Here is a 192,543-nt window from a genome sequence, read left to right as displayed (position 1 = left end):
CTTTGACGTATCCATACCAATTCGGATAATCTGGTCCACGGACGGTCTCCTTCGATTGAGCTTTCAACGAACTCATTCTGGCACATTTGATGCCGTTGGGAGCCGTCCACCCCAACACGGGAAGGACGGGAACAGGATAACCGAGGTTTTGGGGACGTGGATAAGTGCGCAGCGATTTTTTGATCGGCACTCGTTGAAGGAACTATCTGGTCCACACCAATCGTCCCGCGTTATCGTAATGCACTCCCCTTCCGTCATGCTCGGGCTTGACCCGAGGACCCACGAGATAACTCAAAGTTCTGCCCATTGAAACGCCGGGCGCTTGTGACTCTTTATCTGGGTCCTCGGGTCAAGCCCGAGGACGACGGAAGCGTGGGTGGTTTCAGGTGACGGAGCGAAGTAACGAGGAGGGGCCTTTTTTTTTGGATCACGCCGTTTAAGCGGCAATACTTTGGTCCGATATCACACACTCTCAATTCCATGTTAAATGCGCTCGAAATGCTGAAAAGGCGGCTCGCAATTATGCCACCGCCCACCATATAGAACGCCAGTGACTGCCGATTCGTGTGGTCTCGTTGTTCAGAGAAACGAAATGGCTGTCAAAAAGCGTCTGGTCATCAATTTCACCGGCTATGAGGGGCTGCATCCCGACGCGGTGCGGGGACGCTATCTGAACAGCGCAGCTGATTTCAACAGTCTCTGGCGTGCCAAAACCCAGGCGAGCCGCATGAGCCCGCAAGGACAGAACATCGCCAGCATGCAAATCAAAACCAGTGGCGCCGACTGGCACACCGAAACGGAATTCTGTCAGTACGGCACCGCGGATATTTTTGACGCTTATGCGGCCCGAAATGTTGCCACGCGGTTTGCAACGGGACTGATGGCGTTTCTCGATTTCCTGCTGACAGGAACGTTCTGGCGCTATTTGGGCACCAGCTGGCGTTTCTGCATCTTCTTCATGTGGCCGTTCGCTCTTGCCTGCTTTATCACGCTTGTTACGATTGGCGTCGGGCTGTTTCCGCTGTTTGCCGGATATAACGGTCTTCATCTCCTTTGGACGATCCCGCTTGCGTTGGCCATTGGCCGTTTGCTCATTCGCTGGCCTGGCGAAAAGCTGTTCTTTTCATATCTCCTTGATGATTGGGCCGCCGCTTCGGACCGAATCCACCGGCGTAACGCAAGCCTTTTGCGCCGCCGGCAGGCATTTGCGGATCATCTGGTCGAGAAGCTGCGGGGGAGCGATGCGGATGAGGTGGTGATCATCGGGCACAGTCTCGGCACTGTTCCCGCCGTGGAAGCAATCGCCGATGTCTGGCGCAACAATCCGCAACTTCTCAAACAGAAGCCGGTATCGCTGCTTGCCGCAGGCTCATGTCTGTTGATGATTGCCTTGCACCCGCGTGCGACTGGATTGCGCGAGGATGTGCGCGTCGTTCTCCAGGATACGCCAATATTGTGGGCGGAATTCCAGACGATCAACGACATTGTCCATTTCTACAAATCGGATCCGGCGGCAGCATTGGGAATCAAGCCGCGCAGCGAGCCGATTATCCGGCGAATCCGCTTCAAGCACATTCACGGCGCAAAGCGTTATGCGCGCGCCAAGCAGAATTTCTTCAAGATGCACTTGCTGTTTCTCAAGGGTGCACAGATACGCAATCCCTACGACATCGGGATGTTCGTCCAGGGGCCTTTTTCGTTCAAGGATCTGGTGACGACCTATCATGCGAGTGCTCCCCCTCTCGACGAGGTTGGCAAACTCGCGGCTTGACTCAGTCCATTTCGGGTGGATGTTCCAGTACGGCGATGGTGAGCCAATTGGCGACCAGCGCAGGCTTGAGCGAGTCTTCGATTTCCAGCGTCACTTCGTAATTGTTGAGGACGCGTCCGGACGGACGAATATCGGCGTCGACGAGCTTGAAGCGTGCGCGCACCCGCTTGCCGGATTTGACCGGCGCCATGAAGCGCACCTTGTCGAAACCGTAATTGATGCCCATCGTCGCGCCTTCGATCATCGGCAATGCTTCATAAGCCAGCGTGGACAGAAGCGAGATCGTCAGAAAGCCGTGGGCGATGGTGCCACCGAAAGGCGTTTCCTTTTCGGCCCGTTCCGGGTCCGTGTGGATGAACTGATGGTCGTCGGTCGCATCAGCAAACTGGTTGATCATTTCCTGGCTGACGACGCGCCACTCGGAAGAGCCGATCTCCGTGCCAACCGCTTCCTTCAATTGTTTGAGCGTAATCGCTTCTTTCATGACTTCCAGCTTTCCGGACTTCTTCTTCGAACTTGCGGTGTTCGATAGCTGGTTATGCTTCGGTTGTCATCCCTTGCACGCAACCTGCCGTCTCAGGCGGTCCATTGCAGAATGTCATCGCGCTCGCCGATGAGCGCAAGTCCGTGGGCGATCGATAGCAATTCACCGCCACTCTCGATGCGATCGTGATCGAACCGCTCGGTGAAGATGCGCCGGACGGCCGGGACGAAAGACGTGCCGCCCGTGAGGAATATCTTGTCGATCTGCCCGGGCAGGGTGTTTGTCTTTTCCAGGACGTCATCGAGCGCAGCTTCGATACGTGCCAGGTCTCCTTCGATCCAGTTTTCGAAGTCGGTACGCCGGATCGTCTTACGGCCGCCGCGCCCCAGCGGCGAGAAGTTGAACTCCGCTTCGTCTTCCGATGACAATGCGATCTTGGTCGCTGATACCGCCTGGTAGAGCGGATAGCCTTCATCATGATCAACGAGATCGACGAATATTTCGAGCTTCTCCGGCTCGAGGCTATCGCGTACCAGTTTCTTCAGGGCAGTGAACTCTTTCGAGGTCTTGAAGATCGAGAGCTGGTTCCAGCGGCCGAAATTGGCGTACCAGGAAGCGGGAACTTCGAGGGTCTTGTCGAAACTCCGGAACAAGCTGCCTTTGCCGATCTGCGGCGCGACGATCTGATCGATCATGCGATAGTCGAAATGATCTCCGGCAACGCCGACGCCGGAATGGCCGATCGGCATGGCACTGAGCTTGCCGCCCGACGTTTCGAAGCGGATAATCGAATAGTCGGTCGTACCGCCGCCGAAGTCGGCGACCAGTACGGTCGCGTCGGCCTTGAGGTTCTGCGCGAAATAGAATGCCGCCGCGACCGGCTCATAGACGAAATGGATCTCGGGGAAGCCGAAGCGCCGCAACGCTGTATTATAGCGCTCCGTCGCCAGCGCCGGATCGGGATTGGCGCCAGCGAAATGCACGGGGCGGCCGGTAACAATACGACTGATCTCGTCCGGCCAGTGGTCACCCGCATAGGTCCGCAGGCGCCGGAGGAAGATCTCCATCAGGTCCTCGAAGGTCTGACGCTTGGCGAAGATGAGCGTGCCCTGGAAGAGGGCGCTCGCAGCAAAAGTTTTGATTGACTGAAGAAAACGGCACTCGCCCGGGTGGTCGATAAACTGGCGGATCGCTGCATGGCCGGCCTCCACCTTCAGCGCCGACGCGCCGGCGACGGGGTCCTTCATGAAGGAGAGGGCGGTGCGCATGCTGTCGGCCGTGCCGGCTGCGCTGGTGAAGGCCATGGAATGCGTCGTTGCTCCATCGGCCAATGCCATGACCGTATTGGTCGTGCCAAAGTCGAAACCCAGCGCCTGAGCCATTGCCGCACTCCTGTTGTCCACAGATATTCAGAATTCGATGCTGCCTGCCGAGGCGGCGCATTGGTGTCCTCGATGAGGGAGGCGCGTCATGCCACAGCGAGATGCCCGATGCAAGGGAGGCGAGCTACGTTCTTGCCAGCGTGCGTTCTTCCGGACTCTTGATGAAATCCACGAAGGCACGCAGCGGAGCCGGCATGTGGGTGCGGCTCGGGTAATAGAGGCGGGGACCGGTAAATTCCTGCCACCATGGCTCCATAACAGGGACCAGTTGGCCACTTTGTAACGCTTCGCTCAGATATTCCTCGAAGGTACAGACCACACCAAGGCCGGCGACAGCGGCTCCGATCCCCATTTCGGCAGTCGAGGCGATCACTCGCCCTTTTGGCGTTATCTTGACGACTTTCCCATTGCGCTCGAATTCCCAGTTCGGGATCACGCCACTGGCGAAGCGGTGGCGGATGCAGGCGTGATCGAGGAGATCGCGCGGGTGTTGCGGTGTGCCATTAACTGCGAGATAGGATGGCGCCGCGGCCAGGATGAAACGCTGAGTCCGCGGTCCGACCGGTATTGCGATCATGTCGCGTTCGATGCTTTCATCATAGCGGATACCCGCGTCGAAGCCCGCCGCGAGGACGTCGATGAACGTATCGCTGGCCGAAACCTCCAGCGTGATCCCCGGGTATGCCAAAAGGAAACGGCTGGTGATCGGGGGGAGGATACGCTGTGCCACGATGATCGGCACATTGAGTCTCAGCGTTCCTGTGGGACTGTCGCGAAAACTGTTCAAGGCGTCCAGCGCGCCAGTGATTTCACCAAGGGCTGGCATCAGGCGTTCGAGCAGCTGGGTGCCGGCTTCGGTCGGGGTAACGCTGCGCGTGGTCCGGTTGAGCAGGCGCACGCCAATGCGTGCCTCGAGCCTGCGGATGGCTTCGCTCAAGGACGAGGCGGAGACACCGCGAAGCGAGGCTGCAGCGCGAAAGCTGCGCGCCTGAGCGACGGCGACAAGTGCCCCAAGATCGGAGAGATCAGGATCAGTCATTGTGCATATTTCCGTACGACCCGTACATAATATGCAGGATTATTGCACAGACCAAGCTGTTTTAAAGTGGCCCTCGAACGTTCCTTCCTAACGACAAGACCAGGGGTTTGAGAATGCACTATCGTCAACTTGGCGCGACAGGACCGCGCGTTTCTGAAGTAGGGCTGGGCTGCATGGGCATGTCGGGCATGTATGGCCCGTCCGACAGGGCAGAGAGTATCGCCACCGTGCACGCGGCCCTTGAAGCAGGCATCAATCTGCTCGACACCGGCGATTTCTATGGGGCTGGCCATAATGAATTACTGATCTGCGAAGCATTGAAGGGCAGGAAGCGCGAGGACGCGATCCTTAGCGTCAAATTTGGTGGTCTTCGCGATCCAACCGGTGGTTGGACCGGCTTTGACGCACGACCGCAAGCGGTCAAGAACTTCCTCACCTATTCTCTGCAGCGCCTTGGCGTCGACTACATTGATGTTTACCGCCCGGCGCGTCTCGACCCCAACGTGCCGATTGAGGAAACAATTGGTGCCATCGCCGACATGGTGAAGGCCGGTTATGTCAAGCATATCGGATTGTCGGAGGTGGGGTCAGAAACGATCAGAAGGGCCGCTGCCGTTCATCCGATCGTCGATCTCCAGATCGAGTATTCGCTGATTTCCCGCGGCATTGAAGACGGTATTCTTGATGCCTGCCGCGACCTTGATATCGGCATTACCGCCTACGGCGTACTGTCACGCGGCCTGATCAGCGGCCACTGGAGCAAGGACAAGGCCGCTCCAGGCGACCTCCGGGCACACAGCCCGCGCTTCCAGGGCAAAAATGTCGAGAAGAATCTCACCCTTGTCGAAGCTTTGCAGGCGATCGCCGCGGGTAAGGGCGTCACGGTTGCGCAGATCGCCATTGCCTGGGTTGCTGCGCAAGGGCAGGACATCATCCCGGTGATCGGCGCCCGCCGCCGCGACCGCCTGACGGAAGCGCTTGGTGCCTATGATGTGACGCTGACGGCGGAAGACATGACGGCGATCGAAAAGGCTGTCCCAAAGGGAGCAGCTGCCGGTACGCGCTACGCCGAAGCGCAGATGGCGCACCTCGACAGCGAGCTTGGTCAGCGGCACTGAGCCTCAGTCAGTTGCATCCCGGAGAAACCTGTTCTCCGGGAGCAAAGACCGGCGCCTTAAGATTTCGGCGCCGGTTTTTCCACATGCCCGCCAAATTCACGGCGCATGGCGGACAGGATTTTGTTGGCAAAATCCGCATTGCCGCGCGAGCTGAATCGTTCCTGGAGCGCAGCACTGAGCACGGGCGTCGGCACCGCTTCGTCGATTGCCGCCACGACGGTCCAGCGCCCTTCGCCCGAGTCGGAGACACGTCCCTCATAACTTGTTAATCCGGGGTCTTCGTAAAGCGCATCGGCGGTCAGGTCGAGCAGCCACGAACTGATAACACTGCCGCGCCGCCACACCTCGGCGATATCCGGCAGGTCGAAATTGTATTGGTAATGCTCGGGGTGCTGCAGCGGGGTTGTTTCCGCATCAGCCTCGTGCGAGCGCAGGCCAATATCTGCATTGCGCAGGATGTTCAGTCCCTCGGAATAGGCTGCCATCAGCCCGTATTCGATGCCATTGTGCACCATCTTGACGAAATGGCCGGCGCCATGCGGACCACAATGCAGAAAGCCCTGATCTGCCGTATTGTCGCCATTTGCCTTTTCTGCCCGGCTCTGGGTCACCGGCACGTTGCCTTTGCCGGGTGCGAGCGCGGCGAAAATTGGCGAAAGATGTTTCACGATGTCCTTCTCGCCGCCGATCATCAGACAGTAGCCGCGCTCCAGACCGAAGACGCCGCCACTCGTGCCTACATCGACATAGTGAAGGCCGTGCGATTTCAGCTCGCCGCCGCGCCTAATATCGTCGTGGTAGTAAGAATTGCCGCCATCGATGACGATGTCATCCTTGTCGAGCAGGGGAACCAGTTTGGCCAAAACGGTGTCGACCACGGCAGCAGGCAACATCAGCCAGACGGCGCGCGGCCGCGCCAGCAATGACACGAATTCCTCCAGAGACGTTGTGCCTTTAGCGCCCTGCTCTTGCAGGTCAGTCATGCTCTCGGCACGGGTATCGTGCACGACACAGTCGTGCCCATGTTTCATCAGGCGCTGTGTCATATTGCTGCCCATGCGCCCCAGACCAATCATACCAAGCTGCATCGCGAATCTCCTTTGAGCGTGGAATCTATGCTTAAGGCGCACGTTACCGGGGGCAGGAGCAATTACCAAGGTAGTTCGGCCCGCTTGAGAGCACAAGCGAGGCAATCGCATGACAGACTGCGACGGTCACTTGAGCATCCGATGCTTCAAGAAACTAAAGCCATCGCTCCAAACGCATAGGTTGAAGGCTATTCTGCTAAGAAAAACCAAGCGAACAATGCTAGCGCGACGAAGACTGACACGATCCAAAAGAGCTCTTTGGCTCTGAAAAAACGTGGCCGCATCGCGTATGTCTCGGCGGCGACAAGCAGCGATCCCGCCACCGGTCAGGTATATTATCTGGCAGACGTCGTTGTTCCGGCCGAGGAGCTCGAAAAGCTTGGCGACAACAGACTACTGCCAGGCATGCCGGTGGAAGTCTTCATTTCAACAGAAGAGCGCACTGCAATGTCGTGCCAAACCACTTGCAGACCAGTTCAGCCGAGCATTTCGAGAGCAGTAGGAGGCCGGATTTATCCAGACCCAGAGGCCGCTTCTGCTTGCCCAACAGCGAATTTGCCACCAGTCGCGACTGAAAGGCGGTTACTCAAGCGCTTGAATTTGGAGGATCAGATGGTGGGCGTGACAGGGATTGAACCTGTGACCCCTACGATGTCAACGTAGTGCTCTCCCGCTGAGCTACACGCCCATCTGACCGGGCGCATACACCATATTGATTTGTGTCCGTCAATAGCGTTCGGAAGAAGTTATCAGGCTTTCTTTGCGAGAATGAAAGAATGTCGCGCCTGTTCTATGCAGCGACCAGCATTTTTTCGATCTCGTTGACAAGATCGCGCAGATGGAAAGGCTTGGAAAGCACTTTCGCGTCCTTCGGGGCCTTCGAATCGGAATTCAGCGCCACCGCGGCAAAGCCTGTGATGAACATGATTTTGAGATCCGGGTCGATTTCCGATGCGCGCCGCGCCAACTCGATGCCATCCATTTCCGGCATTACGATGTCGGTCAAGAGCAGCGAGAACGGTTCTTCACGCAAACGGTCATAGGCGCTGGCGCCATTGTCGAAATGGGTGACATGATACCCCGCCTTTTCCAGCGCCTTGACTAGAAAGCGCCGCATATCATTGTCATCTTCTGCAAGAAGTATTCTCTTCATCAGTCCGTCCGAATTGTCTAGCACCGGATCATCCCCAAACCGGCGTCTGTCGATATTTACAAAACGCTTTTTTGGTAAAGATCGCGTGAATGATTTGCCAGAAAATAAGGGCGAACGAACCAAATGTCGAGGTAGCCCTGTAAGATATGGCCCGCTCTTTGGGAGTAGGGCGTGTAGGTCATAAAGTTGGCTGCTTATGCCGGTTGATGAATTCCATCTGAAGGAAAGTTGCACTAGAGTAGGACATCTGTCCGCCTTTACCGCTGCAAACCTTGAAGTGAAGAATGACCGTCGAGCGCGATTTTCCAGACAGCCTGCCTTACGAATTGCGGCAACCGGCCGATCAACGCATCCCATTCGTTTTCAATTCGCCGCATAGCGGTCAGTGCTACCCTGCAGCCTTTGTCAGGCAGTCGCAACTCGACCCGCAAACGATCCGGCGCTCCGAAGACTGTTTCGTCGACCAGTTGTTTGCTGCGGCCGTGATGCTCGGCGCACCCTTGATGGTTGCGCATTTCCCCCGCGCCTATCTCGATGTGAACCGCGAGCCCTATGAGCTCGATGCAAGGATGTTCCTCGAGCCGCTGCCGCCCTATGCAAACGGCAATTCGGCGCGCGTCGCCGGCGGACTTGGAACGATCCCGCGTCTTGTCGGGGAGGGGCAGGAAATCTATGCGCAGAAGCTGCATCTTGATGAAGCTTTGGGCCGGATCAACAATATCTACAAGCCTTATCATGCGGTTCTTGGAGACGTGCTCGTCGCAACGCGGGATCGCTTTGGCTACGGCGTGCTGATTGATTGCCACTCGATGCCGACAGGAATTCGTTTCCCGGAGAGTGGAATGCGCCCCGATTTCATTATCGGTGACCGTTTCGGCACGAGCTGCACGCCGGAACTCACCAATTCGGCAATCCACCTTCTCAGGGAGATGGGCTATGTGGTTGCGCACAACAAGCCCTATGCCGGCGGTTACATTACCGAGCACTACGGTCGGCCCTTGAAATCCTTCCATGCGATGCAGATCGAGGTGAACCGCGGGCTTTACCTCAATGAGCATAATTATGAACGGAAGGCCGGCTTCGACCAACTGCAACGGGATATCGGGCTGTTCCTGGCGGATCTGGTTTCTCTACCCGACTTCCACTTCCTCGATACGCCGTTGGCGGCCGAATAGTTTAGAGGCATCGACAAAAAAAGACCGCGCATAAGCGCGGCCCAAGTCTAGGGAGGAAACGCCCAAGGAGGGCATAGACAGGTCGCCCTGTCTGTTGATTACTCTATGCTGCGTCGCACAAATGTCAAGTGATTTGTATGATTTTTTGTGCATTGTCATTGTATGCCTAAAAAATATGCAAAAATTTGTCCAACGAGGCAGAAGTTTGAGAATGATTTAATCGCAAGGAGCCATTTTGTTCGTAGAACTTTCCTTTTTGAAGCAGATTGCTGACGTTGCCGCCGAGCAAACCCTGCCGCGATTCCGCAATATTTCGCTCGTCGACAACAAATACCAAACGGGTTTTGATCCGGTCACCGAGGCTGATCGAGAGGCCGAACGGGCGATTCGAAGGCTGATCAATGCGTCCTTTCCCGAGCACGGTATTCTTGGGGAAGAGTTCGGTGGGGAAAATCTTGACCAGTCACATGTCTGGGTGATCGATCCCATCGACGGGACACGTGCGTTCATTTCAGGCATTCCGGTCTGGGGCACGCTGGCAGGTCTAACAATCGATGGCGATGCGGTGGCGGGTCTGATGGCACAGCCGTTCACCAAGGAGCTGTTCATGTGCGACGGAGAGGCCTCCTGGTATGAAGGACCGGGCGGGACGCGCCGTCTCGAAACACGCAAGACGATTGAGCTTTCCGAGGCAACGCTTTTTACGACTACGCCGGCACTGTTCAAGGACGAAAAGCGGGAAGCCTATGACCGTGTCGAACAAACCGTCAGGCTTGCACGCTACGGCACCGATTGTTATGCCTATGCGATGCTTGCTGCCGGTTTTGTCGATCTGGTCGTAGAAACCGGGCTGCATCCCTACGATATTGTCGCGCTCATTCCGATCATCGAAAAGGCAGGTGGTGTGATTACGATGTGGGATGGCGGCGCGGCCGAAAAGGCCGGCAACATCCTTGCTGCGGCTACGCCAGAGCTGCATGCCCGGGCGCTGGATCTTCTCAATCGCTGATCTTACAGCGACTCGCCCCCGGTTCCTGGGATGAACGCATCGAAAGCCGCGAAGAACTGCTCGCGGTAGAAATCCTGTTCCTGCAGGATTTCATGCTTTGAACCGTCGATGGTCAGCAGCGTGGTGTTACGCAGCTGCAGCGCATAACGCTCGATCGCCGGCGTTGATACGACACTATCCATACCCGCGGCGATGATCAGCATCGGTATCCGTATCGCATCGATGAAATCCGGGCGGCTGACCTTCTTGATGGCGGCCGCGGCAGCCACGATCCAGCTTGCCGTTGGTCCACCGATGGCAAGTTCCGGCGCCTGCTCGAGAACGTCCACGTTGCGCAGATAGCGTACCGCATCTGAAGTCACTTCGTTGACTTCAAAGGCCTTTATGGAATGCGCTCCGCCGAGCATGTAGGTCTTGCCCAGACCGGTTGACCGCAGAGTGTTGGCCGCGATTCGCGCTGCAATCTTTCTGGCACGGCTGCCGGTAATGTCGAGCAGCGGAGCTGTCAGCACCATTCGCCGGACACGGTTGGAAAGAGCCGGCGCCGCCAGCAACGCCACCAATGCCCCTGTCGAATGGGCAAGAATGTAGTAGGGACCACGGCAATCGGGCAAAAGTACAGATTCGAACAGCTGCTCAAGGTCTGCCGCATATTGATCAAAGCTTTTCACATAGCCGCGCGCCGGATCCCGCAAGAGGCGGCTGGAGGCACCCTGGCCACGCCAGTCGAAGGTCGCCACGGTAAAGCCGCGGGTGGCAATGTCGCGGGCCGTCTCGAAGTATTTTTCGATGCATTCGTTCCGGCCCTGGAGGATAAGCACGGTTCCCTGTACGGGATGGGTACTCGCAGGCGTAATCCCGTAGCGCAATTCCTTGCCGTCAGCGAGATTTAGGGTTTCGACGCGCGTCCCGGGCGGAAGGGGGTTGGATGCGGTTTCGACAAGCGGTCGGATCATTTGATCGGGTCAATCCTCATCTTTGGCTCGCCGACTTCAGCTCTTTCTCTGATAAAATGCGCGGATACAAAGGTCAAACCGGGGATCGCAAAAAGAATGACCGGAAACTCTGTCGAGAGCTTCCGGTCAGCACGTTCCGGGCGGAAGGGACGTTACACCCGGAACGATTCGGCTTTTTTGAACTCATCAGTAAGCCGGGTTTATTTCGATGCTGAAACCATTGCGACGCTCGGCGTAACGATCACCACCCATGCGGCGAGTTTCGAGAATTTCGCCACGGCGTGAAACAACCACGAGTACGGGTGCACCGCGACGCGAAGCTCTTACAAAATACCGGCCACGCTCGAAATCGACATCACGAACCCTGTAGCCGCGGCGCTCGAGCATCCGGCTAACATCGCGCGGACCAAACCGGTCACGGCGGTCGTAACGATCACCGTGGTAACCGTCATCATAGTAGCGGCGATCCTGAACCAGGTAGCCATCTGCTTCGCCACGGTTGTCGAGATAGATCGGTGATTCGTCCCGGTAATAGCGGTCGTCAGCCATTGCCGAAGCGGCAAAGCCAGTGACGAGAAGCGCCGTGGCGGTCAGTGCAAGAACGGTTTTTTTCATTCTGTTTGTCCTTTGTGATGTCGGATCGTTTCCAACCTTGAGTGCAGTTATAGATGCATCGAGGTGAACGTATTCCGAAGATGATGTTCATTTTGCGTTCATCCACAGGGCCGCGACACCTCGATTGCGCGCGCGAATGCTGCTGAACAAAAACCCTTGAAAACGAAGTTTGGCCTAACCAAATAGCTGTTGTGACCGCCATATCGGGGTCACTGGTTCATCGGGACTTGCCTCTATGGGAGTCTTTCAAGGAACCAAAACACGCAAACATTGTCGCTCAAAGGAGGGCTAAACCATGCGTCACGTTGATTTTTCCCCACTCTACCGTTCAACCGTCGGTTTTGACCGGCTTTTCACGATTCTTGATAGTCTCGCTCAGCCGGAAGGCGCCCAGACCTATCCGCCTTATAATATCGAGCGGACCGGCGAGAACGCTTACCGCATCACCATGGCAGTTGCCGGGTTCTCAGAGGATGAAATCCAGATCGAGGCTCATCGCAATCAGCTCAAGGTGACCGGCGAAAAGAGCACCGAGAACTCCGATGAAAATGCCGAGACGCTTTACCGCGGTATTGCTTCACGCGCTTTCGAACGCCGTTTCCATCTTGCCGATTTCGTCGAGGTCAGCGGTGCCAGCCTGAAAAACGGCCTGCTGCACATTGATCTCAAGCGCGAAATTCCTGAAGAGATGAAGCCGCGCAAGATTGCCGTGACTTCCCTGTCCGACAAGGAAGCCAAGCAGATCGAAGCGAAAGCTGCAAACTAAGCGGTCTACGCAGTGAGCGAAGAAAGCGGCGCGAAAGCGCCGCTTTTTTATGCGATGAGCTCGCCAAAGCGGTCAATCTCCTCGGGAAGAGTAGCAAAGCTGGTGACGAGCCGCGTCAGCGTTTCGCCTTCGCCGACAAGATGGCTTTCCGAGGCCGGCGCGTTCTGGTCGTAGAAAAGTGCTCCATGGTCACGCAATTTTGCTGCGGTCGTGTTTTTCATGATGGCGAAAATTTCATTGCCGCGCGGCTCCCAGGCCAATCGGACATTGCCGGATGCGGCAATGCGGTCAGCCATGCGCCCGGCCATGGTGTTGGAATGCCTTGCCAGATCCAGCCACAGGTTATCTTCGAAGTACGCCTCGAACTGAGCGGCGATGAAGCGTGACTTTGAGAAGAGCTGCGCCGCCCGCTGGCGAATGTAGGGAAAAGCCTCAGCGCCTGCCGGATCCATGAAAACCAGTGCTTCGGCGCACCAGCAGCCATTCTTTGTCCCGCCAAACGACAGGATATCGATGCCCTGCCGCCAGGTCATATCTGCCGGGGAACAGCCGAGCGAAACCAATGCGTTGGCAAAGCGGGCGCCATCCATGTGCAGGGGCAGTCCGTTTTCGCGGCAAACCGCGGAGATTCCGGCGATTTCACCGGGTTCGTAAAGCGTACCGCTCTCGGTCAGCTGCGTGATGGATACCGCCATCGGCTGACCTGCGCGGACGTTATTATAGCCAGCCATTGCTTTCTTGAGATTGTCCACTTCGATCCGCCCTAGCGGTCCGTCGACCGGGTGCAGCCGGGCACCGCCGGACAGATATTCCGGTGCTCCGCCTTCATCCGCGATTGTGTGCGCTTCGCGATGCGCGAAGGTGACACCGCCGGGCTTGGCAACACTGGCCTGTGCCAGCGAATTGGCCGCAGTGCCCGTGGCGACGAAGAAAACCGCGACTTCACGTTCAAAAATCTCGTTGAACCTTTGCTCGACGACTTTATCCAGGTTGCTCGTACCGTAGGCACTTGCAAAACCGCTTGCATGCTTGTTCAGATTCTCTGCGATTTTCGGATGGGTTCCGGCCCAATTATCGGAAGCAAAATGCATGAAAGTAACCTCGGGTTTCGAATTGCGCGGACAGGCATACGCCTTTAGCCCGGGGGTGAAAAGGCAACCAAAAATCCTGGTTATGTGGAACACTCTGTTTTCCCTTGAATTTTTAGCGAAAACCTCATGTTTCGAAACGAACGGGATACTTTTGGTGCATTTTGCGCAATGATATTTCGCAGAATGCTGATATTTTTTGCTTTTCCATCTTGTTTGTTTGGAGTAATTCTGGCATACGACAATAAGACAGCAATGCTGTCCTAATTTGCGCAAGCTGAAAGCAGGACGGTAAGCAAACGTGCTTCCGTGCTTATAGTGGTGACCGCAGCCTGCAATCGGAAGATATGCCGCACCGAAGCGGGACTGGAATTATGCTATTCCGTCCCATGAAATGATGACCGCCCGCAACGGGCTCAAATGGAGGAATTGACGATGACGGATTTGACGCCATCTGTAACGACTGAACTCGCTCAGGCCGTGCAGACTCGTGCGGTCAAAACCAATAAATCGTCCGGCATTCCCACCCGACAAGGCCTTTATGACCCGCGCAACGAGCACGACGCCTGCGGCGTTGGCTTTGTCGCGCATATGAAGGGCGTCAAGTCACACAAGATCATTGAAGACGGGCTGTTCATGCTCGAAAACCTGACCCATCGTGGCGCCGTTGGCGCCGATCCCCTGATGGGCGATGGCGCCGGCATGCTCGTGCAGATTCCGGATGCGTTCTTCCGTGCTGAATGGGCGGAGAAGGGCGTCGAGCTGCCTCCCGTCAACCACTATGCCGTCGGCTACCTGTTCATGCCGCAGGATCCTGACGAGCGGGCCCATATCGAAACCGTGATTTCCGAGGTTATCGCTTCGGAAGGCCAGTCGCTGATCGGGTTCCGCGACGTCCCCGTCGACAACTCGTCCTTGTCGAAGGCGCCGCACATCGCTGCCACCGAGCCGTATCACCGGCAGGTATTCATCGGCCGCAACCCCAACATCGAAACGAACGAAGATTTCGAGGGCAGGCTGTTTGTTCTGCGCAAGGTGATCTCGAACCGCATCTACCAGGAGAATGGCGGCAAGGAGAGCGATTTCTATGTCGTCTCCATGTCGGCGCGGACAATCGTCTACAAGGGCATGTTCCTCGCCTACCAGGTCGGTGCCTACTACAAGGACTTGAAGGATCCGCGTTTCGAAAGCGCGGTGGCGCTGGTGCATCAGCGGTTTTCGACCAACACCTTCCCGTCGTGGAAGCTGGCGCATCCATACCGCATGGTCGCCCACAACGGTGAAATCAACACGCTGCGCGGCAACGTCAACTGGATGGCGGCGCGCCAGGCTTCGGTCGATTCTGAATATTTCGGCAATGACATCTCCAAGCTCTGGCCAATTTCCTATGAGGGCCAGTCGGATACGGCATGCTTCGACAATGCTCTGGAATTCCTGTTCCAGGGCGGGTACTCGCTCGCCCATTCGATGATGATGCTGATCCCCGAAGCGTGGTCGGGTAACAAGCTGATGTCCGATGACCGCAAGGCATTTTACGAGTATCACGCCGCGCTCATGGAGCCGTGGGATGGTCCGGCAGCTGTTGCCTTCACCGATGGCCGCCAGATCGGCGCGACGCTTGACCGCAACGGGCTGCGCCCCGCCCGCTATATCGTTACCGACGACGACTTCGTCATCATGGCTTCGGAAGCAGGCGTGCTGCCTGTGCCTGAAGAGAAGATCGTCAAAAAGTGGCGGCTCCAGCCGGGCCGCATGCTGCTCATCGACATGGAAAAGGGTGAGATCGTCTCCGACGATACCATCAAGTCGGAGATCGCCAACCGCCATCCCTACACGAAGTGGCTGAAGAACACGCAGCTCATTCTGGAAGAATTGAGCCCAGTGGAGCCCCGTGCGCTGCGCAAGGATGTGAGCCTACTCGATCGTCAGCAGGCCTTCGGCTACACGCAGGAAGATACGCGCCTGCTGATGGCGCCAATGGCAACGACGGGCCAGGAAGCCATTGGCTCGATGGGCACCGACACGCCGATTTCCGCGATGTCGGACAAGTCGAAGCTGCTCTACACCTATTTCAAGCAGAACTTTGCGCAGGTCACCAACCCGCCGATCGATCCGATCCGCGAAGAACTGGTGATGAGCCTCGTATCGTTCATCGGCCCGCGCCCGAACATTTTCGACCTGGTTGGTTCGTCGCGCCGCAAGCGGCTCGAAGTGCGCCAGCCGATCCTGACCAATGGCGATCTCGAAAAGATCCGTTCCATCGGACATACGGAAGACCGGTTCGATACCAAGACGCTGGATACGGCCTATAACGTAGACGAAGGTGCTGCCGGCATGGCCGGTGCGGTCGAGCGGTTATGCGACCGTGCGGAAGCTGCTGTGCATGGCGGTTATAACATCATCATCCTGTCCGACCGACAGGTTGGGCCGGACCGCATACCAATCCCGGCGCTGCTCGCGACTGCGGCAGTTCACCATCACCTGATCCGCAAGGGCCTGCGGACATCGGTTGGTCTTGTGGTTGAATCGGGCGAGCCGCGCGAAGTGCATCATTTCTGCTGCCTTGCCGGTTATGGTGCGGAAGCGATCAATCCCTATCTCGCCTTCGATACGCTGCTCGACATGCACAAGCGCGGAGAGTTCCCGCCTGAAGTTGATTCAAAGGAAGTCGTTTCGCGCTATATCAAGTCTATCGGCAAGGGCATCCTCAAGGTCATGTCGAAGATGGGCATCTCGACCTACCAGTCCTATTGCGGCGCGCAAATTTTCGACGCGGTCGGTCTGAAGTCGGCGTTTGTCGACCGGTTCTTCTTCGGAACGGCGACGACCATCGAGGGCGTTGGTCTCGAGGAAGTGGCGGAAGAGACGGTTCGACGTCACCGCGATGCCTTTGGCAATGATCCGGTGCTCGCCAGCACGCTGGAAATCGGTGGTGAATATGCGTACCGCATGCGCGGAGAAGCGCATCTCTGGTCGCCGGATGCCGTTGCGAAGTTGCAGCATGCAGTCCGGACGGATTCGCCGAGCACGTTCAAGGAATATTCCGACATGGTGAACAGCCAGTCGGCGCGGGCGAAGACCATTCGCGGCCTCTTCAACATCAAGATGGCCTCCGATACGGGACGCAAGCCTGTCTCGATCGATGACGTCGAGCCTGCGAAGGAGATCGTCAAGCGGTTCTCGACCGGCGCGATGTCCTTCGGTTCGATCAGCCGCGAAGCCCATACGACGCTCGCCGTGGCCATGAACCGGATCGGCGGCAAGTCGAACACCGGCGAAGGCGGCGAGGAGCCCGATCGGTTCTACCCGCTGCCCGATGGTAAGCCGAATCCTGAACGCTCGGCGATCAAGCAGGTGGCATCGGGCCGTTTTGGCGTGACGACGGAATATCTCGTCAACTCCGACATGATGCAGATCAAGGTCGCGCAGGGTGCCAAGCCCGGCGAAGGCGGTCAGCTGCCTGGTCATAAGGTAGATGCGACCGTTGCGAAAACCCGCCATTCGACGCCGGGCGTCGGCCTCATTTCGCCACCGCCGCACCATGACATCTACTCCATCGAAGATCTGGCGCAGCTCATCTACGATCTGAAGAACGTCAATCCCGAGGCGGATGTCTCGGTCAAGCTGGTTTCGGAAGTCGGCGTCGGCACTGTTGCTGCCGGCGTTGCCAAGGCACGTGCCGATCATATCACCATCTCGGGCTATGACGGCGGAACGGGCGCGTCGCCGCTCACCTCGCTCAAGCACGCGGGTAGCCCATGGGAAATGGGTCTGGCAGAGACGCAGCAGACGCTGGTTCTCAATGGCCTGCGCTCGCGCGTGGCCCTGCAGGTCGATGGCGGTCTGCGGACCGGGCGCGATGTCATCATCGGTGCGTTGCTTGGAGCCGACGAGTTCGGCTTCTCGACCGCGCCGCTGATCGCCGCCGGTTGCATCATGATGCGCAAGTGCCATCTCAATACCTGCCCTGTCGGTGTCGCTACGCAGGATCCTGTCCTGCGCAAGCGCTTCAAGGGCACGCCTGAACATGTCATCAACTTCTTCTTTTACATGGCGGAAGAAGTGCGGCAGTTCCTGGCTGAGATGGGATACACGAAGCTTGAAGAGATCGTCGGCAAGGCCGAACTGCTCGAGAAGCGCGACATGATCGATCACTGGAAGGCCAAGGGCCTCGATTTCACCCGCATCTTCCACAAGCCGGAAGCACCCGAGAACAAGATCCGCTGGACGGAACGTCAGAACCACCCGATCGTCGATATTCTCGACCGCAAGCTGATCGAGCAGGCCAAGACTGCACTCGAAAGCAAGATTCCGGTCAAGATCGAGATGGATATCAAGAATGTCGATCGTTCAGCCGGTGCGATGCTGTCAGGTGAAGTGGCCAAGCGCTATCGGCACAAGGGCCTCAAGGAAGATACGATCTCGGTAAAGTTCCGCGGAACGGCCGGACAGTCCTTCGGAGCGTTCTTGGCACGCGGGATTTCGTTCGATTTGATCGGTGACGGCAATGATTATGTCGGCAAGGGTCTTTGCGGCGGCCGTATCGTCATCCGCCCGCCCGAAGAGACGAAGATCGTACCGGAAGACTCTATCATCGTCGGCAACACCGTGCTTTACGGGGCCATCGAGGGTGAAGCCTATTTCCGCGGCGTGGCCGGTGAGCGTTTCGCCGTTCGTAACTCCGGCGCCATCGCTGTCGTCGAGGGTACGGGCGACCATGGCTGCGAGTACATGACTGGCGGCGTTGTCGTCGTCATCGGCCAGACTGGCCGCAACTTTGCGGCAGGCATGTCCGGCGGTGTCGCCTATGTGCTTGATGAGGCAGGCGATTTCGCCCAACGTTGCAACATGGCGATGGTCGAACTCGAGCCGGTTCCGGAAGAGGATGACATCCTTGAGAAGCTGCACCATCACGGTGGTGACCTGGCGCACAAGGGACGTGTCGATGTGTCGGCCAATATGACCCGTCACGACGAGGAGCGGCTTGTGCAGCTCATTTCGAACCACATGCACTATACAGGTTCGGGCCGGGCCAAGGAAATTCTCGACAATTGGGAAACATTCCGGCCGAAATTCGTGAAAGTCATGCCGGTTGAATATCGCCGCGCGCTCGAAGACATGGAGCGCATGCGGATGGGTGTCGCAGCCGAATAAGTCAACATACTCCATGCTTCGAGCGTCAAGATGATGCTCGGCATGGGGTGAATGCTGCCCAAAAACCCGCGCGGGAATGGGTGGCCCTCCGAGAGGCGAGGGGAGCAGTTTTATGGGTAAGGTTACAGGTTTTCTAGAGATCGACCGGCAGGTTGGCAAGTATCAGCCGGCTTCGGACCGTATCCGGCACTTCCGGGAATTCACAATTCCCATGTCGGACAGCGAGGTCAAGAAGCAGGCAGCACGCTGCATGGATTGCGGGATTCCGTTCTGCCACGGACCGACGGGATGCCCGATCCACAACCAGATTCCAGACTGGAACGACCTCGTCTACAATGACAACTGGGATGAGGCGATCCGCAACCTGCATTCCACCAACAATTTTCCCGAGTTTACGGGGCGAATCTGCCCGGCTCCCTGCGAGGAAGCGTGCACGCTGAACCTCGAGGACGTGCCGGTGTCCATCAAGACGGTGGAGCAGGCGATTGCCGACAAGGCCTACGAAAAGGGCTTCATCATCCCGCAACCGGCTGCATCCAAGACCGGCAAGAACGTTGCAATCATCGGCTCCGGGCCGGCCGGTCTTGCGGCGGCGCAGCAACTTGGCCGCGCAGGACATGAAGTCCACGTCTATGAACGCGAGAGCCGTCCGGGCGGACTGCTGCGTTACGGCATTCCGGACTTCAAGATGGAGAAGCACTTCATCGACCGGCGCGTTGCTCAGATGGAAGGTGAAGGCGTTACCTTCTTCTGCGGGGTCAATGTCGGAATTGACAAGCCAGTTCAAGAACTTATCGATAGTTACGACGCGGTCCTCTATTGCGGCGGGGCGGAAACGCCGCGTCCGGCGGGCATCCCTGGCGGCGAGTTCGAAGGCGTGCATGACGCCATGCACTATCTCGTGCAGCAGAACCGCCGCATCGGCCGTGAGAACATTGAATCGGTGGCATGGCCGAGCGATCCGATCGTCGCCTCGGGAAAGCACGTCGTGGTTGTAGGCGGTGGCGATACGGCGTCCGACTGCGTCGGCACGGCGTTTCGTCAGGGAGCTGTAAAGGTGACCCAGCTCGACATTCGTCCGCAGCCGCCGGAGAAGGAAGACAAGCTCAGCGTCTGGCCATACTGGGCGACGAAGATGCGCACGTCGTCCTCGCAGGCCGAGGGCGCGGATCGCGAATTCCAGGTCGCAACGCTTGAATTCATTGGAGAAAACGGCACGCTGACCCACGTCAAGTGCTGCGAGGTGGATGAAGCACGCAAGCCGGTCGCCGGGACCGAGTTCTTCATCAAGGCAGACCTTGCCTTTATCGCCATCGGCTTCTCCGGGCCATTCGAGAACAGTATCGTCAAGGAACTCAGCGGCTCCCTCGACATGCGCGCCGATCGCCGCGGTAACCGTTCGGTTGCAGCGGACGACAGGAATTACCGCACCAGCGTCGACAAGCTCTACACGGCCGGCGACGTCCGGCGCGGGCAATCGCTGGTTGTATGGGCGATCCGCGAAGGCCGCCAGGCTGCGCAGGCGATCGACACCGCTCTGATGGGAACTTCGGTCCTGCCACGATAAGATTTCAACCGAGCACGTGCAAAAATCACGTGCCGGTTGAAATTCCTGTACCGAATTCGAGGATTCGTGTGCGGAATTCGGCGGTTCTTGTACGATATTGGGATCATTCTGTACGAAGCCTGTGCAGGAAGAGGCGACAACCGTTTAAACCAGGAAATGGCCCCGCCGATCCGCAAATGGTGTCAGCGAACAGCTCCGGTTGTGGGCGTTTCCTCGGGCTTCTTCGGCCAGGAAAAATCATTGACGCGGCCGGGCTGGCTGTCCGGCGCAATGCCGTCGATCACAAGCCGGTCACGTGCGGATTTCTCCGTGGCGGATACGGGACGCGGCGCACCGCCGAGGAGATCGGTGCCACCATCGAGTTCGGGGTCGTTGAGGCTGATCGGAGCGAGCCGGTCAACCTTCACGGGCGGCTGCGGAGTGCCGGGGAGGGCTTGCACCGGCGCACCCGGTTTGATTGCAGCAATCTCGGGCGAGGTTGCATTGCCAAGCATCTGGCGCAACGGCTTTTCCACATAGAAGGCCAGCTTGCGCTTGCCGGCCATTGTCAGGCCGATCCCGTCATTGTTGCGCAGGCGCGCCGTCTGGCCGGAGATGTCGAAACCCGAGAGGGTGAAATTGCCGCTCTGATCGACAAATCCATCCCAAACATCGACAAACTTGCCGTCGGCTTTTTCCGTCGCATTGCGATAAAGCTCATTGAAGGCAAGCACGTCATTGGTGATGTTTTTCGACTTGAATGCAGGCTGGCCAACCCACACGACAGGATTGCCGGTCTTTTTGACCGCTTCGAGAAACGCATTGATGCGCGTCTGATATTCCCTGGTCCACTCATCGGTCAGCAGTGTCTGGCCGCCCATCTGCTGGCGGTCATTGGCCCCAACCATGATGACGACGACAGCCGGCTTTTCAGCTTCAATCAAGCCGCCGATCGATGCTGGCCAGTCGTGATGGTCAGTACGGACGAAACCGGACGAACCGTCCGCCTTGTCGACGACACGGACTCCTGGCGAATCAACGAATGCCGCATCGAGACCTTCCGCCAGATTGCCCGCCATGAAATCGCCGACGACGAGCACGGTCTTCGCATCGGGCAGTTTTTCCGGAATCGCAGGCTGGGCGACCGAGGCAGGCCCGGACGGAGCCCTGTTGGGCGCAGTGGGACGCGGACGGCTGGCGCGCTTTATGGCGCGGTTCTTGGTGGGCGCGCGATATCTCCTCCTGCCATCGTCAATGAGCCTGTCTGTCGGTTCCCGATAGACCTGGCGCGGCCCGAACAGCATATCGAGGATTGTTCTGGCCGCAGCCGTGTCAACGACGACGATGCTGCCGGCAAGACCTAGGACGATTGACAGGCGCGCAAGTGAGAAGGTCGTGCGTGGTTCGACAAGCTCACCATGAGGGGGTTTGGTGGTCTGCATCGGTGATCGCCAACCTTGCACTATCTTGACTCCCTGCAATCAAATCCGCACGTCGTGGTGAGCCCTTGGAACCACCACGACTGTTCTGCGGATCGACGAAGGTCCTACTCTATTTTTTTCCGGATGATCGTCAGCACTTCCTTGCTGGGATGACCATCGGGATCGAGGCCCATCTGCTTCTGGAAAGCCTGGATGGCGTCACGGGAACTACCGCCAATCTTTCCGTCGACCTTGCCGCTATAATAGCCGAGTTCACGCAAATGAGTCTGCAATTCTTCGCGCTCCTTCATGGTGATCGGCGTGAAGGGGCGATTCCAGTCCTGGCGCAGTCCGGAAGCACCGGCGATCTGATCGGCAAGCAGGCCAACACCAAGGGCATACTTGTCCGCATTGTTGTAGTTTTTCAGGACGAAGAAGTTCCTCGTCATCAGGAAAGTCGGGCCATTCCGGCCATCCGGCACTTTCAGCGTTGCCTTCTCACTGCCATGCGGGAAGGCCTTGCCGTTCGCGCGGACGACACCAAGACTTTGCCATTCGGCAATCGTGCGCGTGCCGCTGGGGAATTTACGCCCGGCCGGAAGAACGACCTCATAGCCCCAGGTGCGGCCGGACTGCCAGCCATTCTTGCGAAGCAGGTTGGCGGCGGTTGCCAGCGCATCCGGCACCGAGTTCCAGATATCGCGCTTGCCATTGCCGTCCATGTCGACTGCGTAGGCGAGATAGCTCGTCGGGATGAACTGGGTGTGGCCAAGGGCGCCGGCCCAGGATCCCGTCAGATGGCTGCGATCAATATCGCCCGTCTGCAGGATTTTCATGGCGGCGATGAGCTGCGTACGCGCAAATTTCGCCCGGCGCGGATCGGCATAGGCGAGAGTTGCAAGCGAGCGTACCGCATCGCGCATCACATCATCGCGCTTCATGATCTCGCCGAAATTGGTCTCCATCGACCAGATGGCGAGCAGGATGTTGCGATCGACGCCATAAGACTTTTCAATGGCTCCAAGCCAGCGGCTGTATTTGCGCGCCATTTCGCGGCCCGTTGCCACCGAGTGTTCGTTGACGCGATTATCGAGATAACCCCAGACAGGCTCGGTGAATTCCGGCTGGAACCGTGCCTTCTCCAGCACTTCCGGATCGATCTCCGTCACGCCGGCAAAGGCCCGCTGGTAGGTAGCGGCGGTAATGCCGCTCTTCATAGCCGTTCCACGGAAGTCCGCGATCCAGCTCTGGAACTTTGCATCGGCCGCCGCGTTATTGACCGCACCGGCAAATCCGATGCCCGCAACCGCAGCAACCATCAACATGCGCCTGGCAAAGGCCGATGAACTCCTGATCATGTTCTCTCCTCGAACTGTGTTCCCACATTTTGGGGTCAAACGATAAAATAGGCATGTCAAAGTTAGGAATTGGTTTACCATGCATACGCAAACGAGTGCCATATGGGCACATTAGAGTCCGTTTTGAAATCCTACTGCGGCGGCATCTGACGTCATTTTCTGCGCTTCCGGTGCTCAGCGTACCATACGTACGCTGCGCTCCGGTTCTCGGAATAAGCGCCATCTGCCTCACCGCAGTGATTTTCCAAACGGACTCTTAACAACGGCAACGAATAGTTATTTTACAGTGGTATGTATTTTGGGTCTTTGAAACAAAATTGTCTAGCGCACAACCCTGAATTTCGAACAGATTTTGCAGTGAATTGTGCGCAAATTTGAAGTGTTACTGTGCGCTTGTGCATTCAATAGAGCGTATGGCACAGTAATAAAAATTAGTATTTGAGTGTAACACCTATGAGGTCACGATGACGACAGTCAAGAAAATCCGGAAGGCCGTATTTCCAGTTGCGGGCTTTGGGACCCGCGTTCTTCCCGCCACGAAATCCATCCCAAAAGAGATGCTGACAGTCGTCGACAAGCCGGTCATCCAATATGTGGTGGACGAGGCGCGCGAAGCCGGTATCGAGCATTTCATTTTCGTAACGGGCCGCAACAAGGCCGTCATCGAGGATTATTTCGACGCCCAGTACGAGCTCTACGCCACCCTTGCCGAACGCGGCAAGACCGGACTGCTCGACGAATTGCAAGGCATCCAGCCAGGCCCCGGGACAACGAGCTTTACCCGCCAGCAGGTGCCGATGGGTCTTGGACATGCGGTATGGTGCGCGCGCGATATCGTCGGTGACGAGCCCTTCGCGCTGCTGTTGCCGGACATGATCATGCAGCCGGAGGGCAATGGCTGCCTTGCCGACATGGTCGAGGTCTACAATCAGTCCGGCGGCAACGTGATCGCGGTACAGGAGTGCGATCCTGCCGAAACGCACAAATACGGCATTGTCGGGCAGGGCAAGCCCATCGGCAAAGGGTTCGAGCTGACGGAAATGGTCGAAAAGCCCGCCAAGGGAACGGCACCCTCCAATCTCTACATCAACGGCCGTTACATCCTGCAGCCGGAAATTTTCGGCATTCTGGAGAATCAGGAGCGTGGTGCCGGCAATGAAATCCAGCTCACCGATGCAATGCTGAAGCTGACCAAGCAGCAGGACTTCTTTGGCTATCACTTCAAGGGCCGGACTTACGATACCGGCTCGAAGGAAGGCTTTGTCGAAGCCAATGTCGCCTTCGCGCTGTGGCGCAATGACATCCGCAACGGTGTCATCGACAATATCGGCAACATGCTGAAGACGATCGAGCCAAAGAAGGGCTGATCATGGCCGGGGAGGGATACCAAATGTCTCTCCCCGACCGCTTGCCGGGTTGCGCTTATGCGTCGGTTCTGCAAGGCTCGCTATATTGCAAAGCGGCTGGGGGAGCGTGGCAATGAATGGGGCAGATGCGCTTTGCGACACTCTTCTGGCCAATGATGTAAGGGTGTGTTTCGCCAATCCTGGCACGTCGGAAATGCATTTCGTCGCTGCGCTCGATCGCAAGCCCGAAATGCGTTGCATACTTGGACTGTTCGAGGGTGTCGTTACGGGCGCGGCTGACGGTTACGCCCGAATGACCGGCCGGCCAGCCGCAACCTTGCTCCACACCGGCCCGGGTCTGGCGAACGGTCTTGCCAATCTTCACAATGCCCGCCGCGCCCGAATACCGATGATCAACGTCGTCGGCGATCATGCTTCCTATCATCTTCCCCTCGATGCGCCGCTCACCACCGACATTGAGAGCCTTGCCGCTCCAATGTCGAACTGGGTGCATCGCATAGGTGGTCCAGCCGATGTTGCGCCGGCGGCCGAGGCGGCCTATCGCGCGTCACTCTTGCCTCCCGGCATCGCAACATTGATCCTGCCTGCCGACGCTGCGTGGGGCGAAGTTGCCCCTGCGCCGTCGAAAAGGGTGGTCCTTCCTGCCCCGCCTGAAGTTCCAGCGGATAGGGTGCGGAGAGTTGCCGATGCCATCCGCAGTGCTCCTGGCCGCGTCGGTATTCTTGTCAGCGGGGCCGCTGCACAGGCTGACTCCCTCGAAGTCGCAGGGCAGATCGCCGCGGCGAAGGATGTGCGCCTGTTCAGTGAAGTTCTGGTCGCGCGAATGGCGCGCGGCGTTGGTCGCGTCGCTCCGACTCGGATCCCCTATCCGATCGATGCAGCGATCGAACTGCTCAGCGATATCGACGTGCTGATCCTGGTTGGAGCCCCGGAACCGGTGGCTTTTTTCGCCTATCCCGGCAAGCCCGGGCGCCTCGTCCGCGACGATTGCCAGGTTCTTACCCTGGCGAAACATGGCGAGGATTTGAAGGGGCACTGGAAGGTCTTCGCGATGAACTGGGCGTGACGCGCTCGCAGCCGCAGCCGCGGTCGAGCGCGATGCCGGACGAGCAGGTTCCCGATGGAATGCTGACCGACGACGCGATCGCCGTGATGGTGGCGCGAAAGCTGCCCGAGAATGCGATCGTTTGCGATGAGGCGATTACTTCGGCCCGGCGATTCTTTGCGCTCTCTGCCTTTGCCGCCCCGCATGATTTCCTCATGACGACAGGCGGGGCAATTGGCAACGGGATTCCCCTGGCGACCGGAGCTGCAATAGCCTGTCCGGACAGGAAGGTCTTCAACCTGCAGGCCGATGGAAGCGGCATGTACACTTTGCAGGGACTTTGGACGCAGGCGCGTGAAAATCTCGACGTCGTCACGATTATTTTTTCCAACCGCATATATGCTACCCTGCACATGGAAATGCAGAATGTCGGCGTCGGGCCAATCGGGGAGAACGCACGGCGAATGCTCGATCTCGATCAACCGTCGCTGGATTGGGTGTCGATCGCAAGGGGGATGGGCGTCGAGGCCGCCCGCGCGAACTCCTGCAAAGAGTTTGACGACCTTCTGGACAGTGTCTTGAGGCGTCGTGGCCCGTTTCTGATTGAAGCCGTCATTTGACCATTGACGGCGGGTCTTTCCCGATGATGCGGATGCCTACCTCTGCAGCGTCACACCCATGAAGATGCTGGTTTCTTCGGTCTGGCGGGTGTCGACCTCGCTGTGGGTGAATTCGTGGCGGGCACTGACATCCAGGCCGACGAAACGGTTGAACCAGTAGGTGGTGCCGATTTCGGCGCCGAACCCCTTGTCCCAGCCCGATCCGTCCGTATTGTCGCGAAGCGATCCGATCAGCGTTGCGTGGACATCGAGGTTCGACCGGACCTGGCGTTTTATGCCCAGCGTGCCCTCATAGAATATCGAGCCGCTGTCATCGGGGGCAGTTGCACCCTCTACACGGGTCAAGAGGCCGAGAGTGACATCGGTACCGCGTTGCGGCGACCATTTGAGCGCGCCGTCGACACTGAGGCCATCGATGGCTGCGAGCCTTGGGTCATCGATGTCCTGACGCAGATAGCCGATCGCCAGTTCGCCCGAGAGTTTTTCGGCGATGTCGAGTTCGACGCCGCCCCGCAGCCCGAGGAGCGGTCCCGAACGGCGGAAGCCGTTGACGTCGACCGCTTCGTCGTACATCAGCTTGCCGAGTTCCACTTCGACAAACGGCTTGATGGCCGGCGACATTTCGAAACCGCCGCGCAGGGCTATGCTGGCGAAGGTGTTGTCGCGGTCTCCCTGGCTGACGGTGCTGCCATCGGAGAATTCAGCATTGCCGTAGGTCGTGTGATCGACATTGCCTTTCACATCGGCAAAGAACTTGCCGAACTCGTGGCGCACGCCAAGGCTCCCGTCGAGTTCCTGCACCAGGGGACGATTCGAGGTGCCGACGATGGTCGTTGGGGCGCTCGGGTCTTCCTGGCGGATGCGATAGCCCGCCTCGCCCTTTACGGTGGTGCGCTCGCCAAGGTCGAGCTGGAAGCCGCCGCGCAAGCCAGCATCAGGGGCCGAATATTCTTCGCCCGAGATGGTCTTGTCATAGGTGCCGTCGAAATCGAGAAAGGCTGAATGACGCGACCAATCGGTGGTGGCGCGGGCACGCAGGCGGGTTTCCGACAGCACGGCGCTGCTGCCATCCGAACTGCCGTCGGCGTTGGTCGTAGCGCGAAGGCCGGTGCTGAGCGATGGGCGAAGGGTGACAGTGCCGGCCCTTATGCCGAGCGGTGCAAAAGGTTCGGGGTCCGGGCGTATCGTCCGCCGCTCGATCGCGGGTACCGGGAGATTATCCCTTTCGGCAGCGGCTGCGGGCGGATTGGCTTCCCTGTTCTGCTCGATGGGAGGATTGGAAATCGAACCGGTCTGTTCTTCGTCCAGCCGGTCCTCGACGCCGGCCCTGCGTACGGCGCCGGGGCGCTGGGCCGGAACGGGTACTGTTCCGGCAGCAGGTGCCGCGGATTCCGCATTGAGCCCGCCGCTATTGTCGGCGGGGCCGGATGGTGGTGAGTCATCATCTATGGGTACGCCGAGCAATCCAAGATTGCTGCTGTCATCGTCTTGCGGCAATGCGCCCGGACTGACGGGTTCGTAGGGTCTTGCGGGAATGCCGCTGTCCGTTTGCCGCGCAGGGTTATTGTTGGCGCCGTTCGTCTGATTGGCATTGGTTGTGTTCTGCGCCTGAAGCACGTTTTCCTGGACGGCTCCGCGTAAGGGAGGGGTCTCCTGCGCCGAAGCACTGGACGCAAGCACGGTGCTTGCAAGCAACCCCGTTATCAAACAGATGTTGATCGCAGTCCTGAAGCTGCCGCGGGGCGGCGCTTCGTAACGTGGTTGCCAAGGGTGTATCAACAGGTGTGCCAATCGGTTCGAACATTGCGGGATGGTAAAGAGGCATGGTTAATGACTGGCTAAGGGCCTGTATGGAAACTCACCTGCGGCGGTCATCTGATGCGGTTTTCCGCACGCTCACTTGAACAAAAAATGGACAGCGGGGATGCAAAGCGCTAACGGTTCTCGCCATGCAGGCGATAAACGACACCGAACTGGACAAATCCGCAGCGGTTGATTCCGCAAAACGGACAATTTCAACCGAGAAAGACGGGCTGGCAGCACTCAGCAGGTCGCTTGAAGGCCCCCTGGCAGAAGCCTTCTGCAAAGCCATCGAGAAGATTGCTGCGGTACGCGGCCGTATCATCGTCACTGGCGTCGGCAAGAGTGGCCATATCGGCTCGAAGATCGCCGCGACCTTCGCATCGACGGGAACGCCTGCATTCTTTGTGCATCCCTCCGAAGCCAATCATGGCGATCTCGGCATGATTGCCACGGATGATGCCATCCTCGCGATATCCTGGTCAGGCGATACGGCGGAGCTCAAAGGTATTGTCAGCTATTCGCGCCGCTTCCGTATCCCGCTTATCGCGGTAACTGCCGGCGAGAATTCCGCACTGGCGACAGCTGCCGACGTGGTGCTTTTGATGCCGCGCGTGACCGAAGCCTGTCCGCATGGCCTCGCACCAACCACCTCGACCCTGATGCAGCTGGCAATGGGCGATGCGCTTGCCGTTGCTCTGCTGGAAGCGCGCGGCTTTACGGCACACGATTTCAAGACCTTCCACCCCGGCGGATCGCTTGGCGCGAGCCTGACGCATGTGCGAGAGATCATGCATCGCGGCGACAGGCTGCCGCTGGTGCCGCTTGGAACGCTTATTCCCGACGCGATGAAGGTGCTTTCGGAAAAGCGCTTCGGCTGCATTGCCGTGCTGAACGATGATGAAACGCTGGCCGGGATCATCACCGACGGTGATCTTTCGCGCAATCTTCACCGCAATCTCGTGACGGTGAAGGTTGAGGAGATCATGACGCGCGCGCCGAAGACGGTGCCGCCGACGATGCTCGCAAGCGCGGCACTCGCACTGCTCAACGAGCACAATATCGGCGCGCTGATCGTAACCGAGAACAATTTCCCGATCGGCATCGTGCATTTCCATGATTTGTTGCGGATCGGCGCTGCCTAAAAGTTTTCGGCAGACTTGCTTGTCTTAAGATCGAGTTGGCCGTGTGACGGCTTGGAATATGAATCGGCACAGCAATGTTTTGCTTTGTAATCGGGCTATGCCAGACCTTACCCTTACCCTGACGAACCAAATAACAACCACTCGCCAGCAGAAGCTTCCGCAAACTGCGGTCAAATGCTGGAGCCATCAAGCCGCTTGATCTATTTCGCGCAAAGCAACGATTTGCAAAAATACTGACGAAAGCGGAACGTCGGGATGATTGTCTGGCATGATGTCTACAGTCATGGCAGAGATTTTTTCCAATAGTTCATCAAGCGTTGGCGCGTCAACGGCAACAGGAATGTCGTCGCAATGCCCGGACCAAACCGAGGCCTCTGCATCCCACACTGTCGTGATTGTAAAGATCACAGGTTTCTGCATGACTTGTATCCCGATTACTGGTGCAGCGTACCACAGCCTCGAGGGCGACAGCAAACGAGACAATGGTCCAACGTGAAAGCCTAAGCCGCCTCAACCACCAGCGTTCCGTGATCGATGCCGGTGATGCGCACTTGGCTACCGGCGGCAAGGTCGGGCCCGGTCACCCGCCACAGGCTGTCGCCGACGCGGGCGCGTCCCCTGCCGTTGACCGTTGCTTCCTCGAGCGTCACCACCTGACCGATCAGCTGTTCGCCGCGCCGGTTGAGCAGGGGTTCGTCCGATACGACGTCGGTTGCGCCAATGAGCCTGCGGCCGATGAAGACGGAAATGAGAGAAAGAATCAGGAACAGGACGACCTGCAACTGCCAGCCAAGTCCGAGTGCGTCGCCCAAGAGGATAGAAAGCGCGCCGACGACGAGTGCGGCGATGCCGAACCACAGGAAGAAGATGCCCGGGGCCGCGACCTCGAAAATCATCAGGACCAGGCCGAGGACGATCCAGTTCCAGGGGCCAAGCTCAGCAAAGAGACGTTCCAGCATCGATGCAACTCCTCCAGCTTACGAGGTCGAGCCGGTACCCGGAACGGTCCGTCCGCGTGGGGGCGGCGTTGCCGGGGCGGTAGGGTTGGAGGGCGCATTGTCGCCGAAGGCTTCACGGGCAATGGCGCCAATGCCGCCGAGCGAGCCGATAAGCGATGATGCCTCCATCGGCATCAGAATGACCTTCTGGTTGGGGCTTGTGGCGAATTTGCCAAATGCCTCGGTGTATTTCTGCGCGACGAAATAGTTCAGCGCCTGCACATTGCCTCCACTGATGGCAGCGGAAACGAATTCCGTCGCCTTGGCTTCCGCCTCTGCAAGGCGTTCGCGGCCTTCGGCTTCGCGGAAGGCGGCTTCGCGCTTGCCCTCGGCTTCGAGGATCTGCGCCTGCTTCAGACCTTCGGCGCGCAGGATCTGCGCCGCCCTGGTGCCTTCGGCCTCGAGTACGACCGCACGCTTGTCACGCTCGGCCTTCATCTGGCGGGCCATGGAGTCGAGCAGGTCCTTGGGCGGATTGATGTCCTTGATCTCGACGCGGGTCATCTTGATGCCCCAGGAGTGCGCTGCCTCGTCAACCACTCGCAACAGGCGATCATTGATCGCATCGCGGTTCGACAGGAGTTCGTCGAGCACCATCGACCCCATAACGGTACGGATATTGGTCATGGTCAGGTTGAGGATCGCGTTCTGCAGCCCGCTGACCTGATAGGCGGCCTGCGGTGCATTGAGTATCTGGTAAAAGGCGATGCCATCGACGGCGATGTTGGCATTGTCCTTGGTGATGACCTCCTGCGTCGGAACGTCAAGCACCTGCTCCATCATGTTCAGCTTGGCGCCGATCCGGTCAAAGAAGGGGATGATGAGGCTCAAACCCGGTGCGAGGGTGCGGGTATATTTGCCGAAGCGTTCGATGGTGTAATTGTAGCCCTGCGGGACGGTTTTGACGCCCGCAAACAGAACCACGAACACCAGGATGACGAGGACTGGAATGGTGAAGTCGAAACCGCTGAACGGCATTGTGGTCTCCCCTGGCCGACGACCGCTCGAGCGGCGTCAAACACGTTATCGCCCATTGGCAGGCGAGGCCAAGATAGACGATAGTTCTGATTCGAGCGAGCCCGCCGAGTGGTCAGATCCAGCCCTGCAATTCGCGCCGGACCAGTGTCTCGATAACCTTCATGCCCTCGTCGGAATCGTTGAGGCAGGGGATGTGGGTGAAGTTGACACCGCCATTGTGGTGGAAGATTTCGGCGCCGCCAACGGCGATTTCCTCCAGCGTTTCCAGGCAGTCGGCGACGAAGCCCGGATTGAAGACGGCGACCGATTTGACGCCGTCCTTCGCAAGCTTCTCCAGCGTCTTGTCCGTATAGGGCTGCATCCATTCTTCCGGGCCGAAACGTGACTGGAAACAGCTGATCAGCTTGTCCTCGCTCCAGCCGAGCCGTTCACGCAGCAGGCGCGTGGTTTTCCAGCAATGGCATGGATAAGGATCGCCGCGCTTGAAATAGCTCTGCGGTATGCCGTGATAGGAGGCGATCAGCACTTCCGGCTCGAAGTCGAGCGAGGCATAATGCCTCTCGATCGACGTCGCAAGCGCTTCGATGTAGGTGGCCTCGTCCTGATAGGACGGCACAGTGCGCGTAGCGGGCATGAAGCGCATCTTGATCAAGGCTTCGAAGAACTTGTCGTTGACCGTTGCTGTCGTCGTCGCCGAATATTGCGGGTAGAGCGGGAACATCAGGATGCGTTTGCAGCCCTGTTTGTCCAGCCGCTCCAGCGCCTGTTCGATCGAGGGCTGGCCGTAGCGCATGCCCCAATCGACAATGATTTCAGGATGGGAGGCGAGGGCGGCGCCGAGCTTCTCGCCCTGCGAGCGGGTATAGGTGCGCAACGGCGACTCGTTGCGCTCGCGGTTCCAGATCTTGTCATAAAGCGCGCCGGATTTTTTCGGACGGGTGTTGAGCACGATGCCGTGAAGCACAGGCAGCCAGATTGCGCGTGGCCACTCGATCACGCGTTTGTCGGACAGGAATTCCTTGAGGTAGCGCCGCATCGATTTCTGATCGGTGCCGTCCGGAGTGCCGAGATTGACGAGGAGCACGCCGATCTTCGATGTCTCGATGCGTGGATGGTTTTCCGGCTTTGTTACCGCTTTCAACGCCTCGCCAGAAATCGCCATATCCAAAACTCCACTTCTTCGCGTGGAACCTAGTCAGGACAGGGCTGATTGCAAGAGTGCGAAAGGCCGCATGTTGGTTGGTGGGCTCCGCAGCTCGCTTGCTCAAGATTTTGGTATTGCGCCGCCCCGCTCGGCCGCGGTCTTGCGGATGATGTCTGCGATCTCGGGGCTGCTGCTGGACAGCACCTGGAAATCCACCGAATGCAGCGACAGCAGCGACACCGCAGTCGCGGCGCTGACGGTCGCAGAACGGGGCTCGCCGCTGATCAGGGCCATCTCGCCGAAGAAGCTGCCAGGGCCAAGCTCCACCGGGTTCGCTGTCGCAACGCTGACGCGACCCTCGACGATGAAGAACATCTGGTCACCAGCCTCACCCTTGCGGCAGATGACGGCACCCGCCGGCACGACCCGAGGTCTCAATGACCGCACGATCTCGACGAGCGCGGCCGAGCCAAGCTTCTGGAACAGCGGCACTGCCGCAACCAGTTGCCAATTGCGCACGAAGTCCTGGCGGCGGACTTCCTGGTAGAATCCCGTGGCGAGGATGCCCGCCCACAGCGCGAAGATGCCGATGCCGCTCATCATGACCAACCCCGCCAGTATACGGGCGGCCAAGCTCTGCGGAACGACGTCGCCATAGCCGGTGGTCGACAGGGTGACCACTGCCCACCACATCGCCTGGGGGATGCTGCCGAACTTGTCAGGCTGGACGTCGCGCTCGATGATATAGGCTACCAGCGCTGCACCGAACAGAACGGTGACGAAGATCGAGGTGACGCCGATCAGGTTGCGAGCTTCGTTGGTCAGAACCCTGACCAATACCCGAAGGTAGGTCGAATCGCGTAGCGGCTTTAGCAGCCAGACGGCACAGTATAGAATCTGGTCGCGGGTGCCGACGAACAGGAACGCAGCCATAGGGACCAAGACAGCCAGCACATCGACAGCGATGACCGGCATTCTCTTCCGAACCTCTCTCGCCCGCTGCGAAACCAGCGTCTCGATCAGTTGCAGGAGATAGACCGCCCAGATACCGGCGAGCAAGACCTCCAAAACAAGCCTGGTCCGTCCGGTCAAGTCCGGCGTCGTAAGTGCAGCTACCGCCACCAGGCCGGTCGCGGCAAGCAGCGCGTTCAGCGGCGCAGATATCTTCGAGAAAGGCAGTGCCGACATTTCAACACCCGCCGCACCCAGCGAGCGGCCTACTACCCCAAGAATAGTATGGCTGCAGGCCAAGTGCAAAGGCACGGTGAAAGTCGAACCCAGTTCAACTGTGATCCGGTTGAAACTGATCCTACATCGCCGGCGGTACTTTCATCTCGGCGCCGATCGGTAGCTTCATAACCCGCATGTCCGGGTTGGCCTCAGCGAGCCTTTTCCATTCGATGCCTTTGCCATAGACCTCTTCGGCAATGTCCCAGAAATTGTCACCGCGCTTGATCGTATAGGTATCAGGATGGTGGTTCGCCGCTGGAGCGGCTGCCGCTGTTTCGGATGCGGGTTTGGCGGCATCCGGAGCTTTCGGAGCTTCTGTCGTTGAGGGTTCCGCCGGCTTGGCTTCAACCGAAGCACCGGGCGCCAGAGCGGTAATGCGGCCGTCGGTATAGGGCTTGTACGGGGTGTTCTTCGCCATGTAATCGGCAAGGACCAGTTCAAGCCCTGGGCCGAAGTCATAGGCGTTTACCGCGTTGGTCGAGAAGACCTTATAACCGTCGCCACCTGCGCGCATGTAGTTGTTGGATACGACGCCATAGGTTGCGCCGGTATCGATCGGCTTCCAGCTGTCGCCCTGCAACACCTGAACGTCAGAGATGCGGCTGCCAGCGGGTTTTGACACGTCGAAAGCATATTTGAGACCAGCGACCTGCGGGAACCGGCCGGCACCCTGATCGATCTGGCTGACGCCGTTTTCGAGGGCGGCCACCACGTCCGAACCGCGCAACTGGAACGTTGCCAGCGTATTCTGGAACGGCAGGACCGTCAGAACCTCACCCATGGTGACCTCACCCGCATCAATCGATGCGCGCAAGCCGCCGCCATTGATGATGGCGATCGTCACGCCCTGGCCCTTGACGCGGTCGAGCATCGCATCGGCAACGAGATCACCCATGCTGCATTCCTTGACCCGGCAGACCTCGCGGGCAGCTTCAATCACGCCGCCCGATTCGCCGACCTTCCTGGCTTTCAACTCTTCGATCGGCTTGCCCAGTTCCTTGATGCGGGCGACAAAGGCGGGGTCCGGCGTTACAGATGAATCGAGGAGGATTGGTGCGCCCTCGCTCTTGATGACATTGCCATCGTCGTCGAACGTAACTTTGAGCTCGCCGAGATATTTCGAATAGGATTTTGCCTGAACAATCGGCACATCCCTGCCAGAGGGGTTCTTGACCAGCGTCGGATAAGGCCCGAGCGCTTCCGGGTCGGTGTTCGATAGCAGTGTGTGACTGTGACCGCCGACGATCACATCGATGCCGTCTACCTTGGCGGCGAGTTCCTTGTCCCTGAGATAGCCGTAATGGTTGACGGCGATGATCTTGTTGACGCCTTCGGCCTTCAGTGTCTCAACGAGCTTTTTCAACGCCTCGACTTCGTCGGCAAACTTGACATCAGGCCCAGGGCTGGAGATTTCTGCCGTGTCGGTGGTGAGAGCGGAGATAATGCCGATTTTCTGGCCGCCGATTTCCTTGATGAGATAGGGTTTGAATTTCCCGGCTATGGGCGAATTCGGGGCGGCCTCCGTGTTGCTGGAAATGACCGGGAATTTCACCTTGTCGAGGAACCTGGCCAGAGTGACTGGTGTATCGTCGAACTCATGGTTGCCGAGCGCCATGGCATCGAATCCCATCTGGTTCATGAACTCGGCGGTGTCGTCACCCTTGTAGGTCGTATAGAACAGCGAGCCTTGAAACTCGTCGCCGGCATCGAGGACGATGACGTTGCCGCCGTCCTTCGACAGCGCGGCGCGGCGTTCGTCGATCTTGGTTTTGACGCGGGCAATCCCGCCGAAACACTCGTTCTTGCTCTCCTCCTCAGCGGAGCAGGTGGAATCGAATTTGTTGATCGCCTCGATGCGCGAATGCTCGTCGTTGATATGCAGAATATTGAGTGTGTAGTCGGCCATCGCCGCGCCGGCAGTCATGCCGAGGGCTGAGGTGGCTAACAGGATTTTCGGCAGGATTTGGTTGAGGATTCTGGACATGACTGCTCCGCGGGGCTCATTCAATCGAAGGGCTTAGTATCTTCATCCTATGTTTCGCGCGTCAAGGAGATATGACAAGACGCACCAACCGCACCAAGGTGTTACCGCCTTGCTGGCGCACGTGCTTTGAGCAGAAAAATAGAGCTTTCTAGCCTACCTGCGGCGAGCGACGCGTCAGGGAGAACTGCTGGCCTGATGACGAGGTGCAATTCAGCTGACCGGCACTGATGAGGGCGCAATTGACCTTGGACTGGGTGCCACGGGCGAGCGAGCGCAGATCGATCTCGATCAGGCTGGCTGAAGCAAAGCGGTAATTACCCTCGGCCAGTTTTTCCTTTGTGTCGTTGGCGCGGGTTTCGAACACCCCGTTGTTGAAGTTGGAGAAAGCGACGCCGGATGTGTCGAACCATTGACCCTGTACACTATCGGATGGCTTGGAAACTTGACCCGAACCGCCATCCTGCATGGACCCGCTCATGCAGCCGGCAAGGGTGATGGTCAGTGTGGTTGCGGCGATGGCCAACGAAAAGCGTTTCATCCAGACAATCTCCCAATGAATCTGCCTTGATTCAATGCCGTGAAAATCAAGCAAAAACAAGACCTAAGTTTAATTGCAAATTCGAAGAGGTTGTTAGTTCCGTAAAATATCCCGGTTGTCAGTTGCCGCCTGCAGGGTATGTGGAAAGAATGACAACGGAATGTATTCAGCACGATGAGGCATGTGGTGTGGTGACGTGAAGTGTGTTCGAACAGCAAGAGTAGCAGACGCGGCGAGGGCCTGCGCCGTGTTGCGCCGGTCGATCACGGAGCTATGCGTTGCCGATCATGGCAATGATCGGATGTCGCTCGAACAATGGCTCGCCAACAAAACGCCGGAAAACGTCACGGCATGGATCGAGGCAAAGGGCCAGGAATTGGTGATCGCCGAAGAGGCAGGTGAGGTCCTTGGGGTAGGAGCCGCCTCGGCTGCCGGCGAAATCCTGTTGAACTATGTTTCGCCGGATGCGCGGTTTCGCGGTGTGAGCAAGGCAATCCTGCTGCATCTTGAAACATATGTGCTTGCGCAGGGCGGCAAGAAAAGTTTCCTTTCAAGTACCCTTACCGCCCATCGATTTTATCTGGCGTCAGGTTACGAGGATGCGGGAGAACCGGAATTGTGGGCAGGGATGAGTGCCCAACCGATGATCAAATAGCTTTCGGACAAGTGAGGACAGAATGATCGGTTACACGATGGTAGGCACGAACGATCTTGAGAAGGCGATCCGCTTCTATGATCCGTTGATGGCTGAGATGGGTCTCGACGGGTGCTACCGGGATGACCTGTCGACGTCATGGGGCAGGAAGGGCGATGACCGTTTCCCGCTCTTCTTTGTCGGATATCCGTTTGATCGCGAGCCCGCGACTGTCGGCAATGGTGTGATGACGGCTTTCCGTTTCGACAATAACGCAGCGCTGGTTGACTGGCTCTATGCGATGGCACTGAAAAATGGCGGAAGCGACGAGGGCCCCCCGGGCTTCCGGCCCCAATACGGCGAGGGCTTCTATGGCGCCTATGTCCGCGATCCGGACGGCAACAAGCTGGCGTTTGTCTGTTATGACGCCGAACCGATCACGTAGAAGTCGGTAAAGAGAAACGGCAGCCCGAAGGCTGCCGTTTTGCTTGATTGCGCTGAGATCAGCGCACGAGGATGTTGCGGAACTGCCAGGGATCGCTCGTGTCGAGATTTTCCTTGAACAGGCCTGGCCGGTTTTCCAGCGGCGTCCAGTCGGTATAGTGACCCTTGAGCGGACCGAGATAGGGCTTCTGCACTTCGAGGCAGCGGCGGAAATCCATCTCATCGGTCTCGACGATGCCTGCATCCGGATTTTCCAGCGCCCAGACCATGCCTGCCATGACGGCGGATGAAACCTGCAGGCCGGTGGCGTTCTGATAAGGAGCAAGCTTGCGGGCTTCCTCGATCGTCAGCTGCGACCCGTACCAATAGGCGTTCTTGTCGTGGCCGTAGACGAGGACGCCGAGTTCATCGGCGCCGTCGACGATCTCCGACTCTTCCAGCACGTGCTGGATCGCCTGGGGCTGGCCGGCTGCGCCGAACATCTCATCGAGCGATAGTGTCGCCACATTCGCAGGATGATAGGCGTAATGGCAGGTCGGCCGATAGTTGGCCTTGCCCTTCTTGTCGAACACCGTGAAGAAATCGGCGATCGAGATCGCCTCGTTGTGCGTGACCAGCAGGCCGAACTGCGCACCCTCGGTCGGGCACCATGTGCGGATGCGAGTGTCGGCGCCGGGCTGTTCCAGGAAGATCGCGGCCTTGTTGCCCTTCTTCTGCTTGCGGGCATTCTTCGGCATCCATTTTTCATGGGTGCCCCAGCCGAGTTCGGCCGGCTGCAGGCCTTCGGAAATGAAGCCATCGACGGACCATGTGTTCCAGAAGGCGCCGAAAGGCTTCGGCTCGCCAGCGCGTTGCGTGTCGCGCTCGGCGATGTGGATGCCCTTGACACCAACCTTTTTCATCAGTTTCGCCCAGCCCTCGCGATCGTTGCGGCCGGGTTCCTTGTGGTCGACGTGCAGGTCGCGGGCAAGGTCAAGCACAGCCTGCTTGACGAACCACGAGACCATGCCGGGATTTGCGCCGCAGCAGGACACCGCGGTCGGACCGCCTGGATGCTTCTTCCGTTCGGCAAGCAATGTCTGGCGCAGCGCATAATTGGTGCGGTCGGCGTTATCGAGGTCGTTGGCATAATAGAAGCCGGGCCAGGGCTCGATCACGGTGTCGATATAGAGCGCGCCGGCCTTACGGCACAGATGCAAGATATCGACGGACGACGTATCGACGGAAAGATTGACGCAGAAACCCTGTCCGCCGCCTTCGGTGAGAAGGGGCTTGAGCAGCGTCTTGTAATTTTCCTTGGTAACGGCTTCCTGAATGAAGCGGATGCCGCGCTCGTCGAGCAGTTTCTTGTTGGCATCGCTCGGATCGATAACGACCAGGCGGGATTTATCGTATTTGAAGTGGCGTTCGATGAGGGGCAGGGTACCCCGTCCGATGGACCCGAAACCAATCATCACGATCGGACCGGTAATTTCTCCATGTACAGGCCAATCAGCCTTCGCCATTTTTTTTGTGCTCCTAATTTTGATCTCCATCAATGAGTACAGCCGCTACAGAGCGGCTTCAAAGAAACCATAGAGCATAGACATGACAAAGAGCAAACAACCCAATGCCCTTTTAGGGTGAAATTTCATTATACTGTTAATTATAACGGCGTTTATAGGCGTTTTAGCGCGTCAATAAGCCGTTCGCGAATTGTCATAATACCTTTGTAATGCAATTGCGCAGGATTTAGCGCTTCAAGCTGGCTAGCAAAAGCTTCGGCGACGGCACGGCATTCCGGATGTTTCTTGAGCGCATTTATAGGATTCAAATGGATGCGGATGGTGAAAAGTATATCGCCGGAAGTGGGCAATTTGCGTAAGGTCTGGCGCTCGACACGGACGAAACTCTGCTCGGCGATATCGCCATCGCCATACAGCGCGCCCTTCTGGTGGCTGGCGAGCGGATGGTAAAGATTACCGTCCGGCTGCAGTGACCAGTTCATGCGCCAGACGGGCCGGTCGAGGCGCAGATTGTCGAACATGCGGGTGATCAGCCCGGCATTGCGCGTACCGGCGCCGAAATCGGGCACAGGCGCATGGATCTCGTCCATCGAACGGCTGAATTTTTCCAGAAGGGTCCAGGATGACGGAAAGGACAGCGAGGCAGCCGCGAGATGCCAGCCGCGCCGCTCGTCCTTGCGCATCAGCACGAGGTCTTCCTGAACGAGACTGGCAGCGCTATGCAGGAATGGAACATCGGTATCGCCCAGGTGCACGGGGTTCTCCCGGCCGGTGATGGCAATGGCGTCATTGATACGGGTATAGGTCGATGGATAGTGCTCGACGAGATGCTCCGCGAGAAGGTCAAGGACCTCCTGTTGCGCCTCGCGGGTACCCGGTTCCTCGACGAAGATCCTGTCGCCGTATTCGGCAAACAGGCGCTCTTTCTCGGCGAGGTAGCCGAGAAGATCATCGTCGACTTCGATCCAGTCCTTCAGGTCGAGCTGCTGCAGCCCTATGGTGAAGGGTTGCGCCGAACCATCATAGGGCGTGTGCGTCGGGGCAACAGGCGCAGAGTTGGCGGTGGTATCCATTATGCGGCGTCCATCGCCTCCAGTTCGTCGATGATGCCTTCGATGACCGAGAGGCCCTTTTGCCAGAAGGCAGGGTCAGTCGCGTCGAGGCCAAAAGGCGCGAGCAGTTCGGAATGGTGCTTCGTGCCGCCCGCCTTCAGCATGTCGAAATATTTCTGCTGAAACCCCGCATCAGCGTTCTGGTAGACGGCGTAGAGCGAGTTCACCAGGCAATCGCCGAAGGCGTAGGCATAGACATAGAAGGGCGAGTGGATGAAATGAGGGATGTAGGTCCAGAAGGTCTCATAGCCGGGGCCGAAGCGGACTGCATCGCCCAAGCTCTCCTTTTGCACATCCAGCCAGATCTCGCCGATGCGGTCGGAGGTCAACTCGCCGTTCATGCGTTCGGTGTGGACGCGGCGCTCGAACTGGTAGAACGCGATCTGGCGTACGACCGTGTTGATCATATCCTCGGCCTTCTGGGCAAGCATTGCCTTGCGCTCACGCTTGTCCCTCGTCTTCTCGAGGAGCGAGCGGAAGGTCAGCATTTCGCCAAAAACAGAGGCAGTCTCGGCGAGCGTCAGCGGCGTCGAGGCCATCAGGGCACCCTGATCGCCGGCGAGCACCTGATGCACGCCGTGGCCAAGCTCATGGGCAAGGGTCATCACGTCGCGTGGCTTGCCCATGTAGTTGAGGAGCACATAGGGGTGAACCGACGGCACCGTCGGATGGGCGAATGCGCCGGGTGACTTGCCGGGGCGGGTCGGCGCATCGATCCAGTTCCTGTCGAAGAACCGTTTGGCGATATCGGCCATTTCGGGTGCGAAGCCATGATAGGCAGACAACACGGTTTCCCGTGCATCGGTCCACGAGATGACGGCTTGCGGTGTCTCAGGCAGGGGAGCGTTGCGATCCCAGTTGTTCAGATATTCGAGGCCGAGCCACTTGGCTTTCAGCGCATAATAGCGATGCGACAGCCTCGGGTAGGCGGCCTGCACGGCCTCGGCCAGGGCATCGACAACTTCACGCTCGACGCGATTGGCAAGATGGCGGCTATCGGCGATATCCTGAAATCCACGCCAGCGATCGGAGATTTCCTTGTCCTTCGCCAAAGTGTTGGTGATCAGGGTGAATGTGCGCAGGTTTTCCTTGAAGGTTTTCGCCAATGCGTCGGATGCGGCCTTGCGCAGGGTGCCATCCGCATCCTGCAAAAGGTTCAACGTCGGTTCAAGTGACAGTTCCTCGCCGTTCACCTCGAAGCGCAGTGCGGTCATGGTTTCGTCGAACAAGCGGTTCCAGGCACCACGGCCGGTGATCGATTTTTCGTGGAACAACTGCTCAAGCTTGTCCTCGAGCTGATAGGGCCGATCCTTGCGCAGGTCGACCAGCCACGGACTGTAATGGCCGATTTCGGGATTGTCGGCCATGGCCTTTTCGATCACCGCGTCGTCGATGCGGTTAAGTTCGAGGCTGTAAAAGATCAGGTGCGTGCTGGCATCGGTCATCTTCTGCTGGATGTCGCCATAGAGCTTCGCACGCTTCGGATCCGACGTGTCGCCGGCGTAGACCAGTCCTGCGTAGGAGACGATCTTGCCAATCAGTTCTTCGAGCGCTTCGAACTCCCGGATCGAGGCTGCGAAATCGCCGCCCCGGGGTTTGGCGGCCTCAGCGGCGAGATTGCCCTTCCAGCGTTGCTCGAAGGCAATGGCCAGTTCGTTGGCTCGGATGAGATCAGCCTTGAGTTCGCTGCTTTCCGTTGATGGATAGAGATCGGCAAGGTTCCATTCGGGAAGAATGCCCAGCGCCGACGGATCGTTCTTTGCCGCGGCGGCCGAGCCAGCTTTAGGCGCCGCCATAGCTTTGGGATCGTGTGTATATCCAGTGATTTGAGAAATCATTTTTGGCACCATGTAGTTGAGGTGACGGCAGCGTCCAATACCGAATCAGGAAGCGTCAGTCGGGGCCCTAAACCATAAGAGTGGGTCGCGGATTCATCCAGCTTCATCTCTATGATTTACAAAACGCGCATTTTTTAGACTTTAGAGGGGTGGATTCGTCCGTGAAAACGCCGTAATTGTGCTGTTAACAACCCGTTGACCATGTCACAAAACATTGGATTTCGTTCGGTTTTTTGCCATGCTCTCAACGCAATTATTCTACAATAAGTGACCATTAACCATTAAATCGGATAATCCAGCTATTCGGGGGTTGGAAAACACGGTCAAGGTTGGGACGAAATTGTCAAACATGATTCATGCACAGGACGACAAGTCTGAGGCGAGTTCTTTCGTACGCGCCAGCTGGTTTGTTTTCCTCATGGTCTTTGCGTCGATGCTGTTTGCATCCGCACAGGCTTCTGCCGAGACGAGGACTCTCAAGCTTTACTTCATCCACACTAAAGAACGCGCCGAGATCACATTCAAGAAAAATGGTCGTTACCAGCAGGACGGCCTGAACAAGCTCAACAAATTCCTGCGCGACTGGCGCCGCAATGAGCCGACGAAGATGGACCCCCGTTTGTTCGATCTCGTCTGGCAGGTCTATCAGAACGTCGGCGGCCGTGATTACATCAACGTTGTTTCCGCCTATCGTTCCCCTGCAACAAACTCCATGCTGCGTTCCCGTTCGCGCGGCGTTGCGACGAAGAGCCAGCATATGCTCGGCAAGGCAATGGACTGGTATCTGCCCGGCGTGAAGCTGTCGTCGCTGCGCGTTGCAGCGCTAAAGTTCCAGGCTGGCGGCGTTGGTTATTATCCGACCTCAGGCTCGCCATTCATACATACCGACGTTGGCAGTGTCCGCCATTGGCCGCGCATGAGCCGCAGGGAATTGCTGGCTGTATTCCCGGACGGCAAGACGATCCATGTTCCTTCCGACGGCAAGCCATTGCCCGGCTACGAGCAGGCGCTGGCTGCGTATGAATCGCGCAAGCGCAATGGCAGCTCGATCCAGGTTGCGAGCGCTTCAAGCTCCGGACGACGCGGCAAGACGCTCTTTGGCGTTCTCTTTGGCGGCGGCGCCGACGAAGAAGAAGATTCCAGCGAAAGCTCAGTGGCTGTAGCCTCCGCGCCGACGCAGTCGCGCACCGTAACAGCCAAGGCTGCTCCGGCCGCAGATTCGGAGGAGGGCGCTGCACCGCCGGCACCAGCCGCTACAGCGGCGAAACCCGCGGCCATCGCTCCGGACCTTCCGACACGTGCTGCGCCTGCGCCTTTGAATGCGCCACGCCCTGAAGCGCCGCTCGCTATAACGGCTGAAGACAACCAGGCCCTGGCGTTCGCCGTTCCTGTTCCGCTACGCCGCCCGGATTACACGCCGACGCCGGCGCCCGGACAACCGGACACGCTCAATGCATTGGCGGAAGAGAAGCCGACAGTCGTTGCCGCCTTGCCAACGCCCCGGCCGCAGGATAGCGCCAGCGCAATTCGCGACATGATTGCTGCGAACGTCGATGATGCCAATACAGCCCCGGCTCATCCTGAAATGGTGAACGCGCTTGTGCCCGTTCCCTTCGACAAGCCGCACAATGCACCCAAGCCGACCGACATGATGGTTGCGTCGGTTGTACCAAACCAACGCCCCGTGACACCGGCCCTGCAAACCGCGGCAGAGGCAAATCCGGACATCATTCAGGTTCCCGAAGAAGACGATCTGACCCCGGAAGCCATCATCAAGCAGTCCGATACCGAATTGAAGCCTCAGCCGGAACTGCCGACCTTGCCTGGCACAACCGGCGGACGCGTCGTCCAGGCACAGCAGAACGCGCAAATGGCCTCGGCTGAACCGCAACCATCGCTCCGCCGGACGATGCTCGAAGCCAAGGGTGATCCAGTCGCCATGCTCGACAGCGGTGTGGTCACGACGACCAAGAGCTCGAAGCCGCGCCGTCAGACAGCGCAGGCCCACAATCCGAAAGCCATCCAGGTTTCTTCAGATCTGCCGGATCGCGCGCTCTCTACCCAGCAGGTAGCGGAGACATCTCCGGACGTGGAGCCGGCTGTCTTGCGCAATGAAACGATGCGTACGGCACCGACGACGGTCTACACCGCCGGTTTCCAGCAGAACCTTCCTGTGGCAGATGCCAACAAGTTCACCGGCAAGGCAGTTACATTCCTGCAGATCGCCAAGTTCAATTCGACCAACGGGTCGTAAAACGGCCTGAACCAAAAAAAAGCGGCTCTGATCCAGAGCCGCCTTTTTCATTTTATTGAATTCCCGTGTGGTCAGCTCGCCAACTTTACCGCGTCTGCGGCAAGTTTGGTGATTTCATCCCACTTGCCGGCCTTGACCAGTTCCTCCGGTGCGATCCAGGAGCCGCCGACGCAGACGACGTTCGGCAAGCTCAGGTAGGTTTTGGCGTTAGCAATGCTGACACCACCCGTCGGGCAGAACAATGTGCCCGCAAGCGGCGAGGCGAGGGATTTCAGGAATGTCGCGCCGCCTGCCTGTTCGGCCGGGAAGAACTTCAGCATCGTATAGCCTTCCTCGCGCAGTGCCATGATCTCGCCGGGCGTAATCGCCCCGGGCAACAGTGGCACCTTGCTGTGGCGGGCGGCTTCGATGAGCTGCGGCGTCGCGCCGGGGCTGACGATAAAGCGCGAACCGGCCGCGCTGGCCTCTTCGTACTGGCGGGCATTGAGAACGGTGCCGGCACCCACGATCGCTTCCGGCACTTCGTCGGCGACGGCACGAATGGCGTCAAGCGCGGCAGCGGTCCGCAGCGTGATCTCGATTGCGGGAAGGCCGCCAGCGGCGAGGGCGCGTGCCAGGGGAACGGCATCGGCAACATTCTGGATCAGAATGACCGGAATGACCGGCTGGCCCTTGAGGACGGGAAGTAACAAATCGGTCTTCTGGGTCATGTCATTCTCTCCGCTGTCGTGAACTTCAATCGATTTAGTGGGGGCCGCCAGGTTTGTCTACCTGGATTTATCAGGGCGTAGCCCATCTTGCGATGCTTGTCGCGGTTGCAAAACCCTTGAAATTGCAGCCCTAGCACAGTAGTTGGATGCGATCATGACACAACACACTTCGAACCTGCCATTTACAGTGGCCGCCCTCTACCGCTTTGCCCGACTGGATCACTACCAGTCGTTGCAGGAGCCGCTGGCGAAACTGTGCTGCGGCGAGGGGATCAAGGGCACGTTGCTTCTCGCTGCGGAGGGCATCAATGGCACCGTTGCAGGGTCTGCAGCGGCGATGAAGAAGCTGATCGATTTTCTCGAAGCAGAACCTGCCATTGCCGGGATGGAGCTCAAATACTCCCACGCCAGCGAGATGCCGTTCAAGCGCATGAAGGTGCGCCTGAAGAAGGAAATCGTCACCATGGGCGTCGAGGATATCGACCCCTTGAAGAGTGTCGGTACCTATGTCCCTGCCGGGGACTGGAATGCGCTGATCAGCGATCCGGATACGATCCTCATCGATACGCGCAACGATTATGAAACGGCGATCGGCACGTTTCAGGGGGCGATCGATCCGCAGACGAAGACATTCAGAGAATTTCCGCAGTGGGTTGACAACCACCGCGAGGAACTGGAAGGCAAGAAGATCGCCATGTTCTGCACCGGCGGCATTCGCTGCGAGAAGGCGACCGCCTTTGTCAAAGGGCTCGGTTTTGACGATGTGTTCCATCTGAAGGGCGGCATCCTGAAATATCTCGAGGACGTGCCGGCCGAGCAGAGCCGCTGGGAAGGCGAGTGTTTTGTCTTCGATGAGCGGGTTTCGGTGGGCCATGGCCTTATCGAGGGCGAGGCCGAGCTTTGCCACGCCTGCCGCAATCCTATTGCACCCGATGACAAGCTCTCACCGCTGTTCGAGGAGGGTGTTTCCTGCCCGAATTGCTACCACGAGCGGACAGACGAAGACCGCGCCCGCTTTGCCGAACGGCAGAAGCAGGTGAGGCTGGCGAAAGAGCGGGGCGAGAAGGCTCACATCGGTTCCTAGCAGCGAATAATCTGCAGGTTTGTTGTGCGTGGTTTTGCAAGCCCACAAATTCCTCTCCTGTCATTGCAATGCCATGAAGCCGGTCCTAACTAAGCGGGGCGAATTCATGCGGCCGCGCATGACTCAAAAGCCAGATGGGCTTTTGAGTGCGCAGATTTTAGGTATTGGTGCGTTCTCTTGTGCGTCCAATCGGACGCAGAACGCAACGGAGGGAGATTTGCATGCTTGATCCGAAGAAGATTCTCACTGATTTCCTGGGAAGCAACATTCCCGGAACAGGAACCTCGGTTCGCGATACGGCCGGCAAGGCAACACAAATGGCCAAGGACAATCCGCTTGCTGCCGGCGCTCTGGCTGCGATCCTGCTTGGTACGGGCACGGGCCGCGAGGTGGCGGGCGGGGCATTGAAGCTCGGTGGTCTCGCTGCCGTTGCAGGACTGGCCTACAAGGCCTATCAGAACTATCAGAGCGGCAAGGCGCCGGCCGAAGCCGAGCAGACCGCGGGCGGAGAACTGCTGCCACCTCCGGACGATTCCAGTTTCCATCCCAAGACTGCGCCGCAGGGTGAGCATGAATTTGCGCTGGTGCTAGTGCGCGCGATGATCGCCGCGGCCCGTGCCGACGGACACATCGACGATGCCGAGCGGGCGCGCATTGCCGAGAAACTGTCGCTCTCCGGCCTCAACAGCGATACGCAGGAATTCCTGACCAATGAACTGAACGCGCCGGTGGATATCGATGCGCTGGTGGCGGCTGCCGTTACCGACGCGCAGAAGGTCGAGCTCTACACTGCTTCTCGCCTGACCATCGAGCCTAAGACCCGCGCCGAGCGCGGCTATCTCGATCTCCTGGCCGGACGTTTGAAGCTGCCGGACAGCCTGATCGATCATATCGAAGCCACTGTGGCCAATGTGAAGACGAATACGCCGGCTTAGCAGATACTGGCTCCTTTACCCTCCCCACAAGGGGAGGGTCAGGCAGTGCTACTTCGCCAGAAACTTCTCGATCCGCTCGATGGCGCGCAGGATGTTCTCTTCCGAATTGGCATAGGACAGACGGATATAGCCTTCGCCAAGAATGCCGAAATCCGGGCCGCCGATCAGCGCGACACCTGCTTCGTCGAGCAGCGCCGAAGCCAGCTGCTTGGCGGGCCAGCCAGTCTCCTTGACATTGGGGAAGGCATAGAACGCGCCTTTCGGCGTGGCGCAACTGATGCCGGGCAGGCTATTGAGACCGTCGACGACAATCTTGCGGCGGTTGTCGAAAGCCTTGCACATCTTGATCACATCGTCCTGTGGCCCGTCGATGGCGGCGATGCCCGCGAACTGGCTCGGAGCGTTGACACAGGACCAGCAGTTCACCGCAAGCTTGCGCACCTTGTCGTAGAGCTGACCACTCTCTTGCGAATTTGGCCAGATCGACCAGCCCATGCGCCAGCCGGTCATCGCCCAGGTCTTTGACCAGCCATTGAGGATGATCAGCCGGTCGCGGATTTCCGGGAACGAGAGGAGCGAGCAATGTTCCTCGCCATCATAGGTCATGACGTCGTAGATCTCGTCGGACATGATAGCCACATGCGGGTGAGCCTCGAGACCCTTCACGAGCTTCTCGATTTCCGCTTTCGGCGTGACGCCGCCGGTCGGATTGGCCGGCGAATTGAGGATCAGAAGCCGGGTCTTCGGCGTGATCAACGCCAGAGTTTCCTCGGCGGAGAAGGCGAAGCCGTTTTCCTCGCGGATGGGAACAGGGATGGGCTTTGCCCCCGTGAACTCGATCATCGAGCGGTAGATCGGGAAACCCGGGTCCGGATAGAGAATTTCAGCACCTGGCTCGCCGAAAATGAGGATGGCGGCGAACATGGTCACCTTGCCGCCGGGGACCACCATGACGTTTTCGGGTGAGACTTCGACACCCGTGGTGGCCAGCGTGCGGCGGACGACCGCCTCACGGGCAGCAAGCAGGCCGGTTGCCGGCGTATAGCCGTGATAACCGTCCTTCAGCGCCTTGATCGCCGCTTCGACGATGTGCGCGGGCGTTTTGAAATCCGGCTGGCCGATGCCAAGGTTGATGATGTCCTTGCCTTGCGCGGCGAGGGCAGTGGCGCGGGCGAGGACGGCAAAGGCATTCTCTTCGCCGATACGATCGAACCCGGAAATAGTCCGCAGCATTTTCTTGTCTCACATACAATTTTCAACTTCTGCTTTGTGCGTGCGCCATCGTATGGAGTCAAATACTCTTATATTCAGGCAGGTAAATATCATGACCGATCTTGCAGACTGGACGCCGCGCCCTTCTCCTGCCCGCGAGCCGCTCGACGGCCGCTACGTCCGCCTGGAGCCGCTCGACGCGGCAAGGCATGGCGATGAGCTTTACGAGGCTTCGTCGGTTGCTGACGCCGACGACCGTTTCCGCTTCCTCTTCGAAAATCCAGCGCAAGATCGTGAAGCCTTTGCGGCATGGCTGGAAAAAGTCGAAGCGAGCAGGGATCCGCTGTTTTTCGCTGTCATCGACAAGGCGAGCGGCAAGGTGGCCGGACGCCAGACCCTGATGCGCATTGACCCGGTATTCGGTGTGATCGAGATCGGCAATATTTATTGGGGGCCGCTGATTTCGCGCAAGCCGGCGGCGACGGAAGCGCAGTTCCTGTTCATGCAATATGCCTTCGATGGCCTCGGCTACCGGCGCTACGAGTGGAAATGCAACAATGCCAACGAGCCTTCAAAGCGCGCGGCCGAGCGTTTCGGCTTCACGTTCGAGGGCATTTTCCGCCAGCATATGGTGCAGAAGGGCAAGAACCGCGATACCGCCTGGTATTCGGTCATTGACAGCGAATGGCCGCAGCTGAAAGCAGCCTATCAGGCCTGGCTCTCGCCGGATAATTTCGATGCCGAGGGCAAGCAGATCAAGCGGCTGGAAGAGTTTCGGGTAGGGTGAGTTTGTGGCGGCGCGGGTTATCTCTCCCCTTGAGGGAGAGAAAGCGATTTCAGCATCTTAGCTCTTGCTAAGTGCTAGAAATCGCAAGGGGATTTAGAACTCACAACCCTATCCCCTCTCATGGATTTTCTAAGGATTTAGCTAAGGCTAGATCCTTAGAAAATCCTTTCTCCTCCACAAGGGGGAGATAAATGTGGTGCACTTGCATAAAACCCCCACGCGGCTACAACGCGCTGAGATGCATCGAACAAGGGCCAATGAAGCGTGACTGATCCGAAAACCCGTAATGCGGCCATTGCAGCCGCCTGTATCATGTTCGGCTTTGGCCTCGTCGCCTACTGGATGCCCACCCTGATGCTCGCGCTGGGCGAACGCTCAACGCTTGCAGCGGGCATCTTCGCAATCGTCTTTGTTGTTGGGTTCTTCCTGGTGTTCTGGCTGCGCGCCAGAAAACAGCATGAGGATGAGCGTTCTTAAAAACGCATCGAGGCGGTCAGGAGCAGTACACCAAAAAGGACGATAAACAGCGCGCCGCTGATTTCAATGATGTTCTGAACCCGGCCCGAAAGCGCACTAGCGCCCGAGATTTTCAACGCCGCGTTCTTGGCAGTGACAGCCAGCGTTGCCAATATTGCAACGGTGATGAACGTACCAAGCGCCATGGCAAATACCGAGAGCACGCCCCCGAGGATCAAGCCGTTCAGAAGCGAGAACGTCAGGACGATAAGCGCGCCAGAGCATGGACGCAGGCCCACCGCGATGATTGCGGCCCAAGCGGTCTTCCAGTTGAAGTCACCGCCAAGCATAGCCGGGTCCGGCGCATGCGCGTGGCCACACGTGGCGCAGACTTCGCCCTCGGCGTGATGGTGATGGTCGTGGTCGTGCGCATGATGGCTATGGGCACGCGTGTGCGAATGGTCGTGATGGTGATCGTGGCCATGATCCGTCAGGGGCGAGCCATGCTTTTCGGAAACGAGATGCGCGACCTGAGGGCGGAACAGCAACGGTACCTTGCGCCACAGCAGCGACAGTCCAAAGGCGATGATCAGGACGAAGCTCGCCATTTCCATGTAATGTGCGGCGTCATCCATCGAGACTGTCGTTCCGCGCAGAACCAGGAAGGTAAGGCCAATGACAAAGATCGCGGAGAGCGCCTGCAGCATCGACGATGCAAAGGAGAGCAGGACACCGCGCCTCAGAGTTGTCTCATTGGCCAGCATGTAGGAGGAAATCACTGCCTTGCCGTGACCGGGACCCACCGCGTGTAGAATGCCGTAGAGAAATGACAGTCCGACAAGGATCGAGGCTTGCCACGGATCCTCACGCATGGCCTTGAGGGCGTGGGTCATGGCGAGGTAGAAATTGCGCTGCTGGACATTGATCCAGAGAATGAGTTCAGCGAATGGGCCCGTGGGCTGCATCGCCACTTCGTTTGCGCCGATGCCCAGCGATGACTGCGCCAGTGCATGGCCACTGAAAAGTGTTACGAGTACCAAAGCGCCAAACAGGGTCCGTTTCCGCATCATTCTATCCCTTTGTCGCCCTGGAGCATTGCCGTCTTCTTCGAATCACGGAAATGCACCAGTCCGTTGTTTTTGCGCAATTCCGGACGCGAAACCGCTTCGAACTTTTCCTGGGCTTGCTCTAAGGGGCGCATTCGATTTCGAGCCGCGTCGCGAATATTTTCGACATGTTGGTGCCAGTCGGATCGTTGAAGAAGGCCTCGGTCAGTGTGCCCTGATTGGCGGCAATGGCTTCGTCCGGATTCGGGCGAACCACTTTCTGCGTGCAGCCGCCGGGCAGACCTTTGACGTGAATGTCCGTGTCATTCACGTAATCGATGGCCGTATAGAAAGTCGGGTCGTACACACCGAAACTGGTCTTCTTGCCGAGCTTGAGCGGTTGTTTTGGCGTGCTTTCGAAGATGATCAGCAGCTGATTGTTCTGGAAGTCGGCCAGCAGATTCCCAGGGATCGCCATGGCAATATTCTTGCCGTCGAGCGTAACGGCTTGGAAATAGTCGTACTCTGCGATCGAATCCTTGATGGTACTGGCAAGGTCAGCCAGTTCCTTCTCATCGAGCTTCATGTCGGCGTTCTTGTCGAACTCGACCAGCACGGTGCTCGAGAAAAGATCATCAAAACGCCAGACGTGGCCGAGCTTTTCGACTGTCCCGTCGGGCTTGATCGTAAGATCGAGCCGTGCTTCGGCAAAGACGTGCGGGTGCACATAGGCGGGTGTGGCGAGGAACAGTCCCGCCGCAAGCGCGCCGCCGAAAACCGCGAATCTCTGGAGCATGGATGACCCTTTGTGAGTTGCTGCACAGGACATCCCGAACTTGGCGAAATTGGGACGATATAACATTTTCACGCCCTTCGATTGCGCCGAAACCGCTGCAAGCTGCAGTGTCGAGCTGCTCGACCGGGGAAAGACCCCGTCCTTCGTACCCCTCCTTGCATCTTTTGGCCGTTTCAGGCGCCATTGTCGACCATATTAATGGGTCCTGACCCTAAACCACTTGGCGAGATAATCAACGAGGACCCGCACCTTTGCCGGAAGGTAACGGCGATGCGGATAGACCGCATAGATGCCGGCATCGCGCGGCACAAATGCTTCGAGAACACTGACGAGCCTGCCGCTCTCGATGTCCGTCCGGGCGATGAAGTCCGGGATCAATGCAAACCCAAGTCCGGCAAGCGCTGCCCGCCGCCCCGAAAGCGGGCTGTTGATTTCGATGGGCCCGGAGACCTGTACCGATAGCGGCGCCCCGTCGTCGTTGCGGAATTGCCAGGCGTTGCGTGTCCGATTGTTGGTATCGATGATACAAGGCAAGCCCGCGAGTTGTTCGGGCCGTGTGGGCCGCCCCACGCGCTCGACCAGTTGCGGCGAGCCGCACACGATGACGTGAAAGGGCGCGATGCGCTTGGCAATGAGGGACGAGTCCTGCATGCGGGTAATGCGAATGGCGAGATCGAAGCCTTCTTCGACAAGGTCCACAAAGCGGTCGTCGAGCCGCACATCGAGCACAATGTCGGGCTGCTCGGCGCAGAAATCGACGAGGCACTGGCCTATATCGGCGTCGGCGAACGTGCGGGGCGCGGAGATCTTGATACGGCCCTTGATGTCACTGCTCGATTCGCGCACCGCCTCCTGCAGGCTTTCGACCTCGCGCAGAATCTCGCTGGCGCGCTGATAATAGGTGTGCCCCGCTTCAGTCAGCGAGAATTGCCGGGTCGTCCGATTAAGAAGGAGTGCGCCGAGCTCGTCTTCCAGCTCACGCACATATTTGGAGAGGAGTGCCTTCGACCGCCCGATCTTGCGCGCCGCCGCTGAAAAACCTTCAGCCTCGACCACGTCGATGAAGGCGCGCATGCGTGTGAGCGTATCCATGTCAGGCCTGCCCTTCCGAAGTATTCAAAATGGCCCGTCCAAGCCGGATCAATGCGAGGTCACTGCCCTTCGGGCCGAGCAGGGAAATGCCGAACGGCGCGCCGTGAACCTCGCCGAGCGGCAGGGTGATCTGCGGAAAGCCCGACAATCCGGAGAGGCAGAACAACCGCACACAGCGTTCGCGATAGGCCTGAGATTCATCAAATGATGTGGTGACAAGCGGCGCTGCCCCGGGGACTGTCGGCATGACCATTACCCCGTCGTCTTTGAGCAGGTCGGACAACTCGCTACGGAAAAGGTCACGGCGCTTCGTTTGCGCCTGATAGGTTTCGAAGTCGATCGTCGAGCCATATTCAAACCGCTCTTTGACAGCTGGACCAAGATTTCGCTCCTTCTGCGAAATCCACGCACCATGGGCCGCCCAGGCTTCGAAACCCTGGATCTGCCGCAGGCAAAGGTAAAGGTCATCCATTGACGCCGTGGGCTGGCGGGCCGACCGAGCCTGGCCGAGATGGGCGCAGACGGTCGAGTACATCTTCCTGTAGGCGGCATCTTCCGCTTCGCCGAGCAGCAAATGTTCGAGCAAGGGAATGAAGAGCGGGCGACCGAGTTTGAACTCCTCGTCATCCGGCCCGAGGAGAACGGAGCCGACCTTTTCGTAGAGAGCGATATCCCGGGCGAACCAGCCGAACGTGTCGAGCGAGTGCGCGAGCGGCATTGTGCCTTCGAGCGAAATGCGCCCGTGGGTCGTGCGAAGGCCGACAAGACCGCAGAAGCTTGCCGGCGCGCGGATCGATCCACCCGTGTCGGTACCAACAGCGATTGTGGCGAGGCCGCCCGCGACGGCCGAAACCGAACCTGAGGATGAACCGCCAGGAACGCGGTCCGGCGCCCTCGGATTAACGGGATGCGGATAATGTGCGTTCTGGCCCATCATGGAAAAGGCGAGTTCGTCGGTCTGGGTCTTGCCGACAAATCGGGCACCGGCGTCGAACAGTTTCTGCACTGCGGGAGCGGTCTTTACCGCGGAGAGTGATTCGCTTTCTTTTTGCGGGTTCCCGCACCCGGTGATCATTCCGGCCACGTCGAAAATGTCTTTGACGGCCAAGGTTTCGCCGGTCAGCGGCCCAATGCCTGAAGCGACAACGGGCAGCGGCAGATCCAGCAGGGCATTCAGGGGCGGAATTGTGCTCATCGTTCAATGATTCTAGGTCATTTGCCTCGGCTTGTTCAATGAATAAAAAATTTCGCGCTGCCCCACATTTTCATTGATTGGACACATCTTTCCACTTATATGGCCTTTGCCCAAAGTCGCACGTGCCCATGGGTGTCCGCCGATCTTCATTATGGTGAGGAAACGGTATGGTACCTGGAACTAACCCCTCCAGTCAGTTTAACGGCCAACTGTTAAGCTGAGGACATCTGAAGCAACGACGGTGCGGGCCTTTCTGGTGTCTTCCGGCTGTCCATAAGCCGGGATTACTGAAGAGGCACACCTTCATTGCCGGTAGTGCGGATGGGTTCATCCAAGCCAAGGCAGACAAAGCGGATTTACGCTGACTTTAGCGTGGGTCCATCGCCGCATGAATCTTTCCCGTGGTTCCAGCACCTCCAAAGGCTGGCCTCGCGCTGGACCGACTCTTGCACTTTGTCCCTGCGGTCCATCGGGCGTGTCCCCTGAAAACCGCGACTTGCTTTCAAGGCGGCCGGAAGTGCCGCCACGGATTGGAGACCCAAGATGGCTACACAGCGCATCCTCGACTTCATCAATACCCGACGCCCGAACGGTCCCTGCATGGTGCTTGATCTCGAGGTGGTCCGGGAAAATTTTCATAATTTCGAGATGGCGTTGCCGGAATCGAAAATCTTCTACGCAGTGAAGGCCAATCCTGCGCCCGAAATCCTGCGCCTGCTCGCCTCGCTTGGCTCGAGCTTCGACACTGCCTCCGTTGCAGAAGTCGAAATGGCGCTCGATGCCGGCGCAACGGCTGACCGCATCTCCTTCGGCAACACGATCAAGAAGGAGCGCGACATCGCCCGCGCCTTCGAGCTCGGCATCCGCCTGTTCGCTGTCGATTGCGTCGAGGAAGTCGAGAAGGTTGCACGCGCAGCTCCCGGCTCGCGGGTCTTCTGCCGCGTTTTGACCGATGGCGCCGGTGCCGAATGGCCGCTGTCGCGCAAGTTCGGCTGCGTGCCGGCAATGGCCGTCGACGTACTGCGCGCTGCGCAGAAGCTTGGCCTCGAGTCCTATGGTGTTTCGTTCCATGTCGGTTCGCAGCAGACGGATCTCGCTGCCTGGGACCGTGCGCTTGGTGACGCCAAGCAGGTGTTCGATACGCTCGCCCTGGAAGGCATCACGTTGAAGATGGTCAATATGGGCGGTGGTTTCCCGACCCGTTACCTCAAGGACGTGCCGACCGCCCAGGCCTATGGCCAGGCGATCTTCCAGGCTTTGAGCAAGCATTTCGGCAACCGTCTGCCCGAGACCATCATTGAGCCCGGCCGCGGCATGGTCGGCAATGCCGGTGTCATCAAGGCAGAAGTCGTGCTCGTGTCGAAGAAGGCCGATAACGACAATGTACGCTGGGTCTATCTCGACATCGGCAAGTTCGGCGGTCTTGCCGAGACGATGGACGAGGCGATCCGCTACCAGATCACCACACCGCGCGACGGTGACCGCGCTGAGCCTTGCGTTCTCGCCGGCCCGACCTGCGATAGCGCCGACGTGATGTACGAAAAGAACCCCTATCCGCTTCCCCTGTCGCTGACCATCGGCGACGAGGTGCTGATCGAGGGAACGGGCGCCTACACCACGACCTACTCGGCGGTTGCTTTCAACGGGTTTGAACCACTCCGATCATACGTCATCTAACCGGGCTTTGCCCGGTTGTGGACAGCTGTCCGGCGCTCGCCGGACAGCGATGACGCACCCTTATGATTGATTGGTTAAGACAATGAGCGCAGCAGACTACATCCAACAGAACCTGCATCCGGAGGGATCGCAGGGCTTTATGATCCTCAATGAGACCGCGCAGGACGAACGGGCGCGCGAAGCTTTGCTCGACCGCGCCATGGGCGAGGGACGGCGGCGCAAATCTTCTGAAAAGCTGAGGCGCGGGCGGCTGCCTTCAGCTGGGCTTGCCTTTGTCGCGCGCGGCCATGATGGCACGTTGCTCGGCACGGTCCGGCTTTGGGATATCCAGGCCGGTCATGATGCAGCGGGCAAGCCGGTGCGGGCGCTTTTGCTCGGACCTTTGGCCGTGGAACCCGCACTCAAGGGGCAGGGCATCGGTGTCGCGCTGATGCGGCATGCGATCGCCGAGGCTGCGCGCCTTGGACACGGCACCATCGTCCTGGTTGGTGATCCCGAATATTACGAGCGTTTCGGATTCAGCGGCGATAAGACGAGCGAGCTTGCGATGCCTGGTCCTGTCGAGCGCCGGCGGTTCCTGGCGCTGGAACTGAAGCAAGGGCATCTTGAAGGTTGCCATGGCTTGCTGAGCCCGAGAGGACGGAAGTCATCGCGGGCGATGAAAATCCTGCCGGTGTCGCTGCGATTTTCCATGTAAGGAATAAAGAACCGGCCGTTTGGCCGGTTTTTTATTGTTAGACGCTCTCACGAACAAAACGTTCGATCGCCACCACTTCGCCTTGCTGGATCTCGTGACCGCCGGAGTGCCAGACAAGGTCGGTCTCAACCCCCTGTGCGATCAGATAATCGGCCAAGGACTGTGTCATCGCCGGCGGGCAGATGGTGTCGAGCCTGCCGGCCGTGATCAGGACGCGCTTCCCCGCAAGGCCTATTTGTGGCGCCGGGGTCCACGGAACCAGCGGGTGCATGAGGATCGCTTCGTCAAACAGGCCCGGCTGCTCCAGCATCACGGATGCAAGAATATTGGCGCCATTGGAGTAGCCGAGACCGATCACACTCGATGGCTTCGCAATGGCCTTATGGGCACGAATAAAATCCGCCATCGCACTGGTGCGTCTGGCGAGATCATCCATGTCATAGACACCTTCGCCAGTGCGGCGAAAGAAACGCGAGGCGCCATGCTCGGATACATCGCCGCGGGGCGAAACAATGCCGGCTTGCGGCAGCAAGCGCCGGCCGAAATCGAAGAACTGATTTTCGTCGCCACCCGTGCCGTGAAAAACGAACAGGAGCGGGCTTCCCGGCCGCTCGGCCTTATAGATGCGATGCTGATAACTATCGATTGACATGTCTAACCTCTCCAGTGCGGCACCGCCCAAGCGCCAACACTCTCATTGGCTTCGTTTTGCATGCCCGACATATGCGGCGGGAGGCGGCATTGTTAAACCCGCCACTCGCTTGATGCATTGTCGCCGCTCCATGGACAATCGCGGCAGACGATAGACGAATTATTGACGCATTCAACCTACATCCGACCAAGGGCCGTGGAAATCGCCTTCCTCATCGAGGCGTTTGAACCCGTGCGCGCCGAAGAAATCACGCTGGGCCTGAATAAGACTCGCTGTGCCGCGCGCCTGGCGATAACCGTCGAAATAATTGAGTGCGGCCGAAAGGGCAGGGGTTGGCAGGCCGACAAGGGCCGCTTGGGCAACGACCTTGCGCAGGGAAGCCGAGCCGGTCTTCATCCGCTCGATGAACGCCGGCGCGAGGAGGAGGTTCTTGCCTTCGCTGCCTTCGAAAGCTGCGGCGATCTGATCAAGAAACTGCGAGCGGATGATGCAGCCGGCGCGCCAGATGCGCGCAGTGGTTGCGAGCGGAATATTCCAGCCATGTTCCTTCGAGGCGCCTGCCATCACATCGAAACCTTGCGCATAGGCGGCAATCTTGCCGGCCAGCAAGCCGTCTTCCAGTGCGTCGATGAACGCTTGACCGCCATCCGCCAGCTTGGCGGTGCCGAGATCGCCATAGGCTTTTGACGCTTCGCTCCGCTCCTTGACCAGCGACGAGATCGATCGCGCGGCCACTGCTGCTTCAATGCCGGTTGCCGGGATGCCGAGCATCTGCGCCTCGATGGCAGCCCAGCGCCCGGTTCCCTTTTGGCCGGCGCTATCGAGGATGACGTCGACTGCGGGTTTTCCAGTCTTCTTGTCGGTTGCAGCCAAGACCTTGGCAGTGATCTCGATGAGGTAGGAATTCAGCGGGCCGGCATTCCACTTTTCGAAGATGCTGCCGATCGCCTCCGGTGCGAGGCCGAGGCCGTCGCGCAACACGCCATAGACCTCGGCGATCATCTGCATGTCGGCATACTCGATGCCGTTGTGGATAGTCTTGACGAAATGGCCGGCGCCATCAGGACCGAGCAGGGCAGAGCAAGATTCGCCCTCATACTTCGCGGAGATCGCGGTCAATACCGGTTCGATGCGGGCGTAGGATTCGGGCGTGCCACCGACCATGATGGATGGGCCGTGGCGTGCACCTTCCTCACCACCGGAAACGCCCATACCGACAAATGTCGGATCGTTGGGGCCGAGTTCGGCGAGGCGCCGTACAGTGTCATGGAAGTTGGCGTTGCCGGCATCGATGATGATGTCATCTTTCGCGAGATATGGCGTCAGAGCTACGATCTGTTCGTCGACGGCTTCTCCGGCTTTGACCATCAGGATGATCGGGCGCGGCGCACGGATGCTCTTCGCCAGCTCTTCGAGGGTCTCGCAAGGAATGATCTGGTCCTTCAGGCGGCCTGCTTCTTCGTAGAACTCGCTGGTCTTGACCACGGTCCGGTTGAAAACTGCGACGCGATAACCGTTGTCGGCGATATTGAGTGCCAAATTGGCGCCCATGACGCCAAGGCCGATCAATCCGATATCAGCTTGCTGCATGATTTTGGTCCTTGCTTATTTCGATGCTTGGCCCGGAGGGCCGTCTTCGGTCCGGGTGAGCATTTGTATATCAACGGCAATGATCAGTTGCATTCACAATCTAATTATCACGCAGCTTTTCCATGTCGCGGATGCGATCGGCGCTGCTCTTTTCCAGTTTGCGCGTGACTTCTGCGATCAAGGTCTCGGCCACAAGGAAGAGCGTCGCAGACGAATCCCAGGGCGAGGGTACGGCCGTACGGCCGGCGATGACATGACGGGCAAAGCGGGCGATGGGCGAAAGCCATTGATCGGTTATCAGGACAATCTCTACCCCGCGTGCCTGTGCCTTTTCGGCGAAGCGGATCAGGCTCTGCTGGTAGCGGCGGATATCGAAGATGACGAGGACATCCTTCTTTCCCATGTCGATCAGATGGTCGCGCCAATGGCTTTCCTGGCCAGTAAGATGGGTCACGCCCGGTCGGGTGATCTTGAGATGCGCGGCCATATATCGGGCAATCGGATCGGTGAAGCGGCCTCCCAGAAGATAGATGCGGGCGCGGTTGCGGCTGATTGCATCGGTCACATCATCCAGTTGTTGTGCCGAAAGATGCTGGAAGGTCTCACGAATATTCTCAATTGCGGCTTCCATGAGAGGGAATACCGGGCCGTCCTTCGCCGTCTGGATCGTGCTCGCGCGGTTCCAGGGCGACTGCACCTGAGCGGCCAGTTCCTCCTGTAGCGCTCCCTGGAAGTCGGGGTAACTCTGGAAGCCGAGACGGGAAACAAAACGGAGAATCGTTGGCGAACTTACGCCGGCCTGAGTCGAAAATTCGGCGACCGTGCGCAAGCCGATCAACGGATAATTGGCGATCAGCGTCTGCGCAGCTTTGCGTTCCGATGCGGGCATCGCGTCGATTTTCTCCGCTATCAGCTCGGAAATGCTGGTCGTCATCGCTTCTTCCCCATTTTTGCCATGACCCGAATCCGGCTAAATGCAATTTTCGGATTTGACAATCTTGCTTGTTATGTATCAAATCATACGAGAGTGGAAATAAAAACAAAAAATGTAACGTAAGATACAGTTGCCGAAGAGGGCAAGATGGGATTGTCGAGGACAGTGGCGCATGACTGGAATCCAGTCCGGGTATCGAACCCCGACGGGCGCTCGCAGTTTGTCATCCTTTGCGACCATGCCTCCAACCACATACCTGATGACTTCGGCACGCTTGGCCTTGATCCGGGTGATTTGCAGAAGCATATCGCCTGGGACCCCGGCGCGTTGGGCGTCAGTCAGGTGATGAGCCAACAGCTGGACGCGCCGCTGGTCGAATCCTGCGTGTCGCGCCTCATCATCGATTGCAACCGCCCGCTCGATGCGCCGGACCTCATGCCCTCCTTGAGCGAAGCGACGACGATTCCCGGCAATGTGGATCTGGACGAGGCCGCCAGATCGCACCGGGTCGCGCTGTCGCACAAGCCATATCACGCCGCCATCGAGAAACTGGCAGATGAGCGTGCAAGCAATGGCATGCCTGATCCGATCTACGTGGCGGTGCATTCCTATACGCCCGTCTATCGCGGGGTGACCCGTCCCTGGCATATCGGTATCATTCATGACGACGATGACAGGGTTGCCGCGCCATTGATCGCCGGGCTGCAGGCATTGAAGCAGTTCAATGTCGGCATCAACGAACCTTATTCACCGGCAGACCGTGTCTACTACACGCTGGAGCGGCACGCTTCGGCCTTTGGACTACCGGCAGTGATGATCGAGATACGGAACGATCTGATCACCACTCCACCACAAGAACAGGTATGGGCTGAAACACTCTCAAGCCTTCTGCGCGACATCATACAAAACCCCCCTTCGGGAATGGCGGGGATATCAAAGAAGGAAACGGTAAACGGGAAGTAGGGGGCATAGCTCCCAACAGGGCGGTATCTGACGTTGCAACTCTTTAAAGAATAATAGGGGAACGTGATGACACACCATGATTATACGGACACTGACAAGCTGGAGGACGTAAAGGTCCTCCACGGCATGGGCTATGCCCAGGAACTGGAACGGCGCATGAGCCGTTTTTCGAACTTCGCAATTTCATTCTCGATCATCTGCATCCTGTCCGGCGGTATCAATTCCCTGGCGCAGGCTACTTCGGGCGCCGGTGGTGCAGCGATCGGCATTGGCTGGCCGCTCGGCTGCCTTGTCTCCGCGGTTTTCGCCATCGCCATGGCGCAGATCAGCTCCGCCTATCCAACCGCTGGCGGGCTTTATCACTGGGGATCGATCCTTGGCAATCGCGGTACTGGCTGGCTGACCGCCTGGTTCAATCTGCTTGGTCTCATTACCGTTTTGGGCGCCATCAACGTCGGCACGTATTATTTCTTCATAGGCGCCTTCGGCGGTTATCTCGGGATAGAAGATTCGACTACGGTGCGGATCGTATTCCTTGCCATCCTGACGGGATTGCAGGCGCTCATCAACCATATGGGCATTGGCTTGACCGCCAAGCTAACCGACTTTTCGGGATACCTGATTTTTGTCACGGCAATTGCCCTTGCGGTCGTGTGCCTTGCGGTTGCGGACAGCTATGACATCGGCCGCCTCTTTACCTTCTCCAACTATTCCGGTGAGGCAGGTGGCAATGTCTGGCCGGCGACCTCGGGCGCTTGGGTCTTCCTGCTTGGCCTGTTGCTGCCGATCTACACGATCACAGGCTATGACGCGTCCGCCCATACATCGGAAGAGACCGTTAAGGCGGCTCACTCGGTACCGCGTGGCATGGTATCGTCGGTGCTGTGGTCTGCAGTCTTCGGCTACATCATGCTCTGTTCGTTCGTGCTGATGATCCCCGACATGAATGCGGCTGCAGCCCAGGGCTGGAACGTCTTCTTCTGGGCGATGGGCGAACAGGTCAATCCGCTCGTGAAGGATATTCTCTATTTCCTGATCTTCATCTGCCAGTTCCTGTGCGGACTTGCCACCGTCACTTCCGTTTCGCGCATGATCTTCGCCTTTGCCCGTGACAAGGGACTTCCCGGCTCGAGCGCCTTGTCGAAAGTCAGCCCGCAGCACCGCACCCCGGTTGCGGCGATCTGGACAGGCTCGATCCTCTCGGTCCTGTTCGTCTGGGGCTCGTCGCTTGTGTCGATCGGTGAAACACCTGTCTATACGATCGTCGTGTCCTGCACGGTCATCTTCCTGTTCTTCTCATTCGCCATTCCGATCGCGCTGGGCTTCTTCGCCTGGGGCACGCCGAAGTGGAACAAGATGGGACCATGGGATCTGGGAGAGGCCAAATTCAAGCTCTTTGCGGTACTCTCCGCGCTCGCCATGGCCTTGATCTTCATTATTGGCATTCAGCCGCCAAATGAATGGGCCCTCTATATCACTGTCGGCTTCCTGATCGTCACGGCGGGTGTCTGGTACGGCTTCGAGCAGCGCCGCTTCCGCGGACCGCCCATTGGTGACGAAGTTGCCAGGCGCGCTGCAGAAATCGCGGCAGCCGAAAAGGCAGTCGGCGAACGAGCCTGATTTCAACAAAAGGGGCGATCGGTCTGGCGCCGGTCGCCCCTTTTATTTTGACCCAGATTGACCTTTCAAAGGAAAGATTATGCCCGGACACTGGAATTTCGACGAATTGAAGCGCCGCGTGAACAATGGCGAGATTGATACGGTTCTTGCCTGCTTCGTGGACATGCAGGGCCGGCTGATCGGCAAGCGGTTCCACGCCACTTATTTCGTTGAATCCGCCCACGACGAGACCCATGGCTGCAATTACCTGCTCGCCAACGATATCGATATGGAGCCTGTGCCGGGCTACAAGGCTGCTAGCTGGAAACAGGGCTACGGCGATTTCATCATAAAGCCGGACCTTTCGACGATCCGCCATATTCCTTGGCTGGAGAAGTGCGCGCTTGTGCTGTGCGATATTCTCGACCATCACCATCATGAAGATCTGGCGCATTCGCCGCGCAGCATCCTTAAGCGCCAACTGGCCCGGCTGAAGGAACGCGGTTACCTCGCTTACTTTGCCTCGGAGCTCGAATTCTATCTCTTTGACGAGACCTACGAGACCGCCCGTGCCAAGCACTGGAAGGGCATGAATACGGCATCGCCCTACATCCAGGATTATGTGATCCAGATGACCACCAAGGAAGACGCGGTGATGCGCGCCATCCGCAACGGGCTCTTCGATGCCGGTATTCCCGTCGAGAATTCCAAGGGCGAATGGGGACCGGGTCAGGAAGAGATCAATGTCCGCTATGCGGAAGCGCTGGAAATGGCGGACCGCCATGTCGTCATGAAAAACGGCTGCAAGGAAATCGCTACCCAGATGGGCAAGGCGATCACCTTCATGGCGAAGTACGATTATTCGCTGGCCGGAAGCTCCAGCCACGTGCACAACTCCCTGTGGAGCGCTGACGGCAAGACACCGCTGTTCTATGACAAGAAGGCGGAACATACGATGTCGCCATTGATGCGGCAGTGGGTGGCCGGGCAACTGAAATATGCCGACGACTTCACCTATTTTCTCGCGCCCTACATCAATTCCTACAAGCGCTTCCAGGCAGGTACTTTTGCGCCGACGAAGAGTGTCTGGAGTCTTGATAACCGCACCGCCGGTTTCCGTCTCTGCGGCGAGGGCACGAAAGGTATCCGTATCGAATGCCGCATCGGCGGCGCCGATCTCAACCCCTATCTCGCCTTTGCCGGCCTGATTGCATCGGGCCTTGCTGGTATCGATGAGAAGCTGGATCTTGGCCCGCCGTTCCAGGGCGATGCCTATGGCGGTACGCGCCTCAAGGAAATCCCCAAGACGCTGCGCGAAGCGACCGAGACACTGGCACGCTCCAAGATGCTGAAAGAGGCGCTCGGTGAAGACGTGGTTGAGCACTATGTCCACACCGCCAAATGGGAGCAGTTCGAATATGACCGCCGGGTGACCGACTGGGAGTTGCATCGCGGCTTCGAACGGTATTGAAGAACCAAAAGATCAAGAACGCAGAGGTTTTGCCATGACCGAGACGGTCAAACTGATTACCCCGATCGACGGCTCCGTTTATGCGGAACGCCCCATAGCGACCGAAAAGGCGATCGACGCCGCAGTTGAGTCTGCCAGGCAGGCGCAGGCGGACTGGGCCCAGACCAGTATCGCAGAACGGGGCCGTTTATGCCTGGCGGCGCTTGACGCATTGCTAGCCATGAATGACGAGATCGTACCGGAGATCGCCTGGCAGATGGGCCGTCCGGTACGCTATGGCGGCGAAAAAGGCGGCGTGGAAGAACGCACGCGTTACATGGTCAAGATCGCCGAAACGGCGCTGGCTCCCGTCGTCGAAAACGACAAGCCGGGGTTCCGCCGCTATATCAAACACGCACCGCTTGGTGTCGTCATGGTCATCGCGCCTTGGAACTACCCCTATCTCACCGCCGTCAACACAATCATTCCCGCGCTGATGGCCGGTAACAGCGTGATCTTGAAGCACGCGGCGCAAACGTTGCTCGTCGGCGAGCGCTTTGCACAAGCCTTCGAGAAAGCTGGCCTACCGAAAGGCGTATTCCAGAACATCGTCCTCAGCCACGCGCAAACGGAAAAGCTACTGGGTTCCGGCCGTATCGACCATGTGAACTTCACGGGTTCCGTCGGCGGCGGCCGCGCCATCGAGAAAGCAGCGGCGGGGACCTTCATGACGCTGGGCCTCGAGCTTGGAGGCAAGGATCCGGCCTACGTGCTGCCCGACGTTAACCTCGACCATGCTGTTGCCAATCTCGTCGACGGCGCGTTCTTCAATTCCGGCCAATGCTGCTGCGGCATCGAGCGCATCTATGTGCACGAGAACGTCTATGACCGGTTTGTCGATGGGTTCATCGATCTGACGAAGCAATACGTCGTTGGCAATCCGCTCGAGGCGGCAACGACGATGGGGCCGATGGCCCAGACGCGTTTTGCCGATCTCGTGCGCGAGCAGAAGGCCGAAGCCCTGCGCAAGGGTGCCAAGGCACATGTCAATATGAGCGTTACCAATGACAAGGCCGGTTCGCCCTATCTTGCCCCGGAAGTGCTGACCGGTGTCGACCACCAGATGAGTGTCATGCGCGAGGAAAGCTTTGGTCCCATCGTTGGCATCATGAAGGTGCGTAATGACGAGGAGGCCCTGGCGCTGATGAATGACAGCCAGTACGGGCTGACAGCCTCGCTGTGGACAACCGATACCGATCATGCCGCGGCGATTGGCGACCGGATCGAGACCGGCACGGTCTTCATGAACCGCTGCGATTACATTGACCCGGCGCTGGTCTGGACCGGTGTCAAGGAGACGGGTAAGGGCGCTGCCATGTCCGCGATCGGCTATGGCAATTTGACCCGTCCGAAATCTTATCATCTACGCGAAGCAATCTGAGAGACGACCCGACATGAGCAAACTCATTTCCAAATGGAACTATCCGACCACCGTCCGCTTTGGCGCAGGACGCATCAAGGAACTGCCGGAGGTTCTGGAAGCAACGGGCATCAAGAAGCCGCTGTTCGTCACGGACCCCGGTCTCGCCAAGCTGCCTGTGGTGGCGAGCACACTGAAAATACTCGACGACGCCAAGGTGCCCTATGGCGTTTTCTCGGACGTGAAGCCCAATCCGGTGGACTCCAACCTGACCGCCGGCATTGCCGTCTTCAAAAAGGGCAAGCACGATGGCGTCATCGCTTTTGGCGGCGGTTCGGCGCTCGACCTCGGCAAGCTGATCGCCTTCCAAGCTGGCCAGACGCGGCCGGTCTGGGATTTCGAGGATGTTGGCGACTGGTGGAAGCGTGCCAACAGCAATGCCATCGCGCCGATCATCGCCGTGCCGACGACGGCCGGAACGGGTTCCGAAGTCGGCCGCGCCGGGGTCATCACCAATGAGGAAACCCATACGAAGAAGGTGATCTTCCACCCTAAGCTCTTGCCGGCTGTGGTCATCGCCGACCCCGAGCTGTCAGTTGGCATGCCGGCGTTCATCACCGCCGGGACCGGCATGGATGCTCTGGCGCATTGCCTCGAAGCCTACTGCGCGCCGGGCTACCACCCGATGGCGGACGGCATTGCCGTCGAAGGTATCCGGCTTGTGTTCGAGAACCTGCCGAAAGCCTATGCCAACGGCAAGGATTTGACGGCGCGGGCGCATATGATGAGCGCGGCCACTATGGGTGCTGCTGCGTTTCAGAAGGGTCTCGGCGCGATCCACTCGCTGTCGCATCCGATTGGGGCGCTGTATGACACGCATCACGGCATGACCAATGCAGTGTTCATGCCCTATGTATTGGCCTTCAATCGCGAGGCGGTCGACGAGCGCATTGCGCGTCTTGCCAGCTATATCGGCATCAAGGGCGGGTTCAATGGTTTCGCCAAAGCAGTAATCAAGCTGCGCAAGGAGCTGAAAGTGCCGCACACGCTGCCGGGTCTGATCAAAGACCTCGACATGACCAAGAAGCAGAAGGAACTGATTGCCGACATGGCCATCGTCGACCCAACAGCTGGCGGTAATCCGGTGAAGCTGACAAAGAAGGCGGCACTCAAGCTGCTGGATGAGGCGATCGCGGGGTAGTCACTTCCGCGCGCGACAAATGTATGATAATTTCTTACCAATCTTCGATCGATCAAAGATAGGTAAGATTAATGTCAGACACAGCGCGGCTTTCGGAAAAATTCCAGATATCAATCCCTAAAGCCGTGCGCACCGCTCACCAGTGGAAGGCAGGCCAGGAGTTTGCCTTCATTCCAAAGGGGACGGGCGTCCTGCTCGTCCCTGTGCCGATGCCTGCCGAACTGGCAGGCATCGCCAAGGGCGCCAAGGCAGCGCACTATCGTGATCGCAAAGATCGCTTCTGATGCTGCTTGTCGATACGTCCGCCTGGATCGAGTGGCTGATTGCGTCGCCGACCGGCAAGATCATCGAAGGCATGGTTCCCCCGCGTGAGAATTGGCTCGTGCCGACGATCGTACAGCTTGAACTGGCGAAATGGCTTACGCGCGAAGTCGGGGCAGACAAGGCAGATCAGGTGATCGCTTTCACACAGACATGCGTTGTGGCATCGCTCGAAACTCCAATTGCCCTTGCCGCGGCGGAGATATCTGTAAATCACAGGTTGGCCACAGCGGACGCCATCGTCTATGCGACAGCAATGGAGTATCAGGCCGAAGTATTGACCTGCGATGCCCATTTCAAAGACCTGCCAAACGTCAAGTTCGTTGCAAAGATCAAAGCGTGAGGAAGTGTATTACTCACGATCGGCTTGCAACGATTATCAATGCCCCAGGACCAGCAGGTCCTTTGCGCAGAGGCTGACCTTGACGTCTTCGCCAGGTTCCGGCGGCGGGGCGCTCGGATTGTTGAACGTGTCGAAGGACACGGTGTTTTCACCCAGCGATGCGCGGATACGGATGACTGAGCCAAGGAAATGCACGCTGTTGATCTTGCCGTCGAGGGTGGTCTCGCGCTTGTCAGTGGCTTCGCCGAGGCTGACGGCTTCGGGGCGCACGGCGAGGGCGATCTTGTCTCCAGCCTTGTGACCGTTGAGCCGCGGCCCGATCGTAACGTCCTTGCCGTCGACGGTGATCACACCGGCTCCAGCATCGCGGACCGTCGCATCGAGCGTATTGAGCGTGCCGACGAAGGACGCCACAAACCGCGAGGCCGGTTGATTGTAAATCTCGAACGGTGCACCGACCTGTTCGGCGCGGCCTTCATACATGACGACAATGCGATCGGAGATCGAGAGAGCTTCTTCCTGGTCGTGGGTGACGAAAATCGTCGTGATACCGAGCTTGCGCTGGATCGCGCGGATTTCCTCGCGCAGCGAAACACGGATCTTTGCATCGAGCGCCGAAAGCGGTTCGTCCAAAAGGAGGACCTGTGGCTTGGTGGCAAGCGCGCGGGCAAGCGCCACGCGCTGCTGCTGACCGCCCGACAACTGGTAAGGGAAGCGTTCGGCGAGATGGTCGAGCTTGATCAGCGACAGCATCTCATGAACGGTTGCATCGATTTCGGCCTGTGGTTTCTTGGCGACCTTGAGCCCGAAGGCAACATTTTGCGCAACCGTCATATTGGGGAACAGTGCATAGGCCTGGAACACCATGCCGATATTGCGCTGGTTCGGCTTGAGATTGACAACGTCCTTGCCGCCAATGCTGATCTGGCCGGAACTCGGTGTTTCGAAGCCGGCGACCATGCGCAAGACAGTTGTCTTGCCGCAGCCGCTCGGCCCGAGAAAGGAGATGAACTCACCCTTCTCGATGTCCAGATTGAAATCATGAACGACGGTTGTTGCCCCGAAGCTCTTTTTCAAATGGCTGATGCTGAGAAATGACATTTAGAGCCCTTTCCGGCCATATTGGCCGTATTCTGTTTCTCGTCTGACGAGACAATCCGCGCGGAAGGTGGCGAGGCCGATGCGGGACATCGGACGAAGTCGCCTGACAAAGCGGGTGTCCGTCAGCCGGAAACCCGAAGGGACGGGGCATGTTGCGCCAATATCGGCGCAAAACCACTCGCCCGCACGCAATGTGCGGGTCTTCGTGTCTTTGCTTGATCTTGTCACAACATGCCTCCGTCAGAATAGGTCAATATGGTCGAAAAGGGCTCTCAGTTTCCAAGTCTATCGCTTGGTCGCGGCGAGTGATTTGTTGAGGCGGGTGATGACCTGGATCAGGCCCATGCAGACCCAGGTGATGGCGAATGCGATCACGGAGAGCGCTGCAGGCTCATAGGCCCGGTTCGCACCCATCAGCTGCAGGAATGGGCCAAATGCCGGCCGGTTAAGCAGCGCCGCCATGGTGAACTCGCCGATGACAATGGCGAAGGTCAGAAAAGCGCCGGACAGAACCGCAACGAGCACATTGGGCAGAATGATGCGCGACATGATGGTAATGCGGCTCGCCCCGAGGCTTTCAGCGGCTTCGGTCATTGTACGGATGTCGATGGCGCCAAGACCTGTATCGACGGCGCGGTACATATAGGGCAACGCCAGCGTCGTATAGCCGAGGCAGAGCAGAATGTTCGTTCCCATCGCTGATCCAGTCAGCGGCAGGATCGACGAGGTGTTGTAGAGCCGGATATAGCCAAACACGATGACGATTGCTGGGATGACCAGCGGCAGCAGGGTGATGAATTCGATGAAGGGCCGCCAGGCAGGCAGCCTCAACCGCACCCAATAGGCAGTAGGAACGACCAGAAGGACACCGACAATGATGGTGGCAATTGCCAACACGACGGAATAGGCAAATGTCGCCTGAAATCCGGGATCGCTGAGCACGACCCAATAGGCATCAAGGGAATAGACACCGCGCCGCATGCGCAAAGAAAATTCGAGGAGACCCAGCAGCGGCAGTACGAAATAGACAATGCCGAAGGCGAGAGCGATCCAGGACCAGATGCGATTTGTCTTCATTTGAGCCACCGTTCACTGCGGGCGCGCATCCAGATGTAAATGCCGTTCGACACCCCGGTGATCACGATCATGCCGAAGGCGAGCGCATAGCCAAGCTGCGGATCCTGCAGCACGTCTCCCCGGATCTGGGCATAGAGAACGATCGGGACGATGCTGAGGGACGACCCGGTAAGAGCGTAGGCAGTTGCAATCGCGCCGAAGGAATTGGCAAACAGCAAGAGAATGGTGCCAAGCAGAGCAGGCCACAGGATCGGGAAGGCGACCATGCGCCAATATTGCGGGCCTGTCGCGCCAAGGATGAGTGCTGCTTCCTTCCACTCCCGCTTGAGGCCGTCCAGCGCCGGAGTGATGATGAGGACCATCAGGGGAATCTGGAAGTACAGATAGGTGAGGGTCAGGCCCCAGAAGCTCAGCAGATTGAAGCCGTGAGCGTAAAGATTGAAGCCGAAAATATTCGTCAGCAGATAGGTAACGAGGCCGGTGCGTCCAAGTGTGAACAGGAAGGCATAGGCCAACGGAACGCCCGCGAAATTCGATGCGACACCGGAAAAGGTCATCAGCGGCGAGCGGATCCAATTGGGCAGCCCACCCAACGTAACGGCAGCAGCAATGGCGAAGCCGATTGCCGCGCCCAAAAGCGCCGAGGCCAGGGAGATCTTGATGGATATCCAGTACGCGTCGCGGATTGAGGGCTGGAAAAGATTGATCATGTTGGCGAGGGTCAGATTGCCCTGCGCATCCTGAAAGGCACCCGCGACAAGGTAGATTGTCGGCAAGACCAGGAACATGATGGCGAATATCATAAACGGCATGACGCCGAGCCAGTCGAGCGAAAGGCGTTTACGCTCAGTCAACGGAACTGGAGATGTGCTTGGCTGTGAAATGACGCTCATGGATGTCGACACCGCGTTCTTGGGTACAGTATAGCCGCTGCCTCACAATACGCGAAGCAAACAAGGCCGACACAGATTTTCTTCAACTCGTCGCGCCTACAAAGCTGCGCCAAATGCTGACGAAATCATATCCCCGCGGCAAGAACCGCGGGGATATGTCCGTCAGGATTTACTGGACGTTGGCGCCAACGACCTTGTCCCAGCCCTTGGTGATGGCGTCCTTGGCGGCTGCCTGTTCATCAAGTGTCGGGAAGAAAGCCTTCTCGTAGGCTGCTGCTGGCGGAAGCTTGTCGAGGAGCTCCTTCGGCACCTTGTTGTTCTTCACCAGATCCTGGAAGCGTGCAGGATGGCAATAGCCCTTCAGGTAGCCGATCTGACCTTCGTCGGAGTAGAGGTATTCTATCCAGAGCTTGGCAGCGTTCGGATGCGGTGCATAGGCGCTGATGGCCTGAACATAGACACCGGCGAGAACGCCCGACGCAGGCACGACGACTTCAACCGGCGGATTGCCCTTGAGTGTGTCGCGACCGGAAAGCGCATTGTAGTCCCAGGTGATGATGATCGGGGTTGCACCCTGTGCCAACGTACCGGACTTGCCGATGACCGGTACAAAATTGCCGGCCTTGTTCAGATCGCCGAAGAATTTCAGACCGGCTTCACCGGCTTCGGTGCCTGCCTTGGCACCCGCCGCGGCACCAGCGGCCTGAACGGCGAGAATGGCCTGGTTGGATGCGCGCGGATCGCCGGCAAGTGCAACGCTGTTGGCATACTCCGGCTTGAGCAGGTCGGCCCAATCCTTCGGGATGTTCTTGACGATATCGGTGTTCACCTCAAGCGCCATAACGCCATAATAGTCACCGTACCAATGGCCTTCTGCGTCCTTGACATTCTCCGGGATCGAATCCCAGGTAGAGACCTTGTACGGCATTGTCAGGCCGTCTTTCTTGGCATCAGGGCCGAAAGAGAAGCCGACATCGATGACATCCGGTGCCTGCGGGCCCTTATTGTCTTTGTTCGCCTTTATCGCTTCAACTTCGTCCTTGGAACCGGCATCCGGGTTCAATTCGTTGACTTCGAGGCCATATTTTGCCTTGAAACCAGCGATAATGTCGCCGTATCCGCACCAGTCATGCGGCAAGGCGATCGTTGTGAGCGAGCCTTCCTTCTTCGCTGCTTCGACCAGCTCGGCTGGCGCATCAGCAAATGAAATCGTTGTGCCTGTGAACAGCAGTGCAGTCGACAGTGCAAGCAAGCGTTTTGAGTAACCTACCATTTTAACACCCCTTCTTAAGCGATACGTCATTGGCTCTGTTTCGACGTTCCAGCATCCCGATATAGGTGTCTCGTGTCAGTTGGATGACAGACCGATGACGGGGTCGTGAACGTCGTTTTCCTGAGCAGTGGAAGGGAGTGAACCACTTTTTTCGTGGCTTAGCAATTCGACGAAGGCGCGATTTTTAAGTGTTTTCTGCGGGTTGCGAAATGGCAGGCCGCTCGTGGAAGCGCTTAAAGATAAGGTGTTTGGCTCTGTTCCTTCGGACGCGGCCGCAAGACGTCAGGCGAACGCCGGCGACCAGATGCCGCGCGCTCAACAATTAATGGTTATGGGGCTAAACTCTTTGAGCTAGATCGCGGGTAGAGACGGCCAGTTAGTGGCCGCCACCACCCCCGGAGGCCGGAGCTCCCGGCTTGCGCATCAGAATGGCAAAGACCGCAAGCGAGGCAAACAGCAATGTCAGGATGTAGAACACATCCATGAACGACAGCAGCGAGGCCTGCTGGTGCACCATGCCCGAGATCTTGCTTAGGGCGGTTGTGGGCCCATCAAGGCCATGCGACGCGAAGTTCTTACTCATCGTCGCCATCATATCCTCCGCCTCCGGATTGCCCCAACGGACATTCTCGGAGAGCTGTGCATAATGGAGGGCGCCGCGATCGGTCAGGATCTGGTTGATCACGGCCAACCCAACCGCGCCGCCAAGGTTGCGCATGAGGTTGAACAGACCGGAGGCATTCTTCAGCCGCGCAGGCGGCAGCGTACCAAGCGCCAGATTGTTGATTGGCACCATGCACAGCATCAGCGAGACACCGCGGAAGATCTGCGGAACCAGAAGTTCGTTGAAATCCCAGTCGGCCGTCAGGTTCGTCATGGTCCATGTCCCGGCGGCAAAACCAATAAACCCGATCATGATCATGATCCGCGGGTCCATGCGACCGGACAGGAAGCCGGCTACGGGGGCGGTGAGGAACATGCACAGGCCACTAACGAACAAGGCTTCGCCGATCATCAGGGCATCGTAACCCCTGATCTGGCCGAGATAGACGGGATAGATATAGGTCAGGCCATAGAGACCGATGCCGAGGACGAAAGAGAAAGCCGAGCCAAAGGCAAAATTCAGGTTCTTGAATGCGTAAAGGTCGACGATCGGCTGTTCCGCCGTGAAGGCGCGATAGAAGAAAGTAAGCCCGCCAACGACCATGACGATGCTGCAGTAATAGACCGCGTGGTCCTGCAGCCAGTCGTTGCGCGGGCCCTCTTCCAGCACATACTCAAGCGAGCCGAGGAACGCTGCCATGGCGGCGAGACCCCACCAGTCGAACTTGTTGAGGAGCGAGCGGTCGCCCTTGTCGAAATCGATCAGGTTCCACGCGGCAATCGCCACGGCAATGCCGGGAATGACGTTGACGAGGAACAGCCAGTGCCAGGAAAAGGCGTTGCTGAGATAGCCGCCGACGGTCGGTCCGATTGTCGGAGCAAGCGTGGCAACGAGGCCGATCATCGGAGAGACGATCGTGCGTTTGGAGGGCGGGAAGATCGTGAAAGCCGCCGCGAAGACGCTCGGGATCATGCCGCCTCCGATAAAGCCCTGGATGGCGCGGTAGACGATCATCTGGTCGATGTTCGTTGCCGTGGCGCACAGGATGCTGGCGGCGGTGAAGCCCGCCGCGGAGACCGAGAAAAGAATACGCGTCGATACGAGCCGTCCGAGGAAGCCTGACAGCGGGATCATGATGACTTCGGCGATCAGGTAGGAGGTCTGGACCCAGGAAATCTCGTCAGAACTTGCGCTCAAACCTGCCTGGATCTCGGCAAGCGACGCCGAGACAATCTGGATATCGAGAATGGCCATGAACATGCCGAAGACCATCGCCAGGAAGGCGATGGCTTTCTTCGGATCGATATGCTCTTCCGGAACGGCAGGAGCTGCCGGTCCTCCGATGGTGGTGGCGTTCGACATGATCTTCGGCCTATCCAGGGTTTATTTGGCTGGTGTCGTGCGCGTGTCGATGTCTACAACGACGCTGAGGCCAGCCTGCAACTTGCCGCTCGCCAGGGCGTCGGCGGGCAGGGCGATGCGAACCGGTACACGCTGGACAACCTTGGTGAAGTTACCCGTCGCGTTTTCCGGGGGGAGCAACGAGAACACTGCGCCCGACGCAGGAGCGACCGAGGCAACCGTGCCTTCAAACGTATCGCCTGACATCGCGTCGACCTCAATTCGGACCTTCTGGCCTACGGCGATGTCACGCAGCTGCGTTTCCTTGTAGTTCGCGTCGATATAGAGCGCGTTTACGGGAACGAGGGCTGCGAGGCGCTGGCCGGGGCTCACGAGGTCGCCCTTCTTGGCGGCAAGATTGCCGATCACGCCATCGACCGGTGCGCGGATAACGGTGAAACCGAGATCGCGGGCTGCCTTGTCCTTGGCAAGCTCAAGCGAAGCGATGGAGCCTTCGGCTTCCTTGTATTGGGCCTCGAGCACGCCGACATTGGCAACGGCGGCGGCGATCTGTGCATCGGCGGAGGCTATATTGGCCTTCGCCTGATCGAGAGCCGCAGTTGCATCATCAAGTTGAGACTGCGATGCGAAGCTTGTCGCATGGAGCTGTTTGGCGCGCACAGACCCTGCCTGCGCATTGGTCAAGACGGCTTGCGCGTTGAGCTTGCCGGCCTGCGCCTGCTGCAGCGAAGCCTTGGCGGCAACGATCTGCGCGTTGATGCGGTCGAGTGAGAGCTTTTCCGTCGCGATTTGGGCCTCAGCTTGCTCTTCGGCAATCCTGTAGTCACCATTATCCAGCGTTACCAGGGGATCGCCCGCTTTCACGCGCTGGTTGGCAACCACGTCGATCGCATCGATATAGCCAGTGACCTTTGGTGCAATCGCCGTGATATCGCCCTGTATATAGGCGTCGTCAGTCGAAACCATGAAGCGGCCGGTCGTCCACCATTCGTGGCCGTACCAGGCGCCTGCGCCAACGGCTGCTATAACCAAGACGGGCAGCACGAAGCGCTTTGCGGAACGCTTGGGCGGTGCAGGCGTATTGGTTATAATATCGGGTTGCGGCGCTTCAGTTTTTGCTGGTGCTTCAGCCTTTGAAGCAGGAGCCGGGGCTGGAAACTGACGGATCTCAGCTTCATTCGTTGCTTTCGACGCGGACATGGGGTGGCTCTTTCTAAAGGACTTCACTCATAAAGTGATTAAACCAATCGGTTCGATCGTTGACATAGCGCAAATGAGAGCGCATATCAAGTGGATCGAACCGATTGGTTCGAAAAGATTCAAAAAAAGGAAACTGCGCTAAATGTCATCTGCGAGGCCATCCGTTATGTCATCAACGGCAACAACAGATGTTGAAATGACAGAGGCTGATCGCCCGAGCCGGTTGGCGGCTGGCCAGGATCCGGCGAAGCGCCAGCAGATACTTGAGGGTGCCAACCGCGTTTTTTCGCAGATGGGCTTTGACGCCGCGAGCATGAACGACATCACGCGTGAGGCGGGCGTATCCAAAGGCACTATCTACGTTTATTTCGACAGCAAGGAAGAGCTCTTTCTGGAGCTCTGCAACCATTTTCGCGAGATCCTGTTCGCCGATATCTACCACGCGCTGGAAAGCGATGGAGATCTTCGCGAGGCGCTGATCGAGTTCGGCGTAGCCTTGGCAGGCGTCATCACGTCCGACGTGGTCGTTCGCGCACAGCGTGTGGTGATCGGTGTTGCCGAGCGCATGCCCTCGATGAGCCGCGATTTCTACGAACGGGGCCCGAAGCGTGGTCAGGCTCTCATGCGCGCGCTGATCGACCGGCACGTGGCTGCTGGCAGGCTTGACATCGAAGACACGGAGCTTGCCACCTACCAGCTGGCGGACCTCTTCATGTCGGGCATGTTCAAGAAGCGTTTGTTCGGTTGCATGGAGCAACCGCCGTCGAAGGAACTGATCCGGAAGACGGTTACAGCTGGTGTCGATGTATTCCTGAAAGCGTATCAGCGCTGAGAGCCCGTTTTGAAACTCTACTGCGGCGGTCATCTGACGCGGTTTTCTGCGCTTCCGGTGCTCACGTACTCTAAGTACGTTCCGCTCCGGTTTTCGTAAATCACGCCATGTGCCTCGCCGCAGCGACTTTCCAATCGGGCCCTGCAAGACTCCGCAAATCGCCGGCTGACGCATCAGTGACGAGTTGCACTGTCTCTGAAATCCGGTCAGGCGTTGCCGCAATTGGCGCAGACGCCTCTGATCTCGATGGTCGTCTTGGACTGCTTGAAGCCGTGGCTCGTGGTCCAGTCGCGTACGCGGTCGGTGATGATATCGTCCGAGAACTCCGAGACCTGACCGCACTTGTCGCAAATGGCAAATGCGATCATGCCGTGGCTGTGGTTATGTTCGTGCGGATGCGAACAGGCGACGAAAGCATTGATGCTCTCGAGCCGGTGAATCATGCCGTAGTCGAGCAGTTTATCGAGAGCACGATAGACCTGAAGCGGGGCCCGGAAGCCGTCACCGCGCAACTGATCAAGGATCGTATAGGCGCTGAGCGGACCATCGGCCCGAGCCAATGCATTGAAAACCAGCGATTGGTTCTTGGTCAGCTCCTGGGTTGATGTCATGCCTTATGCGCTCCTAGAGCTTTGTTCTACGCAATTCCGGACGCAAAACCGGTTCCCACTTTTGCTGGAATTGCTTTAGGTGTTGGACAAGACATAGGAAAGTTTTGGCTTTTCCGCCAGTGGATACGATATTTTTGGACGTTCCCAAATTCGCCATTGTTGACTAATGTAATAACATCACATATCGAAATGGCAAGCTGTGACAACCGAGTGGCGGTTGCATTTCGGGATGCGGAAGTTTGATGATTGAAACATGCCTCACCTTTAACGATCTGACGCTGGGCTATCATCGCCACCCGGCCGTTCATCATTTGAGCGGTAGTATCAAGCGCGGATCGCTGACCGCGGTGGTGGGTTCCAACGGCTCAGGCAAGTCGACGCTCATGAAGGGCATTGTCGGCGTCCTGAAGCCGATGTCAGGTTCGTGCACCGTCGAAAAAGGCGTCCGCATCGCGTATCTGCCCCAGCAATCTGAACTGGACCGGTCGTTTCCAGCGCGTGTGATCGATCTGGTATCGCTCGGCCTTTGGCCAAAGCGCGGCTTGCTTGGGCGCTTCACGTCCGATGACCGCGACAAGGTATCGAAGGCGCTGATGAGTGTCGGGCTGGCCGGCTTCGAAAATCGTCCGATCGATACCCTGTCCGGGGGGCAGTTGCAGCGCGCCCTGTTTGCAAGGGTGCTGGTGCAAGACGCAGATCTGATCCTGCTTGACGAGCCCTTCAATGCGATCGATGCCAAGACCGTCGGTGATCTGATCGAACTGATCAAGCGCTGGCACGGCGAAAAGCGGACGATCATGGTCGTCGTCCATGATCTGCATCTGGTGCGGGAACATTTCCCCGAAACCCTGCTTTTGGCACGCAAGCCGATTGCGTGGGGCGACTCACGCGAGACCTTGCGTCCGGAGAATCTGTTGCATGCGCGGCAGTTCCACGAGGCATGGGAAGAGGGCGCGCCCTGGTGCGAGGACGACGTCGCCCATTCAACGCACCATGATCATCACGATCATTCGCACGCGCATCATCATCACGGCGACGACCACGGCGGACCCCAGAACGGCGTGAGCAAGGGCGCGGCTTGATCCATGTATGATTTCCTGATTGCCCCCTTTGTTGACTACAGTTTCATGCAGCGCGCGCTCCTCGGCTCACTGGCGCTTGCGCTTGGATCCTGTCCGGTCGGCGTATTTCTGATGTTGCGGCGCATGAGCTTGACCGGCGATGCGATGGCGCATGCGATCCTGCCGGGTGCGGCCGTGGGTTTTCTGCTCTACGGCCTGCAGATCGTGCCGATGACCATCGGCGGATTGATCGCGGGTGTCGTTGTTGCACTCGGGGCGGGGGCGGTGTCCCGCTTCACCATCCAGAAGGAAGACGCTTCAATGGCGGCTTTCTATCTCATTTCCCTGGCGCTGGGTGTTTTGATTGTTTCCTTGCGCGGATCGAATATCGATCTGATGCATGTGCTTTTCGGAACTGTTCTTGCCCTCAACAACGAGGCGTTGAGCCTCATTGCCATGATCTCGGCGATCAGTGTTGTGACCCTGGCGATCTTCTGGCGCGGCCTCGTTGCGGAGTGTCTCGACCCACTGTTCCTGCGCTCGGTCAGCCGTATCGGAACGCCTGTCCATTTCATCTTCCTGGCTCTGGTGGTGATCAATCTCGTCGGCGGCTTCCAGGCGCTAGGCACTTTGCTCGCGGTCGGGCTGATGATGCTCCCGGCTGCCGCCGCCCGGTTCTGGACTGTGCGGGTGGGACCCATGTGCGCACTGGCTATTGTTATCGGCTGCTTCTCTTGCGTCGGCGGCCTGCTCATCTCCTATCATTTTTCCGTGCCATCGGGGCCAGCTATAATCCTCTCCGCCGGCGCGATCTATCTTTGCTCAATCCTCCTTGGCTCACGCGGTGTCATCAACACGCGCCTGCGCCCGCATCGTCACAGAACAGCCTAATAATCGAAAGGAACCGCCTCATGATCAAGGCTCTGAAACTTGCCACTGCTTTGTATGTTATATTATTACTCGGCGCGGGATATTCTGCCGCGTCGGCAGAGGGCCTGAAGATCGTCTCAAGTTTTACGGTCATCTCGGATTTCGCCAGGAATGTCGGCGGTGACAAGGTCTCCATTACTACGCTGGTCGGTCCGGATGGGGACGCGCACGTCTATGAACCGAAGCCCGCCGATGCCGCGGCAGTGGCAGCGGCCGATGTTGTTCTGGTCAATGGGTTGCATTTCGAGGGGTTTCTTCCGCGTCTTGTCGAGGCAAGCGCGACCAAGGCTCCGATCATCGAGCTGACCATGGGTGTCGAGCCAATCAAAAGTGCAGAGGAGGAACATGATCACGATGCAGGAAGCAGCGCCGGGCATGAGGACCATGGCGCCTACGACCCTCACGCCTTTCAGTCGATCAGCAACGCCAAAATCTATGTAAAAAACATCGCGGATGCATTCTGCGCGGCGGACGCCGGCAACTGTGACACCTACAAGTCAAACGCCGCGGTCTATACGTCGAAGCTCGAAGCTACGGAAGCTGAAGTAATGACTGCGATCGCCTCCATTCCGGAATCAAAGCGTCTGGTCATTACCTCTCACGACGCCTTCGGTTATTTCCAGCACGAATACGGTCTGAAATTTCTTGCCCCCGAGGGCATTTCTACCGATTCCGAAGCATCGGCTGCGGATATCGTCGCCTTGATCAAGCAGATCAAGGAAGACAAGGCATCGGCGATCTTTGTCGAAAGCATCACCAATCCGCGTCTGATCGAGCAGATTGCCAGCGAGACGAACCTGAAGGTTGGAGGCACGCTTTACTCGGATGCGCTTTCGAAGCCGGAGGAGGGCGCGGGCACCTATATCGACATGATGCATCACAACATCGATACGTTCAAAAAGGCCATTCTCGGTAGTTGAGTGTAATCGGCTAAGCGCCGATGGGTCCGACTCAGCCCTCCCCACAAGGGGGAGGGTGAAGCGGAGAAAACTTTTGCAAGTCTCAAATGAACGCGGCGGTCTGTGTCGGCGAGATACGCACCTTGCCGATGTTGCGCCCATCCATTTCGACTATCTCGTATTCGAGGTCGTCGACGGTTAGTCTCTCCCCGACTGCAGGGATATGGCCGAGATTCCACAGGATATAGCCGGCGAGGGTTGTGTAGCGGTCGCCGTCATCGACCAGGTCGCGGTCGATCAGGCCGCCAAGGCGGCGAATGTCGATATAGGCGTCAACGACCATGCTGCCGTCTTCCGAGCGCTCGAGAATGGGGCTCTCCTCGCCCTCCTCGGGGAAGTCGCCGGCAATGGCTTCGAGAACGTCCGTCGGTGTCACGACACCTTCGAAGGAGCCATGTTCATCGAGCACGACGCCCATCTGAACCGTGGAACCACGCAACTGTTCCATCACACGCAGAACATTGGCGTTCTCATGCAGGATCAGCGGCTGGCGTGTCACCTTGTCCCAGTCGATCTTGCCGCCATCGAGGATGGCGAAGAGAAGATCCTTGGTGAGGGCGACACCCACGAACTCATCGACGCGTCCGCGAGCGAGGACGACGCGGCTGTGGCTGAGTGTGCGGATTTCGGCAAGCAGCTCCTCATTGGTCTCGTCGAGATCGAGCCATTCAACCTCATTGCGCGGTGACATGATCGAGCGAACGGGGCGTTCGACCAGGTCGAGCACACCGCGGATCATCTCCTTCTCCTCGGGGTGGAAGACATCTCCTGCGGCGCTCTGTTCAGCGATGACATCCAGCGTATCGGAATGCGGGGCATCGCTGCGCCCCCCGCCCAGAAGCCTCAGGACCGCGCCAGCAGTGCGATCGCGCAGATCCATCGTCGTGACGCGCTTTTCGCGATTGTGGCGGCCGACCTGGTTGGCGGCTTCGACAAGAACCGAGAAGCCGATGGCAGCGTAGAGGTAGCCCTTCGGGATGTGGAAGCCGAAGCCTTCGACGATCAGGCTGAAACCGATCATCATCAGGAAGCCGAGGCAGAGGATGACGACGGTCGGATGCTTGTTGACGAAGGTCATCAACGGTTTTGAGGCCAGCATCATGACGCCAACCGCGATCACCACCGCGATCATCATGACCTCGAGATATTTCACCATGCCAACGGCGGTGATGACGCTGTCGAGCGAGAAGACGGCGTCGAGGACGACGATCTGGGCAATGACCTGCCAGAAAACCGCATGGGCCGCATTGCTCTCCTTGGCGGACATATGGCCTTCAAGCCGCTCATGCAGCTCCATCGTGCCCTTGAACAGCAGGAAAACGCCGCCGAGAATGAGGATGATATCGCGCCCGGAGAAATCAAGTCCTGCGACGCTGAACAGCGGCGTGGTCAACCTGATGACCCACGAAATGGAGGCGAGCAGCAAGAGCCGCATGACGAGGGCCAGCGAGAGGCCGACAAGCCGCGCACGGTTGCGCTGATGCGGCGGCAACTTGTCGGCGAGGATCGCTATGAAAACGAGATTGTCGATGCCAAGCACGATCTCCAGCACGACAAGCGTGGCAAGACCAATCCAGGCGTTGGGGTCGGCAATCCAGTCCAATGTCCAGTCCATGGGGAAGTCAGGTCCTTTTAATCAATAGATCAGCGCGGCATTACAGGAGGAAAGGCTTGAAAATGGCAGCGCAAATCCACCCGCAGCGCAGGAAAAGAAAGAGAAACGAAGAAATGGAGGGATTGGTTGCTGACGCCGCATATGCAGAGTCAGCATGCTTCGCAAGTCCGGACTTGGAGGCTCTTCAGATTGATCGTCCGGCATCGATGCGCGGTCAGTCCCTGTTTGACTGGCTGTCATTGTGAAAATTGAGAGGTGCCAGATGCGGCTATAATGGCAGTCCGGCGGCTGCCATTCAAGAGGCGGGTGAGAATTTGCCGGTTGTTGACACTCTTGACCCAAATGCCCGGAATTCCAAAACGACAACGTTTTCAACGATTACCCGATATTCTTGGTATTGATAAGTATAGTTCTTTTGTGTTGCAGGATTAAACTCGGAACATCTACCATCCATCAATACCTTTATTTAATTCATAATAAGGCGTATGATGTAGTCCGCAGTTGTGAGGGGTGAGGGGCCCCGGAACGATGGTCTTCCCCGCACAGCGCGAACGGGAGGACTATCATGGCAATCAATCTACCAAACGGCTTGCTGAAACTTCTCGACATAGACCCAAGCACAATCGAAGTCTCGCTCAGCAACGCGGGCAATATCTTCAGTGGTACGGATGCCAACGAGCATATACTCGGCAATGGTGGCGGCGACGTGATCGATGCGAAGGGCGGATCGGATATTGTCGAGGGTGGCACGGGCGGTGACACGCTCGTTGGCGGTGGCGGCAATGTCTATGTCGAAGGCGGCGCTGGCGGCGACGCGATGAATGGCGGTGCCGGTATTGACACGCTCGGCCATTCGCAATCGGGTTCAAGCGTGAAGGTGACACTCAACGATAGCGGCGACGGCACAACCTCCGGCTCTGGCTCCGGCCCGGGCAACCATGCCCAGGGCGACACCATCGGCGGATTCGAGAATGTCGTCGGTTCGTTGTTTAACGATACGCTCACCGGCAACAATTCGGCGAATGTGCTGGCGGGACTTGCCGGCGCCGACAAACTATTCGGCATGGGCGGTAACGACATTCTCATCGGCGGTGTCGGTGCGGATGACGAACTTGTCGGCGGCGATGAGGGCGACACCATCCATGGTGGCGCCGGCAATGACACTATCCTTGGTGGGAATGGTATAGATCACCTGTTTGGCGACGACGGTGACGACTTTATCGACGTTGGCTTTTCTGACGAGGGTAACACACAAACTGCTACTGGCGGGTCAGGGGCGGACACATTGGTTTGCTCCGGGGATGGCGCGGCCAAGTATTCAAGCTCCCCTGACGCGATCGACGTCAATCAGACGTCTAACGTGTTTCTTGGTGGCGACGCAGAGGGTGACAGTGTTACCGGCTTTTCTGGGATAGTTGGATCAAATTTCGATGATACGATCAAGGGGTTCAGCGACGTTGATGGCGGTGGCGGCAACGACCAAATCTATGCCCTCAACCAGGCCGACGTTGTAGGCGGCCGCGAACTTAAGGGTGGCGATGGCACTGACACGTTTTATTTTACCACGTTCCTTGCGGACGATGATTACACGATCACCGATTACGATTATGCGAGTGGCGAGAAAATAGACCTTTCGGCAATAGATGCAGATCCCGATGCCCTAGAAGATCAAGCCTTTGTTTGGGATTCAGGGGAGTCATCGTCCCCCGGTACAATAAGCCAACGGGAAGACGAAGATGGGATAGTCCTTACTCTCAATGTAGGCGATCAACAGGTCTCCATTGTCCTCCAGGATTACTTTAACGACGGAGAACCGTTGCCAGCCGACGCCTTTATCCTCTGACAACCGGTCAACGTGTGCGATGCGAGTGTGATAATAACAGGGGCGGCGTCCTAGCCGCCTCTTACCCCGAGAACCCGCCGCCATCGAGGAAGGCCTGCTCTTCCTCAGTGGTGGTGCGGCCAAGAATGGCGTTGCGATGCGGGAAGCGGCCGAAGCGGCGGATGATGTCATAGTGGTGGTCGGCATATTCCAGATTATCAGGTGCGCCTTCACGGCATAGCTCCACAGAACGGCGCTGGTCATCGACATTCTCCGAATGCATATACGGAAGGTAGAAGAAGGCGCGGAGCTGCGGCTCGAATGAGAGGTCGTGGCCCTTCTCCAATGCGCGGCCCGCATAAAGGCGGGCAAGAGTGTCGGTCGCGTACATGTGGCCGGTGTCGCGGAAGAAATTGCGCGGAAATTGATCGAGCAGGATCATCAGCGCCAGTGCGCCATCAGGCGTATTCAGCCAGCCTTCATATTCGCGGCGCGCGGCGGCCAAATGATCCTGGAGAAAACGCTGGCGGCAGATTTCATCAAATGTCTCGTCCTTGACGAACCATTTGTCCGGTCCAGCCTCGCGCCAGAAGTCGACGATCCCGGCAATGATCGATGTGTTCTTGTCAGCCATTGGTTGCGCTCCCCCGTTCAGCTTGCATCTGCGGCCTGCGTTGAAGGCAGGACGCTTGCGGTTTCCTCATTGAGGGCGCGGCCGGTCTGACGCGGCTTGATAAGCGGACCCGGAACCGGCGCGTTGCCCTTCATCAAATCGGTGCCGGCCCAAATGCCGCCGGCCAGCTGCAGATTAAGGCGTTCGGCATCGCGGCGGCGCACATCATTGGCAATCTCGGCGGCTTCGTCCGGGTCGACGCCAAGTCCGATCAGCGTATTCTCGCCGAAGATCACAGCGGACTCGAAGGTTTCGCGCATCTGGTATTCGACGCCGAGCTTGATGAGCTCGATCGTGGTCCCGCGATCATAGGCACGAGCGTAGATCTGCACGAGCGGAAACTCCGACTTGAGCAGCCCCGCTATCGCAAGACTGGCTTCGGCCTTGTCGACGCAGATCAGCACAGCCTGCGCGCGGCCCGCACCTGCCGCGTGGAGAATGTCGAGCCGGGTGCCGTCGCCATAATAGACCTTGAAGCCGAATTGCGCCGCCGCCTGGATCATCTCAATGTCAGTGTCGATGATGGAAATATCGACACCGCGCAACAATAAAGGCTGGCTCGAGATCTGGCCGAAGCGGCCAAAGCCGATGATAAGGACGCTGCCCGAGAGGCCCTCAGCAACGTCGATACCATCCATCTGTTCCACTTCCTTTGGCAGGAGAAAGCGCAGGCCGAGAATGAACAGCGGCGTCAGTGCCATGGAGAAGATGACGATGGCGGTCAGGATGGCGTTGGCTTCGCCATCGAGAATGCCGACAGCGGTGGCCGTCGAATAGAGGACGAAGGCAAACTCACCGCCCTGCGCCATGATGACCGCGCGCTCCAGCGCCTCGCGGTTCGATGACCGGAGGAGCCGCGCGACGATATAGATGCCGGTGCCTTTGACGAATTTGAAGGCGATTACATAGAAAAGCACTGTCTGCCAGTTGGCGGCGACGACACTCAGGTCGAGCGACATTCCTACGGCAAGGAAGAACAGTCCGAGCAGGATGCCGCGGAACGGCTCGACGTCGGCTTCGAGCTGGTGGCGGAAGGTCGATTCCGAGAGGAGCACTCCTGCAAGGAAAGCGCCCATCGCCATGGAAAGACCGCTCACCTGCATAACCAGGGCGGCCCCAAGCACAACCAGCAAACCGGCTGCTGTCATGACTTCACGGGCACGCGACTCGGCGAGAAAGCCGAACAGGGGATTGAGAAGGTACCGGCCCGCGAGAACGAGGCCGACAATGGCGCCTATGCCGATGCCTATACCCTGCCAGTTCAGGCCACCAGACGTTGCCGTGCTGATTGGTGCAAGGAAAGCGATGAGTGCCAGGAGCGGCACAATGGCGAGATCCTCAAGCAGCAGGATCGATACCATGCGCTGACCTTGCGGCGACGCGATTTCGCCGCGCTCTTCGAGCAACTGCATCACGATCGCCGTCGAAGTCAGGACAAATCCAGCGGCGGCCACAAAGGATTGAGCAAGAGGAAAGCCGGCGGCGATGACGACAGCGGTCAACAGGACGGCACAAAGGCCGACCTGGAGCACGCCGAGGCCAAAAATGTCCTTGCGCATGCTCCAAAGCCGCGAAGGCTGCATCTCGAGCCCGATAATGAACAGGAACATGACGACGCCAAGTTCCGCCACATGCAGGATCGTCTGAGGATCGGTGAAGAATTTGAGGCCGAATGGACCTATGACGAGACCGGCAGCGAGATAGCCAAGAACGGATCCAAGCCCGAGCCGTTTGAACAGCGGCACAGCAACAACGCCTGCTCCAAGCAGGACGACAACGCTCACAAGGTCGGGTCCGCTCACTTCCGCTGCCATTATCACTCCTGCTGCTGGCCGTCTCTGATGTCAGAGGTAAAGCGGGAGCATGCAGCAGGCAAGTCTATTTACGGCGGAGCGGCCAAACGTTTGTCTGTCAACAGAACATGCCGATTATCTCTCCCCCCTCGAGGGGGAGATAAGGGCAAAGTCACGCAATACTCCAAATCCGTTTTGCATTTGCTGAAAAGAGTTTTGCCTTCTCCGCTTCACTGCAGCCCTGTAGCAGTGCGTGGGTTGCAGCGACCCATGTGGCGAGCCCGCCGCCGAGCGTGCAGACCGGCCAGTCGCTGCCCCAGACGAGGCGGTCCCAGCCGAAACTCTCAATGACATGATGGACATAGGGCTCAAGCGTTTCGATGCGCCATGTGTCCGAGTCTGCGTAGGCGACGACACCTGAAATCTTTGCAGTGACGTTGGGGCGTTTCGCGATGTCAGTGATCTTGCTGTGCCATTCGCTCAAACCTTCGCTCTTGATGTCGGGAACGCCACAATGGTCGAGGATGAACTGTACGCCCGGCGCAAGGTCAATTAACGCGATGGCCTTTTCGATCTGTGATGGGAGAACACAGAGGTCAAAGGTGAGGCCAGTACCTTCCAGCTGTTTTATATTCTCTCGAAACAACGCGCTTTCCGACAGGTTATCCGGCATGACGTGCAGGACGCGCCGGAAGCCCTTGATCAGGGGATTTGCCTGCTGCCGTTCGAGAAATGCGGCGAAGCCATCTTCCTCAGGGCGGCAAGAGGAGATGCATCCGGCGATCAGGCTGCCTTCGCGCTTCGCCAAGCCGGCAATGTAGCCGGACTCAGCTTCGATATCGGAAGGCGCAACATCCACTTCCATATGCAAAGCCTGGGTGATGCCGACGCGATGGGCCTGAAGCGCATATTCCTCATAGCGAAAATCGCGGTTCAAGGCCTCCACACTCGACAGCCATGGATAGGACAGGGTCGACTGGTCGATCAGGTGAAGGTGCGTGTCTATGATCGATGCAATTCCCAACTGCAATCCCTCCTTCGTCAGGCCATGCGCACAACACTGGAGTGAATGACGTCCGCGCCTGCAAGTTCCGAAAGTTTCTGCGCCGTGGCCACCAGCATCTTGCGTGCGTCGTCGACGGCAGGCGCGTCCGGCATGTTGAGCAACTGGATATAAGGGCAGGTCAGGGCGGCGATCGCGCGGCCGTCAGGGCCGAGTACCGGGGCTGACACGTTATAAACGCCTGCTGTTTGCGCGCTGGGCATGACCTCATAGCCGCGCTCCCTGATCTGGTTCAGGCGTTCATGAAAATCGGGTGGTTGTGCAATATCGTCGGCGTGTTTTTCATATTCGGCGATCATCAATGCCCTCTCCTCATCGGAGCGGAACGCCAGCAGCACATGGCCGGAGCCGGTGTTGAACAGGCTGATATGCGATCCGACACGGATGGAAATGCCCCAGTAGTCGGGGGCTTCCTGCTGTGCAATGACGACGGCGGCGCCACGATCGAAGACGCTGAGCTGGTTGGCCTGTTTCGAGCTGACTGCAAGGTCGCGCATCAGCGGCGTCGCATAGGAGGCGAGGCGCCTGACCGGTGCGTGCAACTGCGCAAGGCCAAACAGCTTCAATGTCAATGAGTAGCGGTCGCCTTCAAGCCTTGTGACATAGCCGCGGCGCACAAGGCGGTCGAGCATGCGATAAAATTCATTGGGACTGCGGCCGAGAAACTTGGCGATTTCGGCCTGGGTCAGCCCGCCATCAATACCGGAAAGAAGCTCCAGAATATCCAGTCCCTTATCGAGCGCCGGCGCGCGATACCGGTCGCTATCGTCTTCCTCTGTCATATGAATCGCCCCCTCGCAAGGTATGCATATACGAAGATCATAATCATAGGAAAGCAGTTTCCTTGCTTGACGGTCAAGCCTATTAATGTTTGTATATGAATGAAACGCCCATATGTGGGTATTCAAAAGAATGCGAGAGCCGGGAGCGGCGCTTGTTTTTGGGAGGGAACCAATGAAAAACCTTTTGGCCAGCGTTTCAGCTGGTGTGATTGCCATCTTCAGCGCGCAAGCTGCTCTATCTGCTGATCTGCCAGGAAAATTTGAAGGCGTGACGATCGACGCAAAGCTCATTGGCGGCCAGCAATATGAGCCACTCTACGAGCGCATCGGCGAATGGGAAAAGCTGACGGGCGCCAAGGTCAACATCCTGTCGAAGAAGAATCACTTCGAGCTCGACAAGGAAATCAAATCTGACATTGCCTCGGGCAGCCTGAACTGGTGCGTCGGTTCCAACCACTCGTCCTTCGCGCCCCAGTATCCCGGCATCTACACGGATCTGAACAACCTCATACCGGCCGAAGAGGTTGCCGCTTTCGTGCCATCGAACATCCAGTCCTCGACGCTTGACGGCAAGCTCGTCATGCTGCCGCGCGCGCAGTTCGACGTGTCGGCGCTTTATTACCAGAAGAGCCTGTACGAGGATGAGGGCAACAAGAAAGCTTTCAAGGAAAAGTACGGCTATGACCTGACGCCGCCGGACACCTGGCAGCAGGTAACCGACCAGGCATTGTTCTTCACGAAAGCTCCGGAATTCTACGGCACACAATTTGCCGGCAAGGAAGAGGCGATCAATGGCCGTTTCTATGAAATGGTCCTCGCCGAGGGCGGTGAGTATATCGACAAGGAAGGCAAGCCCGCCTTCAACTCCGAAGCGGGTGTCAGGGCACTCGACTGGTTCGTTAATCTCTATAAGGCGAAGGCTGTTCCGGCCGGCACTACCAACTATCTTTGGGACGATCTCGGTCAGGGGTTTGCTTCCGGGTCCATCGCAATCAATCTCGACTGGCCAGGCTGGGCAAGCTTCTTCAATGATCCGAAGTCGTCGAAGGTTGCCGGCAATGTCGGCGTCAAGGTTGCGCCTGCCGGCTCGTCCGGCAAGCGGACCGGCTGGTCTGGTCATCACGGTTTCTCGGTGACGGAATCCTGCGCCAACAAGGAGGCCGCCGCCTCGCTCGTCTGGTGGCTGACCAATGAAGACAGCCAGAAGCTCGAGGCCAAGGCTGGACCATTGCCGACGCGCACGGCGGTATGGGCGTGGGATATCGAACAGGCCAAGGGCGATCCCTACAAGACCGAAGTGCTGAATGCATTCCAGGAAGAAGCAAAGAACGCATTCCCGGTACCGCCGCTTGCGGAATGGATAGAGATCTCCAATGCGGTCTATCCGGAACTGCAGGCCGCGATCCTCGGCGACAAGACGTCGAAAGAAGCGCTGGACACGGCAGCCAAGAAAGCAACCGAAATCCTCGAGGACGCCGGCAAGCTCTAAGCTTTCATTCCGGGGCATCGCGGCTGCGCGATGTCCCGGAAACACCGCCACCACTCCGGCATAGCGCAAGCACTGCGGCTGGAACGCCATTGTATGAAGTCAGTGAACTTGGCTGGCTCGCTTACCAACGTGATGTCAGCAACAGGGCATGATATGAAATTTCCCAAATTTTCGGCGCCTACGCTCCTGCTGCTGCCCGCCATCGTCGTTCTTGCCGCCGTCATCGTACTGCCGTTGTTGTTCTCGCTCTATTCGAGTTTCACGCCATTCCGGCTGACCAAGCCTGAATCGATCTGGGTTTTCATCGGCTTTCGCAATTATGTGAGCGTACTGACCAACATCGAATTCTGGACTGCCTTCGGTCGGACTGTGCTGCTTCTGACCGTGGCGCTCAACGCCGAAATGTTCCTCGGTCTCGGGCTGGCGATGCTGGTCAACAAGGCGACACATGGTCAGCGCCTGCTGCGCACGCTCATGATGTTTCCGATGATGTTCTCTCCGGTGCTCGTCGGCTTCCAGTTCAAGTTCCTCTTCAACGACAATATCGGTTTCGTCAACAATGCGCTGCAGTCGCTCGGGCTGACCACAAATGCCATCCCCTGGCTGATCGACGGCAATCTTGCGCTGTTTTCGATTATCGTTGCCGAGGTCTGGTCGTCGACCGCGGTTTTCGCCATCCTGATCCTCGCCGGATTGCTCGCCATGCCGCAGGAGCCGGTGGAAGCTGCGCGCGTCGATGGCTGCACGCCGTGGCAGACATTCCGCTACGTGACGTGGCCCTACCTGATGCCATTCGCATTTATCGCGATGACAATCCGCTCGCTCGACGTGGCGCGCGCCTATGACATCGTCAAGATCATGACCGACGGCGGACCAGCCAAGCGAACGGAACTTCTGTGGACGCTTGTCGGCCGTACGGCCTACAGCGATGCGCGCATGGGTCTCGCCAATGCGATGGCCTATATTTCGATCCTGCTGTCGATCCTGTTCACAGTGTATTTTTTCCGAAAGCTTGCGGCTGCTCGCCAGCAGATCGGAGCGGAGTGGTAAGATGGACCAGAATAGTGCTCACCGTCTCAAGCGCCGCGGCCTGAAATTCCTGCATCTTGTCGGGCTGTTCATCGCGATGCTGATCATCTGCATGCCTGGCCTGTGGATTGTCCTGAGCTCGCTGCGGCCCACCGTCGAGATCATGGCCAAACCGCCGGTCTGGATACCACAGGACATCTCGCTCGATGCGTACCGCGCCATGTTTGGCGGTGCCGGGCAGGGCGGCATTCCGGTTTGGGAGTATTTCCGCAACTCGCTGGTCATCTCCATCACCTCGACCATCATTGCGCTGACGATCGGCATGGCTGGCGGCTATGCCTTCGCCCGCTACAAGTTCAAGGGCAAGTCGGGGATCTTCCTCGGATTCATGCTCACGCGCGCCGTGCCTGGCATCGCCCTGTCGCTGCCGCTGTTCATGATCTTTGCCCGCGTCGGCATCATCGACACACATTTTGCGATGATCCTTATCTACGTGGCGCTGAACGTGCCGTTCACGATCTGGCTGATCGACGGTTTCTTCCGGCAGGTGCCCAAGGATCTGGCCGAAGCTGCACAGATCGATGGCTGCACACGCTGGCAGGCATTCTGGCAGGTGGAATTTCCATTGGCGGGACCCGGTATCGCGTCGGCAGGCATCTTCGCCTTCCTTACCTCGTGGAATGAATATGCGCTGGCATCGCAGATCACCCGTTCGGTCAACTCGAAGACGTTGCCCGTTGGGCTTCTCGATTACACCTCAGAGTTCACGATCGACTGGCGCGGCATGTGCGCGCTTGCGGTAGTGATGATCATCCCGGCGCTCACTCTTACATTCATCATCCAGAAGCATCTCGTGTCCGGACTGACGTTCGGCGCGGTGAAAGGTTAACTTGTTATGGCTCCCGTAACACTCAAAAAGCTCGTCAAGAGTTATGGCAATGTCGATGTCGTCCATGGCATCGACCTTGAGGTCAAGGACCGCGAATTCATCGCGCTGGTCGGTCCGTCCGGCTGTGGAAAATCCACGACACTGCGCATGATCGCGGGGCTTGAGGACATCAGCGGCGGCATCATCGAGATTGGCGGCAAGCCGGTCAACGACCTGCCGCCACGCGCCCGCAATATCTCCATGGTATTCCAGTCCTATGCGCTCTACCCGCATATGACAGTGCGGGAGAACATGGGCTTCTCGCTGAAGATCGGCAAAGTCGCGCAGAGCGAGATCGACACGCGTGTGAATGAGGCAGCCGCAATTCTCGATCTGGAAAAGTATATGGACCGCCGCCCGTCGCAGCTTTCCGGTGGCCAGCGCCAGCGCGTGGCCATGGGTCGAGCGATCGTGCGCAAGCCAGATGTGTTCCTTTTCGACGAACCGCTGTCAAACCTCGACGCCAAACTGCGCACGCAGGTCCGCACCGAGATCAAGCGCCTGCATGCCAAGGTACAATCGACAATGATCTATGTGACGCATGATCAGGTTGAAGCGATGACGCTATCCGACCGCATCGTCATCATGCGCGATGGCCATATCGAGCAAGTCGGTACGCCCGAGGAAGTGTTCAGGCGCCCGGCCACGCGCTTCGTCGCCGGCTTTATCGGCTCGCCGCCCATGAACCTCAACGAGGCGACGGTCGCGGATGGCAAGTTGGTCTTTGCCGGCGGCCAGAGCCTGCCGCTGCCGATCGAGTTCCGCAACAAGGTTGCGGCGGGCGACAAGTTGATTTTCGGCCTCCGTCCCGATGACATCTACCCGACAGGTCATGGACTGAATTCCGGCGAAGCCACCGACGTACACGAAATGGAACTGCCGGTTGCGATCACCGAGCCGCTTGGCAACGAGACGCTGCTCTTTGTCACTATGGCACAGCGCGAATGGGTATCGCGCATGCTCAATCCACGCCCCATGGGGGCTGGTGAAATGGTAAGATTCAGTTTCGACCTGTCGCAGGCGCATCTGTTCTCGCCTGAAACCGGCAAAACGTTGCGGGGGTAGTATTATGGCCAAGATCGAAAAAGTTGAATTACGTATGGTGGATCTGCCGCCAAAAGTCCTGCGTACCGACGCGATCCAGAGCTTCGTCAGCCAGGAGACGCCGATCGTCACGATCACCGACAGCGACGGGGCAGTGGGCACTGGTTACAGCTACACCATCGGCACCGGCGGTTCCTCCGTGATGCGGCTGTTGTCCGATCACCTCGCGCCGCGTCTCCTCGGCAAGGATGCAGACCAGATCGAGGCGATCTGGCGCGATCTTGAATTCGCGACCCATGCGACGACCATCGGTGCCATCACGGCGATTGCCCTTGCCGCCGTCGACATAGCGCTCTGGGATTTGCGCGCGAAGAAGCAGGGCTTGCCGCTATGGAAGCTGGCGGGCGGGGCCAAGGACCGCTGCCCGCTCTACACCACCGAGGGCGGCTGGTTGCATATCGAGAAGCAGGCACTGGTTGACGACGCGCTGCAGGCGAAGGCCAAGGGTTTCAAGGGTGCCAAGGTCAAGATCGGCCGTCCGCATGGTTCCGAGGATCTGGACCGGCTGTCGGCAGTTCGCGACGCGGTTGGTTCCGGTTTCGAGATCATGACCGACGCCAATCAGGGCTTTACACTGGATGAGGCTATCCGCCGCTCGCAGGTGCTGCGTGACATTGATATTGCCTGGTTTGAAGAACCGCTGCCGGCCGATGATATAGATGGTCACGTGCGGCTTTCTTCGGCAACGCAGACGCCGATTGCCGTCGGCGAGTCGCTCTACTCGATCCGGCATTTCCGCGAATACATGCAGAAGCGCGCCTGCTCCATCGTGCAGGTCGATGTCGGCCGCATTGGCGGTATTACGCCGTGGCTCAAGGTGGCGCATACGGCGGAGACATTTGACATGCCGGTCTGCCCGCATTTTCTGATGGAGCTGCATGTAAGTCTGACCTGCGCGGTGCAGAACGGTAAGTATGTCGAATATATCCCGCAGCTGGATGATCTGACCCAAACACAGATGCGCATTGAAAACGGCTATGCCATCGCTCCATCGGAGCCTGGGATCGGAATCGATTGGGACTGGGGTGCGGTCAAAGGTCGAAGCGTCGACGAATTCACGACCGAGATAAGGGTCTGACGATGCAACGAATGGGAATGATGATCGGGCTCAACGCCGGCAAGGTCGCCGAATACAAGCGCCTGCATGCCGCCGTGTGGCCGGAAATCCTCGAGCTGATCTCGAGCTGCAACATCCGAAACTACACGATCTTCCTGCGCGAACCGGAGAATGTCCTGTTCGGCACCTGGGAATATCACGGGACGGACTTCAAGGCCGATATGGAGAAGATGGCAGCCAACCCAAAGAACAAGGAATGGTGGGCGGTGTGCATGCCTTGCCAGGTGCCGCTTGCAACGCGGGCCGAGGGGGAATGGTGGGCAATGATGGAAGAAGTCTTCCATCTCGACTGACAGGAAAGTTTGATGAGTTTTGACCCCACAACCTTGCAGCAAAGCTGGCCGCTTCCGGCGAAGCCACGCCCGATCGTCACATTCGGCGCGGGCAGCATTGTCGGCGATGCGCACTATCCAGCCTACAGGAAGGGCGGATTTCCCATCGCCGGGCTGTTCGATCCGGATCAGGCGAAAGCAAGAAAGCTGGCCGACGAGTGGAACGTCACGGCCTATGCTTCGGTCGCAGAGGCGGCAGCCGTGGAGAACGCGATTTTCGATCTGGCGACGCCGCCATCGCGGCACGCCGACGTGCTGAAGGCCTTGCCGGAAGGCTCATACGCGCTGATCCAGAAGCCGATGGGCGGCGATCTTGCGGAAGCTTCTGAAATCCTTGGCATCTGCCGCGATCGCAATATCACCGCAGCGGTCAATTTCCAGTTGCGTTTTGCTCCGATGATGCTTGCACTTAAGGACACGATACGGCAAGGCTGGCTCGGAGAAGTCGTCGATTTCGATGCATGGCTCGCCCTGGACACACCTTGGTCTCTGTGGCCGTTCTTGAACGGCTTGCCGCGTGTCGAGATAGCCATGCACTCGATCCACTACATCGACCTGATCCGGCAAATCCTCGGCAACCCGCTTGGTGTCCATGCCAAGACATTGGGCCATCCCAACCACAAGGTAGCGCAGACACGAACGAGTGCCATTCTCGATTACGGTGACAAGGTGCGCTGCTCACTGTCGGTCAACCATGATCACAAATTCGGGCGCAAATTCCAGGCCTGTGAATTCCGCGTCAGTGGCACCGAAGGGGCAGCCTATGTGAAGCTTGGCGTTAATCTCGATTATCCGCGCGGTGAGCCGGACGAATTGATGATCTATCCGAAGGGCGGATCCGACTGGATCAATGTCCATTTGCAGGGCGCATGGTTTCCAGATGCTTTTGTTGGAAGGATGGCCAACCTGCAACGCCTCGCCAGCGGCGAGGACAAGGAACTCGTCAGCTCCGTCGAGGATGGCTGGCACACAATGGCACTGGTTGAGGCGGCCTACCAGTCCAGCGCTGTGCCGGCCACGCCGCTTGCACCGAAGCCGGAGGCCTGAATGTCCGAACAAGCCATCTATTTCGAAGACTATGAGCTCGGCCACATGCGTGTCACCACGGGCCGCACCATCACCGAAACGGATTTCGTGGTGCACGCCGGCCATACGGGTGATTTCTTCCCGCATCATATGGATGCGGAGTTTGCCAAGACGACGCCCTTCGGCCAGCGGGTTGCCCACGGCACGATGATCTTTTCCATCGGAGTCGGGCTCACGGCCAGCCTGATCAATCCGGTGGCATTTTCCTATGGTTATGACCGCCTGCGTTTCGTAAGACCGGTATTCATCGGCGATACGATCCGGACGCGCGTAATAATCAGCGCCAAGGAAGATGATCCGAAGCGGCCGGAGAGTGGTCGCGTGGTCGAGCGCTGCGAGGTGATCAATCAGCGCGATGAGGTTGTCCTTGCAGCGGATCATATTCTGATTGCCGAGCGCAAGGCCATTCAACCTTTGATAACACCACCCTGACGGGCATCTGATGCAATTTTCTCCGCTTCCGTTGCTCATGGACGAGAAAGTCCACTCCGCTCCGGTTCTCGAAAACCACACCCTTTGCCGCGTCAGGCTGGGTTCTCAAAAGGTCGCAAAAGATGCATGACGGGCATAGTGAAATGCCGAATGGAGGTTTGAAATGACAGGTAAGCTTGAAGGCAAGCGCGTTCTGATAACTGCAGCAGGGCAGGGCATCGGCCGTGCGTCGGTGCTGGCCTTTTTAAGTGAAGGCGCCATCGTCCATGCGACGGACATCAATCAGGGGTTGCTGGACGCGCTGCCAAAGGAAACCGCTATCAAGCCTCGCAAGCTCGACGTGCTGAAGACAAACGAAGTCAACCAGGTCATCAGCGAGATCGGTGCAATCGACGTGCTGTTCAACTGTGCCGGGTTCGTCCATGGCGGCTCCATACTCGAAATGCCGGACGCTGACCTCGACTTCGCGCTCGACCTCAACGTCCGCGCCATGATCCGCACGATCAGGGCGGTGCTGCCGGGCATGCTTGAGCGCAGGGACGGTGCAATCGTCAACATGTCGTCCGTTGCCAGCAGCGTTAAGGGCGTGCCGAACCGCTTTGCCTATGGTGTAACCAAGGCGGCTGTGTTGGGTCTGACCAAGGCAGTAGCCGCTGACTACATCACGCAGGGCATCCGCTGCAACGCCATCTGCCCGGGCACGGTGGAAAGCCCGTCGCTCGAACAGCGGATGCGCGCTGGAGGCGATTACGAAGCGACCCGTGCCGCCTTTATCGCACGCCAGCCGATGGGCCGCCTCGGCCTGCCGGAGGAGATCGCCGACCTCGCCGTCTATCTCGCTGGAGCCACTTACACGACGGGCCAGGCCTATAATATCGATGGCGGCTGGACCGTCTAAGCAAGCAAGGAATATACAATGAAATTTCTACGTTATGGCGAGCCAGGCCAGGAAAAACCCGGCGTTCTTGATACCAAGGGTCAAATCCGCGATCTGTCCGGCAAGGTAAGTGATCTGTCTGGTCCAGCGCTCAGCCCGGACGTGCTGGCCAAGCTCGTTGACATGGACATTGAAAGTCTGCCGCTTGTCAGCGGCAATCCGCGTCTTGGGCCATGCGTTGCGGGGACCGGCAAATTCATCTGTATCGGTCTCAATTATGCGGATCACGCAGCCGAGTCCGGGATGGCCGTACCGCCGGAACCCGTCATCTTCATGAAGGCGACCTCGGCGATTGTCGGCCCGAACGATGATCTCGTCATTCCGCGCGGTTCGGAAAAGACCGATTGGGAGGTGGAACTCGGCGTCGTGATCGGCCACACGGCAAAATATGTGAGCGAAGCCGAAGCTCTCGATTATGTGGCCGGATACTGCACCGTTCATGATGTCAGCGAGCGCGCGTTCCAGACCGAGCACGCCGGCCAGTGGACCAAGGGCAAGTCCTGCGACACGTTCGGGCCGACCGGTCCGTGGCTGGTGACCAAGGACGAGGTCGCCGATCCGCAGAACCTTGCCATGTGGCTGACGGTAAACGGCGAGACCATGCAGAATGGCTCGTCCAAGACGATGGTCTATGGCGTTGCCTTCCTCGTCTCCTATCTCAGCCAGTTCATGAGCCTGCATCCGGGCGATATCATTTCGACCGGCACACCTCCCGGTGTCGGGATGGGCATGAAGCCACCGCGCTATCTCAAGGCAGGTGACGTCGTGGAACTCGGTATTGAAGGTCTGGGCAACCAGAAGCAGGTGACGCGCGCGGACGTTTAGGCGAGGCGCGCCGCAGCAACAGATAAAGAGGCATATTGTGACCCGCATCACCGATCTTCGTGTTTTTGATATCCGTTTCCCTACCTCTCAAAGTCTCGACGGGTCGGATGCGATGAATCCCGATCCGGATTATTCGGCTGCCTATGTCGTGCTCGACACCGATGTTGACGGGCTATCCGGCCACGGCCTAACCTTCACCATCGGTCGCGGCAATGAGATTTGCTGCCTCGCCATCGAGGCGATGAAGCACCTGGTCATCGGGCTCGAACTCGATTGGGTGAAGGAAAATCCGGGACGCTTCTGGCATTTCATCACCGGCGACAGCCAGTTGCGCTGGATCGGCCCGGACAAGGGTGCGATGCACCTTGCCACCGGCGCCGTGGTGAATGCGGTGTGGGATCTGCTCGCCAAGGAAGCGAAGAAGCCGGTCTGGCAATTGGTCGGTGAAATGACGCCCGAAGAGATCGTCAACATTGTCGACTTCCGTTATCTGACCGACGTGCTCACCCGCGACGAAGCACTGGCGCTCCTGCGCAAGGCTGAGGCGGGCAAGCAGCAGAGGATCGCGACCCTGAAAGCCGAAGGCTATCCCTGCTACACGACTTCGGCCGGCTGGCTCGGCTATTCGGATGACAAGCTGCGGCGCCTTTGCCAGGAGGCCGTCGATGCCGGGTTCAATCATATCAAGATGAAGGTTGGCCGCGATCTCGATGATGACATCCGCCGCCTGACGATTGCCCGCGAGGTCATCGGCCCGGACCGGATATTGATGATCGATGCCAATCAGGTCTGGGAAGTCAATGAGGCGATCGACTGGGTGAAGAAACTCTCCTTCGTCAAACCGTTCTTCATCGAGGAGCCGACGAGCCCTGACGACGTGGCGGGCCATCGCAAGATTCGCCAGGCGATCAGCCCGGTGAAGGTGGCGACCGGGGAGATGTGCCAGAACCGCATCATGTTCAAGCAGTTCATCGCCGAAGGCGCCATTGACGTGGTGCAGATCGATTCCTGCCGCATGGGCGGGCTGAACGAAGTGCTGGCGGTGCTGCTGATCGCAGCGAAATACGACCTGCCGGTCTGGCCCCATGCGGGCGGTGTGGGCCTGTGCGAATATGTGCAGCACCTGTCGATGATCGACTATGTTGCCGTCTCGGGCACGAAAGAGGGCAGGGTGATCGAATATGTCGATCACCTGCATGAGCATTTCATCGATCCTTGCGATATCCAGAGCGCGGCCTACATGCCGCCGTCATTGCCGGGGTTCTCGATCGAGATGAAGCTCGAGTCGATCAGGAAGTACCTTTATCGCGCCAAAGCGTAAGTTCATTAATACGGCGACGGTCGGCGGCAGATGTGCCGCCGATTTCGTTTCAGACATTGTCGCCGTTCGTAAATGCGATGTCGTTTCCGCGCCTATTCTTTTTCCGTGCCGGATGCTTTTATCAGGATACTCGAGGTGCCGCTTTCTAGGGGAAGCGGAGAATTGGGAAGCCGGTCAAAAACCCGGCGCTGCCCCCGCAACGGTAGTGGAGTGGAAAACGCGGCAAAACAGCCACTGGGAGTGCACCCCGGGAAGGCGTCGCGAAGCCCCGCAAGGCAACTCCAGAGCCCGGAAACCAGCCCCGAGTGGTACAACCGACTGATCGCGGTGGGCGATCAAGGAGCATGCTTTTGTATGGTCATTCGCTGACCGTGCGGACGTTCTTCTCCGTCACCACCAGTCAGTTCTTTGCAAGCTTAGGGCGAGGACACGACATGGATATTCGTAACGAACTGCTCCGGAATCTCAAAAACCGGAAACCGGGCTATGGCCTCGAACAGGCCTTCTTTTCCGATCCGGACTATTACCGTCTCGACATGGAGACCATCTTCTATCGCGACTGGCTGTTTATCGGCCACGATTGCGAAGTGGCAAAGCCGGGCAACTACTTCACCGTCCAGGTCGGTGACTACCCGGTCGTTATCGTCCGCGACCGCCAGGGACAGATCAGAGCCTTTCACAATTCATGCCGCCACCGCGGGTCACGCATCTGCGCGGCCGAAAAGGGCACGTCGGCCAAGCTCGTGTGCCCCTATCACCAGTGGACCTATGAGCTCGATGGCCGTCTGCTTTTCGCGCGGCAGATGGGCGACGATTTCGATGCCAGCCAGCACAGCCTGAAAACGGTGCATTGCGAAAGCGTGGGCGGTTATATCTTCATATGCCTGGCACAGGTTGCTCCGGATTTCGGTCCGACACGCGCCATGCTCGACCTCTATCTTGCGCCGCATCGGCTGACCGAAACCAAGGTCGCCTTCCAGAGTTCGATTGTCGAAAAGGGCAACTGGAAACTCGTCTGGGAGAACAATCGCGAGTGCTATCACTGTGTCGCCAACCATCCCGAGCTGTGCAAGACCTTCCCCGAGGCCCCGAGCGCTACGGGAATTCAGGGCTCGAAGGAAGATCCGGAAATGGTCGCACATTGGGACAAGTGCGAAGCAGCCGGTTTGCCGAGCGTGTTCCGCATTGCCGAGGATGGCCAGTACCGGGCAACGCGCGTTCCGCTGCTCAACAACGCCGAGAGCTATACGCTTTCAGGCAAGCGCGCGGTCGGCCGCCAGCTTAGTGACGACGTAAACGCCAAGCATATCGGCTCGCTGCTGCTCTACCACTACCCGACGACCTGGAACCACATCCTCGGTGACCACGCCATCTCCTTCCGCGTGCTGCCGCTCGGTCCCGACGAGACGCAGGTCACGACGAAGTGGCTGGTACACAAGGATGCGGTCGAAGGTGTCGACTACAATATCGAAGAGCTGACGCATGTCTGGCTAGAAACCAATGACCAGGATCGCCGTATCGTTGAGGAAAACGCATTCGGCATCCGCTCGCCCGCCTATGAACCCGGCCCCTATTCGGTCGAGCATGAGGGCGGCGTACTGCAGTTCCTTGAATGGTACAGCAATGCGATGGAGAGCCGTCTTTCCGGTAATAACAAGCTCAGCAAGGTAGCATGATGAGAAGAGCGAGAACGGGTCATATGGCACGCGTTCTGTTTCTCGGATGGCGAGACAATCCACGCGGAGAGTGGCGAGGTCGATGCTTATCCATCGGACGACGCCACTTGACAAAGTGGGTGTCCGCCAGCCGGAAACCCGAAGGGCCAGGTGAATTCAGGCCAAATCCATCGGGCTTCGGCTTCGTCCGATGGAACCACATCGGTCTCGCCAAATCCCTTGACCTTGACCAGAATCCCCCCCGGCAGAACGGTGCAATATGACCTATTCTCGCTCTATGGCGCTTTCTCAGAACTATCCGCACCTCGATCAGATGCAGCCATGGAATGACCGGCTGCATTTGCTGGAGTGCCTGTCGGTCGTTGAGGAAGCACCCAATGTGAAGACTTTCACCTTCCGCTCGGACAATCATAACTGGTTCCGTTATGAGCCGGGCCAGTTCATGACCTTCGAACTGCCGGTGCAGCCGGAAGCGGTGCTGCGCACCTACACGCTCTCCTCAAGCCCGTCACGGCCATTCACCATCGCCGTGACGGTGAAGGCGCAGGAAGACAGTATTGGCACGCGCTGGATGCTGGATCACCTGATGCCGGGTGTGCGATTGAAGGCTTTCGGTCCGCTTGGCGACTTCTCTATGCGCAAGCATCCTGGCGGGAAATATCTATTCATCTCGGCCGGGTCAGGCATTACGCCGATGATGTCGATGACCCGCTGGATGCATGATTGCGCGCCGCAGAGCGATATCAGTTTCGTGACCTGCGCGCGCCGTCCCAGTGACATCATCTTCCGCAAGGAACTCGAATATCTCACGAGTTGCATGCCCAATCTGAAGCTCGCCTTCCTTATCAAGGAGCACGAGATGGGGCAGGTCTGGACCGGCATTCGCGGCCGGCTCGAAGCACCCAAGCTGCCGCTGCTCTCGCCGGACTTCAAGGACCGGGCCATTTTCTGCTGCGGCCCGGAAGGCTTCATGCGGGATGTCCGGGCGATGCTCGAGTCATCCGGCTTCGATATGGCACATTATCATCAGGAAAGTTTCGGTCCTGCCGCCGAACCGGTCTTGCCTATGCTGGATGTGATCTCGACAGAGATCGCCGAAGCTACATCTACCGTAACCTTTTCCATGTCGGGAATGGACGTTCCCTGCGCGGCAGGCGATACGATTCTCAAGGCTGCTCGCGGGGCCGGTATCCGTATTGCAGCTGCGTGCGAATCCGGCCTCTGCGGCACCTGCAAGGTCATGAAGATTTCCGGCGATGTCGACATGGATCACAATGGCGGCATTCTCGACGAAGAGATTGACGAAGGCTATGTCCTCGCCTGCTGCTCCAAGCCGCTCGGCAATGTCGAGATCGAAGCTTAGGGCCAGGAGCTCATCAGGATATTACTTAATTTGATCGGCCGCATGTGCTAGTATCCAGCACATGAATTTGCGTTCCGTCGATCTCAATCTCCTCGTCGTGCTGGACGCACTTCTCGATGAGGCGCATGTATCACGTGCGGCGGACCGGCTGGGTCTCTCGCAGCCAGCCGCGTCGAGCGCGCTGGAGCGCTGCCGCCAACTGTTCAATGACCCGTTGCTGGAACGCGGCAAGGGCATGATGCGACTGAGCCCGAAAGCAGAGTCGCTGCGTGTGCCGATCAAGAATTTGCTGGCCGAGGTCAATGCCGTGCTCGATCCGCCGGCTGTCGACCTTGCCACCCTGCGCCAGACAGTGCGCATTGTCATGGCGGATTACCCGGCCGTGGTCATCATCGGCGCCCTGCATCAGGAACTTGCAAAGTCAGCGCCCGGGATCGATCTGGTGATCCGGCCGTGGCATGGCGGGCCCGCCGACGCCCTCGATGCTCTTGCCAAGGGAACGATCGACCTCACCGCCTCAGTGTTTCCGAAGATCGATGTTTCGTTCAGGCGGCATGAACTGCTGCGGGAGCATTATGTGGTGATGATGCGCAAGGATCATCCGGCAATCGCCGATTTCAATCTCGAAAAGTGGCTGGCGTTTCCCCATGTACTGGTCTCCGGCCGTGGCCATACCAAAGGCGACCTGGATGACGCGCTGGCGGGGCATGGCAAGGAACGCCGCGTCGGCATTGTCGTACCGAGTTTCCTGATGGTGCCGCCACTTTTAGCCGAGTCCAACCTTATAGCGATGATCCCCAGCCTTTGTGTTCCAAAGGACGCAGCGAAACGCTTTGCCGTGTTCGAGCCGCCGATCCCGGTCGACGGTTTCACCCTGCATCTTGCCTGGCATGTGCGGCGGGACCAGGATCCCGCCGTGCAGCATGTTGCTAAAATCATTCAGCGATTGCTTGAAACGTCTCGCGACGACTAGAAAACCACCGTCTTGTGGCCGTTGAGCATGACGCGGGATTCGAGGTGTTTCTTCACCGCCCGTGCCAGCACCCGGCTTTCGATGTCGCGGCCGGTGGCGACGAAATCCTCGGCGCTCATGGCATGGCTGACCCGCTCGGTCTCCTGCTCGATGATCGGACCCTCGTCGAGATCCGGGGTGACATAGTGCGCCGTGGCACCGATCAGCTTCACCCCGCGCTCATGCGCCTGGTGATAGGGCTTCGCCCCCTTGAAGCTCGGCAGGAAGGAGTGGTGGATGTTGATCACCTTGCCGTAAAGCCGCTTGGAGAGATTGTCGGACAGCACCTGCATGTAGCGAGCAAGGATGACGAGATCGGCGCCACTGTCCTTGACGATCTTCAAGAGCGTCTCTTCCTGCTCCTTCTTGTTGTCCTTATTCACCTGCAAGACGTGATAGGGGATGCCCTCATGCTCGGCAAAGCGGCGGCTGTCCTCATGGTTGGAGACGATCGCCGCCACCTCGGCATCGAGCCAGCCGACCTTGATCTGGTAGAACAGGTGCAGCAGTGCATGGTCGAACTTCGACACCATGATGATGATCTTCGGCTTCTTGGCCTGATCGACCAGGGTCGTCTTCATGTCGAAGCGGTCAATGGCCGGCTTGAGCGCCCGTTCCACGTCGTCCTTGGTCGTGCCTTCGGCAGCGGTAAAGGCAATGCGCATGAAGAAGCGGTTGGTCTGCCGGTCCCAGAACTGGTTGCTCTCGGCAATGTTGGCACCGGTGTTGGCGAGCTCAGTCGTCACCGCAGCGACGATGCCCGGCTGGTCTTCGCAGGCAAGAGTGAGGACGAAACGATGCGTATGTTCAGCCGCTTTTGACGCGGTTGAATGGTTCAGGGGCTGATGATCCATAGGCTAAACTCCAGGAAGCTCTTTCAGAAATCGGTCCAGTTCGTCACGCGGAATTCCAACCACATGTTCGGGCCCCGGATAGTTTTGCGCGTGCACATCTGCGACAAACTCGGAGAAGGCTGCGACTCTCTCCTGCTGCAGACGATCATATTCAGCGATAAAATTGCGATAGATCTTGGCGTGGCGGGGGTAATGACCGCGATTTGAACCGAGAACGTCCGTTGCAAAGAGATATTGCGCGTCGCAGCCAGCACCTGCTCCCATCGAGATCATGAACATCGACGTGCGTTCGGAAATGGCCGCCGCGACGTTGACGGGAACCACCTCGATTTCCGCTGCGAAGGCGCCCGCTTCTTCCAGCGCCTTGGTCTGCCGCCAGATTTCCAACGCACTCTGCGCAGTCTTGCCCACGGCCTTGAAGCCGCCAGTCCAGGTTGCCCTGGAGGGGATCAGCCCGACATGGCCGCAGACGGGAATCCCTTCATCGCGCATCCGGCGTATGGTCGCGAGACTGGCGGCACAATAGACGGCGTCGCCACCGGCACGCAGCGCCTTGAAAGCGGCGCGCAGATAGTCTTCAGCGGTGATGTACTCGCCATAGTCAAGCCCGGGGAACGTGAAGGCCGAAGGAGCTGCGTCGCGAAACTCCGGTATCAGGAGTGCTGGCGGTACCGACAACAGGTCGACGCGGGCGCGCTCTGCCGCTTCCGCCTCCTCAAGCGTTTCAACGCGCAGCATCGTCAGCTGGCGCCTGCCCTTCAACGCAAGTATGTCCGCCACGGTGGGTCGTTTGCTGTTCATTTTTTATCCGGTCTATGCCGCTAGAAGCGATTTGAGTTTGACGTTCGATGCCGCGAGCTGATCGGCACCCGGCCTGGCGCTCCGTGCAATAAGCATCTCGGCAAGCCGGATATCCTTGGCAACTGCGTTGCCCGGGCCGATGCCACTGGCGGCAACAAGGCGGCCATCGTCGTCAAGGTGAAAGAGGATGAAAGCACCGTCGCCGAGGTCGCGGCGAATGGTTTGCGTCCCCTCGTCGGAGAGACCTGCGACCTGCAGACCGAGCTCATACTGATCCGACCAGAACCATGGAACTGCCTGGTGTGGCTCCAACGCGCCGAGCATGTTGCGCGCTGCCAGTGCGCCCTGTTCCTGCGCATTGCGCCAGGCTTCCAGCCGCACACGCCGCCCGCCATAGATGGCGAGCGGGAAGACGCAGCAGTCGCCGGCCGCGTAGATGTCGGGGTCACCGGTCTGCAGCCATTCATTGACGACAATGCCGTTGCCGGTTTCAAGGCCAGATGCTTCCGCTAATGCTGTGGCGGGCGTTGCACCAATGCCGATCACGGCAAGATCGGCAGCAATGACATCGCCGCTTGAAAGGACGATCGCGACATTCCTTGCATGGTCGGCAATGGAAACAATGCCGGTGTTGCAGAGGATGGTTACCCCTTCATTGCGGTGACGTGCAGCGATGACCTCAGCGATTTCTGCGGTAACCCCACGCATCATGATCCGGATCTGCGCCTCGATGACTGTCACTTTAGCGCCGCGTTTACGGGCGCTTGCCGCAAGTTCGAGTCCGATAAAGCCACCGCCAATAATGACGATCCGGGCATCGGGCTGAAACCGCGCACGGATGGCAATGGCATCGTCGAAACTGCGGAGGGTGACGCAATGCTTGCTGTTCGCAGCAAGCGGCAGGGGGCGAGGGATTGCTCCAGTGGCGAGCAGGAGCCGTTCGTAATCCACTAGTCGGCCGTCTTCGAGCACGACGCGCTTTGCCGAACGATCTATCGCCGACACGGTGGATTGAGCGATGAAATCGACGCGTTTCTCGTTGAACTGATCTTCGCCTGCAATCGTTCTTGGCAATGGATGGGCGTCGGAAACCATAACGTCCTTCGACAGTGGAGGACGCTCATAGGGGAGGTGCCTTTCGGTTCCGATCAGCGTCACCGGTCCCTCATAGCCATTTTCCCGCAATGCGAATGCTGCGCGCGCGCCGCACTCGCCGGCGCCAATGATGACCATTCCGTGTTGCATGGCGATCACCCCACCTCAATCAGAACTTTGCCCGCCTCGACCCTGACCGGATAGGTCCTGAGATTGACGCAGACCGGAGCCCCCTTCGCCTCGCCGGTCTTGTAGTTGAAGCGACCGTTATGCTTGGGGCATTCGATGATCTCGTCCATCACCAGGCCATCAGCAAGGTGGATATGTTCATGGGTGCACAGGCCGTCCGTGGCGAAAAACTCGTCGTCGGGGCTGCGATAGATCGCGAAGGTACGTCCATCATGGTCAAAGCGCATGACGTCCTCTTCGTCGATGTCGTCGGATGTGCACGCCTCTATCCAGTTGCTCATGTTCAGTCCTCCCTAATGTCTTGATTATTATTCAGCCGCGGCTGCCATTCGTTCGCTGTGGAATTCTTCGCGGTACGGCTTGGCGGTCGGCGGCAATTCACGCTTGAGGAAATAGTCCTCATTCCGCAACTGGCGCAGGAACGCGGGAACCATCTCGCGATAAGCATGCAGGATCGATGGGTTGGCAGCAGGCAGGTCGTGTCTGATCATCGCATGCAGCTGCGGCAGAGCATGATAGGGCACCATCGGAAACATGTGATGCTCGACGTGATAGTTCATGTTCCAGTAGATGAACCGGCTGACGGGGTTCATGAGAACGGTGCGGCTGTTCAGCCGGTGATCGGTAACATTGTCGGCCAGCCCGCCGTGCTGCAACAGGCCAGTGAGAACGTGATGCCACGCGCCATAGAGGCGGGGCAGGCCGATCAGTACCAGCGGAAGGACCGATCCGATGTAGATCGACAGGGCAATGGTGACGGCATAGATAGCAGACCAGATGCGCGCGATGCGGATGGCTCTCGGCTGTTCCTGTTCTGGGATGAAGGTCTTCTCTTCGGCACTGATGACACCAAACGTGTTGCGGACGAGGTCGTTCAGCGCATGCCAGACGTCAAGAATCCCGAAGAAATTCAACACCACACGCAGAAGGTCTGGGGGACGCATCACTGCGATTTCCGGATCGCGGCCGACGATGACCGTGTCGGTGTGGTGGCGGGTGTGGCTCCAGCGCCAAGTGACCGGGTTGCGCATGATCATGAAGCACGCGATCTCGTAGACGGCGTCATTCATCCAGCGGGTCTTGAATGCCGTGCCATGGCCGCACTCATGCCAGCGGCTGTCGGATGCGGAACCGTAAAGCACGCCGTAGGCAAGGAAGAACGGTACGCACACCCATGTGCCCCAGAAGGTGATGCCGAGGCCGGCGAAAAGCACCATGCTGCCAAGCCAGATCGCGGTATCGCGGATCGCCGGGCCATCGGAGCGCTTCATCAGCTCCTTCATCTGTTTGCGCGGGATGTCGGTATGGTACCACTCGGCTGCAGCGAGGCCCGATTCAACGGCCAACCGGGCGTCGCGGCCGATGAGGCTGTAATCCCGTTTGGTTGGCATTGCGAGCGCAGCGGTGTTCATTGCGAGACCTCCCTGATCATGCAACGGAAAAGCATGTGTTTTCCGGCTGAATGGCGGGGATACTACGCTTGCGCTCAACTCGCCTCAATCAAGGATGACAAAATTCTATCATTTTCAATCAATGATTGGTAGTTTCAAATGATAGATTCTATCATGGAGCGCAGAAGGTGGCAAACAGGCCAACAATTGCTGATCTGGCGCGTGAGTCCGGTGTCAGCGTTGCGACCGTGGACCGGGTGTTGAACAACCGGCTGCCGGTGCGCGAGGAGACGGCGCGGCGGGTCTACGAGGCTGCCAATAGTATCGGCTACCATGCGGCCGGGCTGATCCGTCAGCGCATGCGTCAGGAATTGCCGGAGTACAGGCTCGGCTTCCTGCTACAGAAGCCGGGGCAGCACTTCTACCAGGAATTCGCGCGCGAGATCGAAAGCGCCGTTACCCAGGCGCCGCACTTTCGTGGAGTGCCGGTCATTGATTTCTGGGCGTCGCAGGGTCCGGACGACATAATCGCCAAGCTCGGATCGCTGGCGGGGCGCTGCCGCTCGATCGGGCTCGTTTGCCCCGACCATCCGGCGATTACCGTGGCGGTCGAGGAACTCAAGGCAAGGGACATCCCGGTTTTCTCGCTGCTTTCGGATTTCGCTGCCGGAGTCCGTGAGGGCTATGTCGGCGTGAATAACCGCAAGGTCGGGCGCACAGCAGCCTGGATGATTACAAAAACGGCAAAAAAACCTGGAAAAGTTGCACTTTTCGTCGGGAGTCATCGCTTTCACGGCCATGAATTGCGCGAAATCGGCTTCCGCTCCTTCTTTCGCGAACAGGCACCGGAATTCACCGTTCTCGACACGATGGTCAATCTGGAGACGCGCCAGATTACGCACGAGGCCATGCTCGAACTGCTCCGCCGCCACCCTGACCTCGCTGGATGTTACGTGGCGGGCGGCGGCATGGAGGGGGCGATCGCTGCCTTGCGCGAAAGCCGGATGGACCCGCCACCGGTGATGATCGTCAATGAAATCACGCCGGAATCGCGGGCGGCGCTGGCCGACAACATCGTTACGATGGCGATAGCCACGCCGCTGCCGCGACTGTGCAGTGAGCTGGTGGAACTGATGGGCCACGCGATCGAGCGGGGTGCCGCCAATGCGCCCGGCCAAACCTTCTTGCCCTTCGATATCTATCTGCCGGAGAACATCTAACGGGGCAATTGCACGCGCCTACACCAAAATCTCCCGCGTTGATTGAGGTTCTTGTATCAAAATGGCGAGTTCTTGGTCCATTTTCGCGGTTTCTTGTACGAAATCCGGACATCTTTGTATGAAAAGCGTGCCGGATCGCGCAGCGCTTGTTCGTGTTCGGCCGGTATGTCGGAATCTATCAGAAATGATAGTTTTTCTGATAGGAACGTGATTGACGGCAAGGCGGCCTCAACAGATGGTTGCGCCCGACATTTGCCGCCCGGTGCAACCACCGGGAGCAAACTCTTCCAGGCATCCCCGGAGGTAATTTGGATGACCGACACAATTTCTCACCCCGTTTTCGCGATCAACCATATGGTCGCCCCCAATCTAGGGCCGCGCGATTTTTTCCAGCTGGCGAAGTCCCTCGATCTCAGCGATGTCGAGATCCGCAACGACCTCGACGGCAATGCCATTCTCGACGGTACGCCAGCGGCGAAAGTCCGGGCGCTGGCCGAAGAGGCGGGCGTTCGCATCGCCACGATCAATGCGCTGCAGCGCTTTAACGAATGGACGCCGGAGCGTGAGAAGGAAGCGATCGAACTTGCCGATTACGCAAGGGATGTTGGCGCGACGGCGCTGGTTCTGGTTCCGGTCAATGACGGATCGGGCCAGCAAGATGGTGAACGGCAGGCGAATCTGCGTACTGCATTGAAGGCGTTGAAGCCGATCCTTGAAGAGCGTGGCCTGATCGGTTTCGTCGAGCCGCTCGGCTTCGAGATCTGTTCGCTGCGTTCCAAGCGGGAGGCGGCTGAGGCCATCGAGGCGATCGGCGGGAAGGGGCGGTTCAAGCTGGTGCACGACACGTTCCATCATCATCTCGCGGGCGAACCGGACCTCTTTCCAGCGCTGACCGGCCTCGTCCATATTTCCGGTGTGACTGATCCCGTCGTGTCTGTCAGCGACATGCGCGACCCGCACCGGGTCCTCATCGATGCGGACGACCGGCTGGGCAATATCGACCAGATCCGTGCCCTTCTCGACAAGGGTTATGACGGTCTCTTTTCGTTCGAGCCATTCGCGAGGGAAGTGCAGGAACTGGAAAATCCCGCCAAAGCAATCTCGGCCAGCATGGACACGATCAAGGCCGGATTGGTTTGAGACGCAGCTCTCGAGTACACGGCCACAGCCATCGTGCGTCCGTGTACTTGAGCCCCCCTTTTCTATATGCGATCGACTAGTACGGAAAGACCACCTTCCAGCCGGCGCCGGGGTCCCTTGAAAAAATCACCATGCTTTATGACAAGTGCACCTGGTCCCATTTTGACCAATATCCCGTTGCCGGCAAATTTGCCATCAAACGTGGCGTCTACTGCTTCGTAGAAGATGATCGTGCCCTCGACTTTAACGGCACGCTTTAACGAGGACGCGCTTGTAATCAGGGTTGTCGTGTCCGGAATCGAATTTGCCCCGGCCACCAGGTCTGCAATATGCTTCGCCAAGGCCTTAAAGCCACCTGTTGAGGGGTGCAATCCATCGTGAAGAACGTGTTGTGACTGCCATGATTGCGCGGCACCATCTTGATATTTTCAATCGATTTAATGGATAGTCGCCGCTCAATCTGATCTCGGGTTCCTCGTATCAAAAAAGTCAATTTGAGGACTGGATGCGGGTCAGCTCAATCGCGCGTCGGCGTCATGCCGCTGTACCGTGCGTGCAGTTGCAGTCCCACTTCAGGGCGGCGGTGTTTATTTCCTGTCGCGCTCAAGGCTCCCCCCTTCCGCAACCTTCCTCCAGAATTGACGAACTTATCGCTGAGCCGGAATCGCGTCAATTATACCAAAGTCTAAGGGCTTGTGAGGATCGCGCGTGTTCTATTCGATCAGAAGCAAGCCGCGCTTCCTGTCGCCATCGAACGTGTCCACGGCCGAGAACAGGCGTTCGCGCTCGATGAGCCAGGGCCTGAAGTTTTCATTCACATCGAGCACGAAGACCATGTCTTCAGCCTCCAGATATCCGCCGATCGGGGAATGGTGGCCGGCGCCGTCGCCGAAAACCTTCTCTCTGGTGAAGTTCACTATGTACCGGCGGTTCGTATCGTTGGCGTGCATCATATGCTGGCGGAATTCGTCAGGCGTCAGGTCGCGGAGCACGGAAACCTTCCGGCCGGTATGCTGGCGTCCAACTTCGGCAAGTTCATCGAGTGTGAGCCCCATGATGCAATAGCCGGTCCAGCACTTGTGTGTGCCGTCAAGGACCGCTGCTTCCGTCGTCTCTTCTTCACCCAGGGAACGAAACGCGTTGGCGAGACTTGCAGGGCCACACCGCGAGCCGTTGGATTGCCAGCTGATACGCGACTGGTAGGTTGCGGCGGCCGGCAGCCGCCAAGCGCGATCGATCAATACCGGTGTGCGGATGACTGACGTTTCGATTGCTGCCGGGGACACAGCGGTTTGCCCGGTGACGAGAAATACCGTCCCCGCCACCAAAGCGGCGCACAGCAATGCGCCGAAAATCAATAGACGCTTCATGGGACCGATCCCAACAGCCCAGGCTTTTACACTTTACAGCCTTACGCGTCGTCCGCTGCCTGTCCAGTCCGAAGAGCTTCCGCCTTGCCTTCGAGGTTCTTGACTTGTTCGGTTTCCCATAGGCTGGCCATCGGCCGGAGAGCCACAATATTGGTCAGGCGGTAGGCGGTTCTCAGTTCCGATTCAGCGTCGCTTGTCGGCATAACATAGTGGCAGACGGGATTGCCTGCGTGCATTCCAATCAGATGCCGGTTCCGGGCGAGCCAATGCTCGACAGTCAGGGTAGAGGGGTCAATGCCAAAATAGACGCGGATGGGCTTGTCCATCGTGTGCTTTCGCATTTCTCTCGATTGCACCGTTGTCGTCCTCAACGTTGAAACCGTAAGACAAGCGCGTGCCCGCCCGGAATGCAATAGGCGTAAACCCAAATGATTAGGTTCCCAACGACGTGAATGTAAGGGCGCCACTGGCAGCGGCCTTGTTGATTAATTGACCCGTATCTCTCGAATCCCGCTTGACGCTGCGATCAGAAAATGGAATAAATATTTCAGAAACTGAGCACAACGGTCTGTATGTTCCGTATTTGACGTTCAGAATCAAGTTTGCGCGAAACTTCGCGCACTCCACACGACCGGACATTCGCCGCCAGGGGTAGGTTGGCTGCGCATAGGAAAGGCGTGGGGAGATTCCGGATTAAAACCGGTGTGGCCGGGCACCATTTGTGGAGGAGATGAAATGAAGAAGCTTTTGATGACTGTGGCTGTATCGGCCCTTATGAGCAGTTCGGCCTTTGCCGCCAATATCGGCGTCTCGATGGCCCTGTTCGACGACAACTTCCTGACCGTGCTGCGCAACGGCATGCAAGACTACGCCAAGACGCTGGATGGCGTGACACTGCAGGTCGAGGACGCCCAGAACGACGTCGCCAAGCAGCAGAGCCAGATCCAGAATTTCATCGCCTCCAAGGTTGATGCGATCATCGTCAATCCGGTCGACACGGATGCTACCGCAGCCATGTCGAAGATTGCCGCTGAAGCCGGCATTCCGCTGGTCTACGTCAACCGCGAGCCGGTGAACGTCAACGAACTTCCCGAGAAGCAGGCCTTCGTCGCTTCGAACGAAGTCGAGTCCGGCACGCTCGAGACCAAGGAAGTCTGCCGCCTGCTGAAGGGCAAGGGCAAGATCGTTGTCATGATGGGAGAACTGTCCAACCAGGCGGCGCGCCAGCGCACCAAGGACATCCATGACGTGATCGCTACGGATGAGTGCAAAGGCCTTGAAATCGTTGAGGAACAGACCGCCAACTGGTCGCGCACGCAGGGCGCCGACCTGATGACGAACTGGCTCTCGGCCGGTCTTGAATTCGACGCGGTCGTCTCCAACAACGACGAGATGGCTATCGGTGCTATCCAGGCGCTCAAGGCGGCTGGCCGCTCGATGGACTCAGTCGTCGTTGGCGGTGTTGATGCCACGCAGGACGCGCTCGCCGCCATGTCTGCCGGCGATCTTGACGTGACGGTGTTCCAGAACGCTGCCGGCCAGGGTCAGGGTGCGGTTGATGCCGCTCTGAAGCTTTCCAAGGGCGAGAAGGTTGAGTCGAAGGTCTATGTTCCCTTCGAGCTCGTAACACCGGAAAATCTGTCGAAGTACCAGAAGTCGAATTAAGCAGTCTTCGCCGATCCGGAACGCATCAATCCGATGCGTTCCGGTATACACTTTGTTTTCACGCAATTCCGGACGGAAAACCGCTTCGCACTTTTCCTGGAATTGCTCGAAGAGCCTCTCTGGGAGGAGATGATCATGTCAGTCAGTCCCTCGACCATGGCCGCAGTGCGCGCCAGTGGTGCTGTGCCGCAGGCGGAATTTCTCCTGAACGCGGAAAACATCCGCAAGGAGTTTCCCGGTGTGCTTGCGCTTGACAATGTGCAGTTCCGGCTGAAGCGCGGCACGGTGCACGCGCTGATGGGCGAGAACGGCGCCGGCAAATCCACTCTGATGAAAATTCTCGCTGGAATATATATTCCAGACCAGGGCGAGGTTTACCTGAAGGGCCTGCCGATCCGTCTCAAATCCCCTCTGGATGCTCTGGAGAATGGCATCGCCATGATCCATCAGGAACTCAACCTGATGCCATTCATGACGGTGGCGGAAAACATCTGGATCCGGCGCGAGCCGAAGAACGGCTTCGGATTTGTCGATCACGGCAAGATGTATGACATGACCGCCGATCTGTTCAAGCGGCTGAACATTACGCTGGATCCGGAAAGCCAGGTACGCGACCTGAGTGTCGCCAACCGGCAGATGGTGGAAATCGCCAAGGCCGTTTCCTACGAATCCGATGTGCTGATCATGGATGAGCCGACTTCTGCACTGACCGAGCGCGAAGTGGAGCATCTGTTCCAGATCATCCGCGACCTACGCGAACAGGGTATCGGCATCGTCTATATTACCCACAAGATGAACGAGCTGTTCGAGATTGCCGACGAGTTCTCGGTGTTCCGTGACGGCCGCTATATCGGCACCCATGCTTCGACGGACGTGACGCGCGACGACATCATCAAGATGATGGTGGGACGCGAGATCACCCAGATGTTCCCGAAGGAGATAGTGCCGATCGGCGACGTCGTGCTCTCCGTCAAGGATCTTTCGCTAAAGAACGTCTTCCACGATGTATCGTTTGACGTGAGGGCCGGGGAGATTCTCGGTGTTGCCGGTCTGGTCGGATCTGGCAGGTCGAATGTGGCCGAGACGATCTTTGGCGTGACGCCCGCAACGTCGGGCACCATCACCATCAAGGGTCAACCCATCAAGATGAATTCGCCTACCCAGGCGATCAGTCACGGCATGGCCTTCATCACCGAGGACCGCAAGGAGACCGGCTGCCTGCTTATTCTCGACGTGCTGGAAAACATGCAGATTGCCGTGCTGCAGGATCGTTTCGTCAAATACGGCTTTGTGGAAGAGAAGCAGATCGCCAAGGCTTGCAAGGCCATGAGCGATACACTTCGTGTCAAAACACCGAGCCTCGAGGAGACGGTGGAAAACCTTTCCGGCGGCAACCAGCAGAAAGTGCTGATCGGCCGGTGGCTGCTGACGAACCCGAAGATTCTTATTCTCGACGAGCCGACGCGCGGCATAGATGTCGGCGCCAAGGCGGAAATCCACCGTCTGATATCGCAACTCGCCAAAACGGGTGTAGCGGTGATCATGATCTCGTCGGAAATGCCGGAAGTGCTCGGCATGAGCGACCGGATCATGGTGATGCATGAAGGCCGGGTTACCGGTTTTCTCGATCGCGCAGAAGCAACCCAGGTAAAAGTTATGGAGCTCGCTTCCAAGTGAGTGCCCCGGGGAGGAAACAACAATGACAAGCGAACCAGTAACCGCGAAGGCCACAACGCCGACACTCACACCCAGAAGCCGTCGCCGGCTGCCGCCTGAGGTCAACATCCTGCTCGTGCTGATCGGCATAGCACTGATCTTCGAGATTCTTGGCTGGATCTTTGCGGGACAAAGCTTCCTCATGAATTTTCAGCGGCTGCGCATCATCATCCTGCAGGTCTCGGTCATCGGCATCATCGCGGTGGGCGTGACGCAGGTGATCATCACCGGCGGTATCGACCTTTCCTCCGGCTCCGTCGTTGGAATGACCGCGATGATTGCCGCAAGTTTCGCCCAGTCCTCCACTTGGGCGCGGCCGGTCTATCCCGCTTTGACGGACCTGCCGTTTTTCATCCCTATCGGCGTCGGGCTTGGCATCGGCCTTCTCGCCGGCATCGTCAATGGCTGGCTGATCGCCTATACGAAGATACCGCCATTCATCGCCACGCTGGGCATGATGGTGTCGGCCCGTGGCGTTGCAAAGTGGTATACGAAAGGCTCGCCGGTTTCAGGTCTGACCGACCAGTTCACCTTCATAGGCGCGAGCATCTGGCCAGTGGTGGTCTTCCTGCTGGTGGCACTGATCTTCCATGTGGCTTTGCGTTATACACGCTACGGCAAGTTCACCTATGCCATTGGCGCCAATCTGCAGGCAGCACGCGTTTCTGGTATTGATATCGAGCGCCACCTGATCAAGGTCTATGCCATCGCCGGTTTGTTGGCTGGCCTTGCCGGGATCGTCACGGCAGCGCGGGCGCAGACGGCGCAGGCAGGCATGGGCGTTACCTATGAACTTGATGCGATCGCCGCTGCGGTTATAGGTGGTACGTCGCTGACGGGTGGTATCGGACGCATTACCGGTACCGTTATCGGCGCCATCATCCTCGGCGTCATGATCTCCGGCTTCACGTTCCTGCGGGTCGATGCCTATTACCAGGAGATCATCAAGGGCGTGATCATCGTGGCAGCGGTAATCGTAGACGTGTATCGCCAGAAGAAGCGCAAGGTATAAAAGGCTTTCAAAATCCACCCTGATGAGCACCTGATGCGGTTTGCTCCGCTTCCGGTGCTCACGGACCTAAAAGTCTGCTGCGCTCCGGTTCTCGAAAACCGCACCATCTGCCGCATCAGGATGAATTTTCACAAAGCCTCTTGGCGCTTCGATATAAATCCGTAACACCCGGGATATTTCCGGGCTTCTTTCAAGAGGGAATGAAATGACTGTACGTTTTGGTCTGCTCGGCGCAGGTCGTATCGGCAAGGTTCACGCTAAAGCAGTGACGTCCAACCCGGAGGCGAAGCTCGTAGCCGTCGCCGATGCTTTTGAACAGGCGGCCAAAGACCTCTCCGCCGCGCATGGCTGTGAAATCCGCACCATTGAGGAAATCGAGAAGGCGTCCGATATCGATGCAGTCATCATCTGCACGCCGACCGACACGCATGCGGACCTGATCGAACGCTTCGCCCGCGCCGGCAAGGCGATTTTCTGCGAGAAGCCAATCGATCTCGATGTGAAGCGTGTCGAAGAATGCCTTGCCGTTGTGCGGGAAACCGGCACGACGCTGATGGTCGGCTTCAACCGCCGCTTCGACCCGCATTTCGCTGCGGTACGTAAGGCGATCGACGATGGCGCCATCGGTGACGTGGAAATGGTGACGATCACCTCGCGGGATCCCGGCGCGCCACCGGCCGAATATATCAGCCGTTCGGGTGGTATTTTCCGTGACATGACCATCCACGATTTCGACATGGCGCGGTTCCTGCTCGGCGAGGATCCTGTCGCTGTAACCGCCCACGCCTCTGTGCTGGTCGACAAGAAGATCGGCGAGCTTGGCGATTTTGACAGCGTCAGCGTCATTCTCTCAACCGCTTCGGGCAAGCAATGCGTCATCTCCAATTCCCGCCGTGCGACCTACGGCTACGACCAGCGCATTGAGGTGCATGGATCGAAGGGCATGGTGCAGGCGGAAAACCAGCGGGCAGTTTCCATCGAGGTCGCTAATGGCAACGGTTACACCCGACCACCGCTGCACGATTTCTTCATGACCCGTTATACGGAAGCCTATGCCAACGAGATCGCTGCTTTCATCAATGCGATTGCGACGGGCACCAAGGCGGCACCGAGCGGCGAGGATGGACTGATTGCTCTGGCGCTTGCCGATGCGGCAGTGAGGTCAGTGAAGGAGGGCAGAACGATCAAGCTCTGAGTTCTCCGTTATCTCCCCTTGCGGGCTTGTGTTTAGGCCGTGAACTCATAAAGGGGTTGCCGGTTTTGGTCCCTTGCGTCGACAATTCTAATGTCTCAGAAGGGTGAACGTGATAACAAAGATAGGAGTTAGTTCAGATGTCGGCAGAGAAGAACCTGAAGGGTCCTGCTTCGTACTTTCCTTCTATTGAGAAGACATACGGCAAGCCAATAAGTCACTGGCTAAAGGTGCTGGATGAAATAAAGGAAAAGAAGCACATGGAGATGGTTTCCACGCTAAAATCAGAGCACAAGATGGGTCATGGCCACGCCAATGCTCTAGTTGCTTATCATCGGGCCCAGAGTGCAGCCTAAACTACGCATGAGCGAACGATCTTGGCGAGTTCTAGGGCGTTTATGAGTTTACGCTCTAGCACAGCTAACCCCTTAGAAAATCCAAGTGAGGGGATTGGTGTCTATGGTGCCAGTCGGCGGATTTGATTGAACATACCTTCTTCCGCCACTTCTGCGTCATCCCATCCCCCACCTCCGTCATCCTCGGGTCAAGCCCGAGGATGACGGAGAGAGAGGCGCATTGCAGTCAAAACCTGAAACGCTCTCTGCCGGCGTCCAGGCGTCCAGAGACGCTACCTTACATCCACCCAGCGCTGCTCATGGAACGAACTTGCCATGGCATGGACGGTGCGTTCTATTTCGAGGCCGTCAGCGAATTCGATCAGGTGGGCCGGCTGACCGTTGATGCGCTTGATCAGCTCATGGCATTCGATGATCTTTAAATCGTTGAAGCCGAGGCCGTGGCCGGGCGCGGGAATGAACTGACTGTAGGGCTCGTGGTGCGGCGCGGTCAGGATGGTACGGTACCCCTGTTCGGTGGCACGGTCGGCGGTGACATAGAGCTGGAACTCGTTGGCGCGCTCCTGGTCGAACAGGATCGAGCCCTTCGAGCCGAAGATCTGCAGTGCGATGCGGCCCTTGCGACCCCAGGCGGAACGGTTGACCTGCAGCGTGCCAGCAACGCCGTTTTCCATGTGCATGAGCACGCTGGCGCTGTCATAGGTCTCGACGGCCCGGCTGCCGCCATCTTGCGTCTTGCGGGCAGGATAGGGCTTGGACATCTCGCACATGACACGGGAGACGCGGCCGAACAATATGTGTAACAGCGAGAGCGGGTGCACGGCGAAATCGTCGAGCGCACCATAGCCGGATGTGGCCTCGTGCTTCCAGTAGAACAGGGCATCGGGGTCGGCCATGAAGTCCTCGTCCATCTCGATGCGCAGATGATTGACATCGCCGATAATTTTCTCGGCGAGGAGCTTGCGGATGTGGCGAATGGCAGGGCCCTGAATGTAGTTGTAGCCGAGGGCTGCAACCTTGCCGGACGCGTTCGCTGCGGCGAGCATGGCTTCCGCGTCGCGATAAGCGGGCGCCATGGGCTTCTCGCACCAGACATGCTTGCCGGCTTTCAGCGCTGCAATCGCCATTTCCGGATGAAACTGGTTTGGCGTCGTGATGGAGACGACATTCACTTCGGGATCATCGATCACGGCGCGCCAGTCGCCGGAGCCTTCGCGGAAACCGAACTCGTTGGCGCGGCGCACGGCAAGCTCGGCATTGGCCTCGCCGAGGTGGACCAGGCGCACGGGTGGTACATCGCCGAAGACGGCGCGAACAGAGTTCCATGCCAGCGCGTGGCATTTGCCCATGAAACCTGTTCCGATCAATCCTACGCCTAACATAGCTCTCTCCCAACGCTTGCAGTTTCCGATTGAAATAATCTATAACAGGACAAAATGGAATAACTGATCCGTCTTGATACAAATATTTTGCGATGATGGCGGGTGCGAAGAGGGAACGTTCGGTGGGCAACATGGATAATGACGTTTCATTGCCGCGGGATTTTGATGCGCTGCGCACCATGATCCTCGATCGCCGCGAGGTTTTGCCGAAGCGCCTGGCTCAAATAGCCGCCTATGCCTTGAGCAACCCTGACGAAATCGCGTTCGGCACGGCGGCGAGCATTGCCCAGACTGCGGGCGTGCAGCCCTCGACGCTGATCCGCTTTGCCCAGCATCTGGGTTTCGATGGCTTCACCAGCCTGCAGTCGGTATTCCGCGAGCGCCTGCGCGAACGGCAGGTTTCCTATGAGGAACGGCTCTCGGCACTGCGCGGCGACACACACGGCCTTTCCACGAATCGCGTCATCCTCAACGGGTTCCTCACCGCTGCAAGCCACTCCATCGAGACGATTTCGCATAATGTCGAAGAAGAAGTGCTCGAGAGTGCGGTCAATATCCTGGCGGGCGCCGAGACGATCTATCTCCTGGCGCGGCGCCGCTCCTATCCGATTACGGCATATATGGCCTATGCCTTCGGCAAGCTGAAAATCCGCAACCAGCTGATTGAATCGACGGCGGGTATCGATCCGGAAATTCTTTCCTTCGCCAAACCGAGCGATGCAGCCATCGCCATCAGTTTCTCGCCCTATGCTTCGGCGACAATCGAGCATGCGGCAGCATTGGCGGCGAGGAATGTGCCCGTCGTGGCCATCACCGACAGCGCATTCTCACCGCTCGCGCAGTCGGCCAAGGTGTGGTTCGAGGCGGCGGAAGGCGATTTTTCCGGTTTCCGATCCCTGTCCGGAACGATGGCGCTCGCCATGGCGCTGACGGTGAGTGTCGCGGAGAAGCGGCGGAGTTTCTAGGCGTCCGTCTCCAATCCCAAAAATCGCACTGTCGCCTTGCTGATATTGGCTATCGTCTCGCTGTCCAAATGTCCGAACACCCGTCCGACTTTCGTTCGCGGCACCGTCATTGCGCGGTCGATCATTACCTGCGAACGCTCCCGCAGGCCATTTTCGACGGTCGGGATAACTGTAATGCGTGCCAGGTGTTCATCGTGGACGTCACTCGTTAATTGGAGCACCGTTACTGACGGAAGCAGCTCAAATGCATCCGATTGTACGATAAATGCTGGACGCGGTTTACCGTAGTCACCATTGACAACGATCGTTACCAAATCTCCACGCTTCATTTGGCGCTATCATCATCGATAGCGGTCTCGTCGAACAGAGCTTCCAGCTCCTGCAGTGATGCGTGCTCATCCGTCGATGGATTGCGAGACCTTCTTGCAATCGCAAGAGATTGCCGACGCGCTTCAAGTTCAAATGCCTTGCGCTGTTGGCGTTCCACATAGCTCCGCATGAAGTCCCGCAGAACTTGAGCGGCGGGCTTGTCTTCAGCCTCTGTTGCATGGGTAAAAGCCGCCTTCAGGTCCGGGTCGATCCGGAAGTTGAATGTGTCTGCCTTAGGATGCTGGCTGGTGCGTGGCATGGGAGACTCCTGTATGTACGTTATGTAAGTATAATGCACGTACATTTATTGTTCAATTTGAAAGTCTCATCCAAAAGGTAAAAAGAACAGACATTCCATATTGACGATTTGATAGAATTATTATTTCATATAGGGAAATTCCCGGCCACTTCGCGCCGGCAGATCAGCCTATCGGGAGGACTATCATGGACAGATCTGATGCGAGCAAGCCGCTTGACGTCATCACCATAGGCCGCTCGTCCGTTGATCTTTATGGCCAGCAAATCGGCTCGCGCCTGGAGGATATCACTTCCTTTGCCAAATCCGTCGGCGGCTGCCCGGCCAATATCGCCGTCGGCACGGCGCGGCTTGGCCTGCGCTCGGCACTTTTGTCACGTGTTGGCGACGAGCAGATGGGCCGGTTCATCCGCGAACAGATGGCGCGCGAAGGGGTTGCCACGACAGGTGTGATCACGGATCCGGAACGGCTCTCGGCGCTGGTCATTCTCTCGGTTGAGAACGACAAGAGCTTTCCACTGATCTTCTATCGCGAGAACTGCGCCGACATGGCACTGGATGAGGGCGACGTGGACCCGGCATTCATCCAGTCGGCGCGGGCCGTTGTCGTGACCGGTACGCACTTTTCCAAGCCGAACACCGACGCTGCGCAGCGCAAGGCCATCCGCCTGATGAAAGAGGCGGGCGGCAAGGTGGTGTTCGACATCGATTATCGTCCCAATCTGTGGGGCCTTGCCGGGCACGCCGCCGGCGACAGCCGCTACATCGCCTCCGACGCTGTCTCCAACCATCTGAAAACCGTTCTTGCCGATTGCGACCTGATCGTCGGCACCGAGGAAGAAGTGCTGATCGCCTCCGGCGAAGCCGATCTGCTCAGTGCCTTGAAGACTATCCGGGCCCTTTCGAGCGGCACGATTGTCCTGAAGCGCGGTCCGATGGGCTGCATCGTCTATGAGGGTGCGATTTCCGACAATCTGGAAGATGGCATCGTTGGCAAGGGTTTCCCGATCGAGGTCTTCAACGTTCTTGGCGCAGGCGATGCCTTCATGTCGGGCTTCCTGCGCGGCTGGCTTGGCGGTGAGTCATTGGCGACGGCCGCGACCTGGGCCAATGCCTGCGGTGCCTTTGCCGTATCGCGACTGCTTTGCGCGCCCGAAATTCCGACCTTTGAGGAACTGCAATATTTCCTCAAGCATGGCAGCAAATATCACGCCTTGCGCAAGGACGAGGCGATCAACCATGTGCATTGGGCAACGACACGCCGGCACGAAATTCCCTCGATGATGGCCTTTGCGATCGACCATCGTGCGCAGCTCGAAGACCTCGCTCAGAAGCTCGGCGTTGATCTGGATAAGGTTCACGCGTTCAAGGAGCTGGCGGTGAAGGCGGCGGCGAAGGTTGCCGATGGCCGGAGCGGCTACGGCATGCTGCTGGACGAGAAATTTGGCCGCGAGGCGATGTTCGAATTCGCCAGGCACAATTTCGACTGGCTCGGGCGCCCGGTGGAACTGCCGGGCTCGCGCCCGCTGCGCTTCGAATTCTCGCAGGATATCGGCTCACAACTGGCGGAATGGCCGGTGGATCATTGCATCAAATGCCTGTGCTTCTATCGCCCCGACGATCCGGCAGAGCTCAAGGCAGAGCAGCAGGCAAAGCTGCGCACTCTGTTTGAGGCTGCGCGCAAGGTCGGGCGCGAATTGCTGATCGAAATCATCGCCGGCAAGCACGGCAAGCTCGACGACAATACGATCCCGCAGGCGCTCGAGGAACTCTACGCGCTTGGCATCAAGCCGGATTGGTGGAAACTGGAGCCGCAGGCATCCGCTGCTGCGTGGAAGAAGATCGAAGCGGTGATCGAGAAGCACGATCCAAGGTGCCGTGGTGTGGTACTCCTCGGGCTCGAAGCGCCGCAGGACGAACTGGAGGCCGCATTTGCCGCGACTGCCAACGCGCCGGTGGTGAAGGGCTTTGCCGTGGGCCGTACGTTGTTCATGGATGCAGCGGAAGGCTGGCTGTCGGGGCGTATTTCCGATGAGGCGGCGATCGACGACATGGCTGATCGTTTCGAAAAATTGACCAAGGCCTGGCTTGCCAGTCGCAACAGACAAGCGGCATAGCATATAGCCTGGAGGAGACTGACATGACCAAGACAATACGCCTGACCATGGCACAGGCCCTGACGCGGTTTCTGAGCCGGCAGATGACAGTGATCGACGGGAAGAAAGTACCGGTCTTCGCAGGCGTCTGGGCCATTTTCGGCCATGGCAATGTCGCCGGTCTCGGCGAAGCGCTGTATCAGGTCAGGGAAGAACTGCCGACCTATCGCGCCCATAACGAGCAGGCAATGGCCCACGCCGCCATTGCCTTTGCCAAGGCAAGTTTCCGCCGCCGCATGATGGCGGTGACGAGTTCGGTCGGCCCCGGCGCGACCAATATGGTGACCGCTGCGGCGCTGGCGCATGTCAACCGGCTGCCGCTATTGCTTTTGCCCGGCGACGTCTTCGCCAATCGTGTCCCCGATCCCGTCCTGCAGCAGGTCGAATCCTTCGGTGATGGTACCGTTTCGGCGAATGACTGTTTCCGCCCGGTTTCGCGCTATTTCGACCGTATCACCCGGCCTGAACAGATCATCCAGGCGCTGGCGCGGGCAATGACTGTGCTGACCGATCCGGCGGAATGCGGACCCGTAACCTTGGCGCTGTGCCAGGACGTGCAGGCCGAAGCCTATGACTATCCGGAAAGCTTCTTCGAGGAGCGCGTGTGGACGCAGCGCCGGCCAAGACCGGACCGAGATGAACTCGCCGCTGCCGTCGAGGCACTGAAGGCGGCGAAGAAACCGCTGGTCATCGCCGGTGGCGGTGTCATCTATTCCCAGGCCTCGAAGCAACTTGCAGAGTTTGTCGAAGCCGCGGGCATCCCGGTCTGCGAGACGCAAGGCGGCAAGTCGTCTTTGCCGGACACGCATCCGCTCAACATGGCGGCCGTTGGCGTTACCGGTACCTCGGCCGCCAACCGGCTGGCGCAGGAAGCCGACGTCATCCTTGCCATCGGAACGCGGTTGCAGGATTTCACCACCGGTTCGTGGGCGCTGTTCCAGAATTCGGACAAAACCTTCATCGGGCTCAATGTGCAGGCTTTCGACGCTTCGAAACATCGTGCGCTGCCGCTGGTCGCCGATGCGAAGGAGGGCCTGATTGAGCTCGCGGCGGGGCTGAAGGGCTACAAGGCTCCCGGAAGCTGGACCGACAATGCGGCCAACGGCAAGGCGGAATGGCAGAGGGCCGCCGCCAAGGTCACCGGGCCTACAAATGCAGCACTGCCTTCGGATGCGCAGGTCATCGGCGCCGTGCAGCGGGCAATGGGCGCCGAGGCGACGGTGCTGCACGCGGCTGGCGGGTTGCCGGGCGAAATGCACAAGCTCTGGCAGGCAGGCGCACCCGGCTCCTACCATGCCGAATATGGTTTCTCCTGCATGGGCTACGAGATTGCCGGCGGGCTTGGCACAAAGATGGCAAAGCCAAACGACGAGGTCGTCGTCATGATCGGCGATGGCTCCTATCTTATGCTGAACTCCGAGATTGCGACGTCGGTGATGCTCGGCCAGAAGATCAATATCGTGCTCCTGGACAATCGCGGTTACGGCTGCATCAACCGGCTGCAGATGGGCACTGGCGGCGCGAACTTCAACAATTTGCTGAAGGATACGAAACATGAGGTCCTGCGGGATATAGATTTCGCCGCCCATGCGCGAAGCCTTGGCGCGATCGCCGAGAAGGTGTCGTCGATTGCCGAAATGGAGAGTGCGCTCGAGCGTGCCAAGCGGAATGATCGGACGACGGTGATCGTCATCGATACCGATCCGCTGATTTCCACGGAGGAGGGCGGTACCTGGTGGGATGTCGCCGTGCCCGAGGTCAGCCAGCGGCCGCAGGTCAACGCGGCGCGCAGAAACTATGAAGAGCAACAGAAGCTGCAGCGGGTTGGGGATTAAAGGGTGATGCCGATTATCTCCGCTTGAGGGGAGAGAAAATCGGCATCAACGTTTACGTTACAAACAATAATTGAAGGAACACGAGAATGATCCGTATCGGGGCGAACCCAATCGGCTGGTCCAATGATGACATGCTGGAAATCGGCGGCGATATTCCGCTCGAAACCTGCCTTGAGCAGGCGCAGGCGGCCGGTTTCACCGGCATGGAGCTTGGCAACAAGTTTCCGCGCACCGCTGACAAGCTGCGGCCGATCCTCGAATCCTATGGCCACAGCCTTGTCAGCGGCTGGTATTCAACCGAGCTGCTCACGCGCGATGTCGATGCTGAGCTCGAAGCCGCCAAAGGGCATGCAACGCTGCTGAGGGATATGGGTTGCTCGGTGCTGATCGCTGCCGAGACGTCCAATGCCATTCATTCCAACAAGGAACTGCCGCTCTCGGCGCGTCCGGTTTTGCAGAAGGCGGCGTGGACCGTGTTCGGCGAGCGCTATACGCGGTTCGCCGAGGCCGTGAAGCAGACCTACGGCCTGCAACTGGTCTATCACCATCATATGGGCACAGTCGTGCAGAGCGAATCCGAGATCGACCGGTTCATGGAAACGACGGGCGGTGCGGTTCACCTGCTGCTCGACACCGGCCATGCCACGTGGGGCGGCGCGGATCCGGCGCGGCTGGCGCGCCACTACAAGGCCCGGATCAGCCATGTCCATTGCAAGGACATTCGCGAGGATGTGATGTGGCGCTCGAACCGCGAAGACTGGTCGTTCCTCGATTCTGTACTTGCCGGCGTCTATACTGTTCCCGGTGACGGCATGATCGACTATGTTCGCGTGCTGAAGGAACTTCAGGGCTATAGCGGCTGGGTCGTGGTCGAAGCCGAGCAGGATCCGAAGAAGGCCGATCCGGCCGTCTATTCGAAGCTCGGGCGCGCCAATCTCAGCCGCTTCATCAAGGAAGCAGGACTCGATTGATAAAAGACTCGAACCATCCGTTTTTTCGCCCGCTCTGGCGCCGCGTTGCGGTTGTCGCCTTCTGCGTCGCCTGGGCGATTTTCGAATTTGCGACCGGAACGCCCTTCTGGGGCGTGCTGGCGCTGGGCTTTGCCGGATATGGCGTCTGGCAATTCTTCATCATCTTCGATGCGTCGGAGCCAGCAGCTGGCACGGAAGACAAGAAGGAGGAGTGAAACCATGTCGAAACTCTTGTTGAAGGCCAAGCCGGGTACAGGTCACGTGGCGCATGTCACTCCCGAAAGTGCCGGCTGGACCTATGTCGGCTTCGACCTGCACAGGGCTGAGGCCGGTCAGACAGTTTCGGGCCGCAGCGAAGACAAGGAAGTCTGCCTCGTCTTCGTCACCGGCAAGGGCGTTGCCACGGTCAATGGCCGCGATCTCGGCCTGCTTGGCGAACGGATGTCACCCTTTGAGGGCAAGCCGTGGTCGGTCTATGTACCGGAAGGCTGCAACTGGTCGGTGACGGCGGATACAGCCCTGGAGCTTGCGGTTTGCTCGGCGCCAGGACTTGGCGGCGGCCTGCCGGTCCGGGTAATCTCGCCCGACGATCTCGGCCAGGAAACGCGTGGCAAGGGCACGAACACGCGCTATGTGACGAACATCCTGCCGGAGAACGAGCCGGCGGATTCATTGCTTGTGGTCGAGGTGATCACGCCCGGCGGCCATACGTCGAGCTATCCGCCGCACAAGCATGACCAGGACAACCTTCCGGCGGAATCCTATCTTGAAGAGACCTATTATCACCGCTTCAACCCGCCTCAGGGTTTTGGCTTCCAGCGCGTCTACACGGATGACCGGTCACTGGACGAGGCGATGGCGATCGAAGACGGCGATGTGGTGATGGTTCCAAAGGGCTATCATCCCTGCGCTGCCTGCCACGGCTATGATCTCTATTACCTCAATGTGATGGCTGGGCCGAAGCGCACCTGGAAATTCCACAATGCTGTCGAACATGAGTGGCTGATGAGTCGATAGGTGCGAGAGCAAATGCCGATTATCTCTCCCCCTCAATGGGGGGATAACCAGAGCTACCACCTCAGAATATATCGCCCGGTGATTGCGCCGATCAGGCCAGCAACAAGCACGCCCAGTGTGTACCAGATTGCGACGAAAGGCATGGCGCTTTCGTCGCAGTGGAACGAATAGACGAAGGAAGCGATTGACCCGGCGGCAAGGCCAGCGGCTGCGCCGGCGACGGTCAACCGTGTTGGAGCGAGCCCGCGCAGCACCCAGAAGGCACCGATCAGCAGCGGCAGCGACAGCACGACGATGTTGAACGTGCAGACCCTGATCGTATGGCCTTTCAACATGGCCATATATTCTTCGGGCGGTGTCAGCGCCAATTGAACAAGCGCGAGAATGATCATCACGACGATTGTCGCGGCAATCAGGCCGATATTGACGCGAATCGAACCGAGCGGGTGGGCGATGCGCTTGACTGCCCAGGCGCCGGCAGCGGCGAGGATGAGCGTATAGGTAAATTTGCTCCAAAACATCATGGTCGTTGACGCTTCAGCAAGGTCTGGCCGCATCCCGAGCCACCACCACATGAGAAGGGCAGAAGCGATCAGGCTCAGGCCGAGACCTGTCACGACCCGCCGGATGACAGCGAGGCGCGACACCGGCTTCAGTTCACCCGCGAGACGCGCAATAAGATCATTTGTCATCATTGGCTGCATGTCCCTTTAACCTCGCGGTTATCGCCCTTATTCCCCTGTGTATACTGACCTTGACGGAAGTCTCCGAAAGGCCGGTACTTTCCGCTACTTCAGCGATGGATTGGCCCTCGATCTTCGTCCGGTAGATGAGTTCCCTGGTCCTTTCCGGCGCGGATTGCAGGAGCCGTTCCACATCCATGCGGTCCGCCGCGGCGTCAGATTGATCCTGCGCAAACAAGTCCTCCGCATCGTCGAGCGGAACGGTTACCCTGATACGGTTGCGCCTGAAGTGATCGATCAGCTTGTAGCGCGCAATCGCATGCAGCCAGGCGGTAAAAGGCCGGTCGACCTCATAGGTTGCGCGCCGCGTGTGCAAGGCCATCAGTGTCTCCTGCACGAGATCGTCGGCGTCGCCCTTATGTGCGTCAGCCAGCCGGCGCAGGAAATAAATGCGCAAATGCCTGGCGACGTCATTCAAGAGCACGCCATAGCTCCGCGCATCACCCGCAAGGCTTGCGAGCATCAATGCTTTCAATCGCGTTTCGACCGAGTGCACTCCGATTCATTCCTTATTCGTGGCAGCGGCGAAAAAGTTACAGATGAGATGGAAGTCGGCTGCAGGTCAATCCTTCAAACATGAATCGACCGAAGAATGATCACCAATGCGTGATGGCTGTAACCAGATCGCATTGCCTCGCGAATTGTCTGATGTGACCGCGACAAAGTCCGGACTTCGGGAACGTGAGGAGATCAAGATGGGTGTTCAACGAAATCGTGGCGGCATGCATGCGTTGGCCTTGGCTGCCGCGACGGCATTGCTCGGTCTTGGCGCCTCTGCAGCCCTTGCCGGGGACATGAAGCCGCTCACCGTTGTCGAACTTTTCACCAGCCAGGGTTGCTCGTCATGCCCACCGGCAAATGCCAATCTCATTGAAATCAGCAAGCGGCCCGGCGTCCTCGCGCTGAGCTTCGGCGTCACCTATTGGGACCGGCTTGGCTGGAAGGATATTTTCGCCAAGCCTGAGTATACCGATCGTCAGGTCAACTATGAAAAGCCGCTCGGTCGCGACGGCCCGTTTACACCGCAGGTCGTGGTAAATGGCCGCGCCGATGTTGTCGGCAACAGGATTTCAGAGATCGACGACTTGATCGCGGAGCAAGGCAAAGTTGCCACGCCGTCGCTGGACCTGACCAAACGCAAGCTCACCATAGGCGAGGGCGACGTACCGGGTGGCAAGGCGGATATCTGGTTCGTCACCTATGACGAGCGGACGGTCAATGTCCCGGTCAATCGCGGCGAGAATACCGGCCGCACACTTCCGCACAAGAACGTCGTTCACAGCCTGACCAAGGTCGGCAGCTGGAACGGCAGGGCCGAGACGATTGATGTTCCGGCGGCAACGCCGGGGCTGCGCACGGCGATCCTCATCCAAGCCCCCAATGGTGGGCCGATCCTGGCGGCCGTCACACAATAGCGAAGATCAAAGGAATTCCTGGCGATGCCCAGGATCACGTGGATGTCAGAGACATCCGAAACTTGTTGGCACGTTCAAACGTGTCTCATCCAACCAAGGAGACTTTCCATGAACATTCTCGCACGCAGCATCGCCCTGTCGGCCTTTGTCCTCGCAACCGGACTTGCCGGTGCAAATATCGCGCAGGCCGAAGAGGCCATGAAGCCGATGAGCCAGGAAGACTGCATGGCGAAAGCCAAGATGGAGAAAGACACGACGAAGATGAATGCCATGGTCAAGGAATGCGACACGATGGCGATGAAAAAGGATACAATGAAGCCGATGAAGAAGGACGCAATGGCTCCTGACGCAATGGCTCCCAAGAAGAAGTAAGTGGAGTTCTGAGGCGTTGACGCATTTACCCTCCCCAAAAGGGGGAGGGGCAAGAGGCGGCACATTATGGAGGCTCAACATGACAAGTGTCACCACCGGCACAAGCGATACAGGAACGGCCAAGCCGAAGAAGGTTCTGTTCTATCGCCATTCGGTCGCGGTGCGCGTTACGCACTGGCTGAACGTTTTGTGCCTGAGTTTCCTTTTGATGAGCGGGCTGCAAATATTCAACGCCCATCCTTCACTCTATTGGGGGCAATACGGTGCCGATGCGCTTCCCGATCCCTCGTTCATTTCCATCGGGGCGGTCCAGGACGGCGATACAATCAAGGGCGTCACCCGCATCGGATCGCTGTCGCTGAACACCACGGGCGTCCTTGGCGCCTCGACGGAGGACGGCGAACTCAGTCCGCGTGCATTCCCGTCATGGATCACGATCCCGAGCTATCAGGATCTGGCGACCGGCCGGCGATGGCACTTCTTTTTCGCCTGGTTCTTTGTCATCAATGGTCTGGTCTATCTGCTCTATGGCCTTGCTGCCGGGCATTTCCGCCGGGATCTTGTCCCGAGCAAAGGCCAGCTGACGCCAAAACATCTGGCGCACGAGATTTCCGAACATGCGCGGCTGCGCTTTCCGAAGGGCGAAGAGGCGCGGCACTATAATTCGCTGCAAAAGCTCGCTTATGTGGGTGTCATCTTCATCATCCTGCCGCTGATCGTGCTGACCGGACTCACCATGTCGCCGGGTTTCAATGCAATCTTCCCGTGGCTGCTCGATGTCTTCGGCGGGCGGCAGTCAGCGCGCACAATCCACTTCATCTGCGCTTCGCTGCTGGTTGCCTTCGTGATTGTCCACATCGTCATGGTGCTGCTCTCCGGCGTCTGGAACAATCTGCGTTCGATGATCACCGGCTACTACGCGCTGAAGATCGAACCGGAAAAGGACAAGTCAAATGGGCTTTGATCTCACACGCCGGCGTTTCCTCATCGGCTCAGGCGTCGCTGCAACCGGCCTTCTGACCGGCTGCGATGCATTGGTGGAAAACGCCACGGTCAATGATGTCCTGCAAAAGGCGGAGTCCCTGACCTTGGGCACCCAGCGCCTGCTCATGCCGCACCAGCCATTGGCACGTGAATACACCGAGGCAGATATGTCGCCGGTCTTCAAGGCGAATGGTACTTCGCAGCCCGATGGCGAGGAGTACGCCCGGCTGATGGAAAGCAATTTCGCGGACTGGAAGCTCACGGTGAACGGCATGGTGCAACGACCGCTCGAACTGTCGCTTGCCGATCTCAAGGCCATGGCGTCGCGCACGCAAATCACGCGGCACGATTGCGTCGAAGGCTGGAGCGCCATCGGCAAGTGGACCGGCGTGCAGCTCGGCCTTGTTCTTGAAAAGGCAGGGCTCGCACCGGGTGCGCGCTTTGCGGTTTTCCATTGCGCCGACGAATATGAGAAGACGCTGGACGGCAGCGGCCAGTATTATGAAAGCATCGACCTTGTCGATGCCTGGCATCCGCAGACAATCCTTGCCTACAGCATGAACGGCAAGGACCTCGAAGTCGCCCATGGCGCACCGCTGCGGCTGCGCGTCGAACGGCAACTGGGCTACAAGCACGCCAAGTATGTCATGCGGATCGAACTGGTCGACAGCTTCAAGGGGCTTTGGGGCGGCAAGGGTGGTTTCTGGGAAGACCGCGGCTATGAATGGTATGCGGGTATCTAGCCGGCAGTGGTCCGGAGAGAGCCATCATTGTGGCAGGCCTGCGCTTTCCAGGGCGCCGGCCCATCGCGCGGCATCGTCCGGTTGCCGGATCGGGAAGCAATCATTGAGGTTCGAAAGGCGGAGGTCGGGATAAAGCTGTCGCAATCGCGTCATGGCCTCCGTTGCCTCCGCAGCTTGGCCAGCCAGCGCGTGGCTTGCAGCAGCGACGCAGGTTCCAATGAAGTGAACCGGCTGCTCGCGAATGGCGGCGTTGGCCCATGAAGACGCATCCTCGTACCGGCCAGCAAAGAAGTAGGCGGCAGCCATTGCGGCGTGCGCATTGAACATTTGAGGGTCTTGGGGGTTCAGGCGCATGGCACGCGTGAGGTGGTCCATAGCTACGTCAGGTTCGCCACGCCAGATCTTGGCCCAGCCGCTGAACAGCCACGCCGACGCCAAATTGGGATTGAGTGCAAGCGCACGCTCCAGCAAATCAGCGCCATAGTCGTGGGCGCCGAGAACATATGTGAAGGCGATACCGGCAGTGCAGAGCGCCACCGCATCATCCTTCCCCAAGGCCGCGGCATGCCGGGCCAGCCGCTCGGTTTCGGCAGTCTCTTGTGCGCGATCGACCATCCAGCCGCTTGCCTTCCGTTGGGAATAGCAGCGGGCGGCCATGCCGTAAGCGGCAGCATATTCCGGATCGAGTTCGATGGCGCGATAAAACAGACGCAGAGCTTCGTTATTGCCTTCCCGGCTCCAGCGATGCAGAGCTGCCGAGCCGCGCAGGAAGTAATCATAGGCGTCGAGGTTCTCCGTGGGCTTGTGCTTGGCCCGCTCGATCTCAGCCTGTTCGAGCTTCGACCCGATGGCGCCAACCACGCTCGCGGTTATCTGGTCCTGAAGCTCGAAAATGTCTTCCAGCCCCCCTTCAAAGCGATCCGCCCAAATGTGCACGCCCGTGGTGGCCTCGATAAGCTGGGCAGAGATACGCACCCGGTTGGCCGCCCTGCGCACGCTGCCCTCCAGCACGTAGCGCACGCCCAAGTCACGCCCGACTTGCTTCACGTCGACAGCGCGCCCTTTGTAGGTAAAGCTGGAATTGCGCGCGATGACGAAGAGCCAACGAATGCGCGACAGCCCGATGATGATCTCTTCGACGACGCCGTCGCCGAAATAGTCCTCTGTCGCATCGCTGCTCATGTTCCCAAACGGCAGTACGGCGATCGATGGCCGGTCCGGCAGCGCGGGTCGGGGCGCCCGCAACGGCATGATCTGATCCAGATGCGCCCGGTAGGTCCTCAGCGGACGAGAGATATTCTTGAGGTGGTGCAAGCCCATATCGGCAAAGTTGATATCGACCTTGCCGTCAATCTGCCGGTATACGTCTTCGGAGATGCAAATTCCCCCGGCCTCGGAAATCTCCTCAAGCCGCGCTGCGACGTTGACGCCGTCTCCCAGGATGTCATCGCCCTCGATCAGGACGTCGCCGAGATTGATGCCAATCCGGAACAGCATCCGCTGATCGGCGGGTGCAGCCGCATTTCGTTCCGACATCAACTTCTGGATGGCCGCTGCGCATGCGACGGCAGCGACGACCGACGGAAATTCCAGAAGCACGCCGTCGCCAATGGTCTTGACGATCCGGCCGCCCTGTTTCGTGATGATCGGCGAGATGGCTTCCCGGTGGCCCCGCAGGGCACGTGCCGTTCCGGCTTCATCGACTCCCATAAGCCGGCTATAACCCGCAACGTCAGCGGCCAGAATGGCCGCCAGCCTGCGTTCCACGTGCGGTTGAACCACGGACCTCACCCTCCCCTGTAGCTCCAAGGGCGGCACTATAGCACGGGGACCCCTCGGAGCGCTCGCAAAAGCTCCTAAGCCTTATGGGTGAGCGACTTCGCATAATTCGTCAGTGAGCGGTTGTATCTTGGCAGGTGACGAGCCAGGGCTCCAAGTGCAAGCGCTACTGCTTCGCGGTCACGACCTGCGTCAGTCAGGGACAGGGCGAGAAATGCTGTAACCGCATCGTCGAGCTCGTCGGAACCAGCTTGCCGCTCGGTGGTAAGAAGAGCGATGCTCTCCTCGATTTGGCCAAGGTTGCGCAAGGTGCTCGCCAGCTGGATGATCGCACGACGCCGCAGAGTGCCAGTAAGGCCCGATGCGATTGCCCGCCGGTAAAGCGGGGCGGCTTTCTCCTCCTGTCCTGTCGAGTCATGGGCGGAGGCGCGTTCGAACAGAGCGATCGCATCTCCTGGCGGAACCTCTTTTGCCAGGCCCTCAATCTGCCTGACAAAATCAGCAGGCTCGAATTGATCAAACCTAGCCCAGAGTGCATCTACCCGTTGCTGCCAATTCTTGTCATTCATTTGCGCCTGCCCCTTATCTGTTGTCCGAATTGCGAGTATTTGCCGATATTTGCAAGGTGATCCTTCAAATCGCCGATTGCTTTCCCCATATGCGCGGGGACAAACATTATGAGGAGATTGTCTGCATGCCGCTCGTTCTTTCCCGTCTCAGCCGGATCGCCGCGATATTCGTCATCGGATTGGCGGTTTCGTTCAGCGCTGTCTACGAGGCCGATGCGCGGCGCGCTGGCGGCGGTGGTTTCGGCAGCCGCGGTACCCGCACCTTCCAGGCGCCTGCGCCAACGCGAACCGCGCCTTCAAACGCTGCCCCCATTGAACGCTCCATGACCCCGCGGCCGCAAAACCAGCCTGGTGCTGCACAGCCAGCAGCGGCCCAGCAGCAGCGCCCCGGACTGTTCGGCGGCATGGGACGGTCGCTGATCGGCGGTCTGCTTCTTGGCGGCCTGATCGGTACGTTGTTCGGAGCCGGTTTCGGCGGTGCGGCCGGCTTCCTTGGCATGCTGCTGCAGATTGGCCTGGTTATCGGCGCGGCCATGCTCGCCATGCGGTTCTTCCGGTCCCGGCAGCCCTCCACGGCAACTGCGGGAGCCGGACAATCGTTTGGCCGCAATTCCTACAGCAGTGAACAGCCAGCGTCCTCGTCCTTCCGTATTCCAACGATCGGTGGCGGCTCGGGGCAGGGTAGCACCACAGGATTTGGTCAGGGAACGGCGGCAAAGGGCCCGGCGGTGGCATCCGATGAGATCGGCCTGAAGCAGGACGATCTCGACCGGTTCGAAGAGCTCCTGACCGAGGTTCAGACAGCCTATGGCAAGGAAGACTATGCAACCCTGCGCAGGCTGACCACGCCAGAGGCCATGTCGTATCTTGCGGAAGAGCTTGGTCAGAATGCTACGGATGGCCTCCGGAACAGCGTCTCGAATGTACAGCTCCTGCAGGCCGATATCGCAGAGGCCTGGGCAGAGGGCGATACGCAGTTCGCGACGACAGCCATGCGCTATTCGAGCGTCGATACCATGCTGGACCGCAACACGGGCCGTGTCGTCAATGGCGACGACAAGGAGGCAACGCAGACGACGGAGGTCTGGACCTTCGTGCGCAAGGGCGATTCCGACTGGAAGCTGTCAGCGATCCAGGACGCCGCCTAGAGACCTTTGCGAATCCACCCTGATGGCCACCTGATGCGGTGTTCTGCGCTTCCGGTGCTCGGGTACGAAGCCGTCCGCTGCACTCCGATGCTCGAAACTGCTCCAGCTGACTCATCAGGCTGAATTTTCAAAAGGCCGCTGTGACTTGAGACGCAGCGCCTTCAGCTACTATCCTAAATCAGCTTTTCCAGCGTGATCGGCATGTCGCGGATACGCTTGCCAGTTGCATGAAAGACCGCGTTGGCGATGGCCGGCGCGACACCCACAATCGCAAGTTCACCTACGGCCTTGCCACCCAGCACCGAAGCGTTGGTATCGGGAATGCCAACCGAGATCACCTTGAGATCGGGAATGTCGGAATTGGTGGGCACGAGATAATCGCCCAGATTGTTGTTCATGACGCGGCCATGCCGGGAATCGATGGTGCCCTCTTCGAGGAGCGCCTGGCCGATGCCCATGATGATGCCGCCCTTCCACTGGCTCTCGGCGAGCTTGGGATTGTACAGGCGGCCCGAATCCAGGGCCGAGACCATCCGAGCAACACGAACGGTGCCGAAGTCTTCGTCAACACGCACCTCGACGAAATGCACGCACCAGCTGTGTAGCGAATAATCCCCCTCCGTCGGCGAACGCATCGTCGTGATCGTCGTGAAGTTACGGAAGTGGTCCTTCTCGTTGCGCAGATTTTCCGGAAGCGTATCGCGCAGCGCCTCGATCCGGTCGCGGCCGATGCGCTGCATGACTTCGGCAATGGCAATGCCCGAGCCCGCATCGCGCGGTGATGCGATCTGACCACCCTCAACGACCAGAGTATTTGCCTGCAGGTTGCGGAAGGGCGAATTCGGGTCGTTGATGGCAAGGCCGATCAGCTCGTCGCGAGCGGCAAGCGCGGCCTTGTGCACCGCTCCGGTCATCAGGTTGGCGAGCTGCGATCCGCCTGCGACCGGCGCGCGGGGCAACGCAGAATCGCCAAGCTTGACCCTGACGGCATCGACGGGAACGCCGATGGCCTCCGCTGCAGTCTGCGCCAGGATCGTATAGGTACCCTGACCCATGTCGATGCTGCTGCTGGCGACTTCGACCGTGCCATCGCTGAGGATGCGAACGAGCGCTTCGCCCGGCGTACGGCGGACGGGATAGGTGCCTGCGGCGACACCATAACCAATGAGCTGGTTGCCCTCACGCATCGAGCGTGGTTGCGGATGTCGCTTCGACCAGCCGAACGCTTCCGCTCCGGCGGCATAGGCTTCGCGCAGGCGGCGGGTGGACCAGGGCTTTTTGGCGTGTGGATCCTGTTCGGCATAGTTGAGCAGACGGATTTCCAGCGGATCGATGCCGACCTTATAGGCGAGTTCATCGATGGCGCACTCGATACCGAAGGCGCTCGGGTTTTCACCCGGCGCTCGCAATGCTCCAGGTTTGACGGTATTCACCCGCACGACATTCTGGCGGGAACTCAAGTTCGGTGTCTCGTACATGAGGGAGGTGACCGAACCCAGAGGTTCGACGAAAATGTCCTTCATCGACGTCTCGTTGGCGCTGCGATGAACAATCGAAAGGAGCTTGCCTTCGCGTGTTGCCCCGAGCGCAATGGTTTGGCGCGTGGCCGGTCTGCCGCCAAAGGCGGTGAAGGTCTGCGGCCGGGTGACGGCGAGCTTCACCGGCCGGCCCAGCATTCTGGCGGCGTTGATCGCGACGGCGCTGTGTTCGAGGGGGAGAGCCTTCGAGCCGAATCCGCCGCCAATATAGGGCGAGACAAGCCGTACATTCTCAAACGGCAAGCCAAACCATTCGGCATAGGTGCGAGCCATGCCATCGATCCACTGGCTGGGCTCCCATACGGTGAGCGTATCGCCCTTCCACTCCGCAATCAGGCCGTGCGGCTCGATCGGCACGTTATATTCGCGGGGTGTTCTGTACTCCCCTTCGATGCGCACGGGAGCTGTTGCAAGGGCCGCCTCGGCATCGCCCCATTCCACCGTCATCTGATCGATCGGAATGCCTATGCCGGCTTCGGGATCGTCAAGGCTGGTGATCGCCTTCGTCTCGTCATAGGTGATCTTCAGTAATGCCGCCGCAGCGGTGGCTTGCTCGAAGGTCCCGGCGATCACTGCCGCGACATGCTGACCGCTAAACGTGACCTCGCGGGCGAGGGGCTCGTAAGGCGCTTCGGAGGGCGGCGTTTCGAGCCAGTCGGTCGCCGACTTGATGGGCAGCGCATTTTCCGGTGTCATGACGAGCAGCACACCCGGAGCGGCTTCCGCCGCCGTCGCGTCGATGGAGCGGACGCGGCCGGAGGCTATCGTGCTCTGCACGAGGACGGCGTAAACCATGCCCTCGGGATGATATTCTAGTCCATAAGTTGCTTCACCGGTGATCTTGGCGGGGCCATCCACGCGGGACAGCCGGCCGCCAAGCGCGCCGTCAGAGGCATCGCCGCGTTTTGATCTGGTTTCGACAATGGTCATGCCAAGGCTCCCATTTTCAGAATGGCACGTTCAATAACGCGCGAGGCGAGCTCGATCTTGTAGTGGTTGGCGCCATGGGCGACAGCACCTTCAACCGCAAGGCGGCTGGCGGTTTTGACCGTTTCCGTTTGCAGGGCCTTGCCCTTGAGCGCTTCTTCCACTGTCCGTGCGCGCCAGGGTTTCGTAGCGACGCCGCCAAGCGCGACGCGCACATCCTTGATCGTCTTGCCATCCGTTTCGAATTCGATGCCGACGGCGGCGCTGGCAGCTGCGAATTCGTAGGACTGGCGGTCGCGCACCTTGAGATAGGTCGAGCGCCGCGCGGCGGCCGAGGCCGGAATGGTGATTGCCGTGATCATTTCGCCGGGCTGCAGATCGTGTTCCTTGTCCGGAGTCGTGCCGGGCAGAAGGAAGAAATCATCGACTGCAATCTTGCGATCGCCAAGATGCACGATGGCATCGAAGGCGACGAGCGCTATCGCGAGGTCGCCCGGATATATGGCGATGCACGTATCGCTGCCGCCAAGAACCGCATGGCCGCGATTGACGCCTTCAAGTGCCGAACAGCCGCTGCCCGGTGTGCGCTTGTTGCAGGCAGGAAAGGTTGCCGGGTCACGGAAATAGGCGCAGCGCGTCCGTTGCAACAGATTGCCGCCGATCGTCGCCATGTTGCGGATCTGGGCTGATGCTGCCTGCCAGAGCGATTCCGAAACGGCCGGGAACGCAGACTGAACAGCTGCATCTGCCGCCACATGGCTCATCTTGGCCAAGGCACCGATGAAGGCGCCTTCCGCATCGATGCGGATCGTGTCGAGCCCTTTGAGGTGCGTGATGTCGACCACCCGTTCGGGCTCGGTGACGCCGCATTTTGCAAGGTCGATCAGCGTGGTCCCGCCAGCCAACAGCATTGTTGCAGGCATGGCAGCTGCGCTCAGCGCCTCTTCGACCGAGCCCGCGCGAAGATAGGAGAAATCTCTCATGACATCACCTTTGCGGCTTCACGGATTGCCTCGACGATGTGCGGGTAGGCACCACAGCGGCAGAGATTTCCCGACATATATTCGCGGATTTCATCGTCAGATCCGGCATGGCCCTCGCGGATACAGGCCACGGCCGACATGATCTGCCCCGGCGTGCAGTAACCGCATTGGAAGGCGTCGTGCTCCAGGAAGGCGGCCTGGACCGGATGAAGCTCGCCGCCGGGTCCGGAAAGTCCCTCGACGGTGGTGATCTTGCGTCCTTCCGCCTGTGCTGCCAGGGTCAGGCAGGAGAGCACCCGCTCGCCATCGACATGGACAGTGCAGGCGCCGCATTGGCCCTGATCACAACCTTTCTTCGTTCCGGTCAGCTGCAGATGATCACGCAGCGCATCGAGCAACGTCACACGCGGCTCGACTTCAAGCGCCTGCGTCTGCCCGTTGATTTCAAGTTGGATGGTGGTTCGATTTGTCATAGACGTCCTGCTCCAGTACGCTCAGAATGAGTCCGTCAGATCCGTCAGCGACCTATTGAGTTCAAGGCTCAAAAGACATGACATCACAGACCCGAATGGGATAAGAGTCCAGAGGTCACGTGATAATCGGAGGCGCCTCCGTTTTCGAAACATAGCGGCTAGCCCATGCGGGTTCAAGGCCTAATCGTATTGGAGTTGGAATATTGCGCAGCAAGGAGCCGTCAGAGCTGAAGGAGATCGAACTGTCTCCGCCTGCCAGGCGGTTGCGCGCCGACGCCAGCCGCAATAGGGAAAAGCTCGTCGAGATTGCCGGGATCGTATTTGCCGAGCGCGGTGGCGATGCTTCGCTTGAGGACATCGCGCGGCAGGCAGGCGTGGGAATTGGAACGCTTTACCGGCATTTTCCAACACGTGAACACCTCGTGGAAGTTGTCTACCGCCGCGAGGTCGAGGCGCTTTGTGCGGCTGCGGATGAACTCGCGCAGCACAATGCCCCCGACATTGCACTCGCCGAATGGATGCAGCGTTTTGTCGATTATATCGCGGCTAAGCGGGGCATGGCGAACAGTCTGCGCATACTCTTTGACGCGAATTCAGACGTGTTCGCCAATACTGCCGGGATGGTCGCGTCGGCCTTGCGCGGGCTTGTCGAGGCAGCGATTGCCGATGGGTCGATCCGCAGCGACATCGACAGCGCCGATGTGCTGCACGCGCTGTCGGGGATATATTCGAGCCCGGACACGCCCGACTGGCGCGACCGCTCGCGCCGCCTTGTCGCGCTCCTCATGGATGGCTTGCGCTGGGGTGCGGCGAAGCCGCGATCGTAAGACGACGTACGTGTCGGGTTGAAATAGTATGTGAGCGCGTGTACTGCGTGTTGCCACATTGGAGCCTTAAACGAACGGTCAGTTTCGGGTATAATCACAATTGTGTAGTTTTGGGAGAGGTGAATATGGCTCAATTCAAACGAGGTATCGTCCTGGCAGCTTGCCTAGGTTTCTTTGTAACCGGCACGGCGTTGTCGACCACAGATAGTTTCAGCCCGGTAGGATCGGCCTTTGCCAAAAATGGCGGTGGCAATGGCGGCGGGAACGGTGGTGGAAATGGGAACGGCGGCGGAAGCAGCGGAAAATCGTCCGACCGTGGCAAATCAGCCAGTGCCCATGACAAATCCAAGTCTCAGAAAGTTCAGAAGGCATCGCTAAACACGAAAGCTCAGAAAGTTCAGAAAGTTCAGAAGGCATCGCCAAAGACGAAAGTTCAGAATGTCCAGGAGGCAGCGCTCATCACCGATGACCCGAACACGCTGGGTCCGCTCAATGCTGCTCACGCATCCGCGCGGGCGAGGGAACGCGCCGCACCAAATTCGTCCGTCGGCAAGATCGCCACGTATGAACTCGCCCGGGAAGATGCTCTGGCAATAGAGGATCCTGTCCTTCGGGAAGAAGCGCTTGAGGATGCCGTGCTCGATCTCGAAACCGCGTTTGGACGCACGCTGACCACAGAGCAGGTCGATCGCGTCAACGACTTGCTGGATGCACGCCAGTAAAGATTGCAATCCTTAATACTAACTTTGTGACAGCGGCCTTCGGGCCGCTGTTTTCGTTAATGACAGACGATCAGACGGAACAAACGTTGATCGTTTCGCGGCGCGATTCGGCACTAGCAATATGTCGAGGGATTGACTTAGGGTCAGGGTCCGGCGTCGACAACACTCATCACAGAAAGAAAAGACCATCGTGCCAACAACATCTACGGTTTTTGACAAGAATTACGCAGCATTCCTGTTCGACATGGACGGTACCCTTCTCAATTCCACATTGGCGGCCGAACGCGTCTGGGCAAGGTGGGCCGAACGGCATGGCCTCGATGTCAAAACCTTCCTGCCAACCATGCACGGCGCCCGCGCAGTGGATACTGTTCGCAGGCTGGGGCTGCCGGGCGTGGACCCGGAGGAGGAGGCTGTAAAGATCACCGAGGCCGAGATCATCGATGTGGAAGGGATCGTTCCGCTTCCGGGGGCTGCAGATTTTCTCAAGTCTTTGCCATCGGTCAAATGGGCGATCGTGACCTCGTCGCCGCTTGAGCTTGCAAAGCGCCGTCTGGCTGCGGCGGGCATTCCGGTACCTGTGAACCTTGTTACCGCCGAAGACGTGAAAGTCGGCAAGCCCAGCCCGGATTGTTATCTGCTGGCGGCAAAGAAGCTTGGTGTTGAAGCGGCAGACTGTCTGGTGTTTGAAGACGCGGTCCCGGGTATCCTGGCCGGAGACGCTGCGGGTACTGATGTCATGGTGATAACGGCGACCCACACGCATACGATCCAAACTGCCCATACGACGATCCCGAACTACGAAGGGCTAAGCACTCATATTGATCGCGAAGGGCGGATATCTCTGATAAAAGAGAACGGGGCATAAAAACGCCTCCTGCGGTCGACGAACCGCGGTTCGGGATGCTGCCCGCATGGTCGTATCAAAAGCACTCAGCAGCAGCTTTGCCCATGTAGAATGCGGTTCGCGTTACGACTGAACCGAGGAATTTGCAGACAGAAAGAGGAGATTGGAGACGCGGCCGGGAAGCGCGTTCAACGGCCGTAGAGGGAGAAAGAACATGGCCAAATACCGCCAGAATCTGCCGCAGCTTGCCGGAGACATTTTCCTGAGCGACGGGGGAATGGAAACAACCCTGATCTTTGACGAAGGTGCCGAGCTTCCACATTTCGCATCCTTCGTGCTGATGTCCAGCCCCGAAGGCCGGCAGCAGTTGAAGAATTACTACATCCGATATCTGGAAATCGCCCGGAAACATCGCGCCGGCTTCATTCTCGATACGCCGACATGGCGGGCAAATCCCGACTGGGGCGCGCTGCTGGGGTACGGGCCGGAGGAACTACGCACCGTCAACAGGGATTCCATTGCCTTGCTGGCCGAGCTGCGCAATGAATTCGAGCCGGACGGAGCGCCTTGCGTCATCAGTGGTGCCATCGGACCGCGCGGCGATGGCTACAAGGCCGGTGACATGGATGCCGGGGAGGCCGAAACCTATCACGCCGCGCAGATCGAGAGCTTCGCGCAAACGGAAGCGGACATGGTCTCCGCCTACACCCTGACCAACTACAAGGAAGCGATCGGGATTGCACGAGCGGCCCAGCTCAACGCTATGCCTTGCGCGATATCCTTTACGGTTGAAACCGACGGAAGGCTCGTGACCGGTCTGTCACTGGCAGACGCGATCAACCGCGTCGACGATGCAACTGGAGCGTCGCCGGTCTATTATCTGATCAATTGCGCCCACCCGACGCATTTCACGCAGGCTCTCGAAAAGGGAGAGCCGTGGGTCGACCGTGTGTATGGAGCCAAGGCCAATGCCTCGGCTAAAAGCCACGCGGAGCTCGATGAATCGGCAACGCTCGACGCCGGTGACCCGCTGGACCTCGGACAGCGCTACAACACATTGAGGCAAACATTCCCCGGGATGCGCGTGCTGGGCGGATGCTGCGGCACGGATCATCGCCACATCGCGGCGATCTGTGAGGCCTGCCTTTGAAACTCCACTCGCCGCAGCGAGTTTCCACAGTACTCTCTGAGCCTGTCAGAGGGCGACCCAATCCCTGAGCGGAACGCGGATCATCCGGGGCGGCGCTTCTGTGTCGGTGGGGCTAACGAGGCGGGGGGATGGCAGTGTTTCATCGATGGACGGTTCGCTCGAGCGGCGCCAGTCTTCTTCGAAAAGGTCCTCAAAATAGCGGACCGCATCGGAATGGTAGATGACCAAGCTGGCATCCCGGTTGAACTTGGTGCCGGCGTTTGTCCAGTTATGACTTCCGAGGACGACGGCCTTCCGGTCGATGATGATGCCCTTGGTGTGGCAGCGGGAAGAGAGCTTCAACTTATTGAAGTCAAAGCCCTTCTTTTTGAGCTTGGTTAGCGTCTTGCGCAGATCGTCACCGATGCGGCGGAAGATGATGCGGACATCGAGCCCCGTCTGCTGCTTGGCGAGCAGGCCATCAACCAGGCGGCGGAAATGCGGTGCGTCCCCATCCCTGTCAGCCAGTTTCAGCGACTGGTTCTGGAAGAGAATGCGGCTCTCGGCCCTCTCAATGAGCTCAGCGACGACTTCGGCGTAATTGTCCGGTGTCAAAAGGGGGTGGATCTCGAGTGGTCCCTCGATCCGCTTGGAGCTGCGCAGCACGTAAGGCGCTTCCAGCGCGTCGAAAGGATCGGTAAAATATTCGACCGGCACCCAGACATAGGGCTCTTCGCCGGCAACCTCGACATTCTCGGTCTCCTTGGCCTGCTTGAGGTCAAGCAGGATGTGGTTCTCGTAGAGCTCTGCCAGTTGGTCGTTCTCGACAACCGCATGCCACTCACGGTTGAAGCCACCGATCAGTTTCGTCGGAGTGCCGAAATCGGTCCCGTCTTCGCCGAGCGGGGGCTGGTTGGAGCTCTGCCAATTGCCGGATGAGAGCCAGAATGAGGCGTGATCCTTGACGGCAACCTTGATGTGGTAGGCGGAATCAAAGATGCCGTTGGGGTTGCCGATGCGGCCGAACGGTCGCGCAATCGACGCCCAGGAGAAGTCGAAGCGTTTCTTCAACTCGGCAGCCAGACTGTCTCTTGTTTGTATGTCTGTTCCGTCGTTCTTTTTCGACCCGCTTCCGGTGTCCTCTCCTGCCTGCAAAACGAGGTTCAACTCACGCGGAGACTTCTTTGTCGTATCGAGGACGGCTTTCAGAATGTGTGGCGCGGTAAAATCATACATGCCGACGGTGAGGCGTGTGCCTACGCCGTGAAGGAACTCCTTCAGTACCGGCCAGCCGCAATCCGGGCTGACACTGAGGGTGACGGCAGCAACGTCCGGCACTGGATCCAGCGGGAGCTCCGGGCGTGGCTGGTAGCGCGAAACCCAGCCTGCTTCGTTCGTGACCCAATCCTCGACGATGCCCAGCTGGTCGGCGATCGAGGCGAAGGTAACGTCTGTAGAAATTCCGTCGAATTCCGCTGGAATCAGGGTCATGCCCTTGAGTGCAAGTTCCTCGGGGGTGAGCCGCTGCGTCACCGCGACCACGATGACCGGCTCGTCGGTCATTATTCCTCCCGTGACGCGAAGCCCCGGATAAACGGCCACAACATCGGGGCGGCTGCAGAGAAGCTGCTCGGCGGCAGGGATGGCGCTTTCCACTTCGGTCCACGTCGCTGGATTGCCGCGCACGGGGCGTGCGCCGGATGTCGCCGCAATGGTCGTCGGGGTCTGTTCCCCGATGCGCACGGTCACCGTGATCGGGATGGTGACGGAAATTTCGGTGCCGGACATGGGCCGCTCGCTTCCCTTGGACATTTGCACGATCTGCGGAGTTGTCTCGCGATTGATAGTGGAGAGGGCAACAACCGGCGGCTTGAGGGCCTTCGTCACGAGATCGCCGAGACTGCCGCCTGCCACAGCTCCGTTGCTCTTGAGAAAGACGCCGCTCTTGTGCAGGCCAACCACCAGGCCGGTCTCGATATCGATGACGGGGGAGCCGGAGTTGCCCCCGAGTGTCGTGCAGTCGTGAGAGAGTTCGGCTCCGATGAGAGATTTCACGAATCCCGGTGCGATCCGCTTGCGTCCGTAGACGTCGCCGAAGATCGAATCCATTAATGCCTGATCCGGGATGCGGGTATCGCGGAGCGGATAACCGATAACGGCGACGGTTTTGCCCAAAGGATCGGCAGGATCGATTACAAGGGGAGGCGGCAGCGCTGTGCCGCTGGCAGGAGCGACGCGCAGGAGTGCTACGTCAAGCTCGCGCGGGCCTCCGACAAAAAGGATATCGCTGATCGTGAACTCCGATTCTGCGACCGATCCGACCTCCTCGAGAAAGTCGATGGCAACACCAATCGGGCGGCGCGGGTCATCGCCAGTCATGAAGCGGAATCCCTGAGGTCCGCGCTCGGCGAAGTAGGCTGCGACGTGGCTGTTCGTCACAACGATGCCGGGTTGGATCATCCATCCGGTGGCCAAAGCCGGCATTGCGATGAAATTGTCGAGTTCGATGCGGCCGACCGATGGTATGGCCTGCTTCAGCACCTTGGCGGATTTCCGCAATCGGTCGCCCCAGACTTCACTTTCGGGGTCAGTGAATTTCAATACGGCCGCGCCCTCGGTGATGCCAAGGACAGGACGGCCCCGGCGCAGGGCTATGGATTCCTCACGGATCGAGTTATCGGGACGAAAGCGCTCGGCTGGCGCCGGCGACAGCGGAGCATAGGCGGTCTCGCTGACCCATTTGTCGACTGTAGGAGGCTTCGGGCCGCCGCGATCGGGCTGCTTCAGCGCTTTTTCAATATCATTATCAATCTTGTCGACGAGCGCGCGGTCCCTGGCGTAGGGCGCCGTCCGGACATCGCGTACAAGTCCTACCAGCCGCTGACGATCATCACGCATCGTTACTCCCCCAAGGGCTCGCGGTGCTACTTTGGCGACATTCGACGTCACATTCAATATTGAAACGTCGCGGTCTGCCATTAGCAATAATGAGTTTACGGCGTAATATGTTTACGGATTAGTATGCTCCTATAGTATGTCATTGTCTTAACAGGGCGATTGGGTGGCGGGAGCTTGAATATGGCGACTTCGGTGCGCAACACGGTGAAACAGTCAAGCGATGACGATGCCGCTCAGCGTAGCGCTGCTCCCGTTGAAACCGAGCTGAAACTGCTCGCTCCGCCGGGAGCGCTCGACGCTGTCCGCAGCTCGCCTGCCGTCCTGCAATCGGCCCGCAACAAGGGAACAATCCGCCGGCTGGAGGCAACCTACTACGATACGGCGGATCATCAGCTGTTTGGTGCTGGTCTCTCCTTGCGGGTGCGCCGAAGCGGCAAACGCTTTACCCAAACGATCAAACGCCTGTCGGTCAAGAATCCGCTGGCGCGCGATGAATGGGAATCGCCAGTCGAGGCACCAGCGCCAGATCTTGATGCGCTGCCAACCGGCGAAATAGATGGGATTTTCAGCACGATCGCCGCCAATGACCTCGTGCCGGTCTTCGTCACCAGGGTACGCCGGCACGCGATTGCCCTCGATGTGCCGGATGGTCAGATCGAGATTGCCTTTGACGACGGGGTCATTGAAGCCGGAGAGCAGCGGGAACCGCTGTCGGAGATCGAGCTCGAATTGAAACAGGGCAGGGCCGCCACACTTTACAAGTTCGGCCTCGGCCTGATGGATGTGTCCCCGCTGTGCCTTGAAACCCAGAGCAAGTCCTCTCGCGGGTATGCACTGGCGTTGAATATCAACCCGGCCGCCGTGAAGGCCGGTTCGTCGAGCCTTCGCCGCGAGGACACTGTCGATGAGGGAATAGCCAAGCTCTTGTCGGGCTGCCAGCAACAGATACTGGCAAATCTTTGTGCCGCTGAAGACGGGCGCGAGCCGGAAGGTATCCACCAGCTGCGGGTAGCGTTGCGGCGGTTGCGGACGGCCCTGTATTTCTTGCGGCGCGAACTGGAATCACCGTCGCTGCAGGCGCTCGATGCCGAGGCCCAAAGATTCGCGCGAACGCTCGGACCTGCCCGTAACTGGGATGTCTTTGTCGATTTAACGCTCACCGATATCGAAAAGGCCGACCTTCCCGATATCGAGTTCTCCACATTGCGCGAGGCGAGCGCGCCATTCCGGGAAAAGGGCTATCAGGCAGTGCGGCATAGCCTATCCGATCCGCGGACGAACCGCTTTCTATTGTCGCTGGGGCTTGCAATCGAGCAGAGGAACTGGCGAAACGATGTCGCAAGCGAGGATCTGGCGATCCTTGCCGAGCCGCTGACGAGGTTTGCTTCGCGTGTCCTTAGCAGCCTCGAGCGCAAGGCACTCAAGCGCGGCCGTCACTTCCGTCATCTCCGCCCGGAAGCGCGCCACAAGCTGCGGATCACGCTGAAAAAACTGCGATACACTGCGGAGTTCTTCCTGCCGCTGTATTCCGATCAGGCTTCAACCAAGAAATATCTGAAGCAGTTGTCCCGCCTGCAGGATGTCCTGGGTGAAGCCAATGACATCATAACCTCGCGGGACCTATTGGCCGATCTACGGGAGAGCAATCGTAATCCCGATGTGCATCGGGCCATCGGCGCGGTCATCGGCTGGCAGGGGCATGTTGCACTCGCCGGTGCCGACCGGATGCATGGCAGGTGGCGGAAGTTCAGTCGCACGACGCCCTTCTGGATGCGCTGAGACCTTCCGGGAGGTCTTGGAGACGCTGGTCTATACAGCGTTTTCGATCTCAGCTGATCGTCTGTCCGGCGATGCCGAGACGCCGCTTCAGCTCGGAGATCAGCGTTGCCTGCGGGACAGGCCCGATGGCCTTTGACTTCGGCTCCTTGAGCGCACAATTGGTGGCGTGGAAGCCAAGCGAGCGATAGGCTTCCATCTGTTCCTCTGAAAAGAACTGATCACCCGTGGATTCATGCGGAAAAAGCGGATAGCGGCGTTCGTAATCCAGAACATAGTCAGGTTCATCGCCGGTAACCGACGCCTTCACGTAAACAAGAATACCCTCGGTGCCAGCCTGGTCGTAGATGATTTTTCCCACGGCAAAATGCTGACAGTGGGCCTCGTCGTCGGCTGGAATGCGTTTGGATCTGTCGGCGGAACGGCGCAACATGGCCTCCCGCATCGCTTCCCAGTCAATGGCGATCCTGATCCCGAGATCGATGCGCGCGAACCGCTGCACATCGACCAGCGCACCGAAATTCATGGCCGGATCAGCTTCCGCGTCGATCACCACGATCATCTGGCACTTGCGTTTGAGCAATTGATAAAGCCCGCTATTGTCGATGTGCCCGCCGTCGCTGACGAATATGCGCGAACTGTCCGACCGAAGGATGCCGAAGGCCTCAGCCGCGAGGTAAAAGCGGAACAAATCGTACCAGCTTGCCTTGACCCGCTCTGCCGGCCGCGCAGCACCCTGCGGCGCCGCATTTTGCACATCCTCGACATAGCGTGGATTGCGCAGCCAATAGCCGAGCCGCAAATTGAGAAGTGCGAGCGTCGGGCTGAGAATTCCGATGCCGACACGCCCCATACTGGACGAAACGGCAGCTCCCGAAATGGCGGCTGCCGTTGCCAGATCGAGCTGTGGCTCGTTCGCAGTCATTGCCCCGGTCGAGGCGTATCCGGTGGCGTCGCTGCCGACAAAGCCTTTGGAGAACAGGAAAAACTCGGCATTGCGCCCACGTTTCGCCGGATCGGTACTGGGCAATGTGCTGGCTCTTGTTGCTCCGTCGCTTTCGGTGACCGGTTCGGGGATTGCGGTCCCTTGCTGCCTTTTCGGGGTCGAACGGCGGACATTGAGGGTGCCGTTGACAAGGAGATAAGGTGATTTTGTTCCCAATTCAGTGAGCGGCAGCGGAGCTATGCCCAACCGGCCCTTTCCAAGTCTGAAAGCGATGTTCAGGCGATCGCGGTATAGGCGATGCAGTGCATTGGCGTTCTCGGCGAAGTTCATCGCCAGAAAGCCGATGAAGGCAGAAATGGCCAGGTAATTGTACAGCATGAACCAGGATGTGCCGGGTGCCCTTGTTGCGATGGCTATCGCCGTCAATGCAGCGGCGAACATCAGTATCAGGACGATCACGAACAGGCTGCGCCAGCGATGTTCAAGTAACGTCGCCTTCATGCTCGAAAAAATCTCCCTTCCCGTCTGGCGCGTCAGCAACAGCACCAGCCAGAACACGATACAGACGAGCAGGGCAAGGCCGACGTAGCGGGCGAGACCGATACTGCTATCGCTGAGAGCGGTCGGGGCGAGCGGATATGTGCCTGCCGCTGTAGCAATTCCCCAGACGCACAAGGTCAGGAACAACAGATAGATCAGTGCCGGCAATGCCAGGGCAGCCGCATAGAGTGCCAGCTTCGCGCACCATGCCTGTATTCGCGCGCCTATCGTCGGGTTGTTGAGAGCCTTCTGGATCCAGCTGACCAGTCTTTCCTGGAAAAGCGCCACGCTCGCTATAATCGTCATGAGTGCGCTGCCAAATGAAACGATGCTTGCTCCGGTTGGTCCATCTTGTGTGAACCATTCAATGATCCAGGCGAGGATGCGGGACTGAACCTCGATGATAATCGCAAGCACGAACAGGACGATCAGCAACGCTCCCGCGCGTGTCCATCGGCTTCTGGGCTCGGAGATGCGCAGCGGCCTTTGGGTACTGTGCCTTTCCAGATAGGATCGGCGCAGCCCCCAGGCGATGAGAAAGAGCAGCAGCAGGACGCCTGTCATCTTTGTCAGCAGGAACGGATCAAGCAGATAGCTGTACGCCGAGGTAACGGTTTCTGCCTTCCAGCCCGCGGGGGGCTCGAAATAGCGCACCAGATCATAAAGCACGTTGTGTCTGAGATGAGAAACGGTCGGGTTGGCAAGGATAATGAGGGTCGCGAGCGGAAAGAGCACCGACAGCACGAGCAGCAGGTTAACCGCCAGTCCCCTCAGGACGATTGCCACAGTCAGGAGAAGGTCAGACAGGCCCTTGGGTGCAAGGTAGCGGCTGTGGTCACGGATGTGGCTGACCGGTTCGTTATCGCGGACGTCGCCATTTTCCTGCTCGGCCACCGCGAACGGGAACTCGCCATTGCTGCGGGTGAGTGCCGATACCATGCTTGCGCCAATGTAGCCGCCACCTGAAACGGTCGAAAGATAATCAATCCTCGGGATCAGCTTGTACCGGTCAAGCGCCTGCAGCGCGCCAAGGCAGAAGCAGGCGGATCGCACCCCGCCACCGGAAAGAGCCACGCCAAAAATTTCCTGTGGAACCGACTTGGATGCGCCGGCTGAGGCTACGATCGATAGCCCCAGCGCTTGACGGCGTTCTGCGATCGCCTTGAATTCGTCGAAGAGCACCTGATCAAAAGCTATTCCCTTGTTGCCCACGTCGGGATCCGTCGTGCTCATCTTTTCCTCCGCCTCGGCTTCAGAATGGACAATAGCAATAATTAAGCGAATTCTGACCTAATGAGAATAGGCTAATACTTTTCGACCAATGGTTTAATCAATTTCCGGCCTGTAGTTTTTTGAGTGCGTCGAATGGATATACATAAAAAATATTGAATAAAATAGTAAGTGATTCAGCCAAAATTGGCGCGCGCAAATCCATTCCTCGTCGATCTGGGGGCACTTCGAGCATCGGCTTGACGATAGCAAAGAGGAGAAACGCAATGTCTTTGAAAACCAGGACGACAACTGCGAAGAAATCAGGGCCGTTGGGCCTGCCCATCGAGCTGCTGGCGACACTTGAAACGAAAGTTCAGGCGGTCAAGACGACGCCCGGTCATGGTGTGGCGGGCAGGCACGCGACACGGCAATTGCTCGATGCGCTGTCGGGCAACAAGGACCCCGGCATGTTCGGCCGGATGTTTCCTAAACTGCCCGCATTGGCGATAAGCGACGAAAAGCTTCAAGCTCTTGCCGATGCCATGATCGATAATGACCCCAACATCGCAGCGGGAAACAATCCAAAGATCCCGGCGGGTTTCACCTATCTCGGGCAATTCGTCGATCACGACATAACGCTTGATCTGACCTCCCTTGGCGACAAGGAAAAGGATCCTCTCGGCATCGAGAATTTCAGAACTCCCAGCCTGGACCTTGATGCCATATACGGGCTTGGACCAGATGGAGGCCCGCACCTCTATGCCCGCAATCCGGGCGAAGGGTCCGGTCGGAAGCATGGGCCAAAGTTCCTGATCGGAAAGAATTTCAACTCGGGAGAGGGCGCTTTCCGCAATGACCTGCCCCGCAGTCCCGAAGGCTTTGCCCTCATCGCGGATCACCGAAACGATGAAAATCTGCTTGTCGCGCAGACCCATGTGGCGATGCTGAAATTTCACAACAAAGTATGTGACAGAATCAGCGCAGATCCCAATCCGCCGGCAGACGTTTTCGCCGAAGCCCGCAAACTTGTGACGTGGCATTATCAGTGGATGGTGCTGCATGACTGGGTCGAACGGCTTACGGAGCCTGGTATCGTCGCCAAGATCTTGCATGATGGCCGGAAGTTCTACCGCTTCAAGCGTGTGCCATTCATGCCCGTCGAGTTTTCGGCGGCCGCCTATCGGCTGGGGCACAGCATGGTCCGCCAGCGATATGCGCATAACCGGGTGTTTACCGCAGCGGATTTCTTCCTGTTTTTCGAATTCACCGGTCTGTCCGGTGGGCTGGTCGGCGACCTTGCTCCAACACCGCCGACAACGCCGCCCAATACAGCCTTCCCGACGCTGCCCAGCAACTGGATTATCGACTGGCGGCGTTTCCATGAACTGGGGGACATGGGCGGCGCGCATGTAGAGATCAATTCTTCGAGGCGTATCGACCCATTCCTTGCCTCTTCTTTGCATGGCCTGCCCGGCGGCGGGGGCAATTTGGCGTTCCGCAATCTGAAACGCGGCGTCAATCTGGGCCTGCCTTCAGGTCAATCGGTGGCGACGCGTATGAAGATAAAGAACCCGCTCACCCCCGACGAGATTGCGTCCGGCACTGATGGAGCGGTTGCAAAGGCCAAGGGCCTGCACACTTCGACGCCGCTTTGGTACTACATCCTGAAGGAGGCCAAGGTTCGGCACAACGGAGAACGGCTCGGACCGGTCGGCTCGACGATCATATCGGAAGTGTTCGTCGGTCTCGTCCAAGGCGATCAGAACTCATATCTTTGGCAGCGTGCAAACTGGAAGCCGACGCTGCCCTCGAAGCAGGCTGGAAACTTCACCATGGCCGACCTTCTTCGCTTCGTTGATGACGTCAATCCCATTGGCGATTGACACGCAAGAGAGGCGCTGCTCACCCGAGTTCTGGGGTAAGAGAAGCGCCTCAGCTCCCCCTTTGGCTGAATTAGTGGCTGCTCGTGTTGGTTGCAAAAATCACTGTCAGTGCGTATCCTGACGCCATCTAATTGCCGCATGCCCATTTGTTGCTGTTCAACGGAAACTGTACCCGCGCTACAAAGTTCAGGCGGTCCGGGATGAGACATGACTTGAATGCGGTCGACAATGAATTGGTCGATCTGATTTATTCGTCATTGTTAGAGGAAACGAGTTGGCAACAGTTCCTCGACCGGCTGGCTATGACCATACCCGAAGGACGGTCGACGCTGTTTTTTCATGATCGTGCGTCTGGTGCAGGAGCGTTTTCGCTCCAATCAGGGCTCACCGAGCAGCAGGTCAATGATTACAACAACTATTATTCCCGTCTTAATCCCTGGATGCCCAAGGCATTGAAAAGACAGATCGGCGTCGGCGTCACTGCAAGCCAGATGCTTGCGCATGACGAGCTTGAGAAGACTGAATTTTACAATGACTACCTGTTGCCCATGGGGGCAAAATCTGCGGTTGGAGTCACGATCCTGCGCGACCAGGATCGGTCGTTTTTTCTCAGCGTGCTTACATGCAGGAAAGAGCACAACCAAAACCTGCCGTCAGCCCAACTGTTGACCAGACTTGCGCCGCACCTCGCGCGCGTCTTTCAGCATTATCAGGCGGCTTCCATTCACAGATCGGTCGCCCAGGCCGGAACGAGACTGCTGGACCTGTTTGACGTGGGGGTCGTTGTCGTTGGAGCTGGCGGTGCCATCAAGACGATATCCCCACGCGCCCAGGCGATGCTTGATGAAGGTATCGACATACGTCTGTCATTCAGCGGCAAGCTCCAGATACACTCGTCAGTGGCCAACCGCATGTTGTACAGAGTGCTCGGCAGCTGCAATCAAGCGCCGAAGTTCCAGACGTTCTTGCTCGACAACATAAGGATGACGATCATAGGCGTTCAGAAAGACCAGCTGTCATCGCTTTTTGAAGGGCCAACGGCGGTCCTTCTGCTTGAGCCGCGCAGCAACCGCTACTCGCCGGCCGATCTTCGCGATTTTTCCAATCGCTACATGCTGACCGCGGCGGAAACCCGGGCGTTGCGCGGCCTGTTCTCGGGTAAGTCCGTTGACGGGATTGCCGCGGATGCCGGGCTGTCGAGGGAAACGATCAGATCACAGGTGAAGAGCCTGTACGCAAAGGCCAACGTGCGTAGCCATGTCGAACTGTTGCGGCTCGTGACATTTCTGTCGTCCAATTAGCGTGTAACTTTGTGTCGCTGGCTTAACCCTCAGGGGTGAAGCGGAGTGAAATAAAATAGGCAAGAGTGCTTAACGCCAACCAGTGGTGTCGAAGAATACCCGTCTGCACAGAGCCGATCGGCAGCAGTCAGGACTGCGATCATTGAGGATTTTCCTATGAAAGGCTCGATGATCGTCGATGAGGGGGAAATGATGCTGTCCCGAACTACTGTGGACTATCACAGTCAGGGCATTGCGGCCTTTACAGAGGGGGACCGCGCCACGCTCGCCAGTGCCGGCGAGCGTGGCCGCGAGACAGCCTCGGCCCACACTCCTGTTCTGGCCATTGTTGACGGCAGGGTTCTGGCCCGCGAATGTCTGGCGCGAACACTGCAAATGAGCGGGCTTGGCTTTCACGTTGCTACGTTTGATGCAATCGATGCCGTGCACGGCTACGGTTCAGTGCCGCTTTCAGCCATTCTTGTTTATGCCGGCGGTGAGAACATCGTGCATGGCCCGGTTGGGCGAAGCATAAGGAAATTGGTCTCAGCCTTTCGCGGCGTACCCGTCATTATCCAATCCGATAATGACGATCTGCAGCAGGTAGCAACAGCCCTGCACTTTGGGATCAGGGGCTATCTTTCGTCGAATGTCGGCGTTGACGTTTGTATCGAGGCCATATCGCTGGCCGTCGCGGGTGGCATATTCATTGCTGCGGAGAACACAAGCGATCTCCAGGGCATGCTCGCAAAGAAGATGAACACGAGAGATGCCGCATTATTCACCCAGCGTGAGCGGGATATCATTCGTTTGTTGCGTCAGGGGAAGGCCAACAAATCAATCGCCTTCGAACTTCAGCTGGCGGCCAACACGGTCAAGGTGCACATCCACAATATAATGAAGAAACTCAAAGCGACGAACCGGACTGAAGCCATATTCAAGATCGCCGGAGATTACTGATTTCGCACCGCCGAATTTGTGCGGGACATTCGCCGTTTTGTGCTAGGCACGACGCTGGATGATTTATGGCGAGCGATAATTCAGATCCATTTTTGAAAAGGCACTTTAGCATGGCGATCAAATTCGCATTGAAAGACCAGAAGTCTGTCGCAGCTGATGAAAACCGTGCGAAAGCCGATGTGAAGACTGTTGCGGCACCCGTTGCCAACGTTGACACAGTTACGGACACCGGCAGCGACCTGTTTGACGCCAAGCCAGTCGGATCAAAGCGCAAGCGCAAGAAATAGAAGATATTTGACAGTTAGCTGCGCGGAGCCGTCGACTGACCGGAGCGCAATTGGGCAATCTCGGCTTCCAGCGCTCTGATGCGCTCGTCGCGCGCGGCGGCGATGGCTTCAACCTCGGTTGCATCGAATCGCAAGGGAATGTGCTGCGGGCAATTCATGTCCCAGGCCGCGATCTCGAAAAGGATGACCTGCTCCGGCCGGGCGCGATAGTTTTCCGGCATCAGCTTTGCCATCAGGTCCGCGTCGCCTTCGACCACGCGCGCTTCGCCCCAGAGCTTGACCCGCTGGCGGGTGCGGTAATCGATGAGAAACAGATAGGCTTTCGGATTATCGGCAAGATTGCCTTGCGTGATGTACTGGCGGTTGCCGGCAAAATCGGCGAAGGCGATCGTATGTTCGTCGAGCACATGCAGGAAACCGGCAGGGCCGCCGCGATGCTGGATATAGGGCTGGCCATCGCCGTTCGCCGTGGCAAAAAACACGCTGATCTGGCTCTCGATGAACTGCGCGAGGTCCGGCGTGATTCGAGTCTGCCAGGAGCCGCGCTCCTCCATGCTTGCATAGCCGTTGCGCGACCCTTTGCGCGCCTGGATCGATTTGACCGTCGGGGTGAACGCGACATCGCTGGAAAACGCAGGTGCGGATGACATGGCCATTCCTCGTCGTTACGTACAAAATAGTGGCGGGCCATAGGCTCGCCTGACCACAAATGTAGTATGTTTCATTAAATTGCTGTAGAAGCGTGATCCGGGAGCTTTCCTCCCGAAAAATGGAAGGATGCATGGACCGCCTCGACGCAATGACAGTCCTGCTCGCGACTGTTGAAACGGGGAGCCTGTCGGCTGCCTCGCGCCGTCTTGGCATGCCGCTTGCCACGGTGAGCCGCAAGGTTGCCGATCTCGAGGCGCATCTGAACACGCGCCTCTTGATCCGCTCGAGCCGCCATGTCGCGCTGACCGACGCGGGGCGCGCCTATGTCGAGGCGAGCCGGGTCATTCTGGAAAAGGTGGATGAGGCCGAGCGCGCCGCCGCGGGCGAGTATATTGCGCCGAGGGGCGAGTTGACTGTTACCGCGCCGGTTGTATTCGGGCGTCTGCATGTGCTGCCGATTGTGGTCGAATTTCTCAAATCCTATCCCGAGATCAATCTCCGGCTTAGCCTCAGCGATCGCCAGGTCAATCTGGTGGAAGACCATATAGACCTCGCGATCCGTATCGGCACGTTGCCTGACAGCAATATGATCGCGACGAAGGTAGGATCGATCCGCCGCGCGGCCTATGCGAGCCCGGCCTATCTCGCCCGGCGCGGCACGCCGCAGCGGCCCGAAGACCTTGCCTTGCATGATTGCATTACCTTCGAGGGGTTCACTTCGCCGACGGTCTGGACCTTCATGCGCGGCAGGAAAGAGGTCGCCGTGCCGGTTCATTCCCGGCTGAGCGTGACCACGGCGGAAGCGGCAGTCGATGCGGCGGTCGCTGACCTCGGGGTAACCCGCATTCTTTCCTATCAGGCAGCCCAGGCCATGGCGGCAGGCGATTTGCAGATCGTGCTGGAGGCCTTTGAGCCGCCGCCATGGCCCATCAGTGCGATCTATATTGCCCAGGGCCCGGCGCCGCTGAAGCTCAGGGCGTTCCTGGATTTCGCCGTGCCGAGATTGCGGGAACGGATGTTATGATGGAAAGGCATGAGGATATTGGAGAACGATCCGTGAGCGAGAATTTCCCCGCAACCTCCATGCCTGACCGGGACTGGTGGGCCGCGCTCTGGCCGGATCCAGAAGGCGTGCTGCGGCAGGTGGGCGTGGAGCCGGACATGACGGTTCTCGATCTTTGCTGCGGCGATGGCTATTTCACCGCACCCTTGGCGAGGCTCGTCGGCGGACGGGTCTACGCCCTGGACCTCGATCCGCTGATGATCGAGAGGGCCAAGGTCGAAGTTACCCGGCAGGACACCTCCGTGCTGCAATGGATCTGTGCGGATGCGCGTGAGGCAGCCACGCTTCTCCCCGAGCCCGTCGATTATGTGTTGATGGCCAACACGTTCCATGGCGTGCCGGATCAATCCGGACTTGCACATGTTGTAAAGGCGAGCTTGCTGCCGGGTGGGTACTTCGGCATCGTCAACTGGTATCCGCTCGCGCGGGAGCAGACCGCTGTGCTCGGAAAGCCGCGAGGACCGGCCACGGACATGCGCATGTCACCGGACGCTGTCAGTGCAGTGGTCGAGCCGGCAGGGTTCCGGACTGCCCGGGTGGTTGAGCTTCCGCCCTATCACTTTGGAGCCATCTTCGAAGTTATCGAATGAGACCATTATCCGCCAAGTCTAGCTTTTCTGGAAGGCAAGGTGGGCGCCAAGTCCGACAAGCATCGCGCCGCCCGCGCGCTGTATCAGGCGCTGGGCGCCACCCGAGCGCCGCAGCCTCGTGATCACTGCACCTGCCAGAACAACGCACACGATATCCGCCGAGGAGAACATCAGGTTGACGATGGTTCCGAGAATGACGAACTGCAACCAGACGGGGAACGCAGCTTGCGCATCGATGAATTGCGGCAGGAAAGCCATGAAGAAAATCGCTGTCTTGGGATTGAGAACCTCGACGCTGATGCTTTCGAAGAAGGCACGGCGGCCGGATTTGGCTTCGATCGCCGGGAGGGTGACGTCTCCTTGCGCCTTGGCGCGGAACAGCGAAATGCCGAGCCAGATCAGCCAGGCGGCACCGGCAAACTTCACCGCCATATAGAGCATCGGTACCGCATGAAAGAGCACGGAGAGTCCCGCAGCAGCGGCAATCACATGCACATAGCAGCCAAGATGAATGCCGAGCGAGGCCATAAGCCCGGCTCCGCGGCCGCGCGCTATGGTCTGGGCGGCTGCATAAAGCATGGCCGGGCCGGGGATATAGGCAAAGATCGCCGTGGTGGCGAGGAAGGCAATGAACAATTCGGTCGAAGGCATTTCCCGGCTCCTGTCGCAATAAAACCGACTATAGACAATGCATTGGCGAGACACGCAAGAGGAGCGGCTTGATGGGCCACAGGACGTCGCTGTGACCGGAGGTGCCCCATAGATGAGCCGAAGCAACATGCTTCCCGCTGAAAATTGAACGCGTGTAGCAGCGTCGTTGTCGAAGTGCGCACACCGTCTTTCGGCAATGGATTACAAGCCCCAGGGCAAGCGTTTCGCACTTGGAACTGCCCTAGACCTCTCTCCTCATCGGCGGCTGCTTCCAGCTGCCATCGAGCGCTTCTGACTTGGGCCAATAGAGCCGCATGGCGATGAAGAACGGGCCTTTGGGCGCAGGCAGCCAGTTCTGCTCCTTGTCTTTGCCCGGTGTTTCGTTCTGAATGTAGAATGTCAGGCCGCCATCGGCGTCCTTCAGGAACTGCGGTAGCATCGGCGAATTCAGCAAGTAGCGATTGATCGGATTGGCGACAAGCAGGCTCTGCGGCAGGTCATACATCGTCAAAGACCAGAAGGCGTTCACCGGCGGCAGTTTGTCCGCCTCGAAATGCACGGTGTACTTGTTGGCGCCATCGAGCTTCTTCCCGTCTGTATCAACCGCATAGACCGGATACATCGCTTCCTGCTTCGAATTACCGTAGATGCCGAGCACGGCAGCCCCCATACGGTAGAGGTAATTGTTCTTCAGGAATTCCCGCGTCCCGAACATGTCTCCGGAGGTTATCTTGCCGGCATCCACTTGTTTGCGCAGGTCCTCAAGGTCGGTCCAGGCGTCGGCCATGCCCTGTTCAATGGCCGTCTTCATTTCCGGCGAGCTGACGTCGATGGTCTTCCCCGCGCCGACCCCAATCCTGGAGAAACGCGCCATGAGGTCTGTTTCGGACGGATCGGTCGGGCAGTATTGCAGGACGAAGTTCAGGATATTGAAAAACTCGGGCGATGTCTTCTCGTCGGCAGGGGACAACGGCCTGATGAAATCAATGGCGGGCGCGGCCGCAGGCGCCGGCTGGCCAAGGAATTTGGATAGTGGCTCTGCCCTGTATTCTGCCTGAATTTTCTTGACGTTGTCGAGGTCGTCCGGATTGAAAAGCTGCGTGCGATAGGCGCCAATCAGAAGTTCCGTCTCCGAGCGAATGACTTCCTTCACGCCCTTTGGTGTCTCACCCTTCCAGCCGGGACCCGCGATGAGGAAACTGCCGCCATCGTTGCCGGTCGCGCGGCTGCCGATATAGGCGAAATTGAAGGTGTAGGCGTCGATGAGCTGGATGCTGAAATAGCGGCTCTTTTCGATGGGCGGCACGGTGAGCACCATGGGTTCGGTCCGCAAATCCATGCCGATCATCGAATAGGGCGTATCGGAGTTGGGTGTCTGGATGGCCGTATCCGCGGGAGTATAGACACGCGGAATGTTGACGAGGGTGTTCCAGGGCCCCTTGTATTCCGGGTTTTTCGTATCGACGAAATAGGCGTGCTGGATGCGGTAATTATCCACCATGGGGAAGCCGTAAATATAGGCCTCCTTGGCGATGGCCCGCGCTTCCTCCGGGGTGGCGCCGGTCTGGGCGCGCGCCGTCGTATACTGCAATGCCGGGATCAGTGCGATCCCGCAAAGCAAGGTCCTGCGTGTCATGGTGGTCATGTTCATTGTCCCATCCCCTGTGTTCAGCTTGTCCGGCGAATGAAGTCCCGGCGGATGGGAAGAGCAAGTACGTTACGGTAAATGCAGGTGCTTATGCGGCCGGTTCAATGACAAATCACCATTGATAATTGTTGAACAGCTTATCCTGCAACTTTCTCGAAAAGCTTTTGTCAAAGCGGCGGACACTGGAATATTCCTCTACGCCACCTGATGCGTCGAACTCCTGGACCAGTGTCTTATCGGACGAGATCGAAGCGGATACGGCGAAACCACCAGGGCTGATGTGGAGCGTCCGGCTCGGGAGGCGCTTGCCATTGACCTCAAGCACATACGATACCTTTTGCCGGGAAGCGCCGGGTGGCAGCTGGAAGGCAAATGCGACCTGAGATCCGGGATTGGCGATATACTTCTGGTAATAGTCTCGGGAGCCAACAAAGATCGACGCGGCAATTACTGCCTCTTCCGCGGTTTCGTTCGACACGGTGAACGCAAGTTGTCCCTTTGTCAGTTCGTCCTCGCCCAAGCTCTTTGGCCTTTCCAAAAACTCCCCTTCATCGCTGACGCGATAAATCATCTGCGAGTAGAAGGTTTGTTTAGCGGGTTCCGCCACGGTTGGATTGGCCGGCACTCCCGTGAGAGGTCCCTTATAGGGTGTGAGCGTCATGATGCCGGCAATGATGCCAGCGCCGATGCCAAATGATTGTTTACGATCCTTAGGTTGGAACACAAAACAAAGGGCCGCTGCAAGAACGACCAGAAGCGTCAATATCCAAGGGGCTGCACGGCAAATTCAAGATGCCGGGCGGATACTTTGGTTATCTTCTCGACGGCGGATGCTTCTTCTTTCTGAACCAGATCGGCAACAGCCGCGATGAAGCCGCCAATGGCAGCGCAAATGTAGATGGTTCCTGTATCGATGCTGCTCTTGAACCTGGAATGCTGACCTATGATTGGCCCGGGTGTATCCTGAGTAGACATGTCTCACTCCCCCAACGCATACTTCCCTCCAAAAGAACATTATAGCACTCGCGCTGTTTAGATTAAACGGATTAGGGGACGGGAAGCTTACTCACTTTGGGTGAAAAGATAGCGGACATGATCGGACAGAACATTCCGTTATTGATGGGAAAATGGTAGCGAAGGAGGGATTCGAACCCCCGACACAAGGATTATGATTCCTCTGCTCTAACCTACTGAGCTACTTCGCCCCATATGTCATCGCGACCCGTGAACGGTTTGCCTGCAAAAGGAACCGGGAGGCCGCACTGTCAAATCGACAGGGACGGGGCGGGATATATGGGGGTGACAACAAGCTGTCAAGTAATGTTACGCCGATACCAATGAGAATTCACCCTGACGGGCCACCTGCAGCTGAAACTGGAGTTGCAAAGCGCTGTGCGTGGTTCGACAAGCTCACCATGAGGGAGGTGAGTTGATTTGCAGCATAATCTTCAAGCCATGACTCTCTGCAATCCCCTTCTTCCCTCATGGTGAGCTTGTCGAACCACGCACAGCAGCAATGCAACGTCGAAAGGCGATTCCCTCGGATGTGCGTCTTCCAGCACTTGTCATCTTTTCGTCGTCCAGATATTGGATGCCGACATGAAGAAGGCTGAAAATATGGCTCCACGGATTGCAGTGCTTGGTTGCGGCTATTGGGGCAGCAATCATATCCGTACTCTCAAGAGCCTCGGCGCTCTTTATGCCGTCTCCGACGAGAACAGCGATCGCGCTGCGGGCTTTGCCGCCGAGCAAGGCGTTGAACACATCGAAGTCGACGATCTATTCACCCATCCAGATGTCGATGCCATCGTCATGGCCCTGCCGCCGCAATTCCATGCGGAGACGGCGATCAGGGCCGTGACCAACGGCAAGGACGTGCTGGTCGAAAAGCCGATTGCGCTGACGGTTCCTGATGCGGAACGCACGGTCAAGGCCGCGCATGACAATGGCCGCATCTTCATGGTGGGCCATGTGCTGCGTTTTCACCCCGCCTTCGAGAAGCTGCTGGAGCTGGTCAAGGCGGGGGATCTTGGCAAGGTGCGTTATATTCACTCGCACCGGCTCGGCCTCGGGAAATTCCACACGGAGAATGACGCACTGTGGGATCTGGCCCCGCACGACCTGTCGATGATCCTCGCGATCACCGGGACGGAGCCCTTGGAAGTGCGCGGCGAAGGCGCTGCCGTGCTCGACCATTTGAGCGATTTCGCGCACCTGCATCTAAGCTTTCCCAACAATGTCCGCGGGCATCTCTTTGCATCGAGACTCAATCCCTATCGCGAGCGCCGGCTGGCGGTTGTCGGCACCAAGGCCATGGCCGTGTTCGACGATATGGAGACATGGGACCGGAAGCTTGCCGTCTACAAGCATTCGATCTGGCAGGACAATGGCCAGTGGGCTTCGACGACGGAGGAGCCGACCTATATCAAGATCGCGCAGGGCATGCCGCTGACGCGCGAGCTGCAGAATTTCATCGAGAGCATCCAGACGCGTGTCCAGCCCAAGACCGATGGCGAAGAGGCGATACGGGTCTTGCGCATCCTGACGGCAGGAACGGTTACGCACAACAAATAACATGCCTCAACTTTCGTGACATGAGCGACAAGCGTTGTTACAAGGCCCACGCCTTATTACAGGATGAGGCAAACTTTGAATGGCGAACTCTGGCAGACCTTGATCTGCCCTTTTAAAGAGGAGCCGGACCCATCGCCGCGGCAGAGTCGCGGGGACATTTAATATTGGAGCAATGATGCATTTCATCGATCTCGGCGCACAGCGTGAACGGATTAGCGGCAAACTCGATGCAGCGATTGCCAAGGTTGTGCGTGAAGGCAAGTACATCCTCGGACCGGAAGTTACGGAATTCGAGAAACGCCTGGCTGACTATGTCGGCGTCGAACATGTGATTGCCTGCGCCAACGGTACCGATGCGCTGCTCATGCCGCTGATGGCGAAGGGGATCGGTCCCGGCGACGCGGTGTTCTGCCCGAGCTTCACCTTTGCCGCAACGGCGGAAGTCGTGGCGCTCGCCGGCGCAGAGCCGGTGTTCATCGATGTCGACCCGGACACCTACAACATCAATGTGGAGCAGCTTGAGGCGGCGATCGCCGCGGTGCGCGCCGAGGGCCGGCTGCAGCCGAAGGCGATCATTCCTGTCGACCTGTTTGGTCTTGCCGCAAACTATACCTCGCTTTCGGCTGTGGCGGCCCGGGAAGGCCTCTTCGTCATCGAGGATGCGGCCCAGTCCATCGGCGGCAAGCGCGACAATGCAATGTGCGGCGCTTTCGGCGACGTAGCTGCGACCAGCTTCTATCCGGCCAAGCCGCTCGGCTGCTATGGCGACGGCGGCGCGATGTTCACCAATGACGGCGCGCTGGCGGAAGTGCTGCGCTCGGTGCTGTTCCACGGCAAGGGCGAAACGCAATATGACAATGTGCGCATCGGTCTGAATTCTCGCCTCGACACGATCCAGGCGGCGATCCTCATCGAAAAGCTCGCCATTCTCGAAGACGAGATGGAGGCACGGCAGGTGGTGGCGAAGCGCTATGCCAATGGCTTGAAGGATGTGGTCAAAGTGGCCCATATGCCAGAAGGTTCGCGCTCGGCCTGGGCACAATATGCGATCGAAACCAGGAATCGCGATGCGCTCAAAGCGCACCTGCAGGCAAACGGCATTCCATCGGTGATCTATTACGTGAAGCCGCTGCATCTGCAGGTTGCCTATGAGCGTTACATGCGTGCGCCGGGCGGCTTGCCGGTTTCGGAGACCTTGCCGCAGAACATCCTCTGCCTGCCGATGCATCCTTACCTGAGCGAAGCCGATCAGGACCGGATCATCGGGACCATTCGGGAATTTCACGAAAAACGGGCCTGATGCTGACTATCTCCCCCATTGTGGGGGAGAAAGCGATTTCAGCATCTTAGCTCTTGCTAAGTGCTAGAAATCGCAAGAGAGGCGATTTTCCACCAGCGACTTATCCCCTCACTTGGATTTTCTAAGGATTTAGCAAAGAGGCTAAATCCAAGAAAATCCTTTCTCTCCCACAAGGGGAGAGATAAGGGGCGCTAGGCGTGCTGCCCTTGCTGCGCGAGGCGCTTCAGCATGGCTTCGGCTTGCGGTGCCCGTTCCGAGCGACCGATGAAGCCGCCGCCGAAGACACGCGCGGTGTTGCTGTCATCAGAATAGAGCACGCACGCCTGACCCGGTGCGATGCCGCTTTCGCCGTCGACGAGCTCGACCCAGGTATCGCCACCCTGATGATGCAGCACAGCCGGGCGCGGCGGACGGGTTGAACGGACCTTGGCGTAGACTTCGACGCCACCTTCCGGAATATCCGACAAGGGGCCGTCGCCAAGCCAGTTGACGTTGCGTAAGAAAACTTTTCGGGTTTCCAGCGCTTCGCGCGGTCCGACGATGACACGCGCGTTCTGCGCATCGAGATGAACGACATAGAGCGGGTCGCCAGTGGCGACCCCAATGCCGCGGCGCTGGCCGATAGTGTAATGCACGATGCCTTCATGGCGGCCAAGCACGCGGCCGTCGATGTGGACGATATCGCCGGGATTGGCGGCTCCCGGCTTGAGCTTCGAAATGATGTCCGAATATTTGCCCTGGGGCACGAAGCAGATGTCTTGGCTGTCCTGCTTGTTGGCCACCGTGAGGCCCAGTTCTTCGGCAATCGCACGGGTTTCCGTCTTGGTCATGCCGCCGAGCGGAAAGCGCAGATAGTCGATCTGCTCCTGCGTGGTGGCGAAAAGAAAATAGCTCTGGTCCTTGTCGGTATCGACCGGACGATAGAGGGCACGATGCACGCCATTGGCGTGGCTGCGGATGTAGTGACCTGTCGCCAAAGCATCGGCGCCGAGATCGCGGGCCGTCTGCAGGAGGTCGGCAAACTTGACGGTCTGGTTGCAGGAAACGCAAGGAATCGGCGTCTCGCCGCTGACATAGCTCGCGGCGAACGGATCGATCACGGCCTCGCGGAAACGTGCTTCATAGTCGAGGACATAATGCGGGATACCCAGGCGCTCCGATACGCGGCGTGCGTCTTCGATATCCTGTCCGGCACAGCAGGAACCGGCACGGTGGGTGGATGCGCCATGATCATAGAGCTGCAACGTGACGCCGACGACATCATAGCCCTGACGTTTGAGGATACCGGCCACAACAGAAGAATCCACGCCGCCAGACATGGCAACGACGATACGGGTGTCTTCCGGTCTTCCCGGTAGATCGAGACTATTCAGTGTCATAAGCGGATCCGGTTCTGGCAGCGGCATAAAGGCGCAGTGCTGTTATTGGGCCTATATAGGTTATTGACCCGGCCTTGCCAACAGGAAGTCGCAAACGATGCGCTTTTCTCCTCCGGCGGAAGGCTAGACCCTTTGCTGGTGAAATGCTGAAATTTCCGAAGTTCGTGCAGAGTTTAACGAAAACGACGCCAATCCATTAACCGAAGTTACCAGAGAATGACTGACGGTTTAGGCAATTATTAAAGCCCTGACTGTAATGTCAGCTGCGATAGGTCTTGAAGTTTAGTGTAGAGAGTACAATGACCGATCTTGTTCGACCGAGAGTAAAATACGTAATCGGCCCGGATGGCAGCCCGCTGACCATCGCCGATCTTCCACCCGCGAACACGCGGCGTTGGGTTATTCGCCGCAAGGCTGAGGTGGTTGCCGCTGTACGCGGTGGTCTTCTTAGTCTTGAGGAGGCTTGCCAGCGCTATACTTTGACGGTGGAAGAGTTCCTGTCCTGGCAGTCCTCGATCTCCGATCATGGACTGGCTGGTCTCAGAACGACCCGGATACAGCAATATCGTCATTAGATGATGGTGCATGAATAGAAGGGGCTGGCCGCGAGGCCAGCCCCTTCGCTTATGCGGTCGTCTCTTGCCGGACGATGAAATGCGTTGCCACGGCTGACAGGATTGCCGAGGCGGTGAAAAACCACAGGCCAGGCTGGGCGATCGCCGTCGCGAGCCCGCTCGTCTTTGCACCGAAAATAACGAGTGCCACAAGCAGCACATCCAGCATGGACCATTTTGACAGGATGCCAATCCAGCGGTGCAGAATATGCCTGGCGGCCGCCACTTGCGCCGCCGCCAAATGCGCGACGGCCAGCTTGGTGATGGGGAGGATTACGGAAAACAGCGCAACGATCAATGCGAGAAGCCAGTCGCCGCCAGTCCAGAGCGAACCAATGATGCCGAGGAGCGATGGGTTGTCATCGAAGAAATACAGCCTGCTGACGTTCATCAGCGGCATGGACAGTCCAAGTGCAAGCGAGAATGTGGCGAGGAACAGAAAGAAGGGAATGAAAAGTCTCATCGTCATGGTGACGTTCCGCTGCACCTTGAAAGCTGATCTAACCTATGCATGAAGGCAGGATGCCACATGCGTCAAGGAGCAGGTCAATGACGAACGAAATCAAGATCGAAAAAGAAGAGACGGAAAAGGGTGGGCGCTATGTGGCCGTCGTGTCAGGTCATGAAGCAGAGATGACCTTTTCGCGCGCGAGCCCGCATCTGATTATCGTCGATCACACCGCGGTGCCCGATGCGTTGCGTGGCCAGGGCGTTGGCCAGGCACTGGCACTGCATGCGGTAGAAGACGCGCGGGCAGGGGGATGGAAGATCATTCCGCTGTGTCCATTCATGCGCGCCCAGTCTCTTCGGCACGAAGAGTGGGCCGATGTGATCCAGCAACGTTGAAGATCTTCCGATAACTTCAGGCTGACGGGCACCGGACGCGATTTTCGTCGCTTCCGGTGCCAGCAAATTCCCAAGAGCGGTTCAGCTAACCGATCATCGCGCGCCGGTCGGTGACGGGCATTTCCTCGTCACGCGGCCTGCCATCGCGCTGTTCAAGCGCTTCGGCCTTGGCAAGTTCCGCTTCCGACTCGACAAGCGCCGCTTCGGCATCGTCTTTCTGAGCCTTCAGGTCGCGGATCGATACAAACAGGTTGTCGCGGCGCTGGCGCGCTGCTTTGGCGAACGTCGGATAGGCGAAATGTGAAATGTCGGTAATGCCGGCCTTTTTTTCCTCGGACAGGATCTGCGCGTCCAGTTCGGCGGCCATGCGTTCAAACTCGCCCATCATCAGGTCGAGCTGGCCGAGCTGGCGGCGTTTTTCCTTGACCTGAAAGAGCTTGAGCCGAACCAAACCTTCATGCGATTTCATCTGTACAACCCCCTAAACGCCTTACATAAAGCCGGTACCCAAACGCCGCCAAAACCTTGGGCCGAAACCCTGACAACGATCATCCGGCCGCCATTTCACCCGAATCACTTCGGGAAAATGAAACAAAAACTTAAAGGCTGACCTCTCTGGTAACCTTTCCTTTACGTTCAGCATTAATCATACGCCTTAAGACTTAAAGCTCGGTAAATCGAAACCTGAAGTTTTTAGGCAGGGAATTTATCGAGTCGAATGAATCGCTTAAGGCTGGAACCTGAAGTTCAATCTGATGGTTTTTGACGGGCGACTTGACCTTATGAATCAATGCTGTGCCTACGATCCTTAATTTAAGAGTCAAAGGCACTTGCAAATCGGAATTAGATTTTGTTAACCATTCGGTGGCAATCTTAACGTTATGGAAACGGCTTGTTTCGCGACCTGACTTCGGGATTGCACAGCAACCCATTTCAGCGGCGGGAAAAGGGGAATGATATGCGGGTTCTTTTAATCGAAGACGATAGTGCAACGGCCCAGAGCATCGAGTTGATGCTCAAGTCGGAAAGCTTCAATGTTTATACGACGGATCTGGGCGAAGAGGGTGTCGATCTCGGCAAGCTCTACGACTACGATATCATCCTCCTCGACCTCAACCTGCCGGACATGTCCGGTTATGAAGTCCTGAGGACCTTGCGTCTGTCGAAGGTGAAAACACCGATCCTCATTCTCTCTGGCATGGCCGGCATCGAGGACAAGGTTCGCGGCCTCGGCTTTGGCGCTGACGACTATATGACCAAGCCTTTCCATAAGGACGAACTAGTTGCCCGTATCCACGCGATCGTGCGCCGTTCGAAGGGGCATGCCCAGTCGGTCATCACCACCGGCGATCTGATCGTCAATCTTGATGCCAAGACGGTTGAAGTCAGCGGCCAGCGCGTTCACCTCACCGGCAAGGAATACCAGATGCTGGAGCTTCTATCGCTCCGCAAGGGTACGACGCTCACCAAGGAAATGTTCCTCAACCACCTCTACGGCGGTATGGACGAGCCAGAACTCAAGATCATCGATGTCTTCATCTGCAAGTTGCGCAAGAAGCTCGACTCAGCTTCGGACGGTATTAACTACATCGAAACCGTCTGGGGCCGCGGCTATGTGCTGCGTGAGCCTGACGCAACGGAAATGCGCGAAATCGCCTGATCTGCGTGCGAACAGAATTGAAGAAGGCTCCGCATTGCGGAGCCTTTTGTTTTGCTCGGGACACTTCGTGCATCAAATCCATACGTCGTTCTGTGCGGTGCGCTCGCCGCCCTCGTGACCGGTATTCAGGACCCCGCGCGGCTCAATCAGCATCAGCTTGACTTCTTTTTCGGCGAACGGCTTGTGTTCGACTCCCTTTGGAACGATGAACATTTCACTTGCCTTCAAGTGGACGGCACCGTTGCGAAAGTCGATCCGAAGTTCACCCTCGAGAACAATGAACGCCTCGTCTGTTTCGGGATGATCGTGCCAGACGAAATCGCCTTCGATCCGCGCAATCTTGAACTGGTAATCATTGAGCTCAGCCACGACCTTTGGAAGCCATTGCTCCGAGAAAAGCTCGAACTTTTTAGAAAGATTGATCGCGTTGTAGGGCTTTTGTGCTTGGTCCGTCTGCATCTGCAACTCCTCGTGATTGAAACGAAGGAGTTGTAATCCGATACCTAAGCGCAATCTTGGACGATTGTGCAAGGTCTACGGTTTGATCTTCACTGGGTAGATTGTTTCACCCCTGGCCAGCATCGACACGTATTTTTCGATACGGCTTGCACGTGTTTTCGCCTGCTTTGCCGTATGAACCCTATGAAGGATCGCATAGCGATTGGTGCTATCGAGCCGGCTGAACATTTCGTGCGCGGCGGGATTGCCGTCCAATGCCTGCTGCAGATCATCCGGAACGGTGGCCGTGCTCTGTGGTGCGTAGGCTGCATCCCATCTGCCATCGGTCTTTGCGCGCTCTATCTCAGCGAGGCCGGCGGCAGTCATGCGGCCTTGGCCAATCAGTTCGATCGCCTTGGTACGATTTTTCTCCGACCATAAGCTGCGGCGCTTTCGCGGCGTGAAGCGGAGGAGCCAGTATTGTTCGTCGAATTTTTTACCCTGGCCATCGATCCATCCATGGCACAGGGCGCATTCGATTGCCTCGGACTGCGAGACGCTTGCTATCCCCGTGTCTTTCTTTGCGAGCTTGAGCCAGATGCCTTTTGAGGTTGTCGGCTGTGCGGCGAGCCATTCATCCAATCGCTTGGCAGATGCGAATGAAATGATTGGAAGGTCAGAGTCGCCCGCTGGCATTAGCCTGCCAGCGGAAGCTGTGGCAAGATTTCGGTGATCGAAGCGCGGTTAAACGGTTTCAGCAGATATCCGGCGGCTCCTGCTCGCTTGGCACGCATGATCTTGGTCACGTCAATTTCAGGTAGGCAGAGATAGATTTTGCTGTTTTCCCCGCCTGGAAGTGCGCGGACCTGTTGGATGATGTCGGGAGCAGGCATATCGGACAGGGAGCTGTCCAGAATGATCACATCAGGCATTTCGACGCTGCAGGCGGCGACAGTCTGATAGCCGGTGTCAGCTGTGGTCACAACAGTCGTATCGCTGGCGATGAGCCGGCGCGCAACTTTCCTGACCACAGGCGATCCATCAACGATCATGCAGCGTAACAATGGATGCTCTCCGCGTTGCAAGACACAATTTGTGCTGTTTCCGGCAAAAAGACTAGCAGCCCTTGGGTGAACAAATACCCAAGGTTGATGGTAAATTTTAGTGCAACTTTTAGAAGGTCTCACGCAGCGGTGAAAACAATCTCCTCCGGCGTGGCATGAATTGAAATGGTCATGCCGGACTCCTGTGCGAGGAGGAGCGCATAGTACGGCTGGACCGCATGGGCATCGATGGGCTCTTCAGGCACCTTGCCACTGTGCAGCTCAAGGAATTTCGGCGGCACGCGCAACATTGGTCCGCGCGACGTCAGCACAAAGCGAGGTTGCGTGTCCGGTGTCTCCAGCACCACGGACAAAGTGCCACCACGCGGCAGCGCCGCATTGGCTATGAGGACGAGATTAAGCAGAAGCTTCACCTTGTTCTTCGGCAGGAGAACGCGGGGGCCTTCCCATGTCAGTTCCGCTTTTTCGCCTTTCATGTATTCGTTGGCGACATTCTGCGCATCGCCCGTATCGATCTGGACGCCAGCAGAACCCGCTGCGCCGAAGGCGATGCGTGCGAATTGAAGGCGGGCGGAAGCACTGCGTGCGCTGGATTTGATGAGGTTCATCGCATCTTCGTCGGCACCGCCTTCTTCGAGCAGTTCCAGGCCATTGTTGATGGCGCCGACCGGGGAAATGATGTCGTGGCAGATGCGGCTTGACAGGAGCGCTCCGAGGTCCGTTGCCGAGAGAATGACGGGCAATGTCATAATGGATTCTCCTGAAAGTTATCTGGTTGACGCAGGGACATCGCGAATCACTTGCTGCCGCGAATCACTTCGATTTCTGATCCATTTGGTTACATAGCCTGATCCTGATCGGCAAGAACGTCATGCTTAAAGCCTGTAAATGCTGAAATCTTTGAGTTTTTGCCGGTCTTTGCGGGACATTGAAATGCCAAGATCAATTCATAAACTTTTATACAAGGTTTACCGCCTTAAATAGAGCTTCAATTTGAAAAGCAGACGCAAGATCTGCACCAGGCGTCAGGCAAAGAAGCGAACAGCCAAAAGGAATTATGATGGCGTCTCTACTCTTGTCTTTGAACCGTGGCTTTCTCCTCTTTCTGACCATCGTGTCACTCATTGTCGCGCAAGCGCAGACGGCTAGCGCACAAGAAACCTATACGATGGATGAGATCGTCAATTCCGGTCAACGGTTTTTCGGATCAACATCGGGTGGGCTCGCTACGGCTGTCGAGAAGGTGTTCCAGAGCTACGGTTTGCCCAATGGTTATGTTCTGGGCGAGGAGGGGTCAGGGGCCTTGATTGGCGGTCTGACCTATGGCGAAGGATCGCTCTACACCAAGAACGCCGGCGATCACAGAACGTTCTGGCAAGGGCCGTCGATCGGCTGGGATTTCGGCGGACAAGGCTCCCGCGTGATGATGCTCGTCTACAACCTTGACGACATACAGAATTTGTATGGTCGCTTTGTTGGTGTTGCCGGCTCGGCTTATCTCTTTGCCGGGGTTGGATTCAACGTGCTAAAACGCAACCAGGTACTGCTCGTCCCAATAAGGACAGGCGTCGGCGCACGCCTTGGCGTCAATGTCGGTTATCTGAAATTGACGCAGTCGCCGACCTGGAATCCATTCTGATTCTCTGCTTTGGCGCACACTCGCCGATTGGGACGCGGACTATTCAGTTCGCGTCTTTTGCTTCTATCTAAGCAGGAAAGGCTCTAAGAGATGTTGTGCCAAGACCTCTAACAGGACTCCTGCCGTGATCCAGTCTGTGCTTTATTTCGCTTTCGGATTCCTGAGTGCCGTATTGTTGGCTCTGCTCGTTGCCCCTCCAATCTGGCGCAGGGCCACGCTGTTGACGCGCAAGCGTGTCGAAGCCGAAACGCCATTGACCCTAAATGAGATACAGGCGCAGAGGGACGGGCTGCGTGCCGAACACGCGATCGCAGAACGCAAGCTCGAACTGACCTTGGAAAATGTAAGCGAGAAGGCTGCACGGCAGTTGGCGGAACTCAGCGAAAAGGATCGCCTCGCCCGCAATCTCGCAGGGGATCTGGCAGCGCGCGATGCGACAGTTGCAGAACTGCGTTCCGCACTCGCTGATCGAGACAAGGAACTGGAGAAAGCTGCAAAGGTCATCGTCGGACACGAACGCAGCCTTGAGCAACGCTCGTCGGAGCTGGAACTGTTGCATCGCAGGATGGCGAGCCTTGCGATGAATGCGGATAGTTTGCAGATTGAGGCGGCAGCGCAGTCGACGCGCATCGAGAACCTTGCGGACGACCTGCGCGAAGCTCGACAGGACAAGCGAGACAGTGACGAACGCAAGCGCAAGGCCGAAACTGACCTGAAGGCGATCCAGCATGCCCTGGAGCAGGAGGTCAAGCGCAGTGCCGAACTGGAAAAGCGCGCGAACGCATTGTTGAGGCAACTTTCCGACAGCGAGGCGAGGCTCTCCCGCCGCGAGAAGGAAATCGAGCGGATCAATGAACGCTTGCGCAAAGTGCTGGCGGATGGGCGCCGACAAGGCTCTTCCGTTCTCGAGCCGCCACGCGGAAAGGAGGCACTGGTCCAAACGCAGGAGACCCTGCGCCTGCGCGAGGAGATGAACACCCTCGCGTCGCAGGTGGTAGCAATGGTTGCGCGCTTGGAAGGCCCGTCATCTGCGGTCGACGAACTATTGGCGAAGGCGGGGAGCGAAACCTCTCCGGTCTATGACGAAAATGGAGAAGTGATTGTGAGCTTGGCGGATCGCATCCGGGCGCTGCAAGTCGCGGCTTCAGATGCCGGAAAAGCGGCTGAACCGCGATAGGGCTATACCGGAAGCAGTCGCCACATTGAGGCTGTCAAAGCTCTTGGACATCGGAATAGTCACGGTCTGCAATTTCTGCAGCAGCGATTTTGGCAGGCCTTCACCCTCGGTGCCGAGCAGCAGTGCGGTCCGTGGCCCGGGCGCGGCGTCATAGATGCTCGTCGTGCCTGATGGGCTGAGGGCGAACACTTCGAAACCGCGATTTTGCAGTTTGTCGACGATGTCCTCAATTGATCCGCCACGGGCAAACGGCACTTTGAGTGCAGCTCCAACCGAAACACGAATGGATTTGCGGTAGAGCGGATCGCAACTGGTTTCGTCCATCAGGACACAACTTGCCTCGAATGCCGCAGCGTTGCGAAAGATCGAACCCATATTGTCGTGGTTCGAGATGCCACACAAAACAATAGTCAGCGCTGTGTTCGGCAAAGCGTCGATCAGAGCGTCGACAGTGGGCGGTGCATTGCGCCTGCCCACGGCGAGGATACCGCGATGCATCGGAAAACCGGCAATTGCATCCATCGTCTGGCGCGAAACGCAATAAACTGGAACATCATCGCGACAGGACTTCAGCTGGCCGGCAAGGCCTGGGAGCCGGTTCTCCAGAATGAGCAGGGATTCAACCGCAAGGGCGGGATTGGACAGAAAGACATTCAGAACAACCTTGCCCTCAGCGATGAAGCGGCCTTCTCGTCCCACCAGATCACGCTCGCGCACGTTGCGATAGGGTGCAAGGCGCTCATCGTCTGCGTTGATGATCCGGGTAACCCGATGCTCCAACCAGTCGGGGTTCTCAAATGCTGATGTCATCAGAATGTCTGCTACGATTCCAATGCGGTTCTGGCTTCACCCGCCATGTGCACGAGCGTCATATGCATGTCCTTGGCCGAGGTGAGTGGCTCCCTGAAGAAGACTCGCAACACGTTGTCACCATCGGCCAGATTGAAACCGTCTGCATCGATCCCTGTCATACGCCAGTTGCCATCCTCTGCTTGGGCGTAAAAGCGGGCGTAAAGCGCAATCGCTTCGGAGTGATCCTTGTTCATGTGCTCGACTGCGCCTCGCTCCGCGGCAGCCAATTCTTCATTGGCAGGATTGAGACTCAGCCATTCGGGCGCATCCAATTGGTAGGCGCGGCCAAAACCGCCGTTCAGCCGGGCATTTTTGGGATCGAGCCGGAAGAAACGGAAATCGCCAAGGCTGGCGTAGAGCTTGGACTTCGGCAGGTGCGACCGGTACCGCCACTCGATGCGTGTGTGTTCCGGTGTATTTCGGGCAATCTCGCGCGCCCTGGCGGATATGGTCATTCGGGGCGAGGCAAGAGGGTCACCCTTGGCTGGTTCGCCAATGAGCAGCGAACAGCGTGGATCGGCCAGGAGCGCCGGGGTGTGTGCTGCGAGAGCAGAAACCAGAATGATGGGGGCGCCGTCATGGTCTGTGGAGAGGCCAACACGCGTGGCAATCGGATCGCCCGACGCCGGATCAAGCGTGGCGATGACAGCGTGGCGGGCGGTGCGCAACAAGGTGCGCGCGAGGCGTATTGCACCATCATCAATGTCACGGAAGACGTCGATCTTTTCGGTCAAGGCAAACCCTCATTGCGGCGAACACCAGATTGATAGTTCGTTAGACAAGGGTCAACAAGCGATTTGAACGGGCGGGATATCAAGCAGCGATGGATCGGTTGCCGTTGAGGCCGACGTCATCCATGCAATCGGCAAGCAAATCAAGATCCACGGGACCAATCGTGCAAAGAACCGGCGCAACATCTTCAGCGGGAACCTGGAGGGCGATCAATTCCCGGAGCGCTTCCATCAGCGATTCGCGGGTATCGTACCGAGCGGAATGCGTGCGCATTAGATAGGCCTTCTGAGCTTAATCCATTGCGTAGAGTTTAAGGCAAATAGAGTAAACGAATTCTTAATTTCGCCATTATTGAAATTTTTTTGTTGTAGAAATGGATAAAATAACCTCATAATTTCAAATGGATGATAGAGTCGCATTACACAATAGTCATCTTTGCCATTGTTTGGCCCTAAATCGCATCATTCTGTGAGCACCTTCACCAGCAGGAACAACAGCGATGAGAATTGCTTCGTGATCGGCTTCGCTAAGTGGAAAATCCTTTCTATTGCGGGCATTGTCGCAGCCGCCGGGCTTGCAAGCGGCTGTACGCAGACCGGGTCGCACTCCAAGCTTTCAGCCAATTTGACGCGTACGAGCGGAAGCAAGACTTACGCCTATACGCCCAAGGACAAGGAATGCCTTGAACGGGCGATGTTCTTTGAATCCAACCGTTCGAGCCAGGAAGGCTTGATGGCCGTTGGCACAGTGGTCATGAATCGGCTCGATTCCGGCAAATGGGGCAACTCGATTTGCGGCGTGGTCGGCCAAAAGGGACAGTTTGCTCCCGGCGTTCTGTCACGGCCGATGAAATCTGCGGCACTGCCAGACGTCCAGGCGGCGGCTGATGCTGTTCTTAAGGGAGAGCGCAATCCGAAGGTGAGGAACGCCATGTTCTTCCATACGGCCGGTCTCCGTTTCCCCTACAAGAACATGCATTACACCGTTGTTGCCGGTGGTAACGCCTTCTACGAGAAGCGCGACCGCTACCACACAGCCGAGATCGCTTCGAAGGACGCGAGCATAGCGATTGCCAATGCCTATATCGCAAGCACGAGAATGGCTGGCGCAAAACCCGCCAATACTGTCCTGGTTGCAAGTGCCACGCAGCCCGTATCTACAACATCGTCAACGCCGACTTCCGGCCGGGTAACAAACCAGCCTATCGTCGTTGCCCAGGCAGATATCGCTCCGATGGCGTTCGACACCAAGAAAGTGGCGGTGCCAATGGATCCGCCGCCTCAGGCGATGGACTACAGGACACCGCAACCCGTTCAGCCGGTGCAGGCGGCGACACAGTCCAACGTGCTCGCCTATGAGGCGCCAAACGGCAAAGCGGTCGACGCGATCGGGCAGATGCTGCTGGCGCAGGATCGGCCGAACTCCCTCTAAGAAGCTTTGCTCGGCTCCAAATCGGAGCCGGCTATCAGGGTACAAGATAGTGACGCGACCATTCGCTGTGGGGCACGATCTGGCCTATGGCGTATTGGAACGTCAGGATCGTCATATGATCGGGTGAGGTCGAGCAGGTATAGGACAGGTGATACCACTCCCCCTTGCTGCGAAAGGCAGCGCCGGCCGAGCGGATCTTGTCGCCTTTGATGTTTGGTTCTGCGAATGCATAGGCGACCAGTTCATCCGGCACGAGTTTGGCAGGGTCCTTATGGATGCGCTCCATTGCTTCGAGATCGCAGCGCTGTTCAAGCCGCGTTTGCGGGTCCAGGCGTTCCAGCTCTTGAGCGGCGCCTGTATCCATCGCTCGAGCCGGACTCGCCACAGCCACCGACAGCAAAAGCATGACGCCAATTATTCTCATCGTGACCGGCTTTCCAAAAAGTGAAGGTCGCACAGGACGTTGCTATTGGCCCAGACTGTTGGAATCGCGCCGCCGTGCGCCGCATCAATACCAGCCGGATTGGGACCAAATTATGAAGGCACCGCTATCCGCAGCGAGCGCAAGTCCGATGCCTTGGCGATGCACATGAGTTCAATAGACATAGGGCAGGACGCGCCAGGTACGCGCGCGGTATAGGTGATATTCCTCTCCGAATGCCTCTTCCATCATTGCCTCCTCCGGCCCTATGCGGGAGAAGAACAAAAAACCAAAACCGGCCAAACCAGCGAGGCCAGCGATATAATTCGGCAGCAGCAGGGCCTGAGTTAACGCCATGAGCCAGAATGCGGTGTACATAGGGTGCCGCACGCGTTTGTAGATGCCGGTTGTAATGAGTTTGTGGTCCTGTTTCAGCTGCAGAGATACCGACCACATCTTGCCAAGCGCCTTATGGGTCAGCCGGAACAGCACAAGCGCAGCTATCCCGGAAAAAATTCCCAGCGTCAGAAGGACGGGATTGGCTTCGTAGGATGCAAACCGTGGCTGTCCAGTCAGGACATAAACAACGGGAATGATGCCGAAGCCGGTGAAGGAGATCGCAAGACGGACGGTATCTGCGCCCGGCCGCCGATCGACTGTGAGCTTTGCACGGCGCGCGCGCCGGTCAAAGGGACGGCGCAGGAGGTACCAGCTCGTAACAAGCATGACCCACAGAACCTTGCCAGCGGTGACCAAAGACATCATGTTGCAGCAGATCCCTGCACTTTGATCGCAGCCGGAACAGCTGGCATGGGACGATCGCAGTACAGCCCTCCACGCTTGGCGATGTCCGCAAAGGACTCCGGTCCACATAGGATCGCATGCCATGAGTAGTGCGTGCGCCTCTCAACTCCGAAGACAAACTGGCGATGAACCCGAAACAGATTTCTGCGAATGGCCTTGTAGGCTTCGTCACAGAGCTGGTTGCGAAACCTTACCCTGACCAATACCGGGAACCTGGCATCCGGGATGTGCAAGTCCCGAACCGGATTCGATTTGTAGAAATTCATCGGGTCAGTAAGCGATTGAACGTCAATCCAGGTCGCGTTGCTGCGCGCAACCGTCCTAACGCTGTCGCGCAGTGCGTTGGCCGCTGGATGCAGAGCCACCTTCAAGAGGCTCGATCCGACAGTGAGAAGACCATATCGCCGTGACATGTCCCGGCGCAGCGCAGCGTCCAGGACCTGAAGTGCACAGATCGCTCCAAGGCTATGGGCAGCTATGACGATTTCTGTGTTCGCTGGTGCATTGCCAATGCGGGCGGCAGCATCGGCGATGACGTTATCCAGTTTGCGCAACACGTCCGGCCGTTTCCCCCGGGCTATATCCCAGGCGAACGTCCAGTCATCCATGAGGAGTAACAAGTGCAATTTGCGGTGGGCGAACCAGAGCAGAATTGCCGCTGCCACAAGTGCGGAGACTAACGGAGCGAGCGTTCCGCCCAGCCCCGAGACTGCGACGAGGCTATGGACGCCAAAGGATGCAGCGATAGCAATTCCGAGAAGCACAAGCGGGTAGAGAAAGAACAGCGAATACCGCCAGCTAACTGCGACGAAACGGAAGAATGTCCCGGTGACGACGAAGTCGAGGAGGGCGATAACTCCGCTCAGCAGACGGACGACCGGATTTCTCGATGCATAGAACATCGTGATGTCGCCGAGGCCGTAGAGCACAAAATCGGTTTGGGTGGACCAGTCTTTGCCAGACGTACGCAGGCTAAACTCGCCTGTAGCAACTCCTGCATCAGATTGGGACATCTTGAGCGGCGCGGTCTCGGTCAATTGCATGTCGTAGACAGGCGCCGTCTTTGCAGCTTCGCGCACGAAGCGCCTGTGATGAGCCTCCACGGGCATATGTTCAAAGCCTGGCAACAACACAACCAGACGATCGACAACCGTCATCTGCTCCCTTTCCTGCATCCGGATTTACCGTCTCAGCGATCTACCCTCGAACTTATAACGATTCCAGATAACTTATCTTAACAGAACGTCGGCTTGAAGGCGTTGCAAATCATTGCTTCTGATCGGTTCTATTGTGTGCAGCACTATTTTGGTGCCATCCGGATTGCGCCATCGAGTCGGATCGTCTCGCCGTTCAACATTGGATTTTCGATGATGTGGAGGGCCAGCGCAGCGTACTCCTCGGGTTTGCCCAGGCGCGACGGGAAAGGAATGGAAGCGGCAAGTGAGTCCTGAACGTCCTGTGGCATGGCGAGCAGCATGGGGGTACCGAAAATTCCCGGCGCAATTGCCATGACGCGAATACCGAAGCGAGCAAGCTCGCGCGCCGCAGGCAAAGTCAGCCCGGCGATCCCTGCTTTGGAAGATGCATAGGCGGCCTGGCCAATCTGACCGTCAAAAGCCGCGACCGACGCCGTGGAGATAATGACACCGCGTTCGCCGCTTTCCAGCGGCTCAAGCTTTGACGCACCATCGCTGACAAGGCGCAGCATATTGAACGAGCCAATCAGATTGACCTCGATCACTCGCCGGTAAAGCTCAAGATCATGCGGGCCGTCGCGGCCAACGATACGGCCAGCATTGGCAATGCCAGCGCAATTGACAAGAATGCGGGGTGTGCCGAGTTCATCCGCGACACGGGACACGGCCTTGTGAGCATCATCGGCACTTGAGACATTGCAGGCGAGCGCGAGGCCGCCAATCTCGCCGGCAACCTTTTGCGCGGCTTCGAGATTAATGTCGAAAATTGCGACTTTGGCGCCTTTTTCTGCCAATGCGCGCGCTGTTGCGGCGCCCAGGCCGGAACCCCCGCCCGTTACAATCGCTGTTTGGCCATGAATGTTCAAATTGGCTCTCCTTATGCTCCTCGTGTCTTCTTGCACGAGTTTAAACTGTTATCCAGACTGAGGACCGCCTTTACCAACCGAAATTCGGCATTTTCACGGTAATTTCAAGCTGACCCTACACGGCATACCGGAAGTCAGTGGACGAATCTTTGGTGAATTGCACTGTTTTTTTCCTTTTGAGGGAGGATTTCCCCAGAATCGTCAATTATGCGGCATCTGATGGGTTGACTGCGAATAAATCTACTTGCATTGCGACATTGCAAAGGCTTCCATGCAACCTTCGTTGTAGGCATGGGGGCCCGCAACATAAAAAACCTCTGAAGGTGGAAAAAATGAATACCTACAAGAAACTCCTTGCGGCCACTGCGCTCGCATTGATGACAAGTGGGCTGATGGCAGGTGGAGCCTCGGCCAAAACCTTTGTTTTTTGCTCGGAGGCGTCGCCGGAAGGGTTTGACCCCGGCCTTTACACAGGTGGCAACACTTTCGACGCCGCGGCTCATACGGCCTACAATCGCTTGCTTGAATTCAAGCCCGGCACAACCGAGCCGGAAGCTGGACTGGCTGAAAGCTGGACGATTTCCGATGACGGTCTGCAATATACGTTCAAGCTTCGCCCGGGCGTCAAATTCCAGACAACAGAGTGGTTCACTCCCACGCGCGAACTCAACGCAGACGATGTGATCTTCTCATTCGAGCGTCAGTGGAAGACCGACAATCCATGGCACAGCTATGTGACCGGCACGTCTTGGGAATATTTTGCCGGCATGGGCTTTCCTGAGCTTCTGCAGTCGATCGAGAAGGTCGACGAGATGACAGTCAAGTTTACCCTGAAGCGCAAGGAAGCTCCGTTCCTGGCCAACGTGGCGATGCCCTTCATCTCCATCCTGTCCAAGGAATACGCTGACAAGCTCCAGGCTGACGGCAAGATGAACCAGATGAACCAGATGCCGGTAGGCACCGGTCCATTCCAATTTGTCGCCTATCAGCAGGATGCGGTCATCCGCTACAAGGCCAATCCGGACTATTGGGGCGGCAAGCAGAAGATCGATGATCTCGTATTCGCGATCACAACCGATGCTTCGGTCCGCTACCAGAAGCTAAAGGCAGGCGAATGCCACTTGATGCCGTATCCGAACCCCAGCGACGTGGCATCGATGAAGGCTGATCCCCAGCTGAAGGTTATGGAGCAGGAAGGCCTCAACGTCGCCTACATGGCCTACAACACGCTCGTCCCGCCGTTCGACAAGGTTGAAGTGCGCAAGGCGCTCAACATGGCGATCAACAAGCAGGCGATCGTCGACGGTGTCTTCCAGGGACTGGCAACGCCAGCCACCAACCCGATCCCGCCGACAATGTGGTCCTACAACAAATCGATTGAGGACGACAAATACGATCCGGAAGCCGCCAAGAAAATGCTTGAGGATGCTGGCGTAAAAGACCTCTCCATGAAAATCTGGGCGATGCCTGTTGCCCGCCCGTACATGGTGAACGCACGCCGCGCCGCCGAGCTCATGCAGTCCGATCTGGCGAAGATTGGCGTCAAGGCCGAGATCGTTTCCTATGAATGGGCCGAGTATCTGGATAAGTCCAAAGCCAAGGACCGTGACGGCGCCGCCATCCTCGGATGGACCGGGGACAATGGTGATCCCGACAACTTCCTTGACACGCTGCTTGGTTGCGACGCCGTCGGCGGGAACAACCGTGCTCAGTGGTGCAACAAGGAGTTTGACGACCTGGTGACCAAGGCCAAGGAGACGACTGACCTTGCTGAACGCACCAAGCTCTACGAGCAGGCGCAGGTCATCTTCAAGAAAGAAGCGCCTTGGGCAACGATCGATCACTCGCTGTCGCTCGTGCCAATGCGCAAGGGTGTTGAGGGCTTCCATCAGAGCCCGCTCGGCGACTTCGCATTCGATGGCGTCGACATTGTCGAGTAATAGTCAATAAGTGGTGTGAAAGGCGCTCGCTTGGCGGGCGCCTTTTTTGCTTCCGTGCGAAAATAGGAATAAGAGCCGGAAAGCACAGCCGCATTGCGGCAAGAGGGTACGATATGTTCAAATTTTTTATCGGGCGCGTATCGGTCATGTTCCTGACCTTTGTCGGGGTTTCGATCATCGCCTTTTCGTTCATCCGCATGCTGCCGGGCGACCCAGTCGCGCTGCTTTCAGGCGAGCGAGTGATGTCGCCGGAGCGCCATGCGGCTATTTCGCATGCGCTTGGCTTCGACAGACCAATCGTCATTCAATATCTCGACTATCTCTGGGGCGTGTTGCGCGGAGATTTCGGGACGTCGATCGTTACCAAGCAACCGGTGCTCGATCAGTTCTTCCAGCTTTTCCCGGCAACACTCGAGCTTTCGCTCTGCGCAATCACCTTTGCGGTCTTGCTCGGCATACCTGCCGGTGTTTTCGCGGCGACCAAGCGCGGTTCCTTCTTTGACCAGGCGATCATGGGCACAGCGCTGATAGGCTTTTCGATGCCGATCTTCTGGTGGGGCCTGCTCTTGATCATGCTAGTGTCGAATACGCTGCATTGGACTCCGGTGTCAGGGCGTATCTCCCTGATGTTTTTCTTTCCCCCGGTCACAGGCTTCATGCTGATTGACTCGCTGCTGTCCGGGCAAGCAGGGGCCTTCCGTTCGGCGGTCAGCCATCTGATCCTGCCGACAATCGTGCTCGGTACGATCCCGCTTGCGGTCATTGCCCGCCAGACCCGCTCGGCCATGCTCGAAGTGCTATCTGAGGACTATGTTCGCACGGCCAGAGCCAAGGGCTTGTCACCGCTTCGCGTTATCGGCGTGCACGCGTTGAGAAACGCGATGATCCCCGTAGTAACCACAATTGGTCTGCAGGTTGGTGTCATGCTTGCGGGTGCAATTCTGACAGAGACCATTTTCTCATGGCCGGGCATCGGCAAATGGCTTGTCGACTCTGTCAGCCGGCGCGATTACGCCGTCATCCAGGGTGCTTTGCTTATCATTGCCGCCACCATCATGTTGGTCAATCTTGCCGTGGATCTGCTCTATGGCCTGATTAACCCCCGCATTCGTCATTGAGAGGATAGGTCATGGCCGAAACAACCGTTCAACCTGGCATGTCCACCGACTCCTCACTCCGGCGCCGGCTTGCTGAATTCTGGTACTATTTTTCCGAGAATCGCGGGGCTGTCATGGGCCTCGCCTTCTTTGTCCTTCTGGTCATCGTCGCAATCCTTGCGCCACTGATTGCGCCGCATGAGCCGGCTGCCCAGTATCGCGACGCTGTTCTGCTGCCGCCATACGGACAGGAGGGAGGGAGGTTGGCTTACTTGCTCGGCACCGATGCCGTAGGCCGCGATATTCTCTCGCGCCTGATCTACGGCGCCCGATATTCCCTGTTCATAGGTGTCATCGTTACAACCATCGCGCTTGTTGGCGGTATCTTCCTGGGTGTCATCGCCGGATATTTCCGTGGCTGGGTCGACACAGTGATCATGCGCCTGATGGATGTCATCCTTGCCTTTCCGTCACTGCTTCTTGCGCTGGTGCTGGTTGCCGTGCTCGGACCGGGCCTCGTCAACGCGATGATCGCTATCGCCCTGGTGTTCCAACCGCACTTTGTGCGGCTCACCCGCGCCGCTGTCATGGCCGAAAAAACCCGCGATTATGTCGTTGCAGCAAAGGTGGCCGGCGCAGGTCCACTCCGGCTGATGTTCAAGACCATCCTGCCAAACTGCATGGCACCGCTGATCGTTCAAGCCACCTTGTCTTTCTCCAATGCCATACTCGACGCCGCGGCGCTCGGATTCCTTGGCTATGGTGCGCAGCCACCGACGCCGGAATGGGGCACGATGCTTGCGGATGCGCGCGAGTTCATTTCGAGCGGGCATTGGTGGGTTGTGACCTTCCCCGGTCTTGCAATTCTGATCACGGTTCTCGCGATCAATCTTATTGGTGACGGGCTGCGCGATGCCCTCGATCCGAAACTGAAGAGGAGCTGAGCCTATGGCGCTTCTTGAAATCAAAAATCTTTCGGTTGGCTTCGATACCAGCACGGGCCAGTTCATGGCCGTGCAGGGAATCGATCTATCAGTCGACGCCCGGGAAGTTCTGGCAATCGTTGGAGAATCCGGTTCGGGCAAGTCGGTGGCAATGCTGGCAGTCATGGGTCTGTTGCCCAAATCAGCTGTGGTGACTGCCGACAGCATGACCTTTGATGGCCACAACATGCTTACAATGACCACCAGGCGCCGCAGGGAAATCATCGGTCGCGACGTAGCCATGATCTTCCAGGAGCCGATGGCAAGTCTTAATCCCTGCTTCACAGTTGGATTTCAGCTGGAGGAGGTCCTCCGCTTCCATATGAAGATGGATGCGAAAACGCGCCGCAAGCGGGCAATTGAACTGTTGCAGCAAGTGGGTATTCCCACTCCCGAAGAGCGCCTGAATTCGTTCCCGCACCAGATGTCCGGCGGACAGTGCCAGCGCGTGATGATCGCTATCGCGATTGCCTGCAACCCGAAACTGCTGATTGCGGATGAACCGACGACTGCACTGGATGTGACGATCCAGAAGCAGATTCTCGATCTTCTCGTAAGCCTGCAGGCAAAATACGGCATGGGCCTTATCATGATCACCCACGACATGGGCGTGGTTGCCGAAACGGCCGATCGCGTTATCGTCCAATACAAGGGCCGCAAGATGGAGGAAGCAGACGTTCTCGCGCTCTTCGAGTCGCCCAAGAGCGCCTACACGCGTGCTCTTCTGTCCGCTCTGCCAGAGAATGCGACAGGTGATCGCTTGTCGACTGTCGCGGATTTCATGAAGAACGAAGCAGCAATTTCAGGAGCCCCATCATGACAGAGATCGTGCTTGAAGGGCGCAACATCGTTCGGGACTATCATGTCGGCGGTACCTTGTTCAGCAAGGCGAAGACCGTGAGCGCCGTCAAAGGTGTCAGCTTCACAGTGGAGAAAGGCAAGACGCTCGCCATCGTTGGCGAGAGCGGTTGCGGTAAGTCGACGCTTGGGCGCATCCTGACGCTCATAGACCCGCAGACGTCCGGTGAATTATTGATCGACGGAAAGCCGATCAACATCGCCAAGGACCGCATTACGCCTGAGATGCGCCGAAAGGTGCAGATTATCTTCCAGAATCCCTATGGTTCGCTCAATCCACGTCAGAAGATCGGCGAAGTGCTCGGTGAACCGTTATTGCTCAACACCAACAAGACTGCGGCCGAGCGCCGCGAGCTCGCCATGCAGATGCTGGTGAAAGTCGGGCTCGGTCCGGAACACTACAACCGGTATCCGCACATGTTTTCGGGCGGCCAGCGCCAGCGTATCGCCATTGCGCGGGCATTGATGTTGAGCCCGAGTCTGCTGGTGCTGGACGAGCCGGTTTCGGCGCTGGATCTGTCAGTTCAGGCGCAAGTCCTCAATCTGCTGGCGGATCTTCAGGATGAGTTCAACCTGACCTATGTCTTCATCAGCCATGACCTGTCGGTAGTACGCTACATCGCCGACGAAGTGATGGTGATGTATTACGGTGAAGTGGTCGAATATGGCACTCGCGATGAGGTATTCTCCAATCCTCAGCACAGCTACACAAAGACACTGTTCGCCGCGACACCGAAATCGGATGTCGAGAGCATTAGAGCTCGCATTGCCAGGAAAAAGGCGGCCGCCTAGAGCATTCCGTTTTGAACGGAGTCACGGAAATGCTCTAACATTTGTTTTTACGCAATTCCGGACGCAAAACCGGTTCCCACTTTTGCTGGAATTGCTTTGGGAGGATTGCCAGTGAGTGAAAAGCAGCCGATTTCTACAGCGCCGAAGGACGGCAGCAAGGTCCAGGTTTTCTGGACCGACGAGGATGGGCAGGAGAACGAGTCAATTGGTCAGTATCGTTCTCTCGACCGCCTGAGAGCAACCGGCGGCCAGTGGGATGAGACTGACGCCGGCTGGTGGATTTTCACGGATGCGAATACCCAGAAGAAGGTTTCGCCCCATTCCTGGCAGCCAGCCGCGAAGGCTGGCAACGAGGATGCCGAAGAGGAAGAGTAGCAAAAGCTAGTGTCGCTGATGCTTTAGCAAGCCACGCACGATGTCGTCGGCGGAAATCATGCCGAGGATAGTGCCCTTGTCGACAACGCCGACATCGCCGTTGTTCTTCGCCACGGCCTGCATGATCTCGCGAACCGGCGTTTCCGGGCGCGCCGTGGCGGCAAAGGGCCGGTCGGCAGAGCGCGATCTATCGAGCGGCACCATGATGTCGGCTGCCGTCAGAACGCCAAGCGGGTTCATGTTGGCGACAAAATCCGCTACATAATCATTGGCGGGGCTGAGCAGGATTTCCTGGGCTGTGCCGCATTGAATGATTCTGCCACCTTCCATGATGGCAATGCGGTTGCCGATTTTCATCGCCTCATCAAGATCGTGACTGACGAAGACGATGGTCTTCTTCAAGCGCTCCTGCAGACTGAGCAGTTCGTCTTGAAGTCTCGTGCGGATCAGCGGGTCCAGCGCGGAAAACGGTTCATCCATCAAGAGAATCGGCGCACCGGTGGCGAAGGCGCGAGCCAGGCCAACCCGCTGCTGCATGCCGCCTGAAAGCTCACCGACCTTGCGCTTGGCCCAGTCTTTCAGATTGACCAGTTCCAGCTGCTGCTGCACCGCGTTTGCGCGTTCCTCCTTGGGAACACCAGAGAGTTCAAGGCCGAAGCCGACGTTTTCTTCCACCGTGCGCCAGGGCAGCAAACCAAACTGCTGGAACACCATCGATACAAGGTGCTTTCGCAGATCGCGCAAGGTGTTTTTGTCGGCCTTGCCGACGTCGATCGAACGCCCGCCATTGTGAACGACGACTTTACCACGCGAGATCGGGTTGAGCCGATTGATGGCGCGCAACAGCGTTGATTTGCCGGAGCCGGACAGGCCCATCAGAACGACGATTTCGCCCTCGGCAATAGTGATCGAGCAATTGTGTACGCCGAGCACATGTCCGGTTTCCGCCTGAATATCGGAGCGGCTCTTTCCCTGATCGGCAAGCGCCAGCGAATCGTCTGTCTTCTTCCCAAAAATGATGCAGACGTTCTCAAGAGTGATCGCGGTCATTCGCCTGCCTCCTTGCCGGGACGGAAAATACGGTCAAGCACGATGGCGACGACCACGATGACAAGTCCTGCTTCGAAACCCAATGCGGTATTGACGGAATTAAGCGCACGAACAACGGGAACCCCAAGTCCATCAGCGCCGACCAATGCGGCAATGACGACCATTGAGAGCGACAGCATGATTGTCTGTGTCAGACCCGCCAGAATTTGTGGCATTGCGTAAGGCAGTTCAATTTTCCACAGGAGCTGCCGTGACGATGCGCCAAAGGCTTCCCCAGCCTCGACCAGATGGAGTGGAGTCGACGAAACGCCGAGATGGGTTAAACGTATGGGGGCGGGCAGTACGAAAATAGCTGTCGCGAGCAGACCGGGAACCATGCCGATGCCGAAGAAGACAATAGCGGGGATCAGATAAACGAACGTTGGCAATGTCTGCATCAGGTCGAGAACCGGCCGGATGGCCGCGTAGAACTTGGGGCGGTGTGCCGCGATGATGCCGATGGGAACACCGATGCCCATGCACAGGATGCAGGAGGAAAGCACCAGAGTCAGCGTCTCCATCGTCTCCTGCCAGTATCCCTGATTGAGAATGAACAGGAAGCCGAGGACGGTGAGCACAGCAACGCCGATCGAACGCCGGAGGGCATAAGCAATCGCGGCAAAAACTGCGATCATGATCAATGGATGTGGGTATTTCAGGAGGAACATGAGTCCGTCGATGAAACCCTGCATGATTGTCGCCAGGCCATCGAAGAACCACGCGAAATTGTTCGTGAGCCAATCGACGATTGCCTTCGCCGTCCTGCCAACCGGAATCTTGTCTTGCGTTAACCAGTCCAAGCGGAACTATCCCTCTGTCACATGATAATAATGGAAAGACCTGTCCGGCAAGAGAGCCGGACAGTTGGTGTTCTCTTTGTTCCTATAACCGATCCCTTGTCAGGATCGCGCTGTTAAAGTCCCAGCGACGACTTGACTGCGGACAAGCCTTCCTTGCCGTCAAAAGTAGTCACACCGGCAAGCCAGGTATCGAGGATGGCCGGGTTGGCCTTAAGCCATTCCGTTGCCGCCTTCGCGCCATCCTGGCCTTCATCCAGAATCTTGCCCATGATCTCATTTTCCATTTGCAGGTTGAATTTGAGATTGGTCAGCAACTTACCAACATTCGGGCACTCGACCGTATAGCCGGCGCGAACGTTGGTGTGGATGATGGCGCCGCCGAAATCCGGCCCGAACACATCATCGCCGCCGGAAAGATAGGCGAGCTTGAAGTTGGCGTTCATCGGATGCGGCTCCCAGCCGAGGAAGACGATCGGCTTTTCGCTCTTCGTTTCCTTGGCAACCTGCGCCAGCATGCCCTGCTCGGACGATTCAGCGAGCTCGAAGCCCTTGAGGCCGAACTGGTCTTTGGAGATCATGTCGAGAATCAAACGGTTGCCGTCATTGCCTGGCTCGATACCATAGATCTTGCCACCGAGATCATCCTTGAACTTGGCGATATCCTTGAAATCCTTCAGACCCTTGTCATAGAGATATTGTGGCACTGCGAGGGTGTATTTCGCACCGGTCAGGTTGGGGCCAAGGTCGTCGACGGTCTTGTTTTCAAGGTATGGCTTGATATCAGCGGACATGGTCGGCATCCAGTTGCCGAGAAACACATCTATGTCTTTCTTGCCAAGTGAGGCATAGGTCACAGGAACTGAAAGCACCTTCGTGTCGGTCGAATAACCAAGACCTTTCAGAACTTCGCTCGTGGCTGCGGTGGTCGCTGTGATGTCGGTCCACCCCACATCGGCGAATCGAACTGTCTTGCAGGATTCCGGCTCCGCTGCAAAAGCGGTACTCGCAGACAGCGCCAAAGCCAGAGAAATGGTGAGTTTGGATAACACTTTCATCGGTAGTTCTCCCTCTCCGGGTTTCTCCCGGTTGATACTTGCAAGAACCAAGCACCAAATCGGCGGCCATTCAAGCATAGGCGCGCATAAATCCAGTCAAATAGCGACAGTTGTTGATATTCCGACAAAAGTTGCGGGTAGGGAGTGTGTGAGGCTTCAAGCGACGATCCAAGTCAGGTTAAAGCACGCTATGGCAAAACTTTATTTCAGTTACTCGGCAATGAATGCCGGAAAGTCCACGCTGCTGCTGCAGGCTTCCTACAATTATCAGGAACGCGGCATGCGAACGATGCTGTTCACGGCCGCGCATTATGCCGAGAACGGAATCGGACGAATCACCTCCCGCCTTGGAGTCAGCGCCGAAGCAGAGCTCTATCGCGAAAACGACAATCTGTTTGAGCGTATCGCTGAGGCCAATAATGAAAGCCGGCTGAGTTGTGTGTTTATCGACGAAGCCCAGTTCCTGACAAAAGACCAGGTCTGGGAGCTGGCGCGTGTTGCTGATCGCCTCAATATTCCGGTCATGTGCTTCGGACTCCGGACGGATTTTCAGGGCAAGCTTTTTCCTGGCTCTTCAGAACTCCTGGCCATCGCCGATACGCTGCGTGAAATCCGGACGATCTGCCATTGCGGCGCTAAGGCGACCATGGTTGTGAGGCGCGATCCCCAGGGCAAGGCATTGATCGAAGGCGATCAGGTCGCGATCGAAAAATCCGTCTATGTTTCTCTCTGCCGCAAACATTGGGAAGAGGAGACCGGGCGCATTGTGTCAGACGGGTTCTGAGCCGTCTCAATCGAATTCTCCGCTTGCAAGTTTGCTTTCCCGCTTGTCATTTTCCAGTAGGCTTTTTTTCGCAATGTGGCATGTCTATATTCGCACGGCGCGGCAGGAAATTTTTCTTGGGCAATTAGGGGAAGAGATAGATGGCGAGTTTGCATAATTTTGATTCCGAGATCGAAAAGACCAGGACAATGGTCAATGAGATGCGGACGAAAATCGACCAATCGAGCGTTGTTCTCGACAAGTTCGCCAAGGCCGACGAAAAGATAGGGGCTTCGGATTTCGATATTGAGAACGCGCGCATCGACGATGTCCTGCGGCAGCAGAAGGTGATGGAAGGCAATATTGCCGAACTCATCATCGGGCTCGAGGACGCCACCAATGTCTTCGGCTCCGAATTCGAGAGCATGAAAGGTTTCTCGGGCTGGGAGAAATTCGTCGGCGTCTTTTCCAAGCAAAAGGCGCAGCGCCTGCGTTCTGACCGCGTGCGCAACATGTCGCTTGCCGGGAATCTGCAGGAGCTTCTCTCCAAATCCGACCGTATCGTTGGTATTCTGAAGGAACAGAAGGCAGTCCTCGACGAACGTTACAAGACCTCCGAGACCAGTCTCGCCACTGTAATCGAACGCCGCAAAACGACAATAGCCAATCTCGAAGCCACACAGAAGCGTATTGAGGAACTTAATCCTCTCCTGCTCGATATCGAGAACCGCATCGCTGCCTCCACCGATCAGGGTACCCGTACCGAGCTTGAAGGTGAACGGTCAAAGCTTGCGACCGAGTATAATGAGCGCCAGGCCAAGGAGCAGGAGCTTCTCGCGGAAAGCCAGACGCTGGAACGTTACACCTCCATGTTCCAGACATTCGTGGATTCGCTCAACAACCAGATCGCCGCGCAGAGCACGCTGATCAACAAGCTCGCCATCGATACCGAACAGCGCATCGTTCTCTACAAGGCGCTGGAAGATTCCTTGAAGACGGCAGCGCAGCAGGATGTGGCGCACAAGATCAACACGCTCGGCAGCAAGGTCGATACGGCGGCGGAAGAGACCATGGCGGGTGTCGGCGCGGCGGCGCAGAAGCACATCGGCGATCTCCTCGAAATGCACGAGAAGAACATGGTCAGTTCGCAGGACATCCAGCGCCGCAAGAAGCTTGCCGACGATGCCTTCTCACGCCGGTTCTCCGAGGTCCTGAAGAAGCACAATTCCGCCGATTACGTTCAGAGCTAGTCGATGGAAAAGAATGCAGACCTCGCGGCAGCGGAGCGCTATTTTGGCGCCATCCGCGCCGCGTTGGACGGGCTGGAAGTCTTTCTGAACAACCAGGATTCGCCACTCTACAAGCATGATCTGGTTGCGCAGACCGTTTCGGAATATCTCGGACGGCTCGACGCATCCTTCGAATGCTGGCGCAACCGGCTCGGTTTTGCCGAGCGCTTTCGCATATCGAAAGCCGAAAGCGGGTTTCCGGTCTTTCAGAATGTCCTCGAACTCGAGAACGACAAGAGGGACGCGAAAGAACGCCTCGCCGCGATACCGCCAGCTGAAGCGTTGCGGAGCGAAATGGCCGATTTTATTTTGCGCAATCGTGATTTTCCGCGGGGCTTGCAAAAGTCGATGGCCGAGCGGATTTATCTCGAGACCGTCAATCAGGGCGAGGTTTTCTCGCCGTTCCTGCTGCCGGTGACCATTCGCGTTTCGGTCAATCCCAAAACGATGCGACCGTTTTACGTGGTGCATTGGGGAACATTCGACGGGGCCTCTAATCTGCCATTGATCTATATAGCCATCATTGAAGACTCCTCCGAGGATATGGTCGAGATGCTCGTCGATAAGGATGGAAAGCTGAATGACAAGGTCAGGATTCCGCTCCCTGTAGGCGGTCTTCTCAACCCCGAGCTCGCCCGCCGCTTTGACGATTTCGCCGCGAAGAATTCCGCTTTCTCGCTATCGCCGGTGACGATTGCCACGAGCCTTGATCAGGATTTCCCCGAGCTCCACCCGAAGCAATTGCGCCGTGTCGTGCTTGGACCGTTCTATACTGCCGGGATTACCGAGCATAATCAGAAGGTTGCCGACGTGCTCTCTCAGGTCCGCAGACCGGAGGACGCTTGGCTCCTGACCTGGACTTTGCAGGAGGTTTTTTCGAAAGCGGAAAAGCCAGGCAAACGTGGTCTTTGGTCGTCGGAGCCAGCGCGCGAGGAGTTTCACATCAATACGGATGACCTCGAGGCTACGCGTCAGGGCGTCAGTCATTATGAACGGCATGCGCTGGTGCCGCATGAAGCCTATCAGGCTTTATATGCATCAGGCGAGGCGGCGCGGATTTTTACGGGCTTTGCGACGCATATCCTGTCCAATGGCCAAGTGATCAGCGGCATTTGAGACCGATTTGAGGAGGAAACGATCATGGATGTCGGCCTGACCACGATTGAGGAAAAGGACATCGTCAAGCATCTTGCCGTTGCACAGGCGATGGTAACGCGTTTCGTTTCCCTGGATATCGGCGAGGCGAAATCTGGAACTGAGATTGCAGGGACGGGCCGACGGTTTGTTCCGACCGTATCCACTGGGGGCGTGCGCAAGACGCGCGAGGTGGAGCTTTCCAAAACAATACAATCCATACGGCCCGATGATCAGATGCTGTCGATCGCCCAGCACACGCTGCTATTCCGAGCTCGTCGTGGTGTCGCCGTTGCCTTGGCAGTAGCCGATGTCTTTGGACGCCAGAGTGATCTTGAAAGCTTGATGGCACGCAATGCCTCTGCCCCCCTGCAAGGCGAGGATGCTGGCCATTTCAAGCGGCTTCTGACTGCCGCATCCTATGTCGCTGCATTTACACTTGCAGCATATCTCGGACAGTTGATCGAGTCCGACTCAGAACCCGCGAACGACATTGCGGTTCCGGATTTCGTTTTCGATACGGCGCAAGATGCGCTGAAATCAGTGATCGCGGGGCTTGACCGGGCAATTTCCGGGGCTGGCGATGAGCAGGTGATGCTGTCGCGCGCCAAGGCTTTTTCGGCACTGGCGATCGAAGGGCTACTGCAGCGCAAGGGCCGGTTCGACGGGCTCGGCAGTTTCGAGGACATGCATCTGCGGCTCGACAGCGACGACTTCACCCTTGACGGGTTTGACGTTGCGCCGTCGAAGAAGCGAACGCCGCTGGTGATGACGTTCAAGAGGCCGAACGAGGTGGTCGGCAATCACATTGCAAAGTATCAGGCCCTGAAGCTTTCGAAGATGCTGATGGCCTATGATTTCGACCGGCAGCTCAATCCCTTCGTCGAGCTGGGCGGGTTTCTCTTCACCTTCATTGGCGACGGCGCGCCGGGCACGGGCAAGACGACGCTGATCCAGATGATCGCCGGCCTCGTGAACGATTATTGTCAGGTGGCCGGCTATGCCTTCCACTACGAGAATTTCGGCGTTGACCAGATCTCGTCCTATCAAGGCAAGTCGGGACAGAACTGTAAGCAGTTCGTTACCAATGTGCTCAACCCGCGGGTGATCGGCTTCGGAACGATAGACGATATCGACCAGGTAGCCGCCAAACGCTCCGACGACCGCGCTTCATCTGGCCAGCACGAAATCACCGGCGTGCTTATGGAGGCCTTTTCCGGCGCCTCGACCGTGGTGCGCGGCAATTGTTCCTTCGGCATGTTTTCCAACTATCCGGAGAATGTCGATGACGCGCTAAGGCAGCGGGCAGGGGCGCGGTGGCTGGTGAACGGACCGCAGACACGCGATGACTATATCGACATCTTCGCGCTGTTGGCCGGGAAGAACCACAAGATTCCCCTCGGCGATCACAAGCTATTCGAGGCGCAACAGATCGAGCGAGCGGTAGAGACTGCCTATGACCAATTGTCGAAACCGCAGGAGGAGGCGCTAAAGGCTGTCTATGATCGCTTCATCAAAGAGAATGGCGAGCCGGAAACGCTGTCCGATATCGGTACGTATCTGCACATGATCAAGGAGCGCGAGCCGCGCTTTACCGGCCGCGCCATCAAGAACGTCACCGACGCGATCAAGATGCGGGCGATGGATGTCGAATTGCCTGACGAATGGTTCGAAAGGCCGGAAACCTTCATGCACAAGAGCTATGATGACAAGAAGGCGATGATCGAAGAGCTACGCAAGCCATTTACGATGGAGATGGTGCTACAGGAAACCAACCGCTACGCCGATTCCGAATTCCGTTATGCGGACAAATCCGATGATGCGGCGGTGGAAAAGATGATCCGCGATGTACGACTGCGCGAGCGGGCGGTGCGGGAAGTTGAGGCGCTCAAGGCCAAGGGCCAGTGGGACGTCTGATGGACCTTCTCTACGAAAACGAGTTGATCTATGGACGCCTGCTGACGGTCGACCAGCCGCATCTGATCGAGCGTTACAATCGCGCGCTTAAATCCTTTGGATTTCGGGCAACCAAACTCAAGAGCTTTGACATTGACAGGACCGGCTTTTCGCCGGAAATCGCCAAGGAGCTGAAGGATCCTTCCTATCTCGATCCGAACGGTGTTAACCGGAGATTCATCATCCTGACACCGGCACAGGCGGATTTGCCGGTCGTGCACACGCAATTCTCCAACACGTCGCAGCTGACGTACGAGTTTTTCACAAGCAATGCCCGCGCCATTAATGCGCTGACGATCAAGGATGTTATCTACGGCGAGATCGAGGATTCGGTCTCGGTCGTCAACGACATCGAGGACTTGCTATCGATCAACCAGGTAGAGTTCCGGGTTCTCTCCGCCGAGAACGTCATGGGGCAGGCGGCGGAACTGCGACTGCTGGTCGACAGGCTGCAGGACGAGCCGGATGCCTGGCGCAACAATGAACTCCTGAACCGCATGGTCGAACTCGCCAAGGTCACTGGTGACATCCGCGAGAACTCGCTGGTGCCGGACAAGGTGCTGTTCCGGCACCGGGCATTTTGGACCAGCCACTTTGGCGGCACCTTTGTTTTCGTAGACGACAATACGACGACGGTTATTGGCGATCCGTCGGCACCAGGTTTCCGGCGGTCGCGCCCGTGGCAGGTCAATTATATTTCGATCAAGGACGCCGAGCAGGTTTTCCAGTTCCTGGCGTCGACCTCGCGCATCGAACTGCCGCGGGCCTCATGGATCGAGAAATCCGGCTACCTGGAAAACCGCGGCGAGATGATCATCCGGCACCTGATCCAGTCGCTGGAGCCGGAGAGGGATCTGACCAATATTGACCGTATCTGGGTGCAGACATGGATCCATGCCAATGCGGCCCTGATCAACCATGACGGCACTTGGCCGTTCCTCAACGCAGTCAAGCGCGAGATCGGCCAGACCGGGCAGCTCAATATGGCCGAGGTCGATCCGAAGCGCCGCTTCCTTGTCGTTCGCGCCCTGCCGCGCCATCCCGACGCCTGGCTGGTCAATCATCTGATCAGCGATTTCGTTCCATGGGATTTCCTGTCGCGCTATGTCTTCAACAAGCCGGGATTCTTTGCAGACTATGAAGGCTGGAGCCCTTCCTATCAGCAACACGTTGTTGATATTCTCAAAACAACCTATTTGAAAGACAAGGAAGGGCTGCGGAAACGGCTCTATGGACTTGAACAGTAACAAGGATACAGAATGCTCGAGCCCGTGATCAATTTCTTCAGCCGCATTTTCTACTACATCGGACGTGGTATCGGTTTCGTCATCGGAATCCTGCTGTGGCCATTCATGTGGCTCGGGAGCTGGTATGGGCAGCGTGGCATCGTCCTCAAGGCTGTTCTTGGCCTCGCCGTGCTGCTCTGGCTTGGCCTTTACGGTTACTTCTTCTACAACACGCAGGTCTGGAGCAATTTCAATCCGGACTATGTCGATGCCTACAATCTCAAGAGCCGGGACGTGCCGGCAGGCGAGCCAGTCGCTCAGGCGGCGGCGACCGGTGCAAAGACCTGCGCCCGCTCGGCGATCGTCGAAGTGACGGCCGACCTCACCGATCTCAACGTCAATCAGAACGCATGGATTTCCTCCATGCTGCTGTATAAGCTCGGCTTCTTCGGCATGGATTGGGATGACACGCCGTTCCTTGACAACAAGGCATCATTCCAGCGGGGAATCAACAATGCGGTGCGGCGCACCGCGGTGGAACTCGTCGATACGCTCGGCCGTGTGCGGGGTACTTCTCAAATCGACGCAGATCTGCAGAAGGCGCGCGGCAACCTGCAATTCACTGAAGATGCCTGGTATTTTGGTTTGAATCCGTTTGGTCCGAAGACGCCGACACCAAGCTATTACCGTTCGGCTGTCAATGATCTGCGGACCTTCAATTCCAAACTTGAAAACTGCAACGCCATATTCGATGCGCGCGCCGACAATCTCATCCAGTTCATCGATCGCATCGCCAATGATATCGGCGCTACGTCGGCCATCCTGAAAGACAGGTCCGAGAATAACAATTATGGCTGGTTTGACACGCGTGCTGATGATCGGTTCTGGTTCGCCTATGGCCAGCTTTACGCCTATTACGGGCTGATGAACGCGGCACAGGTTGATTTCAATCAGGTCTTGCAAGAAAAGCACCTGACATCGCTCTGGGATGCGATGGACGGTCAGCTCAGGTCGGCGCTCAACATCAGGCCCTGGATCATCGCCAATGGCAAAGAAAGCGGTTGGCTTTTGCCGAACCATTTGACGACGATGGGCTTCTACATCCTACGCGTCCGCGCGAACCTGATCGACATCAAGCAGGTGCTGCAGCAATAGTAGATTTGGGTTCGCAAGATGCAATATTCCGTCCTGGAGTAAGGGCCGAGCTTTCGCCCACCCTCGTTTCCTAGAGTGTGAATTGGATCCGGATTGTCACTTGCCAGCGAGTCCGGATCCTCTTCACAACCAGGGTGATGCTAAACGGCACATGCCGCATGCACACCTACAAGGTTAAAGGCAAGGCTGATACCGCAGTCGGAGCAGCCAATCTTCTCCGATACGCCGCTGGCCCGGCCTTGTTGCGCTAACCCTCAACATCCATTGATGAGGTGAACTGTCTGGTTCGGCAACGAATGTGAGGTTGCGCCAAATATTGCGTCCGGTTGCAACCGGTCTTGCGATCAGACCGGAAGGGCCGACGATTCCTTCACCTCTTCCATCACGGCGTAGGTGTGGGTTTCGCGGACTCCGGGCAAGGAGAGGAGTGCATCCGAGAGGAACCGCCGGTAGTGTTCCATATCGGCGACGCGCGCTTTGATCAAATAGTCGAAGCCGCCAGCCACCATGTGGCATTCCATGACATCGGGATTCCGGCGGGTGGCAGCGGCGAATGTGGCAAAGACGTCGGGCGTCGTCCGGTCCAGCTTGATTTCGACAAACACAAGCATTGCGCGATCAAGCTTTTTAGGCGACAATTTTGCCGTGTATCCAAGGATATAGCCATCACGGGTCAGGCGTTTAACGCGTTCGGTCGTCGCGGTTTGCGACAGGCTGATCCGTTCGGATAGTTCTGTGTTGGAGAGGCGTCCGTCCTTCTGCAGCTCGCGCAGGATCCTGCGGTCGAGGCTGTCCAGATTCTTCATCACTAAATTGTTCCCTATTTTTAGTTTTTTACACTTATTCTCTCACATTCATTGGTGAGAAGACCTGAATGGAATAGATTATATGGGAAAAATCAATAAGGGGAAGCCTGATGACCGTTCAATTGCCAACTACCAATGATTTTTCTGCGCCCTATGCGGTGGATGACCAGCAGCTCGTTGCATCGCTGCTGAAGACGATTACCCTTCCGGAGGAGGTGAACCGTCGCATCGATACGCGGGCCAGCAAGTATATCGCGACAATTCGCAAGGAAGCGAGCGGCATTGGCGGTGTTGAGGATTTCCTGCGCGAGTACGGTCTGTCGACCCGCGAAGGGCTGGCGCTGATGGTTCTGGCGGAAGCGCTGCTGCGCGTGCCCGATGCGGCGACTCAGGACAAGCTGATTGAGGACAAGCTGAAGCAGGGCCACTGGTCGGAGCACGAGCCGAGCGGCGATACCTGGTTCGTCTCAGCATCCGCCTGGGCACTGGGCCTTTCAGCAAAGGTCATCAAGCCGGGTGAAACGCCCGAAGGTGTCATTTCCTCACTGGTCAAGCGTATCGGGTTGCCGACCGTGCGAACGGCGACGAAGCGGGCCATGCGCTACCTCGGTCACCATTTCGTGCTCGGTGAAACGATCAAGGACGCTCTTAAGCGTGCCAGCAGCAACGAGGCCAAGGGCTATCGCCATTCCTTCGACATGTTGGGCGAGGGTGCGCGAACCCGCAAGGACGCGCGCGGTTACTTCAAATCCTATTCCGACGCTATCGACGCAATCGGCCGTGCAACCGGTAACAAGAAACTGCCGGACCGCATGGGCATTTCAGTCAAGCTATCAGCCCTGCATCCGCGTTACCTGGCAACCCATCATGATCAGGTGATGGCGGAACTGGTACCGGACCTCCTCGCTCTGGCGCGACAAGCGAAATCGTATGACCTCAACTTTACTGTCGATGCCGAAGAGGCCGACCGGCTGGAACTGTCGCTCGATGTGATCGACCGGGTCTTCGCGGATCCCTCGCTGGATGGCTGGGACGGATTTGGTCTGGCCATTCAGGCCTATCAGAAGCGTGCGCTCGATGTGATCGACCATATCGACCGTCTGGCAGCGCGGCATAACCGTAAAATGATGGTCCGCCTCGTCAAGGGCGCCTATTGGGACACGGAAGTGAAGCGGGCGCAGGAGCGCGGATTGGCCGACTATCCCGTCTTCACGCGCAAGCCCGCAACGGATGCGTCCTATCTGGCCTGTGCAAAACGCATGCTCGATGCGCGCCCCCGCATTTTCCCGCAGTTTGCGACACATAATGCACTGACAGTTGCAATGATCCTGGAGATGGCGGGATCTGACAAGACTGGCTTCGAATTCCAGCGCCTGCACGGCATGGGGGAAAGCCTCTACAAGCAGATCACCGAGAAGGGCGACAAGATTGCCTGCCGTATCTACGCGCCGGTCGGCGGCTATCGCGACCTGCTG

180 protein-coding genes, 2 tRNA genes, 2 pseudogenes and 1 riboswitch are annotated in these 192,543 nt (G+C 58.0%); of the genes and pseudogenes, 96 read left to right on the top strand and 88 right to left on the bottom strand.

Annotated features, from left to right (window positions below):
• Positions 1–592 precede the first annotated feature (592 nt).
• Positions 593–1,771: an alpha/beta hydrolase gene (locus tag CU102_RS29295; RefSeq protein WP_106714499.1), complete on the top strand. Its 1,179-nt coding sequence runs from the start codon at positions 593–595 to the stop codon at positions 1,769–1,771.
• A gap of 1 nt (position 1,772) precedes the next feature.
• Here CU102_RS29295 and CU102_RS29290 read toward each other — a convergent pair whose 3' ends face one another.
• The 3 genes from CU102_RS29290 to CU102_RS29280 form a co-directional block, all read right to left on the bottom strand.
• Positions 1,773–2,255 carry a MaoC family dehydratase gene (locus tag CU102_RS29290; protein ID WP_106714498.1) on the bottom strand — a complete coding sequence of 161 codons (483 nt, stop codon included), beginning with the start codon at positions 2,253–2,255 and terminating at the stop codon, positions 1,773–1,775.
• A gap of 92 nt (positions 2,256–2,347) precedes the next feature.
• Complete coding sequence (locus CU102_RS29285; protein ID WP_106714497.1) at positions 2,348–3,637, bottom strand: Hsp70 family protein; 1,290 nt, start codon at positions 3,635–3,637, stop codon at positions 2,348–2,350.
• 124 nt (positions 3,638–3,761) lie between these two features.
• Positions 3,762–4,676: a LysR family transcriptional regulator gene (locus CU102_RS29280; RefSeq protein WP_106714496.1), complete on the bottom strand. Its 915-nt coding sequence runs from the start codon at positions 4,674–4,676 to the stop codon at positions 3,762–3,764.
• A gap of 113 nt (positions 4,677–4,789) precedes the next feature.
• On the opposite strand from CU102_RS29280, the gene CU102_RS29275 reads away from it, so the two are divergent.
• A complete protein-coding gene (locus CU102_RS29275; RefSeq protein ID WP_106714495.1) occupies positions 4,790–5,794 on the top strand; it encodes an aldo/keto reductase in 1,005 nt (334 codons plus the stop codon).
• A 56-nt stretch (positions 5,795–5,850) separates the two neighbouring features.
• On the opposite strand, the gene gnd is transcribed toward CU102_RS29275, so the two are convergent.
• Positions 5,851–6,882 (bottom strand): phosphogluconate dehydrogenase (NAD(+)-dependent, decarboxylating), encoded by a 1,032-nt coding sequence (gene gnd / locus CU102_RS29270; protein ID WP_106714494.1) that lies wholly within the window; start codon positions 6,880–6,882, stop codon positions 5,851–5,853.
• A 258-nt stretch (positions 6,883–7,140) separates the two neighbouring features.
• Here gnd and CU102_RS31260 point away from each other — a divergent pair, with 258 nt between their 5' ends.
• Positions 7,141–7,545 (top strand): beta-barrel domain-containing protein, encoded by a 405-nt coding sequence (locus tag CU102_RS31260; RefSeq protein ID WP_483428632.1) that lies wholly within the window; start codon positions 7,141–7,143, stop codon positions 7,543–7,545.
• On the opposite strand, the gene CU102_RS29260 is transcribed toward CU102_RS31260, so the two are convergent.
• A tRNA-Val gene (locus CU102_RS29260) sits at positions 7,496–7,570 on the bottom strand. The genes CU102_RS31260 and CU102_RS29260 overlap by 50 nt on opposite strands.
• A gap of 102 nt (positions 7,571–7,672) precedes the next feature.
• Positions 7,673–8,035, bottom strand: a complete 363-nt coding sequence (cpdR, locus tag CU102_RS29255; RefSeq protein ID WP_027229490.1) for a cell cycle two-component system response regulator CpdR — start codon at positions 8,033–8,035, stop codon at positions 7,673–7,675.
• A gap of 284 nt (positions 8,036–8,319) precedes the next feature.
• Here cpdR and CU102_RS29250 point away from each other — a divergent pair, with 284 nt between their 5' ends.
• Complete coding sequence (locus CU102_RS29250; RefSeq protein ID WP_106714493.1) at positions 8,320–9,210, top strand: N-formylglutamate amidohydrolase; 891 nt, start codon at positions 8,320–8,322, stop codon at positions 9,208–9,210.
• 235 nt (positions 9,211–9,445) lie between these two features.
• Positions 9,446–10,219: a histidinol-phosphatase gene (hisN, locus tag CU102_RS29245; protein ID WP_106714492.1), complete on the top strand. Its 774-nt coding sequence runs from the start codon at positions 9,446–9,448 to the stop codon at positions 10,217–10,219.
• A gap of 2 nt (positions 10,220–10,221) precedes the next feature.
• Here hisN and CU102_RS29240 read toward each other — a convergent pair whose 3' ends face one another.
• Positions 10,222–11,175: an alpha/beta fold hydrolase gene (locus tag CU102_RS29240; protein ID WP_106714491.1), complete on the bottom strand. Its 954-nt coding sequence runs from the start codon at positions 11,173–11,175 to the stop codon at positions 10,222–10,224.
• Positions 11,176–11,361: 186 nt separating this feature from the next.
• The gene (locus CU102_RS29235) at positions 11,362–11,790 is read right to left on the bottom strand and encodes an antifreeze protein (RefSeq protein ID WP_106714490.1); all 429 of its coding nucleotides are present in this window, start codon (positions 11,788–11,790) and stop codon (positions 11,362–11,364) included.
• A gap of 295 nt (positions 11,791–12,085) precedes the next feature.
• On the opposite strand from CU102_RS29235, the gene CU102_RS29230 reads away from it, so the two are divergent.
• On the top strand, positions 12,086–12,556 hold the full coding sequence (locus CU102_RS29230; protein WP_106714489.1) for an Hsp20 family protein: 471 nt from the start codon (positions 12,086–12,088) through the stop codon (positions 12,554–12,556).
• A gap of 47 nt (positions 12,557–12,603) precedes the next feature.
• Here CU102_RS29230 and CU102_RS29225 read toward each other — a convergent pair whose 3' ends face one another.
• Positions 12,604–13,647: a threonine aldolase family protein gene (locus tag CU102_RS29225; RefSeq protein WP_106714488.1), complete on the bottom strand. Its 1,044-nt coding sequence runs from the start codon at positions 13,645–13,647 to the stop codon at positions 12,604–12,606.
• 432 nt (positions 13,648–14,079) lie between these two features.
• Between CU102_RS29225 and gltB the strand changes: the two genes are divergently transcribed.
• Both gltB and CU102_RS29215 read left to right on the top strand, forming a co-directional pair.
• Positions 14,080–18,798, top strand: coding sequence for a glutamate synthase large subunit (gltB, locus tag CU102_RS29220; protein ID WP_106714528.1), 4,719 nt, complete (start codon positions 14,080–14,082; stop codon positions 18,796–18,798).
• Positions 18,799–18,910: 112 nt separating this feature from the next.
• On the top strand, positions 18,911–20,365 hold the full coding sequence (locus tag CU102_RS29215; RefSeq protein WP_106714487.1) for a glutamate synthase subunit beta: 1,455 nt from the start codon (positions 18,911–18,913) through the stop codon (positions 20,363–20,365).
• A 182-nt stretch (positions 20,366–20,547) separates the two neighbouring features.
• Here the strand turns inward: CU102_RS29215 and CU102_RS29210 are convergent, their stop codons facing one another.
• The gene (locus CU102_RS29210; protein ID WP_106714486.1) at positions 20,548–21,786 is read right to left on the bottom strand and encodes an SGNH/GDSL hydrolase family protein; all 1,239 of its coding nucleotides are present in this window, start codon (positions 21,784–21,786) and stop codon (positions 20,548–20,550) included.
• Positions 21,787–21,890: 104 nt separating this feature from the next.
• Complete coding sequence (locus CU102_RS29205) at positions 21,891–23,084, bottom strand: lytic murein transglycosylase (protein WP_483428631.1); 1,194 nt, start codon at positions 23,082–23,084, stop codon at positions 21,891–21,893.
• A 503-nt stretch (positions 23,085–23,587) separates the two neighbouring features.
• On the opposite strand from CU102_RS29205, the gene galU reads away from it, so the two are divergent.
• Together galU and CU102_RS29195 are read left to right on the top strand one after the other, a co-directional pair.
• Entirely contained in the window at positions 23,588–24,490 is a 903-nt protein-coding gene (gene galU, locus CU102_RS29200; protein WP_106714484.1) for a UTP--glucose-1-phosphate uridylyltransferase GalU, read from the top strand.
• Positions 24,491–24,602: 112 nt separating this feature from the next.
• Positions 24,603–26,155 (top strand): annotated as a pseudogene (locus tag CU102_RS29195) (acetolactate synthase large subunit).
• 36 nt (positions 26,156–26,191) lie between these two features.
• Here CU102_RS29195 and CU102_RS29190 read toward each other — a convergent pair.
• Positions 26,192–27,850 carry an outer membrane beta-barrel protein gene (locus CU102_RS29190; protein WP_166648528.1) on the bottom strand — a complete coding sequence of 553 codons (1,659 nt, stop codon included), beginning with the start codon at positions 27,848–27,850 and terminating at the stop codon, positions 26,192–26,194.
• A 254-nt stretch (positions 27,851–28,104) separates the two neighbouring features.
• Here CU102_RS29190 and CU102_RS29185 point away from each other — a divergent pair, with 254 nt between their 5' ends.
• Positions 28,105–29,100 (top strand): KpsF/GutQ family sugar-phosphate isomerase, encoded by a 996-nt coding sequence (locus CU102_RS29185; protein ID WP_106714482.1) that lies wholly within the window; start codon positions 28,105–28,107, stop codon positions 29,098–29,100.
• 186 nt (positions 29,101–29,286) lie between these two features.
• On the opposite strand, the gene CU102_RS29175 is transcribed toward CU102_RS29185, so the two are convergent.
• The 7 genes from CU102_RS29175 to omp10 all read right to left on the bottom strand — a co-directional run bounded on the left by CU102_RS29175 (position 29,287) and on the right by omp10 (position 35,972).
• Positions 29,287–29,520 carry a DUF1902 domain-containing protein gene (locus CU102_RS29175; RefSeq protein ID WP_106714481.1) on the bottom strand — a complete coding sequence of 78 codons (234 nt, stop codon included), beginning with the start codon at positions 29,518–29,520 and terminating at the stop codon, positions 29,287–29,289.
• 80 nt (positions 29,521–29,600) lie between these two features.
• The gene (locus CU102_RS29170) at positions 29,601–30,059 is read right to left on the bottom strand and encodes an NfeD family protein (RefSeq protein ID WP_106714480.1); all 459 of its coding nucleotides are present in this window, start codon (positions 30,057–30,059) and stop codon (positions 29,601–29,603) included.
• Positions 30,060–30,077: 18 nt separating this feature from the next.
• Complete coding sequence (locus CU102_RS29165) at positions 30,078–31,076, bottom strand: SPFH domain-containing protein (RefSeq protein WP_106714479.1); 999 nt, start codon at positions 31,074–31,076, stop codon at positions 30,078–30,080.
• Positions 31,077–31,188: 112 nt separating this feature from the next.
• Complete coding sequence (hemH, locus tag CU102_RS29160; RefSeq protein WP_106714478.1) at positions 31,189–32,238, bottom strand: ferrochelatase; 1,050 nt, start codon at positions 32,236–32,238, stop codon at positions 31,189–31,191.
• Between the two features lie 102 nt (positions 32,239–32,340).
• A complete protein-coding gene (locus tag CU102_RS29155) occupies positions 32,341–33,408 on the bottom strand; it encodes a cyclic nucleotide-gated ion channel (protein WP_106714477.1) in 1,068 nt (355 codons plus the stop codon).
• A 121-nt stretch (positions 33,409–33,529) separates the two neighbouring features.
• The gene (locus CU102_RS29150) at positions 33,530–35,434 is read right to left on the bottom strand and encodes a 5'-nucleotidase C-terminal domain-containing protein (protein WP_106714476.1); all 1,905 of its coding nucleotides are present in this window, start codon (positions 35,432–35,434) and stop codon (positions 33,530–33,532) included.
• 148 nt (positions 35,435–35,582) lie between these two features.
• A complete protein-coding gene (gene omp10 / locus CU102_RS29145) occupies positions 35,583–35,972 on the bottom strand; it encodes an outer membrane lipoprotein Omp10 (RefSeq protein WP_106714527.1) in 390 nt (129 codons plus the stop codon).
• Between the two features lie 196 nt (positions 35,973–36,168).
• Here omp10 and CU102_RS29140 point away from each other — a divergent pair, with 196 nt between their 5' ends.
• Together CU102_RS29140 and CU102_RS29135 are read left to right on the top strand one after the other, a co-directional pair.
• Complete coding sequence (locus tag CU102_RS29140; protein ID WP_245425648.1) at positions 36,169–36,627, top strand: GNAT family N-acetyltransferase; 459 nt, start codon at positions 36,169–36,171, stop codon at positions 36,625–36,627.
• 22 nt (positions 36,628–36,649) lie between these two features.
• Complete coding sequence (locus CU102_RS29135; protein ID WP_106714474.1) at positions 36,650–37,051, top strand: VOC family protein; 402 nt, start codon at positions 36,650–36,652, stop codon at positions 37,049–37,051.
• A 58-nt stretch (positions 37,052–37,109) separates the two neighbouring features.
• Here the strand turns inward: CU102_RS29135 and CU102_RS29130 are convergent, their stop codons facing one another.
• The 3 genes from CU102_RS29130 to CU102_RS29120 form a co-directional block, all read right to left on the bottom strand.
• The gene (locus CU102_RS29130) at positions 37,110–38,555 is read right to left on the bottom strand and encodes a homospermidine synthase (protein ID WP_106714526.1); all 1,446 of its coding nucleotides are present in this window, start codon (positions 38,553–38,555) and stop codon (positions 37,110–37,112) included.
• A 152-nt stretch (positions 38,556–38,707) separates the two neighbouring features.
• The gene (locus CU102_RS29125) at positions 38,708–39,628 is read right to left on the bottom strand and encodes a heme-dependent oxidative N-demethylase family protein (protein ID WP_106714473.1); all 921 of its coding nucleotides are present in this window, start codon (positions 39,626–39,628) and stop codon (positions 38,708–38,710) included.
• Positions 39,628–41,505 (bottom strand): M3 family oligoendopeptidase, encoded by a 1,878-nt coding sequence (locus tag CU102_RS29120; protein ID WP_208113872.1) that lies wholly within the window; start codon positions 41,503–41,505, stop codon positions 39,628–39,630. Before CU102_RS29120 ends, CU102_RS29125 begins: the two co-directional genes overlap by 1 nt.
• A 349-nt stretch (positions 41,506–41,854) precedes the next feature.
• On the opposite strand from CU102_RS29120, the gene mepK reads away from it, so the two are divergent.
• Positions 41,855–43,759, top strand: coding sequence for a peptidoglycan L,D-endopeptidase MepK (mepK, locus tag CU102_RS29115; RefSeq protein ID WP_342588796.1), 1,905 nt, complete (start codon positions 41,855–41,857; stop codon positions 43,757–43,759).
• Between the two features lie 71 nt (positions 43,760–43,830).
• On the opposite strand, the gene CU102_RS29110 is transcribed toward mepK, so the two are convergent.
• Positions 43,831–44,469, bottom strand: coding sequence for a 2-dehydro-3-deoxy-phosphogluconate aldolase (locus CU102_RS29110; protein WP_106714472.1), 639 nt, complete (start codon positions 44,467–44,469; stop codon positions 43,831–43,833).
• Positions 44,470–44,623: 154 nt separating this feature from the next.
• Here CU102_RS29110 and trhO point away from each other — a divergent pair, with 154 nt between their 5' ends.
• Positions 44,624–45,553, top strand: a complete 930-nt coding sequence (trhO, locus tag CU102_RS29105) for an oxygen-dependent tRNA uridine(34) hydroxylase TrhO (protein ID WP_106714523.1) — start codon at positions 44,624–44,626, stop codon at positions 45,551–45,553.
• A gap of 221 nt (positions 45,554–45,774) precedes the next feature.
• The gene (locus CU102_RS29100) at positions 45,775–46,488 is read left to right on the top strand and encodes a tellurite resistance TerB family protein (RefSeq protein WP_106714471.1); all 714 of its coding nucleotides are present in this window, start codon (positions 45,775–45,777) and stop codon (positions 46,486–46,488) included.
• A 48-nt stretch (positions 46,489–46,536) separates the two neighbouring features.
• Here CU102_RS29100 and CU102_RS29095 read toward each other — a convergent pair whose 3' ends face one another.
• Positions 46,537–47,721: a pyridoxal phosphate-dependent aminotransferase gene (locus CU102_RS29095; RefSeq protein WP_106714470.1), complete on the bottom strand. Its 1,185-nt coding sequence runs from the start codon at positions 47,719–47,721 to the stop codon at positions 46,537–46,539.
• A 91-nt stretch (positions 47,722–47,812) separates the two neighbouring features.
• Between CU102_RS29095 and CU102_RS29090 the strand changes: the two genes are divergently transcribed.
• Together CU102_RS29090 and CU102_RS29085 are read left to right on the top strand one after the other, a co-directional pair.
• Positions 47,813–48,487: a GNAT family N-acetyltransferase gene (locus tag CU102_RS29090; protein WP_208113873.1), complete on the top strand. Its 675-nt coding sequence runs from the start codon at positions 47,813–47,815 to the stop codon at positions 48,485–48,487.
• A 264-nt stretch (positions 48,488–48,751) separates the two neighbouring features.
• Complete coding sequence (locus tag CU102_RS29085; RefSeq protein WP_106714469.1) at positions 48,752–48,964, top strand: hypothetical protein; 213 nt, start codon at positions 48,752–48,754, stop codon at positions 48,962–48,964.
• Here the strand turns inward: CU102_RS29085 and CU102_RS29080 are convergent.
• The 4 genes and pseudogenes from CU102_RS29080 to CU102_RS29065 all read right to left on the bottom strand — a co-directional run.
• Positions 48,961–49,953 (bottom strand): annotated as a pseudogene (locus tag CU102_RS29080) (nickel/cobalt transporter); the annotation flags it as partial. The gene CU102_RS29085 and the pseudogene CU102_RS29080 overlap by 4 nt on opposite strands.
• A 178-nt stretch (positions 49,954–50,131) precedes the next feature.
• Positions 50,132–50,785 (bottom strand): DUF1007 family protein, encoded by a 654-nt coding sequence (locus tag CU102_RS29075; RefSeq protein ID WP_106714467.1) that lies wholly within the window; start codon positions 50,783–50,785, stop codon positions 50,132–50,134.
• Between the two features lie 195 nt (positions 50,786–50,980).
• Positions 50,981–51,877, bottom strand: a complete 897-nt coding sequence (locus tag CU102_RS29070) for a LysR family transcriptional regulator (RefSeq protein WP_106714466.1) — start codon at positions 51,875–51,877, stop codon at positions 50,981–50,983.
• A gap of 1 nt (position 51,878) precedes the next feature.
• The gene (locus CU102_RS29065; RefSeq protein ID WP_106714465.1) at positions 51,879–53,072 is read right to left on the bottom strand and encodes an amidase; all 1,194 of its coding nucleotides are present in this window, start codon (positions 53,070–53,072) and stop codon (positions 51,879–51,881) included.
• 543 nt (positions 53,073–53,615) lie between these two features.
• Between CU102_RS29065 and odc2 the strand changes: the two genes are divergently transcribed.
• Positions 53,616–54,749 (top strand): ornithine/lysine decarboxylase, encoded by a 1,134-nt coding sequence (odc2, locus tag CU102_RS29060; protein WP_106714464.1) that lies wholly within the window; start codon positions 53,616–53,618, stop codon positions 54,747–54,749.
• Between the two features lie 82 nt (positions 54,750–54,831).
• Positions 54,832–55,446, top strand: a complete 615-nt coding sequence (locus CU102_RS29055; protein ID WP_106714463.1) for a GNAT family N-acetyltransferase — start codon at positions 54,832–54,834, stop codon at positions 55,444–55,446.
• Positions 55,447–55,483: 37 nt separating this feature from the next.
• On the opposite strand, the gene CU102_RS29050 is transcribed toward CU102_RS29055, so the two are convergent.
• The 3 genes from CU102_RS29050 to CU102_RS29040 all read right to left on the bottom strand — a co-directional run bounded on the left by CU102_RS29050 (position 55,484) and on the right by CU102_RS29040 (position 58,622).
• A complete protein-coding gene (locus CU102_RS29050) occupies positions 55,484–56,098 on the bottom strand; it encodes an alpha/beta hydrolase (RefSeq protein WP_106714462.1) in 615 nt (204 codons plus the stop codon).
• A gap of 171 nt (positions 56,099–56,269) precedes the next feature.
• On the bottom strand, positions 56,270–57,688 hold the full coding sequence (gene gndA / locus CU102_RS29045) for an NADP-dependent phosphogluconate dehydrogenase (protein ID WP_106714461.1): 1,419 nt from the start codon (positions 57,686–57,688) through the stop codon (positions 56,270–56,272).
• Between the two features lie 100 nt (positions 57,689–57,788).
• Positions 57,789–58,622 carry a MurR/RpiR family transcriptional regulator gene (locus CU102_RS29040; protein ID WP_106714460.1) on the bottom strand — a complete coding sequence of 278 codons (834 nt, stop codon included), beginning with the start codon at positions 58,620–58,622 and terminating at the stop codon, positions 57,789–57,791.
• Between the two features lie 147 nt (positions 58,623–58,769).
• On the opposite strand from CU102_RS29040, the gene CU102_RS29035 reads away from it, so the two are divergent.
• The 7 genes from CU102_RS29035 (at position 58,770) to CU102_RS29005 (ending at position 65,919) form a co-directional block, all read left to right on the top strand.
• A complete protein-coding gene (locus CU102_RS29035) occupies positions 58,770–59,585 on the top strand; it encodes an N-formylglutamate amidohydrolase (RefSeq protein WP_106714459.1) in 816 nt (271 codons plus the stop codon).
• A gap of 66 nt (positions 59,586–59,651) precedes the next feature.
• A complete protein-coding gene (locus CU102_RS29030) occupies positions 59,652–61,205 on the top strand; it encodes an amino acid permease (protein ID WP_106714458.1) in 1,554 nt (517 codons plus the stop codon).
• Between the two features lie 79 nt (positions 61,206–61,284).
• A complete protein-coding gene (locus CU102_RS29025) occupies positions 61,285–62,655 on the top strand; it encodes a glutamine synthetase family protein (RefSeq protein ID WP_106714457.1) in 1,371 nt (456 codons plus the stop codon).
• A gap of 34 nt (positions 62,656–62,689) precedes the next feature.
• Positions 62,690–64,075 carry an aldehyde dehydrogenase family protein gene (locus tag CU102_RS29020; protein WP_106714456.1) on the top strand — a complete coding sequence of 462 codons (1,386 nt, stop codon included), beginning with the start codon at positions 62,690–62,692 and terminating at the stop codon, positions 64,073–64,075.
• A 13-nt stretch (positions 64,076–64,088) separates the two neighbouring features.
• Positions 64,089–65,255: an iron-containing alcohol dehydrogenase gene (locus CU102_RS29015; protein WP_106714455.1), complete on the top strand. Its 1,167-nt coding sequence runs from the start codon at positions 64,089–64,091 to the stop codon at positions 65,253–65,255.
• Between the two features lie 71 nt (positions 65,256–65,326).
• The gene (locus CU102_RS29010; protein WP_106714454.1) at positions 65,327–65,539 is read left to right on the top strand and encodes an AbrB/MazE/SpoVT family DNA-binding domain-containing protein; all 213 of its coding nucleotides are present in this window, start codon (positions 65,327–65,329) and stop codon (positions 65,537–65,539) included.
• The gene (locus CU102_RS29005; RefSeq protein WP_106714453.1) at positions 65,539–65,919 is read left to right on the top strand and encodes a type II toxin-antitoxin system VapC family toxin; all 381 of its coding nucleotides are present in this window, start codon (positions 65,539–65,541) and stop codon (positions 65,917–65,919) included. Before CU102_RS29010 ends, CU102_RS29005 begins: the two co-directional genes overlap by 1 nt.
• Before the next feature lie 36 nt (positions 65,920–65,955).
• Here CU102_RS29005 and CU102_RS29000 read toward each other — a convergent pair whose 3' ends face one another.
• The 7 genes from CU102_RS29000 to CU102_RS28975 form a co-directional block, all read right to left on the bottom strand.
• Positions 65,956–67,020 carry an ABC transporter ATP-binding protein gene (locus CU102_RS29000; RefSeq protein WP_106714452.1) on the bottom strand — a complete coding sequence of 355 codons (1,065 nt, stop codon included), beginning with the start codon at positions 67,018–67,020 and terminating at the stop codon, positions 65,956–65,958.
• Positions 67,021–67,248, bottom strand: coding sequence for a hypothetical protein (locus CU102_RS29585; protein ID WP_133624637.1), 228 nt, complete (start codon positions 67,246–67,248; stop codon positions 67,021–67,023). It abuts the gene before it with no gap.
• Between the two features lie 57 nt (positions 67,249–67,305).
• Positions 67,306–68,097 (bottom strand): ABC transporter permease, encoded by a 792-nt coding sequence (locus tag CU102_RS28995; protein WP_106714451.1) that lies wholly within the window; start codon positions 68,095–68,097, stop codon positions 67,306–67,308.
• On the bottom strand, positions 68,094–68,990 hold the full coding sequence (locus CU102_RS28990) for an ABC transporter permease (RefSeq protein WP_106714521.1): 897 nt from the start codon (positions 68,988–68,990) through the stop codon (positions 68,094–68,096). The genes CU102_RS28995 and CU102_RS28990 overlap by 4 nt, the downstream gene beginning before the upstream one ends.
• Before the next feature lie 169 nt (positions 68,991–69,159).
• Complete coding sequence (locus CU102_RS28985) at positions 69,160–70,263, bottom strand: ABC transporter substrate-binding protein (RefSeq protein ID WP_106714450.1); 1,104 nt, start codon at positions 70,261–70,263, stop codon at positions 69,160–69,162.
• Between the two features lie 376 nt (positions 70,264–70,639).
• The gene (locus tag CU102_RS28980; protein ID WP_106714449.1) at positions 70,640–72,229 is read right to left on the bottom strand and encodes a DHA2 family efflux MFS transporter permease subunit; all 1,590 of its coding nucleotides are present in this window, start codon (positions 72,227–72,229) and stop codon (positions 70,640–70,642) included.
• Positions 72,230–72,250: 21 nt separating this feature from the next.
• Positions 72,251–73,429, bottom strand: a complete 1,179-nt coding sequence (locus tag CU102_RS28975) for an HlyD family secretion protein (protein ID WP_106714448.1) — start codon at positions 73,427–73,429, stop codon at positions 72,251–72,253.
• Between the two features lie 196 nt (positions 73,430–73,625).
• On the opposite strand from CU102_RS28975, the gene CU102_RS28970 reads away from it, so the two are divergent.
• Positions 73,626–74,261, top strand: coding sequence for a TetR/AcrR family transcriptional regulator (locus tag CU102_RS28970; protein WP_245425647.1), 636 nt, complete (start codon positions 73,626–73,628; stop codon positions 74,259–74,261).
• 206 nt (positions 74,262–74,467) lie between these two features.
• On the opposite strand, the gene CU102_RS28965 is transcribed toward CU102_RS28970, so the two are convergent.
• Positions 74,468–74,872, bottom strand: coding sequence for a Fur family transcriptional regulator (locus CU102_RS28965; RefSeq protein ID WP_106714446.1), 405 nt, complete (start codon positions 74,870–74,872; stop codon positions 74,468–74,470).
• A 242-nt stretch (positions 74,873–75,114) separates the two neighbouring features.
• Here CU102_RS28965 and aztA point away from each other — a divergent pair, with 242 nt between their 5' ends.
• From aztA to aztC, 3 genes are read left to right on the top strand one after another with little or no spacing between them, the layout of a single operon-like run.
• Positions 75,115–75,954 carry a zinc ABC transporter ATP-binding protein AztA gene (gene aztA / locus CU102_RS28960; protein ID WP_106714445.1) on the top strand — a complete coding sequence of 280 codons (840 nt, stop codon included), beginning with the start codon at positions 75,115–75,117 and terminating at the stop codon, positions 75,952–75,954.
• 3 nt (positions 75,955–75,957) lie between these two features.
• Positions 75,958–76,824, top strand: coding sequence for a zinc ABC transporter permease AztB (aztB, locus tag CU102_RS28955; protein WP_106714444.1), 867 nt, complete (start codon positions 75,958–75,960; stop codon positions 76,822–76,824).
• 20 nt (positions 76,825–76,844) lie between these two features.
• Positions 76,845–77,783, top strand: coding sequence for a zinc ABC transporter substrate-binding protein AztC (gene aztC, locus CU102_RS28950; protein WP_106714443.1), 939 nt, complete (start codon positions 76,845–76,847; stop codon positions 77,781–77,783).
• An 82-nt stretch (positions 77,784–77,865) separates the two neighbouring features.
• Here the strand turns inward: aztC and CU102_RS28945 are convergent, their stop codons facing one another.
• Entirely contained in the window at positions 77,866–79,437 is a 1,572-nt protein-coding gene (locus CU102_RS28945) for a TerC family protein (RefSeq protein WP_106714442.1), read from the bottom strand.
• 565 nt (positions 79,438–80,002) lie between these two features.
• Between CU102_RS28945 and CU102_RS28935 the strand changes: the two genes are divergently transcribed.
• The gene (locus tag CU102_RS28935) at positions 80,003–81,280 is read left to right on the top strand and encodes a calcium-binding protein (RefSeq protein WP_106714440.1); all 1,278 of its coding nucleotides are present in this window, start codon (positions 80,003–80,005) and stop codon (positions 81,278–81,280) included.
• A 61-nt stretch (positions 81,281–81,341) separates the two neighbouring features.
• On the opposite strand, the gene CU102_RS28930 is transcribed toward CU102_RS28935, so the two are convergent.
• The 4 genes from CU102_RS28930 to CU102_RS28915 all read right to left on the bottom strand — a co-directional run bounded on the left by CU102_RS28930 (position 81,342) and on the right by CU102_RS28915 (position 85,570).
• Entirely contained in the window at positions 81,342–81,893 is a 552-nt protein-coding gene (locus tag CU102_RS28930; protein ID WP_106714439.1) for a DUF924 family protein, read from the bottom strand.
• 17 nt (positions 81,894–81,910) lie between these two features.
• Positions 81,911–83,746: a monovalent cation:proton antiporter-2 (CPA2) family protein gene (locus CU102_RS28925; protein WP_106714438.1), complete on the bottom strand. Its 1,836-nt coding sequence runs from the start codon at positions 83,744–83,746 to the stop codon at positions 81,911–81,913.
• Positions 83,747–83,897: 151 nt separating this feature from the next.
• Positions 83,898–84,749 carry an amidohydrolase family protein gene (locus CU102_RS28920; RefSeq protein WP_106714437.1) on the bottom strand — a complete coding sequence of 284 codons (852 nt, stop codon included), beginning with the start codon at positions 84,747–84,749 and terminating at the stop codon, positions 83,898–83,900.
• Between the two features lie 17 nt (positions 84,750–84,766).
• On the bottom strand, positions 84,767–85,570 hold the full coding sequence (locus tag CU102_RS28915; RefSeq protein ID WP_106714436.1) for an IclR family transcriptional regulator: 804 nt from the start codon (positions 85,568–85,570) through the stop codon (positions 84,767–84,769).
• Positions 85,571–85,742: 172 nt separating this feature from the next.
• Here CU102_RS28915 and CU102_RS28910 point away from each other — a divergent pair, with 172 nt between their 5' ends.
• From CU102_RS28910 to CU102_RS28845, 14 genes are all read left to right on the top strand, one after another.
• On the top strand, positions 85,743–87,059 hold the full coding sequence (locus tag CU102_RS28910; protein WP_106714435.1) for an ABC transporter substrate-binding protein: 1,317 nt from the start codon (positions 85,743–85,745) through the stop codon (positions 87,057–87,059).
• Between the two features lie 153 nt (positions 87,060–87,212).
• Entirely contained in the window at positions 87,213–88,109 is an 897-nt protein-coding gene (locus CU102_RS28905; RefSeq protein ID WP_106714520.1) for a carbohydrate ABC transporter permease, read from the top strand.
• A gap of 1 nt (position 88,110) precedes the next feature.
• Positions 88,111–88,977, top strand: coding sequence for a carbohydrate ABC transporter permease (locus CU102_RS28900; protein WP_106714434.1), 867 nt, complete (start codon positions 88,111–88,113; stop codon positions 88,975–88,977).
• A gap of 6 nt (positions 88,978–88,983) precedes the next feature.
• Positions 88,984–90,081: an ABC transporter ATP-binding protein gene (locus CU102_RS28895; protein WP_106714433.1), complete on the top strand. Its 1,098-nt coding sequence runs from the start codon at positions 88,984–88,986 to the stop codon at positions 90,079–90,081.
• Between the two features lie 4 nt (positions 90,082–90,085).
• Positions 90,086–91,198, top strand: a complete 1,113-nt coding sequence (locus CU102_RS28890; RefSeq protein ID WP_106714432.1) for a mandelate racemase/muconate lactonizing enzyme family protein — start codon at positions 90,086–90,088, stop codon at positions 91,196–91,198.
• 2 nt (positions 91,199–91,200) lie between these two features.
• The gene (locus tag CU102_RS28885) at positions 91,201–91,530 is read left to right on the top strand and encodes an L-rhamnose mutarotase (RefSeq protein WP_106714431.1); all 330 of its coding nucleotides are present in this window, start codon (positions 91,201–91,203) and stop codon (positions 91,528–91,530) included.
• A gap of 12 nt (positions 91,531–91,542) precedes the next feature.
• Positions 91,543–92,616 carry a Gfo/Idh/MocA family protein gene (locus CU102_RS28880; protein WP_106714430.1) on the top strand — a complete coding sequence of 358 codons (1,074 nt, stop codon included), beginning with the start codon at positions 91,543–91,545 and terminating at the stop codon, positions 92,614–92,616.
• The gene (locus CU102_RS28875; RefSeq protein ID WP_106714429.1) at positions 92,617–93,087 is read left to right on the top strand and encodes a MaoC/PaaZ C-terminal domain-containing protein; all 471 of its coding nucleotides are present in this window, start codon (positions 92,617–92,619) and stop codon (positions 93,085–93,087) included.
• A gap of 163 nt (positions 93,088–93,250) precedes the next feature.
• Positions 93,251–93,985 (top strand): SDR family oxidoreductase, encoded by a 735-nt coding sequence (locus CU102_RS28870; protein ID WP_106714428.1) that lies wholly within the window; start codon positions 93,251–93,253, stop codon positions 93,983–93,985.
• 18 nt (positions 93,986–94,003) lie between these two features.
• Positions 94,004–94,849, top strand: coding sequence for a fumarylacetoacetate hydrolase family protein (locus CU102_RS28865; protein WP_106714427.1), 846 nt, complete (start codon positions 94,004–94,006; stop codon positions 94,847–94,849).
• Positions 94,850–94,886: 37 nt separating this feature from the next.
• Positions 94,887–96,170, top strand: a complete 1,284-nt coding sequence (locus tag CU102_RS28860; protein ID WP_106714426.1) for an L-fuconate dehydratase — start codon at positions 94,887–94,889, stop codon at positions 96,168–96,170.
• 116 nt (positions 96,171–96,286) lie between these two features.
• Positions 96,287–96,488, top strand: a riboswitch (cobalamin riboswitch).
• A 116-nt stretch (positions 96,489–96,604) separates the two neighbouring features.
• A complete protein-coding gene (locus CU102_RS28855; RefSeq protein ID WP_106714425.1) occupies positions 96,605–97,846 on the top strand; it encodes an aromatic ring-hydroxylating oxygenase subunit alpha in 1,242 nt (413 codons plus the stop codon).
• A gap of 277 nt (positions 97,847–98,123) precedes the next feature.
• On the top strand, positions 98,124–99,209 hold the full coding sequence (locus CU102_RS28850) for an FAD-binding oxidoreductase (protein WP_106714424.1): 1,086 nt from the start codon (positions 98,124–98,126) through the stop codon (positions 99,207–99,209).
• Positions 99,210–99,270: 61 nt separating this feature from the next.
• On the top strand, positions 99,271–100,182 hold the full coding sequence (locus CU102_RS28845; RefSeq protein ID WP_106714423.1) for a LysR family transcriptional regulator: 912 nt from the start codon (positions 99,271–99,273) through the stop codon (positions 100,180–100,182).
• Here the strand turns inward: CU102_RS28845 and purU are convergent.
• From purU to CU102_RS28820, 5 genes are read right to left on the bottom strand one after another with little or no spacing between them, the layout of a single operon-like run.
• Positions 100,179–101,075, bottom strand: a complete 897-nt coding sequence (gene purU, locus CU102_RS28840) for a formyltetrahydrofolate deformylase (protein WP_170115315.1) — start codon at positions 101,073–101,075, stop codon at positions 100,179–100,181. The two genes, CU102_RS28845 and purU, sit on opposite strands and share 4 nt — an antisense overlap.
• Positions 101,076–101,078: 3 nt before the next feature.
• Entirely contained in the window at positions 101,079–101,876 is a 798-nt protein-coding gene (locus CU102_RS28835) for a 3-methyl-2-oxobutanoate hydroxymethyltransferase (protein WP_106714422.1), read from the bottom strand.
• A gap of 12 nt (positions 101,877–101,888) precedes the next feature.
• The gene (locus CU102_RS28830; protein WP_106714518.1) at positions 101,889–103,121 is read right to left on the bottom strand and encodes an NAD(P)/FAD-dependent oxidoreductase; all 1,233 of its coding nucleotides are present in this window, start codon (positions 103,119–103,121) and stop codon (positions 101,889–101,891) included.
• A gap of 5 nt (positions 103,122–103,126) precedes the next feature.
• Complete coding sequence (locus tag CU102_RS28825; protein ID WP_106714421.1) at positions 103,127–103,441, bottom strand: MocE family 2Fe-2S type ferredoxin; 315 nt, start codon at positions 103,439–103,441, stop codon at positions 103,127–103,129.
• A gap of 27 nt (positions 103,442–103,468) precedes the next feature.
• Entirely contained in the window at positions 103,469–104,572 is a 1,104-nt protein-coding gene (locus CU102_RS28820) for a fatty acid desaturase family protein (protein WP_166648422.1), read from the bottom strand.
• Between the two features lie 167 nt (positions 104,573–104,739).
• Here CU102_RS28820 and CU102_RS28815 point away from each other — a divergent pair, with 167 nt between their 5' ends.
• Both CU102_RS28815 and CU102_RS28810 read left to right on the top strand, forming a co-directional pair.
• A complete protein-coding gene (locus CU102_RS28815) occupies positions 104,740–105,771 on the top strand; it encodes a LacI family DNA-binding transcriptional regulator (RefSeq protein ID WP_106714420.1) in 1,032 nt (343 codons plus the stop codon).
• Between the two features lie 312 nt (positions 105,772–106,083).
• Positions 106,084–106,911, top strand: a complete 828-nt coding sequence (locus tag CU102_RS28810; RefSeq protein ID WP_425351620.1) for a TIM barrel protein — start codon at positions 106,084–106,086, stop codon at positions 106,909–106,911.
• Positions 106,912–106,973: 62 nt separating this feature from the next.
• Here the strand turns inward: CU102_RS28810 and CU102_RS28805 are convergent, their stop codons facing one another.
• The 3 genes from CU102_RS28805 to CU102_RS28795 all read right to left on the bottom strand — a co-directional run bounded on the left by CU102_RS28805 (position 106,974) and on the right by CU102_RS28795 (position 108,607).
• Positions 106,974–107,252: a hypothetical protein gene (locus tag CU102_RS28805; protein WP_106714419.1), complete on the bottom strand. Its 279-nt coding sequence runs from the start codon at positions 107,250–107,252 to the stop codon at positions 106,974–106,976.
• 372 nt (positions 107,253–107,624) lie between these two features.
• The gene (locus CU102_RS28800) at positions 107,625–108,281 is read right to left on the bottom strand and encodes a phytochelatin synthase family protein (RefSeq protein ID WP_106714418.1); all 657 of its coding nucleotides are present in this window, start codon (positions 108,279–108,281) and stop codon (positions 107,625–107,627) included.
• A gap of 41 nt (positions 108,282–108,322) precedes the next feature.
• A complete protein-coding gene (locus tag CU102_RS28795) occupies positions 108,323–108,607 on the bottom strand; it encodes a hypothetical protein (protein ID WP_133624536.1) in 285 nt (94 codons plus the stop codon).
• Between the two features lie 409 nt (positions 108,608–109,016).
• Here CU102_RS28795 and CU102_RS28790 point away from each other — a divergent pair, with 409 nt between their 5' ends.
• From CU102_RS28790 to CU102_RS28770, 5 genes are all read left to right on the top strand, one after another.
• Entirely contained in the window at positions 109,017–109,946 is a 930-nt protein-coding gene (locus tag CU102_RS28790) for a sugar ABC transporter substrate-binding protein (protein WP_106714416.1), read from the top strand.
• Positions 109,947–110,081: 135 nt separating this feature from the next.
• A complete protein-coding gene (locus tag CU102_RS28785; RefSeq protein WP_106714515.1) occupies positions 110,082–111,623 on the top strand; it encodes a sugar ABC transporter ATP-binding protein in 1,542 nt (513 codons plus the stop codon).
• Positions 111,624–111,645: 22 nt separating this feature from the next.
• The gene (locus tag CU102_RS28780; RefSeq protein ID WP_106714415.1) at positions 111,646–112,674 is read left to right on the top strand and encodes an ABC transporter permease; all 1,029 of its coding nucleotides are present in this window, start codon (positions 111,646–111,648) and stop codon (positions 112,672–112,674) included.
• A gap of 205 nt (positions 112,675–112,879) precedes the next feature.
• A complete protein-coding gene (iolG, locus tag CU102_RS28775; RefSeq protein WP_106714414.1) occupies positions 112,880–113,869 on the top strand; it encodes an inositol 2-dehydrogenase in 990 nt (329 codons plus the stop codon).
• Positions 113,870–114,006: 137 nt separating this feature from the next.
• On the top strand, positions 114,007–114,222 hold the full coding sequence (locus CU102_RS28770; protein WP_106714413.1) for a DUF4287 domain-containing protein: 216 nt from the start codon (positions 114,007–114,009) through the stop codon (positions 114,220–114,222).
• A 272-nt stretch (positions 114,223–114,494) separates the two neighbouring features.
• Here CU102_RS28770 and CU102_RS28765 read toward each other — a convergent pair whose 3' ends face one another.
• A complete protein-coding gene (locus CU102_RS28765; RefSeq protein ID WP_106714412.1) occupies positions 114,495–115,604 on the bottom strand; it encodes a Gfo/Idh/MocA family protein in 1,110 nt (369 codons plus the stop codon).
• A gap of 131 nt (positions 115,605–115,735) precedes the next feature.
• Here CU102_RS28765 and CU102_RS28760 point away from each other — a divergent pair, with 131 nt between their 5' ends.
• Positions 115,736–116,569: a MurR/RpiR family transcriptional regulator gene (locus CU102_RS28760; RefSeq protein ID WP_106714514.1), complete on the top strand. Its 834-nt coding sequence runs from the start codon at positions 115,736–115,738 to the stop codon at positions 116,567–116,569.
• Here the strand turns inward: CU102_RS28760 and CU102_RS28755 are convergent.
• A complete protein-coding gene (locus tag CU102_RS28755) occupies positions 116,566–116,898 on the bottom strand; it encodes a type II toxin-antitoxin system PemK/MazF family toxin (protein ID WP_106714411.1) in 333 nt (110 codons plus the stop codon). The genes CU102_RS28760 and CU102_RS28755 overlap by 4 nt on opposite strands.
• Complete coding sequence (locus tag CU102_RS28750) at positions 116,895–117,197, bottom strand: hypothetical protein (RefSeq protein WP_106714513.1); 303 nt, start codon at positions 117,195–117,197, stop codon at positions 116,895–116,897. The genes CU102_RS28755 and CU102_RS28750 overlap by 4 nt, the downstream gene beginning before the upstream one ends.
• Positions 117,198–117,382: 185 nt before the next feature.
• Here CU102_RS28750 and CU102_RS28745 point away from each other — a divergent pair, with 185 nt between their 5' ends.
• The 5 genes from CU102_RS28745 to iolB all read left to right on the top strand — a co-directional run bounded on the left by CU102_RS28745 (position 117,383) and on the right by iolB (position 123,173).
• On the top strand, positions 117,383–119,311 hold the full coding sequence (locus CU102_RS28745) for a bifunctional 5-dehydro-2-deoxygluconokinase/5-dehydro-2-deoxyphosphogluconate aldolase (RefSeq protein ID WP_106714410.1): 1,929 nt from the start codon (positions 117,383–117,385) through the stop codon (positions 119,309–119,311).
• Between the two features lie 23 nt (positions 119,312–119,334).
• Positions 119,335–121,185 (top strand): 3D-(3,5/4)-trihydroxycyclohexane-1,2-dione acylhydrolase (decyclizing), encoded by a 1,851-nt coding sequence (gene iolD, locus CU102_RS28740; RefSeq protein WP_106714409.1) that lies wholly within the window; start codon positions 119,335–119,337, stop codon positions 121,183–121,185.
• An 86-nt stretch (positions 121,186–121,271) separates the two neighbouring features.
• A complete protein-coding gene (iolE, locus tag CU102_RS28735) occupies positions 121,272–122,156 on the top strand; it encodes a myo-inosose-2 dehydratase (RefSeq protein ID WP_106714408.1) in 885 nt (294 codons plus the stop codon).
• Complete coding sequence (locus CU102_RS28730; RefSeq protein WP_106714512.1) at positions 122,156–122,371, top strand: hypothetical protein; 216 nt, start codon at positions 122,156–122,158, stop codon at positions 122,369–122,371. The genes iolE and CU102_RS28730 overlap by 1 nt, the downstream gene beginning before the upstream one ends.
• Before the next feature lie 4 nt (positions 122,372–122,375).
• Complete coding sequence (gene iolB / locus CU102_RS28725; protein WP_106714407.1) at positions 122,376–123,173, top strand: 5-deoxy-glucuronate isomerase; 798 nt, start codon at positions 122,376–122,378, stop codon at positions 123,171–123,173.
• A 53-nt stretch (positions 123,174–123,226) separates the two neighbouring features.
• Here iolB and CU102_RS28720 read toward each other — a convergent pair whose 3' ends face one another.
• Both CU102_RS28720 and CU102_RS28715 read right to left on the bottom strand, forming a co-directional pair.
• Positions 123,227–123,868 (bottom strand): NrsF family protein, encoded by a 642-nt coding sequence (locus CU102_RS28720; protein ID WP_166648421.1) that lies wholly within the window; start codon positions 123,866–123,868, stop codon positions 123,227–123,229.
• Positions 123,855–124,412, bottom strand: a complete 558-nt coding sequence (locus CU102_RS28715; protein WP_106714405.1) for a sigma-70 family RNA polymerase sigma factor — start codon at positions 124,410–124,412, stop codon at positions 123,855–123,857. Before CU102_RS28715 ends, CU102_RS28720 begins: the two co-directional genes overlap by 14 nt.
• Positions 124,413–124,611: 199 nt before the next feature.
• Here CU102_RS28715 and CU102_RS28710 point away from each other — a divergent pair, with 199 nt between their 5' ends.
• From CU102_RS28710 to CU102_RS28695, 4 genes are all read left to right on the top strand, one after another.
• Positions 124,612–125,331, top strand: coding sequence for a DUF1223 domain-containing protein (locus CU102_RS28710; RefSeq protein WP_106714511.1), 720 nt, complete (start codon positions 124,612–124,614; stop codon positions 125,329–125,331).
• A 108-nt stretch (positions 125,332–125,439) separates the two neighbouring features.
• Positions 125,440–125,703 (top strand): hypothetical protein, encoded by a 264-nt coding sequence (locus CU102_RS28705; RefSeq protein ID WP_106714404.1) that lies wholly within the window; start codon positions 125,440–125,442, stop codon positions 125,701–125,703.
• Positions 125,704–125,782: 79 nt separating this feature from the next.
• The gene (locus tag CU102_RS28700; RefSeq protein WP_106714403.1) at positions 125,783–126,667 is read left to right on the top strand and encodes a cytochrome b/b6 domain-containing protein; all 885 of its coding nucleotides are present in this window, start codon (positions 125,783–125,785) and stop codon (positions 126,665–126,667) included.
• The gene (locus CU102_RS28695) at positions 126,657–127,430 is read left to right on the top strand and encodes a molybdopterin-binding protein (protein WP_106714402.1); all 774 of its coding nucleotides are present in this window, start codon (positions 126,657–126,659) and stop codon (positions 127,428–127,430) included. The genes CU102_RS28700 and CU102_RS28695 overlap by 11 nt, the downstream gene beginning before the upstream one ends.
• 24 nt (positions 127,431–127,454) lie before the next feature.
• Here the strand turns inward: CU102_RS28695 and CU102_RS28690 are convergent, their stop codons facing one another.
• Positions 127,455–129,212 carry an adenylate/guanylate cyclase domain-containing protein gene (locus tag CU102_RS28690; RefSeq protein WP_280951935.1) on the bottom strand — a complete coding sequence of 586 codons (1,758 nt, stop codon included), beginning with the start codon at positions 129,210–129,212 and terminating at the stop codon, positions 127,455–127,457.
• Between the two features lie 74 nt (positions 129,213–129,286).
• The gene (locus CU102_RS28685) at positions 129,287–129,778 is read right to left on the bottom strand and encodes a tetratricopeptide repeat protein (RefSeq protein ID WP_106714401.1); all 492 of its coding nucleotides are present in this window, start codon (positions 129,776–129,778) and stop codon (positions 129,287–129,289) included.
• Between the two features lie 125 nt (positions 129,779–129,903).
• Between CU102_RS28685 and CU102_RS28680 the strand changes: the two genes are divergently transcribed.
• Positions 129,904–130,926, top strand: a complete 1,023-nt coding sequence (locus CU102_RS28680) for a Tim44 domain-containing protein (protein WP_106714509.1) — start codon at positions 129,904–129,906, stop codon at positions 130,924–130,926.
• 173 nt (positions 130,927–131,099) lie between these two features.
• On the opposite strand, the gene CU102_RS28675 is transcribed toward CU102_RS28680, so the two are convergent.
• From CU102_RS28675 to CU102_RS28665, 3 genes are read right to left on the bottom strand one after another with little or no spacing between them, the layout of a single operon-like run.
• Entirely contained in the window at positions 131,100–133,394 is a 2,295-nt protein-coding gene (locus CU102_RS28675; protein WP_106714400.1) for a xanthine dehydrogenase family protein molybdopterin-binding subunit, read from the bottom strand.
• Positions 133,391–134,374 carry an FAD binding domain-containing protein gene (locus tag CU102_RS28670; protein ID WP_106714399.1) on the bottom strand — a complete coding sequence of 328 codons (984 nt, stop codon included), beginning with the start codon at positions 134,372–134,374 and terminating at the stop codon, positions 133,391–133,393. The genes CU102_RS28675 and CU102_RS28670 overlap by 4 nt, the downstream gene beginning before the upstream one ends.
• Positions 134,371–134,847 carry a (2Fe-2S)-binding protein gene (locus CU102_RS28665; RefSeq protein WP_106714398.1) on the bottom strand — a complete coding sequence of 159 codons (477 nt, stop codon included), beginning with the start codon at positions 134,845–134,847 and terminating at the stop codon, positions 134,371–134,373. Before CU102_RS28665 ends, CU102_RS28670 begins: the two co-directional genes overlap by 4 nt.
• 203 nt (positions 134,848–135,050) lie before the next feature.
• On the opposite strand from CU102_RS28665, the gene CU102_RS28660 reads away from it, so the two are divergent.
• The 4 genes from CU102_RS28660 to CU102_RS28645 all read left to right on the top strand — a co-directional run bounded on the left by CU102_RS28660 (position 135,051) and on the right by CU102_RS28645 (position 138,393).
• On the top strand, positions 135,051–135,674 hold the full coding sequence (locus tag CU102_RS28660; protein WP_106714397.1) for a TetR/AcrR family transcriptional regulator: 624 nt from the start codon (positions 135,051–135,053) through the stop codon (positions 135,672–135,674).
• A 125-nt stretch (positions 135,675–135,799) separates the two neighbouring features.
• Entirely contained in the window at positions 135,800–136,396 is a 597-nt protein-coding gene (locus CU102_RS28655; protein WP_106714396.1) for a Holotricin-3 precursor, read from the top strand.
• A gap of 244 nt (positions 136,397–136,640) precedes the next feature.
• Positions 136,641–137,264, top strand: a complete 624-nt coding sequence (locus tag CU102_RS28650) for an HAD-IA family hydrolase (RefSeq protein WP_425351621.1) — start codon at positions 136,641–136,643, stop codon at positions 137,262–137,264.
• 193 nt (positions 137,265–137,457) lie between these two features.
• A complete protein-coding gene (locus CU102_RS28645; RefSeq protein WP_106714394.1) occupies positions 137,458–138,393 on the top strand; it encodes a homocysteine S-methyltransferase family protein in 936 nt (311 codons plus the stop codon).
• Positions 138,394–138,438: 45 nt separating this feature from the next.
• On the opposite strand, the gene CU102_RS28640 is transcribed toward CU102_RS28645, so the two are convergent.
• Positions 138,439–141,270, bottom strand: a complete 2,832-nt coding sequence (locus tag CU102_RS28640) for a phospholipase D-like domain-containing protein (protein ID WP_166648420.1) — start codon at positions 141,268–141,270, stop codon at positions 138,439–138,441.
• Between the two features lie 180 nt (positions 141,271–141,450).
• On the opposite strand from CU102_RS28640, the gene CU102_RS28635 reads away from it, so the two are divergent.
• On the top strand, positions 141,451–143,049 hold the full coding sequence (locus CU102_RS28635; protein ID WP_106714392.1) for a CYTH and CHAD domain-containing protein: 1,599 nt from the start codon (positions 141,451–141,453) through the stop codon (positions 143,047–143,049).
• Between the two features lie 49 nt (positions 143,050–143,098).
• On the opposite strand, the gene CU102_RS28630 is transcribed toward CU102_RS28635, so the two are convergent.
• The gene (locus tag CU102_RS28630; protein ID WP_106714391.1) at positions 143,099–145,765 is read right to left on the bottom strand and encodes a patatin-like phospholipase family protein; all 2,667 of its coding nucleotides are present in this window, start codon (positions 145,763–145,765) and stop codon (positions 143,099–143,101) included.
• A 263-nt stretch (positions 145,766–146,028) separates the two neighbouring features.
• On the opposite strand from CU102_RS28630, the gene CU102_RS28625 reads away from it, so the two are divergent.
• The 4 genes from CU102_RS28625 to CU102_RS30075 all read left to right on the top strand — a co-directional run bounded on the left by CU102_RS28625 (position 146,029) and on the right by CU102_RS30075 (position 150,154).
• Positions 146,029–147,627, top strand: a complete 1,599-nt coding sequence (locus tag CU102_RS28625; RefSeq protein ID WP_106714390.1) for a peroxidase family protein — start codon at positions 146,029–146,031, stop codon at positions 147,625–147,627.
• A 200-nt stretch (positions 147,628–147,827) separates the two neighbouring features.
• Positions 147,828–148,928, top strand: coding sequence for a helix-turn-helix transcriptional regulator (locus CU102_RS28620; RefSeq protein ID WP_106714389.1), 1,101 nt, complete (start codon positions 147,828–147,830; stop codon positions 148,926–148,928).
• A 156-nt stretch (positions 148,929–149,084) separates the two neighbouring features.
• Positions 149,085–149,867: a LuxR C-terminal-related transcriptional regulator gene (locus CU102_RS28615; protein WP_106714388.1), complete on the top strand. Its 783-nt coding sequence runs from the start codon at positions 149,085–149,087 to the stop codon at positions 149,865–149,867.
• 110 nt (positions 149,868–149,977) lie between these two features.
• Positions 149,978–150,154 carry a hypothetical protein gene (locus CU102_RS30075; protein ID WP_166648419.1) on the top strand — a complete coding sequence of 59 codons (177 nt, stop codon included), beginning with the start codon at positions 149,978–149,980 and terminating at the stop codon, positions 150,152–150,154.
• Positions 150,155–150,168: 14 nt separating this feature from the next.
• Here the strand turns inward: CU102_RS30075 and CU102_RS28610 are convergent, their stop codons facing one another.
• Complete coding sequence (locus CU102_RS28610) at positions 150,169–150,804, bottom strand: pyridoxamine 5'-phosphate oxidase family protein (protein ID WP_106714508.1); 636 nt, start codon at positions 150,802–150,804, stop codon at positions 150,169–150,171.
• 131 nt (positions 150,805–150,935) lie between these two features.
• Here CU102_RS28610 and CU102_RS28605 point away from each other — a divergent pair, with 131 nt between their 5' ends.
• Together CU102_RS28605 and CU102_RS28600 are read left to right on the top strand one after the other, a co-directional pair.
• On the top strand, positions 150,936–151,829 hold the full coding sequence (locus CU102_RS28605) for a LysR family transcriptional regulator (protein WP_106714387.1): 894 nt from the start codon (positions 150,936–150,938) through the stop codon (positions 151,827–151,829).
• Between the two features lie 32 nt (positions 151,830–151,861).
• Positions 151,862–152,458: a class I SAM-dependent methyltransferase gene (locus CU102_RS28600; RefSeq protein ID WP_245425644.1), complete on the top strand. Its 597-nt coding sequence runs from the start codon at positions 151,862–151,864 to the stop codon at positions 152,456–152,458.
• A gap of 18 nt (positions 152,459–152,476) precedes the next feature.
• Here CU102_RS28600 and CU102_RS28595 read toward each other — a convergent pair whose 3' ends face one another.
• The 5 genes from CU102_RS28595 to CU102_RS28575 form a co-directional block, all read right to left on the bottom strand.
• Positions 152,477–153,109 (bottom strand): LysE family translocator, encoded by a 633-nt coding sequence (locus tag CU102_RS28595; RefSeq protein WP_106714386.1) that lies wholly within the window; start codon positions 153,107–153,109, stop codon positions 152,477–152,479.
• Positions 153,110–153,350: 241 nt separating this feature from the next.
• The gene (locus CU102_RS28590; RefSeq protein WP_106714385.1) at positions 153,351–154,760 is read right to left on the bottom strand and encodes a DUF1254 domain-containing protein; all 1,410 of its coding nucleotides are present in this window, start codon (positions 154,758–154,760) and stop codon (positions 153,351–153,353) included.
• A gap of 109 nt (positions 154,761–154,869) precedes the next feature.
• Positions 154,870–155,520, bottom strand: coding sequence for a hypothetical protein (locus tag CU102_RS28585; protein WP_106714384.1), 651 nt, complete (start codon positions 155,518–155,520; stop codon positions 154,870–154,872).
• Entirely contained in the window at positions 155,517–155,732 is a 216-nt protein-coding gene (locus CU102_RS28580; protein ID WP_106714383.1) for a hypothetical protein, read from the bottom strand. Before CU102_RS28580 ends, CU102_RS28585 begins: the two co-directional genes overlap by 4 nt.
• Before the next feature lie 153 nt (positions 155,733–155,885).
• Positions 155,886–155,962: transfer RNA gene (locus CU102_RS28575), tRNA-Met, on the bottom strand.
• Between the two features lie 412 nt (positions 155,963–156,374).
• Here CU102_RS28575 and CU102_RS28570 point away from each other — a divergent pair.
• Positions 156,375–157,331, top strand: coding sequence for a Gfo/Idh/MocA family protein (locus CU102_RS28570; RefSeq protein ID WP_106714506.1), 957 nt, complete (start codon positions 156,375–156,377; stop codon positions 157,329–157,331).
• 175 nt (positions 157,332–157,506) lie between these two features.
• Positions 157,507–158,631 carry a DegT/DnrJ/EryC1/StrS family aminotransferase gene (locus CU102_RS28565; RefSeq protein WP_106714505.1) on the top strand — a complete coding sequence of 375 codons (1,125 nt, stop codon included), beginning with the start codon at positions 157,507–157,509 and terminating at the stop codon, positions 158,629–158,631.
• 191 nt (positions 158,632–158,822) lie between these two features.
• Here the strand turns inward: CU102_RS28565 and mnmA are convergent, their stop codons facing one another.
• Positions 158,823–160,010 carry a tRNA 2-thiouridine(34) synthase MnmA gene (mnmA, locus tag CU102_RS28560; RefSeq protein ID WP_208113828.1) on the bottom strand — a complete coding sequence of 396 codons (1,188 nt, stop codon included), beginning with the start codon at positions 160,008–160,010 and terminating at the stop codon, positions 158,823–158,825.
• 299 nt (positions 160,011–160,309) lie between these two features.
• Here mnmA and sciP point away from each other — a divergent pair, with 299 nt between their 5' ends.
• Complete coding sequence (gene sciP, locus CU102_RS28555; protein ID WP_081816000.1) at positions 160,310–160,585, top strand: CtrA inhibitor SciP; 276 nt, start codon at positions 160,310–160,312, stop codon at positions 160,583–160,585.
• A 49-nt stretch (positions 160,586–160,634) separates the two neighbouring features.
• On the opposite strand, the gene CU102_RS28550 is transcribed toward sciP, so the two are convergent.
• Positions 160,635–161,093 carry a paraquat-inducible protein A gene (locus CU102_RS28550; protein ID WP_342588795.1) on the bottom strand — a complete coding sequence of 153 codons (459 nt, stop codon included), beginning with the start codon at positions 161,091–161,093 and terminating at the stop codon, positions 160,635–160,637.
• Positions 161,094–161,185: 92 nt separating this feature from the next.
• Between CU102_RS28550 and CU102_RS28545 the strand changes: the two genes are divergently transcribed.
• A complete protein-coding gene (locus CU102_RS28545; protein WP_208113830.1) occupies positions 161,186–161,470 on the top strand; it encodes a GNAT family N-acetyltransferase in 285 nt (94 codons plus the stop codon).
• Between the two features lie 85 nt (positions 161,471–161,555).
• On the opposite strand, the gene CU102_RS28540 is transcribed toward CU102_RS28545, so the two are convergent.
• Positions 161,556–161,939 (bottom strand): flagellar export protein FliJ, encoded by a 384-nt coding sequence (locus CU102_RS28540; protein WP_106714381.1) that lies wholly within the window; start codon positions 161,937–161,939, stop codon positions 161,556–161,558.
• A 489-nt stretch (positions 161,940–162,428) separates the two neighbouring features.
• Here CU102_RS28540 and ctrA point away from each other — a divergent pair, with 489 nt between their 5' ends.
• Positions 162,429–163,130: a response regulator transcription factor CtrA gene (gene ctrA / locus CU102_RS28535; protein WP_106714380.1), complete on the top strand. Its 702-nt coding sequence runs from the start codon at positions 162,429–162,431 to the stop codon at positions 163,128–163,130.
• 72 nt (positions 163,131–163,202) lie between these two features.
• Here ctrA and CU102_RS28530 read toward each other — a convergent pair whose 3' ends face one another.
• The 4 genes from CU102_RS28530 to chpT form a co-directional block, all read right to left on the bottom strand.
• Entirely contained in the window at positions 163,203–163,589 is a 387-nt protein-coding gene (locus CU102_RS28530; protein ID WP_106714379.1) for a cupin domain-containing protein, read from the bottom strand.
• A 75-nt stretch (positions 163,590–163,664) separates the two neighbouring features.
• On the bottom strand, positions 163,665–164,264 hold the full coding sequence (locus tag CU102_RS28525; RefSeq protein ID WP_106714378.1) for a YdeI/OmpD-associated family protein: 600 nt from the start codon (positions 164,262–164,264) through the stop codon (positions 163,665–163,667).
• Positions 164,264–164,620: a response regulator gene (locus tag CU102_RS28520; protein ID WP_166648418.1), complete on the bottom strand. Its 357-nt coding sequence runs from the start codon at positions 164,618–164,620 to the stop codon at positions 164,264–164,266. Before CU102_RS28520 ends, CU102_RS28525 begins: the two co-directional genes overlap by 1 nt.
• A gap of 131 nt (positions 164,621–164,751) precedes the next feature.
• Entirely contained in the window at positions 164,752–165,381 is a 630-nt protein-coding gene (gene chpT, locus CU102_RS28515; protein WP_106714377.1) for a histidine phosphotransferase ChpT, read from the bottom strand.
• Positions 165,382–165,692: 311 nt separating this feature from the next.
• Here chpT and CU102_RS28510 point away from each other — a divergent pair, with 311 nt between their 5' ends.
• Both CU102_RS28510 and CU102_RS28505 read left to right on the top strand, forming a co-directional pair.
• Positions 165,693–166,271 (top strand): DUF1134 domain-containing protein, encoded by a 579-nt coding sequence (locus tag CU102_RS28510; protein ID WP_106714376.1) that lies wholly within the window; start codon positions 165,693–165,695, stop codon positions 166,269–166,271.
• A 124-nt stretch (positions 166,272–166,395) separates the two neighbouring features.
• The gene (locus tag CU102_RS28505) at positions 166,396–167,448 is read left to right on the top strand and encodes a coiled-coil domain-containing protein (RefSeq protein ID WP_106714375.1); all 1,053 of its coding nucleotides are present in this window, start codon (positions 166,396–166,398) and stop codon (positions 167,446–167,448) included.
• Here the strand turns inward: CU102_RS28505 and CU102_RS28500 are convergent.
• The 3 genes from CU102_RS28500 to CU102_RS28490 all read right to left on the bottom strand — a co-directional run bounded on the left by CU102_RS28500 (position 167,416) and on the right by CU102_RS28490 (position 169,305).
• Entirely contained in the window at positions 167,416–168,258 is an 843-nt protein-coding gene (locus CU102_RS28500; protein ID WP_106714374.1) for a TrmH family RNA methyltransferase, read from the bottom strand. The genes CU102_RS28505 and CU102_RS28500 overlap by 33 nt on opposite strands.
• Before the next feature lie 11 nt (positions 168,259–168,269).
• Positions 168,270–169,034: a HugZ family pyridoxamine 5'-phosphate oxidase gene (locus tag CU102_RS28495; RefSeq protein WP_106714373.1), complete on the bottom strand. Its 765-nt coding sequence runs from the start codon at positions 169,032–169,034 to the stop codon at positions 168,270–168,272.
• A gap of 79 nt (positions 169,035–169,113) precedes the next feature.
• The gene (locus CU102_RS28490; RefSeq protein ID WP_106714372.1) at positions 169,114–169,305 is read right to left on the bottom strand and encodes a hypothetical protein; all 192 of its coding nucleotides are present in this window, start codon (positions 169,303–169,305) and stop codon (positions 169,114–169,116) included.
• 240 nt (positions 169,306–169,545) lie between these two features.
• Here CU102_RS28490 and CU102_RS28485 point away from each other — a divergent pair, with 240 nt between their 5' ends.
• The gene (locus CU102_RS28485) at positions 169,546–170,463 is read left to right on the top strand and encodes a cell wall hydrolase (RefSeq protein ID WP_106714501.1); all 918 of its coding nucleotides are present in this window, start codon (positions 169,546–169,548) and stop codon (positions 170,461–170,463) included.
• A gap of 34 nt (positions 170,464–170,497) precedes the next feature.
• On the opposite strand, the gene CU102_RS28480 is transcribed toward CU102_RS28485, so the two are convergent.
• The 4 genes from CU102_RS28480 to CU102_RS28465 form a co-directional block, all read right to left on the bottom strand.
• Positions 170,498–170,887, bottom strand: coding sequence for a DUF930 domain-containing protein (locus CU102_RS28480; RefSeq protein ID WP_106714371.1), 390 nt, complete (start codon positions 170,885–170,887; stop codon positions 170,498–170,500).
• A gap of 171 nt (positions 170,888–171,058) precedes the next feature.
• Positions 171,059–171,649, bottom strand: coding sequence for a protein-S-isoprenylcysteine O-methyltransferase (locus tag CU102_RS28475; protein WP_106714370.1), 591 nt, complete (start codon positions 171,647–171,649; stop codon positions 171,059–171,061).
• Positions 171,646–172,845, bottom strand: a complete 1,200-nt coding sequence (locus tag CU102_RS28470; RefSeq protein WP_133624534.1) for a hypothetical protein — start codon at positions 172,843–172,845, stop codon at positions 171,646–171,648. The genes CU102_RS28475 and CU102_RS28470 overlap by 4 nt, the downstream gene beginning before the upstream one ends.
• Positions 172,846–172,988: 143 nt before the next feature.
• A complete protein-coding gene (locus tag CU102_RS28465; RefSeq protein ID WP_106714368.1) occupies positions 172,989–173,750 on the bottom strand; it encodes a 3-hydroxyacyl-CoA dehydrogenase in 762 nt (253 codons plus the stop codon).
• A 332-nt stretch (positions 173,751–174,082) separates the two neighbouring features.
• Between CU102_RS28465 and CU102_RS28460 the strand changes: the two genes are divergently transcribed.
• From CU102_RS28460 to CU102_RS28435, 6 genes are all read left to right on the top strand, one after another.
• Positions 174,083–175,690, top strand: a complete 1,608-nt coding sequence (locus tag CU102_RS28460) for an ABC transporter substrate-binding protein (RefSeq protein WP_106714367.1) — start codon at positions 174,083–174,085, stop codon at positions 175,688–175,690.
• 113 nt (positions 175,691–175,803) lie between these two features.
• On the top strand, positions 175,804–176,808 hold the full coding sequence (locus CU102_RS28455) for an ABC transporter permease subunit (protein ID WP_106714366.1): 1,005 nt from the start codon (positions 175,804–175,806) through the stop codon (positions 176,806–176,808).
• Between the two features lie 11 nt (positions 176,809–176,819).
• On the top strand, positions 176,820–177,731 hold the full coding sequence (locus CU102_RS28450; RefSeq protein WP_106714365.1) for an ABC transporter permease subunit: 912 nt from the start codon (positions 176,820–176,822) through the stop codon (positions 177,729–177,731).
• Positions 177,732–177,735: 4 nt separating this feature from the next.
• Complete coding sequence (locus CU102_RS28445; protein WP_106714364.1) at positions 177,736–178,590, top strand: ABC transporter ATP-binding protein; 855 nt, start codon at positions 177,736–177,738, stop codon at positions 178,588–178,590.
• A complete protein-coding gene (locus tag CU102_RS28440) occupies positions 178,587–179,420 on the top strand; it encodes an ABC transporter ATP-binding protein (protein ID WP_106714363.1) in 834 nt (277 codons plus the stop codon). The genes CU102_RS28445 and CU102_RS28440 overlap by 4 nt, the downstream gene beginning before the upstream one ends.
• 111 nt (positions 179,421–179,531) lie before the next feature.
• On the top strand, positions 179,532–179,795 hold the full coding sequence (locus CU102_RS28435; RefSeq protein WP_106714362.1) for a hypothetical protein: 264 nt from the start codon (positions 179,532–179,534) through the stop codon (positions 179,793–179,795).
• 6 nt (positions 179,796–179,801) lie between these two features.
• On the opposite strand, the gene choV is transcribed toward CU102_RS28435, so the two are convergent.
• From choV to CU102_RS28420, 3 genes are all read right to left on the bottom strand, one after another.
• A complete protein-coding gene (gene choV / locus CU102_RS28430) occupies positions 179,802–180,845 on the bottom strand; it encodes a choline ABC transporter ATP-binding protein (RefSeq protein ID WP_106714361.1) in 1,044 nt (347 codons plus the stop codon).
• Complete coding sequence (choW, locus tag CU102_RS28425) at positions 180,842–181,684, bottom strand: choline ABC transporter permease subunit (RefSeq protein WP_106714360.1); 843 nt, start codon at positions 181,682–181,684, stop codon at positions 180,842–180,844. The genes choV and choW overlap by 4 nt, the downstream gene beginning before the upstream one ends.
• Positions 181,685–181,797: 113 nt before the next feature.
• Positions 181,798–182,739 carry a choline ABC transporter substrate-binding protein gene (locus CU102_RS28420; RefSeq protein WP_106714500.1) on the bottom strand — a complete coding sequence of 314 codons (942 nt, stop codon included), beginning with the start codon at positions 182,737–182,739 and terminating at the stop codon, positions 181,798–181,800.
• Positions 182,740–182,929: 190 nt separating this feature from the next.
• Here CU102_RS28420 and CU102_RS28415 point away from each other — a divergent pair, with 190 nt between their 5' ends.
• From CU102_RS28415 to CU102_RS28390, 6 genes are all read left to right on the top strand, one after another.
• A complete protein-coding gene (locus CU102_RS28415) occupies positions 182,930–183,523 on the top strand; it encodes a thymidine kinase (protein ID WP_106714359.1) in 594 nt (197 codons plus the stop codon).
• A 140-nt stretch (positions 183,524–183,663) separates the two neighbouring features.
• Positions 183,664–184,752: a hypothetical protein gene (locus CU102_RS28410; protein WP_106714358.1), complete on the top strand. Its 1,089-nt coding sequence runs from the start codon at positions 183,664–183,666 to the stop codon at positions 184,750–184,752.
• Between the two features lie 3 nt (positions 184,753–184,755).
• The gene (locus tag CU102_RS28405; protein ID WP_106714357.1) at positions 184,756–185,907 is read left to right on the top strand and encodes a hypothetical protein; all 1,152 of its coding nucleotides are present in this window, start codon (positions 184,756–184,758) and stop codon (positions 185,905–185,907) included.
• 24 nt (positions 185,908–185,931) lie between these two features.
• The gene (locus tag CU102_RS28400) at positions 185,932–187,842 is read left to right on the top strand and encodes an AAA family ATPase (protein ID WP_106714356.1); all 1,911 of its coding nucleotides are present in this window, start codon (positions 185,932–185,934) and stop codon (positions 187,840–187,842) included.
• The gene (locus CU102_RS28395; RefSeq protein WP_106714355.1) at positions 187,842–189,128 is read left to right on the top strand and encodes a DUF6638 family protein; all 1,287 of its coding nucleotides are present in this window, start codon (positions 187,842–187,844) and stop codon (positions 189,126–189,128) included. Before CU102_RS28400 ends, CU102_RS28395 begins: the two co-directional genes overlap by 1 nt.
• A gap of 12 nt (positions 189,129–189,140) precedes the next feature.
• A complete protein-coding gene (locus CU102_RS28390; protein WP_106714354.1) occupies positions 189,141–190,262 on the top strand; it encodes a DUF2333 family protein in 1,122 nt (373 codons plus the stop codon).
• 344 nt (positions 190,263–190,606) lie between these two features.
• On the opposite strand, the gene CU102_RS28385 is transcribed toward CU102_RS28390, so the two are convergent.
• Positions 190,607–191,068: an Lrp/AsnC ligand binding domain-containing protein gene (locus tag CU102_RS28385; protein WP_027233468.1), complete on the bottom strand. Its 462-nt coding sequence runs from the start codon at positions 191,066–191,068 to the stop codon at positions 190,607–190,609.
• 110 nt (positions 191,069–191,178) lie between these two features.
• Between CU102_RS28385 and CU102_RS28380 the strand changes: the two genes are divergently transcribed.
• On the top strand, positions 191,179–192,543 hold a 1,365-nt coding region (locus CU102_RS28380), incomplete at its 3' end, for a proline dehydrogenase family protein (RefSeq protein ID WP_210204801.1).

It is taken from the genome of Phyllobacterium brassicacearum, from assembly GCF_003010955.1.
GTDB lineage: Bacteria > Pseudomonadota > Alphaproteobacteria > Rhizobiales > Rhizobiaceae > Phyllobacterium > Phyllobacterium brassicacearum.
Note: the sequence above shows the minus strand (reverse complement) of the source record. Positions and strands in the feature narration are given on the sequence as shown.

Coding starts and splice junctions, on each gene's coding strand:
- CU102_RS29295 (WP_106714499.1), top strand. CDS start 593: ATGGCTGTCAAAAAGCGTCTGGTCATCAATTTCACCGGCTATGAGGGG.
- CU102_RS29290 (WP_106714498.1), bottom strand. CDS start 2,255: ATGAAAGAAGCGATTACGCTCAAACAATTGAAGGAAGCGGTTGGCACG.
- CU102_RS29285 (WP_106714497.1), bottom strand. CDS start 3,637: ATGGCTCAGGCGCTGGGTTTCGACTTTGGCACGACCAATACGGTCATG.
- CU102_RS29280 (WP_106714496.1), bottom strand. CDS start 4,676: ATGACTGATCCTGATCTCTCCGATCTTGGGGCACTTGTCGCCGTCGCT.
- CU102_RS29275 (WP_106714495.1), top strand. CDS start 4,790: ATGCACTATCGTCAACTTGGCGCGACAGGACCGCGCGTTTCTGAAGTA.
- gnd (WP_106714494.1), bottom strand. CDS start 6,882: ATGCAGCTTGGTATGATTGGTCTGGGGCGCATGGGCAGCAATATGACA.
- cpdR (WP_027229490.1), bottom strand. CDS start 8,035: ATGAAGAGAATACTTCTTGCAGAAGATGACAATGATATGCGGCGCTTT.
- CU102_RS29250 (WP_106714493.1), top strand. CDS start 8,320: ATGACCGTCGAGCGCGATTTTCCAGACAGCCTGCCTTACGAATTGCGG.
- CU102_RS29240 (WP_106714491.1), bottom strand. CDS start 11,175: ATGATCCGACCGCTTGTCGAAACCGCATCCAACCCCCTTCCGCCCGGG.
- CU102_RS29235 (WP_106714490.1), bottom strand. CDS start 11,790: ATGAAAAAAACCGTTCTTGCACTGACCGCCACGGCGCTTCTCGTCACT.
- CU102_RS29230 (WP_106714489.1), top strand. CDS start 12,086: ATGCGTCACGTTGATTTTTCCCCACTCTACCGTTCAACCGTCGGTTTT.
- CU102_RS29225 (WP_106714488.1), bottom strand. CDS start 13,647: ATGCATTTTGCTTCCGATAATTGGGCCGGAACCCATCCGAAAATCGCA.
- gltB (WP_106714528.1), top strand. CDS start 14,080: ATGACGGATTTGACGCCATCTGTAACGACTGAACTCGCTCAGGCCGTG.
- CU102_RS29215 (WP_106714487.1), top strand. CDS start 18,911: ATGGGTAAGGTTACAGGTTTTCTAGAGATCGACCGGCAGGTTGGCAAG.
- CU102_RS29210 (WP_106714486.1), bottom strand. CDS start 21,786: ATGCAGACCACCAAACCCCCTCATGGTGAGCTTGTCGAACCACGCACG.
- CU102_RS29205 (WP_483428631.1), bottom strand. CDS start 23,084: ATGGTTGCTGCGGTTGCGGGCATCGGATTTGCCGGTGCGGTCAATAAC.
- galU (WP_106714484.1), top strand. CDS start 23,588: ATGACGACAGTCAAGAAAATCCGGAAGGCCGTATTTCCAGTTGCGGGC.
- CU102_RS29185 (WP_106714482.1), top strand. CDS start 28,105: ATGCAGGCGATAAACGACACCGAACTGGACAAATCCGCAGCGGTTGAT.
- CU102_RS29175 (WP_106714481.1), bottom strand. CDS start 29,520: ATGCAGAAACCTGTGATCTTTACAATCACGACAGTGTGGGATGCAGAG.
- CU102_RS29170 (WP_106714480.1), bottom strand. CDS start 30,059: ATGCTGGAACGTCTCTTTGCTGAGCTTGGCCCCTGGAACTGGATCGTC.
- CU102_RS29165 (WP_106714479.1), bottom strand. CDS start 31,076: ATGCCGTTCAGCGGTTTCGACTTCACCATTCCAGTCCTCGTCATCCTG.
- hemH (WP_106714478.1), bottom strand. CDS start 32,238: ATGGCGATTTCTGGCGAGGCGTTGAAAGCGGTAACAAAGCCGGAAAAC.
- CU102_RS29155 (WP_106714477.1), bottom strand. CDS start 33,408: ATGTCGGCACTGCCTTTCTCGAAGATATCTGCGCCGCTGAACGCGCTG.
- CU102_RS29150 (WP_106714476.1), bottom strand. CDS start 35,434: ATGTCCAGAATCCTCAACCAAATCCTGCCGAAAATCCTGTTAGCCACC.
- omp10 (WP_106714527.1), bottom strand. CDS start 35,972: ATGAAACGCTTTTCGTTGGCCATCGCCGCAACCACACTGACCATCACC.
- CU102_RS29135 (WP_106714474.1), top strand. CDS start 36,650: ATGATCGGTTACACGATGGTAGGCACGAACGATCTTGAGAAGGCGATC.
- CU102_RS29130 (WP_106714526.1), bottom strand. CDS start 38,555: ATGGCGAAGGCTGATTGGCCTGTACATGGAGAAATTACCGGTCCGATC.
- CU102_RS29125 (WP_106714473.1), bottom strand. CDS start 39,628: ATGGATACCACCGCCAACTCTGCGCCTGTTGCCCCGACGCACACGCCC.
- CU102_RS29120 (WP_208113872.1), bottom strand. CDS start 41,505: ATGATTTCTCAAATCACTGGATATACACACGATCCCAAAGCTATGGCG.
- mepK (WP_342588796.1), top strand. CDS start 41,855: ATGATTCATGCACAGGACGACAAGTCTGAGGCGAGTTCTTTCGTACGC.
- CU102_RS29110 (WP_106714472.1), bottom strand. CDS start 44,469: ATGACCCAGAAGACCGATTTGTTACTTCCCGTCCTCAAGGGCCAGCCG.
- trhO (WP_106714523.1), top strand. CDS start 44,624: ATGACACAACACACTTCGAACCTGCCATTTACAGTGGCCGCCCTCTAC.
- CU102_RS29100 (WP_106714471.1), top strand. CDS start 45,775: ATGCTTGATCCGAAGAAGATTCTCACTGATTTCCTGGGAAGCAACATT.
- CU102_RS29095 (WP_106714470.1), bottom strand. CDS start 47,721: ATGCTGCGGACTATTTCCGGGTTCGATCGTATCGGCGAAGAGAATGCC.
- CU102_RS29090 (WP_208113873.1), top strand. CDS start 47,813: ATGACCGATCTTGCAGACTGGACGCCGCGCCCTTCTCCTGCCCGCGAG.
- CU102_RS29075 (WP_106714467.1), bottom strand. CDS start 50,785: ATGCTCCAGAGATTCGCGGTTTTCGGCGGCGCGCTTGCGGCGGGACTG.
- CU102_RS29070 (WP_106714466.1), bottom strand. CDS start 51,877: ATGGATACGCTCACACGCATGCGCGCCTTCATCGACGTGGTCGAGGCT.
- CU102_RS29065 (WP_106714465.1), bottom strand. CDS start 53,072: ATGAGCACAATTCCGCCCCTGAATGCCCTGCTGGATCTGCCGCTGCCC.
- odc2 (WP_106714464.1), top strand. CDS start 53,616: ATGGCTACACAGCGCATCCTCGACTTCATCAATACCCGACGCCCGAAC.
- CU102_RS29055 (WP_106714463.1), top strand. CDS start 54,832: ATGAGCGCAGCAGACTACATCCAACAGAACCTGCATCCGGAGGGATCG.
- CU102_RS29050 (WP_106714462.1), bottom strand. CDS start 56,098: ATGTCAATCGATAGTTATCAGCATCGCATCTATAAGGCCGAGCGGCCG.
- gndA (WP_106714461.1), bottom strand. CDS start 57,688: ATGCAGCAAGCTGATATCGGATTGATCGGCCTTGGCGTCATGGGCGCC.
- CU102_RS29040 (WP_106714460.1), bottom strand. CDS start 58,622: ATGACGACCAGCATTTCCGAGCTGATAGCGGAGAAAATCGACGCGATG.
- CU102_RS29035 (WP_106714459.1), top strand. CDS start 58,770: ATGGGATTGTCGAGGACAGTGGCGCATGACTGGAATCCAGTCCGGGTA.
- CU102_RS29030 (WP_106714458.1), top strand. CDS start 59,652: ATGACACACCATGATTATACGGACACTGACAAGCTGGAGGACGTAAAG.
- CU102_RS29025 (WP_106714457.1), top strand. CDS start 61,285: ATGCCCGGACACTGGAATTTCGACGAATTGAAGCGCCGCGTGAACAAT.
- CU102_RS29020 (WP_106714456.1), top strand. CDS start 62,690: ATGACCGAGACGGTCAAACTGATTACCCCGATCGACGGCTCCGTTTAT.
- CU102_RS29015 (WP_106714455.1), top strand. CDS start 64,089: ATGAGCAAACTCATTTCCAAATGGAACTATCCGACCACCGTCCGCTTT.
- CU102_RS29010 (WP_106714454.1), top strand. CDS start 65,327: ATGTCAGACACAGCGCGGCTTTCGGAAAAATTCCAGATATCAATCCCT.
- CU102_RS29005 (WP_106714453.1), top strand. CDS start 65,539: ATGCTGCTTGTCGATACGTCCGCCTGGATCGAGTGGCTGATTGCGTCG.
- CU102_RS29000 (WP_106714452.1), bottom strand. CDS start 67,020: ATGTCATTTCTCAGCATCAGCCATTTGAAAAAGAGCTTCGGGGCAACA.
- CU102_RS28995 (WP_106714451.1), bottom strand. CDS start 68,097: ATGAAGACAAATCGCATCTGGTCCTGGATCGCTCTCGCCTTCGGCATT.
- CU102_RS28990 (WP_106714521.1), bottom strand. CDS start 68,990: ATGAGCGTCATTTCACAGCCAAGCACATCTCCAGTTCCGTTGACTGAG.
- CU102_RS28985 (WP_106714450.1), bottom strand. CDS start 70,263: ATGGTAGGTTACTCAAAACGCTTGCTTGCACTGTCGACTGCACTGCTG.
- CU102_RS28980 (WP_106714449.1), bottom strand. CDS start 72,229: ATGTCGAACGCCACCACCATCGGAGGACCGGCAGCTCCTGCCGTTCCG.
- CU102_RS28975 (WP_106714448.1), bottom strand. CDS start 73,429: ATGTCCGCGTCGAAAGCAACGAATGAAGCTGAGATCCGTCAGTTTCCA.
- CU102_RS28970 (WP_245425647.1), top strand. CDS start 73,626: ATGACAGAGGCTGATCGCCCGAGCCGGTTGGCGGCTGGCCAGGATCCG.
- CU102_RS28965 (WP_106714446.1), bottom strand. CDS start 74,872: ATGACATCAACCCAGGAGCTGACCAAGAACCAATCGCTGGTTTTCAAT.
- aztA (WP_106714445.1), top strand. CDS start 75,115: ATGATTGAAACATGCCTCACCTTTAACGATCTGACGCTGGGCTATCAT.
- aztB (WP_106714444.1), top strand. CDS start 75,958: ATGTATGATTTCCTGATTGCCCCCTTTGTTGACTACAGTTTCATGCAG.
- aztC (WP_106714443.1), top strand. CDS start 76,845: ATGATCAAGGCTCTGAAACTTGCCACTGCTTTGTATGTTATATTATTA.
- CU102_RS28945 (WP_106714442.1), bottom strand. CDS start 79,437: ATGGACTGGACATTGGACTGGATTGCCGACCCCAACGCCTGGATTGGT.
- CU102_RS28935 (WP_106714440.1), top strand. CDS start 80,003: ATGGCAATCAATCTACCAAACGGCTTGCTGAAACTTCTCGACATAGAC.
- CU102_RS28930 (WP_106714439.1), bottom strand. CDS start 81,893: ATGGCTGACAAGAACACATCGATCATTGCCGGGATCGTCGACTTCTGG.
- CU102_RS28925 (WP_106714438.1), bottom strand. CDS start 83,746: ATGGCAGCGGAAGTGAGCGGACCCGACCTTGTGAGCGTTGTCGTCCTG.
- CU102_RS28915 (WP_106714436.1), bottom strand. CDS start 85,570: ATGACAGAGGAAGACGATAGCGACCGGTATCGCGCGCCGGCGCTCGAT.
- CU102_RS28910 (WP_106714435.1), top strand. CDS start 85,743: ATGAAAAACCTTTTGGCCAGCGTTTCAGCTGGTGTGATTGCCATCTTC.
- CU102_RS28905 (WP_106714520.1), top strand. CDS start 87,213: ATGAAATTTCCCAAATTTTCGGCGCCTACGCTCCTGCTGCTGCCCGCC.
- CU102_RS28900 (WP_106714434.1), top strand. CDS start 88,111: ATGGACCAGAATAGTGCTCACCGTCTCAAGCGCCGCGGCCTGAAATTC.
- CU102_RS28895 (WP_106714433.1), top strand. CDS start 88,984: ATGGCTCCCGTAACACTCAAAAAGCTCGTCAAGAGTTATGGCAATGTC.
- CU102_RS28890 (WP_106714432.1), top strand. CDS start 90,086: ATGGCCAAGATCGAAAAAGTTGAATTACGTATGGTGGATCTGCCGCCA.
- CU102_RS28885 (WP_106714431.1), top strand. CDS start 91,201: ATGCAACGAATGGGAATGATGATCGGGCTCAACGCCGGCAAGGTCGCC.
- CU102_RS28880 (WP_106714430.1), top strand. CDS start 91,543: ATGAGTTTTGACCCCACAACCTTGCAGCAAAGCTGGCCGCTTCCGGCG.
- CU102_RS28875 (WP_106714429.1), top strand. CDS start 92,617: ATGTCCGAACAAGCCATCTATTTCGAAGACTATGAGCTCGGCCACATG.
- CU102_RS28870 (WP_106714428.1), top strand. CDS start 93,251: ATGACAGGTAAGCTTGAAGGCAAGCGCGTTCTGATAACTGCAGCAGGG.
- CU102_RS28865 (WP_106714427.1), top strand. CDS start 94,004: ATGAAATTTCTACGTTATGGCGAGCCAGGCCAGGAAAAACCCGGCGTT.
- CU102_RS28855 (WP_106714425.1), top strand. CDS start 96,605: ATGGATATTCGTAACGAACTGCTCCGGAATCTCAAAAACCGGAAACCG.
- CU102_RS28850 (WP_106714424.1), top strand. CDS start 98,124: ATGGCGCTTTCTCAGAACTATCCGCACCTCGATCAGATGCAGCCATGG.
- CU102_RS28845 (WP_106714423.1), top strand. CDS start 99,271: ATGAATTTGCGTTCCGTCGATCTCAATCTCCTCGTCGTGCTGGACGCA.
- purU (WP_170115315.1), bottom strand. CDS start 101,075: ATGGATCATCAGCCCCTGAACCATTCAACCGCGTCAAAAGCGGCTGAA.
- CU102_RS28835 (WP_106714422.1), bottom strand. CDS start 101,876: ATGAACAGCAAACGACCCACCGTGGCGGACATACTTGCGTTGAAGGGC.
- CU102_RS28830 (WP_106714518.1), bottom strand. CDS start 103,121: ATGCAACACGGAATGGTCATCATTGGCGCCGGCGAGTGCGGCGCGCGC.
- CU102_RS28825 (WP_106714421.1), bottom strand. CDS start 103,441: ATGAGCAACTGGATAGAGGCGTGCACATCCGACGACATCGACGAAGAG.
- CU102_RS28820 (WP_166648422.1), bottom strand. CDS start 104,572: ATGAACACCGCTGCGCTCGCAATGCCAACCAAACGGGATTACAGCCTC.
- CU102_RS28810 (WP_425351620.1), top strand. CDS start 106,084: ATGACCGACACAATTTCTCACCCCGTTTTCGCGATCAACCATATGGTC.
- CU102_RS28800 (WP_106714418.1), bottom strand. CDS start 108,281: ATGAAGCGTCTATTGATTTTCGGCGCATTGCTGTGCGCCGCTTTGGTG.
- CU102_RS28795 (WP_133624536.1), bottom strand. CDS start 108,607: ATGGACAAGCCCATCCGCGTCTATTTTGGCATTGACCCCTCTACCCTG.
- CU102_RS28790 (WP_106714416.1), top strand. CDS start 109,017: ATGAAGAAGCTTTTGATGACTGTGGCTGTATCGGCCCTTATGAGCAGT.
- CU102_RS28785 (WP_106714515.1), top strand. CDS start 110,082: ATGTCAGTCAGTCCCTCGACCATGGCCGCAGTGCGCGCCAGTGGTGCT.
- CU102_RS28780 (WP_106714415.1), top strand. CDS start 111,646: ATGACAAGCGAACCAGTAACCGCGAAGGCCACAACGCCGACACTCACA.
- iolG (WP_106714414.1), top strand. CDS start 112,880: ATGACTGTACGTTTTGGTCTGCTCGGCGCAGGTCGTATCGGCAAGGTT.
- CU102_RS28770 (WP_106714413.1), top strand. CDS start 114,007: ATGTCGGCAGAGAAGAACCTGAAGGGTCCTGCTTCGTACTTTCCTTCT.
- CU102_RS28765 (WP_106714412.1), bottom strand. CDS start 115,604: ATGTTAGGCGTAGGATTGATCGGAACAGGTTTCATGGGCAAATGCCAC.
- CU102_RS28760 (WP_106714514.1), top strand. CDS start 115,736: ATGGATAATGACGTTTCATTGCCGCGGGATTTTGATGCGCTGCGCACC.
- CU102_RS28755 (WP_106714411.1), bottom strand. CDS start 116,898: ATGAAGCGTGGAGATTTGGTAACGATCGTTGTCAATGGTGACTACGGT.
- CU102_RS28750 (WP_106714513.1), bottom strand. CDS start 117,197: ATGCCACGCACCAGCCAGCATCCTAAGGCAGACACATTCAACTTCCGG.
- CU102_RS28745 (WP_106714410.1), top strand. CDS start 117,383: ATGGACAGATCTGATGCGAGCAAGCCGCTTGACGTCATCACCATAGGC.
- iolD (WP_106714409.1), top strand. CDS start 119,335: ATGACCAAGACAATACGCCTGACCATGGCACAGGCCCTGACGCGGTTT.
- iolE (WP_106714408.1), top strand. CDS start 121,272: ATGATCCGTATCGGGGCGAACCCAATCGGCTGGTCCAATGATGACATG.
- iolB (WP_106714407.1), top strand. CDS start 122,376: ATGTCGAAACTCTTGTTGAAGGCCAAGCCGGGTACAGGTCACGTGGCG.
- CU102_RS28720 (WP_166648421.1), bottom strand. CDS start 123,868: ATGATGACAAATGATCTTATTGCGCGTCTCGCGGGTGAACTGAAGCCG.
- CU102_RS28710 (WP_106714511.1), top strand. CDS start 124,612: ATGGGTGTTCAACGAAATCGTGGCGGCATGCATGCGTTGGCCTTGGCT.
- CU102_RS28705 (WP_106714404.1), top strand. CDS start 125,440: ATGAACATTCTCGCACGCAGCATCGCCCTGTCGGCCTTTGTCCTCGCA.
- CU102_RS28700 (WP_106714403.1), top strand. CDS start 125,783: ATGACAAGTGTCACCACCGGCACAAGCGATACAGGAACGGCCAAGCCG.
- CU102_RS28695 (WP_106714402.1), top strand. CDS start 126,657: ATGGGCTTTGATCTCACACGCCGGCGTTTCCTCATCGGCTCAGGCGTC.
- CU102_RS28685 (WP_106714401.1), bottom strand. CDS start 129,778: ATGAATGACAAGAATTGGCAGCAACGGGTAGATGCACTCTGGGCTAGG.
- CU102_RS28680 (WP_106714509.1), top strand. CDS start 129,904: ATGCCGCTCGTTCTTTCCCGTCTCAGCCGGATCGCCGCGATATTCGTC.
- CU102_RS28675 (WP_106714400.1), bottom strand. CDS start 133,394: ATGACCATTGTCGAAACCAGATCAAAACGCGGCGATGCCTCTGACGGC.
- CU102_RS28670 (WP_106714399.1), bottom strand. CDS start 134,374: ATGAGAGATTTCTCCTATCTTCGCGCGGGCTCGGTCGAAGAGGCGCTG.
- CU102_RS28665 (WP_106714398.1), bottom strand. CDS start 134,847: ATGACAAATCGAACCACCATCCAACTTGAAATCAACGGGCAGACGCAG.
- CU102_RS28655 (WP_106714396.1), top strand. CDS start 135,800: ATGGCTCAATTCAAACGAGGTATCGTCCTGGCAGCTTGCCTAGGTTTC.
- CU102_RS28650 (WP_425351621.1), top strand. CDS start 136,641: ATGGACGGTACCCTTCTCAATTCCACATTGGCGGCCGAACGCGTCTGG.
- CU102_RS28645 (WP_106714394.1), top strand. CDS start 137,458: ATGGCCAAATACCGCCAGAATCTGCCGCAGCTTGCCGGAGACATTTTC.
- CU102_RS28640 (WP_166648420.1), bottom strand. CDS start 141,270: ATGCGTGATGATCGTCAGCGGCTGGTAGGACTTGTACGCGATGTCCGG.
- CU102_RS28635 (WP_106714392.1), top strand. CDS start 141,451: ATGGCGACTTCGGTGCGCAACACGGTGAAACAGTCAAGCGATGACGAT.
- CU102_RS28630 (WP_106714391.1), bottom strand. CDS start 145,765: ATGAGCACGACGGATCCCGACGTGGGCAACAAGGGAATAGCTTTTGAT.
- CU102_RS28625 (WP_106714390.1), top strand. CDS start 146,029: ATGTCTTTGAAAACCAGGACGACAACTGCGAAGAAATCAGGGCCGTTG.
- CU102_RS28620 (WP_106714389.1), top strand. CDS start 147,828: ATGAGACATGACTTGAATGCGGTCGACAATGAATTGGTCGATCTGATT.
- CU102_RS28615 (WP_106714388.1), top strand. CDS start 149,085: ATGAAAGGCTCGATGATCGTCGATGAGGGGGAAATGATGCTGTCCCGA.
- CU102_RS30075 (WP_166648419.1), top strand. CDS start 149,978: ATGGCGATCAAATTCGCATTGAAAGACCAGAAGTCTGTCGCAGCTGAT.
- CU102_RS28610 (WP_106714508.1), bottom strand. CDS start 150,804: ATGTCATCCGCACCTGCGTTTTCCAGCGATGTCGCGTTCACCCCGACG.
- CU102_RS28605 (WP_106714387.1), top strand. CDS start 150,936: ATGGACCGCCTCGACGCAATGACAGTCCTGCTCGCGACTGTTGAAACG.
- CU102_RS28595 (WP_106714386.1), bottom strand. CDS start 153,109: ATGCCTTCGACCGAATTGTTCATTGCCTTCCTCGCCACCACGGCGATC.
- CU102_RS28590 (WP_106714385.1), bottom strand. CDS start 154,760: ATGAACATGACCACCATGACACGCAGGACCTTGCTTTGCGGGATCGCA.
- CU102_RS28580 (WP_106714383.1), bottom strand. CDS start 155,732: ATGTCTACTCAGGATACACCCGGGCCAATCATAGGTCAGCATTCCAGG.
- CU102_RS28570 (WP_106714506.1), top strand. CDS start 156,375: ATGGCTCCACGGATTGCAGTGCTTGGTTGCGGCTATTGGGGCAGCAAT.
- CU102_RS28565 (WP_106714505.1), top strand. CDS start 157,507: ATGCATTTCATCGATCTCGGCGCACAGCGTGAACGGATTAGCGGCAAA.
- mnmA (WP_208113828.1), bottom strand. CDS start 160,010: ATGACACTGAATAGTCTCGATCTACCGGGAAGACCGGAAGACACCCGT.
- sciP (WP_081816000.1), top strand. CDS start 160,310: ATGACCGATCTTGTTCGACCGAGAGTAAAATACGTAATCGGCCCGGAT.
- CU102_RS28550 (WP_342588795.1), bottom strand. CDS start 161,093: ATGACGATGAGACTTTTCATTCCCTTCTTTCTGTTCCTCGCCACATTC.
- CU102_RS28540 (WP_106714381.1), bottom strand. CDS start 161,939: ATGAAATCGCATGAAGGTTTGGTTCGGCTCAAGCTCTTTCAGGTCAAG.
- ctrA (WP_106714380.1), top strand. CDS start 162,429: ATGCGGGTTCTTTTAATCGAAGACGATAGTGCAACGGCCCAGAGCATC.
- CU102_RS28530 (WP_106714379.1), bottom strand. CDS start 163,589: ATGCAGACGGACCAAGCACAAAAGCCCTACAACGCGATCAATCTTTCT.
- CU102_RS28525 (WP_106714378.1), bottom strand. CDS start 164,264: ATGCCAGCGGGCGACTCTGACCTTCCAATCATTTCATTCGCATCTGCC.
- CU102_RS28520 (WP_166648418.1), bottom strand. CDS start 164,620: ATGATCGTTGATGGATCGCCTGTGGTCAGGAAAGTTGCGCGCCGGCTC.
- chpT (WP_106714377.1), bottom strand. CDS start 165,381: ATGACATTGCCCGTCATTCTCTCGGCAACGGACCTCGGAGCGCTCCTG.
- CU102_RS28510 (WP_106714376.1), top strand. CDS start 165,693: ATGGCGTCTCTACTCTTGTCTTTGAACCGTGGCTTTCTCCTCTTTCTG.
- CU102_RS28500 (WP_106714374.1), bottom strand. CDS start 168,258: ATGACATCAGCATTTGAGAACCCCGACTGGTTGGAGCATCGGGTTACC.
- CU102_RS28490 (WP_106714372.1), bottom strand. CDS start 169,305: ATGCGCACGCATTCCGCTCGGTACGATACCCGCGAATCGCTGATGGAA.
- CU102_RS28480 (WP_106714371.1), bottom strand. CDS start 170,887: ATGAGAATAATTGGCGTCATGCTTTTGCTGTCGGTGGCTGTGGCGAGT.
- CU102_RS28475 (WP_106714370.1), bottom strand. CDS start 171,649: ATGATGTCTTTGGTCACCGCTGGCAAGGTTCTGTGGGTCATGCTTGTT.
- CU102_RS28470 (WP_133624534.1), bottom strand. CDS start 172,845: ATGACGGTTGTCGATCGTCTGGTTGTGTTGTTGCCAGGCTTTGAACAT.
- CU102_RS28460 (WP_106714367.1), top strand. CDS start 174,083: ATGAATACCTACAAGAAACTCCTTGCGGCCACTGCGCTCGCATTGATG.
- CU102_RS28455 (WP_106714366.1), top strand. CDS start 175,804: ATGTTCAAATTTTTTATCGGGCGCGTATCGGTCATGTTCCTGACCTTT.
- CU102_RS28450 (WP_106714365.1), top strand. CDS start 176,820: ATGGCCGAAACAACCGTTCAACCTGGCATGTCCACCGACTCCTCACTC.
- CU102_RS28445 (WP_106714364.1), top strand. CDS start 177,736: ATGGCGCTTCTTGAAATCAAAAATCTTTCGGTTGGCTTCGATACCAGC.
- CU102_RS28440 (WP_106714363.1), top strand. CDS start 178,587: ATGACAGAGATCGTGCTTGAAGGGCGCAACATCGTTCGGGACTATCAT.
- choV (WP_106714361.1), bottom strand. CDS start 180,845: ATGACCGCGATCACTCTTGAGAACGTCTGCATCATTTTTGGGAAGAAG.
- CU102_RS28420 (WP_106714500.1), bottom strand. CDS start 182,739: ATGAAAGTGTTATCCAAACTCACCATTTCTCTGGCTTTGGCGCTGTCT.
- CU102_RS28415 (WP_106714359.1), top strand. CDS start 182,930: ATGGCAAAACTTTATTTCAGTTACTCGGCAATGAATGCCGGAAAGTCC.
- CU102_RS28410 (WP_106714358.1), top strand. CDS start 183,664: ATGGCGAGTTTGCATAATTTTGATTCCGAGATCGAAAAGACCAGGACA.
- CU102_RS28405 (WP_106714357.1), top strand. CDS start 184,756: ATGGAAAAGAATGCAGACCTCGCGGCAGCGGAGCGCTATTTTGGCGCC.
- CU102_RS28400 (WP_106714356.1), top strand. CDS start 185,932: ATGGATGTCGGCCTGACCACGATTGAGGAAAAGGACATCGTCAAGCAT.
- CU102_RS28395 (WP_106714355.1), top strand. CDS start 187,842: ATGGACCTTCTCTACGAAAACGAGTTGATCTATGGACGCCTGCTGACG.
- CU102_RS28390 (WP_106714354.1), top strand. CDS start 189,141: ATGCTCGAGCCCGTGATCAATTTCTTCAGCCGCATTTTCTACTACATC.
- CU102_RS28385 (WP_027233468.1), bottom strand. CDS start 191,068: ATGAAGAATCTGGACAGCCTCGACCGCAGGATCCTGCGCGAGCTGCAG.